The following is a 184,001-nucleotide window of genomic DNA, read 5'->3' on the forward strand; positions in this document are numbered from 1 at the left end:
ACGGCGGCCATAGCGGAGGGGAAACGCCCGGACCCATCCCGAACCCGGAAGCTAAGCCCTCCAGCGCCGATGGTACTGCACCCGCCAGGGTGTGGGAGAGTAGGACACCGCCGAACATAATTTAAGGATGTAGGTCCCCGACAACGTCGGGGACCTACACCCGCATAACGTCTCAGAACGAAAGGGGACCCAAACATTTGGGTCCCCTTTCGTCGTTTGTGGCCAAAGTTTTTGTACGAGACGCAGTATTTGTCCGAGAAGCAAAGTTGTACCGAAATACATCCAGCGAAAGGATCTTGCTGTGACCGACAGTAGTGGCGAACGCAAGTCCTTCCGTGGCGGACCGCGACGGGAAAGTACGCCGAACAAGCCCGTAGAGCGTCCAGATTCTCGCGGCGGAGCTCGGCCACCTCAAAGTGATCCCCGCCGGCGAACCGAAAGTGGCGGATTCAATTCCCGCGGCAATGACAATTCGCGCGGGCGGCCCGACGACTCGCGCGGTCGCCCCGAAAATCCGCGCGGCCGCAGTGATGACCCGCGCAACCGCAGTAGCGATCCCCGTGGCCGTAATGACGACTTCCGTCGACGTGGTGGCGAAGGTGGCTTCAGCGCGGGTGGAGCAGACGACCGTACCCGTCGCGCGCCGCGTCCCGAAGAGCCCGACCTGCCGGACAACGTCGTAGCAAGCGATCTCGACCCCGCTGTTCGCCGCGACCTCCTGAGCTTGGACAAGAACAATGCAGATGCGGTTGCGCGCCATCTTGTGATGGCAGCAAACCTCGTCGACGACGATCCGCGGTCGGCGCTCGCGCACGCAAGAGCTGCGCGGCAGCGCGCAGGCCGTATCGCCGTCGTTCGCGAAACAGCCGGTGTCACTGCGTATCACGCGGGGGAGTGGGCTGAAGCTCTCTCCGAGCTCCGTGCTGCACGCCGGATGGCAGGTGGTTCAGGACTTCTCGCCGTCATGGCTGACTGCGAACGTGGACTCGGCCGACCTGAGAAGGCAATCGAGCTGGGTCGTAGCGACGACGCTCGCGCACTCCAGGGCGACGACGCGACCGAGCTTCGTATCGTCGTCGCGGGCGCCCGGATGGACCTGGGTGAGTACGACCAGGCTGTAGTGACCCTCCAGACGAAGGACCTCGATCCCGCAAAATCCGGGCCTACGGCCGCGCGGCTCTTCTATGCCTATGCGGACGCGCTCGTGGCGGCCGGTCGCACACAGGACGGCGTGACGTGGTTCATGAACGCTGCGGCCGCAGATCTCGACGGTGACACCGACGCCGAAGAGCGCGTCGCCGAATTGATCGGCGGCGACCCAGCAGACTCCTTTGGAGAGGAACAGTAACTTTGGCTCTGCGCGACGGATACGACTGCTTGCTCGCAGATCTCGACGGCACCTTGTATTTGGGCAGTCAACCGATTCCCGGCGCGGCCGATGCGCTCGAAGCCTCGGCTCAGGCAGTTCTGTACGTCACGAACAATGCGAGCCGCAGTCCGGCCGAAGTTGCCCTGCACCTGAAGGAGCTGGGCTTTCAGGCCACCGACGAAACGGTCGTCACGAGCTCGCAAGCCGCAGCCCGGCTTCTCGAGGAGCATGTCGCGCCGGGTTCGGCGGTCTTGGTCGTCGGCACCGAAGCCTTGGCAGACGAGGTGAGGCGAGTTGGTATGAAGCCTGTCCGCTCCGCAGATCCGCAACCGGCAGCCGTCGTACAGGGACACTCGGTCGAAACTGCTTGGCCCATTCTCGCCGAGGCTGCGTACGCGATCCGTGGCGGTGCGTTCTGGGTGGCAGCGAACACCGACACGACGCTTCCCAACGAACGCGGCCTCGCGCCCGGCAACGGATCCATGGTCGCAGCATTGCGCGCCGCGACGAATCGCGCGCCGATGGTAGCCGGTAAGCCAGCGGCGCCGTTGATGAAGGATGCGTTGCGGCGCTGTGGAACTCAGTCCGCATTGGTAGTCGGGGACCGTATCGACACCGATATTGCGGGCGGGAACGAGGTGGGGCTCGATTCGTTGCTCGTCCTGACCGGGGTCAGCTCGCCGACCGACCTGTTACGAGCAATCGTTGCCCAGCGCCCGACCTTCGTCGCGTTCACGCTGGATGCCATCAATCACCCCGTTAGTCGAGTGAACAGCGAGTGGTCTGCGCAGTTCGACGGCACCGATATCGTGCTGTCGGGTTCGGGCGACCCGCTGGTTGCACTTGCCGCGACGGCTCCCGTTGCGTGGGCACACCCAGAGTTCGCACATGTGCGCGGTGCTGATTCGGCCGCCGAGGCTGCGTTGGCTGCCTGGGAAGCTCGAACCTCGGAGGGGTCGACGAGCGCGGTTGCGATTCCAGCAGCGACCGACAACATCAGCTAGCGTTGTCAGCGATGAACATGCCGCCACGGCCCGGCCAGCACCTGCCCGGTCCGCACTCGATGCCTGCAACCGAGGCGGTGTTTGCCGACCCGTTGGTGATTCATGCAGAAGTGGACGCATTGCTCGCCCAGGTCGGCGACGTCTCGAATGCCAGCGGGATTCCGCAGCAGGCGAAGATTCTCGAGCAAGCGCACGACCTCCTTGTCCAGGCCCTGGCCACCGTGGACAAGATCTGAGGTGGTGCGCCGCGCGCGCGTGGACGCAGAGTTGGTGCGACGAGGTCTCGCCCGATCCCGCGAACACGCTGTCGAACTGATCGAAGCCGGCCGCGTGCTGATTTCCGGAGCGGTTGCGACCAAGCCTGCTACCGCGATCGAACCGGGTGCACCGTTGCTGGTCCGCGAAGTCGAGGACGAAGTGCAGTGGGCATCTCGCGGTGCGCACAAGCTACTCGGCGCTCTCGAAGCGTTCGAACCGCACGGCCTGTCGATCGCCGGCAAACGCTGCCTGGATGCCGGCGCGTCCACCGGCGGCTTCACCGATGTTCTGCTCGAGCGTGGCGCGCGAGAAGTTGTGGCTGTCGACGTCGGCTACGGGCAACTGGTGTGGCGGTTGCAGTCCGACGATCGCGTGCACGTGATCGACAGAACCAACGTGCGGGCTATTACTGCCGACGCCATCGGTGGACCCGTCGACGTCATCGTTGCGGATCTGTCGTTCATTTCGCTTGCTCTGGTACTGCCGGCACTGGTCGCCTGCACCACGCCGACCACTGATCTGGTACCAATGGTCAAACCTCAGTTCGAAGTCGGGAAGGACCGAGTCGGCGCGGGCGGCGTGGTCCGTGATCCGGCGCAACGGGCAGAAGCGGTCCTCGCTGTCGCGGAAGCCGCTGCGGAACTCGGCGTGCAGACGCTCGGTGCGGTGGCAAGTCCGCTGCCCGGACCGTCGGGCAACGTCGAATACTTCCTCTGGCTCCGCCCCGGGAACGAACGAACGACAAAAGAACACGCGTCCACACTTATCGAGCGAGCGGTGCAGGAGGGTCCACAGTGAGCACGACGCCCGCCCAGGGAGCGGAACGCCGCGAGATCTTGCTTGTCGCTCATCCGGGTCGCGCCGAAATCATGGCTACGGCCCATCGAGTTGCGAAGATCTTCGACGCCGCGGGTATCGCGCTGCGCGTGCTCGCCGACGAGGCGTACAGCACTCAGATCGAGGCAACCGACGTGCCGACCTCGTCGGCAGAGCCGGCGTCGCAAGTCACTGTTGTCGACATCGGTCCGAATGCTGCTGCCGGTTGTGAAATGGTGCTCGTACTGGGTGGCGACGGAACGTTTCTGCGCGCAGCCGAACTCGCGCACAGCGCATCGATCCCGGTGCTCGGTATCAACCTCGGCCGAGTCGGTTTCCTGACCGAGGCCGAGGCCGAACACCTCGACGAAGCTCTCGCGCAGGTCGTCGAGCGCGACTATCGCATCGAGCAGCGCATGACCATCGACGTGGTCGTGACGTTGGACGACAAGGTCCTGGAGCGTGGTTGGGCGCTCAACGAAGCAAGTATCGAGAACGAATCGCGTTACGGCGTCCTCGAAGTCGTACTGGAGGTCGACGGCAGGCCGGTGTCGGCCTTCGGGTGCGACGGTGTTCTGGTTTCGACGCCGACCGGTTCGACTGCCTATGCGTTCTCTGCGGGTGGTCCGGTCGTCTGGCCGGAACTCGAAGCGCTGCTGGTCATTCCGAGCAACGCACACGCGTTGTTCGCCCGGCCGCTCGTCACGAGCCCGGAGTCCGTGATCGCCGTCGAGTCGGTGGCGACGGGGCACAACGCTCTGGTGTTTCTCGACGGCCGTCGAACTATGGCGCTGCCACGCGGCGGACGAGTGGAAGTCGTACGGGGCGCCAACCCGGTGTACTGGGTGCGGCTCGATTCGGCTCCGTTCGCCGACCGCATGGTGCGCAAGTTCGAACTTCCGGTCACCGGCTGGCGCGGGAGACAGGGCTTGCAGAACAAGGGGGACTGACTGTGCTGGCAGAAATCAGAATCGACAGTCTCGGCGTCATTTCGAAGGCCAGCGCGCAGTTTCACGAAGGGCTGACTGTGCTCACCGGCGAGACTGGCGCGGGCAAAACGATGGTCGTGACGAGCCTGCATTTGCTGAGCGGCGCTCGCGCCGATGCGGGGCGCGTCCGGCTGGGCGCGAGCCGCGCTGTTGTCGAGGGCCGATTCACTGTCGACGACGTGCACGCGGGCGCTGCTGCGGAGGTCGAGCGGGTACTCGAAGCGACCGGCGGCGAACCGGACGAAGACGGCAGCATCATCGCGGTGCGCACCGTTGGCAGCGACGGTCGCTCACGGGCGCACCTAGGGGGCCGTAGCGTCCCCGCTGGTGTGCTCGCCGACTTCAGCGACGCACTGTTGACCGTGCACGGGCAGAACGATCAATTGCGGCTCCTGCGGCCCGAGCAACAGCGCCGGGCACTCGACCAGTTCGCGACGGATACGGTCGGTCCGCTCGTCGCGAAATACGCCAAGCTGCGCAAAACGTGGCTCGACGCGCGCAACGAGCTGATCGAACGGACGGAGAAGAGTCGCGAGCTCGCACAGGAGGCCGATCGGCTGAAGTTCGGGCTGAACGAAATCGAGAACGTCGCACCGCAACCGGGCGAAGACCTGGCGATCGTTGTCGAGGTGCGGCGGCTGGGTGACCTGGATTCGCTGCGCGAGGCAGCGGTGGGTGCTCAGGGTGCGCTGTTGGGCGCCTCCGCTGACATGCAGGCCGCTTCGGATGCCGACGGTGCGCTCGATCTGCTCGGAACCGCGCGTTCGCGGATCGAGAGTTCGGACGATCCGGCGCTGAGTGCACTCGGGCCACGGCTCGACGAAGCGATTTCCGTCGTAACCGATGTGTCCGCAGAACTGACGAGCTACCTGTCCGATCTGCCTTCGGACCCGAACGCGCTCGATTCTCTGCTCACACGACAGGCAGAGCTCAAGCAACTGACCCGGAAATACGCCGCGGATGTCGACGGCGTGCTGGCATGGATGGACAAGGCGAGTGAGCGGCTGAGCAAGATCGACGTCTCTGCCGACGCTCTCGCCGAGCTGACGAAACGCGTCGACGAAGGCGCGCTTGCGGCGGCGGCCGCCGCGGCGAAACTGACTGCAGCCCGGGTGAAGGCGGCTGCGAAGTTGGCCAAAGCTGTCAGCACCGAACTCGGCGGGTTGGCTATGGGGAAGGCGCGCCTCGAGGTCGAAGTCCGTGAGATACCCGCTGGGCCACAGGATTCGGCACCGCTCACCGTCGACGGCCGGGAACTGCATGCGGGTAGCAGCGGTACGGACGAAGTCGAGTTCCGGTTGTCAGCGCACTCCGGCGCCCAGTCGCTGCCGATCAACAAGAGCGCATCCGGTGGTGAATTGTCGCGCGTGATGCTGGCGCTCGAGGTCGTCCTCGCGGCAAACGAGCAGGGCGTGACGATGGTGTTCGACGAGGTCGATGCCGGAGTCGGCGGTCGCGCGGCTGTCGAGATCGGTCGTCGCCTTGCGCGTCTTGCGCGCACCCATCAGGTGATTGTCGTGACGCACCTACCCCAGGTGGCGGCGTTTGCAAATACGCACCTCGTCGTCGACAAGTCCGACAACGGGCGGGGGATCGTGAACAGTGGGGTTCGCACCTTGACCGACGAGGAAAGGGTCAAGGAATTGGCGAGAATGCTCGCCGGCCTCGACGATACCGAGACCGGCCGAGCACATGCCGAAGAATTGCTTGCTCTCGCAAGCGCCGATCGCAGCGCTTGATTCGGACCGCTACTTGGTGCGGCGCGCAGCTTCCTTGCGTGCACCCGAGACGAACGCGCCGATCAGACCGCGCAGCGCCAGCTCGATGACCTTGCTGGGCACGGGGATCGGTGGAATCTGTTCCATCGTGTAGAGGACGCGGGTGCCGTTGGGCGCATCGGAGAATTCGATGGTGCCCGAGTGCAACTTGACGGGGAGGCCGGCAACGACCTTGTAAACGATGCGCTTGCCGGGAACGAGCTCGGTGAGTTGTTCGGAGACCCCGACCTTCCCGAAGCCGAGGAAGTGCACCGCGCCGACGCCTTGGCGCTCGGTGGTACCCGCACTCTTCAGTCGGGTCTGGACGGGGAGGAAGTCGCTGTTGCGCTCCCGGTCGGCGAAGATGTCGAAGACGACGTCCCGCGGAGCTTCGATAACCGTGTCTACGGTGTAACTGGCCATTGCGGGAGCATAACCCGCGTCGCGGATCGGTCCATGGGTCGGTATACACCGCACAATCGCCAGCCCGCCCGGTTGGGACGGCTGTTACTGGTGTGGCACGAGGTTCTCCTGATGCGACTCGGCGCGCCTCCGCCTTCAACCTCAAGTACAGGTTCATCATCGAACGCATGAAACTTGCGGCGTTGCTGTCCCGAAACACCGAGTCGCTCCCTGGCCTGAGCGGCATTGCCAGAGTCGACAAGAACACGCAGCGACTGCTCCGTCGGGTCGGACCCGGCGACGTGGTCGTCCTGGACGAAGTCGACCTCGACCGGATCACGGCCGACGCGTTGGTCGAAGCCGGCGTGCTCGCCGTCGTCAACGCGTCACCGTCGATCTCCGGCCGCTATCCGAACCTCGGCCCGGAAGTTGTTGTGGCCAACGGGATCACTCTGATCGACGAGGTCGGTAGCGAGGCGTTCAAGAAGATCAAGGACGGATCGAAGATCCGGCTCGACGAGGGCATCGTCTACGCGGGCGAACGGCGACTCGTCGAGGGCCGCGAACTCACCGAAGCCGAGATCTCCGACCGGATGATCGAGGCGAAGAACGGCCTGGCCGCGCACCTCGAAGCGTTCTGCGGTAACACGATCGAGTACGTGCGTACCGAAAGTCCGCTGCTCATCGACGGCATCGGCGTTCCCGACATCGACCTGAACCTGAAAGACCGGCACGTCGTCGTCGTGGCAGACGGACCCGACCACGCGGCCGACCTCAAGGCCATCAAGCCGTTCATCAAGGAATATGCGCCGATCCTGATCGGCGTCGGCACCGGCGCGGACACACTGACCAAGGCGGGCTACCGGCCCGACCTCATCATCGGTGACCCCGAGATGATCACCAGCTCCACCCTGAAGTGCGGCGCAGAGGTTGTGCTTCCTGCCGACTCCGACGGTCACGCCTCGGGTCTCGAGCGTATTCAAGACCTCGGGATCGGTGCGGTGACCTTCCCTGCAACAGGTGCGCATTCCGACCTCGCACTGCTGCTCGCCGACCACCACGGCGCATCGCTGATCGTCACGGTGGGCGCTGCGGCGACGCTCGACGAGTTCTTCGATCGCGGCCGTCGTGACAACAACCCGGCGACGTTCCTGACCCGACTGAAGGTCGGCGGCAAACTCGTCGACGCGAAGGCCGTTGCGACGCTCTACCGCAGCCGAGTCTCCGGCGGCGCGATCGCCTTCCTCATCCTGGCCGCGATGGTCGCGATCATCGTCGCGCTTCTCGCGTCCAACATGGGCGCTGAGGTCTACGACTGGGCGGTGGCCACCTGGAACAGCTTCGCGTTGTGGGTGCAGGGGCTGCTCGAGTGATTTCGTTGAGACAGCACGCGATCTCGATCGCCGCGATCTTTCTTGCGCTGGCGGTCGGGATCGTGCTCGGCTCGCAGACCATCGCGTCGGGAATGCTGTCCGGATTGCGCAGCGACAAGGACGATCTCCAGCAGCAGGCTGACGACCTCCAGAGCGAGAACAATCAGCTGAATCTTCAACTCGGCGCGGCGGACGGGTTCGACGCCGCGACCGCGGGCAGAGTCGTGCGTGGGACGCTCGACCGTCGCACAGTCGTATTGGTGACGACGCCGGATGTCGACCCCGGCGACGTCGATGGCGTCGCGCGAATCATCGAAGCGGCGGGCGGGACCGTGACCGGAAAGGTGGCGTTGTCGCCGGCCTTTCTCGATCCGGCCAGCGGCGATCGCCTCCGGACCACGTTGACCAACGTCATCCCGGCAGGCATCGAATTGCGCACGGGGGCAGTCGATCAGGGTAGCCTCGGCGGCGACCTCCTCGGCTCTGTGCTGCTCCTGAACCCGACCACGGCACAACCGCAGAGCACGCCGGAAGAATTGGCGCTCGCCCTCGATACTTTGCGTGGCGGCAACTTCGTCGCATACGACGAAGTGCGCCCCGCTCAGCTGGCAGTTGTGCTCACAGGTGACTCGAGCGATCCGAACGCCGGCGGAGCGGTCGTCGCACGGTTCGCCGGAGCACTCGACGGGCGCGGTGCGGGCACGGTCCTCGCCGGCCGCTCCGGCTCGGCCGAGGGGTCGGGACCGATCGCTGTCGCACGGTCGGACGCAGGCCTGTCGTCCACGGCGTCGACAATCGACAACATCGACCGCGAATCCGGACGCATCACGACGGCTCTGGCGTTGGAAGAGCAGCTTGCGGGAAACACCGGACGGTACGGAACGGGTCCGAAAGCGACGGCAATCACAGTCGGTGCAACACCGACGAACTGATTTCCCGGGGCGCGTCGTTGGCTGCACGGGTTCACCAGGTGTTACCGTGAAGACCCGTGCAGCATTCTCGGATTCATACGCGGACAGCCACCAAACACATCTTCGTGAGCGGTGGCGTTGCGTCATCTCTCGGCAAGGGACTTACGGCGTCGAGCCTGGGCCAATTGCTTACTGCGCGCGGTCTCCGCGTCACCATGCAGAAGCTGGACCCGTACCTCAACGTCGATCCCGGCACGATGAATCCCTTCCAACACGGCGAGGTGTTCGTTACCGAGGACGGCGCGGAGACGGACCTCGACGTCGGGCATTACGAGCGCTTCCTCGATCGGGACCTCTCCGGGTATGCCAACGTCACGACCGGTCAGGTCTACTCGACCGTCATCGCGAAGGAACGCCGCGGGGAGTACCTCGGCGACACCGTGCAGGTGATCCCGCACATCACCGACGAAATCAAGAGCCGCATCCTCGCGATGAGCGGCCCCGACCTGCAGGGCCAGACCCCGGACGTGGTCATCACCGAAATCGGCGGCACGGTCGGCGACATCGAATCGCAGCCGTTTCTCGAAGCTGCCCGGCAGGTCCGGCACGACGTCGGCCGGGACAACGTCTTCTTTCTGCACGTCTCGCTCGTGCCGTACCTCGCGCCCTCGGGTGAGCTCAAGACCAAGCCGACTCAGCACTCGGTGGCGGCGCTGCGCAGCATCGGTATCCAGCCTGACGCGCTGATCCTGCGCAGCGACCGCGAGGTGCCGCAGGCGCTCAAGAACAAGATCGCGCTCATGTGCGACGTCGAACTCGACGGCTGCATCTCGACGCCGGACGCGCCGTCGATCTACGACATCCCGAAGGTGCTGCACCGCGAGGGACTCGATGCGTACGTGGTCCGCAAGCTGGGCCTGCCGTTCCGCGACGTCGACTGGACCGTCTGGGGCGACCTCCTCAAGCGCGTGCACGACCCCCGCGAAACCATCGAGGTCGGCCTCGTCGGCAAGTACGTAGATCTGCCCGACGCCTACCTCTCGGTGACCGAGGCGCTGCGGTCCGGCGGGTTCGCGCACCGGGCAAAGGTCGACATCCGGTGGGTTCCGTCCGACCAGTGCGAGACCGATGCCGGTGCGGCAGCGGCACTCAAAGGTGTTGATGCCCTGCTGATTCCGGGTGGATTCGGCATTCGTGGCATTGAAGGCAAGGTCGGCGCAATCAGGTACGCACGTACCAGAGGGATTCCACTGCTCGGCCTGTGCCTCGGACTGCAGTGCATCGTGATCGAAGCGGCGCGGTCGGTCGGCCTCGAAGACGCGAACTCGTCGGAGTTCGAGCCCGAAACCGAGCACCCCGTCATCTCGACGATGGCCGACCAGCTCGACATCGTTGCCGGCGAAGCCGATCTCGGCGGCACGATGCGGTTGGGCGCGTATCCGGCCACGCTCGCGCGCGGATCGGTCGTCGCGCAGGCGTACGGCACCGAGAACGTGTCGGAACGCCACCGGCACCGCTACGAGGTCAACAACGTGTACCGCGACAAGATCGGTCAGAGCGGACTGCGATTCAGTGGCACCTCGCCGGACGGACACCTCGTCGAGTTCGTCGAATATCCGGCGGACGTGCATCCGTTCTTCGTCGGGACGCAGGCGCACCCGGAGTTGAAGAGCCGTCCGACGCGCCCGCATCCGCTCTTCGCTGCCCTTGTGGGTGCCGCGCTGAAGTACAAGGCGGCGGAGCGCCTCCCGGTCGACATTCACGGCGAGGGCGACGAACCGGCACGCGACGACGCCGAAGCCGTCGAGTCGGACTCGTGACCCGCCACGCCTTCGAGACCGTCTCCAGCAGCGTCGTGTACGACGGCGCGATCCTCGCGTTGCGCCTGGACCAGGTCGCAATGCCGGGCGGCAAGGTCGTGGAGCGTGAGGTCATCGAGCATCACGGTGCCGTCGCGGTTGCTGCACTCGACGACAACGGTCATCTCGTGCTCATCGACCAGTACCGCCACCCGCTCGGGCGACGGCTGCTCGAATTGCCGGCGGGTTTGCTCGACGCGCCCGGGGAGGACCCGCTCGAGGCTGCGAAGCGCGAACTCGCCGAAGAAACTGGCCTGGCGGCGCAGACGTGGTCGGTGCTCGTCGATGTCGCGTTGTCGCCCGGTTTCACCGATGAAGCCCTGCGTGTCTACCTCGCGGAGGGACTTATCGACACGGACCAACCGGAACCCGAGCACGAAGAGGCGGACATCGAGATCGTCCGGATGCCTGTCGACGAGGCTGTCCGCCAGGCTCTCGCCGGTGAAATCGTGAACGCCACAGCGGTTTCCGGGATCCTCGCGTTGGTTGCCGCTCGGTCCACCGGTGCCCAGCTCAGGCCCGCCGACGCACCGTGGGATGGGCAACCGGAAGCGTTCGCCCGCCGCAAGGCGCAGGGCTGACTTGCTCGCCAGGGACGTGACCTCCTACCTCGACCATCTGACGGTCGAACGCGGAGTCGCGTCCAACACGTCGAGTTCCTACCGGCGGGACCTACAGCGTTACCTCGGATTCCTCGGTGAGCGGGGGATCGAATCGCTGGCCGACGTGACGGAAGCAGACGTCAGCGATTTCGTTGTGACGCTCCGGCGCGGCGACCCGAAGGCCGAGATCCCCGCGCTCGCAGCAAGTTCCGCAGCGCGGGCGCTGATTGCTGTGCGCGGTCTGCACAAATTCGCGACGGCGGAGGGGCTGACAGCGTCCGATGTCGCGCACGCCGTGAAGCCGCCGACGCCGGGCCGGCGACTGCCGAAATCGCTCCCGTTCGACGATGTGATCTCTCTGCTCGAAGCGGCCGGGGGAACCAGCGCGACCGACGGTCCGCGAACGTTGCGAGATCGAGCATTGCTCGAACTGCTCTATTCGACGGGCGCGCGGATTTCGGAAGCGGTCGGACTCGACGTCGATGACGTCGACACCGAGGACCGGGCAGTTCTGTTGCACGGCAAAGGCGGCAAACAGCGGCTCGTCCCGATCGGGCGGCCCGCGGTCGCGGCGTTGGACGCCTATCTGATTCGCGGGCGGCCGGCGCTGATCTCGCGCAGCGGGCCCGCGCTTTTCCTGAACGTCCGGGGCGGCAGGCTTTCCCGGCAGAGCGCGTGGCAGGTGCTGCAGACCTCCGCGGATCGGGCGGGAATCAAGGCCGGTGTTTCGCCCCATACGCTGCGGCACTCGTTCGCAACGCACCTGCTCGATGGGGGTGCCGACGTCCGCGTGGTCCAGGAACTACTGGGCCACGCGTCGGTGACGACCACGCAGATCTACACGTTGGTGACGATCAATTCGCTGCGCGAGGTGTGGGCGGGCGCGCACCCTCGCGCACGCTGAATCGGACAACTCTGGCCCAGGGGGCAGCGGGGAACCCCGTTGTCGTTTATTGTGATTCGTTCGTACCCCGCGCGCCGAAGAGGACCTATGAAAAGACATTTGCTACCTGTTCTGGCCATCGTCGCGGGAGGACTTCTCGCCGCCGGTGGTTGTTCGTCCACTGCGACCGTCGACAACGACGACGTGGTCAAGCAGGTCACCGATTTCGTCGATGCTCAACTCGGGAAGCCGGACAAGGTCGACTGCCCGACGTTGGATGCCGAGAAGGACAAGACCGTGACCTGCACCGCGACGGTCGAAGGCACGTCTTACGACGTCAAGGTCAAGGTCACCGAGGTCACCGACAAGGAGGCGAAGTTCGACATCACGCTCGGCGACAGCGATTCGTCGTCCTCGTCCACCAGCGAGGAAGCGACCACTTCGCGTTCGACCACGACGCGACGCAGTTCGACCACCACCGAGGAAGCGTCCGCAACCGAAGACGCAGGTGCTGCTGTCGCTGCTACCGACGTCGCCGAGCAGATCAGCACCACGCTGTCCGAGCAGGTCGGCCAGGTACCCGACGACGTCACGTGCCCGGACAACCTCCCGGCGACCGTTGGCGCGGAGCTCACCTGCCTGCTCACCGACGGACCGGATCAATACGACGTTGCCGTGACGGTGACGAGCGTCGAAGGCACCGACGTGAAGTTCGATATCCAGGTTGCAGACCAGCCGAACTAGGCGAACCCCGTGCGCGGTTGGGGAGTCCCAGGCTCCCCAACCGCGCACGGGTGTCAAGCGCGTGTCCGATCGCAAGGTTGTTCAGCCGAGGCGGTAGCGTAGCCCCAACGCGACGTCCGAGAAGTGCAGGTCTCGATGCGTCCGCGCAGATGTGAAGCGATGAGGACAGGGAGCGCGACACCGTGAAGGCACCGCAGCGAGCAGCGGCGTCAGAGCAGGCTGCTGCGACGGGCGTTGCGGCAGGTGAATCCGAGGTCGGACCGACGGGAAGGCCTACGCGCCAGGTTCCCGAGCCGGCGCCGCTAGCCGAGCATGGACCGGCGCGGATCATCGCGATGTGCAACCAGAAGGGTGGCGTCGGTAAGACGACGTCGACCATCAATCTCGGTGCTTCGCTTGCCGAATTCGGCCGCCGGGTTCTGCTCGTCGATCTCGATCCGCAGGGTGCCCTGTCTGCGGGCCTGGGCGTTGCACATCATGACCTCGAGTTGACGGTCCACAATTTGCTCGTCGATCGCGGGGTGTCGATCGACGACATTCTGATGCGGACCCGTGTCGACAACCTCGATCTACTGCCCAGCAACATCGATCTGTCGGCCGCGGAGATTCAGCTGGTCAATGAGGTCGGCCGCGAACAGACGCTCGGGCGTGCTCTGCATCCGGTGCTCGATCGCTACGACTACGTTCTGATCGACTGCCAGCCGTCGCTCGGGCTGCTGACGATCAACGCACTCGCGTGTGCCGAGGGTGTGATCATTCCGATGGAGTGCGAGTACTTCAGCTTGCGCGGTTTGGCGTTGCTCAACGACACCGTCGAGAAGGTCCACGACCGGCTGAACGAGCGTCTGCACCTCGAGGGAATCGTCGTGACGATGTTCGATCCGCGCACCCTGCATGCTCGCGAAGTGATGGCACGAGTTGTCGAGGTGTTCGGTGACATGGTGTACGACACCGTCATCAACCGCACAGTGCGTTTCCCCGAAACCAGCGTCGCCGGTGAGCCGATCACCACGTGGGCTCCCAAATCTGCTGGGGCAGAAGCTTATCGGGCCCTCGCGCGTGAGGTCATTCACCGGTCACCGAAGTGACCGAGGCGCCACCGGAGCCTGAAGCCGAGGGCTTCCACGTTCGACTGCGGAACTTCGAGGGTCCCTTCGATCTGCTCCTGACCCTGATCAACCAGCATCGCCTCGACGTCACCGAGGTTGCGCTGCATCAGGTCACCGACGATTTCATCGCCTACACCAAAGCACTCGGGCGTGAGATGGACCTCGACCAGACGACCGAGTTCCTCGTTGTCGCAGCGACTTTGCTCGATCTCAAAGCAGCGCGGCTCTTGCCGTCCGGTGAAGTCGAGGACGCGGAGGACCTTGCGCTGCTGGAAGCGCGGGACCTCCTGTTCGCCCGGCTGTTGCAATATCGCGCGTACAAGCAGGTGGCACAACTCTTCGGCGAGTTGGAGGCCGCTGCCCTGCGCCGGTATCCGCGGTCGGTCTCACTGGAAGAGCGGTTCGCGAGTCTGTTGCCCGAAGTCATGCTCGGTGTGCGGCCGGACCAGTTCGCACAGATTGCTGCGGCAACGTTCACGCCGCGACCGGTGCCGAGCGTCGGGCTGGCGCATTTGCATGCGCCGAAGGTGTCCGTCGTCGAGCAGGCAAAAATGATTCTGGCGATGTTGCAGGAACGCGGAGCGGGCGAGTTCCTGACGTTTCGCGAACTAGTCGCGCAATGCGAATTGCAGGTGGAAGTGGTGGCGCGGTTCCTGGCGTTGCTGGAATTGTTTCGCGACAAGGCAGTGGACTTCGTGCAGGAAGACGCACTCGGCGAATTGTCGGTGGCGTGGTCCGGTGGGGCAGGTTCGAACCGCAGTAGTGACGAGGATTACGAATGACCGCAATCGAAGAGACCGAACCTCTCGAAGACTCCGAACTGCGCTCAGCGCTCGAAGCAATGCTGTTGATCGTCGATTCACCTGCACCGACGGACCAACTCGCCTCCGCAGTCGGCGAAAACACCGGGCGCGTCGAGGAACTGCTCCGCTGCATGGCGGCGGACCTCACCGCGAAGCGCAGCGGAATCGACCTGCGATTCGTCGGCGACGGGTGGCGCTTCTACACCCGCAACGACTTCGCGCCGTACGTAGAACGGATGCTCCTCGACGGTGCGCGTTCGAAGCTGACTCGCGCCGCTTTGGAAACTTTGGCAGTTGTGGCATACCGTCAACCGTTGACTCGAGCCAGGATCAGTGGTGTTCGTGGCGTAAATGTCGACGGTGTGGTCCGGACTTTGCTAGCGCGCGGCTTGATCGCGGAGTCCGGTGTCGACCCGGATTCGAATGGGACGATGTACGTGACGACCGAACTGTTTCTCGAAAGACTCGGTCTGGCGTCGCTCGCCGACCTACCCGCGCTTGCACCGTTGTTGCCGGGTGTCGACTTGATCGACGAAATCAATGACAGTGTTGAAATGGATGCTCGCATCGCACGGATGCGCAAGGGTCCGGCTTCGGAATCGCAGCCGGAACCACAAACAGAGGAATAGCAGTGAAGCAACCCGCTCGCCGAGATGGCACACCGGACCGAAGTAGCAAACGCACGACGGCGAAGCCCGCACGATCGCAGGGCGCGCCGAAGGCAGGAAAGCCTCAGGGCTCGAGCAGTTCGAACCGCTCGAGCACTTCGAAGCCCTACGGCGCACCGAAGGGCGCGTCCCGATCCGATCGCACCGAAAAGCCATACGGCTCCGGCAGATCCGAAGGTTCCGGGAAGTCGTACGGAGCACCGAAATCCGAAGGTAAGTCCTACGGCGGGTCGCGATCCGAGAGTGCGGGCAAGTCTTACGGTTCGCGCTCCGAGAGCGCTGGCAAGTCGCATGGCGCGCCGCGATCCGAGAGTGCGCCGAAGTCCCAGGGCTACCCGAAGTCGCCGAGCGCGCAACGGCCCGGTGGCCGACCGCAACCCACGGCAAAGCCGAAGTCCGCAAAGCCCGAACGTAAGCCTGTCGTCGCCGGCCCGAAGCTGAGCAATGCAAAGCCGGCGCGTCACCAGAGCGTCGAATCCGGTCCGCAGAAGCGGCTGCCGTGGGGCGAGGGTGTGCGCTTGCAGAAGGTGCTTGCGCAGGCCGGTGTCGCGTCGCGACGGGCAGCGGAGGAGATGATCGCTGCGGGCCGCGTCGAGGTCGACGGCAGGATCGTCACCGAGCAGGGCATGCGAATCGACCCGAACACGGCGATCGTCCGCGTCGACGGAACTCGCGTCGTCGTTCAGGAAGAACTAGTTCATCTTGCGCTCAACAAGCCGCGTGGATGGCATTCGACGATGTCGGACGACCTCGGTCGCCCCTGCGTCGGCGACATCGTCGCTGAGCGTATCGCCGCCGGTCAAAGGCTCTTCCATGTCGGCAGGCTCGACGCCGACACCGAGGGTCTGCTGCTTCTGACCAACGACGGCGACCTCGCGCATCGCTTGATGCACCCGTCGTACCTGGTGTCGAAGACCTACATGGCGACCGTGCAGGGCATGGTCACTCGAGAGGTCGGACGACAGCTCAAGGAAGGTGTCACGCTCGAAGACGGACCGGCGAAGGTCGATTCGTTCAACGTCGTCGACATCGGCGAAGGCAAGTCGCTGGTCAAGATTGTCTTGCACGAGGGCCGCAAGCACATCGTGCGCAGATTGCTCGAAGCCGTCGAACATCCGGTCGTGCGGCTCGTGCGCACCGACATCGGGCCGGTCGCGCTCGGTGATCAGCGACCGGGAACTTTGCGAGTGCTCGGGCGCGATGAGGTCGGCAAGTTGTATGAAGGGGTGGGGCTGTGAGCCGGGAGAGCGAAGCGACGGGGATCGGCAGGGAGAGCGAAGCGATGGGTATCGATGTGTTGACTGTCGCGATGGATGGGCCTTCTGGTACCGGCAAGTCAAGTGTGTCGCGCATGTTGGCCACTCGATTGGGCGCGCGCTACCTCGACACCGGTGCGATGTACCGCGTCGCAACGCTCGCAGTGCTGCGTAGCGGCGTCGACCTCGCCGACTCCGATGGCATCATTGCCGCCGTGGCGAACCTGCCGCTGACGATCGGCACCGACCCGAGTGGTGAGGTCGTCAGGCTCGGCGACGAGGACGTGTCGTCCGAGATCCGGGGGAGTGCTGTCACCAAAGCCGTGTCCGCGGTATCGGCCGTGCCGGAGGTTCGTGCACAGCTGGTCGAGCTGCAGCGCCGGCTGACGGCGGAGTCCGGCCGGATCGTCGTCGAAGGCCGAGACATCGGCACGGTTGTACTGCCGAACGCGGACGTGAAGATTTTCCTGACCGCTTCCGCGGAAGCACGGGCCTTACGACGCAACGACCAGAATATTGCCGAAGGTCGCGGCGACGACTATGACGCAGTGCTTGCCGACATCGAGCGGCGAGACAACCTCGACTCGACTCGCAAGGTATCGCCGCTGCTCGCGGCGTCGGACTCCGTGATCGTCGACACCAGCGACCTCGGCATAGAGGGCGTCATCGATCGGTTGTACGAGGTTGTGTGTGAACGAACTGGAGTACGCCGATGACAGAAGATTTCACGACCGTCTACGCCGGTGACGGCGTGTGGAGCGCGGAATCAGACTGGGAAGCAGTCGATTTCGCCGAGGATGCCGACGATCAGGCGCATATTCCGGTTCCTGTTCTCGCGGTTGTCGGCCGACCGAACGTGGGCAAATCGACGTTGGTGAACCGCATCATCGGTCGTCGTGAGGCTGTCGTCGAAGACGTTCCGGGCGTGACTCGTGACCGTGTGTCGTACGAGGCGAACTGGGCCGGTCGCAAGTTCATGGTCCAGGACACCGGTGGTTGGGAGCCCGACGCGAAGGGCCTGCAGCAGTCGGTCGCGCGGCAGGCTGAGCTTGCGATGAACACGGCCGACGCGATCCTGCTCGTGGTCGACGCCGTCGTCGGTGCGACTGCGACCGACGAGGCCGTTGCCCGGGTCCTGCGCAAGTCGAAGACGCCCGTGATCCTGGTCGCGAACAAGGTAGATGACGAGCGTGGCGAAGCAGAAGCTGCAGCGCTATGGTCGCTCGGACTCGGTGAACCGCGGCCCGTGAGCGCGACACACGGTCGCGGTACCGGTGACCTGCTCGACGACGTGCTCGCGATCCTCCCGGAGACGCCGCGTGAGGGTAGCGGGCTGGCGGGTCCACGGCGAGTTGCGCTGGTCGGCAAGCCGAACGTCGGTAAGTCGAGCCTGATCAACAAGTTGACCGGTGATGAGCGGTCCGTCGTCCACGACGTTGCCGGCACGACGGTTGACCCGGTCGACTCGCTCGTCGAACTCGGCGGCAAGGTATGGCGATTCGTCGATACGGCGGGTCTGCGCAAGCGCGTCAGCCACGCCAGCGGCGCGGAGTTCTACGCATCACTGCGGACCAAGTCGACGATCGATGCGGCAGAGGTCGTCATTTTGCTGATCGACGCGGCCGAGGTTCTGACCGAACAGGATCTCCGCGTGCTCAGCATGATCGCCGACGCTGGTCGGGCGCTGGTCATCGCGTTCAACAAGTGGGACCTCGTCGACGAGGATCGGCGCCTGCAGCTGGACAAGGAGGTCGAGCGCGAGCTCGGCCGTGTGCCGTGGGCGCAGCGGGTGAACATCTCCGCCAAGACCGGTCGTGCCGTGCAGAAGCTGGTTCCAGCGCTGGAAACGGCGTTGGCTTCGTGGGACAAGCGAATCCCGACCGGCCGTCTGAACACCTGGCTGAAAGAAGTCGTCGCAGCAACTCCGCCGCCGATGCGTGGTGGCCGTTTGCCGCGAATCATGTTCGCAACACAGGCAACAACGCGTCCGCCGACGTTCGTGCTTTTCACGACGGGCTTCCTCGAGGCCGGCTACCGCCGCTTCCTCGAGCGCAGGCTGCGTGAGGAGTTCAATTTCGACGGTTCACCGGTCCGGATCTCTGTTCGGGTGCGGGAAAAGCGCGATCGTGGGAACCGCCGCTGAGTATGCCGCGTGGCATACTCGCCGGATGACGATCGCCAAGCCGCTGCCTGCTCTCCCCGACGGCGTGAAGCCGTTCACGGTGGGCTGGCCGGTCCGGCTCGGCGATACCGATCACGACCAGCGGCTGCGTCTCGACGCCATCGCGAGGTACCTGCAGGACATCGCGTACGACCACCTCAAGGTCGCGCCCGACTACGAGCAGCATCGTGGTTGGGTCGTGCGTAGGACGGTCATAGACGTGGTCGAACCGATCTTGTTCGACGACTTGGTCGAGGTCCGGCGGTGGTGTTCAGCGCTGTCGAACCGCTGGTGCAATATGCGGGTTCAGATCGAAGGTGCACACGGCGGACGCGTTGAGACCGAAGCATTTCTGATCCATTTCGGCGAAGAATCAGGACTGCCGAAGCGGATGAGCGACGCCTTCATGGCGCCGATGCTCGAGATGACCACCGAGCATCGGCTGCGGTGGAAAGCAGCGTTGTCGATGGAAGTTCCAGGCGAGGTCGCCGCGATCGAATTTCCGCTGCGCGTGGCCGACGTCGACTGGCTCGCGCACGTCAACAACGCCGTGTACCTGCAGGCCGTCGAAGAGGTGCTGGGTGCGCACGGCGGTGTGCCGACGATGCCCTACCGGTGCATCATCGAGTACGCAAAACCCCTGGTTGCAGGCGAGAAGTTGACGTTGTTCGCCCACCGATCCGACGCCGGACTCGACATCTGGTTCGACGTAGAAGGCGACACCCGCGCCGTCGCCCGCATCATCGGGCCCGATTCGGAATTGAACGGGTCGCTAGGGTAATCTCATCGAGCGTTGCTTCGGCAACGCAAACGGGCTGTGGCGCAGTTTGGTAGCGCACTTGACTGGGGGTCAAGTGGTCGCAGGTTCAAATCCTGTCAGCCCGACCAGGTCAGAGGTAGTTTTCATCGTTAGACCACCTTCAGCACGGGACCACGACGGGACCGCAGGTTGTTTGAGAGCAGTTGGCCGGCATCGGCGATCGATTGTCCGCTCGGATGTAAGTAGCGCTGTGTGGTACTGAGATCGGCGTGTCCGGCGATGTCTTTCAAGTGGTGCACCGGAACGCCGGCATCGGCAATCCACGTGAGTCCGGTATGGCGCAGGTCGTGTCGTCGCAGTTGTTCGAGGCCGAGTGCCACGACGACCTGATCCCAGTGTGTTGCGTCGCGAAGGACGCCGGTTTGGATTCGTCCTCCCTTCGGACCCGAGAACAATCGAGCGTCGGGTTCGTTGTTCACGGCATGAATTCGTTCGACCACCAGATCGCGGATGTCCTCGATGAGCGGAACGTTCCGAGCGCGCTTGCCCTTGGTTCTCGGACCCCGTTTCTCGCGATTTGATCCGTATCGTGTGAATGATGGACGGAGTCCCACTCGGCGAGCCCTCGAGGCTGGTTAACCGGCGCACGGCGCTTTCGCTGGTCGGCTACGCGGGCTTGGCGGCTGCGGCGATCGGTGCGTGCTCGAGCAGCCCGAGTCAGGACTCGACCTCGGCACAGACATCCGATGCAAATACCGGATCGACAACGGCCCGCCCATCCGAGACCACCAGTTCGGCCTTAACCACGGCGGCAACCGTTTCTGGTGTGATGATGTGCCGTGAGGCATGGGGTGCACGCGCAGCCCGTCCTGGCGGTGAGTCTCACACTCTCTCCCGTATGACGATCCACCACACGGCGGCGGTCCTGGGCGAGAACAGCAACGCACCGGCGCGACTACGTCAGCACCAGCTTTATCACCAAGACTCGCAGGGCTGGATAGATATCGCCTATCACGTCAGCGTGGACCGCAACGGGAACATTTACGAACTGCGAAGGCCGGACCTCGTGGGGGACACTGCGACAAGCTACGACCCGACCGGCCACTTCCTTGTGGTGTGCGAAGGCAACTTCGACGAGGAAGAGCTGTCGGAGGCGCAGCTTAACGGAGCCGCGTTTGCGTTCGCCTGGGCCGCACAACAATTCGGCATCGCGACGGAGACACTCGCGGGCCACCGCGATGCCAGCGGGGACACCGCATGCCCAGGTGCCAGCCTGTATCGCCACGTCAGCTCAGGAGATCTGAAGCGCCGCGTCGACGACCTGTTGGCCGGGGGAACTATCGATCTCCGGACCGTTTGTGGCGCAGAGGCGACCGCACTGGTTGCGGATATCGAGGCAGGCCACTGAGCGGCGGACGTCGTCTTTCGGCGAGTGTCGCAATCTGGTTGTCCAGCAATGCTATTCAGCTCAGCACGGAATGATGTAGCTCGGATCGGTCGTGTTATCGAGCCACTTTCCGTATGCGCTTCCCCCGGCGGCGCGGACCGCTGCGCAGATCGCCGTTTGCGTACGGCCCGCGGGGCGGTACACGGCGTAGATCGGGTTGCCTTCTTCGGTTTCCTGCCGAAGCGACGGGCAGGCGTGGTCGGTCCGCAGATAATCGGCGCCAGGGAATTCATCGAGGAACTGCTGGATCTCGGTCTCGTAGCGCCCCGGCGTAACCGCTGATCCGAGCACGACTATTCCGGTGCCGTCACACAATGGCTGGGTGATCGGTGCACTCACGTTGAGCGCGAAATCTCGGTCCGGCGGTCGCGCGCCCGTCGAAACGGTGATCGCGCCGTCAGTGCCTGCCGGCGGCAAGGTCGATTCGGCAGCGCCGGGCGTGTCGGTTCCCCGGCCCGACAGCACCACCGCTACGAGAATTGCAGTGACGGCCAGCACGACAACGCCGGCGAGCGCGGCCAGCGCGAGGGTGTGATCTTTGCGGGGCGGTGGCTGTTCTGTGCCTGCCAGGTAGTGAGATCGCATCATCGTCTGTGCGGATTCCGCGAACAATGTTGGAGGAGGGGTGACGTACGACCTCGGACCTGCATGGGCGGACGGCGATGCGGTCGTCGGCGGCGGGGATAGCGGAAGGTCTCGTCGCGACAGTTCCGCGGCTGCGGTTCGCGCGTCGGCGGCGAGTTGGCCGCACGTTGGATATCGCTGCTCGCGGTCCTTGGCGAGGGCGGTCGCGACGATGTGGTCGACCTCGATCGGAACACCGTGGGTGCTCGGGCGCGGCGGTGTCTGGTTGAGGTGGCCGCTGATCAGCTGGGCGATTCCTGTTCCGGGAAATGGTTGTTGGCCGGTCAACAGGTGATGGAATGTCGCTCCGAGCGCGTAGACGTCGACGCGATGGTCGAGTGTGATGTTCGGGTCGAATTGTTCGGGTGCAGCGTATTGGAAACTGGCGAGGACGAGCCCGGTATGAGTATGTTTTGCGGTGTCCTCGAGCGCTTTGGCGATGCCGAAGTCGGCGAGCACGACTCGTTCTGACTGTCCTGACTCCGATTGTGCGAGAAGGATGTTGGCGGGTTTGACGTCTCTGTGCAAGATTCCGCGTGCGTGCGCGTAGTCCAACGCGGCTGCGGTTTCGCCGATGATGCGCACAGCACGCTCGACCGACATCGCCTGTCCGGCTCGGATGGGCCAGGCCGCATCACTGCCGTCGACGTATTGCATGGCGATGTAGAGCTGTCCCTCGTGGACACCGCGCGCGTAAATGCTGACGATGTTGGGATGACTCAGCCGTGCGGCGGTCTTGGCTTCTTGCAGGAATCGGGCTTTCAGATCTGCGTCGTCTGCGAGTGTCCGGCTCAGTAGTTTCAATGCAACGGGTCGATCGAGGTCGTCGTCGTGGGCGAGGTACATCGTGCCCATCCCACCGGCTCCGATCAGCCGGAAATGCGGTAGGTCGCGAAGCTGTCGCCGGCCGATAGCGGTGCGCTCATGGCTGAATGATTTCACGCGACCGGGGCGAGGTAGGTGAAGTTCATCTCCAGTGCTCGCGGCGGATGGCGGGAGCGCAACTTGAGCGCGAACGAAGCGTGCGAGGTGGCCCATCATCTGTGTGGCGACAGAACATCTGTTCCGTGGGAAAAGGCGGACCACGATGTTGTTAGAAATACTCGCTGTGGACGCATTCTCTGCCCAGTACGAACCACGGCTGGAGAACCCTTGGAAGGCAAGCAGATTGACGAACGTCGGCTCAATGTCGAGATCCCATGGCATGCTTTCGGTTGGCGCAGTCACTGTGCCCGTCGTCGCCACCGATCAGTCGGGCTTCACATCGCTGGGTTCATCTGCGGTCGTGTCCTTCCGGAAGTTCGATCCCAGCAAGTCGATCGTCGAAAGGCATCTATCTCGACTGCGAACGCCGGGCCCGTGACCGCCCGACTGTGCTACGCGCTTCGGCAACCCGGCTCGGGACAACTTGTTCGCGGTCTCGCCTGAGATCGTCTGTTAGCGTGCCGAATTGCGGGGTTTGCCAACCTGAGCGTGCCGCTGAGGGATTTAAGCACTCGATTGAAGGTCTATAGTGGGTCGACTAAAGTTGAGCCGTGGAGCGCGTTCGAAGATTTGTTTCGACACCAATGTTTTATTCGATTTTGCTCCGGTGTGAGCAGTATTATCGTCGCAGCTCAGCACACCGTTCGGAGCTTTTGAACTCATAATCCATTGGTCGCGGGTTCGAGCCGCGCCCGCCCCACAATCTCCTTTCTGATGTGATGAAGGAGGGGGGCTCCGTCCTTTGCCGCACGCCTGGACCGCACCACCCGAATCGCGGGAGCTGCGAGAGTCGTTGCGGCACAGAGTCAAACTGGCCGAGATGTGGACCCAATGCAAAGCGCACGCACACGCTGTGGTGGCCAAGGGCGGGATCTGGGTGCCGATTACCGACCCGTACGGTGTGGAAGGCCCTCTGCTGCCGGACCGTGTCAACCTGGCTGCCCCGTGCAAGGAGCGAATCGGGTCGCTACGCCGATTCGTCGAAGCCTTCGACGCCGAGATCGACTTGTTCACCCGGCTCGCCCAATATCGACTCGCGCGCGAACGCGGCTACACCGCGATAGAACAGATCCCCGGTATCGGGCCGGTGCGGGAGCAGTGTTTCGTCGCCGAGATCGGGGATGTGCACCGCTTCGCGGGACCGACCCAGCTGACCTGCTGGGCCGGGCTCACGCCTTCGCACCACGAATCCGACACCAAGGTGCAGCGCGGCCGGATCACCAAACAAGGTTCGCGTCTGGTGCGGTGGGCGGCCATTGAATCGGTGAAGATGCTTCCGGCCACAACCTACATCGGTGGCATTCGCGACAAAGCCGTCCAGCGCCGCGGCCACCGCAACATCGGTGCGGTGGCCGCGGCCCGCAAACAGCTCGCCGGAGCTCGTCTTCTAGGGCGCGCGATCACCACATCCGTGCGCTGCACCGGGCGCCCCGTGCGGCATGAGCACCCAAACTCGGTCGGTCGCGGATCGTGCAGGTCATGACCCCCGACGCCAGCGAGGTCGCCCTTCTGATCCCGACCGACCGTCCCTGCGCAACGCTTCATGCCGCCCACCGCGCGGCGAAGGAATGGCCGGCGGCCCCACGCCTCCCACCTACCAGGCCCGATCATTCTGAAGCGACACAGGCTGGACAGGGTAGGTATCCTGACGTATACGTGAAATATATGACTTAATCGTGGAGAGTGGCGAACTTAAGTACGAGACGCCTGGATGGTCACGGAAGGGGGCAGGACTCGAGTGTCCACATCTGGGATTGCCGCATATGGCCGCGGCCTGAGCCATGGCTTTCAGCTGCCGAAACGGCTCGTCATGGATACAACCGACGTCGATGACGCTCGCCAACTGGCGACTCCGCTGCTCTCACCACACCGGCTCACCACTCTCGGCGAGCATCGATTTCGTGCCCAGCTTGCCGTAGCGCCAGTCAGTGATTGCACGCTTCTCTATCTCGACTACGGTGACGGGTTTCGCGTGAAAGTACGAGGCGGTATCGATTACTACCTGCTGTGCATTCCGATCGAGGGTTCGGTATCGGCGATCGGAATAGGCTCCGCAGCGTTCCATTCAGGGACAGCGTTGCTTGTTTCGCCAACAGGCGAAGACCTAGAAATGGTCCATGGGGCGGGCGCGCAACACCTCATGTTCAAGATTCCCGAACACATCCTGCTCGAATCGTATCTTCGCCTCGCTGGGCGACCGCCTGAGAAGCGAATCGTGTTTTCTTCCGTTCTGCGCCAAGGGTATTCGGGAGATTCTGCGATCGGGAACTTGCGGATTGCTGTCAACCTGACTGCCAGCCAGGAGTCGTCGCCCCGATCTCTTCATGACGAGCTCCAGCGCGTTGTTGTCGCATCACTACTACTAAGTCAGCCGAATTCTGGGTTGGATGGAATGCTGGCGACGCCGGCCCTCTCCCCGACGAGTTCGACCGTGGTGCGGCAAGCACTAGAACTGATGCGTGCCGAGTATTCCGATCCGCTCACCATGGAGTACGTCGCTCGCAGTGTTTCCGTGAGCCTACGCAAGCTCCAGTACTCCTTCCGTCAGCAAGCTGGTAAGACGCCGTCAGCCGCACTTCAGGAGATTCGACTTGTTGCAGCGCGCAATTTGATCTGCACTGGCGAAACACCGCTTTCGATCACCGACGTTGCATACGCGGTCGGGATCTCACACCCGGGTAGGTTCGCCGCAAGTTACCGTCGCCGTTACGGAATGTGGCCCTCTCAGGCGATGGGCCTCCGCACTGGAGCCTCAAAGTAGATCAATAACCAACCGGCGCGACCGCGAGCCGGACACGCAGGGCAGCATGCGGGTGTTCAGGGATTGCTCCGCCCTACTAAGAACACTGTCTCTGTGATCGGGGATTCCTGAGATGACCTTGACCTCACACGTTCCGCAGGTTCCTTCCTCGCACGAACTGACTATGTCGACGTCGGCATCGAGTAGTGCATCGAGGATGCTTTGGTGGGCAGAAACATTGATTACCTCACCGCTTTCGGCGAGTTCGACCTCGAAATCGGTCATCGCTTGGCTGTGCGCCGCGACGACCTTGGGTGAGAAGTACTCGACGTGCAGATCGACGTGTTGGTGGTTGTCCGACTCGGTTGCGAGTGCATCGATTAACTCGTTCGGTCCGCAGGCATATATGTGTAACTGGTCGGCCCCCGCAAACAATTCTCGCAGGTCGTAGCGCTGTCCTTGCTGTTTCGACGCGAAGATCGTGATCTTGTCGCCATGAGTTGCTTCGAGTTGGCCGACGAACGGCATGCTCTCGCGATCGCCGCCGAGATATAGGCACGAGTACTTCGTCCCAGTCTTTTGGACTTGCGCCATCATGGGCATGAGTGGCGTAATGCCAATTCCGCCGGCGACAAACAGTACCGGCACTGTGTCAGGCAACAGACGAAAGTTATTGCGAGGGTTGGCTACCCGAAGTTGACTACCGACAACTACTTGGTCGTGCAGGAATCGGGAGCCCCCTCTCCCCGCCTTGTCCAGCTTTACTGCGATCGTCCACGTCTCGTTCGAAGTATCGACTTCGCCGCACAACGAGTACTCCCGGCTCACGTGGTCGCTGATGTGTACCGCGATATGTGCCCCGGGTGACCATGACGGCAACGGCCCAGTGTCATGTGCAAGCACTAGAACAATCACATCCGGCGCCGCGTACCAGCGCTTCGTAACGTTGAGGAGCAACGTGTCTTCGGCCATCACTGCGCTTCGGGACTGAAGGAGACCGGGAGCGAGGTGATCACCATCAGGTTTCCCGCGACAAGACCACTGGTCTCCACGTCACCCGCAAGGCCTATGTCTGGCAGTCGATGTAGCAAACGAGTGAGCGCGACGCGCATTTCGAGGCGGGCCAGATGTTGGCCGACGCACTGATGTGGCCCCGCTCCGAACGCCAGGTGCGGGTTTCGACGTCGGCCGAGATCGAGATCGTCGGGATTCGCAAACTGTGCAGGGTCTCGGTTTGCGGCAGCATAGTTGAGCATTACGCGTCGGCCCGCATCGATATCTTGGCCACCAACGGGACAAGACGTTGTTGCGGTGCGCGCGAACAGCTGTAGTGGCGTTGTCAGGCGAAGGCTCTCGTCGATCGCACGCAGCAGGGATCTTTTGTCCTGCGCAACAGCCGCTTTCGCCGAGGGGTTTTGCAGGATGTGCCTTACGAGTCCGGAGATTCCGGATGCCGTCGAATGATGCCCACCGAGGAGCAACGCAACGAAGAGCTGCACTGCAGTTTCGTCATCGATATCGATGCCCTTGTAGCTGCCCGACGCAAGCTCTGAAAGGAAGTCTCCCGTCGGGGACTGTTTGCGCTCATGCAGTCGCGCCAGTGTGTAATCGGCGAACGCGCCCATGGCAGCGTCGAAATCTTCGGTTCCAATCGCTGCAAACGCGGCACTTGCCAGTTCCCGATTGACAAGGCTCTCTTCATGGTTGAGCCCCACGAACCTGCCAATCACGATGGCTGGAATCGGTTCGGCAAACTCTCCGGCCAAGTCGGCCGTACCGTTCTTCGCAAATGAGTCGATCTGGCGGTCCACGACCTCGGTGACCATCTCTTCGAGATCTCGAACAGCACTGGGACTCAACAGATCTGTCATCAGGGACCGCCAAGTGGTGTGCTCGTCCCCGTCGTACTCGAGTGCTGGAATGCGGGGGAGTCCGCTCGCGGGGATGAAGACACCGTCGCGGGAAACGAACTCTGTTGCGGCGGTAGCCACCGTTCGTACCGCTTCGTAGCTGCTTATCACGGTGTAGCCGCCGTGCTTGTCGATATGGGCGACCGGGCACTGCGATGCCATCTGGGCATACTCGGCACGAAGGGTGTTCGACGACTTCGAGACGTCATTGTGGTCGAACTGCGCAGCAAGTTTCGCTGTCGCGTCGGTGGCGGGTGCAGTCATTTTCGTCCTCCAGCTGTGTCGTGGATCACCGAGCCGATGGTTGCGGTACCGGGTGCGCTTGACAAGCCGATTCGCGCACGTCGTTCAGAAAGCGAAAACTGCGCAGCGCGCCGGTGTTGCTCTCTTTCGCATTCCGGGGATTGCAAAAACTGTTCCATCTCAGTGCCTTTCGGACGAATCTGAACTTCATCGTCAAACTATTGACACGCGGCATGAGCGTCATTAGTTTGACGTATGCGTCATAAGCAGCCATAGGCAGCGCCGAAGTGCCGGGCCGGCGCACTAGGAGTTCGCCACCCGGGTGTCTGCTGACGGCTCGTCTCGAAATCCGACAATCTCGGCCGGGTTACCGACCCGTCTTTCGCTCGACTGTTCCTCCACCAAAGCTAGGAGTTAGATCATGACTTCACCCACTACGCATACCGACCGTGTTGCTGTGGTTACCGGCGCCGCACAGGGTTTCGGACGTGCAATCGCGACTGAGCTCGCTCGACGGGGTGCCGATATCGCCATCGTCGACTTGGGAGACGCATCCGATGCTGTCGCAGAGATCGAATCGTTGGGTCGCAAAGCTTTGGCCGTGAAGGCCGACGTGTCCAGTCCAGAAGAAGTGACGGCGGCAGGTGCTCAAATTCTCGAGACGTTCGGCCAGACCGACATTCTCGTGAACAACGCCGGTGTATATCCATTCAAGGACTTCTTCGATGTGGACTACACCTACTGGAAGAAGATCCAGGCAATCAATCTTGATTCGCAATTTCTGTTGGCCAAGGTTGTTGCTGGTTCCATGCGCGATCGAAACTGGGGGCGCATCGTCAATCTTGCGTCGAACTCCTTGGGCCTGGCTGTACCCGCGCTCTCGCACTACATGGCGAGTAAGGGCGGTGTCATCGGGTTCACCCGAGGTTTGGCAACCGACCTTGCTCCCTACGGGATCACCGTCAACGCGGTTGCACCGACGGCATCACGAACTCCCGGCGGCGAAGCCAACATTGCCGAAGAGGTTCTTCAAGGTGTGGCAAACATGCAAGCAATCAAACGCAGCGGTGTAGCTGAGGACATCGTCGGCACGGTGTGCTTTCTCACCAGCGACGATTCGGCATTTGTGACAGGCCAGACAATCATGGCTGACGGCGGATTGGTACGGCTGTAAATTTCGCGGCGATCGCGGTGGGTGAACCTGATTCGCTCACCGCTTTCTCGATTTCAGCGATCTGCGGCCCCACGTAGAGCACCGTTGGCTGTGGGTATCCAGAGCCCGCCGCGTCACGTAACGTTGCCGCACAACGCATTTCGTTACCCCTGCGGTGACGCACCGCCTCGTGTTAATCCGCCTGCGCAATCACAGGATTTGCAGATGCCCAAAGATGTTCGAGGCGCTGCACGTCTGTCCGTAACAGGGCGAGGGCGTGCGGGACACCATGATCTGGATCGTCTGTGCTTGCCCGCGCGCTGATGACCCCGCCCAAAGCAATTGCCGCTAACGCATCACCGATTTCGCGCGGCGACTTCTGAGGACCGGAGGTCTGCCGCGGGAACCAGAACGCGACCCAATTCGCTACGCCTGCCAAGGCGAACGCCGTCAGTTCCGGATCGACCGGGTTGAAGGACCCGTCGTTGATCCCCTGGGAAACCAAGGACATTAAGGCTGCCAGCGTCGCTCGGCGTGCACGTCGGTGCTGCTTCGCCAAAGCATCTGGAAATGAATCTTCGCTCGTGAGCAACAAGCGGAAACGCTGCGGATGCTCGGCGACCCGCGCTGCCATGGCAGCGACCCCTTCTTTCAACCTGGTGGTTGGGTCTCGAGTGACGTCCTCGGCAAGCTTTTGTAACTCGCTCGCAGATTCCAGAGTGAAGCCACGGACGAGGTGGCCCAGCAACTCGTCCTTACCGCTGACGTAGTGATAAATGCCGGTCCGGGTCAGGCCGACTGCGTCCGCCAGTTCTTGTAGCGACGTACCTGCAACTCCTTGGCGGGCGAACAACGTTTCGGCGGCAATCATCAGCTGCTCGAGGACCAAGTCGTGTCGTGCAGCGCTTCTCGTGGTCGGCTTCGCCATCGTCCGATTATGCACGGCACTGATGGAATTCAAGCTCTGCGCGCCAGTGGACGCGCTGATTTTTTGACACGATCGTCGACAGCACGTCATGTTCGTCGACTTGCCGCTCCACACAAGCGCTCGGGTTTCCCCAGTTCAAGCCGCCGCGCTGCCAGAGCTCGGTTGACATTCTCACGCTTACGTCACAGAATTGTCGTATGCGTCAAACATTGGTGACCGACTCGGCGCCCAAGCGTGTGGGACTGATCGTCCCCAGTTCGAACGTGACAGTTGAAACGGAGTTGCCGCGCATATTGTCTGGTGTCGACGGCGTCGAGTTCACATTCCACGCCAGTCGGATGCGAATGCACGCAGTCACCCCCGAGCAATTGCGCGCGATGAATGCACAACGTGAGCGATGCGTGCTCGAGGTCGGAGATGCCGGCGTCGACACGATCCTCTATGCATGCCTGGTCGCCATCATGGCAACCGGCCTGAGCGAGCACCGTAACGTCGAGATGGCAATCGCCGAGCAGCTTGCCACGGGCGGGTCCACGACGAAGGTTCTGTCGAGCGCCGGAGCCCTTGTCAAGGCGCTGCGAGACATCGGCGCCAAGCGCGTCGGACTGGTAATGCCGTACATGAAGCCCCTTGCTCAACAGGTAGTCGCCTACATCGAGAACGAGGGTTTCGAAGTCGCCGGTTGGCGAGCACTCGAAGTTGCCGACAACGCCGAGGTGGGGTGCATAGCCCCAGAGCGCATCCTGCAGGCGGCGCGAAGCCTCGATTTGCGACAAGTCGACGCGCTCGTGCTTTCGGCCTGCGTGCAGATGCCGTCGCTGAGCATCGTCGAGGCGGCCGAGCGAGAGCTGGGTGTACCGGTTCTCTCGGCAGCAACAGCAGGCGCGTACTGCATCCTGCGCAGCCTCGACGTACCGGTGAACATTACGGGCGCGGGCTCTCTGCTGCGTGCAGACGCAGTTCTAAGAGCCGTATAAACACTTGCTGCAACAGGATTGGAGACCAATGTCCGAAAAAGCCGAACACCGCGTCAAGGGCGTCGATCACACTGCGTTCCCGACTTTCGACCCCGCCGGAACGGTGAGATTTTACCGCGACGTTCTCAAATTTCCTGTCGTGCACTCGATATGCGCTGCCGGTTGGGGACCCGAAAAACATCCCGACTTCATTCACTTCTTCTTCGACATCGGCAACGCCGACCGCATTGCGTTCTTCTACTACTTCGGGCTGGATCCTGTGGGAGACCCCGGGCTGCCAGGAGATGCATGGGCTCGGTTACCAAGCGATACACCGGGATTCTTTGTGAACTCGCGGCACCTCGCAATCCATGTGGAGGATGAAGAAGATCTCCTCGAGTACCGTCGCCGACTCGATGATTCGGCATGGCCGGTGGAGATGCAGGTAATGCACGAAACGATCGAGTCGATCTACACTCACGACCCGAACGGATACATGGTCGAGTTCACACGCGCATTGCGCCCGGTGACGGCGCAGGAGGACCTAGACGCGGCCCTCACGATCGAAGCCCTGTGCGATGTTGCAACCAGCGGTGAGCCGACGATGGACAAATTGCTGACTCGTAAGGCAGAACTTATCGTCCAGCGCGCGGCGGCCTGGGAAGAATCCGAACGAGAGCTGGTCCAGGGATGACTCGCATTTATGTTCTCGAGGTGCCGGAGAATGACGGATTCGTCAAAGTGGCCGTCGAGGATCCTTCGATCACAGTTGACAAGGTAGGCCCATATTTCCGACTGTCTGCGGCTGCGGACATCGTGATAGACCGCAGGGCGACCGGATCTCGACATGCCGTGTGGTACAGCGCTCTTGCTGGACTCGAGGACTCACGCGTCGTTCAGCAGGATAAGGATGCGTTGAGGGTGACCGCGAGGTGACATCGAACGGCGCACACCATGTTGGATCAGGGCGCTACATCGACCCTGCCCCGATCCCGTCCTCAACGGTCACGACCGCGCACGAGTTGAAGACCGTTGATCACGCCAGGGTAAACGGCGTACTGAGGACTGTGCCGGGAGCCACGACGGTGGCCTTTCTCATGCATCCTCGTCAAGACTTCACCCATCACGTGCTGGTGCCCGAACTCCTGGCACGTGGCTACGCGGTGTGGACGCAGAGTGGCCGTGCAGGAACCAATGATGTTGCGCTGCTGCATGAACAGGCGTTGCTTGACATGGCTGTGGGCCACGTGTTCTTGCGCGATCGGGGTTTCGAAAGAGTCGTCTCGGTCGGGCATTCCGGGGGTGGCGCTCTGGCTGCATATTACATCGAGCAGGCGAGCCTCGAGGCTGTCGACAGAGTGACGGATACGCCGGGTGGCAAGGCCGTCCCTCTGGCTTCAGCTCAGATGCCTGTGCCGGACGGTCTGATGATGATGGCACCTCATCCCGGCCAAGGTCAGCTGTTGTTGAACATGATCGATCCGTCGGTCGCGGACGAGACAGACCCGCTCTCGATCGTCGGTGCTCTCGATCCCTACAGTCCGCGCAACGGGTTTCGGACACCGCCGAAGTCAGCGACATACACCGCCGAATTCATCGAAGACTATCGCGCGGCGCAGCATCGCCGCATAGAGCGAATCGATGCCATCGCTCGACAGCGTGTCGAGCGTTCGAACGAGGCAAGCAAAAGATTCGCCGAGGACGGAGACCCGAGTCAAAGGCGTATCGCTCTCGGGGCAGGCGTCATCGTCGTGCATCGAACGGATGCCGACCTTCGCGGAGTCGATCTGTCCCTCGATCCAAATCACCGTCCGTATGGTTCGCTATTCGGCAGACGCCCTGACCTGACGAACTACGGCGTAGTCGGATTCGGTCGGATGACTACTCCTGAGGCATGGCTGTCGACATGGTCCGGTATCTCCAGCCGAGCCAGCCTGCTGCGCTGCGCACGTGGCGTGCACATTCCGACGTTACTAATCGAGTTGACCGGTGATCAGGCCAGCTTCCCAAGCGATTCACTAGCCACCGTCGAAGCGATTGCCAGCGACGACGTTTCTCTCATTCGTGTTCCGGGCATGCATTTTGGGGCCGCACTAGAGGCCGGCACCACCGCAGGTGCGACATTGGCGGGACATGCCATGGCCGGCTGGCTGGGGGAGAGGTTTCCGACCGCCGCACTCGCCTCGGTGTAAGTGCACGTATGTCGGCGACTCCATACAGCGGGTTGGTGTGTGGCATTGACCGCAGGGTCGCCAGCAGCGCTTACGAGCGCGGCCGTCAAAGATCCGACGACTCGCGCGGATGCACTTCAGGCGTTTCAGCAGCTCCAGGCGGGGTTGCTTCCTCTGATCGAGGTAGTGCGTCGCGACACGGGTGAAATCGACATCAGCGCGGCAAATTCAGCGAGGTCGGCCAGGACGGCAACACTTCCGCTCCTTCCCGGACCGCCATGCAAACAAAGATGGCGCATCGTTACGGAGAGAGCCGCCTGTGCGGGGCGTCAACATGTCGGCCTCGTCTACCTCGGTCCCGTCCTCGACGAACGCGATAATTGTCGCGGAGACACGACTCTGTGCTTCCTGGTGCAAGGCGCAGACAACACGTTCGCGTAGAACCGTTTTCGGCTGGTCCAAAACACGAAGCTGCGCTGGGGTCTGCTGCTCGTTGAGGGAAGCGGCTCGGCAATGTCGGAGAGTTCGTCGTGACTAATAGCTTGGCGAGGATTGTGGCGGGACCTTGTTAGCGGCGCCAATAGTGGTCGCGCGGTCGAGAAGCCCGGAGGTGACAATGGGTTCCGGCATGTCGTTGGCTCGCCTCGACGACATCAGCCACGGACAATGAAGTCAGCGCGACCAGCGCCTACGGCAGCGGCTGCTTGTGCTCGGGCCGCAGCGGGTAGTAGCACTCCGACGACGCGGCCTGTCTGGAGGCGGATACGTTCCGCGAGATCAATGCGCGCACCGATCGACTCCAGGTCGTTGTCTCCCGTGACGAGAAGCGGAATGGACAGGTTCTGTCGGGCCGCGTGAAGCGCGGCATCAGCAAGTTCATCCCAGACCCGCGAGGAATTCCACTCGATCGATTCATGAGCGCACGTGCGATCGAGTGTGTGGCTGTCGACCTCTCGGGCGGGCAGGTTTAACGACGTCAGCGGTCGACTCAACACCCAGTCGTCGAGCATGCTCGGATCGATTGGCACATTGTCCCCGAGCCAAGACAGCGCGGTACGTACGTGCTCGAGCTGGTCTCGCGCGTAGTCTGCGATGCCTAGGTTTCCCGCGCGTGTCATGTAGGACAGCGCGAGCTCACCGATGGGCCGGTCTGCGCGGACCCGGTAGGAGTCCCACCACGCTTGGCTTCTACTGGCCAACCGTTTGAATCGTTCTACAGGCTCTCTCCTGGCCTGCTCGTAGGCTGCGAACGCGGCAGCGACGGAGGACTCCCCTCGCAGCGCCTCGGCGAGGGCGATCGAGTCTTCGAGCGCAAGCTTCGTCCCCGAACCGAGCGTGTAATGCGCGGTGTGGGCGGCGTCTCCGATGAGGACGGTGTTACCAACTGACCAGCGATCCAGGGTAAGGGTGGTGAAACGGCCCCACCGGGTGCGGTTGGTCAGCAACGGGCGACCATGCAGCGCATCTTCGAATACTCGGTTTAGGATTTCGACACTGGCGTGGTCGGTCTCTCCGGCAGGAACTACCGCGTCGAGGCCGCCGAGATTGGCGGACACCCAGGTGTCTTCGTCGACCTCGATCAGGAAGGTGCTGCGGTCGTCGGCATACGGGTAGGCGTGCGCGACGAACAATCCCTGAGGCGCTTCGGCGGCGGCGAAGAATGCAGAATCCACTGCGAAGTCCGCGCCACACCACACGAACCTCGAGCGCCCGAGAATCTCGCCGACACCCAGGTCCGCGCTCAGCTTTCTGCGGGTGCTGCTGCGAACGCCATCAGCGGCGATGATCACGTCAGCCCCGGCGGTGGTTGTGACGTCGGCCTTCGCTCCGGTCCTGATTTCGACGCCGACACGGGTGGCCGCATCTTCGAGGATTCGTAGAAGTGTCGCCCGTCCGATGGCCAGGTTGCGTGCTCCGTGCAGAGTGATGTTGTCATGGGCCCGGCGAAAGTCGAGGGTGTGGCCGGCAAAGCTGGCATGGCGGATTTGGTCCGCCGTCTCGGGGTCGGCGTTCGCGAGGTTCCTCATGGTCGCCTCGGTGAGACCAACCCCAAATCCGAATGTCTCAGCGTCGCTGCCGAGACGTTCGTGCACGACGACGCGGAGTTCGGGCTCGGCGAGTTTGAGGAGGCGTGCGACGTACAACCCTGCTGGGCCGCCTCCAACGACTTCGACCTGGCGGCTCATCGGTCTGCCTCCTCATCGTGGAGTCGACGTTCGACGTCTTCTCGGAGCAACTTTTTCGATACCTTCCCCACGTTGGTCAGGGGAAACTCGGCGACAACCTCGACGCGTTCGGGGAACTTGTACTTAGCGAGTCCGTGGTCGAGAAGGTATTGGGCGAGGACTTCAACCGTCATGTCGGCAGCGCCGGGCTCCAGGACGAGGTAGGCGCACGCCTTCTCTCCGAGCACGCGGTCGGACATGGCGACGACGGCAACGTTGACGATGTCGGGGTGGCGAACGATTACTTCCTCTACCTCCTCTGCGTGAATTTTCTCGACGCCTCTGTTGATGACGTCCTTGATGCGTCCCTCGATGGAATAGAAGATGCGGCCGTCTCGGACATGCCGCCTGGACAAGTCACCCGTGCGGTAGAAGCCGTCGGAGGTAAAGGCTGCGGCATTGTGCGCGTCGGCGCGGTAGTACCCCCGGATGGTGTACGGCCCCCGCGCGCAGAACTCGCCGACTTCACCGTCGACGACCTCGTCTTCCGAGCCAGGCATCAAGATCCGTACGTCGTCGTGTGGCGAGATCGGGGATCCTACGGTTTGGTATCGGACATATTCGTCTGCGTCTGCCGGGGTGAGAGTGAACAAACCTTCAGCCATCCCGAACATCTGCCGGACGTTGATGCCAAGTTTGTCGCGCAGTTGCTCCGCGACCTCGACGGGCAATCGTTGCCCCCCAACGACGAAGTTTGCAACCGAGCCGAAGTCAGTCTCTGTGGCGCGGGGAGTCTCTAAGAGGCGGACGGCGAGCGCGGGAGGGACGAGCGGAATGGTGATCAAGGGGTACGTCTCGATGGCGTCGAGGAGCCCATCGATGCCGGCGTCAGGCAATAGAACAAGGTGTGCGCCTGCAAGGATTGCCGGCTGGACGGCTAGTGAGATGCCCGCGTTGTGCATGAGCGGAAGCGCGTACACGACGGTATTCGACTGGCGATAAGCCATGGCATCGGCCCATATGCGTGCGTTGTACGCGTATTCCTCGTGTAGTCGCGGCGCGACTTTGGGGAGTCCAGTTGTGCCGCCTGATAATTGGAATACCGCGATACCTAGAGGGTTGACGGAGAGTCCCGGCAGGTCGAGATCGTTCGCGGCCCGGCCAGCAGCGAGAACGTCCGCGTAGTCGACGGCTCCCTCGATAGAGCCGCGGACGGCGATCACTGTGTCGATGGGGCCGTCGGCACTCAATGACCGGGCCTGTTCGCGGAGTCGCCCACCAGCAAAATCGCACTGGACGATCAGCGTGCGGGATCCAGTGTGCTCGGCAAGGACTCGGATCTCCCGAGTTCCGTGTTGCGGAAGGGTGCACACCGGCTTGACGCCGGCGAAGAGGAATCCGAGGTAGGAGACGACAGTCTCGATCACGTTCCCCATCTGAAACATGACGACGTCACCCGATCGCAGATCAGTGGTTGCGATTGTGCCGCGGGCGAAGTCTTTCGCACGATCTACGAGGTCGCGATAGGTCAGGGATTCGTCGGCAGTCGTAATGGCTGGATTTGCGGCGGCCTTCTCGGCGGCGTCGAGAAGCTCGGCGGCGAGAGCCCGGCCATTCCAAAGGCCGTTCCCCCGGTATGTCTCGACGGTGTTCGGGTCGTAGAGCACAAGCCCATCTTCGGGTTTGTCGGTGAGGTGGCTCACAAACGTGGTCGACATGATTATCAACGTACGGTCGCCTTCATCGAAATGTCAACATGGTCGTGAAAGTATTGACATCAGAGTCAAATTCAGCGACAGTTCAATGGTCGGCGTGTTCCATGTCACAACCGATTTGCCGTCGGGCAAGACCTTTTGCACCTCGTGCGCCACTCGCCTGGAGCGGGGAGTGCACGACCGAATGCCCTGGGCGCCAATGCCTTTGAAAGGAATTCCTTCATGACCACAGATTCCCTCGCAGCCACCGATCGCTCGGTCGGCCGCAACTACATTTCAGGTGAGTGGAACGACTCGGGCGAGCAGCTCGAGACGATCAGCCCTTCCACAGGATTGGTTCTCGGGACCTACGCGAACGCTGGCGAGCGCGAGGCGCTGGTGGCCATCGAGGCTGCAAGAAAAGCGTTCGACACCACCGATTGGTCGCGGGATCCAAGAGTTCGTTCGCGCGCCATCAACGACCTTGCCGATCGGCTGGCAGATCGAGTCGACGAAGTAGCGCTGATGCTCTCGCGCGAGAACGGTAAGCGTCTCTCCGAGACAACCTGGGAGGTCTCCACGACCGTCGACTGGCTTCGCTATGCCGCCGCATCCGCGCTCATTCTCGATGGTGGGCGGAGTTCGGAAGTCAGCCCCGGGGTCTATTTCCAGACGGGACGCGAGGCCATGGGCGTAATCGGAATCATCACGCCGTGGAACTCGCCGGTCATTCTTTCGATGCGCTCCATCGGCCCGGCCCTCGCGGCCGGCTGCACCATGGTGGTGAAGATGCCGGGTCAAACAGCTTTGACGAACACTCTCGTTGCGGAGATCGTCGCATCGACCGAGTCCATTCCACCCGGTGTCGTCAACATCCTGACCGAGGGTGGCAACGCGGTCGCACCGGCGCTGGTGTCCTCACCTGACGTCGACATGATCAGCTACACCGGCAGCACACACGTCGGCCGCGCGATCGCTACTGCCGGTGCATCCACACTCAAACGGCTGAGCCTGGAACTCGGCGGCAAGACGCCTCTCGTGATCTTCGATGACGCCGATCTGAACGTCGTCGTTCAGAATGTTCTGGCAGCCACCTGTCTGATGAACGGACAGTTCTGTCTCACTGGATCACGACTACTAGTTCAGCGTGGTATCGCTGACAAACTCCGGCCATTGCTCGTCGAAGCTATTTCCAACTTGAGAGCCGGCCCGAGCGAGGACCCCACCAGCGACCTGGGTCCGCTTATCGACGCGTCGAGCGCAGCGCGGGTCGACAAGATTGTCGCCCAAGCCGAGGAATACGCGAAGATTCTTGTCCGCGGCGGCGCCATTATCGACAACGAACGTCCAGGTGGCGCCTACTATCAGCCCTCGCTGCTCGAAGTCGACCGCCTAGATGTTCCTATTGTCCAGGAGGAGCTGTTCGGGCCGGTTCAGACCTTCGAAATTTTCGAAGACGAGGCCGATGCTGTCCGTCTTGCGAACGGCACCTCCTTCGGGCTGGGCGCCGCGGTATTCACCTCCGACGAGTGGAAGGCACGTCGAGTCACGCGCAACATACGCGCCGGGTTCGTGTGGACCAACTGCTGGGGCGTTATCCACGAAGCGTTCGAAGAGGGCGGCCTGAAACAGAGCGGCTACGGACTGCTCTGCGGTCCCAGTGCAATCAGCGAGTTCCAGGATACGAAGCTCTATGCCCAGGTGGCACCGCCAGCGGCCTGATCTCACTCACCAACCCTGCACGCGCGGAGCGTATTCCGAATGGAGCGCTCCGCGTGGGGTGTCACCAAGAAGTATGCCGGTACACCGAACAAGTCGATCTGGAACCGCACTTCAGGGGCACCCCCGCACCCGATTCCGATCACCGGCGCAAGCTAGACGCTGAAACCCGGACGAGTCCGCGACTACACGACTCCGGCTCGTGCAGCGAGCGCGCCCGCTTCCCCACGACTCTTGACGTCCAGCTTGCGCAACACACTCGCGACGTGAAACTTTACGGTACTTTCTGCGACACCGAGTTCGGTAGCGATGACTTTGTTCCGCATTCCGGCCGCAAGGTGGCGAAGTACCTCCAGCTCACGGGGATTGAGTGCTGAGAGCAGGTGATCGGCGGGCCGTGATATCGGTGGATCGAGGGGGATCGCCAGCGTGACGCGACTGCCCCACGACGGGATCGATTCGATCTCGAGCCGTCCGTTTAGAGTTTGCAGGCGACCAGAAAGTTGTCGGGTCAACGCATTTCGGTCCACCGAGCCAGGCCCTTGGTCGCGGACCTCGATCAGCACGTTGGAGCCGTCGCAGTCCCAGGCAATCCGAAGACGGGTCAGGACTGGTTGTCCACCGAAGGTGAGAACGATGGCGCGAACCATGGCCCGTGCCGCGTGTGCGATTTCGCCCGGCAGGGGTCGTCCGTCCGCTGGCGGCTCGACGTAGTCGACTTCGACGTCACTGTGGCGCAATATCGGTCGCAATTCGCCTTGCAGGCGGGCAAAGGCCGTGGTGACGGCTTCTTCGGACAGGGCGCGCTCGGTCGCTCCGGCGGTTCGTAGCGCGATCAGGGCAGCCGATGCCGTCTCACTGGCCGTGATGCGCGCTCGTCGGTCGTCGAGGTCGTGTGAGCGCAGCGTCCCGAGTATCGCCGACAGCGTCGCTTCGTGAACTTCGGTCAGTTCAGTGATAGTGCGGGCGCGTTCAGATGATGCGGCCCGTGACTCTGCAAGGTAATCGGGACTGGCTTGGGCAACTTGTTGTTGAATCGACGTTGCCACGATCCCGAACAGAGCTGCGACCTCGTCGAGTTCGACATTCCCGAGACCGGCACGGCTGGGTACCACGACGAGAAGCGTGTCGCTGCTGTCGCGTATAGCCCACAGGCGCCGTGGTCCGTTGCCGAACGCACGAACCTCATCCGCGATGCCACCCAGTGCCAGGGACTGTTTGAGCGCTGCGAGCTCGTCGATAGTCACCCGGCTGACGATGTCGTCGCTTCCGGCCACTTTACGTGGGCGACCGGTGCATTCCTTGGTAAAGATCACTAGAGCTTCGTGCGGCCATCGTTCGGCAAGCAGCCTCGAGAAGCGTGCGGCGATGTCTGGCAATGGTCCAGCGATCACCGCTCGCATGCTCTCCCACGCGCACGAGGGTTCTCCGACGGTGACCACCATTCCACGGTAGGGCCTGCAATAGACGGATGAGAACTATCCGAACAGATAGCAACGACTATTCGATCGGGCGGGTGTCACGACCGGACCGGTTGGGCACGCTTATCGCAGACCAGACCACCAACTTCAAAGGAGGGCCATGACCGTCACCGTCGAACACACCCCGATACGGTTCAGCGACGCCCGGCAAATCGTGCTCAGGGAGAATCAGCGTCTACTCGATTCCGTGCCCACCGAAGCATGGGACCGCGCCGGATCTCTCATCACGTCCGCACGGGCAGTATTCGTAATCGGCAACGGACGAAGTGGTCTGGCGGTCCAGATGGCCGCGATGCGGCTGATGCATCTTGGACTCCGCGTGCACGTTGCCGGAGAAGTCACCGCACCGGCGATCAACAGCGGGGACGTGTTGATTGCGGTGTCAGGTTCGGGGACGACCGGATCCGTCGTTGCCGCGGCCGATACGGCCAAGAAGGTCGGCGCGTCAGTTCTCGCAGTGACTGCGGCGCCGAATTCTGCTCTGGCACAGAGCGCCGAAGAGGTTCTGGTTTTGCCGGCCGCCGACAAGCAGGACCACAGTGCATCGGTCACCCTTCAATACTCGGGAAGCCTGTTCGAGCAGTCGGTGCTGCTCTCGTTCGACGCGTTGTTCCAGTCGCTGTGGAGCAGTGCCGATCAAACGGCAGAGCTGCTCTGGCAACGCCACGCCAATATCGGTTGATCAACCATCACAACACAATTCAGGAGAATCCATGACCAAGTTGCAAGTTGCCGTCGATCTGCTCACCACCGCCGACGCGCTCGCGTTGACGAATAAGGTTGCCCCGTACGTCGACATCATCGAACTCGGAACACCGCTCATCAAGAGCGCCGGCCTCAGTGTGATCAGTGCCGTCAAGGCCGCACACCCCGATAAGCAGGTTTTCGCCGACCTGAAGACGGCCGATGCCGGATTCCTCGAAGCAGACATCGCCTTCGCTGCGGGTGCAGACCTCGTCACCGTGCTCGGATCCGCTGGCGACGCGACCATCAAGGGCGCGGTCGAGGCGGGACAGAAGCATGGCAAGAAAGTTGTCGCGGACTTGATCGGCGTTGCGAACCGGGTCGAGCGTGCTCGTGAGGTTTCCAAGCTCGGTGTCGCATTCGTCGAAATTCATGCCGGCCTCGACGAGCAGGCACAGCCCGGCTACTCGATCCAGACCCTCCTCGACGACGGCAAGATCGGCGGCGTGTCGTTCTCGGTCGCCGGTGGGGTCAAGATCGACACGATTGCGGCCGTCCGCGATGCGGGCGCGGAGGTCGCTGTCGCCGGAGGTGCGATCTACGGAGCGGACGATCCGGCCGCAGCAGCGAAGGCGCTCAGGGACGCCCTGGGCTGACGCCAACCCCGTACTCACGGAAACCCTGAACTCCGATGTGGAGTTCAGGGTTTCCATGTCTTCGAACTCGAAATCATGAACCGCTTCGGTTCACAACAGAACGGTGAACACATGCAACTGGGATTTGTCGGTCTCGGCCGAATGGGGCTGAATATGCGCGACCGGCTCCGTGAACATGGGCATGAAGCAATCGGATATGACCCCAATTCTGACTCTAGTGATGTCGAAACCCTCGATGATTTGATCGGATCGCTGGTGACGCCGCGAATCGTGTGGCTGATGGTCCCGGCCGGAGACGCGACGCGTGGAGTGGTCAGCACGCTGCAGACATTGCTCGAAGCGGGCGACCTTGTTGTCGACGGTGGCAATTCCCGCTTCTCCGACGACCGGATCAGCGCCGCGGTTCTCGGCGAGCGGGGAATCCGCTACGTCGATTGTGGAGTTTCCGGCGGCATCTGGGGTCGCACCAACGGGTACGCACTAATGGCCGGTGGCGGCGAACCTGACATCACACGGCTGATGCCGATCTTCGACGCCCTGCGTCCTTCCGGAGATCGTCGTGATTCCTTTGTCCACGCGGGCCCGATAGGTGCCGGCCACTACGCGAAGATGGTGCACAACGGCATCGAGTACGGCCTGATGCAGGCTTACGCCGAAGGCTACGAACTGCTCGACGCCGAGGACCTGATCACTGACGTCGGCGCCGTGTTGCGGGCCTGGACCGAAGGGACAGTCGTGCGTTCGTGGTTGCTCGACCTACTCGTCGATGCCCTAGCGGCGGATCCCGAACTCTCCTCGCTCAGCGGATACACCGAAGATTCCGGTGAAGGTCGCTGGACGGTCGAGGAAGCGATCGCCCACAGCGTTCCGGCCCCCGTGATCTCGGCGGCGTTGTTTGCCCGCTTCGCGTCGCGGCAAAACGATTCAGCGACGATGAAGGCGGTTTCCGCCTTGAGGAGACAATTCGGCGGGCACACGGTTCGCTCGTCTACGAGCTAGGTTGTTTGAACAGGAAACGCCCCCGCGTCGACGGCTGTCCCCGTAGCCAACAACGGGGGCGTTTCCAGGCTTGATTTTCAGTTCCTCCGAGCCGATTGAGAACTCAGAGTTGCCGCCACGCACGCCCCGAGCGCGTGAGGACAGCATCTGCGGACGCTGGCCCGGCGCTGCCGGAGGCGTAGACGTCAGGCCGACCAGTGCTGGTCCAGTACTCGATCACGGGGTCGACAATTGCCCAAGACGCTTCGACTTCTGCCTGCGTCGGAAACAGCGAGGCATCACCCCGCAGGACGTCCAGGATCAACCGCTCATAGGCCTCGGGCGAGGGCTGTCGAAACGACGCCTCATAGGACATCGCGAGATCGACATCTTGGATTCGCATTCCATCGCCGGGCACCTTCGCGCCGATGCGCAACAAGATCCCGTCGTCGGGCTGGACGCGGATGACGAGCGTGTTGTGCGGCGGCTGCTCGACCTCTGCTCGGCTGTGAAGGTGCGGTGCGGGTCGGAAGACGACGGTGATTCCGGTGGTACGTCTGGTCAGACGCTTGCCGGTCCGCAAGTAGAACGGAACACCGGCCCAGCGCCGGTTCGAAATCTGCACCGCCATCGCGGCATAGGTTTCTGTCGTCGACGCGGTGTCGAAACCGTCTTCGTCAAGCAGTCCGGGAAAATAGTTGCCGTTGCGGACAGCGGCCGCATATTGGCCTCGGGCCGTTGTCTCTTGAAGCGGCTCGACGGGACTCGTCGCGGAGAGCACCTTCACCTTTTCTGCTGCCAGGTCATCAGCAGACAGAGTGATCGGTTCTTCCATGGCGATCAGCGCCAACAATTGCAGAAGGTGGTTTTGGATGACGTCGCGCGCGGCGCCGACGCCGTCGTAGTAACCGGCTCGACCGGTGACGCCGATGTCTTCGGCCATCGTGATCTGGACGTGGTCGATGTAGCGGTGATTCCACAACGGCTCGAACAGTCCGTTGACGAAGCGCATCGCGAGGATGTTTTGCACGGTTTCTTTGCCGAGGTAGTGATCGACGCGATAGACCGACGAATCGCCGAAGACGGAACTGACTGCGGCTCCGATCGTCCGGGACGTAAGAAGATCGTTACCGAAGGGCTTTTCGACTACTACTCGTCGCCAGCCGTCGCGACTGCTGTGCAGCCCGACAGCTTTGAGCTGGGCACACACCTGGGTGAAATAGTCCGGCGAGACGGACATATAGAACGCGTAGTTATGGCTGCCCTGCAGGGAATCGTCTGTCTGAAGCAACTCGTCACGCAATGCTTCGAATGCGGCCCGGTCGTCGAATGCTCCGCACACGTAACGAAACCGGTGAGCGATCAGCTCCCACACCGACTCCTGGAACGGCGTTCTGGCACCGGCAACCATCGCCTCACGGATCATCGCGAGCACCTGCGAAGGGTGGCGTCGACCGAACCCGAGCAGGGAGAACGTCGAGGGGAGGAGTCCGCGGGCGGTCAGGTCGTAGATCGCGGGCAGCAGCTTCCTGCGCGAAAGATCTCCAGTGATTCCGAAGATCACCATTGTCGACGGCGGCAACGTAAAAGGCTCGACATCGCCGAGCAGGTTGCCCCGGGCCGCTACCCCACCGTCTGTGGTGTCGATCAGCATGGGCTCACAGGGTGCGGTCACGCTCACGGGGGTCTCCGATTCAGGCAGATTGTCGTGCAACCGCCTCCTAACCTGTGAAAGCGGTTGCCTTATAACCAGTTTGATGTGCGACGGTGGGTTGTGCACCACGCCGAGCGGCGGGGAGCGAGTGGCCGAATGGATAGTGGGCGAGACACCGTCGACTCACACGGTCCGCGGCGGACCGCGCATACGCGGAACGTCGCCCTGCCGGTACTACCGGCCGAAGTTGACATGCACATTCTTCGACTGGGTATAGGACTCCAGTTCCTCGACGTTTTCCTCGCGACCCAGTCCGCTGTCTTTGAATCCCCCGAACGCGGTTCCTGGAGTGTGTCGCGAGACGTCGTTGACCCAGACGTATCCCGCTTCGATGTCTTCGGCGAAACGGTGTGCGATGGCGAGGTCTCGGGTGAATACGCTTGCGGTGAGCCCGTATTGCACGTTGTTCGCGATTTCGAGGGCTTGGTCGTAGGTTCGGAACGGCATGGCGGCGAGAACCGGTCCGAAGATTTCCTCCTGGGCCAACCGTGATCGGGGATCGACGTCGGCGAACAGCGTCGGGCGCACGAAGCGGCCTTTGCCGAGGTCACCGTCGGTGACTCGGGTTCCGCCGGCGACGAGGCGCGCGCCCTCCTCGTGACCTATTGCGATGTAGCTCAGTACCTTCTCCAACTGCGGCTCACTGACAATCGCGCCAGTGTCGGTTGCTTCGTCTTCGGGGGAACCGGAGCGCATCTCGTCCAAACGCTTGCCCACTGCGGTGACCAGCTCGTCGTAGATTTCGGCGTGCGCGATCAACCGTGACGTGGATCCGCACGATTGGCCTTGCCAGGTGAAGTTCATGCCTCGCAGCGCTGCCTCGACGGCGGTGTCGACATCGGCGTCGGGAAAGACGACGAGTGGGTTCTTACCGCCGAGTTCGAGCGTGATCGATTTGACGTTGATCTCTGCACCGCGCCGCAGGATCGCGCGTCCGGTCTGCGCGGACCCGATGAACGCGAGTCGTCGCACCTTGGGGTGTGCCACGAGCGCGTCGCCGGCTTCTGCGCCGAATCCGGTGACGATATTGAGAACTCCCGGCGGCAGAATATCGGCCGCCAATTCTCCCAACCGCAGCGCCGATAGGCTGGTGAATTCGCTGGGCTTGACGATCACGCAGTTGCCTGCGGCAAGCGGAGCAGCGATTTTCGATGCAGCGAACATGAACGGGTGGTTGAAGGGGATGATGCGGCCCACGACACCCCACGGCTGGCGAATCGAGTAGTTGAGTCTGCCGCGTGAAGTCGTGGTTGTCTGGCCGTGGAGTTGTAGGATGAGCCCTGCGTAGTAGCGCAGTTGTGCTGACGCAACGCGCGCATCGTTGCGCATCTCTCGGATCGGGCTGCCGTTATCTCGAACGTCGAGCAAAGCGAGCTCTTCGGCGTTGTCGTCGATCGCGTCGGCGAGCCGATGCAGGACACCGGCGCGTTCGGTGGGATCGATTGCACCCAACCGGGAAAAGCGTCACTCGCAGCGGTCACGGCGCAGTCGATGTCTTCGGCGTTGCCGGCTGGGAAGCGTCCGAGCAGTTCGCCGGTCGCCGGATTGATCGAGTCGATGAGTTTCCCGCTCGACCCCAATGTCGGCCGGCCCCCGATGTGCATGGGATGACTTGCGATGTGACGGCTCATCGGCCGATCTCCTTCCAGGAGGTGTGTGCCGCGGCGAGGATTCCGCGCAGTTGCTCGTCGTTGCTCGGGCGGAAATTGTTGGTTCTGAACGGGTGGTCGACCGTGGCGGCGATCATCGCCTCGATTCGGTCGGTGTCGAGGTCGTCGTGGCCGAAGTGGCCCGGCCAACCCACTGCGGCGAACAGCGCCGGTATGCGAGCAAGGAGCGAATGGTGCCCGGCATCGATCGCATCCCAGTTGAATTCGGCAACGGCCAGCAGCAAAGCGCCATTCTGATAGCCGTGAGGCAATGGCGTAGTGGGAGCGCTCGACAGCGCATGCACCAGGCCGAGACCGGTGTTGCCGCACGCGAGGTTGGCGGCGGTGCTCGCTTCCATCAATTGCTGCAACGAGTTGTCGTCGCGTCGGTCGAGGGCAGCCGGAAGAACGTCGATGATCGAGCGTGCCGCCTTTTCGGCGAGTGCATCACTCATGACTGTTCGGTTCTGTGTCCAGAGTGCCTCGCAGGCGTGAGTGAGGGCGTCGAGGGCGGCGTGAAGCATCGGGGCACGGGGCAGCTCGCGCAACGACGATCCGTCCAGAATCGCGACGTTGGGTTCGCAGCCTCGTCCCCGGACGACGACTTCACGCAATCTGCCGGGCTCATGCAAGACAAGCGCGTTGGAGACTTCGCTTCCGCTGCCCGCAGTGGTCGGAATCGCGATGAGTGGAGCACCGGGCATCTTGACCCGGCCGGTTCCTTCATAGTCCAGGATCGAGCCCGGATTTGTCAGCATGATGGCCAGAGCTTTCGCAAGACCGAGTGCGCTGCCGCCACCGACCCCGATCACAGCGTCGCACTCGGCCTCCTGCGCTGCCGCGACCGCACTGTCGCACGCGGCCACGTTCGGGTTGACGTCGGCAAGACCGGTCCAGAACACGGGGACGTCCGCAGTGAGCATGCGGTCGAGCAGTCCGGCCGCTGCGACTCCGCGGTCCGCGACGACCGCGACCCGGGTGGCGCCGAGCGCCCTCACCGACGCGGCCAATTCCGAGAGGGCGCCGATCCCGCTGATGACGTCGGTGTCCACCGAAAAGTGGCGGCTCGGGAACAAGGTGTCGGTGGCCATCGCGCTCCTTTGGATACTCGGGCCGATGTAAGGCCGTGGCACAGAATCTAAATCGGCGAAGGCACAGATCGGGGCCGTGAACAAAAGATTCTGCTGTTCAGAATCTCGCGCTAGGATGTTTCTGGAAGGCGTACGTCGGCCATTTAGCGTCGAGACAGGGCGGGACGCAATAGCAAGGAGTGGACATGACCGACTCAGCTCTTATTCGTGTAGCTCTTCGGTAGGTGCCAGATGCCTTCCGAGCCTCCCGAACCGCCGCAGTACTCCATCGCGTCCGTGGACAACGCGCTGCAGATAGCGCTGATGTTGATGAACGATCGGTCGCTGCGGATCAGCGAGTTGGCGGCCACTCTCGGCATCGCGCGCTCGACCGCCCATCGGCTGCTGGCGATGTTGGTGTACCGCGGATTTGCTGTCCAAGACGAGTTCCGCACCTACCGCGCCGGTCCAGCGATTCAGCGGGACGGTACTGAAGAACGCCAGCGTGACCTGCGATCGGTGGCGCGACGCCATCTCGAAAGACTGCGCTCCACTTATGACGAAACCGTTCATTTGATGGTGCTGCGGGGACCTCAGGTGCTGTTTTTGGAGAGTGTGGAAGGTGCCCAGGCGCTCAAGATCGGCTCTCGAGCCGGAGCGGTGATGCCGGCGCACGTGAGCTCCGGAGGTAAGACTCTGCTCGCAGACCTGTCGACGCCGGCGTTGCGAGCGCTCTATGCCGATTCCGCGGCAGCGGATAAGCCTGAGTTCGAACAGCTCGAACGGACACTCACCGCCACTCGCAGACGCGGTTACGGACTCAACCTCGGCGAAGCCGAACGCGGCATTCACGCGATTGGGGCGGCAGTCCACGAACCAGCTGGGCGGGCGGTAGCGGCGATCAGTCTGTCGTTGCCGTCGCTGCGGTTACCGCGGCGACGGATCGCCGAGTTGGCGGCCTCGGTCCTGGCCACCGCGGCCGCGATCGACGCCGACCTCACTGGCTGATTCTGTTACGGTGCCGCGGTGAGGCCACCGTTTGGGGAATTGCCGCAGTACCCGATCGAGTCGGTCGATCGGGCTCTCCGCTTACTCAAACTTCTCGGTAGTCGATCGACTTTGCGATTGTCGGATGCCCGCGCTGAGCTCGATGTCAGCCAATCGACGGCGCACCGGCTGATGGCAATGTTGGTGTACCACGGTTTCGCCATTCAAGACCCGACAAGTCGGGTGTATCGGGCCGGGTCAGCACTGATCGACTTCGGCTTCGTAGCGACCGCAAAGCCGAACGTGCGGGAAATGCTCACCGGCGCAATGCAACGGGTCGCGCAATCAAGCGGGGAGACCGTGCACCTCGGCCTTCTCGACGGGGTGGGGGTGCGTTTCGTCGATGTCGTGGAAAGTGCTCAGGCTCTTCGGGTGAGCGGCCGCGTCGGGCGGGTAGTGCCGTTGCATGCGACGAGTATGGGCAAAGCGATGCTCGCGACGATGAGTGACGACCAGGTCCGGGCCGTAATCGGCGACGCCACTTTGCCAAATGTCATGCCGCGCACCATCACCGACCCCGATGCACTGCTGCGGGAAGTGCGGCGGACCCGCATCCGTGGATACGCCGTCAACCGTGAAGAAAGCGAGGCCGGCGTCACCTCGGTCGGCGTCGCTGTCGTCGACCGCGATCAGGGCCTGCTCGGTGCGATGAGCGTCGCCACGCCGACCAGCCGTTCCTCGGCGGCAATGACCAAGAAACATGGCGACCTCTTGGTCGGCGAAGTGCAGAAGGTCTCCGAGCAGATCGGTTCACATTTCACCTGATTCTGCTAGACAGAACCAGCAGTCTGCAGGGCAACCGATTGAGCTACGGTCCGGTTCATGGAAGCGCTCAAGCAATCGGTGGCCACCGCGTCGCGAGTCATGGGAACCAATGGTGCCGGCGACCTCATCTGGGGTCATGTGTCTGCCCGGGATCCAGACGGCCGGGGAATCTGGATCAAAGAGGCCAATTGGGGTCTGGAAGAAATTCGTCCCGATCTGGTGCATCTCGTCTCGCCGAGTGGTGAAATTCTCGAAGGAAAAGGTCAGCGGCACAGCGAATTTCCGATCCACGCCGAGATCATGGCCGCCCGGCCCGATGTCGGCGCGGTAGTACACGTGCACAGCCCGCATTCGGTCGCGCTCGCTGCTGCGGGCGCACAACTTCGGCCGGTCAGCCATGCGGCGAACTACTTCGAGCCGTTGGGTGTGCCACGATTCGAGTTGACCGCAGATCTGATTCTCACGCCCGAACTAGGTAAACGACTGGCGGAAGCGCTCGGTGAGGCCCGCGCGGTCTTCTTGGTCAATCACGGTATCGCCGTCGTAGGAGCGGACTTGCAGGAAGCGACGGTCGGCGCCATCGTGTTGGAGATGGCCGCTCGCCAGCAGTTGTTGACCGCGCAATACGGTAGCTTTCCGCAGTGGTCGGACCCAGAAGAGTCACACGCCAAGCGCCAGCACATTTACGGACCGGGAGCTGTACACGCTGTCTGGGACTATCTCGTGCGTCGACTTCCGGCGTCTTGAGGGCCGATTGTCAGATCGAACAACGCGTCGGCGAGTTCCTCGACCACCGGTGCGTGGCCCAAGAGAAGCCGGTAGTACATCGGTCCGATAAGTCGGTCGGCCAATAATTCCGCATCGATGTCGCCCGCCAACTCGCCGGATTCGATGGCGTCGTGCATCAGGCCGATGATGAGTTTGCGTCGCTCGGAAAGATAACGGCGGCGAAACGCGTCGGCTAGTTCGGCGTCGTGCTGTGCGTCGGCGACGATTCCGGCCAGCATGTGAGCATCGGGGCCGCCCAGGAATCGAGCGGCGATCTGAATGTGTGTGCGCAAGTTCGCCAATGCAGAACCTGCATGTAGATACGGAGTCTGCGGCCCGGCGGCTTCGAGAAGGACATCCATCGCCACGTCGGAGCGGTTGCTCCACCAGCGATAGACCGTTGCTTTGCTGACGCCGGCGCGGCGCGCCAATGCTTCCATCGAGAAGCTGGCGAAGCTGCCTTCGGCCAACAACGCTCGCGCGGCCGCCATCACCTCGGTGCGGACACGCTCACGCGGCCCCCGAGTGGTTGTGCCAGTCGGATCCATAATCTGCCGTCCTTTCTGCTGAGCAGAATCCCAAAAAATTATCGAAACGAAACGTCTTGTTTTGTTAGACTCGTCACATTACACCACCCAGGTTGCGAAGGAGTACGGATGTCTGAGCTTGTCGGTGCGACAGCCGAGTCGATCGACCCCGCTGTATGCCCGTTCGATCACCACGCGCCCAGAACCGCGCAGCAGGTCTGGGACACGTACGCAGACCTGAGGTCGCGTGACACCGCACGGTCGGACCTCTACGGCGGCTTCTACGTGCTGACCCGATTCGCCGAGGTACGCGCCGCCGCGCGAGACCATGCAACGTTCTCCTCTGCAGGCGGCCACCGCATTCCCGCGATCGGTACCGGAAGATCCTTGCCGATCGATGTCGATCCGCCTCGGCATGCCGAATATCGCCGACTGTTCACCGACCGCGTGACACCTGCCAGCGTCGCCGAGCTCGAGCCGTTCCTGCGTCGACTCATCGGCGGATTGGTGCGCGAATTCCACAAGGCGGGCGGCGGAGACTTCGTACCCGACGTCGCCCTGGCGATGCCGCTCGCTGTGTTGACCGAGGTTGTCGGGTTCTCCGAAGAGACGGTATCGAATCTGCGTCGGTTGACAGAGCAATCCTGGACGCGGGTGACCGATGCGTCGCTGGACGAGGCTCGTCGCGAACTCCGCGAGGTGGTGCAGAGCGAGATTGCACGCCACCGCAGCGAACGCCCGTCGGACTACTTGACCACGATGTTGTCCGCAGAAGTCGATGGCCGGGCGATCGAAGACGACGAACTCGAACGCATCCTGTTGACTTTCGCGATCGCAGGCCACGAAACCACAGCGAACGCGGCGGCGTGGTTGGTGCACTTCATAGCCTCCGACGACACCCTGCAACTTGCGCTGCGAAACGACCCCACACTGATCCCCGCCTACGTCGAAGAGTCGCTACGGCTCGGGACGCCGGCGCAAGCCTTCGCCCGAGAGACTACCGGCCAGGTCGAGGTCGGAGCATGCCCGATTCCCGCCGGTGAGCGGGTATTGCTGGCCTACGGTGCAGCAAACCGCGACGAACGGCAGTACGACCGGCCCGAGCAGTTCGACGTCGTCCGTGGCTCACGCGGGCATCTCGCTTTCGGCTTCGGGATCCACCAGTGCCCAGGTGCGCTGCTCGCACGCACAGAACTTCGACTCATGCTTGACGCTCTACTCTCCGTGCCCCCCATCCGCAGCGACGGACCGCCGCAATTCGACGGATTGATGGGCGGAATCCACCTCGGACCGCGAGCCCTACCGATTCGATTCGATTCAGCCGAGGTCACACCATGAAGATTTCCATCGACACACACGCCTGCAACGGCTATGGCAACTGCGCCTTCGCTGCCCCCGACGTCTTCGACGTCGACCTCGCGCGCAATCTCGCCGTACTCAAAGACGACGTCGATCTCGACACCATCGATCTCGACCTGGTCCGCGAGGCCGCCGAGGATTGTCCGGTGCGCGCAATCCTGTTGGAGGAGTGATGACCACCGGAACAGGTGGAATCGCGGTCGTGGGCGGCTCCGTAGCCGGCATTCGATGCGTAAAGACCCTGCGACAATTCGGATACTCCGATCGAGTCGTCCTTATCGACCGCGACGGCGAAGACCCCTACGACAAGCCGGGCCTCTCGAAAGCTTTTCTGGCCGACGACACAAGGCCCGCACCGCAACTCGCGACTGCCGCCGAGCTACGGCAATGGTCGGTCGAGTACCGACCGGGGACAGCCGCGATCGGCTTGGATACCGCGGGACCCAAACTCGAGACGGACGCAGGGCTCGAATCCTTCGATTCGGTGGTCGTCGCCACCGGCTGCCAGCCACGACCACTTCCCGCCGCCGCAACCGGTCACCGCATCGGTTACCTGCGCAGCCTCGACTCCGCGCGTGACCTGCGTCGCCATATTCGCCCCGGCGCATATCTGGTCGTCGTCGGTGGTGGATTCCTCGGCTTGGAAGTCGCCGCGAGCGTTCGGGCTCGCGGTGCCACCGTGACCGTCATCGAAGCAGGAGATCGGTTACTCGCACGCGGGGTACCGACTGCTGTCGCGCGGTACGTAGAAGGACGACATCGAAGCCACGGCGTCGATCTTCGGTTGGAAACCACTGTGTCCGCGGTCCACGAGCAATCCGACGAGGTGCAGATCCACCTCTCCGACGGCGGGTGCGTCACGGCGGACTATGTCCTGGTCGCTATCGGCGCCGACCCGGTAGTCGACTGGGTGACATCGTCGAACCTGTTGTTGGACAACGGGATTCTCTGCGACGCATCGATGCGAACCAGCGCCGAGCACGTGTACGCCGTGGGTGACTGTGCGAGCTTCGTCAACCCGCTGTTCGGCAGGCGAATGCGACTCGAGCACTGGACAAGTGCAGGCGAGCAGGCGGCCTTCGTCGCGCGCACGCTTGCCGGCCGCTCCCGAAGCTCATCATGCGAGCTTCTCCCGTATGTCTGGTCGGACCAATACGACCTCCACATACAGTCCGTCGGCGTCGCGGGCAGGACCGATTCGACGTTCGATGTCGGCGCGCACGGCCTACTTTCGCTGGCCTGCGAAGGAGCCGACATCGTAGGAGCGACCGCAGTGAACGGTCAAGCTGCACTGTTGCGTATCCGTACCGCGCTGCGGGATGGGCCGATCGCTTTTGCGTCTCTCGAAAGTTCTGTTTTGCAGAATCCCGCTCTGGACATCAGAAATCAACATTCATAGTGTTCACGCGATCATCATGTAACCAAAGTCACATCGAAGAAAGGTTGGTCCGATGAGTTACGTAATCGGCGTAGATACAGGGGGCACATTCACCGATGCCTTCGCGGCTGACGACTCGGGCCGCATTGCCAGCGCCAAGTCCTCCTCGACACCGCCGAATTTCGCGAACGGCTTCCTGAACGCGATCGACGAATTGGCCGCCTCGATGAGGCTGTCCACCGCCGAGCTCCTCGGCGACACCGGCTACATCATTCACGGCACAACATCGACCCTGAATGCCCTCGTTACCGGCGATGTTGCAGAAGTCGGTTTCATCACCACACGCGGGCATGCCGACTCGATTTCGATCATGAACGTCGAAGGCCGCTAAGCGGGACTGGGTACCGACGAAATCCAGAACATGTCCGCCACCAACAAGCCGCAGCCGTTGATCCCGCGGCGCCGCGTTCGAGAAGTCAACGAACGCACCGACTACAAGGGCGCCGAGATCGTCGCACTCGACGAGGACGGTGTACGACGCGAGGTCCGCGAACTCATCGCCGACGGCGTCGAAGCCATTGCAGTGTCGCTGCTGTGGTCCTTCCGCGACCCCACCCACGAGCGTCGAATCCGCGAAATCATCGCCGAAGAGGCGCCAGGACTTTATGTCGCGCTGTCGAGCGACGTCAGTCCTCGAATTCGCGAGTACCCACGCAGCGTCACCACGATCATGAACACCCAGGTAGGTCCTCGACTGCGCGCATACCTGGCGCCGTTGGAAGCCGATCTGCGCGAGCGCGGCTTCACCGGCGCGTTGTTGGTCATGCAAGGCAGCGGTGGATGTGTGACCGCAGAAAACGCGCCCGCAAACGCCATCAGCACGATCGGGTCAGTCCTCACCGGCGGCATCGTCGGCTGCCAGCAGCTCGCGTCGGCGCTCGACCACACCAACATCATCTCCACCGACATGGGCGGCACCACATTCCTCGTCGGTCTTGTGCTCGACGGCGAGGCTGTCAAAACGTCGAGTACCGTGCTCAACCAGTACACGATCAGTTCACCGATGGTGGACGTCCACACGATCGGCGCCGGAGGCGGAGCGATCGCCTGGGTCGACGCCGGCGGCAATCTCAAGGTCGGACCACGAAGCGCCGGTGCGTCGCCCGGGCCGGCTTGTTACGGCTCTGGTGGCACAGAACCAACGGTGACCGACGCAGACCTCGTGCTGGGAATCGTGAACCCCGACTACTTCCTCGGTGGCCGCAAAACTCTCTCGAAGGAGTTGGCAGAAAGCGCAATTCGGGAAAAGATCGCCGACCCGCTCGGGCTCACCGTCGACGAGGCGGCCGCGGCGATCTACGCCATCCAGAACGCTCAGACCACCGACCTGGTTCGCAAGGTTGTCGTCGAGAGCGGACAAGATCCCCGCGACTTCGTCGTCTATGCCTATGGCGGTGCCGGGCCCATGCACTGTGCCAGCTACTCGGCCGATCTCGGAGTGAAAGAAGTCATCGTTCCGCTCGGTCCGACGGCGGCGGTCTTCTCCGCTTTCGGCCTCGCTGCATCCGACATCATTCTGACCGCCGAACACTCGCAGCCAGACAACATGCCGGTCGATCCGAATCAGGTCAACGCGACCTTCGATCGTCTCGAAGAGCACCTGCAGACCCAACTCGCGGCACAGGATCTCGAATTTTCCGATATCCGATTCGAACGCGAGGCCGATATCCGCTACACCATGCAGCTGGCGGAGGTGTCGGTCCCGGTGTCGTCGGGAACCATCTCCCACGAAGACGTGGTGTTGCTGTCGAAGAGCTTCGAGGAGCGATACGAACAGCGCTTCGGCAAAGGCTCGGGATTCCCCGACGCGGGCATCCAAATCATCACGTATCGACTTCGCGCGGTCGGTTGCCTACCGATCCGACCGCAGCTTCCCCCCTTCCACGACGGCTCCGGCGCGCCGGTACCTCGTGCCCGACGGCAGGTCTTCCTCGACGTCGTGCGGCGGTGGGAGGAAACGCCCATCTACCACTACCTCGACCTCGGCGTGGGAGACGCGATCAGCGGCCCCGCAGTGGTGGAAGCGCCTACGACAACCGTCGCGTTGCCTGCGGGCTGCAACGCGGTCGTCGACCGACTCGGCAACCTCTCGATCACCTACTAACGGAAAGGACCGACCATGGCACTCCATCCCGTCGCCGGCTCCGACAAGTTCGTCAGCACTCTCACTCCGACATCCGAACTCCGCCACCGAGTTCGGGGCGTCGCATTGCACGATGTCAGCGCCGATGACGTCGCCGCGCTCGACGCCCTGACCTACGAAGTGGTCCGGCACCGAATCGCAGCGATCACCGAAGACATGGGCGACGCGCTCAAACGAATGTCCGGATCGGTGGTGGTCACCGATTGCAACGACTTCGGCACCCTGATCCTCGACGAGGGCGGTGACTCGGTACAAATGGGGCTGTTCAACACCCAGCTCGCCGCCGCTGTCGACCTCGCAGTCAAATGGACACTCGAAAACCGTACTGCAAATCCAGGCATCCGCGAGGGTGACATGTTCTTCTGCAACGACCCGTGGGTCGGTGGGGGACTGCACCAAAACGACGCGTCCGTCCTCGCGCCGCTGTTTTATGGTGGCGAATTGTTTTGCTGGACTGGGGCAGTGGCCCATCAGGTGGATCTCGGTGGCGTATCGCCGGGCAGTTGGTCGGTCGACGGGATGGACGTCTTCTGGGAATCGATTCCGATCCCGCCGATCAAGATCGTCGAGGCCGGCGAGTTGCGTGCCGACATCGAGGACAGTTACCTGCGCCGCTCTCGTGTACCGAAGCTGGTGGCGCTGGACCTGCGGGCAAAGATCGGTGCCAACAACGTTGCACACGACCAACTGCGACGGCTCATCGACAAGTACGGCCCGACCACGGTCAAAGCCGTCATGCGTCGAATGATGGACGACGCCGAGTCCCGCGTCTCCAAAAAGCTCACAAGCCTTCCGGACGGAACCTGGACCTCCGTCGCCCACCAGGACGGGGCACGTGCCGGGGACCGGGAGGTGCACAAAATCGTATTGACCATGAGCAAGGTCGGCGACCGGCTGACCTTCGACTTCACCGGAACCGACCAACAGGTAGACGGAATCTCCAACTGCACTTTCGCCGGCCTCCGCGGAGGCATCATGCCGGTGCTGCTGACCCTGCTGTGCGGCGACATCCCGTGGTCTCCAGGCGGAATCTCACGACGAGTCGACATCATCAGCGAACCCGGCACTCTGAACAACTGCACGTTCCCCGCCGGCATCGGAAAAGCCTCGGTCGCGTCGGCCTGGGCAACCCAGAACGCGGCCACCGAGTGCGTCGCCAGCATGCTGGCTGCTAGCGAAGAGCACAAGAAATCGGCGATGGCGGTCGGCTGCGGAACGTGGGATCTGACCTTGCTCGCCGGAGTCGATCAGCGCGGTGCCGGCTTTGCCACGATGCTGTGCGACGCGATGGCGGGCGGCATGGGCGCACGTGTCGATGCCGATGGCGTGGACACCGGCGGCGGCAACCCGATCGCGATGGGCCGAGTAGCCGACGCAGAAATGAACGAATTCAGCTTCCCAATTCTCTACCTATGGCGGCGCGAAGAGGCCGACTCCGGGGGAGCGGGCCGCTTCCGCGGTGGTCTTGGCGGGTCGAGTTGCTTCGTCCCGCACGATTCACCTATCGACCAAATCCATCTGGTGCTCTCCGCTACGGGCAAGGCGCTTCCGCAAGCTCCCGGCTTGTCCGGCGGGTACCCCGCCAACACGCAATTCGACGTCCTCGTTAGGGGTGCCGATGTCGCGAAACTGTTCGCGAACAAACACATTCCCGCAAATCTGGAAGAACTAGGCGGGGACCTGCAGATTATGCCCGCACATCTGGAAACCGAACTGACTGCGCAAGACGTGTACTTCACACATTGGCAAGGCGGAGGAGGCTACGGAGATCCGCTGCTACGCGAGCCCCACCGGGTCGCCGTCGACGTCGAACGACACCGCGTCTCTGCTGCGGCCGCAACAACCTTGTACGGCGTCGTCATCGACGGCAATGGCGACGTCGACGAAGCACAAACCGAAACCCGTCGACACAGCCTGCGTCGGGAACGGGCCGGACTGGCCACCGACAGCGAAGAGCGACAGGAGATTCACCATGCGCGTTGATGACAACGTCGAACTGCTATCCGACGGAACCACACGATGTGTGCACTGCCAGACCGCGCTCGGCGACAGCACCGCAGGCACCCTCGCGCGCGCGTTGACTCGAGAAAGCGCATCCCAGACGGCCGGGCCATCGGTGCACGCAGCTCCCAGCCTGTTCACCGACCGTCCGATCGTGCTGCGCCAACTGTTCTGTCCGTCCTGCTTGGTCCTGCTCGCGACGGAAATCGTGCCTAGCGACGAACCAGGCATGCGCTCGTGGAACCTGACCCAAAAAGCACCAGGATAGAAAGCTGACCGAGCGATACCAGCGAAGGTCACGAAGCGAGGGTGCCATCACGGCACCCTCGCTTTGGTGCGCGGTAGAGGACACGAAACGCGCGAATCCACCCGCCCGAAAGTATCGGAATACACGACAGCACAACGGTGCTGCACAAGAACGACCGAAGGCACCCTCGTCGGGTGCCTTCGGTCGAGCGGGGTGGCAGGTCGGAATCAAAGCCAGCGTGGCGGCACCGGTGAAGCTTCGGGCGAGGTCACCCCGACGGCACCGCGGCCCGCGGACCAGCGGACGATCGAGGCAAGGTTGCCTCGGACTACAGAGGCTGCGGTGTGGCCCGGTTTGATCGCAATCGGAGGTGTGCCTGACACGTCCAGGACAAGTTGGGAGCCGAGCTCGTTCGTCCGCCACGCCTTGACGATGTCGGACAGAACCGAAGTCAGCACGACCGCGGGGAGGTCGGTGAACCGGCCGGTGCCGGCGAGATCGACCGCGTGAATCCAGACCTCGCGTGCGCGCATCCAGGCGGTCTCGGCAGCGGGAACGATTCGTCCTTGCACGGTAACCACTTCGGCGTCCCAGGCCGAGTCGGCAAGATGGCGCCATTTCTCGTCCAGCCGAGCAACGGTGTGGTCGAACAAGTTTCGAAGCGCGCCGGCCGACAAAGTAGCTCCGGCGCTGATTTCGTCATTGCGCTGCTGCACAGACGCGTACATCGGGATCTCTGTACCGGACGCCGCCCAGTCCAGCAGTCGACACAGCGCTGCTGCGTTGTAGGCGACGTGGGCGATCACGTGTTTGCGCGTCCACCCGTCCAGAAGGGTGGGCCCGGCCAGTTCGTCGTCGGATAGCTCCCCGAGCTGTTGGGCGAAGAACGAGGTTCCCCGGCGAGCAAGGACGAGGCGCTCAGCCAGCGGAAGGTCGTGAAACATGTTGTACGACAAGACTACTTGACCACCGTCTTGTTACGAACCGAGCCGAGGCCCTCGATGCTGATCTCCACAACTTGCCCGTCCCTAATGTAGCGCGGTGGTTTGCGGGCATGCCCAACGCCGCCTGTCGTGCCTGTGATGATGACGTCGCCGGGTTGCAGCGTGACGATATGGGAGATGTACTCCACGAGAGCGGTCGGCCCGAAGACCAGATCATCGGTGAATGCGCTCTGCATTACTTCACCATCGAGGCGAGCCTCGATTTTGGTTCCCGGGACGTAGTCGGTGACCAGATGCGGACCGAAGCCGCTGGTCTTCTCGAACGTCTTGCCCTGGTCCCACTGCAGCGTGCGGTACTGATAGTCGCGCATCGTGTAGTCGTTGATCACGGAATAGCCGGCGATATGGTCGGCCGCATCTGCCTCGGTTACCTGGTAGGCGCGCTTGCCGATCACGACTGCGAGTTCAGCCTCCCAGTCCAATTCGGAGCTGGCGTATGCCGGAACGAAGACGTCGTCGTTCGGTCCGGTGAGCGCTTCCTTGAATTTCGCGAACAACGTCGGATGCGCAGGCAATTCGCGCCCCATCTCCTTGATGTGCGTGGCGTAGTTCAGACCGACACAGATGATCTTGCCCGGATTCGGGACAACCGGTGCGTAATCTGCGTCGAGCAGGCTCACGGTCGATCCCGAGGCAAACTTCGCAAGTACCGACCAGTCCGCGGTTCCGAGCAGTGCCGACAGGTCGGAATAGCCCTCGATGACGGTGGCCTCGGTTTCGCTGTCGATTCGAACAGCGACAGTTGTGCCGCCATGACGCAGAGTGGCGAGTTTCATCGATCAAGCTCCTTCGGAAATCAACGTGCGGTTCAGGTGTAAGCGTTCGACGATCGGTGCGTCGGAGAAGACGAACACGTCGAAGTCGGTGTCGGCCTCGATCGACCACTCCACCCAGGACGGAACCGCGATCATGTCGCCCGTGCCGACCTGGTGAGTCCGCCCATCGAGAACGAAACGCCCAGACCCGTCGAACACCTGGTAGACACTCGATCCGACATCACGCCGGGTTCGCGTCACTGCTCCTGCACGAAGCCGGTGGAATTCGGCGCGGACGGTCGGCATGACGTCACCGCCCGTGGTCGGGTTGGTGTAGCGGACTGCAGCGTGGCCTGGCTCGGTGGTCGCAGCAAAACCTTCGTCCTCGAGTGAAAGCTGCTCGCGCAACGCGGCGTCGGTGTGTTCCCACCGGTAGGCCGCTATCGGTGAGCTCGTCTTGGCGCCGAGGCCGATCAGCGGACGAAGGCCGGGATGCGACCACAGCCGCTCCGAGCGCGACGTGTCGGGTGTGGAGTCGTCGGTGACGCCTTCGGATCCGAATTCGAAGAATCCGGTGTCGGTGTAGTGCACGAACGGAATGTCGAGGCCGTCGATCCATGCCATCGATTGATCGGTCTCGTTGTGGTGTCCGTGGAAGTTCCATCCAGGAGTCAGCAAGAAGTCGCCTCGACGCATCGCGACTGGGTCGCCGTTGACGACAGTCCAGACTCCTTCGCCCTCGATGACGAAGCGAAATGCGTTCTGGCTGTGTCGATGTTCGGGAGCTGTCTCTTTCGGACCGAGGTATTGGATGGCTGCCCACAGAGTGGGTGTGGCGTGGGGGACTCCACCCAGGCCGGGGTTGGCCAGGGCGATGGCTCGCCGTTCCCCACCGCGGCCGACAGGCACGAGATCGCCGGCGCGCTGCGCAAGTGGGTACAGCGCCGACCATTTCCACACGAACGGTATTGCCCTCGACCTGGGAGCCATTGGCATCAGATCACCGAGTTGAGTCCACAGCGGATTCAAATTGTTCGTTTCGAAATCGCGATACAACTCGGTGAGTGCGTCCTGCTCTGTGGTCGTCATTCGAGACCCTCCTCTGTGCGCGATCGCAACTGGACTTGCATCGGCAAGTCGCGGGCGACTGGGTTCTCCTGGCAACGCTAGAGAGAAGGTCGCCAGGAAACCACGGTCGTTCTGTCATACAGAACGCTGTGAACGAGCCGGGCGAGAAGGTTGAGGCGAATCTATGCGCTGCGCATAGGGCTTTGTGGCTGGTGCGCAATATGGAGTTGGTTCGTTAGAAAGCCAGGGAGTTCTAAAATGTTCTGTATGACAGAACGCAACTGGTTCGTAGCATGTCGATGCGGCACAGTATGCGGCAGACGGGGCCTTTGGTTCGATGAACCTGCACTGAAAGCGGCAGAGGTTGCGATATCTGCTAGGTACTCGCGAGATCCGCTGCGCCGTCCGGTGATTGCGATAGCAAAGCCGCCGCGCTCAAGTGCTTCAACCGCCTCGATTGCGCACTCGCCAAGGGGAAAAGATGTCGGAACTTCGCAACTCCAAGATCGTAATCGCTGGCGGCGGAATCGGCGGTGTAGCCAACGCCCTGGCACTCGCGCGCCGTGGTGCTCATGTGGTCCTTCTGGAGCGAGCGAGCACATTCGGCGAAGTGGGCGCTGGGCTTCAGATAGGTCCGCATGGCTCCCGCATACTGCAGTCCTGGGGCGTGCTGGACGATGTGCTGGCCAAGGGTGTTCGGCCGCGCAACCTCGTTTTTCGTGACGCTCTGACAGCCGAAGTTCTCACGAAGATTGACCTCGGCGCAGCTTTCGTTGAGCGCTACGGCGGGCCCTATTTCGTCACGCATCGAAGCGATCTGCACGCGGCGCTGGTAAGGGCAGCACGCGAGGCAGGTGCCGAGTTGCACAACGGTATAACGGTAACCGATGTCACGACAGAGAAGGACAAAGTCGTCGTCGCCACCCGGGGTGGACGCGTCTTCGAGGCAGACATTGCGCTTGGCATGGACGGTTTGAATTCCCGGTTACGCCGCAAAGTGAGCAATGACGAGCCCGTCTCTTCCGGCTATGTCGCCTACCGGGGAACCTTCTCCTTCGACGATGTGAACTTCGAAGAGCACCTCGAAGATGTTGTCGCTTACATCGGCCCGCGATGCCACTTCATCCAATACCCGCTTCGAGGCGGCGCAATGTTGAACCAAGTTGCGGTCTTCGAATCGCCCGGCTATAAGCGGGGTGTCGAGGAGTGGGGCGGACCGGAAGAACTCGACCAGGCGTACGCGGACTGTCACGAAAACGTGCGCCGCGGGCTCGGGTACCTGTGGAAAGACCGACGGTGGCGCATGTACGACCGGGATCCCATCGACAACTGGATCGACGGACGAATGATTCTCCTTGGCGACGCCGCCCATCCACCCCTGCAATATCTCGCCTCCGGCGCAGTGATGGCGATGGAGGATGCGAAGTGTCTGGCTGACTACGCTGTCCAGCAATACGCTCTTCGAGGCGGAAACGTCGCCTGGCCCCACATTCTTCGTGCTGTCAACGACGAGCGTGCCGTCCGGTGCAACCGCATCGTCACAGTCGGGCGTATGTGGGGCGAGCTCTGGCACTTGGACGGAACTGCACGACTCGCACGCAACGAACTCTTTCGAACTCGTGACACGACGAGCTTCAAGTACACCGATTGGCTCTGGGGATATTCCTCGGCGCTGTCGGACCAACCGCGGCTCGTTCAGCCCGTTGAAGTGGTCGGCGCGGACCGCTTTTGACGGACCGCGCACTTTGGCGCACGGGACCACGACGGAACACACGGCATGCGCGCTCCTTCGCAATGCTGAGGTCAGCGCTATATTTTGAATCCTGCAGAACGTGCCTGACGTGCGTAAACGGGCGACGTTCCGTCCTCGGGGTCAAGTGGTCGCAGGTTCAAATCCTGTCAGCCCGACAAAGTTTGTGCAGGTCAGAGGTGCTATGCGGGTGGCAATCCCGACCTCGTGCAGAATTCGTGCAGAACGCCTCACCAGTGTGGTCCGGCCGCATTGGGCGCGGCTCGGTGTCGAGAACCCGAGACGAACCTCAGCCAGAGGCAGTCAGGCGTCTTCAAGCTCGGCTACCACGGCGGTTTATGGCCCCCTTCTGAGGCCACGCGTTCTGCGTCTCTGTCTAGTGTTCAACCGCGGGATGCTCCAACTCCGTCGTGAGCGCGGCGCGCTCACTAGCATCGGTAGAATTCATTTAGTGCCGGTGAATCCAGACCTCTATGCCCAAGTTGAAGCTGCGCGTCGCCAAATCGCGGAGATTCCCGCTTATGTGCTACAAGACCTTGAAGGTTACGGTTCCGATCTAGCCGACTTGGTGTCCGGCGTAGATGAGACCGCCGACTTCCTCAGTTCCGTCGAAGATCAGATACGCCAGATCGACTTCGCGTTGATCGCTCGGGCGTGGAAGAACTTCCGCAGCCGGATGCCGTTCAACTGGTCTGATGAGGCTGGCTTGCCTTCGAGCGATGACCTCAAACAAGTCACCGAAACAGACGGAATCCCGATTGTCTACGTGCCCAGAGGCGATATCGTTGGTGCGTTACTGGGCGCTGGCTCTCGCGATGACCGCATTGCCATCCTGCTCAGCCGCAGGGATGACGTACTCGAAGATTGCCGACTTGCTCTCAGGAAGAAAGCCGACACCGCCAAATGCACTCGGCCACAACACCATTTGGTCGAACTCGCGATCGACAGCTACTTAGACGGTCACTGCGAGGCAGCTCAAACGCTTGCCGTCTGTGTGTGCGACAAGTTCATCCGGGACGACATCGCGAGGTCGCAGGCTGACGCAGTTGTCGCGGCTACAATCGGTGATCTTGACGACGATTTCGAAGCCGACCGATTGCGCATTGCGTTAGTTCGTGCTCCGCTTGTCCCGTTCCTTGCCAAGTGGTTTCCCGGGTCGAATTACCCGGTTCCCGTCAAGCTGAATCGAAACATTACTGTTCACCAGCCGACGCCAGACCATTTGAACCCGGCAAACGGGTTATTGGCAGTCATGCTGGCCACCAGTTTGCTGTACGGGGCGGTCGACCAACGTTCATAGGAAAGCAGGTCAGAATCGAGATTGCGCGGCGGGTGAAGCGCCGACTCGTCGAGTCTGCTGCCGCGGCCCTACTATCGCTAACCTCGTCAGGTATTGATCGCCTCGTGGACAGTTAGAGGCCGAGACATTGTTGTTGTCGCAGAGCCCGGTGGTCTTGACCTCATGCCATGACCTGAGATTCCAATTTCGCGCTGGGGCAAGTAAGTTCTTCGCAAATTGTGCGCCGAACCGGGTATTCCGGCCCGGATTCGCGCGAAGTCGACCGCAACCTCCTGGCGTCTGGAGGCCGCAAGTTCGATATACACTTACGGGCTTTGGCCTGACTGCGACAGGCAGGGCGAGGTCGCTTTCTTCACAAAACCATTCGCTGGTCAACGTGGGCGAAATGATGCTGTCGCTGTTCGGATCAACGATGCGAACGTCGACGTTTTGGTTCGACCTTCCACACGAGCCAACTCCGAGGAGCGGCTCGTACCCTGATGACCGCATGAAACGACGGGGTTGGGTCATCGTGTGGCCAGGAACTCATCCGTTCATGCCGTAGTCGAACTCGCTGTCTTTGTGCTCGATGTACTGCGCGACGGTTCCTTCTTTGAGATTGTCAAGCGCAAGCTGAACGGACGCATTGTCGAAACCAACTGGTAGTCCAGACTCCAGCCAGGGAAAGTAGGGGAGTGATGTGAACCACGCTTCGATCCGATCAATTATCGATACAACGTCCTTCGCTTGATCTGGCGTGAGGGCGGGCTGCCACAGCATGAACTGATCAGTGAAGACCCCGCGCGCGGTCTCGATCGTGTGGTATCCAGGTGCCCATTCGACAAAAATGCCATCAGCCAGTCGCCCGCCACCGCCATGCAAGAGCGTGTTCCGGTATTCCCGCGCCAAGTAGCTAAGGTCACTATGCGCGACTTTGTCACCTGCCGCCATTCTGCCCGTTGTGGCAAGGGAAAACTGGTCTGACCAAGATGCGCTGAAGAGGCGGTCGACCGAGAAGTCGTCCTCCAGAGCTGCCGCAGAGAACCCTGTCAACAGCACCAAGCGGTGTTGCACTAATGAGAAGTAGCCGGCGAGCAACGCGGTTGCAAGATAGGCGATTTCGTGCTCGCGATCCAATTTCACCTGGATGCCCCCGGCGATGTTCATAAGGTCTCCCTCAAGGCGGTCGGAAGGTTCATGCGGAGGTTGCAAGGTCATTCTCAGGCCAGGTTGCCCGTCATTCTCGAGCGCCTCATTGAGCTTTGCTCTAAAGTAGGAGACGAAGCCAGCGTAGCGACCGTGCTGGTTGAGAACTCTGACATTGTTTGTCTGCCTTTGCATTTCAACCGCTGGTTCGACAACCATCGTCTGAATCGTCTTGACTGCGCTGCGCAATTTCTGCTCAATATCTAGTGCCAGGGCGCTCGGCTCGTCGCCTCTGCTTTCGGTCACCCAGATATAAAGTTTGATCCCGAAGACCGTGAAGCGCAGCTCGCATGGGATCGATTTGTAAGAAAACGCCAGATCCCAGCGCGTCTTATCCGTTCGGGGTGCATCCGCGGCCCCGCGGCTCAGCAGTGCAAGGTGAAGTAGTTGACTCATCGTCGCAAATGTATTTTCAAGGGGATACTCGAACCTGCGGAGGTTTGTCATATCGGCCGGGTCATTCTGAGGTAAGCCGAACTCGCGAAGCTGTCGGGATGAGAGGTAGCCAACGTCTTTGCCAGCTCTTCGGGATGCGCCATTGCAATCTCCTATCGCGTAATGCCGGTGGAAACTGAGTTCGGGTTAGCATCTGCGTCGATCCAACCGAGTTCCGTTGCCACCGTCGCTGTGTTGGCGCGATGAAACGCGAAGTCGCGGGAAATCTGAATGCACGTAGCGACCTCTTGGGGCGTTACTCCGGCCCTGAGGAGTATCAGTACCTGCAGCATCCAAGGTGTCACCCAGTTCAGGACCGTCCAGCGGTCCAACTTGCGGTGAAGGGGTTCAGGATCCGGGTCGTTTGACTTGAGTTGGTGGGCCAGCTCGTCGCGTGCGGCTACCAGGCGGAGTGCGAAGCCGGGGACTGACTCAAAGACTTCAGGTAGCACATTGTTGACCTCAGCGACTACCTCGACTACACGTTCAACGAAGCTGATCTCGTCGATGTGAGCGAGCGCATCGTCGAAGCACTTAGTTGCAGTGGCCTCGTCGGCGATGCCGTCTTCGACTAATTGTGTAACCCCGGCCTTCTTTGCCGCTTTGCGAGCGGCCTTGAGGCTCTTGCCTTCTGGCGGCTGAAACCGCTTACGGTCTTTCCATAGCCGCCGGTGGATGCCCTCGACGACCGCAGCTTGGGCAAGCAACTGCACCTGAATGGGACCTCCGGGTGGGTGGGCAACCGGATCCGTCAGGCCGTCAAGCCGATGATGGAGCGTGAGAAATCGAGCGAAGCGCTCGATCGTGAGGCACTCAGGGGCGAGCAGCGGCTCAGGGCGAAGTCCGTGCGGCGTATCGTGGGCGCGCCTGCTCAGAACTTCGGTCCATGTGTTGGCTCCTTCGCGTCTGACCTGCACTCTGAAAATTGTCAACGGCTTTCGCAGAGCGATCTTCATGAAGGTCAGACACGCGTAGACGATGTCGTCGACCATTCCGTTCAGCGGGACATTCTTGTGTGCGACATACCGTAGCCACGATCCGTCCTCATCGGAGTCGGTGTCGAGGGCGCCCGTTTCGCCGACGGGAGCTTTTTTCTGCTCCGCCCAAACTCGTGGCATCCAGCCTGGGGCGTCGAGTTGGAATCGCACGGCCTCGTAGTAGTCATCCTCGTCGTGCAACGTGTCACCGATCAGCAGGTACCGAATCCGGTAGATCGGGTCACCGGTCATGACTGCGTCGCCGCCATGGTTCTGAGCGAAGAGGCCGGTCGCCCACGTTCCATCGACGAGGTGGGCGTGCAGGGTCGCTGGCTGAAACGCGGCGACTCTGTCGGCCGGCGGTGCGAATGTCAGTTTCGTGTGTCCCGGATTGTCGTCTTCGACCTCGTGGAAATGAACATCGTCGACCAGTGAATTCGCCAGCACTGCCGCTGGTTGCTCACCTCGGCCGTGGGTCAGCGTCCCGACCGACACGCGGTCGGGGGTGCCTGCCAACCAGAAGGTTCCGCGCGTTTCGATCATAGGCGTGAAGATATCCGCCGTTAAGTTGTGCAACCGTGTCGGTTCACCAGCCCTGCCGAAAAGCGTTGCAGGAATCGCTTTCTGGCTACGTCCTGTCAAGCCATAGAGCGATGCGCACGTCGGCGAGAGTCTATCCGGGGAATTCGGTCAGTTCGAAACTTGTGAGCACTTTCGTGCGTCGCGGCCGCCAGCGCGTCGTCCGCACGCCCTCGCATTTGAAAACGTCGCGATGTCTGACTGCTACGTGGCACGCGTGTGACCACCGGGCACACGAGTGCGCTTGGTCGCCGAGAAATGGACTTCGACATCTTGCGAAACCTCGATGCCTGAATGCGTCGGGCAACCGTGAAGCGTTGCGCCGGATCTCATTTGGCCGCGGATTGATCGTAATTGGTGATCGGCTCTGGGAGGTTGGTCGGCTAAACTGCGCGCTGATGGCGATGCTCGCGGTCCCACCCTCGACGCGTCGTGGCTGGCGTGGCACACGTTTTCTTCAAGCCGTTCCGAAACCGTCCGGTTCGGTTCGCCCAATTGTGAAGTGCCGCAAGGCTGCATCTCAAGAGGTCACGTACTGTGTTGGTAGTGTGGACGAAACCTGACCCAGCCGCGCTGCGGCGCTATGCGGGCCTTCCGGCAAAGTTGCAGCTGTCCGATTATCTAGCGACGATGATTTCTGAGCCTGTTCAATGGGTCACCGTTCTCCGGAGACTCGGACCTGGTATTGATTTCAGCGTGATTTCGCCGATTCTTGTGGAGTTATCTCACTTAGAAGATGTCCTGGCGACCACCGATCATTCGATAAACGATCTCGGCGAACCAAGCTATGACGGAGAGAGGGAACCCGCATTTCGCGACGGGCTGACGAGCGCACCCGATGGCTACGACCTGCATCTTTTCGTAAACGTTCGCTGGGTTCCACCGGGCACTGCTGATCCAATCATTGAGTTCGCTCCCGCGTTCCTGTGGTGGCTTGGGCTTGTTTCCCGGTCCGATGGAACTATGTACCGGGTTACGAGCGACGGCCGCGTAGAGGAAGTCGTTAGAGTTCTTCGACCTGCACCTGGAGAGTACGAAGTGAGCGTGAGCGCTCCACACCTTCGGAAGTTCCTCTCTGTGCGAGCGTTAGCCCTCGTGCTACAGCATTCGCATAGCCGCTCCACGGACTCGTTGTCAGGCGGTCGTATAGATCTCAAATCCGCACAAAGGTCGCATCATTTGACTACACCGGATTTGCTGCTGCGAGCGGTCTCTACGTGGTGAACTTGCTCGGCAAGCACGTGGTGTACCCGTTTGTTGCGCCAGGCGCGCATCCTGACGATCCCCAGCGGCCGGAGAAATACCAAGAATTTATTGTGGATGTTGACCCGGCAACGGGCGCGGAGATTCGATCGAGCTGCGAGCGTGAGTCGGATACCTTCTTAACACCAGTTTTCTTCAACTCCGACGTCCTGACCAAGTATCGGGATAACCCGGAGCGCTACAAGGTGCAGCGGCTGGACGTCACGTGCCATGGGTTGTGGATGATAGACATCGATATTAACGACGAGGGCCTAGTTCAAGTCTGGCTTGGCGACATAGTTAATCTCCCCGAGATAGAACGCGAGCATTGGCTCAACTACAACGTCGCCCCCAGAGGCGGGGTAACCATTACGAGGGCGCTACGTGATCTGGCTGGTGAGTGGGTAGCAGACGAACGTCCTGATCCAGCGGCTCTTCGGAACGCGCGTTCCGACCTGAACGCCACATTCCGCACTAGGTATGGAGTGGACCTCTACAGAGATCTGAGCGCTGCGGACGCACGAGATTTCGAATGTCTTGCTCTTTGTTCAAATTCTACTGATCGTCAACGCGATTACGGCATCATCATTCTCGCCAAAGGACTAGTTGAAGCTATCGATGTGAAGGTGCTTCGACGGCTCGCGGGGCTGGATGAGAATGCCCCGTCTCTAAACGCGCTGCAGAAACTTATCGAGACATTGGGCGGCAACGCGAACGTGATATTGGGTCCGCTTCGCCTTCTTCAGGGCCTTCGCTCGACGGGCGCAGCCCATGTGAAGGGAAACAATTTCGAGTCCACACTGGCTAAGGCCGGCCTCCTTCCGCTACCTCCGGACAAGCAGTTCGAGCAGATCGTCGAACGCGCAACGTTTGCGCTGCAGTCTCTAACGCAACTCTTTAATGGCGAGACTGTCGAATGCGAGGGAGCTGCAGGCTGATACGTGCGAACAGGTAGAGTTCGCACGACGCTCCTGGGAACTAGTACTTCCCAGGAGCGTCGCTTCCCCAATCCCACGAGTCCTACGTGATGTCGACCGTAGGGGCCCCCGGTGCGTTATTGCGCACCGAATCGATTCCATTCAGCGCACTGGACTTCGTTCCGTACGACTGGCTCGTGGCGATGATCTCGCCGTTCGCGGCCTTCAGGTTGAAGTAGTACCTTCCGGCGGCGTTCGTGTCTAAGACGAATCTCGCACTCATCGGAGTTCACCTCCTTCCGTCTCGAACTGGCTGGACGAGGTGCCCAACGCGACTCCGACACTAGGGGCACATGTGGTACATCCGGCCGCGACACGCCCTAGATTTAGCAGTTTCTCGAGAAACTCAACGAAACACACTAACGTGGCGTAGTTGCAAGATGAACGATGTAATCCTTCGCATGCTCGACGGACGCCACGCCTGTGCGACGTGTCGGGCCGACGATGTGCTCTGAATGGTGTGGGACGCAGAACGGCGCCGATTGCAGGCTTGGGCATGACACACCGCTCTAGCGGGCACGGTCGCGATTGTCGCGAGTTCGAGTGCCCCAAGTTCGGACGGCACCCTGATCAGCGCGCTATTCGGTGCGGCGTTCGGAAGGCAGTCCAACGACGACGTCCACAATTTGCGATAGGCACCGGCTAGGTTGCGATGGCGGTTGTTCCCTCGATCTGTAGGGTTGGCGCTGATGGTTGTCGCCGATATATTCAATGGTCCCGCGCTTGCCAAGGCGAAGCTTGCGGGTCCGCTGCCGCGCCGTTGGTTGCACGTGCAGGGTGTAGGGACACAGGCCCAACAAATCGCGGAGGTGTTCGGCGATGACGCCGAGGACCTGATCGCCGCATGCTGGTTACACGACATAGGATATGCACCCGCGTTGGCGCACACCGGGTTTCACCCCCTGGATGGCGCGAGGTTCCTGCGGGCCGAAGGCTGGTCTGAGCGTGTCTGCGGCCTGGTCGCGCATCACTCGTTTGCAGATCTCGAGGCAGACCTTCGCGGGGTCGAGGGGTTGGACGAGTTCGACGACGAAGACTCGGCGGTTCGCGATGCGGTCTGGTACTGCGACATGACGACCGGCCCGAGCGGCGAGCGGGTCGATGTGGACCAGCGGCTCGAAGAGATTGTGTCTCGCTACGGCCCTGCAGATGTGGTGTCGCAGTTCGTAAGTCGTGCGCGAGGCGAGCTCGTCGCCGCGGTGGAGCGTACGGAGCGCAAGATACGCGCGGCGTGATCAGCCGATATAGGGCTCAGCCGACTTGGCGTATCCGTGATCGATCCGCAGTCGTACTGACGGATGGATTTCCAGCCCGTCCAGTTCGTCTCTACCCACCCAGCGAACTATCTTTGACTCGTCAGATGGTCGGAGCTCGCCGCCAATAGGCTTGGCGCGCAAACAGATCGAGAACTGTTGGCGGACTTCGCCGTTGGTGTACGCCATGACATGGTTTGGATTGGTGTACAGGCCGACAATCCCGATGACTTCGGTGTCGATGCCGGTCTCTTCGCGCGTCTCGCGGACTGCGGTCTCGGCGATGTGCTCGCCGACGTCCTGGCCGCCCCCGGGAATCGCCCAAAGACCATTGTCGGTCCGCTGAATTAGCAACACCCGGTCTTGGTCGTCGAGTACGAAGGCTGTCGCCGCGACAACGATGTAAACGCCCGAATTGCAGTGGCGGAAGGTCTTTCGGCCCCATTCCCCATCGTTCTCCTATTTCGCCTGCTCAACTGGCGTACGGTCAGCTGGATTCGAGGCCGGGATCCGGTCTCCGGTCCAGGCGAGTCCGCAGTAACTGCCTATCTGCTCATGCGATCGATCAGTGCGAATGAGGGAACCAGATGTCGATCAGAAGTCGTCGGAGACGTGCGACAGGCGTGCTCGCCCCGTGCGTCGTCACGGCCCTGACCCTCGCAGGCTCAGCTTGCTCCCGGTCGACTGAACCCAGCACCGAGGAGTCTGACCAAAGTGCAGGGGAGTCGCTGCAGATCGTGCTGGGTTCGCAGCCGCAGGCGTCGCAGGTCCCGCTGGTCTACGGCGTGGGCCACAACGCAGGGGACTTCGGTCTGGACATCGGTGTCGACCAGAACGTCACGGTATTCGATACTCACACCGACGCGGTGAAGACCTTGCTCGACGGTGATGCGCAGATTATGGCGACGTCGTTCTCCGCGATCCTTGATCTGCGTGAGCAGGGCGAGGACGTCAAGATGTTCTGCCCGTACGTCAGTATGGACGACTTCGTCCTGGCCGGCGCCAACGGTGTGAACACTGCTGGTCAACTGTTCGAACCGTCGACGCGGGTGGGCATCGACAGTCCTGGAGGCGCTGGAGCCATCGTCCTCAACGCGCTGCTCAGTGGCATCGGCGAGCCCCGTGACGTCCACGAGATCCCGAATCGGCAGATCATCGAAAGCTCGAGTGCTCGAACGGAAGCGTGGGCCACGGGCCAGCTGGATGCAACGGTGATCCATGACACGCAGTACGACGGTGCTCAGCAAACGGTGAACGGACCGGTGCTGATCGCGACCCTCTACGAGAATGCACCCGGTTTCATCAAGGTTGCTCAGGCCGCGAAGGCGGATTGGCTCGACGAGAACCGCGAACTAGCCGCCAGGTACTGCGCCACCACGCTGCGCGCGATGACGGCACTGAAAAGCGACTTCGCTCTGTTCCAGGCCTCGGTCGACGAATACGTAAAAGATCCCCCCTCGGAAGAATCTCTCAGAGAGCTGTTCGACCTCATCCAGAGGTATCCGTTCTGGACCGCCGACGGCGGGCTCTCCGACGACAGCGTCGAGTTCATGATCGGCATCGCGACCGAGTCGGACGTCCTGACCCAACCGATGAATGCTGCCGACGTCGTCGACCGTGAGACGTTGCGTCGGGCCGTCGAACTCGCGAACACGCCGGCCGGATAGTCGCCGAGCTGTGGGCGATGCATCTGAAACCATGCTGAGGAGTAGGGGAGCCGAAGGCATCGTGATCGCCTGCTCGGCCTCGGCGGGCTCGTCGTGCGCTGCGGGTTCGCGCTTCGGCATGATCCGCAAAAAGTTCGAGCGAGCGTGAATCAAACAGTGTGGTATTGATCGACAGCACTTGCCATTTCGCACGATGTCCTGCGCCTTCTCAGAGACGGTTGCAATGTCGGGCGTTGGACTGAATTGGTCGCCACTGCGAACGTATCGTGGGTGTCATGACGTCCGCTTCCGGTGAGTTGCATCTAGGGCACGTCATGGCGGCTTCGGGTCTTGCCGCCTCCGATGTCCTCTTTGTGCGCCACACCTTCGGTACCGGTGGACTCAGTCGCGGCGCCTCCTCGGAGGAGATAATCGGCTACACCCAGCGTCAGGATTTGCGGCCCGGCAAGATGCCGGCCGATCCGCCCGCGACATGGCTAGTCTTCGCGGCAGACGGCGGCCGCCGTTCCCGGTTTCAGACCGCCTACGCAAACGCGGGCGAACTCGTCGAGAAGCAGACGGCAGCCCATCGGTACTTCGATCTTCGCGAGTCTGATGCCATGAGTTCTCTCAGAAATCGACTTGTCGTTGAGTGGCCCGCTGACACCATCAATTGGGCCAAGCTTGGCGGACACGCCGAGCGCCTGCCTATCCTCGAGATTGCCGATCCCGAAATGGTCGTCTTCCCGGGATACGACCTAGTGCTGATCGACTACAACCAGCTTCAGTTCATGGTGGAAGACCCGAGGTGGGCCGAGTGGCGGGTCGCCCTCAACGCTGTGCAGGGGATCTACTTGATCGCCGACAGGAGCACGGGGCAAATGTATGTCGGCAAGGCTGACGGGGGCGAGCGGATTTTCGGACGATGGCGAAACTATGCGAGAGATGGCCATGGAGGCAACTTGGCTCTCAAAGCATTGATCGGCCTCGACCCCGACCATCGGAAGCACTTCGTCTTCAGCATCCTTCGTGTGTTCGGGCCGAACGCGACAACAAGGGAAGTCGATGTTGCTGAAAGTCACTACAAGAAGGCACTTTTGACGAAGACATTCGGTCTCAACCGTAACTAGACTTCGCTGTCGTATCGCGAACACTCACCGAAGTCGCGCGTGTCGACGGTTCCACACGGTTCGCACGACTCCCGCCGAGAATCCACCCATCGACCATGAATACGGCAGCCATGGAGCGAAGTCAGCACATATTTCGAGGTTGGCCGGTTGCGGCGAGGACGCCCTGCCACAGGCGGCCTTCGATGTTCACCTTCTTGCGCGATGACACGGCCAGTGGAATGGGTACGTGTGTAAATCGCCGGCGCCACAGTCCTACGACGATGTCCGTCTTGCCGGCCATCCCGGCGTCGACCGCGGCGAATCCGAGAAGTTGGCAAAAGGCGGCGTCTCGGGTGTTGGCAGGCAAACTGCGAATCATGTAGCTGGGGTCGATATATTTCAGGCTCACGTCGAGTCCGGAGTCTCTGCACAGCGGCGGAATTCGATCTTTCAAGAACACACCGATGTCTCCGTATCGCGCGTTGCCGGACGCGTCTTGTCCCTCGGGTGCTGCAAGCAGATCTTGCCCAGCGCCCTCTGCGACGAGGACAACGGCGTGCCCGTCGCGTCGAATCAGGTCTTTGATCACCCCAACCAAACCTTCGGTACTGAACGGGCTTTCAGGGATCAGGCAGGCGCCGACACAGGCGTCGGCCATTGCTGCGAAGCCGGCGATGAAGCCGGAGTCGCGGCCCATCAGTTTCACCAGACCGATGCCGTTGCGGTGGCAAGATGCTTCGACGTACGCCGCTCGGGTGGCGGTACGGGCTGCGGCGACGGCGGTTTCGAAGCCGAAAGAGGTTTCGACGAAGGAGATGTCGTTGTCGATGGTCTTGGGAACGCCGATCACGCCGATTGCCAGGCCGCGTTTACGGACCTCGTCTGCGATCGTGTGGGCGCCTTTCAGTGTGCCGTCGCCGCCGATGGTGAACAGCAGGCCGATTCCGAGACGTTCCAGGGTGTCGACCATGTCCACGGGGGATTGGGCGCCGCGGGAGGTGCCGATGACTGTTCCGCCGCGTTCCTGGATCCAGCTGACGCCTTGGCTGGTGAGCTCGATTTCGTTGTCGCCGTATCGTTCGACGAGACCTTCGAAGCCGAAGCGGAGGCCGACCACGTCGCGGACGCCGTACTTCTCGCGGAGGCCGATGACGATGGCGCGGACCGCGTCGTTGAGGCCGGGGCAGAGGCCCCCGCAGGTGACGATGGCGGCTTTGAGTTTCGCGGGGTCGAAAAAGATCCGTTCTCGTGGGCCGGCCAACTCGAACGAGGTCGGTTCGACCCCTCGCAGTACGTGGTCGCGTACGTGCTCGAGGTCGTCTCGGAACAGGACTCGGTTGGTCGCGTCGATAAAGCTTGTGTCCCGCAGCGGCGATGGGAATGTGCACTCGCCGAGGTCGGCTACTTCGAAGTCTGCTTGCGTGGGCGGCATCGGTTCGACCTCGGAATCTGTTGATCTAGTAGCTATTCGGGCAAGGGTAGACCGCATTGGGCGCCCGGCCGACCGGTTTGCAGCGGTTTCTACCGCTTGTCTGTTCGATCCTCGACGTGACAGAGGTCCCGAAGCCGCGATGACACGCCTGACCTACGTTGCTCATCCGGCCGATCACGGCCGCTATGGCCGCAGCGGATCGAATAATCGAGTTCAGGTGCGACGGTCAGTCGCTGTCACTGCCGATTCCCGCGACGCGCACGATGATTTCCTCGACTTTGTCGAGGTGCTGTCGCATGGAATTGCTCGCATCGGCGAAGTCGCCGGACTCGATTGCGTCGTACAGGCGTCGGTGCTCGGCGTTCGACGCTTCGCGGCGTTCGGCGATTGTGGCGTTCAACATTCGTGACTGCTCGGCAAGTGCGTCGCGGATATCGGCGACGACGTGGCTGAAGACGTGATTGCCGGATGCGTTGGCTATGGCCAGGTGGAATCTGAAATCCAGATCGACCCAGCGGGCTGGGTCTTCCTCCGAGTCCATCTGTTCGACAATCGAACGTAGTTCTGCAAGTTGGTCATTCGTACGCCGTCGCGCTGCCCAGCCGGCTGCCGGCACTTCGATGTACGGTCGCGCCTCGAGGAGGTCTCGCGTCGAGAACCGTCCGTAATTCGGACCGCTGACACTCGATGCGATGACCACGGTGCCGGACCCGGTTTTCGTCGACGTCAATCCGAGCGTTTGCAGCGACCGCAACGCCTCGCGGATGACCGAACGGCTCACGCTGTACCGCTCCGCTAGCGCGGCTTCCGGCGGCAACTTGACGCCGATCGGTAGCTCCGCACTCTCGATCGACGCTCGCAGGTCTTCGAATACCGACTCGGTGGCGTTGCGGCGAACGAAAGCACTCGATCGTGTTGCCCATTCATTCGGCAATGTCATTGGCGCCTACTTCGCCTCGTTTCGAACAGATCCCCGTCGATTGAACTGGCTGAAGCCTAGCAAGCCGGACCGGCAGCCTGACAGATATGCGCGGCAGGGTGCGCGCGCCGTTGAAAATCCCGATGTCAGGCAACCAGAGGGCGCTGTGCTGTCAGACAGATGTGGACTGGTGGACCTCATCGAAAGTTCACCACGGCTCGTCGATTTCGTTCCCGCGCCGGTCCCGCTCTCTGTCTGGTTGGCGGACAGACAAATGGGCCAAATCCAGCCTCGAGGACTACAGCATCGCGAAGCGGAGAAGGGCTTGTTTGTCGCCCTGCTTGATTTTGCCGTTTCGATTCAGAACTTCGAGCTGCCACGTGTTGCCGTTGCGGAACGCCCGCGCGACTGCACAGGCATTGTCCTGGCCCAGCAGGCTCGGCCAGATGTCTGCCACCTGCTGCGTGCTGCCGCCTGTGGCGTCGTAGATCTTGAACGAGACGTTGTTTGCCTTCTCGAACGAACTGCCCTTCTTGAACGCGGCTGCCACGAAGACGATGGAAGTGATCGCAGGTGCGAGATTGGCGAACGTGACGTTGACGGTCTCGTCGTCGCCGGACGCGGCTCCAGTCTGCTCGTCGCCGCTATGCAGCACGGATCCGTTGCCCATCGGATCGAGGCTGTCGAGCCCTGCGAAACGGACAGGGTCGCCACCTTGCATCAGGATGGCGATCAGATCCAGATCAACACCCCGCTTGCGGCGCATTATCCCGAGTACGCCGCCGGAGGCGCCCGACGACGGGTCCCACGAGACGCCGATCGCCATGTTGGTAACGCCAGCGAGGTCGGCGGGCCCAGATTCCTTGGACAGTGTGATCATTGCTGCATCCTATTCTGCGTGTCTTAACAGGAGTTTCGTGGTCGCAAGCATCGGCCGTCGTGATGCTTGCGCGGGTGCGTCGAATTCATCGTCGACTTCGAACAATGTCGGACAATCCGGGCGCCATGCCTCCAACATATATGTTGCCCGTTCTGCGGTCGGGGCCTTGGAGGTCACCGATCGACAACCGAAGGGACTGAGACTGTGGTGCAGCAGCACCCCTGATCTCGCAGGCAATTACCCGCCGGGTCGTGAGTGCGGCGCAGCAGCGGAGAACTCCTGTTCGGGCCGTCCCGTGGTTCCGTAGCGCAGCCCGATCGTTACGTCCCCGGAAGTGGCCATGGCCGCGAGGTAGCGTTGGGCCGTGGCGCGAGAAACGCCTGTAGCGGCTGCCACCTCGGCTGCGGACATCGGTTGGTCGGACGTCTGCAGGGCATGCAGCACAAGCGCTTTCGTCGGAGATGCCTGAGCGCTTGCGTGCTGGAGACTTGCGATCTTCGGGCGCAGCGCGTCCAGCGCCGCGTCGACTGCGTCTGCTGACACAGTCGGTGGTGACAGGATCTTTCGGTATCTCGCGTACCCTGCCAACCGGGCGGCAAGTTCGGTCGGGGCAAACGGTTTGACCAGAAACCCCAGCGCGCCGGCTGCGATCGCCTCACGCACGGTGTGCGACTCGATGGCCGCGGTGAGCATGATGGCGTCGCCGCGCAGTTCGCGAACGAAGTCCACCCCTGATCCGTCAGGGAGGTAGACGTCGACCAAGGCAAGGTCGACAGGCTCTACTTTGCGGGCGGACGCGAGTGTGGTCACGGTCGCCTGGACCGTGAAACCTGGCATGGCAGAAACAATTCCAGCGTGCATGCTGGCCACGCGGAAGTCGTCGTCGACGACCAGAACCGTCAGGTCTCCCACCGTGTCTCCTCGCGCAAGTTCGAATCCTGCATGACACCGGGCAGCCGCGCGATGAACTCGGCACCACACAGACGCCGGTCAGGGTCTCCCGGGCTCGACAGCCTCAAGTCCCCGCCAATTCCTCGCGCCAGCTGGCGCGACAGTGCCAACCCGATCCCGCGTCCGCCCGGTATGCCCGAAGCGCGTTTGGTCGACGTTCCCTCGGTGAACAGCTGATCGACAAAGTCCGCGCCGACGCCTACACCACTGTCCGCTACAACGATGTGCAGGGTCGAATCTTCTTGCAACAGTTCGACTTCGACTTCCTTGACGTCGCCCGGCGCGCCGCCGGCTGCGTCGATGGCGTTGTCCAGGAGGTTGCCGAGCACGGTAGTTACGTCGACGGGCAGCGTCAACCGCCCGGGAACCCAAGTGTTTTCGCCGATCGTCAAGGTGACACCCGCCTCGCGCGCACTTGCTGCCTTGGCTGCCAGGAAAGCCTGGATGAAGGGGTCGCTGATGGTGTCGATGCCTGGCACGGCCGAGCCGAGCGGTCCGGATCCGAGGAGGTCCGCCACATACTGACCGGCCTCTTCGACGTGACCGGCGTGCAGTAACCCGTTGAGAAGGTGCAGCCGGTTGGCGAACTCGTGTCGCTGTGCGCGCAGCGCCGTGCTCATCAGCTGGACGGCGTCGAGCTGGCGTGTCAACGATTCCACGTCGGTGCGATCGCGTACGACGAGAACAGTGCCGAGGTCGTGGCCGTCGCGCACGACCCGACGAGCCGACACGATGACGATATGGTCGCCGACAGTCGCCAGCGTCGGGGTGGAGTCGGCCGCGGTGAACACGTCGAGTACCCGGGGAGTCAGTCCGATCTCAGCCACAGGGCGGCCGGATCGATCGTCGACCTGCAGTAGGCGGCGCGCCTCGTCGTTGACGAAGGTAGTGCGCCACTGTGCATCCGCGGCCAGAACACCTTCGCCGACACCGTGCAGCACCGCCGCCTGTCCGCGCACCATCTCGGCCATCTCGGTGGGCCGCAGACCTAGGGTCAGTCCACGCCAGCGGCGCTGCAGCAGGACCGACCCTATGACGCCGACCAGTAGAGCCACCCCGCCGAGTAGCGCCGAGATTCGGAGGTTGCTGTCCAGTTGACGGCGCACATCCCGCGTCGAGATTCCCACACTCAATTCGCCGACGACTCGGTCCGAATTCGGCTCCCGGACAGGGACTTTGCCAGTGACGGCCGGACCTAGCGTCCCGGTTTCGTCCTGCACTTCCTCTTTGCCGGCGAGCGCGCGCGAGGGGTCGGTGCTCACAGGGGTACCCAGGTTGTCCGCGTTGGGGTGAGCCAATCGCAAACCTCTGCTGTCGGTGATGACCACGAACAGCACATCGGTGCTCTGCGCAACCTCCGTCGCGATCGTTTGCAAAGGACCGGAGTCGAGTTCGGCCTTGAATTCTGGGCCGGTTGGCCGCGGGTTCGCGTCATAGCCGGCGACGGCGGCTCGAACCTCCGGAGCAAGGGCGACGACGCGGGCCACATCGAGAGCGCGGATGCCGTACTCGTCGGCGATGCGACTTCGGGTGAACGCGGCGAACATGCCGAAGGCGACGATCGATGTCAACGCCACGACCACGAGTTGCAGCACCAGTACCTGGGTTGCGAGCCTCAGGTCGATGCGACCTCTCGTGGCCATGGGTGGCAGCGTACCGCCAACTCTGCCGACGTCAGACCGGGTTGATGTCGTCCAGCGCCCGACCGCTGGTCCGCGGACCGAGCGGCACCAGGACGGCGACCGCGATCCCCAAGGCGACCACGACGACCGCGAACATCGCCACGGACCCATAGTGGCCGAGCACCGGGATCAAGATGAACGGCAGCGCGGCGCTCGACAGGCGAGAAAGGGAGTACGTCCAGCCAACTGCGGTGGCGCGCACATCGCTGGGGAAGATCTCGGCCTGGTAGACGTGGTAGACGTTGGAGAAAACGTTGGCTGCGGCGGTGGTGAGCAAACCGAAGACGACTATTGCTGTGGGGTCACTCACCGTTGCAAATGCGATGCCGCACAACGCCATCGCCCCCGCGCTTGCAATGATCAGATACTTGCGTTCCCATCGTGCCAACAACGGGATGGACAGCAGCGAACCCAGCGGATACCCGAGGAACGACAGCGCAGTGAACAGCAGCGAGGACGTGACGTCGAAGCCGCGGTCGACCAGCACCAGGGCCGCCAATGTCCCGAACCCGTAGTACCCGAACGGCTGGAACAGATGGAATACCGCAAGCATGACCATGCGCGCCCGATACGGTGACTGATGCAGGCGGGCAGCGGGTTTCGTCGGTATCGCAGGCGGCGACGTGAACTCTTGGATGGGGTCGACAGGCGCGCTCGTGCCGGTCTGGAACCGCTGCAGGGCTGCTTCTGCTTCGCCATTGCGGCCGCGGCCGGCGAGCCAGCGCGGGGATTCGGGCAGTCCGCGCCGCATCGCCACGACGAGGACCGCGCCCGCGGCGCCGATCAGCAGCAAAATCCGCCAGCCTGCGATGCCTGCGATGACGTGTCCGGTCAGGCCCATAGACAGGAATCCCAGGACGGGTACCGCCAAGAACGAGCACGTATACGCCCAAGCTGCCAGCCGTCCACGATGGGCCGCGGGAAGAACGTCGGAGAGGTAGGCGTCGGCGACGGGGTACTCGGCTCCGATCCCGACCCCGGCCAAGAATCGCGCGACGACCAGAACCGCGAGATTCGGGGCGAACGCAGCGACCAGGCTGCACACCGAAAACCACACGAGGTTGATCATGAACGCTCGTCGTCGACCGATCCGGTCGGCGATGTGACCGAAAGCCGCTGCGCCGAAGAACATTCCGACGAACGACGACGCCATGATGAGCATCAGCGTTGTCCCGCCCAGACCGTACTCGGTCTTCAGCGCGGTCCCGATGGCGCTCGACACAAAGATCTCGTAGACCTCGAAGAACAAGCCGAGCCCGATTGCCACCACTACCTTGCGATGAACTGGACCTACCGGCAAAGCGTCGAGACGACGGCCGATATCACTACGTTTAGCGGGAGAGTCGATCTCTGCTGTCAGCGTCATTGCCGTTACATTCCTTGACTTTTCGGATGTTCGGGCGGGTCCGATGTCCGTGTGAATCGAAGTTATCGACCCGCGGCGGCAATGGCGCGCTTGTGCTCACAAGCAGCGCAACGCGCAATCTGGGCGTTCTGCGCATTCTGCTCACACGAGAAGGCGGTTGGCGGAGGATCCGTCGAGTGGCGGTCGCGGTATCAGCCTGGTCGGCGGGGTATGCGGTGGCGTCCCGCGGTGAGAGAGGTGGACTCAGCCCGGGCCGTCGGGATGCGCAAGGTCGTAGGCGCGGGAGAGTTTCTTGGGGACGACCATGCGCCACGCGTCGACGACGAACTCGCGGGCCTCGGTCGGATCCAGTGCCGCGAGCGTGGAGTGGACCCAATTGAAGCGCAAATCCGACTCCGCCGGGAGCTGGAACTTGTGCGGCTCGCTCGCGACGAGGGCCGCCCGCTCCTCCTTGGGGAACGCGAAGCCCATGACGCTCTCGTCGAGGGAGAACGCCACGTAGACGATCTGCCCGACGCGGAACTTCAACGCTCCGCGTACGTACACCTGATACGAGCGCTCCAACCTGGTGCCCAGCGCCCGAACGTCATCGACTACCGCCATGCTCGGAGCCCTTCGATCGTGGGGCGGTGCGTGCCGCCCGTGCGGACGTTGACCAGTATCCGCAGTTCAGAGGTCTTCGTCGATGTAGATTCGGCAACTACGCGCCGAAACTACGACGCCGGACCCACTTCGTCGAAGACCTGCCGTATTTCATCGTGCAATTCAGGCGTCGAGGAACAGGTCGAGTTGAAGTGCGTCATCGCCGCCGACCACGCGGTAGGGGTCGAAGTCGGTGATTCCGCGGGCTGCCAGTAGGTCGTCGTCGATGAAAAAGTTTCCGGTGGTCTCCGTACCGGGGGAGGTGAGAACGGCGTAGGCGGCGTCCGCCATGATCGCCGGGGTTCGGGAGTTCGCGACCATCTCATCGCCGCCGAGCACGTTCTGGACCGCGGCGCTGGCGATCGTGGTGCGCGGCCAGAGTGAGTTGACACCGATGCCGTCGGTGCGCAGCTCCTCTGCCAATCCCAAAGTGGTGAGCGACATTCCGTACTTGGCGATGGTGTACGCCAGCATCCGACCGGCCCATTTCGGGTTGAGGTTGAGTGGCGGCGACAGGGTCAAGATATGTGGGTTGCGCCCGTTGCCTGCCGATTTCCGCAATGCGGGCAGGCAGAGTTTGGCCAGCAGGAAGCTGCCGCGGCAGTTGATGTCCTGCATCAGGTCGTAGCGCTTCATCGAAATCTCGTCGGAGAGCGACAGGTCGATGGCAGAGGCGTTGTTGACGACGATGTCGATGTCGCCAAAGTGGTCGATGGTCTGCTGGACGGCGTGTTCGACCTGGCTGTCGATTCGGACGTCGCCTACGACCTTCAGTACCGTGCCGCCTGCAGCCTCCAATTCGGCGGCCGCAGTGTGAATAGTGCCGGGTAGCTTGGGATGTGGAGTGTCGGTCTTCGCGATGAGGGTGATGTTGGCGCCGTCGGCGGCAGCGCGTTTGGCGATCTCGAGGCCGATGCCGCGACTGCCGCCGGACATGATCATGGTCCGGCCGGCGAGCGATTCGGTTGAGCGCAGGGTCATCGGGGGCTCTTTTGTCGATGTCGTGAAAAAAATGATCAGCGTGCGCGATCGAGGTAACGCAGTGCTCGTTGCGCGGCATTGGCGCCGCACATTCCGTGTGCACCCGGCCCCGGCGGTGTTGCCGCAGAGCAGATGTACATGCCCGGAATGCGCAACGAGTAGGGGTCGACCGCGACCCGCGGACCGAACACCAGTTGCCGGATATCCTTTGCGCCGGTGACGATGTCGCCGCCGACGTAGTTGGCGTTGTATTTGGCCATCTGTGTGGTGGTTCGGACTGTGTAGCCGACGATGCGGTCCCGGAACCCGGGCGCGAACCGCTCGATCTGGTCGACGATCGCCTGGGTCGCGTCGCCTGTATATCCATGTGGCACATGGGCGTACGTCCACAGCGGGTGAACGTCGCCGACCGAGCGCTGCGGGTCCGCAAGGTACTGCTGCCCGACGAGAACGAACGGCCGCTCAGGCATTCGCCCGGCATGGATGTCGCGTTCGGTGGCGGCAATCTCTGCGTAGGCCCCGCCGAGGTGGACTGTGCCGGCGCGGCGGGCCGCGTCGTTGGTCCAGGGCACACCGCCGTCGACCGCGAAGTCGACCTTGAAGGCACCTGGCCCGTGGCGGAATCTGCGGAACGCGCGTGCGACCCGGTTCGGCAACCGGTTCCCCAGGATGTCCGCGGTCGCACCGGGAGCCAGGTCGAACATCGTGATGTCGGTACGCGGCAGCTGCGTGGCCGCACTGATCCTGACACCGGTTTCGATCTTGCCGCCCAGATCGGTGAGCTTCGCTGCCAACGCGTTCGTGATCGCTCCCGAACCGCCGGCCGCGACCGGCCAGCCGTGGCGGTGGCCCGCCGCGATGATCCCGAGCCCGATCGCCGACGTCATCGGATAGTGCAGCGGCCGGAAGGTATGTGCCGCAACACCGCCGAACAGCGCCCGTGCTTCTTCGGTGCGGAACAACCGGGCTAGCACCGAACCCGGGAGCACGGTCGGCGCACCGAATCGCGCCAACGTCAACGGGTGCGTCGGGAAGCGTACGAGCGGACCCATGATGTCCTCGGCCAGCGCATCGAACCGCCGCGACGGTTGTCCGAACGCCATCTCCCAGCGCGGCCCGTCGCGACCCAGCAGCGCAGACGTGACCTCGATCGACTGGTGCAACACCCCTGCTTTGCCGGAATCGAGCGGGTGTACGCAATCGATCTCCGGGCGTCGCCACTCGAGGCCGTATTCGTGGAGGCCGAGGCTGTTCAGGAACGTCGACCCGACGGCCATGGGGTGGATCGCAGAGCAGTGGTCGTGGCGCAGGCCGGGCACAATCGCTTCGCTGGACCGTGCCCCGCCACCGATCTCCTCGGCGGCTTCCACGACCGTCACATCCACACCCGCCGCGGCGAGCGCGACCGCAGCGGCGAGCCCGTTCGGGCCCGCCCCCACAACGATTGCGGTACTCATTGCTCGACTCCTACTCGTTCCGGTCCTCGCAGATGGTCGACTGCGCGGCCGTTCCGGTCCTCGCTCGTTCCTCGCTGCGATCCTCGCGTTCGCTGCGTCTCCGGCTCGTGCCTCGTCGCGATCCTCACTCGCCTTCGTCTTTGCGGACTCATGACACGGACGCGGCCGTCGCTGCACGGGCCCACTCGACGGTCAGCGGGATCGGTCCATTCGGCAGCCACGGCTGCTCGTTGACCGCATCCGCTACGCGCCAGGTTCCGGTCTCGATCACTCCGAGCGCCGCGTCGATCAGCTTGTAGTGCTGCACACCGCTGCCGATCGCTTCCGATTCCACCCAGGCGATGATGCACTCGCCCGGCTCGAACTGTGCCTCGTCCTGCACGGCGTGGACGAAATCTTCGTTGTGCATGTGGCCGTCGCCGAAGTTGAAGCCCAGCACGGAGTTACAGAGGAATTCGGCCTCACGGACATCGCGGCTGTCGATGTCGGGGACACGTGCCAGCAGCAGCGAGAACAGCCCACGGGCCTGGCTGTGCAGGGTGCGCCAGCCGATGGTGCGCTGCAGGTGCAGTTCGGCGAGGTTCTTCGGCATGCCGGCTTCGATGAACTGGTCGATCTGATTCTTCGCAGACTTGGTGACCCGATTGAGTTTGTCCTCGGTTCCCGGTGCGAACGACCACACCGCTGAGGCCCAGTTGCCGGCGTACTGCCGCATCGACGGCAGGAACGACACCTTGTCCGGGCGCAGGTTGCCCAGCACCGGGAAGAACAGCAGCGCGGCGAGAACGACGAGGCCGAGCCAGGCGGGGGACATGTCCCAAGGAGCGAAACCTTCGCTGTTCGGGAAACCGATGAACAAGAAGATTGCGGCATAGGCGAACAACACATTCCATTCCAGCGGCACTGCCAACGGGAACGTCGAAATGATGAAGACGTGGAAGACCACCATGAACAGTGCCGCGGCGATCGTCACGTAGATGTTGGTGGAGAAGAACAGGATCAACGGGACAACGATCTCGGGGATCGTGCCACCGACGTGTGCCATGACGTGCGCGACCCAGGAGGGCCGCAGGTCGCGCGGGAAGTCGCGGTAGAACTTTCGCTTGATGGCCTTGAACGGCATCGACGGACTGTTGGACACCATCGGCGACACGACGTTGGAGAAATGCTTGCCGAATTTGGAGAAGCCGGCACAGATCCACACCGTGACGATCAACAGCTTCAACGCGATGATCATGTTCACAAACGGGAAGATCGTGAAGATGATCAATGCCGGCAGGTACTGCTCACCGCGGGCACCGAGAAAGATCACCTTGTCCCGCAGACCGTTCAGGATCAGCAATGTGATGGGGGCGATCAACAGCGGCGGGTTGATGAGCCCGGACGTGTTGTCCGGCAACGCGGCCGACAGTCCATCGCTCGCCACACCCGGAGCGACCAACGCCACGACCAGGCTTGCCAGGAACGCGACGTAGATAGTGACATCGAAGCGCGTACGCCGATCGCCGTTGGTTCCCGGCACCCACTTCCACGGCCGCATCCGGATCGTGTTCACCTTGGCCCAGAACAAGATTCCACCGGTCATCGGCTTGAGCTTGCCCGCAAGCGGACCCCACGAACCGGCCAGATTCAACGATTCCAGTAACACCGTCCAGACGATCGCCTTCTGATAGACGATCGGCTCGTTCCACCATTCGGCCACGTGCCAGAACGCCGGTAGCCCCGATGTGGCGTTCGCGATCGAGACGCCCACGATCGAATACAGCACGACGATCTTCATCAGATAGATCACGTGCAGCACGTAGGGCGAACCGAACCCGTTCTCGGCCCAATCCGTTGCGTTGATGCGCATTCGTTCCATCAGCGGCATCTGGACGAACTCGTCCGGATCCACCGCGGGAAACTGCGGTTGTGTGAATCCCATGGCACTTTCTCCTATGTCGGGTTCTCTTGGTTGTAGAAAGGTCAGGCGCTGGCCGGTGCTGTGAGCGACCGGCGCAGCGACGGCTTGTCGAGCTTTCCGACGGCGTTCTTGGGAAGCGCGTCGAGAACGGTAATCTGAACGGGTAGTTTGTATTTCGACATGTTCAGCTGCACATATTGGAAGATCTGATCGGCCGTGAGAACAGCTCCGGAGTTCAGCGCGACGAACAGCACTGGCTCCTCGCCGTAGGTTGCGCTGCTACGGCCGACGACAGCGGCTTCCGCCACCTCCGACAGTTGGTAGACGACGCTCTCGATCTCCTTGGGGTAGATGTTCTCGCCGCCGCGGATGATCATGTCCTTCGCACGGTCCACGAGCATGAGGTAGCCGTCGTCATCGAATCGCCCGATATCGCCGGTGTGCAGCCACCCGTCGATCACCGTGCTGGCTGTGTCTTCGGGGCGATTCAGATAGCCGCGCATCACATTCGGGCCCGCGATGACGACCTCGCCTGCCTCGCCGTCGGCAACCGGGTTGCCGTCGTGGTCGATGATCCGAATCGTTTGGCCAGACAGTGGAAGGCCGACGGTACCGGGCTTGCGCGGCCCATCCAATGGGTTGATGGTACTTGCGCAGGTTCCCTCCGACAGGCCGTAGCCCTCGACAAGAGGTATGCCGTAACGGCTTTCGAACTTCTCGAGCAGTTCGACGCTTGCCGGCGCCGCGCCGCACACGGCGAACCGCACTGCCGAGGTGTCCGGCGCCAATGCTGGTGGAAGGTCGGCCAACATTGTGTAAATCGTTGGGACGGCGGAGAAATAGGTGGCGCGGCTCTGTTCGAGCCGGTCGAAGAACGTCTTCGCGCTGAACCTGCCGGCAATCGTTGCGCGCCCACCGACGAGCAGTGGCGACAGTGTGCTGACCACGATTCCGTTGACATGGAACAACGGCAGAATCAACAAACTGTGGTCGTCTTCGTTCAAGTGGAATGCGTCGATCACCATGCCGCACATGGCATTCAGGTTCGTGTGGTCGAGCATGACGCCCTTCGGGCGCCCCGTGGTTCCGCTGGTGTAGATGAGCAGGGCAAGCGCGTCGTCGGACGGTTCCGCCATGGTGTGAGCGTCGAGTTGCTCGGCGATCAGATCGGCCGGGCTGAGGACCGTGACACCGAAATCGGCGTGCTGATCGGCGATGAGGACCTTCGCTGCTGCGTCGGATCCCTGGTAGGCAACCTCGGCAGCGACGAGCGCCGGGTTGATCGGAGTGACGGCGGCACCCAAACGCCATGCTGCGAAAAGGGATACGACGAGCGACGCATTGTTGGGCAGCTTCACCGCGACTACATCGCCGGGGCCGACTCCATGTGCGGCAAGCGTATCGGCCGCGCGCTGTACCGCGTCGGCGAACTGCGCGTTGTTCATGTCGACGTCGTCGTCGGCGACGCAGGGTGCGTCGGGGTTCTGGCGGCTTCGGTAGTCGGGCAATTCGGCGAGATGCATGAGGACAGTCCTGGGGTGGTCGTCTCGAACTGGACGCCTCAAACGCTATGAACTTGTGAGCGCCACCACACCGTCGTCAATCGACGAAGTCTCGAAGCATTGTTGTCCCCTGGGGACAAAAAACGGTCAGGCGGTCGCGATGAGCACCGCAGGTCCGTACCAATGGCAGACGAGTAACGCGAGTTCGACATCTAGTCGGTCGTCGCCGATTTCCGACCCACGACGTGCGACGGCGCGACCGACCCGGTACTTGACGGAATTGGCATGCAGGTCGAGTTCCTGTGCCGCTGCTTTGAAGCTGGAGCCGGCGCGCAAGAAGATCCGAAGGGTCTCCCGGAGCCGGGCGTCGTTCGGGGTGTTCTCGGCAAGCGGGCCGAGCACTTCGGTGACCCACTCGCGGACCTCCGCCACATTCCCACCGAGAAGGGCCGCGGCCGACAATCCCGGGTCGTTCGCCGCTACGACGGTCAGGCCTGCCCCGGCCCGGGTCAGTGCAACTGTGCGTGCGCGCTGCGCCTGCCGATGTGAGTGACGAAAACCGTCGACGCCGGCGCCGACGGTGCCGATCGCGATGCTCGGCGGATCGGGATGGGTTCGCGTGACCTCGCGGATCGTCGACTCGAACCCGGCGGGTCTGGACTTGAAAGGCAGCCACGCCCATCCGCTCGTTCGATCGGCGGCGGCGAAAAGCGGGCCTGCGTCGGCACGGATTGCCGTTGCAAGCTCGCGTCCGAACCGCTGCAGGCGGGTGAGTTCGTTGTTGTCCATCTCGGCGTCCGGGTACCACATGACCAACGCAACGTGGTGCCAGCGCAGTGGATATCCGATTGTCGCGGTCGCCGTGTCCAGATCGATCGACGTCCCCCCGGCGAGAACCTCACGCACCCGCAATGCCCGCACGCTGTTCTGGTTCTCCAGCCAGCGTTCGCGTTCGCCCTCGTAGACCGCGACGACTTCCTGCGAAACCCGATCGATGTAGGCGAACATCGTGCTCGTGAACGTCTCGATGACGGCGATCCGGGTCGTCGGGTCCATCGCGGTCGCGCGCATCTCTGCGAAGACCATCTCGGTCAGCCGACGCTGGCCGAGCCGATATGCGCGTACGAGTGCGTTGACCGACACACCGTGCTGAGCAAGGCGCCTTGCGTACTCGAGCGCAGCGGCAGGAGCAGTGATTCGTTCGACTGCAATGTCATGACGCAGTGCATGCAAGATGGTGTCGACGTTCCCCTCGACGCTCGCACCCAGCAATTCGATCGTTCGGGTGTCGCCGCGCAACTCAGGGATTTCCTCCGCGAGAACGGTGCTGATCGTCGAGCTGACATCGGTCACGCGCTCGTTCATCCGGGTGGCGATGTCCTCGACGTATCGGCCTACCTCGACGTCGCTGTCGGAACGCGGCTTCGGCATAGCTCGACGGTAGAGCGTCCGGAACACGCGTCAGGTCGATTTCGCGACTTCCGCCTTCGTTGTCTTCGGAAGACAATCGGCGGGTGAAACTGTGGCTTTCGAAGACGTTCCGAGTCGTTTCACGCGAGCGCGAAAGCGACGACCTGATCGAATCCCGCAAGCAATATTGGCCACTGCGTGAATCGCGAGTCCGACTATGGGAGATCCGTGGTCAGAGCGAAACGGTCGATCAGCTCTGCCAGCTCGATCGGTTGATCGCTTTGTACCGAGTGGCTCGCACCCGCAACCTTGTGCACGACGGCGGACGAGTTCCGGCGCAGGAACTCTGCTTCGTCCTCGTCCGTGACGAACGGTGAATTAGCGCCCCGGACAAGGAGAGTCGGTACCGTAGAGGCGCCGAGAATGGACCAGAGAGGGCTGAAATCCATCGGTTTGTCCAGCGCGTCGTAGCGCCAGGTCCATTGGCCGTCGCTGCCTAGGCGGGCGTTGTGCAGGACGCCGCGGCGCAGCGACGTACGGCTACGTGAGGGGCTCGCGGCAACGGTCGCGTCGAGGATTTCGGTGAACGTCGCGTACGAGCGCGGTCCTGCGACGAGAGCTGTCGAGCCGCGCTGTACTCGACTCAGCTGGGCGAGTCGCTCGTGTGAGGCCGGTGTCACGTCGACCATGATGCGTCGTCGAAACCCGGAAAAATGCTCTTCGAGGGCGAGTGCGGTAAGCCCACCCAGTGACATACCGACCACCGTCGACGCGTCCGGCGCCAATTGCTGCACCACGGGTGCGAGGGTGGCGGCGTTCGTCGTGGGGGAGTAGTCGCGGTCCGGTCGCCAGGCCGAGTGGCCATGGCCTGGCAGATCGATCGCGAGTGCCGATAGGTCCGGGTGTGCTCGTAGCAGGGCGAGAATGACGGCGTCCCAGGTGTGAGCGTTCTGCCCACCGCCGTGGAGGAAGACCACGTCGATCGGTCCGGTGCCCCAACGCAGTCCGCCGACATCGGCGGTAGCGATGCGCGAGACGGTCGGAGCCGACCACGGCAGACCGATCTCGTTCGCTGTCTCCTCGAGGAGTGCGAATTCCGATCCTGCGTACGCATGTGCTGCTGCGGCGTCGTCCATGTTGTCGATTCTGTCAGGAGTACCCCGAGGGTCAGGCTCCGAGCACGAGGTGCAGCTGAAGCTCACCGACGAGGAATCCGAGCACGGCGCCGACGACGATGATCTTCCATTCGTCTTGTTTGAAAGCCGGCCGCAACAGGTCTTCGTACTCCTCGTTGGTCATCGTCACCATCTTCTCCTCCAAGAAGCTTGGCAAATCGACTGTGCCACCAGCGAGCCCGCTCAACTCGACGCCGCGAGTCTTGATCCGCTCGATTACCATTGCCGCCACTTTGCGCTTGACGCCCTGGTACTGGAAACCACCGACCAGTTTGACTACGGGCTTTGCGAAGCCGGCTTGATCGTCGACCGCGCGATCGACCTCGCGCTCGACCAGGAACAGGAACTGATCCGACTTGGGTCCGGTGAGCATCGCCTCGAGCATGTTCTCGGGCGTCAGAATCTCGGCGGCGACGATATGCGCGTAGTCGCGGGTGACTTCTGCGCGCCGCTTATGGAAGACGCCCTGCCACGTATAGCCGAGGATGCGCTTCGGCTTGGCCGGGCGGAAGATCATTTGCAGTGCGAGCCAGTCGGTTATCAGACCGGTCAGCGCACCGAACACCGGTAACACCCAGGGTGAATGCGTTGCGGCATAAGCGAACACCTGAACCACGCCGATCGCGAACCCGAATGGTATCCCCACATTGCAGATGAAGCGGAGTTCCTTCTTGCCTGTGGTTCGGAACAGTCGCACCGTCAGCGCCTTGTCGCGCGTCATCGCATTGATCGCGAGCGCGCGGATGTCTATGACGTCGTCCACCTTTTCGCGCATCTCCCGCAACATTCGCTCCACGACTGCGGGCACGCTGTCGGTGACGCGATCGAGCAGGAGAGTCTTCACCGGTGGCGGCGTGACATCCCACAGCCCGGGTCGAGTCTCTTCGAATACCGCGACGGTGAGGTCTTCGACCATCTCGCGCATCGGATCGGCGAGCTTCACCATCATGTCGTCGACGTCGATGCGGTCGATGATTTCCTGTGGGTTGAGAATTCTGCCCATCAGCAGGTCGATGGCGATCGATGCGATGCGCTCGACGCCGCGCGGAACGATGCCCTGCCAACCGAGGAACGGTTTGATGCCGACGAACTCGAGCGGTCGGAACATCATTTCGACCGCGGCCAGTTTCGTCACGTATCCGATGAACGCCGCGATGAACGGCATCGACGCATAGAGATACCAGTGATCCTGCAGATCTTGCACAAAGCTGTTCAGGACCCTCACCCCATCGCTTCTGTTCGCGGTGTAACGACCCGCGAGCCTGTTCTTGTCCGAGAACTTGTTCTAACAACGTCCGATTCTCGGCAGCCTGGTGTGAGTTTAGTACAGTAGAACCTGTTCTAGAAAGTCCGTGGCGTCAGCTGTGGATCACGGCAGCACGGGCGCTGCGGCTGCCAGGGGTGGATCACCTCACCCCGTGGTTCGGCGCCACTTCGTCCGGGTGTAGGCGACCCGGAAACCTTTACGCTCGGCGTTGCGCTGCGAGCCGCTGCCGGCTTCGGCCACCATCATGGCGAGGTCGCAGCCGCGCTCGTCGGCGAATCGCATCCTTTCGGCCAGGAGCGCGGCTTGCAGGCCGCGGCGCCGCAGCTCCGGCACGGTTGCCGATCCTGCGAACAGCGCGACGCCGTCATGCAGGGTCAGGACTCCCGCTGCGCCCGCCAGCCCATCGAACTCTGCGACGAAACAGACGCTGTCGGCACGCTCGGCGGTGATCGCGCCGACCCCGCGGAGGAAATCCTCGAGTTCGGGGTGCTCGTGGGCCCAGCCGCGCGCACTGACGTCGCTCCATAATTCGGCCTCGCCGGCGTCGATCGTTCGCACGGTAACGCCTTGGGGGAGGGGAGTGTTCGGCGCCGAGACGTCCCGGTACACGACGTGGCTGACTTCGATTGGCAGGTAACTACGTTCGGCGAGCAATCGCAGTGCTCCGACGCCGGCCAGCGGGCAGACCTCGTGATCTATTTCCGCACCTCGATCCAGGAAGAAGCGTTCGAACTCGTCGAGGGTCTGCGGAGTGAGTTCTTCGAAAACGCCGAGCCCGAAACTCTGCGTGACGGGCGAGTCCACACCGTCGAACACCGCGAATGCGCCCCCGCGCTCGAGCCACTCGGCACCGCAGCTGGGATCGAGTCGGCGGTGTGCGGCAGCGAACGCCATGCAGCCGCGGCCCTCGGCGGCTTCGAGACGGCGGGCAAGGTCGAGATCCGAGAACGGCATAGGTGTTGTGTTTACAGGCGATCGACCAATCGGTGCAATGTACTTTCGCATGAACGATCCATCGGCGAATCTCGTATCCAGGACAGGCAACATCGACTCATCGCGGACAAACGGAGGCAGGGCGTGGGCGAGTTCGATCTCACGAACGACAAGCAGGCGATCGCATGGGACGGTGATGCCGGCGCGTACTGGGCCGCCAACGCCGCACAATTGGACCGATCGCTCGCGGGCTACACCGCGCGCTTTCTGACGGCCGCGGCAATCGAGCCTACCGATCGGGTACTCGACATAGGTTGTGGCACAGGACAAACCACGCGCGCGGCAGCAGAAGCGGCGTTCGAGGGCTCCGCGTTGGGTGTGGATCTCTCGCTCCGAATGATCGAGCATGCCCGCGAGCTCGCGAACGCGCGGGGGATTGCCAACGCCGAGTTCGAGCAGGGCGATGTTCAGATTCACCCCTTTCTCAGTGCCTCTATCGACGTCGCAATTTCGCGCACCGGCTGCATGTTCTTCGGTCGACCCGACGTCGCGTATGCGAATATCGCTCGTGCGTTGCGGCCGGGCGGGCGCATGGCGCTGCTGGTCTGGCAGAGCGTCGACCGGAACGAATGGTTCAGCGAACTCATGACCGCGCTCAACGGTCGCCCGCTCACGCCACCGCCCGACGAACCGGGACCGTTCGCCTTCGCCGATCCGAATCGGGTCACCGCGATCCTTACCGCGGCGGGGTTCGTCGACGTCGATTTCGAAGACGTCCGCGCGTCGAATCATTTCGGCGACGACGCGGCCACGGCGGAAACGTTCGTACTCGGCCTGCTCGATTGGCTCATTCGAGACCTCGACGATGCCGGTCGCGAACGTGCCCGGGAACGCCTGCGCACGACACTCGCCGCTCATGACGAGCGAGGGCGTCATGTTCGGGTCTGCCGCATGGCTGATCACGTGCCGGAAAGCAGAGGCCCGCAGCACCTGATCGTTATAGGTGCTGCCTATCATCGCGACAATGACGTGGTTACAGGGTTGGTGGCACAACGAGGTAGTCGATGGCTACAAGGGCCCGCTGCTGGCAGGGTTTGTCGTATTCATTGTGACTTTCCTGGTTACCCGCACGATCACGCGGCTGATCCGGGCCGGTCGGGGGCCGTTTCATAACATCAGCAGCGGCGGCGTCCATATGCACCACTCCACACCTGGTGTCATTCTGCTGATAGTCGGCGGTTTCATGGGGGTCGGCGCCCCGCCGCTGTCGGGTTGGACATACGCAGCGGCCGTGCTGGTCGGCGCCGGTTCGTCGCTGGTACTGGACGAGTTCGCGATGATCTTCCGGCTGCAAGACGTGTATTGGTCGCAGGAAGGCCAGCTTTCGGTCAACATGGTCACCCTCGCTGCCGCGTGCGTCGGCTTCGCAGTATGCGGGTTGTCGCCCGTCGGTGTGAACGGCCTCGCCGGCACCGAAGTTGTTGTGCGTGGCGGGCTCGTCAGTGCGCTAATGGTGAACCTGTTGTTGGTGACGCTCACCGCCCTGAAGGGCAAATACCCGACGGCGTTGATCGGCCTGTTCGTTTCCCCGGTGGCGTGGGTCGCGGCAGCTCGCCTTGCGCGCCCGACCTCGCCCTGGGCGCGGTGGCGCTACTCAGCGAAGGAGTTGGCGCACGCTCGACGGCGCGCTGCCGCGTTCGACGATCGCTGGGCCCCCGTCCGGCGGCACTGGGACGACTTCATCGGCGGTGCCCCGACACAGGCCCCGCAGTGACGCCGGCACAGTGCCGCTCGGCCGAGCGGCACGTGTGTCTCTACTGTGGCGTGAGGACCGAATCAATCAGGTAGACAGTGGCATTCGCGGTACTGACCCCACCGCAGATGACTGCGGCGTCGTTGACCTTCAGGCTGTCGCCCGACCCTGTGACGTTCACCGTGCCGCCCTCGACCGTCGTCTGCGTGCCTGCGATCGCGTCCGGCGCGATCCGGCCCGGAACCACGTGGTAGGTGAGGATCTTTTCGAGAGTTGCCTTGTCGGTCTTCAGGGTTTCCAGAGTCGCAGGATCGACCTTGGCGAAGGCGTCGTCGACCGGGGCGAAGACGGTGAACTCGCCGCCGTTGAGGGTGTCGACCAGGTTGACCTGCGGATTCAGTTGTCCCGACACCGCTGCGGTCAGGGTGGTCAGGATCGGGTTGTTGGATGCCGCGACCGCGACCGGCTCGGCAGCCATGCCTTCGACCGACCCGGGGCCGGTGGGAACCTGCTCGGCATATCCCGCGCAGCCTGGACCCACCAGGCTGGCTCCGGCGGCTTCGGCACCCGACGAGGGCGCCATGGATCCCGTCGTCATCGCCGCGGCCGACGTCGTTGCGGACTCGGCAGAATCCGAAGACGAGTCGTCCGACGAACATGCTGTGCCGCCGAACAAAGCCAGCGCTCCTACGCCGAGTACTGCCGCAGCCATTCTTGCGTTGGTTCTCACGGTGTTCCTTCTTTCCTGATGCACACGGGAGCGGGTTCGCCACCGAAACGATGCATAAACGATGCATGCTGACCTGTTCCAGTGTGACACCGATCACGAGAAATTGCATCGTTTACGCATCGATTACTTTTCGTTGGGGTTCACAGCAGTTGATCGACGGCGTCGCGCAGTCCGTTCACCCAGCGCGCCGGTTTCGGTAGCTCGACCGCGTCCCATCCAGGTCCTGCCACGAGCGCGCCGACATCGGCCTCGAGGATCGCGCGCACCGCGTCGACGTCCGCAGTACGTGAGGTCTGCGCCCACAGCACGACTTTGGCGACTCCGCGGCGATGAACGAGCAGGTCGGTCAGTGCCGCGTGCGGCACGGAAGCGCCGAGCATGAGGACGGCGACACCGTTCTCGCACAGCGCCGCCCGCAACGCCTCGAGCGGAAGGCTGTGTGACTCTTCGTCTGTGCACGCCAGTACCACGGTCGCGGCAGCCTCGCCGGGCAGGAGTTGGACGCGCTGCAGGCAGCGGGTCACGATCCAGGACAACATGTGTTCGACATCGATGCAGTTCTGCCCAGCCGTTTGGCGGGCGTCGATCGCGTTGAAAACCGGACGGCACAACGAATCCCACGTCTCGATCACCCCGTGGTGGACGAGGTGATCGTCCACGATCCGAGTGGCCGCTGGTGCGTCCAGGCGCAACGCGGCGGCGAGGAGTGCGCCGGAATCGGTCGGCGGACGCGGGTTCGCGGCGATAGCTTTACGAGCCGCCTGCGCGGGAGTCTGCCCCTCGTCGATCAAGGCATGCATGCGTTGGAGGACAGCGATGTCGGCGTCGGTGTAGAGGCGGTGCCGGCCAGGGCGATGGCTTGTCGGACCGATGCCGTAGCGGCGAGTCCAACTGCGCAAGGTCGCTGTCGGAATCCCGAGCAAACGCGCCACCGCGCGAACGGTGTAGGCCGAAGATTCCAGCTCTGGATCGTGGGCGTCGACGGCGGATTCGCCCGCATTCCGCTTCTTCAGGTTCAATGCTCCTCTTCCGCCGTTCGATGAGCTCTCGACCGTCCGAATTACCGTCGGGCTCGGCCGGCAGAGGCGCGCGCGGCGTCTGGCGGAGTCGGGACCCTCCGATCCGCACCTTTGTCGCAGAACAATTGGCGCGTGTGAAGATCATACGTCGAATCGATGCATAAGTGATGCGTACGGCGTAGATGGCGCGCTGGACCTGGACTTTTCGGACAAGTCGCCGCCATGACCGCCCGACGCCTGGCCGAGACTATCCGGCTCGTACCGGATAACGAAGGTGGATGACGCGGTCGCCTTCGACGACTCGAGGGTTTTCGAGGACGGTCTGGTCGGTGACGACATCGCCGAAAAACCGTTTGCCGGCTCCGAGTACTACGGGCACGAGATCGATGTCGACCATGTCGACGAGTCCGGCTGAAAAGGCCTGGGCGCCGACGTTGCCCGCACTGATCGACACGTCGCGATCGCCGGCGAAGACCTTGGCTTGCTCGATCGCGCTGCGGACGCCGTCGGTGACGAAGGTGAACGGCGCGTCCGGGAACAGCCAATCGGTGGGGGCGTCGTGAGTGACCACGAACACCGCACCGCCCGCGGCGGGCCTGCCGTGCCAGCCGTTGGTGAGGTCGAACAGGTGGCGGCCGATGACCGCGGCGCCGACCTGCGGCCAGGTTTCGTTCATGTAGTCGGCGCTGGCGCGGCTGACGTGAAAGGTTCGCTCCGGATCGCCGGGGGCGGTAGCTACGTCGCCGTTGCCGTACCAGTCGAACATGGGTCCGACGCGGTCGTGCGGGTCGGCGATGAAACCGTCGAGCGACATCACGGCCGACATCACCACCCTGCCCATGTCACCACTGCCTGGCGAGCACTGCGTCGAGTGCCGCGTAGCTCTCGTTCATCCCGGATTCCATTCCGGAGGACAGCATGCCGTCGCGCTCCTCTTGGGTGAGGAACTGGCTCACCACAACAAGTTTCGTGGTCTCGTCGCCGAGGTCGACAAACGTATTTGTCTCGACGAGGACGTGTCCTGGTTGGCCGTCCCATTCGAATGTGTAGGACAGTCGGTCCTCCGGGCTGATCTCGCGGAAACGTCCCTCGAACCCGAAAGTGTCACCGTCGGCGCGCTCCACGAACCGCCAATGGCCGCCGCGCTCGAACTCCCAGCGCTCGATGTCCATGTCGTTGCCTCGCGCCCACCATTGGGCAAGCAGGTCCGGCTTGGTGAATGCCGCCCAGACTCGGCTTCGCGGCGCGGCGAAGACCCGCTCCACGTGGATTTCGCGTTCGATGGCGGTCGAGACTGTACTCGTGGTCATTGCTACTCCTCGGTCCGTCGCAGAAATCGTTCGAGACGGTCCAGTCGCTGCCCCAAAGCGCGCTGGTAGGAACTGATCCATTCGGCCTCCTGCGCAAGCGCATTCGTGCCGAGCGTGCAGTAGCGCACCCGCCCGCGCTTCTCGGTGGAGACGAGTCCGGCGTCTTCGAGCAGTTGCACGTGCTTCTTGATGCCGGTCAGCGTCATCTCGAAGCGGTCAGCGAGATCGCTGATCGTTCGAGACCCGTCGCCGAGCAGGTCGACGATGCCGCGGCGGGTCGGGTCGGCCAGCGCGGCGAATGTGTTGTCTAGGGCGGAATACTGAACCATCAAGTTCAGTATTGCAACAGGGTGTGGACGGTGTCAACGGTCTGGGTTGTCCGCAGTGGACTCCTCGGCCACGCCAAGCGTGCTGTTCGCGACGTCACGCGCGCCGCTGCGGAAGCTGCTCGTGCGGCCGGCGAGCTCGGTCGGCAGCCGAGCGAAGCCCAAGCAAGGTAGTCATCCGACGTGACGCGTAGATGACGTCGGGTGAACGTGCCGGTGAACATCGGGCTGCTGGTGCAGGCTGAACCGCCCACCGCGGAACCTGTTGTAGTGCAAGCGTAAAGCCGTGATTTTAAATGTTGCGGCGGGGAGCAGTCTCTGAGAGCCTTTGGCGGCGAACTCGGTGATCGCCGTGTTCTGACGACTCGAGGAGACAGTGAGAATGATCAAGAAGCTTGCCGTTGTGTCAGCAATAGCCGCCGGCACGTTTTTCGCCGGCGCAGCGACCGCAGCTGCCGCGCAGCCCGCGGCACCGGGCCCGGATGACTTGGTTGTCGGCGTCGTGCCGGGAGTGACCTACATTTCGTATGCAACCGGAGAAGCGGCGTTTCTGTCCGGCGCGGGCTCGGTTATCTACGACAACACCGGCTACCACGTAGTCGACGCCACGGGTGCGCCGGTCTTCTGACGCCGAGCGTACGGTGACGGCGCGCTATGCGCCGTAACCGTCGGTGCCAGCGCGCGTCATGACAATGTTCGGGATGACGGCTCGCGACGAGAGTTGCAGGATTGCCGCCACCATTTCGACGATGTCGTTGACCTCCAGCATCTCGTTAGGCGGAATCGTGTCCTGCGTCCATTTGCTCATGTCGGTGTCGACGTAGCCGGGAGCGATTGTGGTGGCGCTGATTCCCCGACCGGACTCCTCGGCGTTGAGGGTCTGTGTGAGGGAGATCAGCGCCGCCTTCGTTGCGCCGTAAACGGCGAGTCCACGCTCGGCGTACACACCGGTAATCGAGGCCAGGGAAACAACTTTCGCGCCCCGATCGGGGTTTTCCGTCGCCCCCGCGCGCAGTAGTGGCAGCGACTGCTGGAGTAGCTGGAACGGCGCGCGGACGTTCACGGCGAATGTTTTGTCGAATCGGCGCAGCGGAAAGTCCGCTATGTTTCCTGCAGTTCCGACGCCGGCGTTGAGAATCAACGCGGTCATCGACCCGTGGCGTTTTTCATGCTCCTCGGTGAGTCGGACGAGGTGTTCGGGGTCGGACAGGTCGCCTGCGATCGCACGGACGGCGGTGCCGTCGGCGGCGAGGTCCTGTGCGACGGTCTCGAGACGCTCCGGATCCCGCGCGGTGACGGTCAGCGAATATCCCATGTGGGCAAGTCGTTTCGCAACGCCCAGGCCGATGCCCCGCGACGCTCCTGTGACCAGTGCGGACTTCGTCATGCTGATGCCTTTCCTAGGGCGCGCAGTCCGGCGGCCATGAATTCGGGGGTGGCTTCGGCTGCGTGGACGGCGCCGCTGCCGGAATCGGATCCTTGCAGGGCTCGGTGCGTGATGCCTTCGCCGATGATGCCGAGTTTGAAGTTGGCGAGGGCGACGTAGAAGTCCCACGCAACGAGGTCGCGCCCGGATGCTGCCGCGTACGTCTGCGCGAGCGTGTCGGCCGACGGAATGCGTGGGCTCGTCCAGGCTGCCTGCGTGCCGAGCACCAGGTCGAATATCGGCGAACGGTAGACGCACATGAGCGCGACGTCGGTGAGCGGGTCGCCGAGGGTCGAGAGTTCCCAGTCGACAACAGCACGAACGATCGTCGGATCAGCGGTGTCGAGGATGGTGTTGTCGATCCGGAAGTCGCCGTGCACGATCGACGCGCTGGACGACTGGGGGAGCGCCTCGGTGAGCGCGTCGTGTAGGGCCGCGACGTCGGGAAGGTCGCGAGTCTTCACCCGATCCCATTGTCCCGCCCAGAGTTTCAGCTGCCGGGTGAAGAATCCCTCGGGCCGGCCGAAGGTGTCGAGTCCTACGGCGCGATAGTCGACGGCGTGCAGGTCTGCGAGCACCTTCACGAGCGTCGAGGTAGTTGCTTCGACTTGTTCGTCGGACAGGCGTCCGAGCTCGGATTGTTCGCGGATCACCTGGCCGTCGACGAATTCCACAACCGTCATCGGCGCTCCCAACGCTGCACCGTCGGCGTCGAAGGCAACGGTCTTCGCGACCGGCACGGGGGTTCCCTGCAGACCGCGCGCAACTTTGTATTCGCGGGCCATGTCGTGCGCTGACGGGGTCAACCCGCTCGTCGGCGGGCGACGGACCACCCAGGTCGACACGTCGTCGTATGCCTTGAAGGTCAGGTTCGAGCGACCACCGCTGATCAGCTCGACCCGCAGCTCGCCGGATACTGCCACACCGCTGTCGACGAGGTACTGGCGCAACGCGGCAATGTCCATGCCCGGCAGGCTCATTCGGCTGCCTCACGGGCGGCCCGCTTCGCCGCGCCGACGACTCGCTTCGCAATCGCCCAGCGATGGACCTCGGACGGGCCGTCGTAGACGCGGAACGGTCGCACCTCGCGCGACAGCCGCGCCAAAGGCAGATCCTCGGACACGCCGAGCCCGCCGCACATCTGAACACTGCGATCGACAATTCGGAAGATTGCTTCGGCACCATAAGTCTTGGCGATCGCAGTGGAGTTCGATGCCGGGTCGCCCTGGTCGAGTTCCCAGCAGGCGCGGACCAGCAGCGCGCGGGTCGCCGCGATGTCGATCTCGTTGTCCGCGACCATCTTCTGGATCATGCCGAGATCGCCCAGGGTGGCGCCGAAGCCTTGGCGCTGCGCAACATGTGCGACGGCGACGTCGTGGGCGCGGCGAGCCGCTCCGAGCCAGCGCATGACGTGCGTCATCCGGGCGGGTCCGAGACGGACCTGTGCGTACTCGAATCCGCGGTCGACTTCGCCGAGCACCGCTGAATCGGGAACGAACACGTCGTCGAAGGACACTTCGCAGTGCCCGCCGATCATCGACTTGTCCAGGGTGCCGATGTGGCGTCCGACGCGGATGCCCGGTGTGTCCGTGGGTGCCAGGAACATCGTGGCGCCACCGCGCAGGCCGGGCTCGCCGGACGTGCGGGCCATGATGATGAAGAATCCGGCGCCGTCGGCACCGGTGATGAACCACTTCTGCCCGTTGATCCGCCACCCACCCGGTGCGGGCACCGCGCGGGTCGACAGTGCTGCCGGATCGGACCCCGCACCGGGCGCGGGCTCTGTCATGGCGAATGCAGATCGGACGTCACCGTGGGCCAGCGGCTCGAGAAATCGCTGCTTCTGGTCCGGGCTGGCGATGTGGGCGAGCATGTGGACGTTGCCTTCGTCCGGTGCGGCGATGTTGAGCGCCAACGGGCCGAACAGCGAATATCCGGCCTCCTCGAAGACAGGCGCGCGGTCGGACATGTTCAAACCCTGGCCGCCGAGTTCGACCGGAGCGTGGGGTGCAAATACTCCCGCGGCCTTGGCTGCGGCCTGCAACTCGATCCGAACATCGTCGCCACCCGCAGCAGCGATGTCGCCGCCGTGGCGGTCTTCGATCGGTAGAACCACCTCGCGGGTAAAGGCGCGCGTGCGCTCGATCAGCGAAGCCACCTCGGGCGTGTAAGTCAGGTCGATTGGCACAGCGTCACTCCACATCATCGAAATCTGTTCAGTCCGGGGCGATCGATCACTCGGTCCTGAACGGGTCGGCTCGTCAACAATCGCATATCAAATACGCAGAAGTCAAAGGGTGATATGCAGTTTAGCGACGTCCCGACCACGAGCTGCTATGGTCGTTGTGTTCAGGTTTTCCGAACAACTTGGGGTTGGTAATGGGAACAGCAGTACACGAGGCGATCAGGTCCGCGCGTATCGCGGCGGGCCTATCGCTGCGCGAGTTGGCCAGTCGGATCGATGTGAGTCCGGCAACCCTGAGCGCAATCGAAAACGGTAAGACCGGTGTATCCGTCGATCGCCTGCAGGTTGTGGCCGATGCGCTGAAAACGACCGCGGCAGCCCTGCTCGACCCGTCGTCCGGAACGACCGCGGGACTCGAACAAGTCGGCCGCCGTTCGGACGGCGCAACAGGAGCGTGGCGCGAGTTTCTGCCTATGTCGATCGATCCGGTGTTGGCAGCCGCGATCGAAGGCTTCGTCGACACGGGCTACCACGGTGCCACCATGCGTTCCATCGCGACTCGAGCGGGGATGAGCGTGCCCGGTGTCTATCACCATTACCGCGACAAGCAGGACATCTTGGCCCGCATTCTCGACCTAACGATGGACGAGTTGCACTGGCGCGCTCGGGCGGCGCGTGCGGAGGGCGGTTCGAGCGTGGTCCGTGTCGCCTTGATCGTCGAGGCGCTGGCTCTCTATCACACGCATCGGCGAGAATTGGCGTTCATCGGAGCCAGCGAGATGCGCAGTCTCGAACCTGACAACCGCGCACGAATCACCGAGTCGCGCAACGAACTACAACATATGCTCGATCGCGAGATCGACGGCGCGATTGCGGCGGGGGAGTTGGGCTCGCGGCATCCGCGCGACGCCGGACGCGCGATCTCGACGATGTGTACCTCGTTGCCGCAGTGGTTCCGGATCGACGGTCCTTCGACTCCCGAGCAGATCGCGCGCGAGTACGCCGATTTCGCCCTCGACCTCCTGCGCAGGACGTAGCAGCTTTCCCGCTACGCCGGCGGGTGCTGCTACATAGTCTTGCTTCTCGAGGCCCGACCGGTCGGGGGAGTCGGCAGTGCCCCGCAGGTCTCGGCGCCGATGTCGTCGGCAGGTTTCCGCAGCACTGGAATGTTGTCGCACACGAGGATCTGCGGATGATGGAAGCGAGCGGGTCGTCGAGCAGCTGATCTGCACCTGGCAACACCATTACCATCGGTTACCCGGACACTAAAGTGATTGCGTCGGGTCGGCGTTCGGTAAGGGGCGACTGTGGCGGCTGGTTCGTCGAGCCTGGTCTGGGCCGCGATACTGGCGGCCTTTGTAATCCTGTGCGGACTTGCCACTGCCTGGGCGTGGACGCTCGATCGCGAACGCAGTTACCTCCTCCTGATATCGGCCGGTACGGCGGTCTACTCGGTCGGCCTGTGGGTGCAGCTGACCGGTGTGTTTCCCGGGATCCTGTTCGATCTGTTCGTTGGCGCGCTGTCTACGGTCGTAGCACCTCTTCTGGCAATGGAAGCGTTGGTACGCCGCACAATTCACCGCACACTCGGGTACCGATTCGCAATCGGTGCCGTCACCACGGTGCTGGCAGGCGTGATCTGGTTCGGTGTCGTCCATCCAGATGTCGTGTGGCGCGTTCGTGTCGAGGACTACGTCTTTGCCGCGGTGCTCATCTACGGCTCGCTTCGGGCACGGTTGCTGACAAGCGGCAGGTCAGGGGACCCAGTTCTGTTCTGCGCGCTGGTTGCGATCGGCCTGTTCTGCCTCGGGCGATCGTGGTTCGGTGTCTCGGCTGACGCATTGCACTCGGGTGCCGTGTTCGGCACCGAGGTCTTTGTGGCGCCCGTTTATGCGCTGTTCACGATCATGATTCTCCCGGTCGTCGCGACGATCGTTCCGCAGGAGGTCTCCGCAGTCATCGGCGTGCTGCGCTTCGAGCGGGACACCGATGGATTGACGGGTGTTCTCAACCGTCGAGGCTTCATGGTCGAGGCACAGCGAATGATCGACGACGAAAGCCTCGCACCCGTCACGCTGGTGCTGTGCGACCTCGATCATTTCAAGCGTTTGAACGACCAGTTCGGGCACCAGGCAGGCGACGAGGTGCTGCGCGAGTTCGGCAGGGCGCTACGCGAATCGGCGCGGAACCTCGATCGGGTCGGCCGGGTCGGCGGCGAAGAATTCGCGATCCTGCTCGCCTCGTCGAGCAGCATCAGGGGCTTCGAGTTCGCCGAGAGAATGCGAACGCGGCTGTCGTCGGAGACTTTCACGTCCGTTCCGCCCCAGCATCGCGTCACGGCGAGCTTCGGCGTCGCTTCGACAGGCGGAACCCAGACTCTCGACGATCTGATTCGGGAGCCTGACACTCGGATGTATCAGGCGAAGGCAGCCGGTCGCGATCGGTCGTGGCCGGCCAGCTGATAGCACCCCTCAGGCGCGAATGATTTCGGCCAGCGGGCCGACGGGGTCGCCGTCGCCGAGGATCTGGATGGCGACGTGGTCGGCACCTGCTGCGAGGTGAGCATCGACCTGTTCCCGAACGTTCGCGGCAGCACCGTGAGCCACGAGCGCGTCGATCAACGCGTCGCTCCCGCCGTCGGCAATGTCGGCGTCGGTCCAGCCGAGGCGTTTCAGGTTCGAGACGTAGTTCGTCAGGTGCAGATACGGCCGGTCGACCGGCGGCCGGCCGACCGCGCGGGCCGCGTACGGGTCCGTGTCGAGAACGACCTTGTGCTCGGGTGCGAGCAAAACGTTGTCGCCGAGTTGTTCGCGCGCGAATCGCGTATGAGTGGGCGGCGTCAGATACGGATGAGCGCCGAGTGCACGATCAGCTGACAGCCTAAGCATCCGCGGACCGAGTGCGGCGAGCACTCGACGTTCGGCCGGTACCTGTTTTTCGTCGAGCACGTCGAGATAACGGCTCACCGCGTCGTACGGCTTTTCGTATTCTGCGGTGGCTTCGGGATGGCCCGCGCCGACGCCGAGGTAGAAACGGCCCGGGAACTTGTCTTCCAGTTCGAAGTATTCGTCCGCGATCGCTGCCGGGTCGGTGTTCCAGATATTGACGATGCCCGTAGCCACGGTGATGTTCTCGGTCGCATCGAGGACCGTGCGAATCGGACGGAGGTGCTTGGGCGATCCGCCGAGCCAAATGGTGCCGTAGCCCAGCTCTTCGATCGCGCGTGCCTGATCGGGTGCGAACTTGCCGAACCACCCCCATACTCCGTGCGTGCCGAAGCGTGCGATGTGTGCGGACTTGTCGAGGGTCATGGTGGTAACAACCGGAATTGCCGACGGCTATTCCGACTCCACTTCTACGCAGACGCGCTGCGCCGGTAGAAGCCCTCGTAGCCTTCCCACGCCAAGCGCTGCGGACGGTGCGGATCGTGCACGACGCGGGGTGGATCGTCGATAAGGAGGGTCCGGCGCTCGGGGATCGTGTACGACGGCCACGACGGCAGTGGCTCGCCCGTTCGCGCGAACGCCAGCCAATTGCCCTGCATGTTCCGGGAGACGGATCGCAACGCGCTTCGACCACCGAGAAGGGTTGTCGCTCGACCGAATACGCCGTCCTGGGCGCCGAAGAGCGGGACGAGCTCCATCGCATGCGTTGCACCGAGTCCGGCACGGTTCAGCAGGCGGGTCGCGAAATCGAAGCGGTACATGTAGGTCGGCGCATGTGCCGAGTGTGCCTGCGCCACGTCGACACTCGGGTGGAAGAACGTCACGTCGCTACCGATTGCCAAGGCCGCCTTCCGGTTCGGATAGCCCGGATACGCCGCAAGGACGCGGTCTTGGACGTCCGGGTCCGTCACACGGAACATGTCGGCGATCATCGACGGCCGCGTCGGCAACGCGTCCGGGATTCGCGCGAACAGGCTGCTTTCCCTTCGATTCGTCCCGATGATCAGAGGTACGCGATGCGCGGTTCCGGCGCGGAACGCCTCGACGGGCCAGGTGGGGAAGTAGTCGCCGTCGATCACTGGCTCGAGTGGGAAGTGGCCGGGGATCTCGTCCGCAACCCGGCGATACAGCGCCATCATTGCCGCGCCGAGTTCCTTCGGCGTTGCCCTTTCGAGGGCAGTTCTCGCTGAAGATGTTGTGGCACCGAGCAGTTCGATGTAGGACTCAGCCCACCGTGCCGAATCGTCTTTATCGTGCGCCCAGTGCGCCGGCGAACTCTGCGCGATGGCGCGATGGAACAACCCGCGTGCGGCGGGTGTGACCAGCAGCGAGGTCACCGCGTTGCCTCCGGCGGATTCGCCGAAGATGGTGACGTTGTCCGGATCCCCGCCGAATGCGGCAATGTTGCGCTGCACCCACTGCAGGGCCGCCACCTGATCGCGCAGACCCAAATTGCTTTCGATCGGTCGCTCGGGCGTGGAGAAGGTGCTCAGGTCCAGGTAACCGAGTGGGCCGAGGCGATAGTTCATCGACACGAACACGATGTCACCGTGCTCCGCCAGCCGGATGCCGTTGTACAACTCCAGCGCGGACGTACCGACCAGGTAACCGCCGCCGTGGACGAAGACCATTACGGGCCGCGGCCGCTCGCTCGAATCCGCCGGCGCGACGACGTTGAGGGTCAGGCAGTCCTCGCTGAGCGGTTGGAACTTCCCCACTCCCAGGCCCGCGCCCCATGGGGGTTGGCATGACGCGTTGCGGAATCGCGTTGCGTCGAGGGTGTTTTGCCAGGGCGTGACTGATTGCGGTGCGCGCCAGCGGAGGTTGGCAACGGGCGGCGCCGCGTACGGAATCGAGCGCCACCGCAGTACGCCACCCTCGCGGCGCCCCTGGACCCGACCGTCGGCGGTCTCGATTGCAGCAGAGGATGGCATGTCAGTCACCGTATCCGCGGGTCGTTCGGTCGACAATAGGCCTATGACGCACCAGCTGAGCACTCTCGTGTCGGCGAGCGATCGAACTGCGCTCAGGTTCGGGGATCGTTCGTGGTCGTACGCCGAACTGGTCGCGGCTGCGGACCGCTTGGCGCGTGTCATGACCGCGGCGGGCCTACGCGGCGAACGTGTCGCACTTGCCCTGCCGAATTGCTCGGAGCTGGTGCTCTGTTACCTGGCCTGCTTTGCCTCGGGAGCGGTCGCGACACCGTTCAACACACGGTACGCACCGCCGGAGCTCGAGCAAGCGCTTCGCCGGGCACGCCCGCGCTGGCTCATCACGCATTCAGAAAAACTTGCCGACCTCGCCCGAATCGATGCGGCCGTTCTCGATTCAGTTCGCGTACTGGTCGTCGGTGACTCGCCCGGCAGGTACGAGGGGTTCGGGACGCTGCGCGCGCCGTCCGATTCGGGCGAGCCGATTGCACCGGACCCCGATGCGCCGGCTGTCATGTTCTTCACCTCAGGTTCGACTGGACGGCCGAAAGGTGTTGTTCACAGCCATCGTTCGGCACTCGGCGTGCTGACAAGCACGTCCGAAGCCTTGGGCGGTGTCACGGCGGACGACGTGACTCAGGTTGTCGAACCGCTGGTCCACGTCAGCGGCTTCATCGGCACGATGACCACCCTGATGGCGGGCGGAACAGTCGCCCTCTACGACGGCTTCGACCCCCTCCGGTACGTGGACGCGCTGCAGCAGCATCGTCCGACCCTCGTGTGCACACACATCGACATCATCGCGCAGGTGCTGCGGCAACCGGGGATGCGGCGCGAGTGGTTCGCATCGCTGCGCGGTGTCTACACCGGCGGGGATACAGTTCCGGCGGCGCTGCAACGAGAGTTCTTGGCGGCCAGCGGATTACCCATCTGTGTCGGCTGGGGCATGACGGAAGCGATCTGGTTGACAATCAACCGCGAGCCGCGCCTGGATCGAGATGGGTGCATAGGCGTGCCTGTTTCGGGGGTCGAGGTCCGAGTCGATGAGGCGACGGGAGAACTGCTCGTGCGCGGGCCTATGGTGCTGGACCACTACTGGGAGGACGAAACTCTCACCGCCGCAACCCTCACGGACGGCTGGCTACACACCGGAGACCTCGGCGAACAGGATGCCGACGGCGTCTGGTGGTTCACCGGCCGAAGCAAGGACATCATCGTGCGTCGAACGTCGAAGATCACCTCGGGCGAAGTGGAGTCGATCCTCGACCAGCATCCCGGCGTCGCCGCGGCTGCGGTGATCGGGGTCCCGGATCCAGAGGAAGGTCAGGTTCCAGTCGCGTTCGTCGTGGCGCGAAACGCTGCAGTTCTGACTGTCGACGACCTACTTTCGTTCTTGCGCAACCGGATTGCCGAATACAAGATCCCGGCACGCGTACACTTCCGGACCGAGCTTCCCCTCACGACGAGTGGCAAGCTCAACCGCCGTGAACTGAAGGAAGAAGTACCGTGAGCTAGGCGCCCGGAAGGATTCATGCTCGAACGAAAGTGGCAGCGCGGCTTGCGATTCCGATTCCTGCGCGCGCTACGGTGTGCACGAGCGGGGCAGCGCGACCCTGCCGGAACATGGCCGCGTACTCGTGGGCGAAGCTTTCGATGGAGCGCGGCGGTCGACCGGTGAGGTCCTCGACCGCGCTGCTGACCGTCGCACCGGCGCCTGCGCGAAACATCTCGGCCATCTCGGCGAGGTGCTGGATGTACCAGTCCGGATGGCCCTGTCGCCGTATGACTTTGGCCGCCATTATCGGAGGTGTGCCGACATACCGGACGTGCTGCTCGGTTGCGTCAGCGAGCACTGCGGCGAGCTGCGCGTAGTCGAACGCGCGGGGTCCGGTGATGTCGTAGACACGGTCGTGGTGGGTGTCGTCGGTCAAGACCGCAGCGGCGGCGGCGGCAATGTCGCGGGCATCGACCATGGCAATAAGCGCGCCGTCCATCGGAGCGGCGAGCAGCCCGACCCGTGCGACCATCGGCGCTGCTGTCGCGAGCAGGTTCTGCATGAAGAAGCCGGGACGCAAGAAGGTGAACGGCACGCCGGTTTCTTCGATCCGATGCTCGGTGTGCCAATGCTGACGACCGATCTCTGCTGGTCCGCCCGGTGAGATCGACGCCGCGATTCCAGACACTTTGACGATGTGGCCCACGCCGTTGCGTACCGCAGCGTCGACGGCATTGCCCTGTAGCTCGGCTTGCCGAAGGTCCTGAACCGACACCAGGAAGAGTCGGTCGACCCCCTGCATCGCCCGGTCCAGTGAGCCTGAATCGGCCAAGTCGCCGGCAGCCAGTTCGACACCGAGGTCGGTCAGCGCTCCCGCTTTGGAGGGGGTTCGGACCAAGGCGCGCAAGGGTTTTCCCGAGTCGGTGAGCAGCCGCGCGACCTCGCCGCCAATTTTGCCGGTCGCTCCGATGACGAGAATCATGCGAGTCGTACTCCGCCCTGACGTGAGTGCATCGTGTGCGCGGCGATGGCCGCTGTTCCGCCGATCAGTGAGTGGTAGGACGCCGAAACGCGGTCCAGCCCCGCGATATCGGTCAGCGCGAACACGATTCGGTCAGGCCGCACGATCGCGAAATCGCCGCCGTGCCGGCCGAAGAAGTCGAATGCGTACCCATCGAGGTCCTCGACCGCGATCGTGCCGGGCTCGCACCGCGACGCTCGGTTGCCGGGCCGGCTGACCGTCACATAACTCGCCCTCAATGTCGACCACACATCCTTGCCTTTCGCACCCAGGTGAATCTGTGGGTCGAGGTCGCGCCCGACCACTGTCCAGCCGTCACCCATGATGTTGTCGAGTGGCAGGATCCGGCCCTCCGCGGTGCGCACCTTCGGTTGCGGGAAGACATGTCCCGCCCCGCCGCGGCGTCCTGTGGCGACGAACGCTCCGGACGAATACTGGAGGTGGTGCTTGAACCGGCCCTCGGTCAAATAGGGCACCCGTGCCATTACTTTCAGCAGTGCGTCGCGAACCCTGGCGCCGCGCGGGTTGCGGGTCTGGACGAGGGCACCGGAGAGCCGTGTGAGTCGGGTCATGCGAGTGACGTGCGGGCGTCGTTCCTGTTCGTAGGTGTCGAGCACGGCCGGATCTGCGGTGCCGGCGATGACAGCGGCCAGCTTCCACGCCAGATTGTGGGCGTCACGCATACCGGAGCTGAGTCCCTGTCCTGCGAATGGCGGCATGAGGTGTGCAGCGTCGCCGGCGAGCAGTACCCGACCCGAGCGCCACCGCGCCGCCGACCGGGCATGAAACGTGTAGACGATGTGGCGCAGAATCGTGATCCGCTGCGGGTCGACCCACGGCGACACGAGCCGGCGCGCATTCTCGAGGGTCGCGACCTCGGCGTGGTCCTCGCCCGGCAACACCATGAACTCCCAGCGGTGGTGCGTCCCGGGCAGCGGCAGTGTCACAGCCGGCCGACCGGGGTTTCCGACGAATTGGAAACACGAGACATCTGCAAGCGGCTCTTCGAGTTTCGCGTCGACCACCAGCCACGGCTGAGCGTAGGTAGCCCCGCCGAAACCGATCGAACAGAGGGTCCGCACGGTGCTGCGCCCGCCATCGCACGCGACGACCCAACGCGCCCGGATCGGAGTCTGACGACCGTGGTCGGCGGTGCGGGACCACACGGTTATTCCATCGCCGTCATCGTGCAAAGCCTCGACTCGCACGCCCCGTCTGACCGTCACGTGCGGGAAACGCTCGACACCCTCGTGGAGCACGCGTTCGAGGTCTGGTTGGTAGAAGAAAGCGAGTTGTGGGAAGCCGTTGTGACCGCCGGAGGGACGCATGGTCACGAGGGGCTCGCCGTGCGCCGAGATGAATCGCGTGCTCTGGCCGAGATCCAGGTGGGGGAGCAGTTGATCGACGAGGCCTGCCGCTTGAAAGACGCGCAGTACTTCGTCGTCGGTCGATCCCGCGCGAGGCAGTGTGTGCGGTGTGTTGTCACGCTCGAGAACGATGGTTCTGACTCCGGACTGGCCGAGCAGGTTCGCGAACATCGCGCCGACGGGCCCGTAGCCGACGATCACCACGTCGGCGTCGACGTCATCGCGTGGATGGGTATCGATAGGCGGGAAGTGTTGTGGCAGTGCGAGTTTTGAAGCGTTCATGGGCGTTGCTTTTCTCTTCGGGGCGCTGGTCGTTCAGCTTGAACGACGATTTCCTCAATGTTGAGAGTACCCTCAGTTTTGCGAGCGTCAAGAGTGCGCACCGAGCAACAGCGGTGCGAAACCGTGCCGGCGAGCTTTATTCGCTGGTGTCGTCGGCGCTGAATTGCGCCGCAAGCGTGCTGGCCTCGCCGGTGGTGACGCCGAGCAGCCGAAGGGCGTACGCGACGAACTCGGCGTCCGCCGAGGAGTCGAGCTCACCATCCAGCTTGGCACGCACGCAGCCGATCAGTGCGCCCCCGATCACGTACTCCGCGAGCAGGGGCGTCGTTACCTGGAAGCGGCCTTCGTCGATCCCGCGGCGGACATCGATCAGTAGCCGCTCACCGAGCCGCTTCAACAATGATTCATGCGAAATAGCGACTCGAACGATCAGCCATCCCCACACCGGATCGCTGGCCGTCGCGGCGAGGGTGCCGAAAAGAGCAGTCGTGACCTTCGCCGCCGGATCCGACAGTTCGCCCGTCAGCGCGTCCATCGCATGTCCGTGCAACTCGAGCGCGTCGTCGATGACAGCGTCGAGCAGTTCCTCCTTGGTGGAGAAATAGTTGTAGAAGGACCCGAACGCAAGATCGGCGGTTTCGGCGATCTCGCCGATGGTTGCCGCGTCGACCCCCTTGCGGGCGATCACGGAACGGCCGGCCTCGACCAGCCGTGCGCGGGTCTCGGCCTTCCGACGCGCAGCCCGGTTCTGACGTCGATCGTCCGGGTGTGAAGTGTCGATCGATGGGGCCATTGCGGTCAGGAGGCGCCCGATTTGCGGCGTCTGATCAGCCAGCGCACCAGAAGTGCCCCGACGATCAGCAGAACGATCACGACGATGATCGTCACGATCAGTCCGCCTTTGCTCTTTTTCTTCTTCTTTTTCACCTTGGCAAGCGGGTCCGCGGTCGGTGCGGATTTGGTTACGACGTTCGAACTCGACGTGCCGCTCTTCTCGTGAACTTGCGCGAGGGTCGTCGTCTGCGCTGACGCAGTGGCCGTCGCCGAGAACATCATCGCAGTGGCGACAAGCAGTGCTGATACCAAAAGTATGAGTTTGCGGAGCATGTTCCTGAGCATGCCAGCCGCGATCGCCGTCGGCCGAAGATCCGCGGGATCCGTGACCGTGTCTGGTCGGCTCCAGGGCCTCTGCCAGCGCGTTCCGCCCAACCGGTGCCCCGGTGAGGGCGCCTCGACAAAAGTGGCGTTGATCTCAAAAGGTTCCAGCTGTGGCCTAATCGATATGTAATCGAAGGGACCCAGAGGTGAGGAGGCGGTGTATGGAGCTCATTGTGCTCGTCGCCGCTATTCCGATCCTCACAGTGCTCGGCCTGCTGATGATCGTGGCTCTGTTCTGGATCGAGATGCGTCGCATGGCCTTGGCATCCGGTCAGGCAGACACAGAGGCCGACCAGCGGCAGTAAGCCCGATGATGGGGCATCCAAGAGGGGGGCGTCCAAGACGCGTCCGCTACCGGGTTGCTGTCTTCCGCCAGTACGCGCCCGTCCAGTCGATCGTCTCGATCCGCTCCGATATTCCGTTGGTTGCGCGAAATTCGTCGACCGCTCGGCGACACCGGGAGAGTCCGTAGTCGTCGACGATCAAGTAGCCGCCGACGGACAGCTTCGAATACAGGTTCGTCAGGCCGTCCATGGTCGATTCGTACATGTCGCCGTCGAGGCGGACGATCGCGAGTTGTTCGATCGGTGCGGTCGGCAAGGTGTCCCTGAAGTAGCCCTCGAGGAACACGACTTGATCGTCGAGCAGGCCGTAGCGACGAAAGTTCTCCTCGACCTGGCTGCGGGAAATTGCGAGCTGTTTGAACCGGTACAGGAGGTCGCCCGCGTCGGCGGGGTACTTCTTTCGGTCCGGCCGCGGCAGACCCTGGAACGAATCCGCCACCCAGACCCGCCGATCTCGTATGCCGTGCGCGTCGAGCATGCCGCGCATGAATATGCAGGCACCACCACGCCAGACACCGGTCTCGATGAAGTCACCCGGAACGTTGTCCGCGAGCACTCTTTCGACGCACGACCGCAGGCTCTTCAGCCGTGCGCGACCGATCATGGTGTGGGCCAACGCAGGCCAGTCCCGACCGTCTTCGCGGGCCTCGGGGCCAAGGCGTTTGAGCGCCAACCGCGGCGTCGTATGACCGTCCGCGGCATTCCACAAAGCCATCGTGAGCGTGTTGGACAACAAATCGATATAGCGCGACCGGAGATGATCCTCGACATTTTTCTGGACGATCGTGCCTGAATTTTCTATGCTCTGCATCTCCGGTTTCCTTTCGGCCAAGCGCACAGATTCGAAATCGCTTCGAGATAAAACTCGTGCGCGATTGGTGTTTCTAAGGACTGCCTAACCGCGCACCGGGGGCGAAGCCCCTCAGCACGTTGTCGGGGTCGGCAAACCGGCGAATTTCTGCTCGAGCCACTCGACCGCTCTGGGCATACCGACCGCAGCCGCAGCGAGGTGGTCCAAAGGGTCGGTCGCGAACGAATAAACCGGAGTGCCGCCATCGCACCAGCGACGCATCAGCGCGTTGATCGAATCCAGCGGAATAAGCGCGTCCGTGGGACTGTGCCATTCGAAAATCGGTGCCGTCGGTACACCGGGGAACAGCTCGAGACTGTTCTCCGACAGCAATTGCCAACCCACGGGATCGTGGATGAAATCCGTGCGGTCGGTCAGTTCGCCCGCGCTTCGATTGAAACCCCAGAACATGAGCTCGCCGTTGCAACCGTTGGCGGTGAGCCGTTGTAATTCCCTGCCTGTCGCATTCAGCTGACCGGATACATCGAGCCGGTCGGGATATTCACGCTCGAGACCGAACGCGGCCGCCATCGCCAAGCCGAATGCGGGATGGGGGTTGGTGCCGAGTCCCAGAGCCATCTTCACGAGGTTGACGGGAGCTCCGCCCAGCGCCGCGCCGACGATGTCGAGTTCCGGTGCGTACTCGGGGGCAAGAGCCGCGGCCCATGCCGACGCCATACCGCCACCGGAGGCACCGCCGATTCCGACCTTGCTGTTCGCCACTCGGAATTCCGGGACGCGCTGCACGGCTCGAATGCCGTCGAGCACGATCAGTCCGCCGAGTTTCGCTGCACCATAAGCCATTTCGAGACCGAGATGATCTGGTAACGCGACCGCCCAACCACGCTCGAGGGCGATATTGAGGGCGGGGGCTTCCGGGACCTGCGCGGTGGGGTCGGTCGAATAGAGCTCGTTCGCGACCTTGCAGCGGGTGCCGAGCGAATTCACATAGTGCTGGTAGGACAGGAGTGGGCCATCGGGTACGTGGTTCGCCGGAATGACCATTGTGGTGTTGGCGGCGATCGGCCGGCCCTCGGAGTTCGTGCTCCGAAACAACACCTGCCACACCGCACTGCCCGGAAAGGCATCGAGCGGCGGCATCGGGCGAACGCGTAATGCGTCGCCGGGTGCGTATGCGGCGATATCGGCCGGCACCGAAAAGAACGGGTCAGGATCGGGAGTCGGTAGGAACGGCTGGGCTGGCGCCACGGCAGGTAGTCCCAGCGATCCGGCGCACGCAATGACCAGCCCGAGGACGAACGCTACTGCGGATCGGCGGACCTGCTGGCCCATGTCGCACACCCCTACTCGTCATGTCGTCCGCTTGCGGTGCCCGAGCGCTTTCAGCGCGGACGGACCGAGGCAACCGCAACGGATGCGCGAGCGAGACTATGCCCTAGAAACTGCTCCACCACAATGGACCTAGGTAATCAGTTTTTTCGATTTGCGCCGTATTCCTCGGAACGCGGGACCGAAACCGACCTGATGCCGGTCTTTGTGCCGAAAACATGGTGTACATCCTGCCCTTGTGATCGAGCTGTGATTGTGCTCTACCGTCGCGCAGACGACCGTGGATTGCGCAAAATAAATTGCATCTGCAGCGAGTCCCGAATTGGGTGTACGATCCCGATTCGGCCAATATTCGGGCAATCACGCAGACGAGCTAGGGCCGGGAACGGGTACAAGCTTTTTGCGGCTGATACCGGGCGGAGATGGAATGGAGAGCGTGGCGCGGTCGGGCGACCAAGTTCTGGGGATCTCTCCGTTTTCAGAACCCAACGCCCGACACACTGTGGCTGTTGCGCGCGCCGGTGGTGTCGGCATCCTCGATCTGGGTCGCGATGTCCACGCTGCAGACGTTGCGCTCGCCGATATTTGCGAATGGTGGCAAGGCCCGTTCGGCGTACGTGTGCCGGCGGGATGCAAGTCGGACCCATTCGATGTTCCCGATCGGGTGGATACCGTCGTGCTCGCGTCGCTGGACGGCACTGCCGAATGGTTGCGGGCCGACCGGCGCTGGCGAGTTCTCGTAGAGGTGTGTTCGCTTGCGCAGGCGCGCGATGCCGTCCGAGTCGGCAGCCATGGACTCATCGCGCGCGGATGTGAGGGGGGCGGACGAGTAGGGCAGGCGACGACGTTCGTTCTGCTGCAGCAGCTCCTTGCCGACCCCGCCGTCGCTGTTCCGATCTGGGCCGCGGGCGGTATCGGCCTGCATACCGCCGCCGCAGCGGTGGCCGGAGGCGCGGCCGGTGTCGTGCTGGACACCCAGTTGGCCCTCGTCTCCGAGATGGAACTTCCGCGCACAGTGACGGCCGCACTGCGCGCGATGGACGGAAGCGAAACGGCCGTCGTCGGCGGCCATCGTGTCTACGTTCGCCCGGATCTCTCTGTGCCGGAACCAGATTGGACTCCCGAGCAGGTCGCTGAAAGGCTCGGCGCACAGGACCTCCGAACCCAGTTGCTCCCCGTCGGCCAGGACGGTGCGCTCGCCGCAATGCTCGCCGACCGGTTCGGCACCGCGGGCGGAGTGGTGCAGGCGATTCGCAGCGCAATCCAGACGAATATCGCCGCTTCTGTCGAACACGCACCGCTCGGCGCCGGCGGACGGTTCGCAGCACGGCACGGTCTGCGTGTGAGCGCCGCGCAGGGGCCGATGACGCACGTCAGCGACAAGGCCGCGTTCGCTGCGGCAATCGCGCGCGAGGGTGGTCTTCCCTTCCTGGCGCTCTCGCTCATGTCGGGAGACAAAACTCGCGCATTGCTCGAAGAAACCGCGACCGCGCTCGGCGCGGCCCCGTGGGGTGCGGGCATTCTCGGGTTCGTTCCCGCCGAGCTCCGCGAAGCGCAGTTGCAGGCCGTTCTTGCGGTGCGACCGCCGTACGCGCTGATTGCAGGCGGCCGACCCGCACAGGCGGCCGAATTGGAGAAGGCGGGCATAGCGACTTTCCTGCATGTGCCTTCGCCCGGTCTGCTGGACCAGTTCCTCGCGCAGGGTGCGCGCCGCTTCGTGTTCGAGGGACGCGAGTGCGGCGGACACGTCGGTCCGCGAACCAGTTTCGCGCTGTGGGAAGCGCAGATCGAGCGTCTCCTCGCCTTCGGCCGCGAGCACCCCGACCCCGAGCAATATTTCGACGGGGTCCAGGTTCTGTTCGCGGGCGGCATTCACGACGAACGCTCGGCCGCGATGGTCTCCACCCTGGCGGCACCACTCGTCGCGCGCGGGGCCGGAATCGGCGTGCTGATGGGAACCGCGTATCTCTTCGCCGAGGAGGCTGTCGCGTCGGGCGCCATCGTGCCGACATTCCAGGAGGCCGCCCTGGGCTGCACCGACACCGTCCTACTCGATACGTCGCCGGGCCATTCGACTCGCTGTGTCGATTCGCCGTACGTCCGTGCGTTTCTCGACACAAAGCAGCGGATGATTGCCGACGGTGTTGGGCGGCAACAGATGTGGGCCGAACTCGAACAGCTCAATCTCGGCCGGTTGCGAATCGCCAGCAAGGGACTGCGGCGCCGCGGCGACGACATCGTCGCAGTGGCTGCGGGCGTTCAGCGCAGCGACGGCATGGTGATGATCGGCGACGTTGCCGCCCTGCGGTCGACGACGACCACGATCGCGGAGATTCACGACCGCGTCAGCGCCGGTGCGACCGACTTCCTCGCGACTCGTGCTGCCGAACTCGGAATCGGTTCCGTACCAACAGAAGTAAAGGGTTCCGCGCCGCTCGACATAGCGATCGTCGGCATGGCAGGCGTCTTTCCCCAAGCCGAAGACGCGGCACGCTACTGGTCGAACGTCCTCGACGGTGTCGATGCGATCACCGAAGTATCTGCCGATCGCTGGGATCCTGCGCTGTACTACGACTCGGATGCGGGCGGCCGGCCAGACGGGCACAAAACGCCGTCCAAGTGGGGCGGCTTCGTGCCCTACATCGCGTTCGATGCCCTGGCTTACGGCATTCCGCCTGCTTCGCTCGCGGCGATCGAGCCGGTACAACTACTCGCACTCGAGGTCGCCGCGCGGGCGCTGCGCGACGCCGGTTACCGGACCGTCGGTGGTGCCGGTCGGAGCTTCGATCGCGACCGCACATCGGTTATCTTCGGCACCGAACCGGGCAGCGACCTCAGCAACGCGTACGGCTTCAGAACACTGTTCCCGTCCTACTTCGGCGAGCTGCCGACCGGACTCGACGCTCATTTGCCGAAGCTCAGCGAGGACTCGTTCCCGGGTGTGCTCGGCAACGTGATCGCAGGCCGGATCGCCAACCGGCTCGATCTCGGTGGTGCGAACTACACGGTCGACGCCGCGTGCGCCTCGTCGCTCGCCGCGCTGGACACCGCGTGCAAAGAGTTGAGCGCCGGCACGAGCGACATGGTGCTGTGCGGGGGAGCGGACACGCACAACAGCGTGTCGGACTACCTGCTCTTCTCGTCGGTCGGTGCGCTGTCGGCGAGCGGGCGCTGCCGCACCTTCGATTCCGCGGCTGACGGAATCGCCATCGGCGAAGGCGTCGGCTGCCTCGTCCTCAAACGCTTGGTCGATGCCGAAAGCGACGGCGATCGCGTGTATGCGGTCGTCAAGGCGATCGCCGGCTCGAGTGACGGACGTTCGCTGGGGTTGACTGCACCGCGCGCGGACGGCCAGCGTCGGGCGATGGAGCGCGCCTACCTGATGGCCGGTGTTTCACCGGCGCAGGTGGGCCTCGTCGAAGCACACGGCACCGGAACAGTCGTCGGAGACCGAACCGAACTGGCGGCATTGACCGAAGTCTTCGCCGACGCAGGCGCGACGCCCGGTGCGTGCGCGCTCGGATCGGTGAAAAGTCAGATCGGGCACACGAAGTGTGCTGCGGGACTTGCCAGTCTGATCAAGACCGCACGCGCACTGTATGTCGGTGCGCGCCCACCGACCGGGAACGTCTCGACCCCGAACGGCTTCTGGGACACGGCCTCGAGCCCGTTCTACTTCGACTCCGTCGCCCGGCCGTGGCTTGCACCCGCGGGCGAACGGTTCGCCGGAGTCAGCTCGTTCGGGTTCGGCGGCACCAACTTTCACGCGGTTCTCGCGGGTTACGGCGGCGCGCCCGAACCTGCCCACGGCCGCGACGAGTGGCCCGCGGAGCTGTTCTGTTTCCGCGGTGCCGACCGTCAGGCAGCACAACGGTCGATGGAACGATTGGCCGACCTCCTCACGGCCAACGACGCCGCGGGCAGACCGTGGCGGCTGCGCGACCTTGCGCGAACCGTTGCCGAAGAGTTCGGCGATTCCGGACGGCCCGTGCAGGTCGCGTTCGTGGCATCCGATCTCGATGACCTGATGAGCCGGCTTGCGTTGGCGCGAGACTCCGTCACGAGGCCCGGCGACGGTATCTTCGCCGCCGTCGGGCCGACGGCGGCGAAGACCGGGCGAGTGGCATTCCTGTATCCCGGCCAAGGCTCGCAGCGCGTCGGGATGCTGGCCGATCTGTTCGTCGCTTTCCCGCGGTTGCGACGGTTTTTGCGCCTCGGCAAGGACTGGTACCCACAGATGTACCCGCCCGCGACGTTCTCGCCCGACGATGCGGCTGCGCAGCGCGCAGACCTCACCGACACCCGGGTCGCGCAACCGGCACTGGGCGTTGCCGAACTGGCCATGACAGAGTTGCTCGCCACGTTGGGGATTCGGCCGGATGCCGCGGCGGGCCACAGCTACGGCGAGCTGGTCGCGCTGTATTCGGCAGGTGTCCTGTCCGACGTCGAGTTGCTCGATCTCAGTCGTGCCCGCGGTGCGGCAATCATTGCCGCCGCACGAAGTGCCGGCCAGGACGCCGGTGCGATGGCCGCTGTCAGTGGGAATGCCGAGCGTGTGCGGGCCGTGCTCGCGGCGCACACCGACTGCGAATCGGTGGTGCTGGCCAACCGCAATGCACCCGAGCAGACAGTGATTTCCGGCCCGACGGCGGCGATCGAGAGCGCGGTCGTCCGGCTCGGTTCGCAGGGTCTGCGTGCGACCAAACTTCCTGTGGCGTGCGCATTCCACAGCCCGGTCGTGGCGGGTGCGGCCGGCAGTCTCGGGCTAGCGATCGACAAGACTCACCTGGCCGCACCGTCGTTCCCAGTCTGGTCGAATTCGACGGCGGCGCCCTACCCGCGCAGTGTCGAGGCAGTTCGTGACCTGCTCGTCCGGCAGGTCGCAGAGCCGGTGCGCTTCGTCGAACAGATCGAGTCGATGTACGCCGCCGGCGTGCGGATCTTCGTCGAGGCGGGTCCGGGTCGCGTGCTGACGCAGCTCGTCGGCAAGATTCTCGGCGATCGCGAGCACACCGTCGTGGCATGTGACGCGCCCGGCGAATCCGGACTGCGCCGGCTGCTGTTTGCGCTCGCCGAACTCGCGGCCGCGGGCGTCGCGGTCGACACGACTGCGCTGTTCAGGGGCCGAGACGCGCGAGCTGTTTCGCAGGCTGACCTGCCACGACGACCGGGCTGGTTGGTGAACGGTCAGCTGATCTGCACAGCGGACAGACAACACGTGCCCGGCAGTCTGCGCCCGGCGCGCGAACTCGAGACGCAAGTCCTTCCGCTGGCTGCTTTCGGTCCGGCGCCGACAGCGGCCCGCGACGATGTCGTGCTCGAGTTCCTGCGGTCGACGCGCGAACTGATGACTGCGCAGCGTGACGTCATGATGGGCTACCTCGGTACGACCGCTGCCGAACTTCCCGCCGCGCTGCCGGTGCATTCGGTGGCCGCCATCCCCGCGGTGGAAGCTCCCGAGTCGGCCGAGATCGTCACTGCCGCACCCGCAGTTCAATTCACGCCCGAGCGGGCTTTCGCGACGTTGCGTGCTGTCGTGAGCGAAAGGACAGGTTATCCGGCGGACATGCTGGACGCCGATCTCGACCTCGAAGGCGACCTCAGCATCGACTCGATCAAACGGATCGAGATCTTCGGAGTGCTGCGCGAGCGCATGGCGTTCCTGGGCGGTTCGGCGGCTGTCGACGAGTCCGCTGTCGAGGAACTCGCACGACTCAAGACTCTGCAGATGATCGTGGATTGGCTTGTGAGCCGGTCTGATTCGGCGACAGCCGCCGTGCCCGCCGACGGGAACGGCGCTGCGGGAAGCGACCCAGCGCCGGTATCGGCGGGATGCGAGCGCTACGTGGTCGAGGTGCAGCCGTTGCCTGCCCTCGCGCCGAGTGCGGCAACGTCGTTGGCCGGACACAATGTCGTCGTTGTCGAATCCGGGTGCGACGTCGACCGCGAAGTAAGAATCTTGCTCGAACGGCACGGCGCCAAGGTGTGCCAACTGCAGGCAGATGCCGACTGGAGCAAGGCAATTCGTAGCGCTGACGTGGTCGTGCACCTCGCGGGAATTGCCGCAGACACCGCGCCACTGCTGCCCGACAACTTTGCGCTGCTGCGGGAGTCGCTACTCGGTGGGGCAACTCGGCTTCTCGTGGCCACCGGTCTCGGCGGCAGGTTCGGTCGCGACAGTCACAGCAGAGGCGACGGGGCGGTCGGGTTGCACGGGCTGGTTCGAACGGCAGCACTGGAGTTCCCCGAAGTCGCCGCGCGCGCCGTCGATGTCGATCCCAAGGACGAACCCGAACGAATCGCTGCCGCGTTGATCGCCGAACTTTGTCTGACGGACCGGAGTGCCCCCGTTGTCGTGGGTTACCTCGACGGTGAGAGGGCGACGCCGATCGTCGTCGCAACACCGCTGTCCGCAGGAGCACTGTCCGGGGAACGGCAGCCCGACGCGGCCGCACTCGGTCTCGGACCGTCGGCTGTCGTTCTGCTCACCGGTGGTGCTCGCGGCATCACCGCGAAGGTAGCGATGGGCCTGGCACGCGTGACCGGTTGCCACGTCGAACTGGTCGGGCGCACACCGCTTCCCGAGGCACCCGAATCGCCGGCAACCGCTGCGGCAACAGATCGAATTGCGTTGCGCCGCGCACTCATCGCACAGGGTATGCGAATTCCCGCCGACGTGGATGCCATGGCGACGCGCCTTCTCGCCGAGCGGGAAATCCGCAGCACGCTAGCCGTGCTGGATGGCAGTGCGGCGTCAGTTCGTTATCACGCCCTCGATATCCGGGACGCCGCGGCGGTTCGCAGGGTCGTCGACGACATCTATTCGCGGCACGGACGGCTCGACGGTGTCGTGCACGGCGCAGGAATTCTGGACGACCGCCTCACCAAAGACAAGTCGCCGCAATCGTTCCGGAACGTCTTCGACACGAAGATCGAAGGTGCGCGCGCCATCGCGCGGGCGGTGCGGGAAGACCTGCGGTTCCTCGTGCTGTTCGGCAGTGTGTCCGGCGTCTTCGGAAATCGGGGCCAGGTCGACTACGCCGCGGCCAACGACGCACTCGACACCCTTGCGCATACGTGGGGCGCCCGCATCCCGGGGCGCGTGCTCGCCGTCGACTGGGGTCCCTGGGCCGCGACCGACGGCGGGATGGTGACGGCCGAATTGGTGCAGGAGTACGCGCGACGGGGTATCGGCGTGATCGAGCACGACGACGGGGTCGCGTGCTTGCTGCAGGAGTTGGCGTACGGCGGCGGCGACGACGTGCAGGTGCTGTACATGGCGGGGTCACCCGAAGGATTCGGCGCCGCGATGCCGGGTCGTGCTCGTGACTGACGCGGCACACGGCTCCAACGGACCGGCGGTGGCTATCGTCGGGATCGGCGCCCTGTTCCCCGGTGCCGGTGATGCAGAAACCTTCTGGCGCAACATAGTCGGCGGGGTCGACGCGATCTCGCAGGTCCCACCCACGCGGTGGGATCCCGAGTACTACCAGCCGGATCTGCCGGCCGCCAGTGATCGGCTCTACTGTCGGCGCGGTGGCTTCGTCGACGACCTCGCCTACTTCGACCCGGCCCCGTTCGGCATCATGCCGTTCGCTGCAGCCGGTTCGGAACCGGATCAAATGCTGGCCCTACGGGTCGCCACCGAGGTGATCACCGACATCGGCGGTCCAGAGCGGCTGCCTGACCGAAGCCGGGTCGGTGTGATCCTGGGACGTGGCGGCTACCTGTCCCCAGCGGGCGCGCGGCTCGATCAACGCGTGCGGACGGCGCGACAGCTGGTCACGACGTTGCGCGAGTTGGTACCCGACCTCGGTGAGGATCAGCTCGAACAGGTCCGCTCCGCGTTCCAGGAGCGGCTCGGACCCGAAAGACCGGAGGCCGCAATCGGCTTGGTGCCCAACCTCGTCGCATCCCGCATCGCGAACCGGCTCGATCTGCAGGGCCCGGCGTATACGGTCGACGCGGCTTGTGCGTCGTCGCTACTGGCAGTCGACCACGCTGTCAGCGAACTTGCCACCGGCCGTTGTGATTTGGTCCTTGCCGGCGGGGTTCATCACACCCACGACATCACCTTCTGGTCGGTGTTCACCCAACTCGGCGCGTTGAGCCGCAGTGAGCAGATTCGCCCCTTCGATCAAAGTGCGGACGGGCTGCTGATCGGTGAAGGCACGGGCATGATTGCGCTGAAGCGACTCGCGGACGCCGAGCGGGACGGCGACCGGATCTATGCGGTCGTCCGCGGTACCGGAATTTCGAGCGACGGCCGCGCATCGAGCCTGATGGCGCCGCGCACGGAAGGTCAAGTCCTCGCGCTGCAAAGGGCCTGGCGCACAGCGGGACTCGATCCGACCGCACCGGGAGCGATCGGACTGCTCGAGGCGCACGGAACCGCGACACCCGCCGGCGACGAGGCTGAACTTGCCACATTGACGACGGTTTTCGGTCTGGCTACGACGTCGGGACCGGACATCGGAATCGGTTCTGTGAAGTCCATGATCGGCCACACCATGCCTGCCGCGGGTATCGCTGGTCTCATCAAGGCGGTTCTCGCGGTGTACCACGGGGTCTTGCCGCCGACCTTGCACTGCGACGAACCGCACCGCGCGTTCGCGGGTACCCGCTTCGCGCCCGTGACCGCCGCCCGACCGTGGAAAGAACCACTGACCGGTCCACGGCGGGCTGCCGTCAACGCCTTCGGCTTCGGCGGCATCAACGCACACGTGATCGTCGAACAAGCGCCTGGACCGAAGGTCGGCTCGCATCACACCGAAACCGATCGGGCTGCCGGCGCGGAGAGTCTTCTGCTGCTGTCCGGCGCAACTGTGGGCGATATCGCCGCAGCGCTCGATGTCGACGACGACGCGCTGCTCGAACAGGCCCGCCGTTGCGCGTCGACGGGTACCGGCCCGGTCCGGCTGGCGATTGCCGCACCCGACGCCCGCCGGATAGCGCTGGCACGCAAGATCGTTGCCCGCGGAACGCCGTGGCGGGGCCGCAGCGATGTCTATTTCGAGCCGCGCCGACTGATCACCGATCGCCGGCAGGTCGCGTTTCTCTTCCCGGGCCTGGAACCGACGTTTGCGCCACGGATCGAGGGGGTCGCCGCGCATTTCGGGCTTCCGCCAATCGAATTGAGCAGCGGCACGTCGTTCGTCGAGCAAGCGGTGAACGTGGTGGCAGTTAGCCGTTTGCTCGCAGCAGCCATGCACGAAATCGGTATCGAGCCAGGACTTCTGGCCGGTCATAGCCTCGGCGAATGGACAGCGATGGTCGCCGGCGGGATGTACCGGCGCGAGGATGCAGACGCCTTCATCGACTCGGTCGCCGACGACGGCGCTGATTCACCGGATGTCGTCTACGCCGCGCTCGGCTGCTCGGCCGCCGACGCTGTGACTGCGCTCGGTGCACTGCACGGTCCGGCGGATGTCGTCGTCACACATGACAATTGCCCGCATCAGTCGGTCGTGTGCGGTCACCCGCAGCGGATCGACGAGGCGATCGACCGCCTCCGTCAGGCAGGTGTACTTGCTCAGGTCGTGCCTATTCGGACGGGCTTTCACTCGCCGGTGATGGCCGACCACCTCGGTCCGGTCTACGACGCCTTCCACCGTTTGCCACCGCGTGCTGCCTCCGTCCCCGTGTGGTCCGCGACGTCGGTCGACAAGTTTCCGGACTCACCCGAGCAGATCCGCGCGCTCGTGATCAGGCATCTCGTCGAGCCCGTGCGCTTCCGGCCCTTGCTCGAGCGCCTGCACGCGGAAGGTGTCCGCGCATTCGTGCAGATCGGACCCGGCAGCCTGCCGGGATTCGTTGCAGACACGCTGCGGGGGAGCGAACACCTAGTTGTCGAAACCGCTGTTGCCGAACGTGATTCGCTGGTTCAGCTGTGGCGCGTCGCAGCGGCGTTGTGGGCCGCGGGTCTGAATCCACGGTTCGATCGGTTGCCTGGGATACAGCGGCCGGAGCGACGCACACCCGCAAAACCGTTGTCCTCGACCGCGATCAAGCTGGACCTCGGCAACCGGTCCATCATGCTCGGCGGTGCGCTGGCGCCACTCGTTCCGCAGCCGGCAGCAGCAACGTCGTCCCGAAGTCGGACTGCAGCGCTTGCGGACAGCGCGATTCTTGCCGAGTTCGACGCACTCGTCGCGGAGATGACGGCGCACACCGAGTCGGTGGTGCAGGCGTGGGCACAGACCGCCACGAATGTCGTCGCACTGCCCACGACGGCCACGACAACGCGCGTCATCTCACTCGAAACCATGCCCGAACTGATCGATCATTCGCTGATCGCGACCCCGGCGGGTTGGCATGATCCCTCGGACGGATTTCCCATCGTGCCGATCACCGGGATGCTCGAGATCATGGCGGACGCAGCCCGCGAGCTGTTGCCCGGTCGCGTCGTCATCGGCTGGTCGAATGTGCGGGCGATGCGCTGGCTCGTCGCCGCGCCGGCCACGACCGTCACGATCGACGCCGTCGTGGACGAGAGCGCACGAGACGATGCCGAGTGCGTCACGGTGACCATAGCGGGTCATGCGACCGGCACAGTCCTACTGTCCGGACGCTATCCGCACCCGCCTGAACGCACGTCGGAGCTGCTCGACGGTGAGCGCCCGGCAGCGGTCTCCGCGGATCGAATCTACCGCGACAGAAGACTTTTCCACGGCCCACGATTCGCGGGCATTACGGAGCTCGTCTGCGACGCGGACTGGGGTGCGCGCGCGGTGCTGGTCAATCTGCCGACGCGGGGTGCGCTCTTCGACGCGGTCGGTCAGGTGATCGGGCATTGGGCGCAGGTGTCTCTCCAGGTCGATCGCACCGTGTTCCCGGTCGGGATCGATTCGATCGAGCTGTACGGCCCGCCGCAGCGGGATGGCGCCCTGCTGAAACAGACGGCGTGGATTCGTGAGGCCACGTCGACGACCCTGCGTGCGGATTCCGACCTGGTCGACGAGCGCGGCGCGCTGTGGGCCCGCGTGCAGGGTTGGACGAACAGCCGCATCGCGGGCGACGAGCGCAACTGGCAGATGCAGCTGCATCCCGATTCGCTCGGGCTGGGCACGATTGAGCCCGGCGGCTGGTGCCTCGTGGAGGAGCAGTGGCCCGACACCCGCACGCGCGAGTTGATCATGCGCAACTACATGTGTGCAGTCGAGCGCGACGCGTACGAACGCCTCGATCCGATGCACCAGCGGCGTTGGCTGCTCGGCCGGATTGCCGCCAAAGACGCCGTTCGTAACTGGCTGTGGGCCAACGGGACTGCGTCGGTCTACACGTGCGAGTTTGCGATCGATGCCAGTGTCACCGGTCGGCCGTATGCTGTTGGCCTGCCGAACCTCGACGAATTGCAGATCGCCCACGCGAATACGAACTGCCGCGGGCGTGCCGTGGGACTCGGCGTTGCCATGGTCGCCACCCACGCGGTCGGCATCAGTATCACAGCGGTTGGCGGCGACACCACGGAAGTGCCGCTCAGTGCGGGCGAGCGCGACCTCATCCACCAGCTGCCCACGAGCGATCCCACCGTACTGCGCGCCCGGTTCGCCGCCGCGAAAGAGGCTGCGGCGCAGTTGGCCAACGAGGATGGGCCGCTCGCGGTTGCCGCGGTCCGACACAACGCCGACCAGGACGCGGATGTCACTGTCGAGCCGCTCGCGAGCTGTCCGCTACCGATCCACACGCGTCTGATTACCGTCGACGACCAGCCCTTCGTCGTCGCGTGGACGCATTCACCGTCAGCCGACCGAGGAGACTCACGATGACCGCAGCGACCGGTGACAGCCGGGTATTCGACGAGGTGGTGGCGATGCTCACCGAGGTGATCGGCGCGGACTTCCTGCTGGAGATCGATGTGACCCCCGAATCGTCGTTCAGTGACGACCTCGCCGTGGAGAGCGTCGAGTTCGTCGCGCTGGGGCAGAAGCTGCAGCAGCGCTACGGCGAAGACGTGAATTTCGTTGCCTTCGTTGCCGACCTGGACATCGACCAGATCACCGCGATGAACGTGGGCACCGTCGTGTCTTACATCGAGACCTGTCTCTCCGAGACGGCGGCACTGGGCGCCGATGGCTGACGTCACTGCTTCCGGCGTGCGATTTCACGTCGAGCGGATCGCGCCCCGCGGCATTGCGGCGGGGTCGCTGCCCACTGCTCCAACCGTGGTGTTCATGCACGGCATGGCGGTCGACGACATGGCCAGCTTCTACTTCACCCTTGCGGCGCCGCTCGCGGCCACCGGGGCCGACGTAATTCTGTACGACCAACGTGGACAGGGTTTGTCGGAGCGACCGCGGTCGGGTTACACGATCGACGACGCGGTCGCGGACCTGTTCGGGATTCTCGACGCCATGGCCGTGACCGAGCCGGTTGTGTTGATCGGCAACAGCTTCGGCGGCTTCGTCGCGGGTCACGCTGCGTTTGCGCGACCCGAGAGGGTTGCGGGAATAGTCTTCATCGAAGCCATCTGCGCCGGACCGGTTGCCGCGGACTGGGTGGAGAGCATGGTCAACTCGCTCAGTGTCACAGCGCTGAATTTGGAACATGAACGCACACACGAACAATGCGCAACCGCGGGGCTTCGCAAGTCCGCGAAGAAGCTGGGCAGTATTTACGATCTGCTCAACGGCACGACGCTGATCGAGGACTTGGCCGCCACGCCGCCGCTGCCCGAGCGCAGTCTGGCAGCCATCGAGTGCCCGACGCTCGCAATCTTCGGTGAGCATTCGTTTCTACTGCCCGCGGCCGACGACCTCGTACGGAACGTGCCCGACTGCGCGGTCGAAATCCTGCCCGACGTGAACCATTCGGTGCTCGTCGAAGCGACGGGTCCGTTGTGCGCCTTGATCGTCGATTGGCTCGTGAGGCTGGCTCCCGTCGAACTGGCGGTGGCAACGAGATGAGTCGATACCTGTTCGTGGTGCCGCCGCTGATCGGACACATCAATCCCACTCTCGACGTCGGTGCGGAGTTGACCGCGCGTGGTCACGAGGTCGCCTGGGTCGGTTACGCGCGCGTCCTCGATGATCTGCTCCCATTGGGAGCCCGTACTTTTCGGCTGCACGACGACGTCTCCGATGCTCATCTGCGAGCAGTGCACGAACACTGGCTCGGTTTGCGCGGAACTGCGGAATTGAAGTTCTTCTGGGAAGAGTTTCTGGTTCCGCTCGGCGACGCGATGCTGCCCGGTGTCGAAGATACGATCGCGCTCTTCGCGCCGGATGTGCTCGTCGCCGACCAGCAGGCGCTCGCGGGTCCGGTCGCAGCAATGCGTGCCGGGCTGCCCTGGGCCACATCGGCGACCACGTCCTCCGAGGTAGCCCGGCCACTGGCAGCGATGCCCAAGGTCGAAGAATGGGTCGTTGCGCAGATGACGGACTTCCAGCGTGCGCAGGGTGTTTCGGAACCTGTCGATCTGCGCTGGTCTCCTGAACTCGTCTTGGTCTTCTCATCGGAGGCGCTGGTCGGTTCGCTCGATGCAGTCCCGGCACACTTCGTATTCACCGGTCCCAGCATCGCGCCGAAGCCCGCGACCGGCGAGTTCCCCTGGGAATGGCTCGATTCCGGTCGCCGGACTGTGCTTGCCTCCCTGGGCACACTCAATGCCGAGGCGGGACGCGTCTTCTACAGCGCACTGGTCGACGCGCTCGCGGACGAGGGCGATCGAATGCAGGTAGTCATCGTGGCTCCACCCGGGGTGGTCGAGAACCCTCCCGAGCATGTTCTTGTCCGGGATTTCGTGCCCCAGCGCGAGTTGCTCGGACACGTCGACGCTGTCGTGACACATGGTGGTCACAACACCGTCTGTGAAGCTCTGGCAAACCGACTTCCGTTGGTGGTGGCACCTATTCGTGATGATCAGCCGGTCATCGCGCAGCAGGTCGCCGATGCAGGCGCGGGCATCCGCGTGAGCTTCGGTCGCGTCCGGGCACCGCAATTACGCGCGGCGGTCCTCGCCGTTCTCGACGACCCCGCCTATCGCGGCGCAGCAGCGCGGATCGCCGATTCGTTCGCAGCATCCGGCGGTGCACAGACCGCAGCCAACAGGCTGGAAGAGTTGTCCGCTGCGCGATTCGCCGGAGCACGCCAGGGGGACCGTCGTGGATGACCACTACCACATGCAGCGCATGCTGGCGTCCGTGCACGAGCAGATGCACGGCAAGAACGCGGGCACGTACTGGTACGCGCCGGGCGCGGTGACTCTGCTCGACGCCGGCGATCAGTCCGTTTCTGCACCAATGCAATTCGGCGCCACCGTCGCGGTCGAACCGCGCGACGACGCGGTCGTCGATCTCCGGTGGGTATATCGCCCACTACAGTCCGACAGGATTCGCTTGACCGACCTCGAGCCGGGCACCGCCGCGGCAAGGGAGCCGCTTGCTGTCATCTGGGCGCTGCAAGCCGCCGGGCACGCGCTCGGTGGGGCCGCGGTGACCGTTCACACCGACGTACCCCGCGGAGTCGGAACGTCTATGTCGGTGGCGATCGCTTGTGCGACAGGGTTTTCGCTTCGGAATTGCTACAGGCTGGACGTGTCCGACGAGTCGATGTTCGAGATCGTCTGCGCGGGTCTGCAGGCGTTCGAGGTGCCGGGAGTGACCATCGGGGCGGTCGCGGCGTCGATTCTGGCGTGCGACGGCGAAGCGATCGCGCTCGATCGTGCGCCGAGCAGGTTGCCGTTCGGCATCGCGCACGCGGGAATGCGGCTCTTGGTCGTGGACACGGGCGTCCGCCGCGACCTTCCGCCGGAACAGCCTGTCGCTGGTACAAGCGAGCTCGATGGTGTGCGGGTGGCATTGGAGCGAAATGACTTTCGCGAATTCGGTGCCATCATGACACGAAGCCACGATGCCGGTTCAACCAGTATCGAACAACAGGTAGCCGCAACCGCTGCCTTGTCGGCAGGCGCATTCGGCGCGAGGGCGACGGTGGACGGCGCCGGTCGCCCGATAGTGGTGCTGGTTCCTGCCGCGGAAGTCGCCACGGTGCGACGCGCTGTCGCCGCCGCATATGCAGATCGAGGCTGGCGCCAACCACGTTTTCTGACGTCGTCCACCGTCGAGACCGCACGAGCCGCGTGAACGTGCACACCAACGTGAGAGGGAATCGGAAATGTCAGCGTCGGTAAAGACTCGAAGCCGCGTTTCGCGCTGGCTGCCGATCGTTACGGCGGCGGGCATGGTGGCAAACGCTGTTCGGTTGCGGCGGAACGCACACGGTCTGGTCGCGCTGCAGCCCGACCAGGCACCGGTCAGTGCGAAACACCGCTTCCTCACAGCTGCCGGCGTCGACCTGGACGAGCTCACACGACGTGCCGCCAGCGCCTTCGCTCGAACCCACGCTCTCGAGGTCGTCGATTTGGTTCCCGGCGACCTGCCCACCGAACCCGCCCTCGACTTGCTGCGGGGTCTCGATCCGCGAACCTATCGCGGCCGCCGCTTCGCACCGGGTCGCGGCGCATGCCACGCCCTCCTCGTCGACGCCGAGGTTCTGGAACGAGCCGGGATCACCCAGGTAAGCGATTGGGACCCGGTCGAATTGGCGGAAGTCACAGTCCGGTTGAAGTTGTACGCATCGACGACATTCGACGTTGCCGTCGCCGCAGGACTGCGTGCGCGCGACGACGAACGGAGCATTCATGCCGGGCTTCGGCGCGCGGCCGAGGTGCGGATGGGTAGCGATGTCCTCCTGGTCGCCGGTCCGCCCGTCGCATACGCGGGGCTGCTCGTCGGCACACTGCTGAATCCGCTGTGGGGTGCGGTGAGCCTGGCGGCGTTCGGCATTCAGCCAGCGCTCGTCCTCGCGGGCAGTGCACTTCACCCACGTGATCGCGGCGCTTCTGCTGGATTCACCCGTGTGGTGACCCGCCCGTCGAAATGGCTTCGGCTCGTCACGGGCGCGCAGCCCGCACCGCCACCCGACCCGATCGAGGAACGCCGGCCTGCATATGCGGCCGATCTGGCCGCTGGAATCGAACGATTCTTCGAGCCGCGCCGGGGTACCTGCCCGTGGTGCGACTCGCCGGATGTCGAAGTGCGCGTGGTCAGTCCCGACCACATCCAGCACAAGCCTGGCAAGTTCGTCCTCGAACAGTGCAACCGGTGCGCTCACGTATTCCAGAACCCGCGCCTCACGCCGGAGGGCCTCGACTTCTACTACCGCGATTTCTACGACGGGATCGGCGCCAAACTGATCGAGAACACCTTCGAGGCCGGCCACAGCGGATACGCGGCCAGGGTTGCGATGGTGACGGCACAGACGGCACCGCGGACGTGGCTCGATGTCGGTACCGGACTTGCCCACTTCTGCGCAACGGCGCGAGATATCCTGCCCGGCACGGAGTTCGACGGTCTCGACCGTGGCGACAACGTCGAAGAGGCGGAACGGCGCCGCTGGGTGCGGCGAGGCTACCGCGGAATGTTCCCCGAACTGGCCGACGACATCGCGGGGCGCTACGACGTCGTCAGCATGCACCACTACCTCGAGCACACACGCGATCCCTTCGAAGAGCTCAGTGCCGCAGCCAAGGTGCTGGACACCGGGGGCTACCTGCTGATCGAGGTGCCCGATCCCGAGTCGCCGTTCGGACGACTGCTCGGCGACTGGTGGATGCCGTGGTTGCAACCGCAACACCAGCATCTGATCCCGTGCGACAACCTCGTGCATGCGCTCGCAGACCGTGGCTTGACCACGGTGGACATCCATCGAGCCGAGGCCAATCAAGCAGGCGACCTCGCCCTGGCAATCCTGCTCGTAGTCAACGGCTTTGCCCACGACCGGCACCTACCGTGGCTCCCGGATACGCCGGAACGTGCACACGCGTTACGGGTCGCAGGTCGGCTGGCGGGCGTCGCGCTCGCGGCGCCGGTCGGGGGCGTGGCCATGCTCGCAGACCTCGCGTATGGCAACTACATCCGACGTACGGGCGGAGTCGGCAGCATCTACCGAGTTCTCGCCCGCAAGGACAGTTGAGTGCCAGGAAAGGAGTCTCGAATGTCGGAGCCGATCGTCATCCTCACGTACGGCACTCGAGGTGATGTGCAGCCGTGCGTCACGCTGGGCCGGCATCTCCGCGCTCGCGGCCACGAGGTCCGGGTCGTCACCAATCCGCGGTACGCGTCGATGGTCGCAGCTGCGGGATTGATGCACTTTCCATTCGGGCTCGACATCGACGGGTTGCTCGAAACAGTCGACTGGTCGACCTGGCACGCGGGCACGGGAAACGGTCCGGTGACGAAGCGTTCGCTGGAACTCCTCACGTCCGCGCTCGACGAGCGGATGGCGGAACTCGACGCGGCGTGCGTCGGCGCACGGGCAATCCTCAGTCCGACGTGGGGCGGAGTCAGCCACTACGGCGCGGACAGCCGCGGCATTCCATCCGCATACCTGCATGTGCAGCCGTGGGAACCGACCCGTGCCTTCCCGAATATCTGGGTGTCGTCGAACCGTTCCCTCGGTGGCAGGCTCAATCGCGCGAGTCATTCACTTGCCGCGCAGGTCCATTGGAAGGCGGTGCGCGAACCGATCAACAGGTGGCGCAACGCAACTCGCGGACTTCCGCCGTTGCCGAAGAAGGCGTCCGAGGTGCTGGCGGCGCGTGCGCCCGCGCCCGTACTGTGTGGCTTCAGCGAGCACGTCGTGCCACGTCCGCACGACTGGAGCGAGAATGTCCACGTAACCGGCTATTGGCATGCCGATTCGGCGGGAACCTGGGCACCGCCGACCGAACTTGCCGCGTTCCTCGACGCAGGCGACCCGCCGGTATACGTCGGTTTCGGTAGTTGGCTACCAGGCGATCCCGTCGACCTGTATCGAATCATCGTTGCCGCCCTGCGCAAGGCGGGCGTTCGCGGAATTGTGCACGTCGGGAGCGAAACCGGCGACCACGGGAGGTTCGGCAACGACATGTTCGCCACCAGCTTCGTCCCGTACGACTGGCTCTTCTCGCGTACTGCAGCCGTTGTGCACCACGGCGGCGCGGGGACAACGGGATTGGCTTTGCGTGCGGGCGTTCCCAACGTCGTGTGCCCCTTCTACGGCGATCAGATGTTCTGGGCGGCACGGGTACACGCCCTCGGAGCCGGCCCGAAGCCTGTGCCGATCAAGGGACTCAGCGCAGAGACGCTGTCGGGTGCAATCCGTTCCGCGTTGAGCGACAGCCGCATTCGCGCGAAAGCCGCAGCATTGGGAGCAGCAATGCGCAGGGAGAACGGCGCGACGCTCGCATGCGACATCGTCGAGAATTGGCTCGCGGCGAACGCGCCGAAGCCGACCGAAGTCGTGGGATCGGAAGCGAAATGAGCCGGTTCATGTTCGTGGTCCCACCACTTGCCGCGCACGTTCATCCGACTTCGGCGGTCGGGCTCGAGCTGCTGCAGCGCGGTCACGACGTGGCCTGGGTAGGTCACCAGGATCAGATCGCATCGATGTTGCCTGCGGGTGTGGACATCATCGACGTGGGCGAAGACTCGCCGCACCCGGCCGGATTCAGCAATTGGGCCGAGTCCCTGGAGGTTCGGCGCATGGAAATGCGCGGAGTCGTCGCGTTCCGATTCCTCTGGGAGGAATTTCTCGTTCCACTCGCGGCGTCGATGGTTCCGGGAATCGAGAAGGCGGTCAGCAATTTCGCGCCCGATGTGCTCGCCGTCGATCAGCACACCGTCGGTGGCGCCGTCGTCGCACGCCAGCACGACCTGCCCTGGGCAACTATGGCGATCATGTCCGCCGAACTTGTGGACCCACTTCCGGGCAAGCTGCAGGACTGGGTCCGGCAGCAACTCGACGGACTGTGGCGCCAATTCGGCGACGGGGGAGTAGGTGTGCCGCTGACCGCGGACCTGCGTTTCTCCGACCGGCTCGTCGTCGCGTTCACAAGCGAGGCACTCGTCGGCTCGGTGGACCGCTTTCCCGACTTCTACAAATTCGTCGGACCGTCGATCGCGCCCCGAACCGGCGAATTCCCCTGGGAGTGGCTGGATCCCAACCGTGAGCACGTGCTGCTCTCGCTCGGCACAGTGAGCGGTCCGATCGGCGAGCGATTTCTCGACACGGCGATCGAAGCGGTCGCCGAGTTGGGTGACCGTCTGCAACTGATTGTGGTTGCGCCACCACGCACAATTCAGTCGAACGCTTCTCATGTGCTCGTGCGCAATTGGGTGCCTTATCTCGAGTTGCTCCCGCACCTGGATGCGATCGTCTGCCATGCCGGACACACGACGACGTGTGAAGCGCTTGCCCACGGTGTGCCATTGGTGATGGCACCGATCCGCGACGACCAACCCGTGGTCGCGTGGCAAGTCGAGAACGCCGGGGCTGGGCTGCGTGTGAAGTTCGGTAGGGTCCGCCCGCCAGAGGTGCGGGACGCATTACTGAGAGTGCTCGACGACGCGTCATTCCGCGAAGCGGCCCGTCGGATCAAGGAATCGTTCACAGCGGCCGGAGGTGCTGCGGCCGCAGCCGATCATCTGGAGAGAATGTTATGAACCCCTTCCCGAAATCCGCGTGGCTGCCGGCGAGTGTCGCAGTCGGTGTGCTGATCAACGGCATTCGGCTGCGCCGCCGGTTGCGTGCGCTGCCGACGCTTACTCCTGCGGGCGCAGAAGCGTCGCCGAACGTCCGCGTCGTCACCGCCGAGGGTGTGAGCGTCGCGGAACCGGTCCGGCAGGCGGCCGCCGAGTACGCCCGAGCCGAAGGGCTCGCCGTGCTCGATCTGATTCCACCCGATCTACCGGTCGCGTCCGCGATGCACCTTGCCGCGGCGGTGGACCCGAAGACCTATCGCAGCAATCGACTAGCGATGCCCTGCAGCGCTTTCCAAGCCTCGATCGCGACCGAAGACGTCCTCGGCCGAATGCAGACGCCGGCTGTCGACGGGCTTGGCCCGATCGAGATGGCGCAGTTCGCGCTTGCGGCCAAGCGGCACGCGCCGGCCGGAGCGGATCTCGCAATCGCGCCCGGACTCTCTGCCGTGCCGGCCTCGGACGACACGCGTCGTGCCACCTTCGACGTGCTCGGCTATAAGGTGCCGGTCGTCCTGGCACCGGCTGTCCTGCGAAATGTGTTGTTGGCAACCGGTTTCGCGCTCAACCCAGGCTGGGCCGCTGTCGCACTGGCAGCGTATTGGGCACAGCCGTATCTCGTGCTTTCGGGCGGCCCGATCCGCCCACGCGACCTGCACAGAGCAGCATTGACCCGGCCCCTCACAGAACCACTGAGCTGGATCGGCTTTGCGCGGGGCGGAACACGAACACAGGAGTGGAAGCAGATGACCGACGCGGCGCTTGCCGATGCTCGGGCGGGCTACACGCGCGATCTCGAGGACGGCATCGAGCGGTTCTTCCTCCCGCCGCGAACGGATTGCCCGTGGTGCCGCTCGACGGCCCTGTCGCAGTATCTGGTGACTCCGGACCTCGCCCAGCGCAAGCCGGGAACCTTTCGTTTGGACCGTTGCGACGATTGCCGCCATATCTTCCAGAACCCAAGGCTCACAATCGCTGGGCTCGACTTTTACTACCGGGACAGCTACGACGGCCTCGGCCAGGCATCGAACGAGTTCGTGCTGTCGATGGCTGGGCCCACCTACAAGGCGCGCGCCGACATGGTGGCGGCGGTGACCACGCCGAAATCGTGGCTCGACGTCGGCCTCGGCCACGGGCATTTCTGCAACGTGGCACAAGGAGTGTGGCCGGAAACGACATTCGACGGACTCGACATGAGTGACAACGTCGATGAGGCACAGCGCCGTTCCTGGATCTCCCACGGCTACCGCGGCCAATTCTGCGAACTCGTGCCGGAGCTGGCCGGGCGCTACGACGTGATCAGCATGAATCACTACCTGGAGCACACGCTCGACCCGTACGCCGAGATCGATGCGGCCGCGCAGGTGCTGGCTCCTGGCGGGCATCTGCTGATCGAGGTCCCGGATCCGGAATGGCCGCTCGCACGTGTGCTCGGCCGGTACTGGCTCGGTTGGTCACAACCGCAGCACCTGCACATGTTTCCGATCGAGAACCTGAAGACCGCCCTCCGAGAGCGCGGTTTCACAGTTGTGGCGCAGGAGCGGGGTAACGCGCACATGCCGCTGGACTTCGGTTGCTCGGTGACCTTCGGAATCGGCAGGGTGACGCCGAACATGTCGGCGTGGTCGCCGACGACGGCGTCGATGCCGAGGCAGTTGCAGCGCGCAGCGACGTGGGCGGCCGCATCACCGCTGCTCGCGGCGGCAGGCATCGCGGATGTGGTCTTGTACTCGGCAATTCGGCATCGCGGCCGGAGTAACGCTTACCGGTTGCTGGCACGAATCGACTCCGTGGCGCCGGAGAGCCTATCCCACCCGGTCCTGCGCGAATCCCTACCGGTCGGCGGCTAGCCGGCGAGGCCGAACATCCGGCGCACCCAGGCGAGAATTGCGTCCGGCACCAAGATCAAATCGGCCACGAGTACTCCTCGGCTAGATCGGTCATGCTCGACGCTCGAACTCTACAGACACCGTGACGTCCTACGGGCAGTCGTCGTCCCAGTAATTGCGACCGACGTAGGGCGGACCGAGCCTGCCGTCGTCGACGGCGAACGAGAGGAACTCCAGCGGGTTCGAGGTGCCGATGGGTTGCACGATGAATCCGTCGAACGGTCCGGCTGCGATGGCATGATCGCCTTCGTATTCCGCCCGGAGTTGGTCCGGGGTGGATCCGTCGCCGATGCCGCGATCGGTGAGCGTGCCGGCGGGGGTCTCTATCCCGATGACTCGTCCCGACTGATCCGCAACGTAGACGGTTCCGGCTGTCGGACCCGACAGAACCGTGCAGGGATACGGGTCTGCATGGGTCTGCTCGTACTGGGTTTCCGCCAGTGCTGCGGTGGCTTCGGTCAACGTCATTCCCACCAGGACGGGACCGAATCCGAGCGCCGTGGCGACGGGTTTACCAGGTGGTGCGGACGGCGAGGTCGCCGATGGCGAACTGCTTTCCGCCTCCGATCCGGCATCCTCCGAACTACACCCGGCAAGGACTGCCAACGCGGACAGCGAGACTGCCAAAAGACGCATACTCGGCATAGGCGGAACGCTACCTGCGCCGCCGATCGAATGGGTCGAGTTCAGGTGTTCCTATCGGCCTCGGTGGGCATCGTCCTCAGGTTGCGGTGACCACTCGGTCACGCCCACCTCGTTTTGCTTGGTAAAGCGCGTTGTCGGCGCGACCGAGGACGGCGTCGACGTTGTCGCCGGGACGAACGACCGCGACCCCGGCGCTGATCGTGATCGCGACTGTGCCGGGCTGGTCCTCTTTGCGATGCTGATTCGCGACCGCGGCACGAAGTCGATCGGCGAAGCGGCCCGCTGCCTCTACGGTCGTCTCTGGAAGCACGATCGCGAACTCTTCGCCGCCGATGCGCGCGGCCAGATCGCTGTCGCGCACCAACCCAGCGCAGGTTTCGGCGATGGTGATCAACACCAAATCTCCTGCGGCATGGCCGTATTCGTCGTTGATCTGTTTGAAGTGGTCGATATCGAAAATGACTGCGGCAAGCGTCTGCCCGGAGTGCGCGGCATGCGCGAGCTGTTGTTCGAGGCGTTCGACGAAGTACCGCCGATTTGCCAGTGGCACCAGCGGGTCCTGGCGGGCAAGCTGCTCCAGCCGCGCGACCAGAAGTCGGCGTTCTTCGAACATCGCGAAGAGCATCAACGAGAAGACGCATGCGGTGGCGACGAAGAACCCGACATAGGTGAGCCGGTCGGCAACGCTGAGGTGTGACAGGAAACCTCGCCCCGAGGCGCCCGCCCAGATCACAGCCGGAGTGATCAACACGTTCGCTGTCGTGACCCCGCGCAGCCCTCTGCGTAGTCCGATCCAGACGAGCAGGGGATAGGTCACGCCGAGCATCAGCAGCGGGTGAATCGGTAGCGCGATCGCCAGCATCCCGATCGCACCGATCGCGATCGCACTGGCAGCGAGATCCGATCGATTGTCCGGTCGCCGGGAGATACCTGCAGTGGTCCAAGCGAGGATCAGCGGAGCGATGAGGATCTGCCCGACCGAATTGCCGATCCACCAGTGGATCCACGCCGACGGCACCAGATCGAAACTCGGCAAAGGCTTTTGGATGCCCTGAATCCACCAGGGCTCCCAGCTCGCGGGAATTGCGTCAGCCGGGATAGCCCCGAGCGCCCACAGTACGGCCACGCCGCCTGTCGCGCTGATGGGTTGCAAGACGAGAAACACCAGCGTGACGAATAGGGCAACGTCGCGGGGGCGTTCGAAGCGGCGCGATATTCGCCAATGCGCGAACAACACCGCGCCGAGCACGCATTCCAAAGAGTTCACTGCGCCGATAGCAGCGCCGCCGAGTACCGACGGACCGGACCAGATCGACAGAATCATCTGCCCGGCGAATACGCCCCATGCCACACGCGGGCCGAACAGGATGGCGAAAGCGAGCGCAATTCCCTCTGGCGCGAACACAACGCTGGTTACGTTGCTGTGCTCGACCGATACCGAGAATGTCAGCCGTCCGAGCAACACGTAGGTCGCGGCGAGAACGACCGCGGCGACCGCCGTCCGCGCCGGATCGTCGCGCACGCGCGCGACGAAGGCTGCGACCGCGGAATCGTTCATCACGCGAGAATACGACGTACAGGTCCCTGGTGGCAGGCGCCGTCATCTCGGATTCGTCGGGCTAGTGTCGGTGGAATGCGGGAAGTGTTCGGCGAAGAATTCGCCGGTGCGACGGGATTTCTCAATTCGGCCACGTTCGGCTTGCCGTCTCGACGGCAGAGCGAAGCGCTGCGCGCGGCGCTCAGCCGTTGGGAGACCGGGGAATTGCAGCCGACGGAGTTCGACGCCGCGGTGACGAACGCACGGGCGGCCTTCGCTCGGCTCGCCGGTGTACCGGCGGAGTCGGTGACGATGGGCGGCAGCGTGTCGGCCCTACTCGGTCTGGTCGCTGCCGCGATACCGGACAATTCGCGTGTTGCGACGTTGGCCGGCGAATTCACCAGCGTCAGTGCACCGTTCGAGGCGCAAGCGGCTCGCGGCGTCACTGTGACCGCACTCCTGCCGGGCGAACTCGAAGACCGGGCCGGCAATTTCGACATCGTCGCTGTCAGCCTCGTCCAGTCCGCCGACGGTTACGTGCTCGATGTCGGGCGCCTCCGTAATGCGATTCGGCACGGGCAGACGCGAGTCGTCCTCGATGTCACCCAGGCGATGGGGTGGATGGCGCTCGATGTGGCCTGGGCAGACGTGGTCGCCGGCGGCAGTTACAAATGGCTGCTCGCGCCGCGCGGTGCCGCATGGATGGCCGTGCAGTCGACGATGGCTGGCGAACTCGTTCCGCACGCGGCGAATTGGTACTCGTCGGAAACTCCGTGGGCGAACACGTACGCGTTGCCGGCTCTGCTCGCGCGCGACGGTCGCCGCTTCGACACGTCGCCCGCGTGGTTCACACTGCTCGGCGCGGGGATCGCGATGCCCTGGCTCGCCTCGCTGGACGCAAGTGCTGTGCAGCAGCACTGCGTGGGGCTCGCGAATCAGGTTCGTAACGCGATCGGAGTGCCGCCGGCCGAGTCGGCGATCCTTCCCCTGACCGTGCCGAACGGCGAGACCCTGTTGGCAGCGGCAGGTATCCGCGCGGCCGTGCGGGCAGGTCGGGTCCGGGTCAGTTTCCATGTCTACAACACGGTCGACGACGCGGAAGCTCTGATCGCAGCACTTCGGCGGTGAGTCAGAAGTATCGGAGCCAGACGTATCCCCATGCCAGCGTGCTGCTGAGTGTGGTGACGATGATTCCGTATTTGGTGAACTGCCAGAACGAGATCGGGTGACCTGCGCGCTGGGCGATGCCGATCGCGACGACGTTGGCGCTGGCGGCGACCGCCGTGCCGTTGCCACCGAAACAGGCACCGAGTGCGAACGCCCACCACAGTGACTGCCCGGTTTCCGCGTCGGGTGCGTCGGCCGCCATGCCCTCCACGACGGGGGTCATGGTCGCCGTGTAGGGGATGTTGTCGATGAACGCTCCGAGGATGGCGGACCCGAAAACCAGTGCGGTGGCGGCCATGAAGTAGTTGTCACCAAAGGTCGATGCCGCGAAGTTTCCGACGGTCTCGATGACACCGGTGTGCACCAGTCCCGCGACCATCACGAACAGTCCCATGAAGAAGACCAGGGTCGGCCATTCCACTTCGGGAAGCACGTCGCCGACGTCGATGTCGGTCACCATCAACATGGTTCCGGCACCGACCAGCGCGACGATCGACGGCGCGACGTGCAGAACCGAATGCAGGCCGAAGCCGATCACCACGAGGCCGAGGACCACCAGGGCCCGGGTCAGCAACCGCGTGTCCTTGATCGCGCGGCGTTCCTGCAGTGCCATGACCTGGTCCAGGTGCACTTCGTCACTGCGCAGTGCGGAACGAAACAGCACTCGGGTGAACAGTACGAACAGCGCGAAGACCACGATCACGGCGGGCGCCATGTGAATCAGGAAATCGTTGAACGTCAACCCTGCGCGGCTGCCGATGATGATGTTGGGTGGGTCGCCGATCAGCGTTGCGGCGCCGCCGATGTTGGACGCCAACACTTCTGCGATGAGGTAGGGCTGGGGAGCGATCCGTAGACGCGCGCACACGACGAGGGTCACCGGTGCGACGAGCATGATGATGGTGACGTTGTCGAGGACCGGCGAGGCGATCGCGGTGATCAGCATCAGCATGACCATGAGCCGAAAAGGCTTGCCGCGGGAGCGTTTTGCTGCCCATATTGCCAGGTAGTCGAACAGTCCGGTCTGCTTGATCACGCCGACGATGATCATCATGCCAAGCAGAAGGAAGATGACGTTCCAGTCGATGCCCTCGTGCTCGGAATAGAACACCTGCTCGCCGGGAATCAGGCCGAGCACCGCCATGAGGGCCGCCGCGACCAGGACCGTTTTGACCTTGTCTGCGCGCTCGGTTGCGATGAACCAAAAAGCGACGACGAAGATCGCCAGTGCGAGGATCGGTGCCATCGTGTTCAGCCAGTCGCCGCTGCGCCAGGCGCCGCAACCGGGTCGCCGGGCCCGGGATCAGTCACCGGGCCCGGCAACCGCCAAACTGGTCAGGAGCCGCTCGAGGGTGACCGCGCCGACGAGTTTGCCGTGGCGGTCGACCACCGCGATGAGGGGGCTGTGCTTCTTCGCCATCACCGTGGCGATCTCGAGGAGTGTCGCCTCGGGTGGCACTGTCGCCGGTTTGGCGACCGGGCTCGGCAGGCAGTCACCGACGGTCAGGCTGCCCGGTTCGCGCCAGAACAGGTCGGCGTGGACCTCGTCGATCGTGCGAACCAACGCCGGATCGTCTTGATAGGACTCGGGAATCGCAAGTCGCAGAACCTGTGTGCCAGGAAGGACGGCGACCGGACGGTTCGCGTCGTCGACGACGATCATCCCGGGTAGCCGGTTGACAACCATCAGTCGGACCGCGTTCGACACCGGGTCGTTCATGCGGACCGTGGGCGGAGTCACCGCGATCTCGTGTGCTTGCATGTCTTCGTTCCGTCGTACGCAATCGGTCGCGGTCATCGTGATCCTCAGGTAAGTCGAGATCGCTCTGGACCCGAGTCTGCAGCCCGCCCGGTGCCGGCACTATCGGGTGCGACACCCATATGTGGGGGGAAATGTCGTGTATGGACAATTCCGCTGTCCTGGCGGCACGCTGGTGCCATGAGCCTTCGGGCAACGATCGCGGACCGTTTTCAGCGGCGCGCGCGAACTCCCGCGCGCGCGTTGTTCCGCCGTGTGTTCGTCATCAACGGGCTCGTGTTCGCGCTGGGCACGCTCGTGCTCGCGCTGTCACCGGCGACCGTCTCTGCCCGCATCCGATTGACCGAGATTCCCGTCCTCGCAGTGGGATTGGCGGTGATCCTGGCTGCGAACGCGGTCCTGCTGCGCTCGAGCCTGGCACCGTTGGACCAGCTCGTCAGCTCGATGCAGCGGGTAGATCCACCGCGGCGCAGCGACCGGATCGACGATCACGGCAACGGCGACCTGCACCACCTCATCGCGTCGTTCAACGCGATGCTGGACCGATTGGAGGCGGAGCGGACGTCGGCGAGCGCGTCGGCACTGGCGGCGCAGGAAGGCGAGCGTCAGCGAATTGCGCGGGAGCTGCACGACGAGATCGGGCAGAGTCTGACGGTGGCTCTGCTCACGCTGCGACGCGCGGTCGACAAAGCACCGGCGCAGCTTCGCGAGGATCTGCACGTTGCCCAGGAGACTGTGCGCGCAAGTTTGGACGAGGTGCGGGGAATCGCGCGCCGCCTACGCCCCGACGTCCTCGAGGACCTCGGCCTGCACAGCGCGCTCAACGCTCTGTGCAGCGAGTTCGCCCAGGCGACCGGGATAGTCGTCGCCAAGCGGATCAAACCGCCACCGGCGCGACTGGATCCGAACATGGAACTGGTCTGCTACCGCGTCGCGCAGGAAGCCCTCACGAACGTGGCGCGGCATGCCGCCGCCGAGACCGTGCACCTGGAGCTGTGTGCCGCCGACAATCGACTCACATTGCGAATTGCCGACGACGGCAAGGGCGGCGTGGTCGCCGGTGGCGCGGGTATCACTGGCATGCACGAGCGGGCCTTGCTGGTCGATGCGGTACTCACCATCACGTCACCGTCGGGCGCGGGTACCGAGGTCCGGCTGGTTGTCCCGCTGCGCACTGCGTCGGGCGCGGAATGACCGAACAGCGTGCTCGCATTCTGCTGGCTGACGATCACGCCCTCGTCCGCAGCGGCCTGCGGATGATCATCGATGCCGAACCCGACCTGCAAGTGGTGGCAGAGGCGGCCAACGGGTACGACGCCCTCGCAGCGCTCGAGAGCACGCCAACCGACCTCGCGATTCTCGACATCGCCATGCCGCGCATGACGGGCCTGCAGGCTGCTCGCGAGATCAATCGAATCCATCCCCACGTGCGGATTCTGATCCTGTCGATGTACGACAACGAGCAGTATTTCTACGAAGCCCTCAAGGCCGGCGCCTCGGGTTACGTCCTCAAATCCGTCGCCGACCGCGACTTGCTCGAGGCGTGCCGGGCGACGATGCGCGGCGAACCTTTTCTCTACCCCGGCGCGGTGACCGCGTTGATCCGGGACTACCTGCATCGGGTTCGGCACGGCGAAGCGCTACCGGCCAGCATCCTCACCCCGCGCGAAGAGGAAGTCCTGAAGCTGATCGCCGAAGGACACTCGACGCGAGCGATCGCGAACATCCTCAGCATCAGCGCCAAGACGGTCGATCGCCACCGAGCTAACATCCTGCAAAAGCTGGGTCTGCGAGACAGATTGGCACTCACCCGGTACGCCATCCGTGCCGGGCTGATCGAGCCGTGAGCCGACCGCCGCAGTCGTTTCCCGAAAGGGCGGTCGGCAGCAGATCTTCGCTAGCCGCCAGTGATCGAATCGCAGGCGAAGACGATTTCGAACGTGGACTTCTTCGGCTGCGTCGGGTTCGAGAGGTCGGCACCGAAGGCTTCGCCGGTCACGGTGAAGGTGTTGCCGTCTTTCTCGACCGTTGCGGGCGCGACGCCCGGTACGCCCTGCGAGTAGCCGAGTCCGGATGTGGCTTCGCCGAGGCCGACCGACACCACGGTGTCCTCGCCGTTGAGCGTTGCACCGCCACCCATGCGCGCATCGCCGCCTGCTTCGTAGATGGCGAGAGCAGTGGTGTCGCCGGACTTGGTGCACTTCGACGAGAAGTTGCCCTCCCACGCAGTGCCGTCGACCGTCACGCTCGACTTCCCGGCGGCCGCCGTCCCGGACGTCTCAGCGCTACCGGACGTTTCTGCGCTACCGGACGTCGCCGCGGCGGACGTGCTGCTGTCGGATTTGGTGTCCTTGTCGTCATCGGAGCACGCGGAGAGTCCACCGATGAGTGCGGCGGAACAGAGGAGGGCAGCTGCTGCCGTTGTGACCTTCGATTTGATCAATTCGCTTCTCCCGATCAGTCTGCGACGACATCCAGTGGCGGCTGACGTCGGCACTCGTGCAGGCCCCGGGTTGGGGTCTGGCCACTGAGTATGGACTTTCGCACGGCGGAATTGCCCCCGATAGCGAAAACTCGATCTCGCTACTGCTGCCTATAGATGATCGGCAGCTTTCGCAGCACGAGCGCGCATACCCCTGTGGCGACGAAGAGCGCGAGCGTCAGCGTGACGACGCCTGGCCACCCTTCGCCACTCCACGCGTTGCCCGCGAGGCTGCCGAAGACGGACGAGCCGAGGTAGTACATGAACAAGTACAGCGAGGCAGCCTGACCGGTAGGTATCCCGGCTGCGTGCGCCCGTGCCGGAATCCATCCGCTTGCGACGCCGTGCACGGCGAAGAATCCGGCGGTCAGTAGGCCTAGCCCGATCACGACGGCGGGCAGAGTTGCGGGGACGGTGACGAGAATTCCGACGATGGCGAGGACGCAGCCCAGCGGTAGGACTGCGCGCCGACCGATGCTGTCGGCGAGGCGACCGAACAGGGCCGAGCTCAGCGAGCCGAGCGGGTAGACGAGAAACACGAGGCTCGCCGCGGTCAGTCCGAGATCGAAAGGCGCACTTGCCAAGCGGAAGCCCAGGGCGTTGAACATCGCCACCAGCGCGCCCGACGAACAGCACCCGACCACGTACAGCAACACGAGGACGCGGTCCGCCGACGCGCGCAACGGAGACCCCATTACAGCCCGGACGCCGGACCCGGACGAAACGAACCGGCGTGACGGTGGCAGCAGCGCGCGAACGGCAAGTGCGCAGGCGAGCGCGAGAATGCCGGTGGCTGCGAGCGCCCAGCGCCAACCGGCGACTTCGGCGACCCAGCCGGTCAGCAACCGGCCGGCCATTCCGCCGAGGGCGGTACCACCGACGTAGAGTCCGGCGGCGCGAGCATGCGTGGAGGGGTCCAACTCTTCGCGCAGGTATGCGGTCGCGACCGCTGGAAGCCCGGCGAGCACAACACCTTCGAGCAGTCGGAGCAGGAGCAGGGTCGACCAGTTCGGTGCCAGCGCGCACGCAGTTCCGACGAGGGCGGACGCCGCGAGCGAGAAGTGAATGAGTCGAGTGCGGCCGTAGCAGTCGGATGCCGGTCCGGTGATCAGCAACGCGACGCCGAGACCCAGGGTGGTCAGCGACACTGTGAGCGTCGCTGCTGTCGACGACACCGCGAACTGTGAGCTCAGCATCGGCAGGATCGCCTGCGTGCTGTAGAGCAGGGCAAACGTCGCGATACCCGCCACGAAAAGCGCCGCCACGACGCGGCGATAGTCGGCGGTTCCGGGCAGGTGGCCCTCGTGGGCGGTGTCCGAATGCAGTAGCGCTGTCATGCGTTCCAAGGTGCGACAGGTTTCGTCATACGTCCAATGTGTGAAACGGTCCATGTCGATACGTCAGACGTATGATCTGCGCGTGATGATTCGCGATCTGGAATGGCTCGTCGCCTTGGCCGAGTACGGCCATGTCACCGACACTGCGGCGATTCTAGGGACCAATCAGCCGACATTGTCGCGAGCGCTCGCGCGGATGGAGGCCGAACTCGGGACCCGCGTGTTCGAACGGGCGGCTGATGGCATCCACGTCACGCCGGTGGGGGAGATTGTCGTCGCGGCTGCGCGCGATCTCACCGATCGGTACGAACAGTTGCTTCGCGACCTCGAGACCATACTCGACCCGGAGACGGGCGTTGTCCGACTTGCGTTTCTGGATTCGATTGCCACGTCGGTGATTCCGGCTGTGCTGCGATCGGTGCGGGCCGAGGCGCCGCGTGTGCGCGTCGAGCTGAGGCAGGAACCGGGACACCACATCATCCGTGACTTGGATTCGGGTGCAGTCGATCTGGCGATCCTGTCGGGGAAGCCGCCCGGTGAGTTCGGCTGGCACCCACTGCAGGAGGACCGACTGGTGCTGATCGTTCCGCCCGGCCATCCTTTCGCAACTCGAAAGTCGATCCGGCTGGACGAATTGACGGGCGAGCAGTTCGTCATGACACCGGTCGGGTTCGGCTTTCGCCGCCTCGTCGACGGGCTGCTGCGGGAGGCCGGAGTCGTGCCCGACGTGTCCTTCGAAAGTCAGGATCTGGCGACCATCGAAGGTCTGGTGGCGGTCGGGCTCGGGGTGGCTGTCGTTCCCGAACCCTCCGCCGGCTCGTCCGGCTCGGTCAGTGTGCCGATCGCGGCCGAAGGTGCACGCCGTACGATCGGCCTCACCTGGCGCTCCGACCGAAAAATATCCTCTCCTGCAGCACGTTTCCGAGAAATAGTCGGCAATTCCTGGACATGACTCAGGTCAACAGCTTGGCGTACCAGACCTGTGGCGAACCGGTGAAACCTGCCTTCTCGTAGGTTCGGCGCGCGGGGGCATGACCAGGGTCGCCGCCCGTTGCGACGATTGCGAGATCGATACCGCGAGAACGCATTTCGTCGAGAGCGAGGTTGGTCAGCCGGCTGGCGAGACCCTGCTGCTGGGCGCCGGGGTCGACTGCGATCATGTAGATCTCGCCGGACCGCTCGGCTACATCGAAGGCGACGTTGACGAAGCCGGCGACCGCGTCGCCGACCAGTGCTACCCAGGTGTCATTTCGCTCCAGAGCGTCGCGCACCGAGTTTGCTTGGTCGACTTCCCAATCGGGGTGAACGCGACGGTAGAGGTCCTCGCCGAGGATCGTCGCGAACGAGTCGAAGACCGGCGCCCACGCGGCGAGGGAAAGTTCGACGATGCGATCGCAATCGGTTGGTACGTAGCGGCGAATGGTGGTTGCGTTCATTGCTTTCGAGTCCTCGCGGGCGGGTTTGCGGCTTACCTGTGGCTATATCGTCGACTGCGCTGCTGTCGCTGCGCTGTCATCGGCTGTCGCGTGTTCCTCGTCGAGCGAGATCGCCCATTTCCGAATACCGACCGCATAGCCCACGGATACGAGAAACCAGCACACCGAGAGTGGACCCGACCCGGGGTCGTCGACGAAGGTCAACACGACCGCAACTGCCCAGAATGCGGACAGCAACACACCGGCGTAGAAGACAACCCGCACGACCTTGGCGGCGGTTCGATCGAATCCGTACAGCAGCAGCGCCCGGCGCAGCGTGAAGTGGACGTGCTCGACATCGTTGCGGTGTGCGCTCTCGAAACGCATCGCAAGGGAGCGAAACATCATCGCGGCCAACGTCAATGCCGCGATCGCGGCGATGTCGCCGTAGAAGTAGGTGCCGAAGAAGTAGGTCGTCGCGCCGACCGTGTCCGGCCTGACTGCGGAATCGACGGCGCCGGCGAGATAGAGAAATACGAAACTGAGGCAGATGTAAAGACCCGCGCGGCACGCACGCGCCGTGCCGCTCTCGAGGGGATAAGCGAGCAGCAGGCGTCGCGTCGTGACCGTCGGCTCGGGGTCGTCGGTCGGTGGGTGCGTTGCCGCTACGCGCGCCGAGGCCTCTTCGAGCCACTGGATCGCGCGAGCCTGCGCCTCGCGCTGCGTGTCTGCCGATTCGTCGACCTGCTTCCTGGCGGTCCACCACTCGGTGGCAAACGTGACCTGGCGGCCTGCGTCGTCGAATGCCAGCTTCCGTCGCCCAGCGTCCGATCGGCGTGTCCGCCAGTCTTTGATGACCAATCCGAGGGCGCCGAGTACAGCAGCGAGCACGGGGGACAACACGGCAAGGCCGATGCTCAAAAATTCCTTGCTGCCCACGGGAACTCCCTCACCCGCACAGTGCGTGTCAGGGCGCCAAGAATTCCACTTCTCTGCCGGTTGCGCAGGCGTTTCGGGCAAAGCTGACGCGAGTTCGGTGCATTGTCCGACTACTTGAAATGTGCAATCGGCGTCACGTTGTCATACGCGCGCTTTCGAACACCCACTTGTGGTGCATGACAAGCGTGTTGGACAAGTTGGTTGCCGCCTGCGTTCTTGGCCTCGTACATCGCGAGATCGGCTCTGTGGAGTTCGCCGGCAAGAGCAGCGGCCGTGTCGTCGACGGGTAGGGGACCGTTGCGGATCCATACGCCGGTGCTGGCGGTCACCGGCACCGGGTCGTGCGAGCAGTGCACCGCATTGTGGATCGAGGCGACGAGGTTGTCGACGTTGTGCGCCGGCGTCGCCGCCATGGCCGCAAATTCGTCGCCGCCGAGCCGCGCCACCAGTCCAGAACGGGGAATTGCCTCCGCGAGGCGTGCCCCGACACTGCGCAGCGCGTGATCTCCGGCTGCGTGCCCATTGCGGTCGTTGAGTGCTTTGAACCCGTCGAGGTCGATGAGGCAGGTTACGACCACCGTTTCGGGGTCGCGGGCGTGGTCGAGCATGCGGACCGCGTCGGTGTTGAGGCCGCGCCGGTTGAGGAGGTCGGTGAGGGGGTCGCGATCGGAACCCTGCGCGTCGTCCTTGAGGAGTTGCAAGCCGATGTGCAGGATCGCCGGAATCAGCGTGATCAAGCCGACCAGAATCACGAGCCGCGCGGCGAGCAGGGGGAGGTCCGTATGTGGCTGGGCAAGAAGGGTGTGTGTTGTGGCAACGGTGATCGTGGTGAGCGCACAGGCGAGATGCGCAACCACGACGCGAGCGCTGTGCAGAAGCGTCACGTAGATCCCGAGCACGATGAACAGTCCGCTGCCTGCGAGTGGTGAGTTGGTGGCGTCGGCGCCGCCGAGGATTCCGATGATCAGCGCGAACTCGGCCCAGCCTACGAATACCAGGGAGCGCCGTTCCGTCGGCCACGCAACCGTCGGCCAGCGGACGGCGGCGTAGAAGGCGCTCAGCGCGAGCACCGCGAGGATGATTCGCTGCCAGACTGTGTTCGGCCCGTGGGCGCTGAACTGCAGCAAGGCGCCGTAGAGTCCGAAAGTGGCGCACCAACCGGCGACGGACCACTTGATCAGTCCGATCAGATTACGACGCTCGAGAAACGCCGGCATCCAGCGATAGTCGAACTCGGATCGCCACCATTCGCGGACCCCGATTGGAAGAGTCGGGCGCATTTCTGTACGGGCTTCCACGAGCGACCACCAGTTCGAACCAACATCAGCGCTGCGAATCGCGTGTATGCGCAGCGGGTCCCGACCCACCTAGTATTCGGCGCTTCGGCCGTTGCGGATTGGCCAGGTCTGTCAGATATTCGTACCGGGGAGGACGCAGCGCCCGTCCGTCCCGAGGGTCCCGATGATCATGCCGTCGGAAAACGAGCAGAAGCTTCCGATCGGAAGGCACTGCCCGTGCGTGTTGACGACCATTTCGGGCCCGCACGCACTCCCGGGGTCGGCTGGGTCTGCGTAGGCGCTCAACGCGGGCGTCAGGGCCAAGCCGAGTGCTGCGGTGAAGGTAACTATGCGAAGCGAGAAGCGAAGCATGGAGGTTCCTATTCGCTGAGGTCCCTCTGGTCTAGCACTTTGCCCGCTCGCGCACCAGCAAACGACGCACAATCGATTCAAGCGGCCTGGCCGATGTGAGTTGCCGACGCGCCGACCGTGGCGCCGCCGTTGCTGATCGTGCGCATGAACTGCGCTTGCGCGCGTTCGCCCCGCACCGCCGCGCGCACCAAGCCCCCCGGCAGCACCAGCGACGTAACCGACCGCGTGAGGTTGACGGGTATGCGGACCAGCGGATACCAGGGCAGCACGAAGGGCGGTAGGCCAAGCGAACGCATCGCGCTCGGTCCGAGAAATGCACTCGTCATCGAGAGATGTTGCGACTTCGCCACTCGCCGGCGCAGCGTCGAAAGGCGTCGGTAATGCCAGGACAATGGGTCCTCGGCCATCGGAACAGCAAGCTGCTTGGTTGTTTCGTCCGGACTCGAGAGTGCCGACAACGTGTGGTAGAGCACGCGCATTCCATCCCGAAAGCTCGTCGGCAGGTAGTCGTCCTGCACGCCGATCAACCAGCCGACGTATCGGGTGAGGTGTGCGACTGCGTCGAGGTCTGCTGGACGGTTGAGCATTCCCATCCCGAGTGCGCCCGCGGTCGGGGCGATGAGCGCTCCGACGAGCGTTGCGGCCATGTCGGTCTGATTGATCGGCAGACCCCATTCGTCGCTGCGCCAGTCCGCCATCGCGCCGACATGGCGCCGGACGAAGGCGTGAATCAAGCGGACGCGGATCGTCGATCGGTATCCGATCCCCAGCGGTGCCATGCCGTCGTCGGAGATGACGTCCATTGCCCACTGCAAGGTCTCGGCGAAGCGCTTGTTGGACCCCTTCTCGAGCGCGCCGGTTCGGAGCAATGTCTGGTTGAACCCGGCGAACATATAGCCGCCCTGTAGGGCGATATCGCGAGCGATGTACATCCCGTCCACGCCGCCGCTCCGCATAACCAACTCGGCGCGGCGGAGCTTGTTCCAGTCGACCCTGTCCGGGACTTTCTCCACGGCAACGAAGAACTCGCGCAACGGTTCCGGTGGGTGGGGGACGCTGTCGATCCCGCCTGTCAGTGCCTGTTCGAACAGCGGTCGAGTCTGGCTCATCCCGGTGGAATACATCCATTCGACCAACCGGTCCATCGGCTCGTCACCGACTGTGAGGCACTCGCCGAGCCGGCGGAACTCCGAGGTGGTCGGCTCTCGCAAGCCCAACACCAGGGCAAAGGCCTTGATCGCGGCAGGTACTGGGCGTGGCGTGCTGGGATGACGCCTCGGAATTGTCGGGTTCATCGCGCGGCTCTCCTTTGAGTCGTCGATTCGGATAACAGCTGTTGTCCAAAGCTAGGTGGCCGGTACAGTGCTGTCAATGGCACGCACCGATGTAGTTCGCGATTACGGCGGGATCAGTGCAGACGACCGCCGTGCAGAACGCCGTCGGAAATTGCTCGAAGCGGGACGCCGGGTATGGGGCGAAGTCGGTATCGCGAAGGTGACGGTCCGCGGCGTCTGCAGCGCGTGCGGGCTCACACCGCGGTACTTCTATGAGCACTTCGCGAACACGGAAGCCCTGATCATCGCTATCGCAAGTCAGGTTCGCGACGAACTTTTCGCTGCGCTCGTGCGCGCGAGCCTGGCCGAACCCGGCAACCTCGAACACAAGCTGCGTGCGGCTTTCACGGCGTTTTTGGATCTGATTGCCGACGACCCGCACGTACACCGGGTTTTCGCAGCTGTGACCGCGGGCGAGGCGGGTTTGGCTCAGCAACGCAGTGAAGCTCTCGACATGGTTGCGGACCTCGTACTTCAGTACGGCCCGGCGCTACTCGACGTCGAACGTGCAAGTCCGGCGGACCTTCGTCGGGGCGCTCTGTTCGTCGTTGGGGGCGTGAACCAGCTCATCGGGGCGTGGTTGCGTGATCCCCAGGAATCCACCGGTGAACTGGCCGAGATTTGCACCAGGCTCTGCCTTGCCACAGTCAACGGGGGCGCGGCTCTGCCGAGCCTGGACGGCTGATGCCGAGACCGGTCAAGCCTCGATTTGGCCCGCGATCTGACGTTCGAGTTCTGCCCTTGCAGTTGCCGGGAGCACTATGAGCCCATCGAGTTCCTTGCGTGCCTTTGCATAGGCGCTCTGCCGCTCGCTCGGGGTGGCGGCTCCGTCCATCGCAAGCCTGAGCAAACGTTGTGCCCTAACCAGTCGTTCCTGCTCGCGTGCCGTGAAACCGCTCTGGCGTCGCCGCTTTGCCTCGGCCTCGCAGACGTCGAAAGCGATTGCATAGGCGTGCACCGCGTCGCGGTATTCGACTTGCGACTCGTGGTCACCCACGAGCGCCTCCGGGTCGGGCGGTCGCAGTAGGTCAGCTCGACGCTTCGCTCGGTGGAACTCGACTGTCAACGGTTCGCGCAGGTCGGTCATCATCGGGAAGTCGAGCAGGGTCGCAAGATCCAATTCGTAGCCGAACCAGCGCGCATCCGTCTGGTCGTGCTCGTCGATGATTTTGTCGATCTCGCGCCGCTGCTTCAGTTCGCCGGCTCGGCTTTGCGCTTTGGCCTGAGCCAGGGCGACCTTCGTCTGCTGCTTCAGACGGAAGCGCTCCAGACGCCGATCTGCGCGCCGCTGGTTGGCTGCATTGATTCCACGTACCGCTGCGCCGATGCTGCCGCCGAAGACAAAGATCAACCACCAATACTGGGCGAGGAGCGAAAACAGCGCGGCCACACCTTCATCTTGCCTGAGCGATTTTCGTATGGCTGGAATTGAAGCGCCCATCCAGCCGCAGTTGCACAGTCGGTATTTGGCGGGCCGAGAGAGACCTAGCTCACGGACGGCCCATCGCGTGCGGTGAGGCGATTTGCGGTTGCCTACGATCCATGTGCGCCGAGTTTGTAGAAACGCTCGATTAGACCCCGTAGGACGTTGTCTTGACTACCGAAGAACTCACCCGTTGGAACACCCAGGAAGCGATCGCGGAGGCGATGATTCCGATCATCGGTACTTTGCATCGCTCGAAAGGCGTGACGATTCTGCTGCACAGCCGGTCCTTGGTGAACAAGTCGGTGATCAGCATTCTTCGGACGCACCGTTTCGCGCGCCAGATCAGTGGCGACGAACTGTTCGTCGACGAGACGTTCCCGTTCCTGCAAGCGCTCACCGATCTCGATCTGGGACCGTCGAAGATCGACCTCGGTTTGCTGGTGATGGCCTACCGCGCCGATGACCGCGGACTGACCGTTCCCGCATTCACCGCCGAGGCGCTTGCCGACGTCACCGACGGCAACAAGAGTGAACCACAGGGACCACGTGACGTGGTCCTCTACGGTTTCGGGCGCATCGGCCGCCTCGTTGCGCGCCTGCTCATCGAAAAGGCCGGTTCGGGCAACGGCCTGAACTTGCGGGCCGTGGTCGTGCGCAAGGGCGGCGAGGGCGATCTCGCCAAACGCGCCTCGCTGTTGCGTCGTGACTCGATCCACGGCCATTTCAACGGGACCATCAAGGTCGACCGCGAGAACAGCACACTGGTTGCCAACGGCAACGTCATCAAGTTCATCTACAGCGACGACCCGGCCAACGTCGACTACACCGAGTACGGCATCAACGACGCGATCCTGATCGACAACACCGGCAAGTGGCGCGACCGGGACGGTCTGGCCAAGCATCTGCGGCCGGGGGTGGCGAAGGTCCTTCTGACCGCGCCGGGCAAGGGTGACGTGCCGAACATCGTGCACGGCGTCAACCACCGCACGCTCGACCTCGACGAACAGATCTTCTCATGTGCCTCGTGCACGACCAACGCGATCGTGCCGCCACTGAAGGCAATGGACGACGAGTTCGGCATCACCCGTGGTCACGTCGAGACGGTTCACTCGTTCACCAACGACCAGAACCTTCTGGACAACTTTCACAAGGCCGATCGACGTGGTCGTTCGGCGCCGTTCAACCTGGTCCTCACCGAGACAGGTGCGGCATCCGCCGTCGCGAAGGCCTTGCCGGATCTGAAGGCCAAGATCACCGGAAACTCGATCCGGGTGCCAACTCCGGACGTATCCGTGGCGATCCTGAGCTTGCAGTTGAAGCGGGAGACCAGCAAGGAAGAGGTGCTGGACTATCTGCGTCAGGCGTCGTTGTCGGGACCCCTGAGTCGCAACCTCGACTACACCGCCGCCACCGACGCGGTATCCAGCGACTTCATCGGCTCCCGTGCCGCGTGCATCATCGATGCGAACGCGGCGATCGTCGATGGCGACAGCGCGATCATCTACGTCTGGTACGACAACGAGTTCGGTTACTCCTGCCAGGTTGTCCGCACGGTCCAATACCTCTCGGGAATCGAGTACCCGACCTACCCGAAGGTCTGAAGTCGACCGCAGGGTGCACCGATCTACCCCCGCAGTGGGTGACTCTGACCCTCGGATGCCTGATGCTTCGTCCGAGGGTGCAGGAGGCTTGGCGTAACAGCCACATGGTTGCCGAACCGTAGGAGACCCCATGATCCCCAAGCTCGTCGGCCGCGCCGCCCTCGCTGGTTTCGCCCTCGTCGCGATTTCGTTGACCGGCGGCCTGGCCGACGCGAGCGCGGTACCGACGGCTCCGGGAATTTTGCAGGCGGTCGCTGCCTCGACGAGTAGCCAGGGCACTGAGCGACGCGGCGATATCGGCGACATCAATTGCGCACAGCGGACGCACATGTGCGACCACCGCTTCCCGGGTGATCCCGACGACCGCATCTACACGAACGACACGCTGAATCCATACGCGACTCCGTAGTCCCTTGACCTGAACCAGGGTTGAGGTTGCATGCTCGAGTGCATGACCCGAGCAGCAGAATTCTGGAACGCCGTCTATGACAACGACACCGCACCCTGGGTGATCGGCGAACCGCAGCCCACGATCGTTGCCTTGGAACGCGAAGGCTGGATCACTGGGCGCGTGCTGGATCCCGGCAGCGGTGCGGGGGAGCACACAATTCTGCTGACGAAACTCGGCTACGAAGTCTTCGGGATCGACCTGTCGCCGAGCGCCGTCGCATACGCGCGACGCAACGCAGTCGAAAAGGGCGTGCCGACCGCCCGATTCGAGGTAGGCGACACGTTGGCACTCTCCGAAATGCCCGATATCGGGGTGTTCGACACCGTCGTCGACAGCGCCCTGTTCCATATCTTCGGCACGGATCCCGATGCGCGTGCCCAATATGTGACGAGTCTGCACGCGGTGTTGCGGCCAGGCGGCTTGCTGCACATCCTGGCTTTGTCGGATGCAGAGGAGGGCTTCGGTCCGCGGATCAGCGACACAATAGTCCGCGAATCATTGGGTGCCGGTTGGGAACTGGAGGATCTGCGGCCGAGTAGGTATCACGGCCGGGTCACCGAGGCGATCGCTGACCAGGTCGGATTGCCGTCCTCGGGTCCGGTCGACGCCACCGCGTGGCTCACTCGAATTCGGCGACGCTGAGAGGTCAGCAGGTCAGGTGGATATCTGACGACGGCTTGAACGAGACGTGAACGTGGTCGTAGTGGTTGGCTGTCGGGCTGCCGCGATCTTCCATCATCGACCACCCACCGCCGTCGTTGTACTGCTGCTGCCAGATGATGTACGTGACGTCGAAGGCGGCCCGGTTCGCGAGTACGTAGTTCGCGACGGCGTCGCCGAGCTCGCGGTCGGGCATCATCAGGTCCAGTGCGAGACCTGCGCCGTGATCGTCGCCCGCGCGACCCACGGCTCCGCCGATGTCCTTGATCTCGAAGATGGTCCTGAGGAAGTTACCGACCTGCGCGACATGCGGCAGCGTGCCGGCAAGGGCGTCCGAGCAGGGCGGGCGGTCCGGAGCTCCGATGGGGGTTGCCGTCGGGGGTGGCGCTGTTACCGGTACCAGTTGTTGCACACCCGCTGCAGAAGGCGCCGACAGGATGGCGGGCGCTCCGATCGAAACCGCTACCTGCTTCGAGTCGGGGTGTCCGTGAACGATCCAGAGACCAGCTGCGACGAGTGCGCCGATCACGATGACGGCCGCGACGGCGGTCACAAGTCGAGATACGACTTTGTTCGCCGTGGCGGCCGACATCCGAGCGACGGCTTTCGAGCGGTGGTCAGCTGGCAATTTACGAAGTCACTGCTTTCTCTCCTGACAGAGATGCTCCGGTCACGTTACAAAACGGACGCGGAACTGTCACGTCCTGTTGTCGCAGCTCACGCGAAGCCGGATATGTGGCAGGTCCATCTTTGGTGCTCCGGAGACGTGCGCGTCGCACGTTTCGACCGCCGCACACTGCCATCCCCGCCCGCGCCGAGACGCGCTCGTTTCAGTCATTCACAACGTCTGCAGATGTTGCATCTGACCGAAGACGTTGTAGCTGCCGATCGCTGAATCCGTCCGTCAGATCATCGGACCTCAGACCGGCGCGCCCACCAACTCCGCGGTTGCCGATGTCTGGACGGACGGGCGGAGATCTTCGATGGTCCAGAATGCGCCGGGTGCCAGAGCTTCGAGGTCGTCCAACAGTGCAGCACGGCGCCGACCTGGCACAACGATCTCCAGCACCTGGACCGCCCCACTGTTGCCCTGCCCGTCGTACGCGATGACGGGCCAACCTCGCAGCCGGAGGGCGGACCCGAGCTCGGGCTTCGTCGTCACCAACTTGACCTCGACGGCTTCGGTCGAGAACCGTGCTCCGGCGAAGACACCGACGAGGACCCCGCCACCCACGCCGAAGGCATACGCGGCGACCGTCAGGGGATCCTTCAGGTTCGTCACGACCTGCGCGATCGCCGTGACCTGGAGGAGGGAACCGAGAACGCCGAGTGTCGCAGGCACACCCTTGTGCCCCCGCGACGTCAGGATCACTCGCCACTGCCAGAGCGCAACCTCCGTGAGGACCAGCACCATGATGACCAATGGGCGCAGCATCTCAGGTCGCGTCATTGCACTCTCCTCTGTCGGTCCGCCAGCCCCACACGGCTGGTGACTTCACAATGACGGAGCAACACCTACGCAGGCATCGGGAGCGATCACCTATGTTCCGCCGAACCGCGTCGACGACAAGGAGACCGCACTCCCTAGGGAGTCAGGCGGCCGCAGCGAGTTCGATTGCAACAGAGACGATCTCGCCAGCCGCGAGACCGCACGAAACTCGGACCTGTTTCTTCACCGGCACAGTGAGGTTCCCCGACTCCCGGTCCGACACGAGGACCGTGCTCCAACTGACGGTGCCGATCGTTGCGTCGATTCGATTCGAACCGAACGCCTTGCGTGGCGCGACGGCGCGTATCTCGTCGGTGATCGAGGCCGGCACCTCCACATACGCGAGGTCACCGTCGGGCATGTGGAGGAGCAGGAGCTCGGCCTCGAACGTCCAGCGCATGGCAGCCAATCTAGCCGGGCAGAATTGCCTCGATCGCGTCGATGACCTCGGTCGAATCGGGAGCAGCCGTGGGACCGAATCGATTGACGACCGTACCGTCCGGTGCGACGAGGAACTTCTCGAAGTTCCAGCTGATATCCCCGGACTTTCCGTTCGCCAGCGGTGTCTTGACGAGCTCGGTGTACAGCGGGTGGCGGTTCGCGCCGTTGACGTCGGTCTTTTCCAGCAGCGGGAAGGTCACGTCGTACTGGGTCGAGCAGAAGGTTTGGATCTCTTCCGCGGTGCCGGGTTCCTGACCGCCGAACTGGTTGCAAGGGACTCCGACGACGGTCAATCCGCGGTCGGCGTACTTCTGGGCGAGGGCTTCGAGCGTTGTGTACTGCGGAGTGAGGCCGCAGCGCGAAGCCACGTTGACGAGCAGAACCGCGCGTCCCTCGTACTCGCGCAACGATGTCGGTGTGCCGTCCAACCGGTTGAGTTCGATGTCTCTGATGTCCGTCATGAATTCGACCGTACCGGCGCGGGCGTGCAACGACGAAAGGCACCTTCCTGCAATCGCGTTGCAGGAAGGCGCCGATCGGTTTTTGTCAGCTGACCGGCTTGCCCAGCTGCTTCAGCGGGACGCGATAGGTTTCGCGTGCTGTTGCGGCGGCTGCAGCGGCGGCAAGGCAGCAGATCGAGACCAGGATTGCGACGGGCACCCAGTTGGTTCGGCTGTCGCCGACCAGAGTCCATGCGATCGTCGGCGCGAAACCGGCGAGTGCGAAACCGATCTGCGTACCGATTGCGATGCCGGAGAACCTGACCTTCGTGTTGAACATCTCCGCGTAGAACGACGGCCAGATCGCGTTCGGAGCGGCGTAGAGAATGCCGATGAGCAGCGCGCCGGCGAAGAAGATGAGCGGGACGTTTCCGCTCATGATCGCCTTGAAGTAGACGAAAATCATGACGCTGCAACCGAGTACGCCGGTGATGAAGACGGGCTTGCGGCCGATGCGGTCGGCAAGAATTGCAAGTGCCGGCTGGCTGAACAGCGCAATGACGTTGGCGGCGACGGCGACCAGGAGCATCGTTGTCCGCGAGACGCCGACCTCCGGGCTCGTCGCGAATGCCAGGCCGAACACCGCGAAGATGGTGCTGCAGACTGCGATGAACGCGCACAGGACAACCCGGAGCACATCGGTGCTATGGGTGCGGAACAGTTCGACGACCGGGAACTTGGCGACCTGCTTCGATTCCTGCTCCTCGGTGAACACCTCGGGCTCGTCGAGGCGGCGACGGACCACGTAGGCGAGGACGACGACCAAGAAGCTGAACCAGAACGGAACACGCCAGCCCCAGCTGAGCAGTGCGTCGTCGGGCAGGTTTGCGACCGTCAGAAATACCGCGGTGGCAAGGATGAACCCGGCCTGCGTGCCGGTCAGTGTCCAGCTGGTGAAGAACGCTCGCCGACCGAAGGGCGCGTGCTCGAGCGTCAGCGAGTTCGCGCCACTCTGTTCGCCAGCGGCCGAGATGCCTTGCAGAACTCGCAAGAACACCAACAAGATTGGAGCAACGACGCCGATTGCGGCATAGGACGGTAGGCAGCCGATCAAGAAGGTCGACGTGCCCATCAGTACGAGCGTGATCAGCATGACCTTCTTGCGGCCGACGCGATCACCGAAGTGGCCGAGCAGCACGGCGCCGAACGGTCGGGCGATGTAGGCGACACCGAAGGTCGCGAGGGACAAGAGGGTGCCGGCCGCCGGGTTCGAGGCAGGGAAGAACACCTTGCCGAACACCAATGCCGCGGCCGATGCGTAGATGTAGAAGTCGTAGTACTCGAGCATGCTGCCCAGAAAACTGGCGATGGCGGCGCGCTTGACCTTGGTGGTGTCGGGCGGGCTTGCGGGGGAGGCCCCGGACGCCTCGAGCGTGTAGGTAGACATGGGTTCTCCTGGCTTTTCGGTCACAGTTGCCGCCAATGTTCGTATCGCGAACTCTTGTTCGTATTGCGGTACAGCGACTGTAACCCGGGTCACGTTCGCTGAGCAACAGTATTAACCAAATAGTTCATAAAAATCTAGCCGCGATCACTTTGTGCAGGTAGAAGCGGGGGAAAAGTCAGTCTCAGGCGTCGCGCAGATACGCGGAGAGCATGTCCGCGAGCATCTTGCGCTGATGTTCGCGCGACTCGGCCGCGGTCAGATCGCGACCGAACAGTGCGTCCCAGGTGTACTTGTTCGCCATCCTGAACACGCAGTAACTGCTGATGATCATGTGCACGTCGAGCGCGTCGACATCGGTCCGGAACAGGCCCGCGTCCTGTCCTTCGGCGAGTATCTGGGAGAGGAGGTCTGCGGCAGGCGCGCCCAGTCCGCTCAGCGCCGCCGATTTGCGGATGTGTTCGCCGCGCAGCATGTTCTCGTTCGCGACGAGTCGGATGAAGTCGGGGTGCCGCTCGTGGTGGTCGAAGGTGAGTTCGGCGAGGGCTCTGATGGCTGCGACCGGGTCGAGGCCCTCGGTTTCGAGGGCTTTCTCTTTCTCGCGGATCTCGCGGTACGAACGCTCCAGGACCGCGGTGTAGAGCCCCTCCTTGTCCGAAAAGTAGTAGTAGATCATCCTTTTCGTGGTGTGTGTGCGCTCCGCAATGACGTCGACTCGCGCGCCGGCGAAGCCGTTGTCGGCGAACTCCTTCGTCGCGACCTCGATGATGTTCTCTCTCGTGAGGTCGCTGTTGCGCCTGCGCTTGGCGGGTTCTGTAGCGCTGGTCTGCTTGGGCGACATGGCGCAACTCTAACGGGGCGGGTCGATGAACCCTTTTCATGACGCGAATCGTGGAGTAGTCTGCGTGAAGTAACTCACTAGTTCGTACATTAACGCCAGAGATCCAAAGAAGGGATCGTCGACCGATGACGACCGAACACCCGATTCTCGTTCTCAACGGGCCGAACCTAAACCTGCTGGGGCAGCGGCAGCCAGAAATCTACGGTTCGGACTCGCTCGACGACGCCATCGATCTCTGCGCGAAGACAGCCGCCGAGTATGGCAGGTCGATCGACGCGCGGCAGTCGAATCACGAAGGCCAGCTGATCGATTGGATCCACGAGGCACGCACGACCGCATCCGGCGTCGTGATCAACCCCGGTGGCTACGCGCACACGTCCGTCGCACTGCGGGACGCGCTGGTCATATTGGACGTTCCGGTCGTCGAGGTGCACGTCACCAACATTCATGCTCGCGAAGAGTTTCGTCAGCGCTCGCTCGTATCGTCGGTGGCCGACGGTGTGGTCTGCGGCCTCGGCGTCGACGGCTACCGTGCCGCGACCGAATTCCTCTGCCGCGCAACGGCGGTGCGGTGGTGAGCGAGTCTCTCGTCTGCGGCCTCATCGGAGCGGGCATCACAAAGTCCCTGACGCCGCCGATGCACGAAGAAGAGGGCCGCCACCACGGCCTGAGGTACGCCTACCGGATCATCGACCTCCGGGAACTTGGTCTCAGCGTTGCCGATCTGCCGCGCCTGGTGCGCAGTGCGCGCGACCTCGGATTCCGCGGGCTCAACATCACCTACCCGTGCAAGGAAGCGGTCATCGAATGCCTCGACGACCTCTCGCCTGACGCCGCGCGCCTCGGCGCGATCAACACGGTGCTGTTCGAGGACGGTCGCGCAATCGGTCACAACACCGACTGGTCGGGCTACGCGCGCAACTTCGACCGTGGTCTCGAAGGCGCAGCAATGGACCGCGTCGTCCAGGTCGGAGCCGGCGGCGCGGGAGTGGCCGTCGCGTACGCCCTACTCACGCGCGGAGCCCAGCGGCTCATCGTCGTCGACGCGGATCTGCAACGGGCACAACAGCTTCGCAACCGACTCGCCGCGTCGTTCGACGGCGATCGTATCGAGATCGCAGGCCTGGCCGACCTTCCCGACGTCCTGCGCCTGGCCGACGGCGTCGTCAACGCCACGCCGATGGGTATGGCCGCGCACCCGGGCTCCGCGGTACCAGCCGAATTGCTCCGTCCCGACCTCTGGGTTTCCGAGGTCGTCTACAGACCCGTCGACACCGAGTTGCTGCTGGCGGCCCGCGCGGTCGGCGCACGGACCCTCCGCGGGACCGGCATGGCCGTCTACCAGGCCGTCGACGCTTTCCGGATCTTCACCGGCATCGAAGCCGATGCGGATCGGATGTTCGAGCACATGACGGCCCTGGTCGCCAGGGAGGAATCGGTGGTGGTGAGATGAGCGTGCAATCAGCGGTGGGCACTCGGGTCCGAACCTCGGTCGCGACGGTGTCGTTGAGCGGCTCGCTCGAGGACAAGCTTCGTGCGATCGCCGACGCCGGCTTCGACGGCTTCGAAGTGTTCGAGCCGGACTTCGTCAGCTCGCCGCTCACCCCGCGTGAACTCGCTTCCAGGGCAAGCGATCTCGGGCTAACCCTCGACATCTACCAGCCCTTCCGCGACATCGATTCGACAGACGAACGGCAGTTCGCCCGCAACCTGGTCAGGGCCGAGCGCAAGTTCGACATCATGGAGCAGTTGGGCTGCGACCTTCTGCTGGTCTGTTCGTCGCCACTGCCCGGAGCCGTACGCGATGACGACCGCCTCGCCGAGCAGTTGCACGAACTGGCCGTTCGCGCGGATCGGCGCGGAATTCGCCTCGCCTACGAAGCCCTCGCCTGGGGGGCACACGTCAACACCTACCGGCATGCGTGGCAGATCGTCGAGGCGGCCGATCATCCGGCGCTGGGCACCTGCTTGGACAGCTTTCACATTCTGTCTCGCGGTGATGATCCGAGCGGGATCAGAGAGATCCCGGGGGAGAAGATCTTCTTCCTGCAGCTCGCGGATGCGCCGCGCCTGTCGATAGATGTGTTGTCCTGGAGCCGGCACCACCGAAACTTCCCGGGGCAGGGCAACTTCGACCTCGCCGCGTTCGGCGCCCACGTGCAGGCGTCGGGCTACACCGGCCCCTGGTCGCTGGAGGTTTTCAACGACGTCTTCCGGCACTCGGCAACCGGACGAACCGCGGCTGATGCCCACCGATCGCTGCTGCACCTGCAGGAAGAAGTGGCGCGCGTGCAGGCCGCGGAGTCCGATTCGCGCGGTCTCGCACTCTTCTCGCCGCCACCACGGCCACCGATCGACGGGGTGGTATCCCTCCGTCTCGCCGCCGGCCCGGGCGATCGCAGCGACCTGCGAGGAACGCTCCGGCACATAGGTTTTCACCTTGTCGCGCGTCATCACGACCACGACCTGCAGCTGTGGCGCCACGGTCCCCTGACGATCGCGGTCGACGCAACGGCGGGTACGGTGTGGACGGCACCGGGCATTCCGGCTGACTTGCCGGTGCTCACGCAGATCGGGATCCGTTCCGACGATCCGCAATCCTGGGGTCGCCGAGCAGCCGCACTGGAGGTCCCGGTTCAGGAAGTCGAACTGCCCGGCGTCGAGCGGGCAGATCGCCCGGATGTGGTGCGGCTCAGCGTGACCGACGCGACATCGCTCGACCTGCGTAGCCACCGGAGCGCGGCGGCATGGCTGTCGGCGTTCGACGTCTACCCGACTCCGATGGCGCAGTGGGAACAGCAGCGCACGCTGTTCACCGATGTCGATCACATTGCGCTCGCAGTTCCCGAAGACACTTGGGACGGAGTGATTTTGGCGTTGCGTTCGGTATTTGCGATGGAGCCGCACGAGGGCTTGGATGTCACTGATGCAATCGGATTGATACACACACGATCGCTCACACTGACCGACGGTGAGGGTCGCACGACGCTTCGAATCCTGTTGAACATGGTTCCGGGCAGTCCGTCGGGCAACGTGCCGGTTGCGCGCCGCGGTGGCGTCAGCCACGTGGCATTCTCCTGCGCCGACATCTTTGTCGCAGCGGCGCAGCTCGTTGCGAACGGTTATGAGCCGCTGCCGATTTCGACGAATTACTACGACGATCTCGAGGCTCGTTTCGGTCTGCGCCCCGAGTTGCTGCGCAACATGCGAGAACTCGGAATCCTGTACGACGCAAACGCCGATGGCGAGTTCTTCCACCTGTTCACCAAGACCGTGGGTGCCGATCTGTTCTTCGAGGTCGTCCAACGAGTCGGTGACTATCAGGGCTACGGCGACACGAATGCTGCCGTCCGTCTGTCGGCTCAGTTGCGAGCCTGAAACAGTCGCTTCCCGAACAAAGTCGCGAGCGGAACGTCCCTTGGTACCACACTGCGATTCGGCGAGTACCAGCGGCGGGAGTCGGTGCTACTTCGTGAATCGATCCGTACGTATTGCGAAGTCTGTACATAATTTTCAGTGGACAAAGGCCGCGCCCTGACGATCGGGCGGCCATCCACCACTGTTCGTCGGAGGCCTCTCCACACGTTTTCGCTGCTTATGCCGTGCGGGACGCGACTTGCGGCGAGGATCGATTCGGCGTAATACTTAGCCGCATGGCAAAGTATTAGGAGACGTTGGACGGCGTGTTCGCCGCCCTCGCTGATCCCTCTCGTCGCGCCGTGATTCGGCGGCTCGGGTCCGGGCCTGCGAGCGTCGGCGAACTGGCCAAATCTGCCCCGATCACGTTGCCGTCGTTCATGAAGCACCTCCGCGTCCTGGAAGACAACGGATTGATTCGGACGGTAAAGACCGGTCGGGTGCGGCACTGCGAACTCGACCGCGAACGGTTCGATCTGGTCGATGACTGGCTGGCCGAACAGCGACTGATCTGGGAAGCGCGCACCGACCGCCTCGAGCTGTTTCTCACCACTGAAGAGGAGTCCACCGATGAATCCTGACCTCGACCTCACCCTCCACCGAGTCATCAAGGCGCCGCGAACGAGTGTGTGGAATGCCTGGACGAACCCCGCCAGCTTGTCCCGTTGGTGGCTACCCGCACCGACGCTCTGCCGCGTCGAGCGACTCGACGTGCGTCCAGCCGGCGCTTTCGTGACCAAGATGAGCGATGACGGTACCGAATTCGTCCCACATCTCGACGCATGTTTCCTCGATGTCGAAGAAGGTGAACGACTCGTCTTCACGACCGCCGTCGACAGTGGGTGGCGGCCGGCGACGGGCGTCCAGATTCAGATGACCGCCGAGATCACGCTGAGCGATCACGCGGATGGAACGGACTATCACGTCCTCGTCCGACACGGTGATCCAGCATCGCGTGCCCGGCACGAAGAGTTGGGCTTCGCCGACGGGTGGGGCACGGTCACCAACCAGCTGACAACCCTCGTCGAAAATGAGGTTCTGGCATGAAACTTGTTCTGACGGAGTTCGTTACGCTCGACGGTGTCAGTCAGGGGCCGGGCTCGTCCACCGAAGACACGAGTGATGGTTTCGAGCGCGGTGGCTGGTTGGTTCCCTACCTCGATGAGACGTTCATCAAGCGCACATCCGAATGGCTCGACGAAGCCGACGGACTGCTGCTCGGCCGTAGGACGTACGAGGCTTTTGCGCGCGACTGGCCGGCAATCACCGATCCTGAGGACCCTTTCACCGAACGGATGAACGGCCTCCCGAAGTACGTCGTTTCGAACACCCTCTCGGAAGGCAGCTGGAACCCGACGACGGTGCTGGCGGGTGATCCGGTCGTCTCGGTCGCTGAGCTGAAGCGCAAGTCCGGTCGCGAACTGCAGATCCACGGCAGTTCCCGCCTTGGCAATTCGCTGCTGTCGGCCGGTCTCGTCGACACCGTTCGACTCGTTGTCGCGCCCACCGTGTTGCGCACAGGAAGACGACTGCTGACGGACGCAGGACCGGCGATCGGTCTGCGCCTCACCCGTCACGAGAGCACCGGTCATGGGCTGCTCCTCCTCGAATATGACGTCACCGGCCCCGCGCCGCTGGCGGAGTTCGACGGGGTGACGCAGTTCGTCTGACGCGTGATGTCGATAGCATCGGGGTGTCCCTTGAAATTCGAACGCAAGGAGGCAAGTTCCGGTGAGTTCTCCGATAGCAGCCCTGCAACGGTGGATGTACCGCGATGGGCGCGCGAATCCGGTTGCGCGAGTGCTCAATCGTGCAGTGACCGCTCTGTTCTCGGCCGGCCGTCTGTCACCTGAGAATGCCGTGACGCTCGAAGTGCGGGGGCGAAAGACTGGGAACATTATTTCGCTCCCGGTCGCGCTGGCTGATTACGGCGGCGAGCGCTATGTGGTATCGATGCTCGGTGAGAACGTGAGTTGGGTGCGCAATCTTCGCGCGGACAGCGGCCGAGCCGTGTTGCGCCGCGGGAGGCCGGAAGCCGTGCAGCTGTCCGATATCGAGACCGCTGTCGAACGCGCACCGATCTTGCGCCGCTATCTCGAAGTGGCGCCGGGCGCACGTGCGCATTTTCCCGTCGACAAGGCTGGGTCGTTGGGCGAATTCGAGAAGATTGCGGCCGGTTACCCGGTGTTCCGCGTCGACAACCCGCAGAATTGACTGGCTAGCAGCGACAACTACGCAGTTCCTGGAGGCGAGCATGGCTCATCGTGTCCTGATCCTCGGTGGCGGGTTCGGCGGTGTGGCAGCAGCAACCAGGCTGCGCGCGCTACGACCTGCCGACGACGAGATCGTCCTTGTCGACCGTCGCGATTACTTCATGATGGGCTTCCGGAAGACGGGCGAGGTGGTCGGCGCGGAGTCGATGGCAGACGGTCGCCGGTCGCTCGATGCGCTGTCCGCCAAGGGAATCAGGGTGGTCAGGGGCGAGATCACGGAAATCGATCCGGGTGGTCGAGCGATCGACGTCGACGGTGAGCGAATGGCGGGTGATGCCGTGATCGTCGCATTGGGCGCGCGGACCGTGCCTGGCGCCGTACCCGGTCTGAGCGAGCATGGCATCGACATCTACGACCCCGACGAGGTGCCGCGCGCAGCCGCAGCACTGCGGGCCATGTCCGAGGGAACTGTCGCGATCGGCATCTTCGGAGCGCCGTATCGATGCTCGCCCGCGCCGTACGAGCTGGCGCTGCTCGCAGCCGAGTCGGCCCAGAAACGCGGTGCGGCAATACGATTCACTGTGTTCACGCCGCAACCCATGTCCGTTCCCGTGTTGGGGCCGGTGGGTTGTGGCGGAATCGAAGACCGACTCTCGGGCGGCGGCATCGAATTTCGGCCTGGAACGAAGGCGAAGCGTGTCGACGCCGGCGTGGTCGTTGTCGAGGACGTAGCGGACGTCGCGTTCGATCTGTTGTTGGCGGTGCCGCCGCATAGGGTCCCGCAGGTCGTCGCCGATGCAGAGCTCGTAGGACCAGGCGGTTGGGTTCGAGCAGATGCCCGGACGCTGGAGACCGCTTTTCCCGACGTGTATGCGGTCGGCGACGTGACCGGCATCGCAATGGCCAACGGGCAGCCGTTCCCGAAGGCCGGCGTGATGGCAGCGGCTCAGGGTGAGGTTGTCGCACAGCGGATTTCGATGCGCCTGGACGGTGGTGAACCCGATGCCACGTTCGACGGCGCGGGCCACTGCTTTCTCGAGGTCGGCGGCGGTCGAGCCATGCAGGTGCGCGGGAACTTTCTCGCCGATCCGGCGCCCGAAGTGGAACTGACCGACGCTTTGCCGGAATTTCTCGAGGATAAGCGGCGATACGAGCGAGAACAGCTCGACGCGTGGTTCGGGGGAGAGGGCTGAACTTTCCCACCCCTGCGAGGAGTGGAGCGCACCCATTACGTCCTGTGTGACGGTTGGCGATTTCGGGATGCTTGTTCCCGGAACTCAGCCAACCCCGAAGGGAAACGTAATGCAGCTCAAGATGATCGACTGGACTCTCCGTACCGGAGCTTCTCCCGAAGACGGTACCGATACGCGTGTCAGCGTCGAGGTGTGGCGCGATAACACCATGGTCGAAAACCTTTGGGTCGAGCCAGGAAACACGACGCGGCTGGACAGCCGTGAGGTGCAGACCTACTCATGGGAGTTCCCAGATGCCGGCATCGAATTCGACTCCATCGGCGGGCAGTTGAAGGTTGTGTTGCGGGCATGGGGCGATGATCTTTGGAAGGCGCTCGACATCGATAGCAAGGTGACGTTCGATGTCCTGATCTTTACGCCGTCGGTGCACTGGGTGCGCAGGACCGCGAACTTCACCTTCGCCGGAGTCGACGTGCTGAGCACCGACTCGGCAGAAGGTCGGGTGACTCTGCAGCTCAACTACTGACCCACATGCGATGATCGGCACGATGAACCACAGTGAATATCTGCTCCGCGCGGTCGCAATCTCGAAGGACGCCGTGGCGGGCGGCAACCATCCGTTCGGGTGCATTCTCGTGGACGCCGACGGCAATGTTCTGTTGGAGCAGGGAAACATCGAGGTGACGTCGCGCGACTGCACCGGTCACGCGGAAACCACATTGATGCGCAATGCATCTCAGCATTTCGAGAAGGACGTCCTCGCCAGCTGCACGCTGTACACAACTGCCGAACCGTGTGCGATGTGCGCCGGTGCCATCTACTGGGGGAATGTTCGACGCGTGGTCTTCGGGATCTCGGAAAGTGAACTTCTGGCCGAAACTGGTAACGATCCCCGAAATCCGACCTTGAGTCTGGATTGTCGGACGGTGTTCAGCAGAGGCCAGAAGGACATCGAGGTGATCGGTCCCGTCGCGGAGGTCGCCGAGGCCGTTCTGGAGCCGCACCGGTCGTACTGGAACAGTTAGTTCTCTCGCCTGGGGGCATGTTGTCTGCCCGGATACGAGCGACAACTGTCCGAATCCCTTGTGTTCTGCCGCATCAAGATGTGTTGCTTGTGGGGTGTGCGGGTTTCGCCTCCCGCCGAGCGGGCTTACCTGGCGGCGACACGCGGGCGGCGCCGCCGACAACGCCCTCTCGACGCGTGCACCCACGCCGCCCGCACCAAGACGCACCCGTTTAAGTCATCCGCAACGTCTGCAGTTGTTGTGTTTGGCTGGAGTCGTTGCGGCTGCGGATCGCTGAATCCCCTGCGTCACAACAGTATCTGCCGCCTCAGGATCGGGTTTTGTGTCATCATTGTCAGAAATGGGTAGAGAAGCAGGGCCGCACCGATATTGATCAGTTGACCTTCGCGTGCGATCACCACCACTCCCTGATCGGGGATCGCGGTGCCGGGTCGGAGACGATCAAAACCAACGGCCGCACCACCTGGATCCCACCCGCGTACTTGGACCCGGACCAGAAACCGAGGGTGAATCACTTCTTCCACCCACATGAATACCTCAGCGACGAGACCGATGATGAACGAAAACTCGCCTAGTGAAGGGTGTTTCAGTGCTGCACGCTGCTGAACAAGAAGTCCGCGACACGATCCGTGATGGAAGGAAACTCGTCGAAGAACCCGTGCCGCCCTTCGTGAATTTCTACAACCGCGCCAGGTATGGCGTCGGCAATGATCTGCGCGTTGGCAGTGGGGACCATGAGGTCGTCATTGCCATGCAGGACAAGGGTTTCGGCTGTGATGTGGGGGAGTATTGCGAAAGCGTCATGTCCGTCGCTGGCACGCAAATGCATTCGCGTGGCCTTTGCTCCCATGTTGGGGTCGCCGAGGAGAGTCGACTTCCGCGGCGGTGCCGCCAGCCACGCCGGCGTGTACATCAAGTCCAGCAGAACGGCGCGCCGGTCCGCGGCACTCGGCTGACCGAGAGCCCGACGAACCTCCCGGGTCCGCTCATGCGCGATGGTGCCACCCGGTGACGTGCATGCAAGGACAAGTCGTGCAACGCGTTCCGGGTAGGTGGCCGCGAACATCTGCGCAACGCGGCCGCCCATCGACGTTCCGTAGACGTGTGTCCGCTCGCATTGCAGCGCGTCGAGAACGGCTACTGCGTCGTCTGCGAAGAGTTGCGTTGTCCACGGTTGCGCACCCGTCTCATCGGACGCTGTTGCGCCGGTTCCTCGATAGTCGAACGAGATCGTCCGAAATTGCGCCGCCAGATCTTTCCGCACGCCATCCCACCAATGGTGCGAATTCGCCTGTCCCGAAAGCAATAACAACGGCGGCGCATCGCGCGGACCGACCACCTGGTAGGCGAGGTCGGTCCCGTCCGGGCGCATCACAGACCCGTCACTCATGCCTGGGAGAGTACGCCTTTGGCAGTCTGCCGACCGAACTTGTCGCGCGCGGATGTGGTTACGACATCCCCGACGTCAGCGCGAACGATCAGGCCCTGATGATCGAACAACGGCGACACGAGGCGGTAGTCGAACACGTGCCCGACCGTCGCCTGGACACCGCGAGCGCGCGCTGCTTCAGCCATCGCGACCGCCTGCAGCGGCCCGTGGGTGAGCAGGCCGGGGTAGCCCTCGACGTCGCGCGCATAGTCCCGGTCGTAGTGGATCCGGTGTGCGTTGTAGGTCAGCGCCGAGTATCGGAACAACAGCGTTGGAGTCACCGATATCGACCAGTCATCCTGCCCAGCCGGAACTTCGGGTGGCAAGGCCACTTCTGCAGTCTGCGCTGGCGGCGCATCGCGATAGACGATGTCCTGCCGCTCGTCGATGACGACCGCCCCCGCCTGGGTGATCTGATGACTGACCGTGACGAACGTCAGCCGGCCGCTGCGACCCTCTTTGTCCTCGACGGCAGTCACGCTGGTGCGGCGCGTCGCAGCCTCGCCGAAACGCAGTGCACCCAACGTGCGCACCTGCCCGCCGGCCCACATCCGCCGCCGACCGGGTTCGGGTGGCGCAGGGATCGTGCCCCGCACTGGGTGACCGTCGACTCCGAGGTCGGCCTGCGCGGGCCGATCGAGCAGGTAGATCCAGTGCCAGAGCAGCGGCAATCCGGCGCCGAAGTCTGGCGCGGGAACACCCAGCAATGCGGCCAGAGCCTCGGCGGGACCGCTCGTGACGATTTCGGTGCGCTCGATGGCGTCGCTCATGAGACTTTCTCCTCGCGGATGGCGTCATTGTGTTGGCCGAGGCTCGGCGCGGCAACCTGTTGTTCCAGAGAGACGACGGTGGTCACGACTCAGCGCGGGCGAGTAGGCGCTCGGCGCGCGTGCGGACAGGCAGGTCGATCATCTGCCCGTCGAGCCTTGCCGCGCCGCCGTCGAAGGTCTCGACAACCTTTCGTGCCCAGGCGATCTCGTCCTCGCGAGGACGGAATGCCGAGGCCGCCGGGTCGATCTGCGCGGGATGAATGCACAGCTTGCCGCCGAAGCCGAGCTTGCGCGCCTGCCCGGCGGCAGCGGAGATCGCGTCCGCGTCGCGCGTTGCGACGGTTACTCCATCGATGGGTGCAGGAAGGCCGGCAACACGCGAGGCAAGTACGAGCGTGTTGCGAGCGAGCAACAACGCCTGGTCGTCCTCCGTGGCATCGATGTCGACTGCGAAGTCGATCGATCCGAACGCGAGGCGCTCGACCCCTTCGGCCGCGGCCAGGTCGAATGCGTTGTGAATGCCGAGGGCAGATTCGACGAGGGCGACGATTCCGACCCGCAGTCGCGCGGCAAGCGCTGAGAGATGCTGAGCATCTTCGGCTTTCGGAACCATCACACCGCGGAGTCCGGGTGTGGCAAGAATTGCGGCGACGTCGTCGTCATACCATTCTGTGCCGTACGCATTGATGCGAACCCACGCTTGACCACTGACAAGCCAGTCTGCAGTGGCCTGCCGCGCTGCGGTCTTGTTCTCCACGGCGACAGCGTCTTCGAGATCGATAACGACCTCGTCGGCTCCGCTCGCGGCGGCTTTGTCGAATCGCTCGGGACGGTCGCCCGGGACGAACAACCACGTTGCAGACGTGTTCACGAACGCACCTTGTTTCGCTTGATGAGCTGCTTGGTTATGACGTCCTTCTGGATTTCGTTGGTGCCCTCGCCGACGATCATCAGCGGAGCATCACGGAAGTAGCGCTCGACGTCGAATTCGGTGGAGTACCCATACCCGCCATAGATACGGACCGCGTCGAGCGCGATCTGCATTGCTGTCTCGGATGCGAACAGTTTCGCCATGCCAGCTTCCATGTCGGCGCGTTCGCCGGACTCGTACTTGCGTGCCGCGTACTGCACGAGTTGTCGGGCGGCGGTGAGTTTCGTGGCCATCTCAGCGAGATAGTTGCTGATGGACTGGTGCTTCCAGATCGGCTTGCCGAAGCTCTCACGCTCTTGGGCGTAGCGCAGGGCGTCGTCGAGTGCGGCGCGTCCGACACCGAGAGCGCGGGACGCGACCTGAATCCGGCCGACCTCCAGACCGCGCATCATTTGCGCGAACCCTTGGCCTTCTTCCTTGCCGAGGAGCGTTTCCTTCGGCACACGGAAGTTGTCGAACGTCAGCTCACAGCTTTCGACGCCCTTGTAGCCAAGCTTGGGCAGGTCGCGTGAGACCTCGAAGCCGGGTCCCTTCTCGACGAGCAGAATACTCACGCCGCGATGGGCGGGCGTCGCATCGCGGTTTGTCTTGCACATCAGGGCGACCAACTGTGAGCGCCGCGCGTTGCTGATCCAGGTCTTGGATCCGTTGACGACGTACTCGTCGCCGTCGGTGCGTGCCCACGTTCGCATAGCTTGCAGGTCCGAGCCTCCGCCAGGTTCGGTCAGCGCCATCGTGGCCCGGATCTCGCCGGTGGCCATCTTCGGCAGGTAGCGGTCCTTCTGCTCTTGAGTTCCGAATGCGAGCAGCAGCTTCGAGACGACGGTGTGTCCGCCCATCGCTCCCGCCAGGCTCATCCAGCCGCGGGAGAGTTCCTCGGTGACGGCGGCGTAGCAGGGGACCGACACGCACGCTTCGCCCCACGGCTCCGGAATCGCGAGTCCGAAGATCCCCATCTCTTTCATCTGGTCGATGAGCTTCTCGGGGTAGATATTTCCGTGCTCCAGCTCTTGCACAACGGGTTTGACCTCGCGGTCGACGAATTGTGCGACCAGGGAGACGATTTCGGTCTCGTCCTCGTTGAGCTCGTACATGTTGGTCCCTCCGACAGAAATGCGCGGTTGACATCCATCATGGTCCTTGATTTACGCTGTTGTGAAATAACAATGTCTGATGGATCGATGACGGGGACGCATAGCCGCCGTTCGGGAGGGCCGATGGACCTCAAGCAGCTCAAAGCGCTGGTGACAGTCGCGGAGACGGGCAGCGTAACCAAGGCGTCGCAGCTGTTGCATCTGGTGCAGCCGGCAGTCACGCGGCAGATCAAAACCCTCGAGCAGGAACTCGGTGTGCCGCTGTTCGAACGCACGCGGCAGGGCATGCGCCCAACAGAGGCGGGCGCGGCACTCGTCGAACGGGCACGTCGCGCACTCAACGAGCTCGATCGGGCGCGCGCAGAGCTGCGTCCGGAGCCGGGACCGGTGACCGGGATCGCGACCGTGGGGTTGCTCGAGAGCACGCTCGATGTGCTGGTTCCGCCGCTGGTGGAGCGCCTGCGCGAGCGTCACCCGGGAATCACTGTGCGGTTGATGACCGCGTATTCAGGTCATCTGCAGCAGTGGCTCGACGACGGTGACGTCGACCTGTCCTTGCTCTACAACCTGCGGAGCACGCCGTCGCTGCACATGCGCCCGCTCCTGCGCGAACAGCTGTGGGCGGTCGCGCTGCCCGAGGCGGGGTTGCGATCCGACCAACCGGTGTCGTTGGCGGACCTGAGCGCACACCCGATGGTGATGCCCGCGGTGGGGCACGGACTGCGGGTCCTGATCGATCAGGTCTATGCGCGGGCGAAAACAAGTCCTGACATCGTCATCGAGACCAACTCGCTGCTCGTGCAGAAGAAACTCGTGCTGGCGGGGTATGGGTGGACCGTTCTGCCCGCGGCCGGTGTCGCCGCCGATGTCGCGGCTGGCCTGCTCAGTGCCTCACCGTTGGCGGATCCCGAAGCTGCGCGCGACGTGGTCCTCGGTCTGCCGCGGACCGGTCGGCCGGCCTTGGCGGTAGAAGTCGTTGCCCGCGAGTTGGTCGGCTTGGTCGGCATGCTCGTCGAGTCGGGTGCGTGGCCATCGGCGCGATTGTTCGGGGACTCGACATAGGTCGGGAAGGGTTCGGACGCCCCAGTTGTTGGGCTCAGTATGAAGGTGGAGATCTGGTCGGATGTCGTGTGCCCGTGGTGCTACGTCGGAAAGCGTCGGTTCGAAACGGCGCTGAGCCGGTTCGAGCATCGCAACGATGTCGAATTGGTTTGGCGCAGTTTCGAACTGGATCCAGCGGCGCCGCCGAGTGCGGCCGCGCAGGGCAACTACGTCGAGCGTCTGGCGACAAAATACGGTCGGTCGACCCGCGAAGCGCAGGCAATGATCGACAGCATGACGGCGACCGCAGCGGCCGAAGGTTTGGAGTTCCGGTTCGATCTGGCACGGCCGGGCAATACGTTCGACGCGCACCGACTGCTGCACTTAGCCCTCGAGCACGGCGTGCAGGATGAGCTGAAGGAGCGCTTCGATCGCGCGACGTTCACCGAAGGCCTCCCGCCGTCTGATCATGCGGCGTTGCAGAAGCTCGCTGTGGAGGTCGGGCTCCCCGAAGTAGAAGTCGACGCCGTGTTGAACTCTGACCGTTTCGCCGATGCGGTGCGAGCCGACGAGAGGCAGGCGCGGCAGTACGGAGTCAGCGGTGTCCCGTTCTTTGTCATCAACGAAAAGTATGGAATCTCCGGCGCGCAATCGGCGGACGTGGTGCTGCAGGCTCTCGAACAAGCGTGGTCCGAGCAGTTGACGCTGGTGACGGCCGACGGCGACGCGTGTGAAGGCGACTCCTGCGCTGTCTGATAGCGGGCCTCGTTCTTCGTAACGTATGCGGTGGGCAATCGCGAAGTAACGAGCCGTGGGGGATACACACGCGCCGTGGAGCGCGGAACGAAAGAAATGGGTCGCGGCCGGTCTGTTCGCGGTGTCGATCCTGGCGGTTGTCGCATCGATCGTCGGACTCTTGGCTCAACCGGATGCGGCGCGACCCAGTGCATCGGAGTCGACTTCGAGTGAGACGCCTGCCGCGCCCTCGACGACGGGAATCCGTGTCACGCCGCCGGTCGTATACCCGACCACGATCCCGGGTTGCGAAACAGTCGATCCTCCGCCGGACAATCTCGGGCTGGGATCGTGGGCTTCGTTCGGCGGGTCGCAGTCCTACGACAACCCCAAGTTCCCTTGGTTTTCCGATCGCAAAGCGGTCGCAATGAGCAACGCGATTCGCGCGGCCCTGCCGGCGTCGGTCGAGGTTGAATTTGCCAGCCCAACAGGCGAATTTCTCTTTGGGCCGATCATCGATTTCGAGGAGCCGACCGATGTGCCGGAGGGTCTGAGCGGCTGGACAGACGCGAGCGGCCAACTGCTCCGCGGAGACGTCCAAGCCCAGTTGTGGGTGCAGGTGCGGCAAGCCGATAACGTGCCGCCACCGTGCATCGCTGGTGCGCTCGACGAGCGGCGAACGCTCGCAGACGGCGCAGTTCTGGACATCAGTGACGACTGGTCCGAGTTTATCGACGAGAGGACGACAACGCGGTCCGTCGTCGCGTACTTCCCGGATGGAACGCGGCTCAGGGCGAGCATGACCAAGAATGAGTCGACCGCTGATGCGAACGACGACTTCCCGCTCACCGTCGACGAACTCGTCGCGATCGCGGTTTCGCCCGGTCTTCGCGTCACCACGCCGATCCCGGACGGGACCTCCGAACCGCCGATAAGCTGCAGCGTCGCCGACGGTGGCGACGGCACAAACATCACGCGCGAGGACGTGCGACGCCTCAACGAGGCGCTTGAAAGTCATTGGCGTGCAAATCCAATAGAAGACATTGCGCTAGATCGGCCGATTCGTTCGCTGCAGCTTGCCGATAACTCTCGCGCGGGAGTTTGCGGGACTTGGACCGTCGTGACTCCGGGCCGGGAAGGGCAGCTGAGCCTGTCCATCGTGCAGGGGCAACCACTTCCCGAAGAGAAGGACGTGTACGACCCGGAGTACTCAACCGCGCCGACCGTTCTGGAAACATTGGACGACGGTTCCGTGGTGACCGCGACAGAGTCCGAAGGGCAGCAGTACATTTCTGTCGCCCGGACGTTGCCGTCCGGTGTGCAGGTAACAGCAAGTTCACGGGGTTTGAATCCCTTGTCGATCGAACAACTGCGCAGTATCGCCGAGGCGCCCGGGCTGGAGATGACCCGATGACCGAGCGCAGCACGTGGTTGCTCGGCGCAGCCACAGCAACAGCCGTCATCACCGTCTCGACGGCCGCATTCGTCTGGAACAACCGAGTCGACCACCGCGACGACGACGGATCGCCGGTGGCGTGGTCGGTGACTGCGGCAGAGGTGTACGGCAGGGAGTTCGCCGTCTTTCTCGATCCAGTAGCTGCTGACTTCGGTTATGCGGGTACGACGTTCATAGACGCAGGCGACACGCTCGTCACCGAGGTGGGGCTGCGCAACCACGCCACCGACGAACTCGAGGGCGCAATGATGGTCGGAATCGATGCCGACAACGGCTCGATCCGATGGCGTAGTCCAGCCGGAGAACTCGGCGGCTGCGCGCCGCTTGCCGTATCCGACACCGTGTTCTGCTCAGCAGGCAACTACTCGGAAGAACCTGGGTTTGTGACGATCGATGTAGACAGCGGCGACGTCGAACGAACACCTACAGACCTGAGCGTCATCGCGATCGGTGCGTCCGAGGACGCTGTCTTTGTCGTCGAGGGCAATCCCGAGGATGGCGACTTACGACTGCATGCGGAATCGCCCGACGACCCCAGCGCCGAATGGACGAAGAATATCGACCTGAGCGCGTCATACGAAGATTTCTACGGCGGTCAGAGCATGTCCATTGCGAACGGGGTCGGCGTGCTCGAGATCGGTGGCGAAGCGGCTGGCTTCGATCTCGATACCGGTGAACTGACGTGGCGACAGGGATTGCCCGCCTGCAGCGAGGTCATCCGGCCGTCGGTTGGCGGCTTGGTGACTCGAGTCGGGCTCGATTGCAGTACATACCGAGTCGAGAACACCGAACTGATTGGGACGGGCGGATCAGTGCTCGCCACGGCAGATTCCGAAGCGGTGCATCGGTTGGAGCTCGACGCACCCGCGGATGCCGACGTTTCAGTGCTACTCGGTGACGGTGGGTTCGATCGGCTGACGGGTGAAAGACGTTGGACCAGTGCGGATCTGATATCCGACCCGATCGATCCCACCTCGGGGATGACGAGTCCGAATTCGACGTTTGGAACCGCTGTCGCGATCGTCGGAGATGTTGCGCTGTTGCGGGATCCGGTCGATGGTAAGGAATCTGCGCTTGATTTGTCTACAGGGCAACGCCTTTGGGAGCGTCAGATCGAGTTGGTCGGGCAGCTGGCTGCCGGCGGCGGGACCACGCTGTTGACGGCCGGCGGCCAAGACGTGCGTGCGACCGATCTCCGCACCGGGCGGCCGGTGTGGACTGTCCCGATCGAATCGTTCGACCCGGGCGGCGATTCGTTCGACAGTTCGCACACACTTCGTCGGGCAGGGGATCGAGTGATCTACCTCAGCGAGAACGCGATTGCGGCGTTCGACTGATTGGGGCCGAAGTAATCTATCCATATGGGTAGTAATCGTCTATGTTGAGTCCTCGGTCCCCTCCGCCTCGGGCCGTCGAGAACTCGAGAAAGCGACCACACATGACCAACCCGCCGCCTGCATGGCAACCGCCCCCCAATGGATTCGAGCGACCGAACTCGGTGGCGGCAAAGCCGAAGAAGAAGTGGCCCTGGGTAGTTGGTGGTCTCGCGGTGCTCGTCGTCATCGCCGCGGCGGTCGGGGGCGGAAAGGACAAGGACGAGCCGGTCGCCGTGTCCGACGCGATCCCCTCCACGGCGCGAGCAGCGGTAGCGCAGACGACCACTGCTGCGACATCGATCGAACAGACTCCGTTGCCCCTACCTGCAGCATCTGTCGTCCCGCCCGTCGTTCAAGCACCCGTCGCGCCGCCGGTGCCAGAGCGGCAGGCAGGCGGGTTGATGCCCAACGTCGTCTGTATGAACCTTCAAGACGCGCAGGATCTGATTCAGGAATCCGGAGTCTTCTATTCACGAAGCTTCGACGCGACCGGCGACGGACGCAATCAGATCATCGATTCGAACTGGCTCGTCGTGTCGCAGAACATTCCTCCGGGAACACCTTTCGACGAAGGCGATGCGAACCTCGGTGCGGTGAAGTACGGCGAATCCAACCCCTGCTGACCGGGACTCACCCGAGGGCTGGCCGACCAAACAACTCGTTCGCCACCGCCACGGCCGACATCGCCCTCGGCCAGCCGGCATAGAACGCGAGATGCGTTATCGCTTCTGTGATTTCGGTCTGGGTGACACCGTTGGCCACAGCTCGCGTCAGGTGATGCGGCAACTGCTCGACGTTGCCGTTCGCAATAAGTGCCGCGCAGGTGATGAGGCTGCGATCTCGTGCGGACAGATCGGGCCCGGTCCACACGTCACCGAAGAGGACCCCATCGGTGAGCGCCGCGAGCTTGGGCGCGAAGTCTCCGATGAGGTCTTGTGCGGGCGTCTCGGTATCGGTCATCCCGTCACCAGGGCCCATAGATTCTCACGGCCCGCGGTGGTGGCTGCATCGGTGAGCTTCTCGTCCCAATAGTGGGTGGACCCGAACTCCGATCGCCAGGCCAGGGCTGGCTTGGTGAACTCGTGCAGCCGATGCTCCACAGTGGTTCCGATCGCGCCGTGTATCTGATGCGCATTGCGAACGACGACGGACGCAGCGTGCCCAGCGCACGAACGTGCTACGGCAACAAGGAATTCCAGACTCGCGCCCGACCAGTCGGTGCGGACCGCATCAGCTAGCGCGGCCTCTGTTGCTGCGCGAGCCAGAGCGGCCTCGGCGGCGATGTCGGCGACAAGATTCTGCACCGCCTGAAACTTGGCGAGAGGGCGCCCGAACTGATGGCGCTCTGTTGCGTGCGTGATCGACAGCGACAGAATCCGATCCAGCACGGCGCAAATCTGCAAGGCCCGCGCCAAAGCACCGCGTAGCCACAGCTGATCGACTACCGATTCCTGGACGTAAGTACCGGAAAGTGCGCCGACATCGGCGGTGACAGTGTCACGTGGTTCGCCGGCAATGTTGGTGCCCTGCATGATTCGGAGATCCCGAACAGGAACATCACCCACGACGTAGGCGCCATCTTGCCGCCACACCACGACGATCCGCTCCGCAGCAGCCGCCCACGGCACATCGCGAGCCACACCGCTCTCGTCGAGCACACACGCAGTCCGCCGGCTCTCATCGGTCGGCAACCTGGCCTCGTCGAGCAACCAACCAGCCAGCAAATCGTGTTCGACGACAGGAATTCGGACACCGTGGGATGCCGACGCGCGCAACAACTCTGCTGCCTCGAACCAGCTCGCACCGCTGCCGCCGGAGTCCTCGCGACCAGTCAGCCGCGTCAAACCAAGCTCGGCCAATCGAGACCACAGCCCACGATCCCACACAGCAACTTCGGTGCCGGGCTCGTGCTGTTCCCTGTGCCGGGCAAACACTGCGTCCATCATGCCGACCAGGTCCTGGTCGACCGCGGTGAGTGCAGTCATCAGCGCATCCCCAATCCTCGCGCGATCACACCGCGCAGTACTTCGTTGGTGCCCCCGCGCAGTGTGAAGCCGGGGCGTTGTACGACGGCCTGGTCGACCATCGCGCGATAGCTTTCGGGCGTCCCGTCGCCTGTCAGGAGGTCGGCGAAATCGGCGATGTCGCCTTCGGTTGTCGTGCCGAGCACCTTGACGACAGCGGCAGCGGTGTCGGCTGATTCGTGGCGTTCCAGCGCTCCCGCGATCGCCGTCGACATCTGGTGCAGCCCCGCGATTCGCGCCAGGTGGCGGCCGAGATCGGTGTGGCGGGGCAGGTTCCCGGCGCCCATCTGTCCAGCAGTTTCAGCAAGCAGCGTGAAGGTCGATAGGAAGCGCTCCGGCCCACTCCGTTCGAAACTCAGCTCCGACGTGACCTGTTGCCAACCGTCTCCAATGGTGCCGAAGACCATGTCGTCGGCGACTAAGACGTCCTCGAGAACGACCTCGTTGAAGTGGTGCTCACCGGTCATCGACACAACGGGACGAACGACCACACCCGCCGAGCGCAGGTCGACGACGAACTGGCTCAGCCCGTCGTGCCGACGCGAGGAGTCGACGGGGGAGGTCCGGGCCAAACAGATGAAGGCGTGCGCCAGGTGTGCGCCGGAGGTCCACAGCTTGGTTCCCGAGATCGTCCAGCCGCCGTCGACGCGAGTGGCCTTCGTACGAACACTCGCCAGATCGGATCCGGAGTCGGGCTCACTCATTCCGATAGCGAAGTAGCACTCTCCTCGCGCGATCGCGGGCAGAAACTTTCGCTTCTGAATCTCATTGCCGTACTTGAGCAATGAGGGCACGATCTGCCGGTCGGCGATCCAGTGTGCGCCGACGGGCGCCCCCGCGGCGAGGAGTTCCTCGGTGACGACGAACCGCTCCAGGAAGCTGCGACCGTGCCCGCCGTATTCGGTGGGGACGGTCATCCCGAGCCAGCCGCGGTCGGCGAGCGCGCGTGTGAAGTCTTCGTCCCAGCCCGTCAGCCAGGAGTCGACTCCTCGACTGATCTTTCCTGCCGCACGTTGTTCGGCGAGGAAGTCGCGCACTTCCGCACGGAGGTCGTCCAAGGCATGGGGGTCGTCGCTGACGGCTGGAACGAGGCGATGCGTGGTCATAGTGGCTCTTTCATGTAGTCAGCCGTGGCTTCGTCCACCGCAGCAGTAGACCACTTGGCCGGTGACGTAGCGCGCATTGTCGGATCCGAGCCACGCGACGGCACCGGCGATGTCGTCGGGACGGCCCGGCCGTTGCAGTGGAATGCGGGAGATGATGCGCTCGCGAACGTGTGCTGGCATCGCGTCGGTCATGTCGGTCGCGATAAAGCCAGGTGCGACCCCGTTGACGCGCAAGCGTGGTGCGTACGCGAGGGCGAGGGACCGCGTCAGCCCCACTACTCCGGCTTTGGACACTGCGTAATTGAACTGTCCGACGTTGCCGAGATGCGCGCGGGAGCCAATGTTCACGACCCCGCCGCCGTCGACCATGTACGGGGCAAGCGCGGAGGTCAGTTCGAAGCACCCACCGAGGTTGATGCGTGTGACGAGGCGAAACGTCTCCTCTGTCATGTCGCCGATGAGCGCGTCTCTGGTGATTCCGGCGTTGTTGACGAGTACCTTCAGCGTTTGGCCGCTGGATCGGACCGCATCCTTGATCGCGTCTCGTCCCTCGATGGTCGAAATGTCGGCCTGGATCGGCACTGCATCGAGTGTTGCTGCACTGTCGTGGATTTGGGGATTTAGATCGACCATGATGATGCGGTGACCCGCGGTCGAGAGTCGGCGGGCGATGGCGAATCCGATTCCGCGGGCAGAGCCGGTTACGAGTGCGGTGGTCATGGCAGTGCTGCTCCCAGGTGTTCGGCGCCGAGTGTGAAGATCTGGCCGTTGGCGCCTCGCGTGGCTACGAGCAGGTCTACCGCATGCGCGACGGCAGCCGGTTCGACGTTGTCGCCAACCGCCACCACGGTCGCGTAACTTCCCGACTTTCGGCGTTCGAAGGCGAGTGCCCGCGCGCCGCCGAGCAGGCCGGTCGCCACGGCCGCATCAAGCGGTGCGGCACGCCCCAGAATCGCGTCGGAGCGGACCAAATACACGACCGGCGCATCGGTCAGCGCCGCAGCACGGCTCAGCTCGAATGCCTCGGTCAGTTCGTCCTCCGCGTCGGTCCATTCGCCCAGACCTGTTCGAGCTTCGAAGATCAGGCCGTCGTCGGGACCGATATCTTTCAGCGCGCCGCCAAGCTCCGAGACCGCACGCACCCTCACGCGAGCACCGTCCGCTTCAAGATCGACACCATTTCACCCTCGTGAACAATCTCTTGATGCTGGTTGAAGACCTCGACCTTCTGCACCATCACACCCCGATCCGCCTTGGACGTCGGGCGCAGCTCGACGATTTCGTTCGACGCGTAAATCGTGTCGCCGATGAGCACCGGACGGACGAATCGCCACCGCCGAATCTCGGCGAACGCCAGCAGTGAGTCGGTGAAGATCCCCAATCGTCCGCGCAGACCGGTCACGATCGACAGCACGAGCGCGCCGTGTGCGATTCGCTCACCGAACTGGCTGTCGCGCATAGCTTCGGCATCGGTGTGGAGGGTGTGAAAATCGCCCGATACTCCGCAGAAGTTCACGACGTCTGCCTCGGTCACCGTCCGTCGCGGCGTATCGAACCGCATGCCGATCTCGGCATCGTCGAACCCCAATCCGCCCATGAGAACCCTTTCGCCAGAGGTCGTTTCGAATGTCTGATAGCGAAACTCAATACCATCCAGTCGGAACGCGAAAGTCGAAATCCTGCGTACACAGGCACTTTCCAGCGGGTTACGTATTTCTACGCTAGCGCGCGGACGGCGACCAAGCTGGGCTGTATCGACAAGAGCCGCACGTCACGCCATACCGATGCGGCACCAAGGTACCGACTAGTCGGAAGAAAGCCACGGAGGAAATGTGAAACTGGACCTGCTCTACGCGTTGACGAATCGTTCCGGTGAGTTGCCCTGGCACGAGGTACTGCAGCAGACCCGCCGGCACGCGGTGCTGGCGGACAAGCTCGGATTCGATCGGATCTGGCTCGGCGAGCATCACTTCGACACCGACGGCACCGACGCAAGCCCGAACCCGATCATGCTGGCGACGGACCTCGCAGCGCGTACGGAGCGGATCCGGCTCGGGATGGCGGCGGTCTCGTTGACGCTCTGGCATCCCTTGCGCGTGGCGGAGGACCTTGCGCTGCTGGACCACTTCAGCGGCGGTCGGTTGGACGTCGCGTTCGGCCGCGGGATTCTGCCGATCGAAGTGATGAACCTGAACCCCGCCGCGAACCGCTGGAACGGCAGCGACAACAGTCGCGCGATCTTCGACGAGAACCTAGCGATCGTCCGCAAGATCTGGACCGAGGACCCGTTCAGCTGGAAGGGACCCCGCCACACCTTTCCCGAGCCGGGAACGAAGTTCATTCATTCGCCCGGTGCGCCCATGCCGAAGGGCTGGGTCGACGAGAACGGTGAGCTGATTGCGTTCGGCATGACGCCGCAGCCGTTCCAGAAGCCGACGCCGCCGCAGTTCGCGGTGACCGAATCGGTCGAGGGCTTCCGCGGCGCGGCCCGCACCGACCTGAAGCCGATCACCTGGTACCCCACCGGACAGGTGCTGCGGAACCTCCTCGACATCTACCGTGCCGAGCGGGAAGCAGTGACCGGGCAGACGCCGGCGCTGGGGGAGGACGTGGGCGTCCTTCGGCTGACCTATGTTGCAGACACCGACGAGGAGGCGCGTCGCATCACCGAAGCCAGCGTCGTCGAATTCTTCGAGTTCGTCTGTCGGGTTAGGGGAATCGGTGTCTGGCTGGATGCCGACGAAGATCCCGCCGACCCGCGCTACCGCAAGATGGACCCGTTCGACCTGCTGCTGGAGCGCGACCACCTCATGATCGGTTCACCGCAGAGCGTCGCCGAGCGGATGTGCCGGCTCACACGGACTCACGGAATTCAGAACTGGCTCGTGCAGATGGGTTTCCCCGGCGTCTCGTACGAGGACGTCGACCGCTCGCTCGAACTGTTCGCCAGTGGGGTCATGCCCGAGGTCCGCAAACTCGACCCCGCGCTCGCCGTCAGCTGACCGAAAGGAACCGACCGATGCCCGATCGACCGTTTACCGACTGGCACACCCACATCTACCTGCCGGAGCACCTCGGTCCGGTGTGGACCGACCGCGGCACCGAATTGGTGGGACGGCCGGGGTTCGGCGCAGCCGACCTCGGCGAGCACAGCCGGGTGATGGCTGCTTCCGGGGTCGAGAAATTCCTGATCATCGGGTTGCAGGTCGCGCGGATCGGAATGTTCGTTCCCAACGAGTTCGTCGGCGAATACCTTGCGGCCAACCGCGAACGAGCCATCGCAGTCGGCAGTGTCGACCCGACGCAGCCGGATGCCGCTGACCAGCTGCGACTTGCGGTGCGCGAGTACGGCTTGCACGGGGTGAAGCTGTCGCCGCCCTACCAGGGCTTTCATCCGCATTCCGACGAGGCTTACGCGGTCTATCGGGCGGCTGCGGACCTCGGCATCTTCCTGATGTTCCACCAGGCGAGCGTCTTTGCGCCGGACGGGTGCAACGAATACGCAAGTCCTACGTTGCTGGACAAGGTGGCCCGCGAATTCCGGGACACCAACCTCCTGCTCGCCCATTTCGGCAAGCCGTGGATGAACGAATGCGTCGAGCTGATGATGAAGAACCGCAACGTTTTTGCGGATGTGTCGACGCTGCCGATCAAGACGTGGCAGATGTACAACGGGCTTCGTCTGGCAATCGAGGGGCACGTGACGAACCGCCTCGTCTTCGGCTCGGACTTCCCGTCGTTCGACCCGCGGGAAGCTGCCGACCAGTTCCTCGCGATCTCCGATCTCGCTATGCCACTGCCCATTCCGCGTGCCGTCGTCGAAGACATTCTCTACAACCGGCCGTTCGATCTGATTCTTAACAAGTAAGAGGAGACCCACAGTGATCGACTACCTGAACCCGCCCGAAATTGGCGACTTCTCCAGCGTCGGGTTGTCATCCGGCACAGCGACGGATGTGTTCGTCTATGCCGCCGGACTCGCGCTCGACCCGGCAACGATGCGTCGTCGCGAAGACGCCGAGACAATCGGGGACGAGACACGGATTTGCCTGTCGAACATCGCCACGATCCTCGCCGAGGCTGGACTCACGCTGCGCGATGTCGTCAAGACGACGTGCTATTTGAGTGACGACGCCTACCGCGGTGACTTCATCGAGGCCTACCGCGCCGCCTTCGGTGAAGGACCGTATCCGGCTCGCTCGACGTTCGTCCTCGGAATCGCGTCGAATCTCCGGGTGCAGATCGAGGCCGTCGCAGTCCGTTCTGCAGCGAGCTGACCGTGACCTCCCAGAAGATCAGGATCGAGCGCCACGACGACGGGGTTCGGGTGCTCGTGCTCGACGACCCTGCCAAGCGAAACGCAATCGGTCCTGAGATGCGCGCGGAGTTGAACAGTGCTGCACAGCAATTGACCGATGACGCCGATGCACGGTGTCTGGTCGTCACAGGCTCCGGTTCGTCCTTCTGCGCCGGTGCGGATTTGATCGCGCTGTTCGATGTCGACGGTGCGTCGCCGTCGGAGATTCGCGCACGGCAGTTGTCCTATTACGAGAGCTTCCTGTGGCTGCGGGAATTGCCGTATCCGACAGTCGCAGCGGTCAATGGGCACGCAATCGGTGCGGGGCTGAACTTCGCGCTCGCCTGCGACATTGTGATCGCCGGGCCCGCTTCGAAGTTCGGTGCGAGCTTCGCGAAACTGGGGCTCCACCCCGGTGGCGGCTGTACGTCGTTTTTGACTCAGCGGATTGGATCAGGACGCGCGCTGCGGACGTTGCTGCTCGGCCTGACTCTCGACGGTGGCGAGGCACATGCGCAGGGTCTTGCCGACGTCTACGCCGAGGATCCCCGCGCGGACGCATTGTCGTTCGCGGCTTCGGTTGCTTCGTTGCAGCCATCGCTCGCACGTGACATCAAGCGCTCGGTGTCGATTGCCGCGAGCAGTTCGTTCGACGTCACGATCGGCTTCGAATCCTGGGCGCAGGCAGCAAGTTCGTTCAATCCTGGAGTGCGGGAGGGCATCCGCGCCGCGGGTCGCACGACCCGATCCCCGTCGAAGGAGGCAGTTCGATGATTGACAATCAGTTGATCGACACGGAGATGTTCAAGAAGATCATGGCCTGCGCGCCGGGTCCGGCGACGATCGTGACCGCGATGGGCGAGGATGGCCGACCGCAAGGTCTCACGGTGTCGGCAGTCTGCTCGGTGTCCCTGGACCCGCCGCTGGTGCTCGCGTGCCTCGATCTCGGTTCCAACACCCTGAAGGCGGTGCGGTCGAGCGGCGCGTTCACGGTGAATTACATCGCCAGTGGACGTGAGCACGTGGCGCTCGACTTTGCCGTCAAGTCCGATGCGAAGTTCGACGGTCACAGTTGGTCTACACCAGCGGGTTTCGCCGGTGGACCGATTCTCGACGAGCACAGTGCGGCGTATGCGGTGTGCAGGGTCGAACAGCTCGTCGACGCCGGTGACCACGTCATCGTCGTCGGTGCTGTTGTCGATGGTTTGGTCAGCGACGACTGCCACGCGCTCGCCTACGCGCGCCGGGCGTTCTTCACAGCTGTCAGCGCATGACGCCCGTCGTCGGCGTGGTCGTCGGGAATCCGCGGCCGGGTTCACGGACAACGACCGTCGCGCTGGAAGTCGCTGAACAGGTGGCGCGCGCGATTTCGGGATTTGTCGGTCTGGTCGTAGAGCTGGCGAATCATGTTGTGTTGGTTTTGGATCCCGATTCGGCCCAGGTCCAACGTGACCTCGAGGCGCTTCGGCGTGTGCAGGTACTCGTCGTCGCTTCGCCGACATACAAGGCGACTTATACCGGACTGTTGAAGTCGTTTTTCGACCGCTACGGCTCCGGTGCACTCGACGGTGTCGTGGCCATTCCGGTGATGGTCGGCGGGGCGCCACAGCACGCGCTGGCGTGTGAGGTGCATCTGCGTCCGCTGCTGGTCGAGCTCGGGGCGGTCGTGCCAACCCGGGGTCTGTACGTTCTGGAGGCGGAACTCGATCGTCTACCGGACGTGGTCCGCGATTGGCTCTCTCCTGGGGCGGACGTCCTGCGTCGGGCGACTACATCCCAGGCAGTTCGTTCTGGCGCATAAACCACAGGTGAGCTGCTAGTTCTGCGCCGCCTCCTACCGACCCGTTGGAAGGTCGTCGTATATTCGTCGCACGTAGGTGTGCAGAGAGGCGGACGGGTGGTTAGACCGAAGAAGGCGACTGGCCGGCCCGACGGACGTCGCATTCGTGATCCGGACGGCGCGCGGCGCGCGCTGCTGAAGAGTGCCGTCGGCCTGTTCGAACGGCATGGGTACGCCGCGACGTCGGTCCAGAGCATCGCTGACGGCGCTGAGCTGACCAAAGGCGCGTTCTACCACCACTTCGAGAGCAAGGAAGACTTGCTCCGTCGTGTGCATGACGAGTTCATCAACTATCAACTCGGCCGCGCGCGCCAAGTACTTGCCGACAACCAGCAGTCCACTGCGGAAACTTTGCGCCGGCTGATCAGCGAAGCGCTGCTGGAACCGATGTCGATCTACAAGTCCGAGATCACGGTGTTTCTGCAGGAAAGGCGCTTCCTGTCCGGCGACGTTTTCGCCGAAATTCAGCAGAAGCGCGACGAATTCGAGCAATGTTTCGTCGAGGTCATCGACCGCGGAATGAGCGAGGGCGTATTCCGCAAAGTCGGCGCGCCCCGGCTGGTGGCGTTCGGAATCATCGGCATGGGTGCGTGGACGCACGTGTGGCTCGACCTGGGTGGTTCCGTGACGCCCAAGGAGATTGGGAACATCTACGCCGACATCCTCCTCGAAGGCCTGGTCGAGCCGTCCGCCAAGTCCACTTAGCCTCCGCCGCACCCCTTTTCGGGATCCGCACTCGCGTTAGGGCCCTAAAAGTGGTGCGGATCCCGAGGGGGAGTGCGACCGAGGCGTCAGTTGTCCGGCACGGCCGCGGAACCGAATGCCTGGCGTATCTCACCCCGCCGCACCCCTTTTCGGGATCCGCACTCGCGTTAGGGCCCTAAAACCAGTGCGGATCCCGAGGGAGGGTGCGACCGAGGCGTCAGTTGTCCGGCTACCGTCCGCGGAACCAGCCGACCGGCGTATCTCACCCCGCCGCACCCCTTTTCGGGATCCGCACTCGCGCTAGGGCCCTAAAACCAGTGCGGATCCCGAGGGGGAGTGCGACCGAGGCGTCAGTTGTCCGGCTACCGTCCGCGGAACCAGCCGACCGGCGAATCTCACCCCACCGCACCCCTTTTCGGGATCCGCACTCGCTTTAGGGCCCTAAAACCGCTTGGGTTCAGGGAGTGATTGCAACACTGGAATTTCTCAGGAGTGTTGCGTGCATCTTTCACGGTTGCGGTCGGTTGTCGATCGGTACTGGTCGTTGGTCGGCGACGGCGTGGCGACGTCGACGGCGGGTGTTGCTGTCGGCGTGTCGGATAGCACTGGAAATAAGTGGTTCGTCGATGCTGGCGGTGTGAAACCGAGACCGAGCCAGCATGTTTCGAGTGGGCCACGGTCCCGCC

General features: G+C 63.5%; 173 protein-coding genes, 1 tRNA gene, 1 rRNA gene and 3 pseudogenes. 98 read left to right on the plus strand and 80 right to left on the minus strand.

The genetic code is table 11. The features are described 5' to 3' along the window. Position 1: 1 nt before the first annotated feature. The 7 genes from rrf to recN all read left to right on the plus strand — a co-directional run bounded on the left by rrf (position 2) and on the right by recN (position 6,175). A 5S ribosomal RNA gene (rrf, locus tag JGU72_RS26390) occupies positions 2-116 on the plus strand. 185 nt (positions 117-301) lie between these two features. Beyond that, positions 302-1,348, plus strand: a complete 1,047-nt coding sequence (locus JGU72_RS26395; RefSeq protein ID WP_199687165.1) for a tetratricopeptide repeat protein — start codon at positions 302-304, stop codon at positions 1,346-1,348. A gap of 2 nt (positions 1,349-1,350) precedes the next feature. Then, positions 1,351-2,373, plus strand: a complete 1,023-nt coding sequence (locus JGU72_RS26400) for an HAD-IIA family hydrolase (protein ID WP_199687173.1) — start codon at positions 1,351-1,353, stop codon at positions 2,371-2,373. 11 nt (positions 2,374-2,384) lie between these two features. Continuing rightward, the gene (locus JGU72_RS26405; RefSeq protein ID WP_199687175.1) at positions 2,385-2,609 is read left to right on the plus strand and encodes a hypothetical protein; all 225 of its coding nucleotides are present in this window, start codon (positions 2,385-2,387) and stop codon (positions 2,607-2,609) included. A gap of 1 nt (position 2,610) precedes the next feature. Beyond that, complete coding sequence (locus JGU72_RS26410) at positions 2,611-3,429, plus strand: TlyA family RNA methyltransferase (RefSeq protein ID WP_199687177.1); 819 nt, start codon at positions 2,611-2,613, stop codon at positions 3,427-3,429. 71 nt (positions 3,430-3,500) lie between these two features. Continuing rightward, complete coding sequence (locus tag JGU72_RS26415; RefSeq protein WP_233533091.1) at positions 3,501-4,397, plus strand: NAD kinase; 897 nt, start codon at positions 3,501-3,503, stop codon at positions 4,395-4,397. Between the two features lie 2 nt (positions 4,398-4,399). After that, positions 4,400-6,175 carry a DNA repair protein RecN gene (recN, locus tag JGU72_RS26420; protein ID WP_199687181.1) on the plus strand — a complete coding sequence of 592 codons (1,776 nt, stop codon included), beginning with the start codon at positions 4,400-4,402 and terminating at the stop codon, positions 6,173-6,175. Between the two features lie 9 nt (positions 6,176-6,184). Here the strand turns inward: recN and JGU72_RS26425 are convergent, their stop codons facing one another. Further along, complete coding sequence (locus JGU72_RS26425) at positions 6,185-6,616, minus strand: SRPBCC family protein (RefSeq protein ID WP_199687183.1); 432 nt, start codon at positions 6,614-6,616, stop codon at positions 6,185-6,187. Between the two features lie 167 nt (positions 6,617-6,783). Here JGU72_RS26425 and steA point away from each other — a divergent pair, with 167 nt between their 5' ends. The 14 genes from steA (at position 6,784) to JGU72_RS26495 (ending at position 19,852) form a co-directional block, all read left to right on the plus strand. Next, on the plus strand, positions 6,784-7,968 hold the full coding sequence (gene steA / locus JGU72_RS26430) for a putative cytokinetic ring protein SteA (RefSeq protein ID WP_199687184.1): 1,185 nt from the start codon (positions 6,784-6,786) through the stop codon (positions 7,966-7,968). Next, positions 7,965-8,900 (plus strand): copper transporter, encoded by a 936-nt coding sequence (locus JGU72_RS26435; RefSeq protein ID WP_199687186.1) that lies wholly within the window; start codon positions 7,965-7,967, stop codon positions 8,898-8,900. Before steA ends, JGU72_RS26435 begins: the two co-directional genes overlap by 4 nt. 56 nt (positions 8,901-8,956) lie before the next feature. After that, complete coding sequence (locus tag JGU72_RS26440) at positions 8,957-10,699, plus strand: CTP synthase (RefSeq protein WP_199687188.1); 1,743 nt, start codon at positions 8,957-8,959, stop codon at positions 10,697-10,699. Further along, positions 10,696-11,319, plus strand: a complete 624-nt coding sequence (locus JGU72_RS26445) for an NUDIX domain-containing protein (RefSeq protein WP_199687190.1) — start codon at positions 10,696-10,698, stop codon at positions 11,317-11,319. The genes JGU72_RS26440 and JGU72_RS26445 overlap by 4 nt, the downstream gene beginning before the upstream one ends. Then, the gene (gene xerD, locus JGU72_RS26450; protein WP_199687192.1) at positions 11,276-12,244 is read left to right on the plus strand and encodes a site-specific tyrosine recombinase XerD; all 969 of its coding nucleotides are present in this window, start codon (positions 11,276-11,278) and stop codon (positions 12,242-12,244) included. Before JGU72_RS26445 ends, xerD begins: the two co-directional genes overlap by 44 nt. A gap of 87 nt (positions 12,245-12,331) precedes the next feature. Continuing rightward, on the plus strand, positions 12,332-12,967 hold the full coding sequence (locus JGU72_RS26455; protein WP_199687194.1) for a DUF4333 domain-containing protein: 636 nt from the start codon (positions 12,332-12,334) through the stop codon (positions 12,965-12,967). A gap of 182 nt (positions 12,968-13,149) precedes the next feature. Beyond that, positions 13,150-14,055 (plus strand): ParA family protein, encoded by a 906-nt coding sequence (locus JGU72_RS26460; RefSeq protein WP_307828616.1) that lies wholly within the window; start codon positions 13,150-13,152, stop codon positions 14,053-14,055. Then, positions 14,052-14,858, plus strand: coding sequence for a segregation and condensation protein A (locus JGU72_RS26465; protein WP_199687196.1), 807 nt, complete (start codon positions 14,052-14,054; stop codon positions 14,856-14,858). Before JGU72_RS26460 ends, JGU72_RS26465 begins: the two co-directional genes overlap by 4 nt. After that, positions 14,855-15,508: an SMC-Scp complex subunit ScpB gene (scpB, locus tag JGU72_RS26470; protein ID WP_199687198.1), complete on the plus strand. Its 654-nt coding sequence runs from the start codon at positions 14,855-14,857 to the stop codon at positions 15,506-15,508. The genes JGU72_RS26465 and scpB overlap by 4 nt, the downstream gene beginning before the upstream one ends. 2 nt (positions 15,509-15,510) lie before the next feature. Next, the gene (locus JGU72_RS26475) at positions 15,511-16,785 is read left to right on the plus strand and encodes a pseudouridine synthase (RefSeq protein ID WP_199687201.1); all 1,275 of its coding nucleotides are present in this window, start codon (positions 15,511-15,513) and stop codon (positions 16,783-16,785) included. 44 nt (positions 16,786-16,829) lie between these two features. After that, on the plus strand, positions 16,830-17,519 hold the full coding sequence (gene cmk, locus JGU72_RS26480; protein WP_199687418.1) for a (d)CMP kinase: 690 nt from the start codon (positions 16,830-16,832) through the stop codon (positions 17,517-17,519). After that, on the plus strand, positions 17,516-18,946 hold the full coding sequence (gene der / locus JGU72_RS26485; protein WP_199687202.1) for a ribosome biogenesis GTPase Der: 1,431 nt from the start codon (positions 17,516-17,518) through the stop codon (positions 18,944-18,946). The genes cmk and der overlap by 4 nt, the downstream gene beginning before the upstream one ends. Before the next feature lie 25 nt (positions 18,947-18,971). Then, positions 18,972-19,745 carry an acyl-[acyl-carrier-protein] thioesterase gene (locus JGU72_RS26490; RefSeq protein WP_199687203.1) on the plus strand — a complete coding sequence of 258 codons (774 nt, stop codon included), beginning with the start codon at positions 18,972-18,974 and terminating at the stop codon, positions 19,743-19,745. A 30-nt stretch (positions 19,746-19,775) separates the two neighbouring features. Further along, positions 19,776-19,852, plus strand: a tRNA-Pro gene (locus tag JGU72_RS26495). A 21-nt stretch (positions 19,853-19,873) separates the two neighbouring features. On the opposite strand, the gene JGU72_RS26500 is transcribed toward JGU72_RS26495, so the two are convergent. Continuing rightward, entirely contained in the window at positions 19,874-20,338 is a 465-nt protein-coding gene (locus tag JGU72_RS26500) for a tyrosine-type recombinase/integrase (protein ID WP_199687205.1), read from the minus strand. Positions 20,339-20,622: 284 nt separating this feature from the next. Here JGU72_RS26500 and JGU72_RS30855 point away from each other — a divergent pair, with 284 nt between their 5' ends. Continuing rightward, complete coding sequence (locus JGU72_RS30855; RefSeq protein ID WP_233533076.1) at positions 20,623-21,132, plus strand: peptidoglycan recognition protein family protein; 510 nt, start codon at positions 20,623-20,625, stop codon at positions 21,130-21,132. A gap of 60 nt (positions 21,133-21,192) precedes the next feature. Here JGU72_RS30855 and JGU72_RS26510 read toward each other — a convergent pair whose 3' ends face one another. Continuing rightward, positions 21,193-22,737, minus strand: a complete 1,545-nt coding sequence (locus JGU72_RS26510) for a serine/threonine-protein kinase (protein WP_199687209.1) — start codon at positions 22,735-22,737, stop codon at positions 21,193-21,195. Between the two features lie 862 nt (positions 22,738-23,599). On the opposite strand from JGU72_RS26510, the gene JGU72_RS26515 reads away from it, so the two are divergent. Then, positions 23,600-24,262 carry a transposase gene (locus tag JGU72_RS26515; RefSeq protein ID WP_199687211.1) on the plus strand — a complete coding sequence of 221 codons (663 nt, stop codon included), beginning with the start codon at positions 23,600-23,602 and terminating at the stop codon, positions 24,260-24,262. A gap of 255 nt (positions 24,263-24,517) precedes the next feature. Next, on the plus strand, positions 24,518-25,540 hold the full coding sequence (locus JGU72_RS26520; RefSeq protein ID WP_199687213.1) for a helix-turn-helix domain-containing protein: 1,023 nt from the start codon (positions 24,518-24,520) through the stop codon (positions 25,538-25,540). On the opposite strand, the gene JGU72_RS26525 is transcribed toward JGU72_RS26520, so the two are convergent. After that, positions 25,532-26,167 (minus strand): flavin reductase family protein, encoded by a 636-nt coding sequence (locus tag JGU72_RS26525; protein WP_199687215.1) that lies wholly within the window; start codon positions 26,165-26,167, stop codon positions 25,532-25,534. The genes JGU72_RS26520 and JGU72_RS26525 overlap by 9 nt on opposite strands. Before the next feature lie 323 nt (positions 26,168-26,490). Then, on the minus strand, positions 26,491-27,693 hold the full coding sequence (locus JGU72_RS26530) for a cytochrome P450 (protein WP_199687217.1): 1,203 nt from the start codon (positions 27,691-27,693) through the stop codon (positions 26,491-26,493). Positions 27,694-28,093: 400 nt separating this feature from the next. Here JGU72_RS26530 and JGU72_RS26535 point away from each other — a divergent pair, with 400 nt between their 5' ends. Next, a complete protein-coding gene (locus JGU72_RS26535; protein ID WP_199687219.1) occupies positions 28,094-28,846 on the plus strand; it encodes an SDR family NAD(P)-dependent oxidoreductase in 753 nt (250 codons plus the stop codon). A gap of 172 nt (positions 28,847-29,018) precedes the next feature. On the opposite strand, the gene JGU72_RS26540 is transcribed toward JGU72_RS26535, so the two are convergent. Continuing rightward, positions 29,019-29,696, minus strand: a complete 678-nt coding sequence (locus tag JGU72_RS26540) for a TetR/AcrR family transcriptional regulator (RefSeq protein WP_199687221.1) — start codon at positions 29,694-29,696, stop codon at positions 29,019-29,021. 254 nt (positions 29,697-29,950) lie between these two features. Between JGU72_RS26540 and JGU72_RS26545 the strand changes: the two genes are divergently transcribed. The 4 genes from JGU72_RS26545 to JGU72_RS26555 all read left to right on the plus strand — a co-directional run bounded on the left by JGU72_RS26545 (position 29,951) and on the right by JGU72_RS26555 (position 32,901). Continuing rightward, the gene (locus tag JGU72_RS26545; RefSeq protein WP_199687223.1) at positions 29,951-30,730 is read left to right on the plus strand and encodes a maleate cis-trans isomerase family protein; all 780 of its coding nucleotides are present in this window, start codon (positions 29,951-29,953) and stop codon (positions 30,728-30,730) included. A gap of 28 nt (positions 30,731-30,758) precedes the next feature. Beyond that, positions 30,759-31,403 carry a VOC family protein gene (locus JGU72_RS26550; RefSeq protein ID WP_199687226.1) on the plus strand — a complete coding sequence of 215 codons (645 nt, stop codon included), beginning with the start codon at positions 30,759-30,761 and terminating at the stop codon, positions 31,401-31,403. Continuing rightward, positions 31,400-31,645 carry a hypothetical protein gene (locus tag JGU72_RS31470; RefSeq protein WP_233533077.1) on the plus strand — a complete coding sequence of 82 codons (246 nt, stop codon included), beginning with the start codon at positions 31,400-31,402 and terminating at the stop codon, positions 31,643-31,645. Before JGU72_RS26550 ends, JGU72_RS31470 begins: the two co-directional genes overlap by 4 nt. A gap of 161 nt (positions 31,646-31,806) precedes the next feature. Beyond that, positions 31,807-32,901 carry a lipase family protein gene (locus tag JGU72_RS26555; protein WP_233533078.1) on the plus strand — a complete coding sequence of 365 codons (1,095 nt, stop codon included), beginning with the start codon at positions 31,807-31,809 and terminating at the stop codon, positions 32,899-32,901. A gap of 632 nt (positions 32,902-33,533) precedes the next feature. Here the strand turns inward: JGU72_RS26555 and JGU72_RS26560 are convergent. Together JGU72_RS26560 and JGU72_RS26565 are read right to left on the minus strand one after the other, a co-directional pair. Further along, a complete protein-coding gene (locus JGU72_RS26560; protein WP_199687231.1) occupies positions 33,534-35,066 on the minus strand; it encodes an FAD-dependent monooxygenase in 1,533 nt (510 codons plus the stop codon). Next, on the minus strand, positions 35,063-36,763 hold the full coding sequence (locus tag JGU72_RS26565; RefSeq protein ID WP_199687234.1) for an AMP-binding protein: 1,701 nt from the start codon (positions 36,761-36,763) through the stop codon (positions 35,063-35,065). The genes JGU72_RS26560 and JGU72_RS26565 overlap by 4 nt, the downstream gene beginning before the upstream one ends. A gap of 219 nt (positions 36,764-36,982) precedes the next feature. Here JGU72_RS26565 and JGU72_RS26570 point away from each other — a divergent pair, with 219 nt between their 5' ends. After that, positions 36,983-38,461, plus strand: a complete 1,479-nt coding sequence (locus tag JGU72_RS26570) for an aldehyde dehydrogenase family protein (RefSeq protein ID WP_199687237.1) — start codon at positions 36,983-36,985, stop codon at positions 38,459-38,461. A 182-nt stretch (positions 38,462-38,643) separates the two neighbouring features. Here JGU72_RS26570 and JGU72_RS26575 read toward each other — a convergent pair whose 3' ends face one another. After that, positions 38,644-39,861 (minus strand): helix-turn-helix transcriptional regulator, encoded by a 1,218-nt coding sequence (locus JGU72_RS26575; protein ID WP_199687419.1) that lies wholly within the window; start codon positions 39,859-39,861, stop codon positions 38,644-38,646. 178 nt (positions 39,862-40,039) lie between these two features. Between JGU72_RS26575 and hxlB the strand changes: the two genes are divergently transcribed. From hxlB to gnd, 3 genes are all read left to right on the plus strand, one after another. Continuing rightward, positions 40,040-40,621, plus strand: coding sequence for a 6-phospho-3-hexuloisomerase (hxlB, locus tag JGU72_RS26580; protein WP_199687240.1), 582 nt, complete (start codon positions 40,040-40,042; stop codon positions 40,619-40,621). Between the two features lie 31 nt (positions 40,622-40,652). Beyond that, positions 40,653-41,279, plus strand: coding sequence for a 3-hexulose-6-phosphate synthase (gene hxlA / locus JGU72_RS26585; RefSeq protein WP_199687241.1), 627 nt, complete (start codon positions 40,653-40,655; stop codon positions 41,277-41,279). Between the two features lie 111 nt (positions 41,280-41,390). Further along, positions 41,391-42,278 carry a phosphogluconate dehydrogenase (NAD(+)-dependent, decarboxylating) gene (gene gnd / locus JGU72_RS26590; protein ID WP_199687243.1) on the plus strand — a complete coding sequence of 296 codons (888 nt, stop codon included), beginning with the start codon at positions 41,391-41,393 and terminating at the stop codon, positions 42,276-42,278. A 103-nt stretch (positions 42,279-42,381) separates the two neighbouring features. Here the strand turns inward: gnd and zwf are convergent, their stop codons facing one another. The 3 genes and pseudogenes from zwf to JGU72_RS26605 all read right to left on the minus strand — a co-directional run bounded on the left by zwf (position 42,382) and on the right by JGU72_RS26605 (position 46,711). Beyond that, on the minus strand, positions 42,382-43,911 hold the full coding sequence (zwf, locus tag JGU72_RS26595) for a glucose-6-phosphate dehydrogenase (RefSeq protein ID WP_199687420.1): 1,530 nt from the start codon (positions 43,909-43,911) through the stop codon (positions 42,382-42,384). Positions 43,912-44,145: 234 nt separating this feature from the next. Further along, positions 44,146-45,602 (minus strand): annotated as a pseudogene (locus tag JGU72_RS26600) (aldehyde dehydrogenase family protein). Then, on the minus strand, positions 45,599-46,711 hold the full coding sequence (locus tag JGU72_RS26605) for an iron-containing alcohol dehydrogenase family protein (protein ID WP_199687249.1): 1,113 nt from the start codon (positions 46,709-46,711) through the stop codon (positions 45,599-45,601). Before JGU72_RS26605 ends, JGU72_RS26600 begins: the two are co-directional and overlap by 4 nt. Positions 46,712-46,942: 231 nt before the next feature. On the opposite strand from JGU72_RS26605, the gene JGU72_RS26610 reads away from it, so the two are divergent. Genes JGU72_RS26610 through JGU72_RS26620 form a run of 3 tightly spaced genes read left to right on the plus strand, consistent with a single transcriptional unit; the run spans position 46,943 to position 49,249 of the window. Continuing rightward, positions 46,943-47,698: an IclR family transcriptional regulator gene (locus tag JGU72_RS26610; RefSeq protein WP_199687252.1), complete on the plus strand. Its 756-nt coding sequence runs from the start codon at positions 46,943-46,945 to the stop codon at positions 47,696-47,698. 18 nt (positions 47,699-47,716) lie between these two features. Then, the gene (locus JGU72_RS26615; protein ID WP_199687254.1) at positions 47,717-48,502 is read left to right on the plus strand and encodes an IclR family transcriptional regulator; all 786 of its coding nucleotides are present in this window, start codon (positions 47,717-47,719) and stop codon (positions 48,500-48,502) included. A gap of 57 nt (positions 48,503-48,559) precedes the next feature. After that, positions 48,560-49,249, plus strand: coding sequence for a class II aldolase/adducin family protein (locus tag JGU72_RS26620; RefSeq protein ID WP_199687256.1), 690 nt, complete (start codon positions 48,560-48,562; stop codon positions 49,247-49,249). Here the strand turns inward: JGU72_RS26620 and JGU72_RS26625 are convergent. Further along, the gene (locus tag JGU72_RS26625; protein WP_199687258.1) at positions 49,219-49,818 is read right to left on the minus strand and encodes a TetR/AcrR family transcriptional regulator; all 600 of its coding nucleotides are present in this window, start codon (positions 49,816-49,818) and stop codon (positions 49,219-49,221) included. The genes JGU72_RS26620 and JGU72_RS26625 overlap by 31 nt on opposite strands. A 108-nt stretch (positions 49,819-49,926) precedes the next feature. Here JGU72_RS26625 and JGU72_RS26630 point away from each other — a divergent pair, with 108 nt between their 5' ends. From JGU72_RS26630 to JGU72_RS30865, 7 genes and pseudogenes are all read left to right on the plus strand, one after another. Then, positions 49,927-51,135 (plus strand): cytochrome P450, encoded by a 1,209-nt coding sequence (locus JGU72_RS26630; RefSeq protein WP_199687260.1) that lies wholly within the window; start codon positions 49,927-49,929, stop codon positions 51,133-51,135. Beyond that, complete coding sequence (locus JGU72_RS26635) at positions 51,132-51,329, plus strand: ferredoxin (protein ID WP_199687262.1); 198 nt, start codon at positions 51,132-51,134, stop codon at positions 51,327-51,329. Before JGU72_RS26630 ends, JGU72_RS26635 begins: the two co-directional genes overlap by 4 nt. Further along, a complete protein-coding gene (locus JGU72_RS26640) occupies positions 51,329-52,555 on the plus strand; it encodes an NAD(P)/FAD-dependent oxidoreductase (RefSeq protein ID WP_199687264.1) in 1,227 nt (408 codons plus the stop codon). Before JGU72_RS26635 ends, JGU72_RS26640 begins: the two co-directional genes overlap by 1 nt. A 52-nt stretch (positions 52,556-52,607) precedes the next feature. Beyond that, a pseudogene (locus tag JGU72_RS26645) lies at positions 52,608-54,098 on the plus strand (hydantoinase/oxoprolinase family protein); the annotation flags it as partial. A 42-nt stretch (positions 54,099-54,140) separates the two neighbouring features. Further along, entirely contained in the window at positions 54,141-54,698 is a 558-nt protein-coding gene (locus JGU72_RS31505; RefSeq protein ID WP_463315452.1) for a hypothetical protein, read from the plus strand. A gap of 15 nt (positions 54,699-54,713) precedes the next feature. Next, a complete protein-coding gene (locus JGU72_RS26650) occupies positions 54,714-56,720 on the plus strand; it encodes a hydantoinase B/oxoprolinase family protein (protein WP_233533079.1) in 2,007 nt (668 codons plus the stop codon). Continuing rightward, the gene (locus JGU72_RS30865; protein ID WP_233533080.1) at positions 56,710-57,006 is read left to right on the plus strand and encodes a hypothetical protein; all 297 of its coding nucleotides are present in this window, start codon (positions 56,710-56,712) and stop codon (positions 57,004-57,006) included. The genes JGU72_RS26650 and JGU72_RS30865 overlap by 11 nt, the downstream gene beginning before the upstream one ends. 206 nt (positions 57,007-57,212) lie before the next feature. Here JGU72_RS30865 and JGU72_RS26655 read toward each other — a convergent pair whose 3' ends face one another. From JGU72_RS26655 to JGU72_RS26665, 3 genes are read right to left on the minus strand one after another with little or no spacing between them, the layout of a single operon-like run. Further along, positions 57,213-57,929, minus strand: a complete 717-nt coding sequence (locus JGU72_RS26655) for a maleylpyruvate isomerase family mycothiol-dependent enzyme (RefSeq protein ID WP_199687266.1) — start codon at positions 57,927-57,929, stop codon at positions 57,213-57,215. 14 nt (positions 57,930-57,943) lie between these two features. Next, positions 57,944-58,765, minus strand: coding sequence for a fumarylacetoacetate hydrolase family protein (locus JGU72_RS26660; RefSeq protein WP_199687268.1), 822 nt, complete (start codon positions 58,763-58,765; stop codon positions 57,944-57,946). A gap of 3 nt (positions 58,766-58,768) precedes the next feature. After that, complete coding sequence (locus tag JGU72_RS26665; RefSeq protein ID WP_199687270.1) at positions 58,769-59,833, minus strand: cupin domain-containing protein; 1,065 nt, start codon at positions 59,831-59,833, stop codon at positions 58,769-58,771. A gap of 460 nt (positions 59,834-60,293) precedes the next feature. Here JGU72_RS26665 and JGU72_RS26670 point away from each other — a divergent pair, with 460 nt between their 5' ends. Together JGU72_RS26670 and JGU72_RS26675 are read left to right on the plus strand one after the other, a co-directional pair. After that, positions 60,294-61,544: an FAD-dependent monooxygenase gene (locus tag JGU72_RS26670; protein ID WP_199687272.1), complete on the plus strand. Its 1,251-nt coding sequence runs from the start codon at positions 60,294-60,296 to the stop codon at positions 61,542-61,544. A gap of 469 nt (positions 61,545-62,013) precedes the next feature. Then, a complete protein-coding gene (locus tag JGU72_RS26675; RefSeq protein ID WP_199687275.1) occupies positions 62,014-62,862 on the plus strand; it encodes a hypothetical protein in 849 nt (282 codons plus the stop codon). Between the two features lie 525 nt (positions 62,863-63,387). Here JGU72_RS26675 and JGU72_RS26680 read toward each other — a convergent pair. Both JGU72_RS26680 and JGU72_RS26685 read right to left on the minus strand, forming a co-directional pair. Continuing rightward, a complete protein-coding gene (locus tag JGU72_RS26680; protein ID WP_199687277.1) occupies positions 63,388-64,443 on the minus strand; it encodes a hypothetical protein in 1,056 nt (351 codons plus the stop codon). Between the two features lie 152 nt (positions 64,444-64,595). After that, on the minus strand, positions 64,596-66,002 hold the full coding sequence (locus tag JGU72_RS26685; protein ID WP_199687280.1) for a HEPN domain-containing protein: 1,407 nt from the start codon (positions 66,000-66,002) through the stop codon (positions 64,596-64,598). A 1,253-nt stretch (positions 66,003-67,255) separates the two neighbouring features. Between JGU72_RS26685 and JGU72_RS26690 the strand changes: the two genes are divergently transcribed. Further along, the gene (locus JGU72_RS26690; protein ID WP_199687282.1) at positions 67,256-68,218 is read left to right on the plus strand and encodes a hypothetical protein; all 963 of its coding nucleotides are present in this window, start codon (positions 67,256-67,258) and stop codon (positions 68,216-68,218) included. A gap of 82 nt (positions 68,219-68,300) precedes the next feature. On the opposite strand, the gene JGU72_RS26695 is transcribed toward JGU72_RS26690, so the two are convergent. Next, positions 68,301-68,480 carry a YegP family protein gene (locus JGU72_RS26695; protein ID WP_199687285.1) on the minus strand — a complete coding sequence of 60 codons (180 nt, stop codon included), beginning with the start codon at positions 68,478-68,480 and terminating at the stop codon, positions 68,301-68,303. A 466-nt stretch (positions 68,481-68,946) separates the two neighbouring features. Between JGU72_RS26695 and JGU72_RS26700 the strand changes: the two genes are divergently transcribed. Next, a complete protein-coding gene (locus JGU72_RS26700) occupies positions 68,947-69,492 on the plus strand; it encodes an HD domain-containing protein (RefSeq protein WP_199687288.1) in 546 nt (181 codons plus the stop codon). Here JGU72_RS26700 and JGU72_RS26705 read toward each other — a convergent pair whose 3' ends face one another. After that, on the minus strand, positions 69,493-69,912 hold the full coding sequence (locus tag JGU72_RS26705) for an NUDIX hydrolase (protein WP_199687421.1): 420 nt from the start codon (positions 69,910-69,912) through the stop codon (positions 69,493-69,495). It lies immediately after the preceding gene. A 335-nt stretch (positions 69,913-70,247) separates the two neighbouring features. Between JGU72_RS26705 and JGU72_RS30870 the strand changes: the two genes are divergently transcribed. Together JGU72_RS30870 and JGU72_RS26715 are read left to right on the plus strand one after the other, a co-directional pair. After that, positions 70,248-71,177, plus strand: coding sequence for an ABC transporter substrate-binding protein (locus JGU72_RS30870; protein ID WP_233533081.1), 930 nt, complete (start codon positions 70,248-70,250; stop codon positions 71,175-71,177). A 314-nt stretch (positions 71,178-71,491) separates the two neighbouring features. Beyond that, on the plus strand, positions 71,492-72,286 hold the full coding sequence (locus JGU72_RS26715) for a GIY-YIG nuclease family protein (protein ID WP_199687290.1): 795 nt from the start codon (positions 71,492-71,494) through the stop codon (positions 72,284-72,286). Between the two features lie 121 nt (positions 72,287-72,407). Here the strand turns inward: JGU72_RS26715 and JGU72_RS26720 are convergent, their stop codons facing one another. The 15 genes from JGU72_RS26720 to JGU72_RS26790 form a co-directional block, all read right to left on the minus strand. Continuing rightward, positions 72,408-73,697 (minus strand): ATP-dependent 6-phosphofructokinase, encoded by a 1,290-nt coding sequence (locus tag JGU72_RS26720; protein WP_199687292.1) that lies wholly within the window; start codon positions 73,695-73,697, stop codon positions 72,408-72,410. Positions 73,698-73,923: 226 nt separating this feature from the next. Then, positions 73,924-74,637 (minus strand): FadR/GntR family transcriptional regulator, encoded by a 714-nt coding sequence (locus JGU72_RS26725; RefSeq protein WP_199687294.1) that lies wholly within the window; start codon positions 74,635-74,637, stop codon positions 73,924-73,926. 277 nt (positions 74,638-74,914) lie between these two features. Continuing rightward, on the minus strand, positions 74,915-75,496 hold the full coding sequence (locus tag JGU72_RS26730) for a TerD family protein (RefSeq protein ID WP_199687297.1): 582 nt from the start codon (positions 75,494-75,496) through the stop codon (positions 74,915-74,917). Positions 75,497-75,733: 237 nt separating this feature from the next. Then, a complete protein-coding gene (locus JGU72_RS26735) occupies positions 75,734-76,408 on the minus strand; it encodes a response regulator (RefSeq protein ID WP_199687299.1) in 675 nt (224 codons plus the stop codon). Beyond that, positions 76,396-78,090 (minus strand): ATP-binding protein, encoded by a 1,695-nt coding sequence (locus JGU72_RS26740; RefSeq protein ID WP_199687302.1) that lies wholly within the window; start codon positions 78,088-78,090, stop codon positions 76,396-76,398. The genes JGU72_RS26735 and JGU72_RS26740 overlap by 13 nt, the downstream gene beginning before the upstream one ends. A 31-nt stretch (positions 78,091-78,121) precedes the next feature. Beyond that, positions 78,122-79,495, minus strand: a complete 1,374-nt coding sequence (locus JGU72_RS26745) for an MFS transporter (RefSeq protein WP_199687304.1) — start codon at positions 79,493-79,495, stop codon at positions 78,122-78,124. A 243-nt stretch (positions 79,496-79,738) separates the two neighbouring features. After that, a complete protein-coding gene (locus JGU72_RS26750) occupies positions 79,739-80,098 on the minus strand; it encodes an MmcQ/YjbR family DNA-binding protein (protein ID WP_199687307.1) in 360 nt (119 codons plus the stop codon). 162 nt (positions 80,099-80,260) lie between these two features. After that, entirely contained in the window at positions 80,261-81,118 is an 858-nt protein-coding gene (locus JGU72_RS26755) for an SDR family oxidoreductase (protein ID WP_199687310.1), read from the minus strand. Between the two features lie 35 nt (positions 81,119-81,153). Then, the gene (locus JGU72_RS26760) at positions 81,154-82,575 is read right to left on the minus strand and encodes a phytoene desaturase family protein (RefSeq protein WP_199687312.1); all 1,422 of its coding nucleotides are present in this window, start codon (positions 82,573-82,575) and stop codon (positions 81,154-81,156) included. Between the two features lie 148 nt (positions 82,576-82,723). After that, the gene (locus JGU72_RS26765; RefSeq protein WP_199687314.1) at positions 82,724-84,499 is read right to left on the minus strand and encodes a DUF3556 domain-containing protein; all 1,776 of its coding nucleotides are present in this window, start codon (positions 84,497-84,499) and stop codon (positions 82,724-82,726) included. A gap of 41 nt (positions 84,500-84,540) precedes the next feature. Then, the gene (locus JGU72_RS26770) at positions 84,541-86,001 is read right to left on the minus strand and encodes a class I adenylate-forming enzyme family protein (RefSeq protein ID WP_199687315.1); all 1,461 of its coding nucleotides are present in this window, start codon (positions 85,999-86,001) and stop codon (positions 84,541-84,543) included. Between the two features lie 126 nt (positions 86,002-86,127). After that, entirely contained in the window at positions 86,128-87,411 is a 1,284-nt protein-coding gene (locus tag JGU72_RS26775; protein ID WP_199687316.1) for a PucR family transcriptional regulator, read from the minus strand. Between the two features lie 194 nt (positions 87,412-87,605). After that, positions 87,606-88,526 (minus strand): alpha/beta fold hydrolase, encoded by a 921-nt coding sequence (locus tag JGU72_RS26780; protein WP_199687318.1) that lies wholly within the window; start codon positions 88,524-88,526, stop codon positions 87,606-87,608. 31 nt (positions 88,527-88,557) lie between these two features. Next, a complete protein-coding gene (locus tag JGU72_RS26785; protein ID WP_233533082.1) occupies positions 88,558-89,790 on the minus strand; it encodes a DUF445 domain-containing protein in 1,233 nt (410 codons plus the stop codon). Positions 89,791-89,976: 186 nt separating this feature from the next. Further along, a complete protein-coding gene (locus JGU72_RS26790; RefSeq protein ID WP_199687320.1) occupies positions 89,977-90,786 on the minus strand; it encodes a GNAT family N-acetyltransferase in 810 nt (269 codons plus the stop codon). Positions 90,787-90,909: 123 nt separating this feature from the next. Here JGU72_RS26790 and JGU72_RS30875 point away from each other — a divergent pair, with 123 nt between their 5' ends. Both JGU72_RS30875 and JGU72_RS26795 read left to right on the plus strand, forming a co-directional pair. After that, positions 90,910-91,938, plus strand: a complete 1,029-nt coding sequence (locus JGU72_RS30875; RefSeq protein WP_307828618.1) for a class I SAM-dependent methyltransferase — start codon at positions 90,910-90,912, stop codon at positions 91,936-91,938. After that, positions 91,871-92,539 carry a hypothetical protein gene (locus tag JGU72_RS26795; RefSeq protein ID WP_307828622.1) on the plus strand — a complete coding sequence of 223 codons (669 nt, stop codon included), beginning with the start codon at positions 91,871-91,873 and terminating at the stop codon, positions 92,537-92,539. Before JGU72_RS30875 ends, JGU72_RS26795 begins: the two co-directional genes overlap by 68 nt. 40 nt (positions 92,540-92,579) lie before the next feature. Here JGU72_RS26795 and JGU72_RS26800 read toward each other — a convergent pair whose 3' ends face one another. The 5 genes from JGU72_RS26800 to JGU72_RS26820 all read right to left on the minus strand — a co-directional run bounded on the left by JGU72_RS26800 (position 92,580) and on the right by JGU72_RS26820 (position 95,906). After that, positions 92,580-93,230, minus strand: coding sequence for a fasciclin domain-containing protein (locus tag JGU72_RS26800; protein ID WP_199687423.1), 651 nt, complete (start codon positions 93,228-93,230; stop codon positions 92,580-92,582). A gap of 158 nt (positions 93,231-93,388) precedes the next feature. Beyond that, positions 93,389-94,267 carry a MerR family transcriptional regulator gene (locus JGU72_RS26805; protein WP_233533083.1) on the minus strand — a complete coding sequence of 293 codons (879 nt, stop codon included), beginning with the start codon at positions 94,265-94,267 and terminating at the stop codon, positions 93,389-93,391. Between the two features lie 247 nt (positions 94,268-94,514). After that, complete coding sequence (locus JGU72_RS26810) at positions 94,515-95,108, minus strand: dihydrofolate reductase family protein (RefSeq protein ID WP_199687323.1); 594 nt, start codon at positions 95,106-95,108, stop codon at positions 94,515-94,517. Position 95,109: 1 nt separating this feature from the next. After that, the gene (locus tag JGU72_RS26815) at positions 95,110-95,577 is read right to left on the minus strand and encodes an SRPBCC family protein (protein ID WP_199687324.1); all 468 of its coding nucleotides are present in this window, start codon (positions 95,575-95,577) and stop codon (positions 95,110-95,112) included. Between the two features lie 2 nt (positions 95,578-95,579). After that, positions 95,580-95,906: an ArsR/SmtB family transcription factor gene (locus JGU72_RS26820; RefSeq protein ID WP_199687326.1), complete on the minus strand. Its 327-nt coding sequence runs from the start codon at positions 95,904-95,906 to the stop codon at positions 95,580-95,582. 30 nt (positions 95,907-95,936) lie between these two features. Here JGU72_RS26820 and JGU72_RS26825 point away from each other — a divergent pair, with 30 nt between their 5' ends. Next, entirely contained in the window at positions 95,937-96,077 is a 141-nt protein-coding gene (locus tag JGU72_RS26825; RefSeq protein WP_199687328.1) for a hypothetical protein, read from the plus strand. Between the two features lie 208 nt (positions 96,078-96,285). Beyond that, a complete protein-coding gene (locus JGU72_RS26830) occupies positions 96,286-96,531 on the plus strand; it encodes a hypothetical protein (protein WP_199687330.1) in 246 nt (81 codons plus the stop codon). Between the two features lie 24 nt (positions 96,532-96,555). Here the strand turns inward: JGU72_RS26830 and JGU72_RS26835 are convergent, their stop codons facing one another. From JGU72_RS26835 to JGU72_RS26845, 3 genes are read right to left on the minus strand one after another with little or no spacing between them, the layout of a single operon-like run. Beyond that, positions 96,556-97,290, minus strand: a complete 735-nt coding sequence (locus JGU72_RS26835) for an SDR family NAD(P)-dependent oxidoreductase (protein ID WP_199687332.1) — start codon at positions 97,288-97,290, stop codon at positions 96,556-96,558. Beyond that, a complete protein-coding gene (locus tag JGU72_RS26840) occupies positions 97,287-98,309 on the minus strand; it encodes a phosphotransferase family protein (protein WP_233533084.1) in 1,023 nt (340 codons plus the stop codon). The genes JGU72_RS26835 and JGU72_RS26840 overlap by 4 nt, the downstream gene beginning before the upstream one ends. Beyond that, the gene (locus JGU72_RS26845; RefSeq protein WP_199687333.1) at positions 98,306-99,517 is read right to left on the minus strand and encodes an acyl-CoA dehydrogenase family protein; all 1,212 of its coding nucleotides are present in this window, start codon (positions 99,515-99,517) and stop codon (positions 98,306-98,308) included. Before JGU72_RS26845 ends, JGU72_RS26840 begins: the two co-directional genes overlap by 4 nt. A 191-nt stretch (positions 99,518-99,708) precedes the next feature. Here JGU72_RS26845 and JGU72_RS26850 point away from each other — a divergent pair, with 191 nt between their 5' ends. Continuing rightward, positions 99,709-100,551, plus strand: coding sequence for a helix-turn-helix domain-containing protein (locus JGU72_RS26850; protein WP_199687336.1), 843 nt, complete (start codon positions 99,709-99,711; stop codon positions 100,549-100,551). A gap of 270 nt (positions 100,552-100,821) precedes the next feature. Further along, the gene (locus JGU72_RS31340; protein ID WP_199687337.1) at positions 100,822-101,976 is read left to right on the plus strand and encodes a GGDEF domain-containing protein; all 1,155 of its coding nucleotides are present in this window, start codon (positions 100,822-100,824) and stop codon (positions 101,974-101,976) included. Positions 101,977-101,985: 9 nt separating this feature from the next. Here JGU72_RS31340 and JGU72_RS26860 read toward each other — a convergent pair whose 3' ends face one another. Both JGU72_RS26860 and JGU72_RS26865 read right to left on the minus strand, forming a co-directional pair. After that, entirely contained in the window at positions 101,986-102,825 is an 840-nt protein-coding gene (locus JGU72_RS26860; RefSeq protein WP_199687339.1) for an LLM class F420-dependent oxidoreductase, read from the minus strand. Between the two features lie 44 nt (positions 102,826-102,869). Then, complete coding sequence (locus tag JGU72_RS26865) at positions 102,870-104,393, minus strand: carboxylesterase/lipase family protein (RefSeq protein ID WP_199687340.1); 1,524 nt, start codon at positions 104,391-104,393, stop codon at positions 102,870-102,872. Positions 104,394-104,436: 43 nt separating this feature from the next. Between JGU72_RS26865 and JGU72_RS26870 the strand changes: the two genes are divergently transcribed. Further along, entirely contained in the window at positions 104,437-105,900 is a 1,464-nt protein-coding gene (locus JGU72_RS26870) for a class I adenylate-forming enzyme family protein (protein WP_199687342.1), read from the plus strand. Positions 105,901-105,919: 19 nt separating this feature from the next. Here JGU72_RS26870 and JGU72_RS26875 read toward each other — a convergent pair whose 3' ends face one another. The 4 genes from JGU72_RS26875 to JGU72_RS26890 all read right to left on the minus strand — a co-directional run bounded on the left by JGU72_RS26875 (position 105,920) and on the right by JGU72_RS26890 (position 109,662). Next, positions 105,920-106,867: an SDR family oxidoreductase gene (locus JGU72_RS26875; RefSeq protein WP_199687344.1), complete on the minus strand. Its 948-nt coding sequence runs from the start codon at positions 106,865-106,867 to the stop codon at positions 105,920-105,922. Further along, complete coding sequence (gene mhpA, locus JGU72_RS26880) at positions 106,864-108,555, minus strand: bifunctional 3-(3-hydroxy-phenyl)propionate/3-hydroxycinnamic acid hydroxylase MhpA (protein ID WP_199687345.1); 1,692 nt, start codon at positions 108,553-108,555, stop codon at positions 106,864-106,866. The genes JGU72_RS26875 and mhpA overlap by 4 nt, the downstream gene beginning before the upstream one ends. Before the next feature lie 136 nt (positions 108,556-108,691). Beyond that, a complete protein-coding gene (locus JGU72_RS26885) occupies positions 108,692-109,348 on the minus strand; it encodes a TetR/AcrR family transcriptional regulator (RefSeq protein ID WP_199687346.1) in 657 nt (218 codons plus the stop codon). A 5-nt stretch (positions 109,349-109,353) separates the two neighbouring features. Next, positions 109,354-109,662 carry a hypothetical protein gene (locus JGU72_RS26890; protein WP_199687348.1) on the minus strand — a complete coding sequence of 103 codons (309 nt, stop codon included), beginning with the start codon at positions 109,660-109,662 and terminating at the stop codon, positions 109,354-109,356. A gap of 212 nt (positions 109,663-109,874) precedes the next feature. On the opposite strand from JGU72_RS26890, the gene JGU72_RS26895 reads away from it, so the two are divergent. Then, the gene (locus tag JGU72_RS26895) at positions 109,875-110,018 is read left to right on the plus strand and encodes a hypothetical protein (RefSeq protein WP_199687350.1); all 144 of its coding nucleotides are present in this window, start codon (positions 109,875-109,877) and stop codon (positions 110,016-110,018) included. Between the two features lie 46 nt (positions 110,019-110,064). Here the strand turns inward: JGU72_RS26895 and JGU72_RS26900 are convergent, their stop codons facing one another. After that, positions 110,065-110,868: a TylF/MycF family methyltransferase gene (locus JGU72_RS26900; protein ID WP_199687352.1), complete on the minus strand. Its 804-nt coding sequence runs from the start codon at positions 110,866-110,868 to the stop codon at positions 110,065-110,067. A 111-nt stretch (positions 110,869-110,979) separates the two neighbouring features. After that, a complete protein-coding gene (locus tag JGU72_RS26905) occupies positions 110,980-112,200 on the minus strand; it encodes a lipase family protein (RefSeq protein ID WP_199687354.1) in 1,221 nt (406 codons plus the stop codon). A gap of 499 nt (positions 112,201-112,699) precedes the next feature. On the opposite strand from JGU72_RS26905, the gene JGU72_RS26910 reads away from it, so the two are divergent. Genes JGU72_RS26910 through JGU72_RS26955 form a run of 10 tightly spaced genes read left to right on the plus strand, consistent with a single transcriptional unit; the run spans position 112,700 to position 133,567 of the window. Then, on the plus strand, positions 112,700-119,530 hold the full coding sequence (locus JGU72_RS26910) for a type I polyketide synthase (protein WP_199687355.1): 6,831 nt from the start codon (positions 112,700-112,702) through the stop codon (positions 119,528-119,530). After that, positions 119,523-123,965, plus strand: coding sequence for a type I polyketide synthase (locus tag JGU72_RS31345; RefSeq protein ID WP_199687356.1), 4,443 nt, complete (start codon positions 119,523-119,525; stop codon positions 123,963-123,965). The genes JGU72_RS26910 and JGU72_RS31345 overlap by 8 nt, the downstream gene beginning before the upstream one ends. Next, complete coding sequence (locus tag JGU72_RS26920; protein WP_199687357.1) at positions 123,962-124,276, plus strand: phosphopantetheine-binding protein; 315 nt, start codon at positions 123,962-123,964, stop codon at positions 124,274-124,276. The genes JGU72_RS31345 and JGU72_RS26920 overlap by 4 nt, the downstream gene beginning before the upstream one ends. Further along, positions 124,269-125,102 (plus strand): alpha/beta fold hydrolase, encoded by an 834-nt coding sequence (locus JGU72_RS26925; protein WP_199687358.1) that lies wholly within the window; start codon positions 124,269-124,271, stop codon positions 125,100-125,102. Before JGU72_RS26920 ends, JGU72_RS26925 begins: the two co-directional genes overlap by 8 nt. Next, complete coding sequence (locus JGU72_RS26930; protein WP_199687359.1) at positions 125,099-126,307, plus strand: glycosyltransferase; 1,209 nt, start codon at positions 125,099-125,101, stop codon at positions 126,305-126,307. Before JGU72_RS26925 ends, JGU72_RS26930 begins: the two co-directional genes overlap by 4 nt. Beyond that, positions 126,300-127,280: a GHMP family kinase ATP-binding protein gene (locus JGU72_RS31350; protein WP_199687360.1), complete on the plus strand. Its 981-nt coding sequence runs from the start codon at positions 126,300-126,302 to the stop codon at positions 127,278-127,280. Before JGU72_RS26930 ends, JGU72_RS31350 begins: the two co-directional genes overlap by 8 nt. Positions 127,281-127,311: 31 nt before the next feature. Continuing rightward, entirely contained in the window at positions 127,312-129,171 is a 1,860-nt protein-coding gene (locus JGU72_RS26940; protein ID WP_199687361.1) for a class I SAM-dependent methyltransferase, read from the plus strand. 21 nt (positions 129,172-129,192) lie between these two features. Further along, entirely contained in the window at positions 129,193-130,500 is a 1,308-nt protein-coding gene (locus JGU72_RS26945) for a glycosyltransferase (protein ID WP_199687362.1), read from the plus strand. Further along, on the plus strand, positions 130,497-131,681 hold the full coding sequence (locus JGU72_RS26950; protein ID WP_199687363.1) for a glycosyltransferase: 1,185 nt from the start codon (positions 130,497-130,499) through the stop codon (positions 131,679-131,681). Before JGU72_RS26945 ends, JGU72_RS26950 begins: the two co-directional genes overlap by 4 nt. Then, positions 131,678-133,567 (plus strand): class I SAM-dependent methyltransferase, encoded by a 1,890-nt coding sequence (locus JGU72_RS26955; protein WP_199687364.1) that lies wholly within the window; start codon positions 131,678-131,680, stop codon positions 133,565-133,567. The genes JGU72_RS26950 and JGU72_RS26955 overlap by 4 nt, the downstream gene beginning before the upstream one ends. Before the next feature lie 129 nt (positions 133,568-133,696). On the opposite strand, the gene JGU72_RS26960 is transcribed toward JGU72_RS26955, so the two are convergent. Together JGU72_RS26960 and JGU72_RS26965 are read right to left on the minus strand one after the other, a co-directional pair. Next, a complete protein-coding gene (locus tag JGU72_RS26960) occupies positions 133,697-134,251 on the minus strand; it encodes a hypothetical protein (protein ID WP_199687365.1) in 555 nt (184 codons plus the stop codon). A gap of 76 nt (positions 134,252-134,327) precedes the next feature. Next, entirely contained in the window at positions 134,328-135,809 is a 1,482-nt protein-coding gene (locus JGU72_RS26965; RefSeq protein ID WP_199687366.1) for a GGDEF domain-containing protein, read from the minus strand. 75 nt (positions 135,810-135,884) lie between these two features. Between JGU72_RS26965 and JGU72_RS26970 the strand changes: the two genes are divergently transcribed. Continuing rightward, positions 135,885-136,916, plus strand: a complete 1,032-nt coding sequence (locus JGU72_RS26970; protein ID WP_199687367.1) for an aminotransferase class V-fold PLP-dependent enzyme — start codon at positions 135,885-135,887, stop codon at positions 136,914-136,916. A gap of 1 nt (position 136,917) precedes the next feature. On the opposite strand, the gene JGU72_RS26975 is transcribed toward JGU72_RS26970, so the two are convergent. Next, positions 136,918-138,201: an ArsB/NhaD family transporter gene (locus JGU72_RS26975; RefSeq protein WP_199687368.1), complete on the minus strand. Its 1,284-nt coding sequence runs from the start codon at positions 138,199-138,201 to the stop codon at positions 136,918-136,920. 57 nt (positions 138,202-138,258) lie between these two features. Further along, the gene (locus tag JGU72_RS26980; protein WP_233533086.1) at positions 138,259-138,753 is read right to left on the minus strand and encodes a CBS domain-containing protein; all 495 of its coding nucleotides are present in this window, start codon (positions 138,751-138,753) and stop codon (positions 138,259-138,261) included. 141 nt (positions 138,754-138,894) lie between these two features. On the opposite strand from JGU72_RS26980, the gene JGU72_RS26985 reads away from it, so the two are divergent. After that, a complete protein-coding gene (locus JGU72_RS26985; protein ID WP_199687369.1) occupies positions 138,895-139,908 on the plus strand; it encodes a sensor histidine kinase in 1,014 nt (337 codons plus the stop codon). Then, positions 139,905-140,561 carry a response regulator gene (locus JGU72_RS26990; RefSeq protein WP_199687370.1) on the plus strand — a complete coding sequence of 219 codons (657 nt, stop codon included), beginning with the start codon at positions 139,905-139,907 and terminating at the stop codon, positions 140,559-140,561. The genes JGU72_RS26985 and JGU72_RS26990 overlap by 4 nt, the downstream gene beginning before the upstream one ends. 50 nt (positions 140,562-140,611) lie before the next feature. On the opposite strand, the gene JGU72_RS26995 is transcribed toward JGU72_RS26990, so the two are convergent. Both JGU72_RS26995 and JGU72_RS27000 read right to left on the minus strand, forming a co-directional pair. After that, on the minus strand, positions 140,612-141,157 hold the full coding sequence (locus tag JGU72_RS26995) for a lipoprotein LpqH (protein WP_199687371.1): 546 nt from the start codon (positions 141,155-141,157) through the stop codon (positions 140,612-140,614). A gap of 140 nt (positions 141,158-141,297) precedes the next feature. Continuing rightward, positions 141,298-142,533 (minus strand): MFS transporter, encoded by a 1,236-nt coding sequence (locus JGU72_RS27000; RefSeq protein WP_199687372.1) that lies wholly within the window; start codon positions 142,531-142,533, stop codon positions 141,298-141,300. A gap of 85 nt (positions 142,534-142,618) precedes the next feature. Between JGU72_RS27000 and JGU72_RS27005 the strand changes: the two genes are divergently transcribed. Next, the gene (locus JGU72_RS27005; protein ID WP_233533108.1) at positions 142,619-143,485 is read left to right on the plus strand and encodes a LysR family transcriptional regulator; all 867 of its coding nucleotides are present in this window, start codon (positions 142,619-142,621) and stop codon (positions 143,483-143,485) included. A gap of 1 nt (position 143,486) precedes the next feature. Here the strand turns inward: JGU72_RS27005 and JGU72_RS27010 are convergent, their stop codons facing one another. The 5 genes from JGU72_RS27010 to JGU72_RS27030 form a co-directional block, all read right to left on the minus strand. Continuing rightward, the gene (locus JGU72_RS27010; RefSeq protein ID WP_199687374.1) at positions 143,487-143,969 is read right to left on the minus strand and encodes a GNAT family N-acetyltransferase; all 483 of its coding nucleotides are present in this window, start codon (positions 143,967-143,969) and stop codon (positions 143,487-143,489) included. Between the two features lie 42 nt (positions 143,970-144,011). Beyond that, entirely contained in the window at positions 144,012-144,887 is an 876-nt protein-coding gene (locus JGU72_RS27015) for a hypothetical protein (RefSeq protein WP_199687375.1), read from the minus strand. A gap of 110 nt (positions 144,888-144,997) precedes the next feature. Further along, positions 144,998-146,104, minus strand: coding sequence for a GGDEF domain-containing protein (locus JGU72_RS27020; protein ID WP_199687376.1), 1,107 nt, complete (start codon positions 146,102-146,104; stop codon positions 144,998-145,000). 192 nt (positions 146,105-146,296) lie between these two features. Continuing rightward, positions 146,297-146,536: a hypothetical protein gene (locus JGU72_RS27025; protein ID WP_199687377.1), complete on the minus strand. Its 240-nt coding sequence runs from the start codon at positions 146,534-146,536 to the stop codon at positions 146,297-146,299. 77 nt (positions 146,537-146,613) lie between these two features. Continuing rightward, positions 146,614-147,831, minus strand: coding sequence for an oxygenase MpaB family protein (locus tag JGU72_RS27030; RefSeq protein WP_199687378.1), 1,218 nt, complete (start codon positions 147,829-147,831; stop codon positions 146,614-146,616). Between the two features lie 76 nt (positions 147,832-147,907). On the opposite strand from JGU72_RS27030, the gene JGU72_RS27035 reads away from it, so the two are divergent. Next, a complete protein-coding gene (locus JGU72_RS27035) occupies positions 147,908-148,555 on the plus strand; it encodes a TetR/AcrR family transcriptional regulator (RefSeq protein ID WP_199687379.1) in 648 nt (215 codons plus the stop codon). Between the two features lie 12 nt (positions 148,556-148,567). On the opposite strand, the gene JGU72_RS27040 is transcribed toward JGU72_RS27035, so the two are convergent. Further along, positions 148,568-149,260 (minus strand): hypothetical protein, encoded by a 693-nt coding sequence (locus JGU72_RS27040; protein ID WP_199687380.1) that lies wholly within the window; start codon positions 149,258-149,260, stop codon positions 148,568-148,570. 203 nt (positions 149,261-149,463) lie between these two features. On the opposite strand from JGU72_RS27040, the gene JGU72_RS27045 reads away from it, so the two are divergent. The 3 genes from JGU72_RS27045 to JGU72_RS27055 all read left to right on the plus strand — a co-directional run bounded on the left by JGU72_RS27045 (position 149,464) and on the right by JGU72_RS27055 (position 151,990). Next, complete coding sequence (locus JGU72_RS27045; protein WP_199687381.1) at positions 149,464-150,897, plus strand: glyceraldehyde-3-phosphate dehydrogenase; 1,434 nt, start codon at positions 149,464-149,466, stop codon at positions 150,895-150,897. Positions 150,898-151,027: 130 nt separating this feature from the next. Continuing rightward, a complete protein-coding gene (locus tag JGU72_RS27050; RefSeq protein WP_199687382.1) occupies positions 151,028-151,306 on the plus strand; it encodes a hypothetical protein in 279 nt (92 codons plus the stop codon). A 42-nt stretch (positions 151,307-151,348) separates the two neighbouring features. Next, positions 151,349-151,990 (plus strand): class I SAM-dependent methyltransferase, encoded by a 642-nt coding sequence (locus tag JGU72_RS27055; RefSeq protein WP_199687383.1) that lies wholly within the window; start codon positions 151,349-151,351, stop codon positions 151,988-151,990. A gap of 4 nt (positions 151,991-151,994) precedes the next feature. Here JGU72_RS27055 and JGU72_RS27060 read toward each other — a convergent pair whose 3' ends face one another. The 6 genes from JGU72_RS27060 to JGU72_RS27085 all read right to left on the minus strand — a co-directional run bounded on the left by JGU72_RS27060 (position 151,995) and on the right by JGU72_RS27085 (position 156,663). After that, complete coding sequence (locus JGU72_RS27060) at positions 151,995-152,600, minus strand: hypothetical protein (RefSeq protein ID WP_199687384.1); 606 nt, start codon at positions 152,598-152,600, stop codon at positions 151,995-151,997. A gap of 327 nt (positions 152,601-152,927) precedes the next feature. Then, on the minus strand, positions 152,928-153,458 hold the full coding sequence (locus tag JGU72_RS27065) for a DUF5698 domain-containing protein (RefSeq protein WP_199687385.1): 531 nt from the start codon (positions 153,456-153,458) through the stop codon (positions 152,928-152,930). 142 nt (positions 153,459-153,600) lie between these two features. After that, positions 153,601-153,897 carry a DUF1905 domain-containing protein gene (locus tag JGU72_RS27070; protein WP_199687386.1) on the minus strand — a complete coding sequence of 99 codons (297 nt, stop codon included), beginning with the start codon at positions 153,895-153,897 and terminating at the stop codon, positions 153,601-153,603. 10 nt (positions 153,898-153,907) lie between these two features. Continuing rightward, a complete protein-coding gene (locus JGU72_RS27075) occupies positions 153,908-154,399 on the minus strand; it encodes a glutathione peroxidase (protein ID WP_199687387.1) in 492 nt (163 codons plus the stop codon). Positions 154,400-154,484: 85 nt separating this feature from the next. Continuing rightward, positions 154,485-155,825 (minus strand): MFS transporter, encoded by a 1,341-nt coding sequence (locus JGU72_RS27080; RefSeq protein WP_199687388.1) that lies wholly within the window; start codon positions 155,823-155,825, stop codon positions 154,485-154,487. Positions 155,826-156,006: 181 nt separating this feature from the next. Further along, entirely contained in the window at positions 156,007-156,663 is a 657-nt protein-coding gene (locus tag JGU72_RS27085; protein ID WP_199687389.1) for a TetR/AcrR family transcriptional regulator, read from the minus strand. Positions 156,664-156,788: 125 nt separating this feature from the next. Between JGU72_RS27085 and aroQ the strand changes: the two genes are divergently transcribed. From aroQ to JGU72_RS27135, 10 genes are all read left to right on the plus strand, one after another. Further along, a complete protein-coding gene (gene aroQ / locus JGU72_RS27090) occupies positions 156,789-157,241 on the plus strand; it encodes a type II 3-dehydroquinate dehydratase (protein WP_199687390.1) in 453 nt (150 codons plus the stop codon). Continuing rightward, positions 157,238-158,116: a shikimate dehydrogenase gene (locus tag JGU72_RS27095; RefSeq protein WP_199687391.1), complete on the plus strand. Its 879-nt coding sequence runs from the start codon at positions 157,238-157,240 to the stop codon at positions 158,114-158,116. Before aroQ ends, JGU72_RS27095 begins: the two co-directional genes overlap by 4 nt. 14 nt (positions 158,117-158,130) lie before the next feature. Continuing rightward, on the plus strand, positions 158,131-160,041 hold the full coding sequence (locus JGU72_RS27100; RefSeq protein WP_199687427.1) for a sugar phosphate isomerase/epimerase and 4-hydroxyphenylpyruvate domain-containing protein: 1,911 nt from the start codon (positions 158,131-158,133) through the stop codon (positions 160,039-160,041). Positions 160,042-160,337: 296 nt separating this feature from the next. Beyond that, positions 160,338-160,661, plus strand: a complete 324-nt coding sequence (locus JGU72_RS27105; protein ID WP_199687392.1) for an ArsR/SmtB family transcription factor — start codon at positions 160,338-160,340, stop codon at positions 160,659-160,661. Next, on the plus strand, positions 160,651-161,127 hold the full coding sequence (locus JGU72_RS27110) for an SRPBCC domain-containing protein (RefSeq protein WP_199687393.1): 477 nt from the start codon (positions 160,651-160,653) through the stop codon (positions 161,125-161,127). The genes JGU72_RS27105 and JGU72_RS27110 overlap by 11 nt, the downstream gene beginning before the upstream one ends. Continuing rightward, a complete protein-coding gene (locus JGU72_RS27115) occupies positions 161,124-161,750 on the plus strand; it encodes a dihydrofolate reductase family protein (protein WP_199687394.1) in 627 nt (208 codons plus the stop codon). Before JGU72_RS27110 ends, JGU72_RS27115 begins: the two co-directional genes overlap by 4 nt. A 61-nt stretch (positions 161,751-161,811) precedes the next feature. Continuing rightward, positions 161,812-162,294 (plus strand): nitroreductase/quinone reductase family protein, encoded by a 483-nt coding sequence (locus JGU72_RS27120; protein ID WP_307828619.1) that lies wholly within the window; start codon positions 161,812-161,814, stop codon positions 162,292-162,294. A 40-nt stretch (positions 162,295-162,334) separates the two neighbouring features. Next, positions 162,335-163,486, plus strand: a complete 1,152-nt coding sequence (locus JGU72_RS27125; protein WP_199687395.1) for an NAD(P)/FAD-dependent oxidoreductase — start codon at positions 162,335-162,337, stop codon at positions 163,484-163,486. 109 nt (positions 163,487-163,595) lie between these two features. After that, the gene (locus JGU72_RS27130; RefSeq protein WP_199687396.1) at positions 163,596-164,012 is read left to right on the plus strand and encodes a hypothetical protein; all 417 of its coding nucleotides are present in this window, start codon (positions 163,596-163,598) and stop codon (positions 164,010-164,012) included. Positions 164,013-164,034: 22 nt separating this feature from the next. Then, complete coding sequence (locus tag JGU72_RS27135; RefSeq protein WP_199687397.1) at positions 164,035-164,511, plus strand: nucleoside deaminase; 477 nt, start codon at positions 164,035-164,037, stop codon at positions 164,509-164,511. Between the two features lie 287 nt (positions 164,512-164,798). Here the strand turns inward: JGU72_RS27135 and JGU72_RS27140 are convergent, their stop codons facing one another. The 5 genes from JGU72_RS27140 to JGU72_RS27160 form a co-directional block, all read right to left on the minus strand. Further along, a complete protein-coding gene (locus JGU72_RS27140) occupies positions 164,799-165,035 on the minus strand; it encodes a hypothetical protein (protein WP_199687398.1) in 237 nt (78 codons plus the stop codon). A gap of 62 nt (positions 165,036-165,097) precedes the next feature. Beyond that, entirely contained in the window at positions 165,098-165,901 is an 804-nt protein-coding gene (locus tag JGU72_RS27145) for an alpha/beta fold hydrolase (RefSeq protein WP_233533088.1), read from the minus strand. Then, entirely contained in the window at positions 165,898-166,710 is an 813-nt protein-coding gene (locus JGU72_RS27150) for an HTD2 family dehydratase (protein ID WP_199687399.1), read from the minus strand. The genes JGU72_RS27145 and JGU72_RS27150 overlap by 4 nt, the downstream gene beginning before the upstream one ends. An 82-nt stretch (positions 166,711-166,792) precedes the next feature. Continuing rightward, positions 166,793-167,581 carry an HpcH/HpaI aldolase/citrate lyase family protein gene (locus JGU72_RS27155; RefSeq protein WP_199687400.1) on the minus strand — a complete coding sequence of 263 codons (789 nt, stop codon included), beginning with the start codon at positions 167,579-167,581 and terminating at the stop codon, positions 166,793-166,795. Then, on the minus strand, positions 167,578-168,735 hold the full coding sequence (locus JGU72_RS27160) for an acyl-CoA dehydrogenase family protein (protein ID WP_199687401.1): 1,158 nt from the start codon (positions 168,733-168,735) through the stop codon (positions 167,578-167,580). Before JGU72_RS27160 ends, JGU72_RS27155 begins: the two co-directional genes overlap by 4 nt. A 123-nt stretch (positions 168,736-168,858) precedes the next feature. Between JGU72_RS27160 and JGU72_RS27165 the strand changes: the two genes are divergently transcribed. The 5 genes from JGU72_RS27165 (at position 168,859) to JGU72_RS30890 (ending at position 173,966) form a co-directional block, all read left to right on the plus strand. Next, a complete protein-coding gene (locus JGU72_RS27165) occupies positions 168,859-169,797 on the plus strand; it encodes a LysR family transcriptional regulator (RefSeq protein ID WP_199687402.1) in 939 nt (312 codons plus the stop codon). A gap of 45 nt (positions 169,798-169,842) precedes the next feature. Next, entirely contained in the window at positions 169,843-170,532 is a 690-nt protein-coding gene (locus JGU72_RS27170) for a DsbA family oxidoreductase (protein ID WP_463315451.1), read from the plus strand. 55 nt (positions 170,533-170,587) lie between these two features. Further along, complete coding sequence (locus JGU72_RS27175; protein WP_199687404.1) at positions 170,588-171,925, plus strand: hypothetical protein; 1,338 nt, start codon at positions 170,588-170,590, stop codon at positions 171,923-171,925. Further along, positions 171,922-173,304 (plus strand): outer membrane protein assembly factor BamB family protein, encoded by a 1,383-nt coding sequence (locus tag JGU72_RS27180; RefSeq protein ID WP_199687405.1) that lies wholly within the window; start codon positions 171,922-171,924, stop codon positions 173,302-173,304. The genes JGU72_RS27175 and JGU72_RS27180 overlap by 4 nt, the downstream gene beginning before the upstream one ends. Before the next feature lie 101 nt (positions 173,305-173,405). After that, on the plus strand, positions 173,406-173,966 hold the full coding sequence (locus tag JGU72_RS30890; protein ID WP_233533089.1) for a PASTA domain-containing protein: 561 nt from the start codon (positions 173,406-173,408) through the stop codon (positions 173,964-173,966). A 7-nt stretch (positions 173,967-173,973) separates the two neighbouring features. Here JGU72_RS30890 and JGU72_RS27190 read toward each other — a convergent pair whose 3' ends face one another. Genes JGU72_RS27190 through JGU72_RS27215 form a run of 6 tightly spaced genes read right to left on the minus strand, consistent with a single transcriptional unit; the run spans position 173,974 to position 178,070 of the window. Further along, positions 173,974-174,303: a carboxymuconolactone decarboxylase family protein gene (locus tag JGU72_RS27190; protein WP_199687406.1), complete on the minus strand. Its 330-nt coding sequence runs from the start codon at positions 174,301-174,303 to the stop codon at positions 173,974-173,976. Then, the gene (locus tag JGU72_RS27195; protein ID WP_199687407.1) at positions 174,300-175,328 is read right to left on the minus strand and encodes an acyl-CoA dehydrogenase family protein; all 1,029 of its coding nucleotides are present in this window, start codon (positions 175,326-175,328) and stop codon (positions 174,300-174,302) included. The genes JGU72_RS27190 and JGU72_RS27195 overlap by 4 nt, the downstream gene beginning before the upstream one ends. Continuing rightward, positions 175,328-176,473, minus strand: a complete 1,146-nt coding sequence (locus JGU72_RS27200) for an acyl-CoA dehydrogenase family protein (protein ID WP_199687408.1) — start codon at positions 176,471-176,473, stop codon at positions 175,328-175,330. Before JGU72_RS27200 ends, JGU72_RS27195 begins: the two co-directional genes overlap by 1 nt. Positions 176,474-176,491: 18 nt before the next feature. Continuing rightward, the gene (locus JGU72_RS27205; RefSeq protein WP_199687409.1) at positions 176,492-177,193 is read right to left on the minus strand and encodes an SDR family oxidoreductase; all 702 of its coding nucleotides are present in this window, start codon (positions 177,191-177,193) and stop codon (positions 176,492-176,494) included. Further along, entirely contained in the window at positions 177,190-177,621 is a 432-nt protein-coding gene (locus JGU72_RS27210; protein WP_199687410.1) for a hypothetical protein, read from the minus strand. Before JGU72_RS27210 ends, JGU72_RS27205 begins: the two co-directional genes overlap by 4 nt. Continuing rightward, on the minus strand, positions 177,618-178,070 hold the full coding sequence (locus tag JGU72_RS27215) for a MaoC/PaaZ C-terminal domain-containing protein (RefSeq protein ID WP_199687411.1): 453 nt from the start codon (positions 178,068-178,070) through the stop codon (positions 177,618-177,620). The genes JGU72_RS27210 and JGU72_RS27215 overlap by 4 nt, the downstream gene beginning before the upstream one ends. 235 nt (positions 178,071-178,305) lie before the next feature. Between JGU72_RS27215 and JGU72_RS27220 the strand changes: the two genes are divergently transcribed. The 8 genes and pseudogenes from JGU72_RS27220 to JGU72_RS30895 all read left to right on the plus strand — a co-directional run. After that, positions 178,306-179,475, plus strand: coding sequence for an LLM class flavin-dependent oxidoreductase (locus JGU72_RS27220; RefSeq protein ID WP_199687412.1), 1,170 nt, complete (start codon positions 178,306-178,308; stop codon positions 179,473-179,475). A gap of 17 nt (positions 179,476-179,492) precedes the next feature. Continuing rightward, positions 179,493-180,341 (plus strand): amidohydrolase family protein, encoded by an 849-nt coding sequence (locus JGU72_RS27225; protein WP_199687413.1) that lies wholly within the window; start codon positions 179,493-179,495, stop codon positions 180,339-180,341. Between the two features lie 13 nt (positions 180,342-180,354). Further along, positions 180,355-180,750 carry a RidA family protein gene (locus tag JGU72_RS27230; protein ID WP_199687414.1) on the plus strand — a complete coding sequence of 132 codons (396 nt, stop codon included), beginning with the start codon at positions 180,355-180,357 and terminating at the stop codon, positions 180,748-180,750. A 2-nt stretch (positions 180,751-180,752) separates the two neighbouring features. Next, entirely contained in the window at positions 180,753-181,544 is a 792-nt protein-coding gene (locus tag JGU72_RS27235) for an enoyl-CoA hydratase-related protein (RefSeq protein WP_307828620.1), read from the plus strand. Then, positions 181,541-182,044, plus strand: coding sequence for a flavin reductase family protein (locus JGU72_RS27240; protein ID WP_233533090.1), 504 nt, complete (start codon positions 181,541-181,543; stop codon positions 182,042-182,044). The genes JGU72_RS27235 and JGU72_RS27240 overlap by 4 nt, the downstream gene beginning before the upstream one ends. Continuing rightward, positions 182,041-182,571 (plus strand): NADPH-dependent FMN reductase, encoded by a 531-nt coding sequence (locus JGU72_RS27245; protein ID WP_199687415.1) that lies wholly within the window; start codon positions 182,041-182,043, stop codon positions 182,569-182,571. Before JGU72_RS27240 ends, JGU72_RS27245 begins: the two co-directional genes overlap by 4 nt. A gap of 96 nt (positions 182,572-182,667) precedes the next feature. Beyond that, positions 182,668-183,315: a TetR/AcrR family transcriptional regulator gene (locus JGU72_RS27250; RefSeq protein ID WP_307828621.1), complete on the plus strand. Its 648-nt coding sequence runs from the start codon at positions 182,668-182,670 to the stop codon at positions 183,313-183,315. 499 nt (positions 183,316-183,814) lie between these two features. Then, positions 183,815-184,001 (plus strand): annotated as a pseudogene (locus JGU72_RS30895) (IS30 family transposase); the annotation flags it as partial.

This window comes from Antrihabitans auranticaus (genome assembly GCF_016481275.1).
GTDB lineage: Bacteria > Actinomycetota > Actinomycetes > Mycobacteriales > Mycobacteriaceae > Antrihabitans.

Coding starts and splice junctions, on each gene's coding strand:
- JGU72_RS26405 (WP_199687175.1), top strand. CDS start 2,385: ATGAACATGCCGCCACGGCCCGGCCAGCACCTGCCCGGTCCGCACTCG.
- JGU72_RS26415 (WP_233533091.1), top strand. CDS start 3,501: ATGGCTACGGCCCATCGAGTTGCGAAGATCTTCGACGCCGCGGGTATC.
- JGU72_RS26425 (WP_199687183.1), bottom strand. CDS start 6,616: ATGGCCAGTTACACCGTAGACACGGTTATCGAAGCTCCGCGGGACGTC.
- steA (WP_199687184.1), top strand. CDS start 6,784: ATGAAACTTGCGGCGTTGCTGTCCCGAAACACCGAGTCGCTCCCTGGC.
- xerD (WP_199687192.1), top strand. CDS start 11,276: ATGGGCAACCGGAAGCGTTCGCCCGCCGCAAGGCGCAGGGCTGACTTG.
- JGU72_RS26455 (WP_199687194.1), top strand. CDS start 12,332: ATGAAAAGACATTTGCTACCTGTTCTGGCCATCGTCGCGGGAGGACTT.
- scpB (WP_199687198.1), top strand. CDS start 14,855: ATGACCGCAATCGAAGAGACCGAACCTCTCGAAGACTCCGAACTGCGC.
- cmk (WP_199687418.1), top strand. CDS start 16,830: ATGGGTATCGATGTGTTGACTGTCGCGATGGATGGGCCTTCTGGTACC.
- der (WP_199687202.1), top strand. CDS start 17,516: ATGACAGAAGATTTCACGACCGTCTACGCCGGTGACGGCGTGTGGAGC.
- JGU72_RS26490 (WP_199687203.1), top strand. CDS start 18,972: ATGACGATCGCCAAGCCGCTGCCTGCTCTCCCCGACGGCGTGAAGCCG.
- JGU72_RS30855 (WP_233533076.1), top strand. CDS start 20,623: ATGACGATCCACCACACGGCGGCGGTCCTGGGCGAGAACAGCAACGCA.
- JGU72_RS26515 (WP_199687211.1), top strand. CDS start 23,600: ATGTGGACCCAATGCAAAGCGCACGCACACGCTGTGGTGGCCAAGGGC.
- JGU72_RS26530 (WP_199687217.1), bottom strand. CDS start 27,693: ATGACTGCACCCGCCACCGACGCGACAGCGAAACTTGCTGCGCAGTTC.
- JGU72_RS26535 (WP_199687219.1), top strand. CDS start 28,094: ATGACTTCACCCACTACGCATACCGACCGTGTTGCTGTGGTTACCGGC.
- JGU72_RS26540 (WP_199687221.1), bottom strand. CDS start 29,696: ATGATTGCCGCCGAAACGTTGTTCGCCCGCCAAGGAGTTGCAGGTACG.
- JGU72_RS26545 (WP_199687223.1), top strand. CDS start 29,951: ATGCGTCAAACATTGGTGACCGACTCGGCGCCCAAGCGTGTGGGACTG.
- JGU72_RS26550 (WP_199687226.1), top strand. CDS start 30,759: ATGTCCGAAAAAGCCGAACACCGCGTCAAGGGCGTCGATCACACTGCG.
- JGU72_RS31470 (WP_233533077.1), top strand. CDS start 31,400: ATGACTCGCATTTATGTTCTCGAGGTGCCGGAGAATGACGGATTCGTC.
- JGU72_RS26555 (WP_233533078.1), top strand. CDS start 31,807: ATGCATCCTCGTCAAGACTTCACCCATCACGTGCTGGTGCCCGAACTC.
- JGU72_RS26560 (WP_199687231.1), bottom strand. CDS start 35,066: ATGAGCCGCCAGGTCGAAGTCGTTGGAGGCGGCCCAGCAGGGTTGTAC.
- JGU72_RS26565 (WP_199687234.1), bottom strand. CDS start 36,763: ATGTCGACCACGTTTGTGAGCCACCTCACCGACAAACCCGAAGATGGG.
- JGU72_RS26570 (WP_199687237.1), top strand. CDS start 36,983: ATGACCACAGATTCCCTCGCAGCCACCGATCGCTCGGTCGGCCGCAAC.
- JGU72_RS26575 (WP_199687419.1), bottom strand. CDS start 39,861: ATGCGAGCGGTGATCGCTGGACCATTGCCAGACATCGCCGCACGCTTC.
- hxlB (WP_199687240.1), top strand. CDS start 40,040: ATGACCGTCACCGTCGAACACACCCCGATACGGTTCAGCGACGCCCGG.
- hxlA (WP_199687241.1), top strand. CDS start 40,653: ATGACCAAGTTGCAAGTTGCCGTCGATCTGCTCACCACCGCCGACGCG.
- gnd (WP_199687243.1), top strand. CDS start 41,391: ATGCAACTGGGATTTGTCGGTCTCGGCCGAATGGGGCTGAATATGCGC.
- zwf (WP_199687420.1), bottom strand. CDS start 43,911: ATGCTGATCGACACCACAGACGGTGGGGTAGCGGCCCGGGGCAACCTG.
- JGU72_RS26605 (WP_199687249.1), bottom strand. CDS start 46,711: ATGGCCACCGACACCTTGTTCCCGAGCCGCCACTTTTCGGTGGACACC.
- JGU72_RS26610 (WP_199687252.1), top strand. CDS start 46,943: ATGCCTTCCGAGCCTCCCGAACCGCCGCAGTACTCCATCGCGTCCGTG.
- JGU72_RS26620 (WP_199687256.1), top strand. CDS start 48,560: ATGGAAGCGCTCAAGCAATCGGTGGCCACCGCGTCGCGAGTCATGGGA.
- JGU72_RS26625 (WP_199687258.1), bottom strand. CDS start 49,818: ATGGATCCGACTGGCACAACCACTCGGGGGCCGCGTGAGCGTGTCCGC.
- JGU72_RS26630 (WP_199687260.1), top strand. CDS start 49,927: ATGTCTGAGCTTGTCGGTGCGACAGCCGAGTCGATCGACCCCGCTGTA.
- JGU72_RS26635 (WP_199687262.1), top strand. CDS start 51,132: ATGAAGATTTCCATCGACACACACGCCTGCAACGGCTATGGCAACTGC.
- JGU72_RS26640 (WP_199687264.1), top strand. CDS start 51,329: ATGACCACCGGAACAGGTGGAATCGCGGTCGTGGGCGGCTCCGTAGCC.
- JGU72_RS31505 (WP_463315452.1), top strand. CDS start 54,141: ATGCCGGTCGATCCGAATCAGGTCAACGCGACCTTCGATCGTCTCGAA.
- JGU72_RS26650 (WP_233533079.1), top strand. CDS start 54,714: ATGGCACTCCATCCCGTCGCCGGCTCCGACAAGTTCGTCAGCACTCTC.
- JGU72_RS30865 (WP_233533080.1), top strand. CDS start 56,710: ATGCGCGTTGATGACAACGTCGAACTGCTATCCGACGGAACCACACGA.
- JGU72_RS26655 (WP_199687266.1), bottom strand. CDS start 57,929: ATGTTTCACGACCTTCCGCTGGCTGAGCGCCTCGTCCTTGCTCGCCGG.
- JGU72_RS26660 (WP_199687268.1), bottom strand. CDS start 58,765: ATGAAACTCGCCACTCTGCGTCATGGCGGCACAACTGTCGCTGTTCGA.
- JGU72_RS26665 (WP_199687270.1), bottom strand. CDS start 59,833: ATGACGACCACAGAGCAGGACGCACTCACCGAGTTGTATCGCGATTTC.
- JGU72_RS26670 (WP_199687272.1), top strand. CDS start 60,294: ATGTCGGAACTTCGCAACTCCAAGATCGTAATCGCTGGCGGCGGAATC.
- JGU72_RS26680 (WP_199687277.1), bottom strand. CDS start 64,443: ATGAGTCAACTACTTCACCTTGCACTGCTGAGCCGCGGGGCCGCGGAT.
- JGU72_RS26685 (WP_199687280.1), bottom strand. CDS start 66,002: ATGATCGAAACGCGCGGAACCTTCTGGTTGGCAGGCACCCCCGACCGC.
- JGU72_RS26695 (WP_199687285.1), bottom strand. CDS start 68,480: ATGAGTGCGAGATTCGTCTTAGACACGAACGCCGCCGGAAGGTACTAC.
- JGU72_RS26700 (WP_199687288.1), top strand. CDS start 68,947: ATGGTTGTCGCCGATATATTCAATGGTCCCGCGCTTGCCAAGGCGAAG.
- JGU72_RS26715 (WP_199687290.1), top strand. CDS start 71,492: ATGGCGGCTTCGGGTCTTGCCGCCTCCGATGTCCTCTTTGTGCGCCAC.
- JGU72_RS26720 (WP_199687292.1), bottom strand. CDS start 73,697: ATGCCGCCCACGCAAGCAGACTTCGAAGTAGCCGACCTCGGCGAGTGC.
- JGU72_RS26725 (WP_199687294.1), bottom strand. CDS start 74,637: ATGACATTGCCGAATGAATGGGCAACACGATCGAGTGCTTTCGTTCGC.
- JGU72_RS26730 (WP_199687297.1), bottom strand. CDS start 75,496: ATGATCACACTGTCCAAGGAATCTGGGCCCGCCGACCTCGCTGGCGTT.
- JGU72_RS26740 (WP_199687302.1), bottom strand. CDS start 78,090: ATGGCCACGAGAGGTCGCATCGACCTGAGGCTCGCAACCCAGGTACTG.
- JGU72_RS26745 (WP_199687304.1), bottom strand. CDS start 79,495: ATGACGCTGACAGCAGAGATCGACTCTCCCGCTAAACGTAGTGATATC.
- JGU72_RS26750 (WP_199687307.1), bottom strand. CDS start 80,098: ATGGCGGTAGTCGATGACGTTCGGGCGCTGGGCACCAGGTTGGAGCGC.
- JGU72_RS26755 (WP_199687310.1), bottom strand. CDS start 81,118: ATGACCCTGCGCTCAACCGAATCGCTCGCCGGCCGGACCATGATCATG.
- JGU72_RS26760 (WP_199687312.1), bottom strand. CDS start 82,575: ATGAGTACCGCAATCGTTGTGGGGGCGGGCCCGAACGGGCTCGCCGCT.
- JGU72_RS26765 (WP_199687314.1), bottom strand. CDS start 84,499: ATGGGATTCACACAACCGCAGTTTCCCGCGGTGGATCCGGACGAGTTC.
- JGU72_RS26770 (WP_199687315.1), bottom strand. CDS start 86,001: ATGCATCTCGCCGAATTGCCCGACTACCGAAGCCGCCAGAACCCCGAC.
- JGU72_RS26775 (WP_199687316.1), bottom strand. CDS start 87,411: ATGCCGAAGCCGCGTTCCGACAGCGACGTCGAGGTAGGCCGATACGTC.
- JGU72_RS26780 (WP_199687318.1), bottom strand. CDS start 88,526: ATGGACGACGCCGCAGCAGCACATGCGTACGCAGGATCGGAATTCGCA.
- JGU72_RS26790 (WP_199687320.1), bottom strand. CDS start 90,786: ATGCCGTTCTCGGATCTCGACCTTGCCCGCCGTCTCGAAGCCGCCGAG.
- JGU72_RS26800 (WP_199687423.1), bottom strand. CDS start 93,230: ATGGCTGCGGCAGTACTCGGCGTAGGAGCGCTGGCTTTGTTCGGCGGC.
- JGU72_RS26810 (WP_199687323.1), bottom strand. CDS start 95,108: ATGGGCAGGGTGGTGATGTCGGCCGTGATGTCGCTCGACGGTTTCATC.
- JGU72_RS26815 (WP_199687324.1), bottom strand. CDS start 95,577: ATGACCACGAGTACAGTCTCGACCGCCATCGAACGCGAAATCCACGTG.
- JGU72_RS26820 (WP_199687326.1), bottom strand. CDS start 95,906: ATGGTTCAGTATTCCGCCCTAGACAACACATTCGCCGCGCTGGCCGAC.
- JGU72_RS26830 (WP_199687330.1), top strand. CDS start 96,286: ATGATCAAGAAGCTTGCCGTTGTGTCAGCAATAGCCGCCGGCACGTTT.
- JGU72_RS26835 (WP_199687332.1), bottom strand. CDS start 97,290: ATGACGAAGTCCGCACTGGTCACAGGAGCGTCGCGGGGCATCGGCCTG.
- JGU72_RS26840 (WP_233533084.1), bottom strand. CDS start 98,309: ATGAGCCTGCCGGGCATGGACATTGCCGCGTTGCGCCAGTACCTCGTC.
- JGU72_RS26850 (WP_199687336.1), top strand. CDS start 99,709: ATGGGAACAGCAGTACACGAGGCGATCAGGTCCGCGCGTATCGCGGCG.
- JGU72_RS26860 (WP_199687339.1), bottom strand. CDS start 102,825: ATGACCCTCGACAAGTCCGCACACATCGCACGCTTCGGCACGCACGGA.
- JGU72_RS26865 (WP_199687340.1), bottom strand. CDS start 104,393: ATGCCATCCTCTGCTGCAATCGAGACCGCCGACGGTCGGGTCCAGGGG.
- JGU72_RS26870 (WP_199687342.1), top strand. CDS start 104,437: ATGACGCACCAGCTGAGCACTCTCGTGTCGGCGAGCGATCGAACTGCG.
- JGU72_RS26875 (WP_199687344.1), bottom strand. CDS start 106,867: ATGATTCTCGTCATCGGAGCGACCGGCAAAATTGGCGGCGAGGTCGCG.
- mhpA (WP_199687345.1), bottom strand. CDS start 108,555: ATGAACGCTTCAAAACTCGCACTGCCACAACACTTCCCGCCTATCGAT.
- JGU72_RS26885 (WP_199687346.1), bottom strand. CDS start 109,348: ATGGCCCCATCGATCGACACTTCACACCCGGACGATCGACGTCAGAAC.
- JGU72_RS26890 (WP_199687348.1), bottom strand. CDS start 109,662: ATGCTCCGCAAACTCATACTTTTGGTATCAGCACTGCTTGTCGCCACT.
- JGU72_RS26895 (WP_199687350.1), top strand. CDS start 109,875: ATGGAGCTCATTGTGCTCGTCGCCGCTATTCCGATCCTCACAGTGCTC.
- JGU72_RS26900 (WP_199687352.1), bottom strand. CDS start 110,868: ATGCAGAGCATAGAAAATTCAGGCACGATCGTCCAGAAAAATGTCGAG.
- JGU72_RS26905 (WP_199687354.1), bottom strand. CDS start 112,200: ATGGGCCAGCAGGTCCGCCGATCCGCAGTAGCGTTCGTCCTCGGGCTG.
- JGU72_RS26920 (WP_199687357.1), top strand. CDS start 123,962: ATGACCGCAGCGACCGGTGACAGCCGGGTATTCGACGAGGTGGTGGCG.
- JGU72_RS26925 (WP_199687358.1), top strand. CDS start 124,269: ATGGCTGACGTCACTGCTTCCGGCGTGCGATTTCACGTCGAGCGGATC.
- JGU72_RS26930 (WP_199687359.1), top strand. CDS start 125,099: ATGAGTCGATACCTGTTCGTGGTGCCGCCGCTGATCGGACACATCAAT.
- JGU72_RS26940 (WP_199687361.1), top strand. CDS start 127,312: ATGTCAGCGTCGGTAAAGACTCGAAGCCGCGTTTCGCGCTGGCTGCCG.
- JGU72_RS26945 (WP_199687362.1), top strand. CDS start 129,193: ATGTCGGAGCCGATCGTCATCCTCACGTACGGCACTCGAGGTGATGTG.
- JGU72_RS26950 (WP_199687363.1), top strand. CDS start 130,497: ATGAGCCGGTTCATGTTCGTGGTCCCACCACTTGCCGCGCACGTTCAT.
- JGU72_RS26955 (WP_199687364.1), top strand. CDS start 131,678: ATGAACCCCTTCCCGAAATCCGCGTGGCTGCCGGCGAGTGTCGCAGTC.
- JGU72_RS26960 (WP_199687365.1), bottom strand. CDS start 134,251: ATGCCGAGTATGCGTCTTTTGGCAGTCTCGCTGTCCGCGTTGGCAGTC.
- JGU72_RS26965 (WP_199687366.1), bottom strand. CDS start 135,809: ATGAACGATTCCGCGGTCGCAGCCTTCGTCGCGCGCGTGCGCGACGAT.
- JGU72_RS26970 (WP_199687367.1), top strand. CDS start 135,885: ATGCGGGAAGTGTTCGGCGAAGAATTCGCCGGTGCGACGGGATTTCTC.
- JGU72_RS26975 (WP_199687368.1), bottom strand. CDS start 138,201: ATGGCACCGATCCTCGCACTGGCGATCTTCGTCGTCGCTTTTTGGTTC.
- JGU72_RS26980 (WP_233533086.1), bottom strand. CDS start 138,753: ATGACCGCGACCGATTGCGTACGACGGAACGAAGACATGCAAGCACAC.
- JGU72_RS26985 (WP_199687369.1), top strand. CDS start 138,895: ATGAGCCTTCGGGCAACGATCGCGGACCGTTTTCAGCGGCGCGCGCGA.
- JGU72_RS26990 (WP_199687370.1), top strand. CDS start 139,905: ATGACCGAACAGCGTGCTCGCATTCTGCTGGCTGACGATCACGCCCTC.
- JGU72_RS27000 (WP_199687372.1), bottom strand. CDS start 142,533: ATGACAGCGCTACTGCATTCGGACACCGCCCACGAGGGCCACCTGCCC.
- JGU72_RS27005 (WP_233533108.1), top strand. CDS start 142,619: ATGATTCGCGATCTGGAATGGCTCGTCGCCTTGGCCGAGTACGGCCAT.
- JGU72_RS27010 (WP_199687374.1), bottom strand. CDS start 143,969: ATGAACGCAACCACCATTCGCCGCTACGTACCAACCGATTGCGATCGC.
- JGU72_RS27020 (WP_199687376.1), bottom strand. CDS start 146,104: ATGCCGGCGTTTCTCGAGCGTCGTAATCTGATCGGACTGATCAAGTGG.
- JGU72_RS27025 (WP_199687377.1), bottom strand. CDS start 146,536: ATGCTTCGCTTCTCGCTTCGCATAGTTACCTTCACCGCAGCACTCGGC.
- JGU72_RS27030 (WP_199687378.1), bottom strand. CDS start 147,831: ATGAACCCGACAATTCCGAGGCGTCATCCCAGCACGCCACGCCCAGTA.
- JGU72_RS27035 (WP_199687379.1), top strand. CDS start 147,908: ATGGCACGCACCGATGTAGTTCGCGATTACGGCGGGATCAGTGCAGAC.
- JGU72_RS27050 (WP_199687382.1), top strand. CDS start 151,028: ATGATCCCCAAGCTCGTCGGCCGCGCCGCCCTCGCTGGTTTCGCCCTC.
- JGU72_RS27055 (WP_199687383.1), top strand. CDS start 151,349: ATGACCCGAGCAGCAGAATTCTGGAACGCCGTCTATGACAACGACACC.
- JGU72_RS27060 (WP_199687384.1), bottom strand. CDS start 152,600: ATGTCGGCCGCCACGGCGAACAAAGTCGTATCTCGACTTGTGACCGCC.
- JGU72_RS27065 (WP_199687385.1), bottom strand. CDS start 153,458: ATGACGCGACCTGAGATGCTGCGCCCATTGGTCATCATGGTGCTGGTC.
- JGU72_RS27070 (WP_199687386.1), bottom strand. CDS start 153,897: ATGCGCTGGACGTTCGAGGCCGAGCTCCTGCTCCTCCACATGCCCGAC.
- JGU72_RS27075 (WP_199687387.1), bottom strand. CDS start 154,399: ATGACGGACATCAGAGACATCGAACTCAACCGGTTGGACGGCACACCG.
- JGU72_RS27080 (WP_199687388.1), bottom strand. CDS start 155,825: ATGTCTACCTACACGCTCGAGGCGTCCGGGGCCTCCCCCGCAAGCCCG.
- JGU72_RS27085 (WP_199687389.1), bottom strand. CDS start 156,663: ATGTCGCCCAAGCAGACCAGCGCTACAGAACCCGCCAAGCGCAGGCGC.
- aroQ (WP_199687390.1), top strand. CDS start 156,789: ATGACGACCGAACACCCGATTCTCGTTCTCAACGGGCCGAACCTAAAC.
- JGU72_RS27110 (WP_199687393.1), top strand. CDS start 160,651: ATGAATCCTGACCTCGACCTCACCCTCCACCGAGTCATCAAGGCGCCG.
- JGU72_RS27115 (WP_199687394.1), top strand. CDS start 161,124: ATGAAACTTGTTCTGACGGAGTTCGTTACGCTCGACGGTGTCAGTCAG.
- JGU72_RS27125 (WP_199687395.1), top strand. CDS start 162,335: ATGGCTCATCGTGTCCTGATCCTCGGTGGCGGGTTCGGCGGTGTGGCA.
- JGU72_RS27130 (WP_199687396.1), top strand. CDS start 163,596: ATGCAGCTCAAGATGATCGACTGGACTCTCCGTACCGGAGCTTCTCCC.
- JGU72_RS27135 (WP_199687397.1), top strand. CDS start 164,035: ATGAACCACAGTGAATATCTGCTCCGCGCGGTCGCAATCTCGAAGGAC.
- JGU72_RS27145 (WP_233533088.1), bottom strand. CDS start 165,901: ATGAGTGACGGGTCTGTGATGCGCCCGGACGGGACCGACCTCGCCTAC.
- JGU72_RS27150 (WP_199687399.1), bottom strand. CDS start 166,710: ATGAGCGACGCCATCGAGCGCACCGAAATCGTCACGAGCGGTCCCGCC.
- JGU72_RS27160 (WP_199687401.1), bottom strand. CDS start 168,735: ATGTACGAGCTCAACGAGGACGAGACCGAAATCGTCTCCCTGGTCGCA.
- JGU72_RS27165 (WP_199687402.1), top strand. CDS start 168,859: ATGGACCTCAAGCAGCTCAAAGCGCTGGTGACAGTCGCGGAGACGGGC.
- JGU72_RS27180 (WP_199687405.1), top strand. CDS start 171,922: ATGACCGAGCGCAGCACGTGGTTGCTCGGCGCAGCCACAGCAACAGCC.
- JGU72_RS30890 (WP_233533089.1), top strand. CDS start 173,406: ATGACCAACCCGCCGCCTGCATGGCAACCGCCCCCCAATGGATTCGAG.
- JGU72_RS27190 (WP_199687406.1), bottom strand. CDS start 174,303: ATGACCGATACCGAGACGCCCGCACAAGACCTCATCGGAGACTTCGCG.
- JGU72_RS27195 (WP_199687407.1), bottom strand. CDS start 175,328: ATGACTGCACTCACCGCGGTCGACCAGGACCTGGTCGGCATGATGGAC.
- JGU72_RS27200 (WP_199687408.1), bottom strand. CDS start 176,473: ATGACCACGCATCGCCTCGTTCCAGCCGTCAGCGACGACCCCCATGCC.
- JGU72_RS27205 (WP_199687409.1), bottom strand. CDS start 177,193: ATGACCACCGCACTCGTAACCGGCTCTGCCCGCGGAATCGGATTCGCC.
- JGU72_RS27215 (WP_199687411.1), bottom strand. CDS start 178,070: ATGGGCGGATTGGGGTTCGACGATGCCGAGATCGGCATGCGGTTCGAT.
- JGU72_RS27225 (WP_199687413.1), top strand. CDS start 179,493: ATGCCCGATCGACCGTTTACCGACTGGCACACCCACATCTACCTGCCG.
- JGU72_RS27240 (WP_233533090.1), top strand. CDS start 181,541: ATGATTGACAATCAGTTGATCGACACGGAGATGTTCAAGAAGATCATG.
- JGU72_RS27245 (WP_199687415.1), top strand. CDS start 182,041: ATGACGCCCGTCGTCGGCGTGGTCGTCGGGAATCCGCGGCCGGGTTCA.